We start from the raw sequence: 230686 nt of genomic DNA, 5'->3' as shown, positions 1-230686 counted from the left end.
GGAAGTACGTGTTCGCGTCGCAGACCTGGTTCAGGTCGTAGATGTCCTTGGCCGGCACCTCGCTGGCCACCGGGCCGGTCGACGAGGCGTCCGGCTCGTCCTCGGTGTCGGTGTCCGCCGGCCCGGGGGTGTACGGGTCGAAGGTCGGGAAGTCCGAGGGCAGGGTGTACGGGTAGTCGTTGAGGCTGTCCCGGGCCGAGTCGGCGACCCGGTGACCGATGTAGGCGATGCCGCCGACGCAGAGCACGACGACCGCGATGATCCCGGCGATGATCCCGCCCGCGATCGCGCCGCCCCGGCGCTGACTGGCCGGGGAAGCCGGGGGCGGCGGCCAGCCCGGCTGGGCATATCCGCCGGGCGGCGGGTAGGGACCGGCCGGGTAGGCACCGGGCGGCGGCGCGGGGTAGGCACCGGGTGGCGGCGCGGGGTAACCCGCGGCAGGCTGCCCCGAAAAGGGCGGCGGTGGCTGCGGAAAAGGCTGAGCAGAAGGCGGCGACTGCTGCGGAAAAGGCTGAGCAGAAGGCGGCGACTGCTGCGGAAAAGGCTGAGCAGAAGGCGGCGACTGCTGCGAAAGGGGCTGAGCCGCCAGGAACGAAGTGTCCTCCGGGACGTCCGGCCGGGCCCACGGATCCGACGGCGGCTGGCTGGCCGGCGAGATGATCGGCGCCGGCGCCGGCCAGGCACTCGGCGCGGCAGGCGTCTGATCCCCATCACCCGGAGGGCCCCACTCGGAGACCGGCGACACCGGCGGCTGATAGGCCGGTGGCGTCGGCGCACCCGGCGCGGGCCAGGGAGCGTGGGCAGCGGGGTCGGAGAGCGCAGAAGGGGAAGGCGGAGGAGCGGGCGGCGCCGTCGGATCCGGTGGCGGACCCGATGGTTGCGAGGTAGCTCCCGATTCATCCCCCGTGCCGGTCACTGGTGTTCCTCCCCCTGTCGGACGCCGGCCCAATGTATCGAGGTCGGTCACCTCAGCCGAGTCCGGGTGGCCCTCCGCCGGAGAGCCATCCGTGCCGGGTACCCGGCCGACTACCTGCGGTAACCGTGCTGACCGGCCGGCTGCCTGTCAGAGCCGGGCGACCGTGCGCTCCTCCAGGAACGCCAGGTCCGGCTCCCACCCCAGGCCGGGCGCCGACGGCACCGTGACGAAGCCGGACTCGCAGACCACCGGCGCGGTGGTGACGTCCCGGGCGTAGTACTTGTCCGAGCCGGAGACGTCGGCCGGCAGGACGAACCCGGGCAGCGAGCTGAGCGCCACGTTCGCCGCGCGGCCGACGCCGAACTCGTGCATGCCGCCGCACCACACCGGCACGCCCTCGTCCCGGGCCAGGTCGTGGGCGCGCACCGCGGGGGTGAGGCCGCCCATCCGGGACACCTTGATGTTGAGGATCCGGACGGCCTTCAACCGCAACGCGGTGATCAGGTCCTCCACCTCCTCGACCGACTCGTCCAGGCAGACCGGGGTCTCCACCATCTCCTGGAGCGCGGCGTGGGCGACGAAGGCCCGCGGCGCGAAGGGTTGCTCGATCATCAGCAGCCCCAGGGTGTCCAGCTCCCGGAAAACATCGGCGTCATCGAGCGCGTAAGCACCATTGGCATCGACATGCACCGAAATTTCGGGAAATGCGGATCGGACGGCCCGGACCGGCACCACGTCCCACCCCGGGGCGATCTTCAGCTTGATCCGCCGATACCCCTCAGAGACCCGCAACCGCGCCTGAGCGAGCAACTCGTCGACCGACGGCTCGATCCCCAGCGACACCCCGGCCTCGATCCGGGACCGGCTCCCACCCAGCGCCGCGGCCAGCGAGACCCCCTGGAGCTCCGACCACAACGCCCACGCCGCCATGTCGAACCCGGCCCGCGCGAAGTGGTTCCCCCGCACCTTCCCGAGCAGCGCCGCCAGCTCCGCCGGATGCTCCCAGGCCGCCCCGAGCACCAGCGGCGTCAGGTGATCCCGCGCCACCGCCCAGCAACTCTCCACCGTCTCCGCGGAGTAGAACGGCCCGCTCGGCGAGGCGATCTCCCCCCACCCGACCGCCCCCGACTCGTCGGTGAGCGCCACCAGGATGTGCTCCAGCTCCCGCTTGGCGTGCGAGCTGGTCTGGAACCGACGGACCAGCGGCAGGCGTACCCGCCGCAGGTCGACGTGCCGAATCCGGATCATGTCTCCCCCACGTAGAGGTTCAGTTCGGCGGCAAGCGCGTCACGCTCGCGCAGGCGCCTCCCGGCGCCTTTGGAACTGGCGATGGTCAGGGTCGCGAGCAGGTGCAGGACCAGCGCGATCGAGGTGGGCGAGTTGGCGTACGACGCGCTGCCGGTCCCCACCACGATCCGGGTCGTGGCGATCCCGGTCAGCGGGGCGTCCTCGGCGTCGGTGATCAGGACCAGGTCGCCCCCGTGGCGTACGTAAGCCGAGGCGACCTCGACCGTCTCCCGCCGATACCTCTCCAGCGAGACCGCGACCAGCAGGTCTCCCTGCCGGACGTCGCTGAGCACCTCGAGCGCGCGCAGCGCCGCGCCGTCGACCAGATGCACCGCGGAGAGCCCGGCGCTCAGGTCGGCGGCGAGCAGCGACGCGTAACTCAGCGACTTGCCGGACCCGATCAGGTACCGCCGCCGCGCCGAGACGATCAGTGCCGCGGCCCGCTCGATCGCGTCGTGGTCCGCGGCCCACGCCAGCACCTGATCGAACGCGGTCCGCTGCTGCTCCAGCACCCGCTGCTTGAGCACCTGCGCCGAGCGCCGCTGGACGTTGCGGTCGAAGCGGTCGGCGGGCGTTCCCCGGGAAGTCACGCCCCATCCTCGCCGATCGCGAACAGGTAGGCCGCCCGCCCCGGATCACCGCCCGGCCGCACCACGCCGACCAGCCGTCGCCCGTCCGCGAACTGGGCCAGCAACTCCTGCCGCAACCAGGCTCGGTCCGCCGGATCGGGCGCCGCCCGCCGGTCGTCGGCCGCGACCACGACCGAGGTCCGCCGCCCGCCTCCGGAGGGTCCGGAGCCGGGCCCGTCAGACCCGATTCGGGTACGGCCGGAAGCGCCGGGCAGCGGATCGGTATCGGTCAGGTGCGGAACGGCCCGGTCCAGGTCCCAGCTCACCAGGACCCGGTCGGTGCCCGCCTCGCCGTAGAAGTCCGGCAGGAGGCGGATCCCGGTCGCCCCGAGCACCGCGAAGTTGAAGTGGGCGTTGCGCAGCGCGTACGGATCGAAGGTCCACCGCATGGTCCGGGCGCCGGTCCGCCGGGCGGCGGCCGCCTGCGCGACCTTCAGCAGCCGGCCGACCCCGGCGCCCTGCGCGGCCGCCGCGACCACCGCGGCCTGCGAATAGTGGTAGTGCTCCCGGCCGGTGACCCCGGGGAAGCCATAGCAGAAGCCGACCAGGTCGCCGGCGCCGGTGAGCGCCCCGATGACCGTCCCGCCGTTCTCCCGGAGGGCGGCCAGCAGGCGCGGGTTGAGCCCCCACTCGGGGTCGGTGTACCCGAACACCTCGCGGTAGAGCGACCCGGCCGCCGTCCACTCGGCCATCCCGTCCAGCTCACGCACCACCACGTCCATCCGTGCCTCCCTGGCCGAAGCGCCGAAGCGCTCCGGCGAAAAGATAGCGAACGTATAAGTGTCATCCTGGCGGCATTGCAGCGCGTTGACAACGGTTGTGGCACAACTTAGCGTTCACATATGTCGTCTACCGCGGTCGCGGCACTGCATCGCTACACCCATGTCGAGTCGCCCACCGGTGACCCGCGCGCCCTGGCCGAGCTGGCCGAGCTGCTGGAGTCGGACGCCGCCGCGGCCGGTTTCGGCACCGCCCGCGAGACGCATCCCACCGGCGACCACCTGATCTGGACTCTGCCCGCCCGCGAGGTCGTGGGTGCCCCGATCCTCTTCCTCACCCACTACGACACGGTCTGGCCGGTGGGCACGCTGGCTTCGATGCCGTGGACGGTGGACGGCGACGCGATCCGGGGTCCGGGGGTCTACGACACCAAGGCCGGCATCGCGGCCCTGCTCGCCGCGGTCGCGGCGGTCGATGGGCCGCACCCGGAGATCCGGGTGGTCGTGGTCGCCGACGAGGAGATCGGGTCACCGACCGCGACCGGCCTGGTCGAGTCCGAGGCCCGCCGGGCGTCCGTGGTGCTCGGCCTGGAGCCGCCGCACCCGGGCGGCGACCTGAAGACCGGGCGGCGCGGCAGCACCCGGGGCCGGATCACGGTGACCGGGGTGGAGGCACACGCCGCGCTCGACCCGCTGGCCGGCGTGAACGCGATCGACGAGCTCGTCGATCAGCTGCTGCGGGTCCGCGAGATCGGCGCCGGGCGGCCGGTGCTGGTCAACACCGGCACGATCGCGGGCGGCGGCCGGACCAATGTGGTGGCCGGGCGGGCCCACGCCGACCTGGGGTTGCGGTTCGCCGACCCGGAGGACGAGCGGGTGGTCCTCGGCGACCTGGCGGCGCTCCGCCCGATCCGCCCCCGCGCCACCGTCGACCTGCGCCTGCTCTCCCACCGTCCTACCTGGCAGCCGTCCGCCGCCGGCGACGAGTTGCTGGCGCGGATCGCCGCGGTCGCGGCCGGCATCGGGCAGACCCTCGGGGGCGGCCCGGCCGACGGCGCGGCCGACACCAACACGACCGGAGCCCTCGGCCGCCCCACCGTGGACGGACTGGCGCCACCCGGCGGCGGCGCCCACGCCCGCACGGAGTGGGTGTCCCTCTCCGGCATCGCCGAGCGCGTCGCCCTGCTCACCGCCCTGCTGACCCGGCGAGGCCTGTCCGGTACGTGAGTTTTCCCGCGCGGTTTGGCCGCCGGCGGCCATGGGTAACCGGAGGGAGGCCGATGGACCTCCGGGGGTGAATCGATGCTGAACGATTACGAACGCCGTGCCCTGGCCGAGCTGGAACGCAACCTGAACGGCGACTCCGAGTTCGCGTCCCGGATGGCCGGCCTGGCCGGCGTGCCGCCGGCGCCCACGTTCCCGGCCGTACCGGTGCTGTGCGCGCTGCTGTTCATCCTCGTGCCGGTGGTCATGCTCCTGTTCGGCTGGCCGGGCGTGCTGATCGTCCTCGATCTTTTCGCCGCCGCGATCGCGGTCGTGCTGATCCGCCGCCAGGCCCGCTGACCTGGGCCGTCACCGTTCTCATCCCCGACGGGGGATGCCTGCCCAGCACCCACCGGCCACGGTGTCCAGCATGGATGACTGGACCTGGACGGACTGAGATGCGCGGCGAACCGATCTCGGCCGTCCTCGCCGACGTGGACGGCACCCTGGTGAACAAGAAGAAGGAACTGACCCCACGGACCATCGACGCGGTCCACCGGCTGCACGCGCACGGCGTGCTGTTCTGCCTGACCAGCGGCCGGCCGCCGCGCGGCATGCGGATGCTGGTCGAGCCACTGGGGATGGAGTTCCCGATGGCCGCCTTCAACGGCGGGGTGATCGTGCTGCCCGACATGACGGTGGCCGACCAGCGACCGGTGCCGGCCGACCTCTCGCTCCCCCTGATCGAGACCTGCCGGGCACACGACCTCTTCGTCTGGATCTACACGGCCACCGAGTGGTACGTGACCGACGCGAACGCGCCGCACGCCGAGCGGGAGACCCGTACCTGCCGGTTCCCGCCGACGGTGGTGGGCGACTACGACGAGTTCCGGGACCGGATCGTCAAGATCGTCGGGATCAGCGACGACCACGCGAAGGTCGCCGCGGCCGAGCGGGCGGTGCAGCGGGAATACGACACCCGGGTCTCCGCCTCCCGCTCCCAGCCGCACTACGTCGACGTGACCCACCCGTCGGCGAACAAGGGCGTGGTGGTCGAGCGGCTGTCGCACTACTTCGACGTGCCCACCGAACGGATCGCCACCATCGGCGACCAGGTCAACGACGTGCTGATGTTCCGGCGCGGCGGGCTCAGCGTGGCGATGGGCAACGGGCCCGAGGAGGTGCGGCGGCAGGCCACGTACGTCACCGGCACCAACGAGGAGGACGGCTTCGCCACCGCCGTCGAGCGCTACATCCTGCCGCGCGCCCTGCCGTGGCACTGAGTCAACTCGCGGTGATGGCCGTGGCGGAGATGATGCCCTCGCTGTCGGGGATGCCCTCGATCGTCACCTTCAGGCCGGTGGTCAGCTCGGCCACGGTGGCGGGCGTCGTCTTGCTCACGGCGGTGCTGTCGGACGTGCGTACCGTAATGGTCTCCCCCGCCTCGGTCTGCACGTAAAGAATGCTGCCGTCGACCTTGGTGACCGTCCCGGCGGTCCCACCACCCGGCCTGGCCTGACCCTGACCGATCGCGCCGCTGGGCATCCCGGCCCCGCCGGGGAAGGCGCCGCCACCGGACGGCGTGGCGGTCGTGGCGGACGAGGATGCGGACGAGCCCCAGTGCTTGTGGACCTGCACGCCACCGAGGAACCCGCCGACCAGCAGCACCAGCCCGGCCAGCACCAGCGTGGTCCGGTTCCACCAGCGCTTCGGCGCGGCGTGCGCGATGGCGCTGTTCAGGTCCTCGTGCTCGGCCTCGGTCGGGGTGCGGGGCAGGACATCCGTGTCGTCGTTCATCTGCATCCTCGCATTTGTTCTCACTCGTAACGCAACGCGTCGATCGGCCGGAGCCGGGCGGCCCGGGCCGCCGGCAGCCCGCCGAAGAAGAGTCCGATCAGCACCGAGACGCCGAGGGCGAGCGCCACCGAGCTGGGTACGATCACCGGCTGCACGCCGACGATCGAGAACCGGCTGCCGATCAGCGCGGCGGCCACGCCGAGACCGCCGCCGATCACGCTGAGCAGGGTCGCCTCGATCAGGAACTGGCTGAGCACCACCCGGCGGGGCGCGCCGAGCGCCTTGCGGATGCCGATCTCCCGGGTCCGCTCGGTGACCGTGACCAGCATGATGTTGGTGATCCCGATGCCGCCGACCAGCAGACTGATCGCGGCCACCGCGCCGAGCAGGGTGGTGAACGTGTCCGCGGTCTCGGTCTGCGTCTCCAGCAGCTGGGAGGCGTTCTGGATCCGGTACGCGGCCGTCCCGTCACCGGCGGCCGGCAGCTTCCGGTCCAGCACGGTGGCCACCTCGCTCTCCACCGTGTCGACCTGGTCGCTGTCCCGGGCCTCGACCAGGATCGAGCTGAGCGTGCCGTACCCGGCGAGCACCTGGCGGACCGCGGCGATCGGCGCGACCGCGGTGTCGTTGGCGTCGCTGAAGCCGCTGGAGCTCTTCTCGTCCAGCACCCCGACGACGGTGAACAGCGCCCCGCCCACGGTGACCTGCTTGCCGACCGGGTCGACGCCGGAGAACAGCTCCTCGGCGACGGTCTGCCCGATCACCACCACCCGGCGGGCCTGCGCCTGGTCGTCGGCGGTGAACAGCGCGCCGGTCCCGACCGGGAAGTTGGAGGCGCCGAACCAGGACGGCGTGGTGCCGACGAACGAGCCGACGTCGTGGTCGCTGCCCTCGTAGGTGATCGTGGCCGACGTGCTGACCACCGGCGACACGGATGCCACGTGCGGCGCGAGGACCGGATCGTCGAGCGCGTCGGCGACCTTCATGGTGAGGCCGCCGCCGCTGGTCCCCTGGCTGGTGCTCATCACAGTCAGCGTGTTGGTGCCGAGCGCGGAGATCCGGTCGGCGATCGCCCGGGCCGAGCCGTTGCCGACGGCGACCAGCAGGATCACGGCGGCGACGCCGATCAGGATGCCCAGCATGGTGAGCACCGAGCGGAGCTTGTTGGCGGACAGCCCGCGCAGGGCGAACCGCAGGATCTCGGCGGCGTTCATGTCGCCACCTCCGCTTCGCTCCGGCGTCGCCATGAACCGATGACTGAGCCGATTGATTCACTCGCGAGCTCGCTCATGCGGCGTGCCGCCCCGCGTGGTCCTGGCGCAGGTCCGCGGTGACCCGGCCGTCGAGCAGCCTGATCAGCCGGTCGGCGCGGGCGGCCACCTCGTCCTCGTGGGTGATCAGCACGATCGTGCGGCCGGCCGCGTTGAGGTCGTCGAACACCTGGAGCACCTCTTCGGTGGCGTGACTGTCCAGATTGCCGGTGGGTTCGTCGGCGAGCAGCAGGGCCGGCTCGGTGACCAGCGCCCGGGCCACCGCGACGCGCTGCTGCTGGCCTCCGGAGAGCTGGTTGGGCTCGTGGTCGGCCCGGTCGGCCAGGCCGACCACGTCGAGGGCGAACAGGGCGCGTCGCCGGCGCTCGGCGGCGCGCATCCCCGAATACGCCAGCGGCAGCTCGACGTTCGCCACCGCCGACGTCCGCGGGATCAGGTTGAACGCCTGGAACACGAATCCGATCAGCCGGTTCCGGACCAGGGCGAGCTGGCCGTCGGAGAGCCGGCTGACGTCCACCCCGTCGAGCAGGTACCGCCCGCTCGTCGGGACGTCCAGGCAGCCGAGGATGTTCATCAGGGTGGACTTGCCGGACCCGGACGAGCCCATGATCGCCACGTAGTCGCCGTGGGCGACCCGCATCGACACACCGTCGAGGGCGCGCACCGAGGTCTCCCCCTCGCCGTAGACCTTGGTGAGGTCTCGAACGTCCAGGACCGGCCGGGCCATGGCTCAGCGACCTCCGGGTGGGGCGCCGCCACCACCGGTGAACCCGCCACCACCGGTGCCGAAGCCACCGCGCGAGGTCGAGGTACCGCTGGTGGTGGTGCTGACCGGGATCACCACTTTCTCGCCGGCGGCCAGCCCGGAGGTGATCTGGTACGCGTCGTCGCCCTCCAGCCCCACCTGGACCTGCCGGACCTCCTGCTGGCCGGTGGCGCCGAGCACGGTGACGGTGGACCGCCGCCCGCTCTCCGTGACGGCCACCGAGTTGACCATCGTGGCGTTCTCCACGCTGCCGGTGACCACCGAGACGCTGACCGTCTGACCGGGCTTGGCCCCGTCCGGCGGGTCCGGCAGGCTGATCGTCACGCCGTAGGTGACCACGCTGTTGCTGGTGGTCGCGGTCGGGTCGACGGCCACCACCTTGCCGGTGGTCTCGGCGTTCTCCAGCGCGTTCCAGGTGATGGTGGCGGACTGGCCGGCCTTGAGCCCGGTGGCGTCGGCCTCGGAGAAGGCGGCGGTGATCTGCAGCTTGGTCAGGTCGGCGAGGTCGATGAAGCCGCCGGCCGACGTGCTCGCCGCCGACCCGCCGGTGCCGCCCGTTCCGGTGGACGACGAACCGGTCGACGCGGACGAGCCGCCGAGCGAGCCGTTGACCGCGGTGACGGTGCCGGCCATCGGTGCGGTCAGCTTGGTGCCGGCGACCGCGGCCTTGGCGTCGGCCACCGCCAGGGTCGCCGCGGTGACCTCGTTCTCCGCGGCGGTGGTGTCGGTGCCGGCGGCCTCGGCCCGGTCCAGGGCGTCGTTCGCGGCGTCCAGGTTGGCCCGGGCGAGCGCCAGCTCCCGGTCGGCGTCGGTGGGGTCGACCGCGGCCAGCTGCTGACCCTTGGTGACCTGGTCGCCGACCTTGACCTTGATGGTGGTGACCGTGCCGGCCGTGGTGAACGTGGCGGCGGCGGTCGAGGCGCTCTCCACCGTGCCGTCCGCGCTGACGGTCTTGGTGACCGTGCCCTGCGAGACGGTGACGGTGCGGATGTCCGTGGCTTTCGCCGAGTTGCCGGACGAGGTGCTGCGGATCAGGTTGACGCCCCAGATCGCGGCGCCGACGATCAGTAGGGCCAGCAGGGCGTTGATCGCCGTGCTGGGTCTGCGAAGGGCTTTCACGATGCCATCATGTCCGTACGGCCGGTTCGTGGTGGCGTGTTCGCCGGTATTCCCGATCACCAGGAACGCACGACCTGCTCGCCGGCGGTGAGCCCGGCGGTCACCTCGGTGTGCTGATCGCCGCGCAGGCCGACGGTCACCGTGCGCCGGGTGCTCACCGAGCCGGTACGCACCAGCACGGTGCCCGAGCCGCCGGAGATGTCGTGCACCGCCGTGGACGGGATGCGCAGCACGTCCCCGGTCTCGCCGACCCGGACCGTGACCTGTGCCGACTGCCCGACCAGCAGGTCGCTGGGTGGTGCGGTGAAGGAGAGCACCACGCCGTAACGGACCAGGGCGCCGTCCGAGGTGCCGACCGGGTCGACCTGCACCACGGTGGCCTTCAGGGGATCGTCGTGGTCGGCCAGGGTGACCGTGCCGGTCTGGCCCACCCTCAGCGAGCCGGCGTCCGCCTCCGGGAAGTCCGCCCGCACCTGCATCGTGTACGTGTCGGCCAGCGTCACGAAGGTCTTCCCGCTGCTCACCGTGTCGCCGACGCTGCCCGCGACGGCGACGACGGTCCCGGCGATCGGCGCCTTGATCACCGCGCCGCCGAGCGCCGCCCTGGCCTCGGCGACCGCCCGGGTGGCCCGGTTGACGGTCTGCTGCGCGGCGAGGATCGAGTCGTTGCCGGTGTCCGGGTAGCCCCGGGTCGGGCAGGCCGTCGCGGCCGCGGCACTGACCGCGGCCGACGGCTCGCCCACCGCGGTCAGGTGCCCGGTGTTCGTGGTCGCGCAGGCGGTCGCGGCCGCGGTGACCGAGGCGGCCGTCGCCTCCGCGTCGTCCAGCCGGTCCCGGGCGTCGCTCAGGATGGTCTCGGCGCTGGTCACGTCGTCCGCGGCGCCGGTGTCGTCGACGGTGGCCAGGGTCTGCCCGGCGGTGACCTTGGTACCGGGCCGCACGGTGATCGCCTCGACCGTGCCGGCGACCGCGAAGGAGAGCTCCCGGGTGGTGGCCGGCTCGACCGTGCCGGTGGTGGCCACGTCCAGGGTGACCTTGCCCTTGTCCACGGCGACCGCGACGACCTCGGCGGATCGCCGCGCGTCGTTCCGATCGTGCAGCACTGCGACCGTCACCGCGGCGCCGGCGCCCACCACGACGATCGCGGCGCCTATCCACCGAATGCGTCGTTTAGACCGGTTTTGCCCCGTCAGCTTGCTCATGATCCTAGATTGTGGCTGTTCACGTACCCGGACGGACCCGAATCCCAGGAGCACCCGTGCTGAAGACCACGCCCGCGCACCGAGCCGCCGTCGCCGTGACCGCCCTGGCAGCGGCCCTCGTCATCGGGGCGTGCACCAGCGAGGACAGGGGCGCCGGCACCACCCCGGCGGACACCGGCGCCTCCCCATCGGCCTGCGCGCCGCCGCCCGGTGGCGGGGCTCCGGTCCAGCCGGCCGGGACGGAGCCGAGCGGCGCCCCTTCCGGCGGGCCGGACGGGGACTGCGGCGCGACGCCGCCGGCCGGGGCCGGAGGCGGGGGCGAGCTCTACCCGGACGTCGACCCCAGCAACTTCACCCCGCACGGCACCAACCTGTGGGAACCGGCGCCGGACTCCCCCTCGGGCGCGTCGGGCGACGTGCTGCCCGCCGAGTGACAGGCGGCGCCCGCGGCCCGGCAGAGGGGTGCGGGCGCACTTTAGAGTCTTGGTCGTGAACAGTACTGACGACCCGGACTGGACGCAGCTGCGGCAGCAGTGGCAGGGCATGGTCGACTTGGGACGACGACACCCGGACACACCACTGGGGAGGGTCGCCGACCGGCTGGCCGCCGCGCCGCCGCCGGCCGAGTCGCCGAGCGGACCGGTCATCATCGACACCGACATCGGCGGCGACGCGGACGACGCCATCGCGCTCGCCGTGGCCGCGCTCCGGCTGCCCGACCTCGCGCTGGTGCTGACCGGCGACGAGTGCGACCGGCAGCGGGCCCGGTTCGCCACGCACTTCCTCGCCGAGCTGGGCCGGCCGGAGGTGCCGGTGGTCGCCGGCGCCGACCTCGGCAACGATCGATACCTGTGCGTGCGGGACCTGATCCCGCCGGAGACCCCCGCGCCCACCGGCGACGTCGTCGCCGCGGTCGAGGCGGTGTGCGCGGCCACCGACGGCCCGGTCCGCTGGGTCGGCATGGGTCCGATGAGCAACCTGGCGGCCGTGCTCGCCGCCCGCCCGCACCTGGCCGAGCGGCTCCTGGTCACCCAGATGGGCGGCGCCTTGCGGTACCGCGACCCGACCCGCGCGGAGCACAACGTCCGCCTGGACCCGGCCGCCGCCGTCGCCGTCGTCCGGACGCCCGGCCTGCCGCTGTGGCTGGTCACCTCGGACGTCACCTTCACCCCCGAGCTGGAGGTCACCGCGGCCGGCCCGCTCTACGCGGCGCTGACCGCCCCGGACGCCCCGGCGTGGGCGCGGACCCTGCGGGCACATCTGGACCGCTGGTTCACCGGGTTCCACCCCGGCACCATCCAGCACGACGCGCTGACCCTGAGCGCCGCCCTGCACCTGCCGTTCGTCGACTTCGACACCACCGCCGTGTCGTTCGACGACATCGGGCGGATGCGGGAGGACCCGGACGGGACGACGGTGCCGCTCTCCACCGGGGCACACTATCCGGCGTTCATGACCTGGCTGCACCGGCAGCTGCTGCCGTCCGCCCCGGTCCCGGCGGCATGAGTTCCCGGGAGATCGCCGAGATCGCGGAGGCGCACGGCATCACCGACCCGGGGCACCGTGCCGCGCTGGAGCAGGCCCACGCGACGTTCCAGCGCTTCCACGCGCCGTTCGTCGTGCACCACGCGGCCGCGATGCTCGACGACATCCGCGCCGACATCGCCGCGGATCCGCGGACCCGCGTGGTGTTCCTGGGCCGCGACGGTCACAGCCTCGCCGCCGCCATGCGCCAGCTCGATCCGGAGCTGATGGCCGCGCACGGGCGCGAGGTGGTGCTGTCCCGGGCGGTGGTCGACGCCGCCCTGCAGGACCGGGAGCGGTGGGGCGTCCGGTTCCCGGACGCCGCCGGCTTCCGGGACGCCAGCCGCAAGGTGGACCCGCAGACCGTCGACGGCGCCTATCGCCGGCTCACCGACTACCTGCGCGCGGCCGACATCCCGGTCGGCAGGCCGGACAGCCGGATCGTGCTGGTCGACACCAGCTTCAAGGGCACCGTGCAGGAGTTGCTCACCGCGGCCTATCCGCAGAGCGAGTTCACCGGGCGGTACCTGTTCTTCGGCGCCTCCCCCGACGACCGGAACCCCGGCACCAAGCACGGCTACGAGCTGGAGCTGGAACCGGTCGCGCCGTTCCACGGCAAGACGGTCCCCCGGCTGCCGGACGACCCGGCGCTCACCTTCGCCTGCGGCGACGCGCTCGCCACCATCGAGGAGACGCTGCACGGGCCGATGTCCAGCCCCCGCCAGGTGTCAGCGGCCGGCCCGGAGCAGACCCCGCTGCGCGAGGTCGCCAACCAGCTCGACGGGCTCAACCCGACCCTGGTCGCTCCGGCGTTCCAGGATCCCGCCGTGCGGCAGGCGGTCAAGGAGGCGGCCCTCGTCGCGGTCGCCGACGTCGCGACGGTCGCCGCCGACCAGCAAGAACAAGGACACGATTGGCGTACGCCCCTGCGCGAGGGCGCCGACGGTTTCCGCACCGAGGTCCGCGCGTGGGTCGCCAAGGATCCCGCCTGCGACCCGGAGCTGCGCACCCTGCTCGACGGCTTCGTCCGCCGCCGTGACCGCGGCGTGGTCAACGACCTCTCCACGGCGCTGGCCGGCAGCGGCCTTCAGGGGCCCGCCCAGGAGCGGGTCTGGGCCACCTTCGACCGGCTCACGCCACTGACCGCCGACGCCTCCGGCCCCTCGCTGGAGGCGAATCACCTACTGGAGACCGTCCGATCCCTGCCCCGGTACGAGCAGGCGACGCGCGCTGCGCTGGGTGATCGCGCCGACCAGGTGCTGGCCGATCCGGGCTGGCCGGATCTGGCGGGCGCGCTGGCCGCCGGGGAGCGGGCCGGGCTGGAGCCGCAGCGCACGCTGCAGGTGACGGCCGGACGGCGGGACGGGGGTGAGCCCGTCGCCGGCGATCTGCAGCATCGGGTCGAACGGTATGTCGGCGCGCACCAGCGGATGGGGGCGCGGGACTCCGGGCGTACCGAAAAGGTCGTGCCTCAGCAACCGGGTGAGCGGCGGGCCGCCGCGGTCCGCAAGGCGGCCGAACAGAGTCAGCAGCGGGCGGCCGGTCAGCACCGCGACCCGAAACCCCAGCAGCAGCCGCGCCCGGAGGGGCCGATCCTGAAGTAGCCGATCCGTCCAGAGGGGAACTCATGGGTGAATTCGTGATGCCGGACAACATCGGACCGCTCGCCGGAGCGGAAGTGGACGACTACGAGAACGCTGTCCACCTCTACCGAACACTGATCAGCCTGATCGACTGGCACATCGACCGGGCGACCGACCCCGCTCGTACGGCGGAGCTGAATGCGGCCGCGGACCGGTACGCCGAGGAGAAGCGCGAGCTCAGGATCACTGACCGTGAGGCGGTGGCGCGGGCACTCCGCGACCTTCCGGCACTGATCGACGAGTTCGAGATCGGCGTCACGGATTGAACACCGAGCCGGAGACGTACCTTCTCTCGCCGGAGGAATCTGCTCGCCGGTTCGCCGAGAAGATCGTCCCACGCGATCTGGCGGGGGGAATCCCGCAGGAACGGCCGGTGCTGGTGATTGCGGCCGGCCAGCCAGGCGCCGGGAAAAGCAACGCGGAGAACTGGGCCCGCGCCGCTCTCGGCCCGGGCACGGTAAAGATCGATGCTGACGACATGCGGGTCCACCATCCGGCGTATCCGCAGCTGGCTCGCGCGAACGACCGCACCGTGGCGATGCTGACCCACCGGGACGCGCAGCGGTGGACCGCCATGGCGAAGAAGTACTGCATCGCCAACCGCTACAACGTGGTGTTCAGCGCGACATTCGGCAATCCCGAATCGGCGCGGAGCACGATCGAGCAGTTCCGGGCCGCCGGTTACCGGGTGGAATTGGCGGTCGTCGCGGTGGACGACGCGACCAGCCGGATGGGTGTGCTGAGCCGATATCAGGACATGCGGGACGGGAAGACGCCCGGCCGGTACGTGCCGCCCGAGGTGCAGCAGGAGGCGTACACAGGTCTGTTGAGCACCATCGATCTGATCGACGGTGACCGGCTCGTCGATCAGGTGCACGTCTATCAGCGCGACGGAACCAAGCGGTACTCCAACGAACTGGGCGCCGACGGCGACTGGGTGCGGCCGCCGGACACCCGGCGGGTCATCGAGCAAATCCGTGCCCAGCCGTGGAGCGCCGAGCAGACCGCGGCCTTCGACGACACGGCCAAGTCCCTCGCCCGGCGTCTGCCGGCCGACCTGCGGCCCGACCTGCGCGCCGCGGTCGCCCGCCGGCCGGGCTCAGCCTTCCCCCGGTGATCCGGTGAGCGGCGCGCCGCCACCCTGCGCAAAGCGGTCGAGCAGCAGAGCCGGCAACGCGCCGACGGCCGCCGCCACAACCCGAGGCCGCACCAGCAGCAGCCGCGGCCGGAGGGCCCCACGGTCAAGTAGCCGGGAGTGGCGGAGGGCCATTTTCGGAGCTGGCGAATAGCGGCCGTGTCTGTCATTTGCCAGCGAGGCCTGTCCGTGTGCCACTGAACGACAGGCCTTCACCGACTCCTGGCCACCCCGCGCGATCTGGCCGCGACCCTAGTTCAACTGCAGCAGGTGCCAGTTGTGCAGGATCAGACGCGAGTTCCCGTTCTCGATCTCCCGCAGCGACTTGTTGACGTGAGCGTTGCTGCGCTCGCTGATCAGCGGATAGCCGGTGGAGTCGAAGCCGGTGACGATCACCGCATGGTCGATGTCGGGGCCGTGGTTGAAGGTCTGCATCAGGATGACGTCGCCGTAGTCGAGCAGCCGCGGATCGCTGACCTTCTGCGCCAGTCCGTATCGCGAGCGCAACGCGAAATGGTTCGCCAGCCGGGGCGCGAGCGTGAACGTGGCCGAGGCGTTGCGCTCGACGTAGCCGCCGATCAGAAGGCCCGCCCGGATCGGACTGCCCTCGTCGACGCGCCACCAGGCGCCGTCGTCGTTGACGGCGCTCTCGTACAAGGCGTCGATGAACCTCGACGGCTCGCCCATCTCCGGGTAGCCGGCGGTGAGCAGGGTCTGCGACACGAAGTGGGTGCAGTCGTCGCCCGCGGAGCCGTAGCGGTCCTCCCAGGTGAAGTCCAACGCGCCCGCCCACGCGATCGCGAAGTCCCGTGCGGTCTTGCGCTTGCCGTGGTAGTCCTTGACCCGGACCTGCGCCGACCAGGCCGAAGGGGTGCCGGTCCGGCGGATCAGCTGGGACGCCTCGGGGCTCCACGCGCCGGTCATCACGCCCTTGCCGGGCTGGATCGCGAACGAGTAGACGTGATCCGGGATCCCGGCCAGGTCATAGCTGGTGGCCTGCACGGGCAGCGGCAGGGTGGTCCAGCCCGACCCGGTGGTCAGGTCGCGGCTGCGGATCGCGTAGGCGTTCGCGCCCGGCGCGGCGTTCCAGGCGAGGTGGATCTGCCCGTTGTCGCTGACCGGAACCACGCGGAAGTCGTACAGGGAGTCACCGGCGAGAATGCCCGGCGTGAACTTCGTGTCGCTGACGGGCCAGGCGAGCTGGTCGGCGGCGCCACCGTTCTGCCGCTGCTGGATCAGGTATCCGGAGGCGCCGCTCGACGCGGTCCACGACAGGGTCGCCTCGTTGTCGCCGGCGATCGCGCTCACCGATCCGCCGGCCGCCGGTGCCGGGGCGGTGCTGGCCGCCGTGGTGATCACGGTGCTGACCGGCCACTGCACGGCCGTCCTGGCGCCGTACGCGCTGCCGATGCCCAGGCCGGCCAGCGCGTCGGCGAACGCGCCGGCGATCACCACCTCGCCGGTGCTGTTCGGGTGGGTGCCGTCCCACGTGTGGGCCTGCGGATTCCATCCCGCGTCGGTGCGCGCGACCCGTACGTAGGAGAAGTCAGGGTTGGAAGGAAGCGTGTCGATGAGTGCGTTGAGCTGGGCGGTATCGGTCACGTTCTGCTCGACTTTGCCGAGCAGATCCCATCGGCTCAGCGTGTGTCCGACCACGACTCGCAGGGAAGGCCGCAGCCCGTGGGCAGTGCGCAGCAGCGCCTGCAGGTTGCCGAAGGCGGTCGCCGGTGACTCGCCACCCCACGTCAGGTCGTTGATGCCCATCAGCAGCAGCATCACGTCCGGCTTGGCTGCCGACACCGCCGGGGCGATCTCGTCCTTCTCCAGTTGGAGCTGCTGACCCCATTTCGCATGATGATCACGATCAAAGTTCGGATTCGCGTACGCGGTGGAGTTCTGCGTGTTCGCGATGTTGTCGTACAGCCAGGTCCGCTCGCCGACGAAGTCGGTCGCACCGGGCGCGCTGGCCTGCAGGTGCTTCCACAGCTGATAGCGCCACGTGTAGTCACCCGACGAGCCCTGCGTGATCGAGTCGCCCACGATGAGGATGCGGGTCGCCTCGGCAGCCATCGCCGGCACACCACCCAGAGCTTGGCAGACGAAGGCCAGCAGGATGGCCGGGATCACCGCGCGCCGCAGGACACTCATGTTCGTAAATACTATGTCCGTCGCGCCATGTACCGCGTCCGTTCCTACTGTGCCATCCGGCCTGTGGCGAGCCGCCTCCCGATCACCGCCACCGCGACGTCGAGCCGCGTTCACGTGGGTTCAACCACCCGGTCGACGGACGCGGCGTCAGACGTCTACGTCACCGGCGCGAATCTCGCATATGGCTCATTTTCAGTACATCGAGATGTGTACGTGGTTGGTGTGCCAGCCGCTGGGGTCGTTCCCGCCCCACGGGTTGTTGTAGTCGTGCCAGCCACGTTCCGGCGTCCAGATCCGCCGGTACCAGATCACGTACATGATCCCCAACTTGTCGGCGTTGGCGACCGCCCAGGCGGCCATCGAGTCACCCTTGGCCTTCTGCTCGCCGTGCGCCTCCCCGCCGGAGGTCATCATCCAGTCGCAGGCTCTCCCCTTCGGGTGCTCGCCGTGGTCGCTGGGCCGCCAGCAGCCGGGTTTCCCGTACGCCGCGGCCTGCTTCACGATGTGGTCGGTGCGTGGCGTCAGGCAGCCCCGGCCGGTCGTCGGGTCCGGCTTGATCACGCAGCCCTCGTGCGGCCAGGAGCCGTCCGGGTTGCGGGGCGCCGGCTCCACCGACCCGGGGCCGGCGACCACCTTGGCGCAGTCCAGCTCGACACCGCCGTGCTCGCGCACCAGGTCGATCGCCAGGGCCGTCCAGTTCGCGTACGCCTGGGGCGTCCCGCTGCGCTGCACGGCCTGTGCCGCGTCGGTGAGTTCCATCCGCTCCCACCCGGGCACGTCCAGCAGACCGCCGTTGTCCGGTGGCGGCGGCCCGCCGTAGAAGGCGTTGGTCGCGTAGTCCACGTCGGTGAGCTGCTCGACGGTGCCCCAGCCCATGCTCGGGCGCTGCTGGAACAACCCGACCGAGTCCCGGTCCCCGTGGTTGATGTTGCGCAGGCTCGACTCCTGCATGGCGGTCGCGACGGCCACCGCCCAGCCACGCGGCGCAATACCCCGCTGCTTGCCGATCGCGATGATGCGCGCGGCGTTCCCGGTCTGCTCGTCGTCGAGGTGGGGCGTCTCGCCGGTGGCGGTCAGGCAGCTCGTCGCGTCGGAGGCGGCCGCCGGGGCCGGGTCGTCGCCCAGGCTGAGCGCCAGCATCAGGACCAGGACACCGGCCAGCGTGGCGGCGAGGAAGGTCTTCACGTGGCGACGCCGTGGGCTCGCAGGAACGTGACCGGATCGACGAACTTGCCGTCCACCTTGACCTCGAAGTGCAGGTGGGGGCCGGTCGAGTTGCCCGTCGAACCGGACTTGCCGAGCAGTGCACCGGCGGTGACCTGCTGGCCCGGGGCGACGGCGAAGCTCGACAGGTGTGCGTACCGGGTCACCACACCGTCGGCGTGCTTGACGGTCACCAGGTTGCCGTAACCGCCGAGGCCCAGGTAGCCGGGGCGATCACAGTAGTCGCTGGCGCACCGGGCGCCCTCGACCACGCCGGCGGCGGCCGCGACGACGTCGGTGCCGGTCGGCACGCTGATGTCGGTGCCGGTGTGCATCCGGCACTGGCCGCCGAGACACCGCATGCCGTAGGACGAGGACAGCTCGCCGTCGACCGGTTTCACCCAGGCGCCGGCGGCCGGGACGGTGGCGGCCGGCTCGGGTCCGGTGGCGCCGGTGGCGACCGAGGCACCACCGAGACCCACGATGAGCGCCAGACCGGCCACAAGGGCCACAACCCAGGGTGACACCTTGCTACTGTCCGCTGTCACTGCACGTCCGGGCCGGTGGGTCGGTTGCGCCGGTGGGGCACCCTATCCTCCTGAGTGGATCGCCAAAGGCGTACACATTGACACGCTAGACAATCAGATATGTACAGACAAGGATAGATCCATGTCCACACCCGACTACTGGCCTGCCACCAGTCGCCCCGGTTACGACGCCGAGGCGGTGACGGAATTCGCCCAGCGAGCCCCCCGTCCGGCCGGGGATGCGCCGGCGCCGGAGTCCGCCACCGCTCCGGCCCCGACTCCGGCCCCGACCCCGGCCACCGAGGTCAAGGTCGTCGCCACGGCGCCGGTCGTCGCGCCCGAGCCGGCGAGTGACACCCCCACCGTCCTGCCTCCGCCCCCGGCCGCGGTCGGTCTGCTCCCCCGCCAGATGGGCGTGGCGGAGCTGCCCGCGACGTGGGGCTGGCGGGGCAAGGTGCGCAAGCTCACCCGGGGCGCCGTCGCGCCTCAGGCGTCCGCCGCCGAGGTGCGCCATCGCCAGGCCACCGTGGCGGTCCGCCGGTCCTTCACCCGGCCGGTCACGGTCATGTTCGCCAACCCCAAGGGCGGCGCCGGCAAGACCCCCGCGACGCTGCTGGCCGGGGCCACCTTCGGCTCCATCCGCGGCGGCTACGTGGTCGCCTGGGACAACAACGAGACCCGCGGCACCCTCGGCGTCCGGGGCCTGATGCCGGACCAGGGCCTCACCGTGTGGGACCTGCTCGGGCACCTCGACCGGTTCGAACGGGTCGACGCCCGCGCCGGCGAGCTCGCCGCCTACCTGCGGGCCCAGGGCGAGGCGCGCTTCGACGTGCTCGCCTCCGACGAGTCGGCCGAGAACATGGCGCAGATCGGCGTGGGCGAGTTCGAGCGGCTGCGCGCCGTGCTCTCCCGCTTCTACAAGCTGCTGCTGATCGACACCGGCAACAACATCCGGGCCACCAACTGGCAGGCCGCGGCGGACGCCGCCGACCTGCTGGTGGTCTGCTCGTCCTATCGGCGGGACGTCGCGTTCTCCGCCGCCTGGATGCTCGACCACCTGGAGAGCACCGGCCGCGCGGACCTCGCCCGCCGGGCGGTGACCGTGCTGTCCGCCTCCGAGCCGCAGGTCCCGCCGAAAGCCCGCGCCGAGATCGTCGAGCACTTCACCGGCCGGACCCGGGCGGTCGTCGAGATCCCGTACGACCCGACCATCGCGTCCGGCGAGCGCATCGACTTCAGCACCGTCTCCAGGAGCACCCGCGACGCGTGGCTGTACGCCTGCGCCGCGATCGCGGACGGCCTGGCCGAAGTGAATCACACGAGGAGAACAGCTCCATGAGCGCATTGCACGCCCTGCACGACGCGGCACACTTCGTGGTGGCCGCCGAGCCGACCAACCCGTTCAACGGGGTCGTGCCCGACTTCACCGTCTTCGGCGCCGAGTTCAACACCGCGTGGAAGAAGATCCTCGGCGGCCTGTGGGCGCTGGCGTTCGCGGCCATCGCGGCCTACTGCGTCAGCGCGACCGTCAAGTTCGCCTCGGCGAAGAAGCAGGGCTACGAGCACGGCATCACCGAGAGCGCCCGGGACCTGAAGAACGCCGGGATCGCCGCCGGGGTCTGCGCCGGCCTGCCGATCATCTTCAGCGCCATCCTGTCGGTGATCGGCTAGGCCGGGTGCCGACCAAGATCTCTCTCGACACCCGGGAGGCGTCGGAGCCGCGGCGCGGCCGGCCCGGCTGGGTCGTGCCGGCGCTGCTGGCCGGAGTGCTGGTGCTGGGCATCGCCATCGGCGTCGTCGTCCCGGGCGGCACGCCGCGGTCACCGGACCCGGACGCCTCCGTCGCCGCGACCGCGGTGGGCGAGCCGATGGACCAGCCGGTGGACGGCGACCAGGACGAGGACGAGGGCGGCGAGGAGCAGCTGCCCACCGGCGCCGTGACCGCCGGAGCGGGCGGCACCCGGACCGGACCCGGCGGCATCCCGGCCGGCTTCGCGCAGACCCGTGACGGCGCCGTCGCGGCCGCGACGGTCTACCTGGAGGCGCTCAGCTCGACCGGCCTGTACCAGCCGGTCGTCGGCCAGGAGATCCTGACGGCGACCGGCGATCCGCGGTGGCTGACCGGGCAGTCCCGGCAGATCCAGGCGGCCATCGCCACCGAGGCGCGCGCCCTCGGTCTCACCGCCGCGGGCGAGCCGCCGGCCGGGCACGTCGTGCTCTCCACGATCCGTCCGACCTGGGGCGCCTACCGGGTCGCGGCGTACACGCCGCAGGCCGCCGAAATCGTCATCTGGCACTACCTCGAACGCGGTGTGGTGCCCCGCGACGGCGATCCGCCACCGGGCGCCTGGCGCACCTCGACCGTACGCATGACCTGGACCGGCGCCGACTGGAAACTCGCCGCGCTTCCGGCCCACCAGGACGGTCCGGTGCCGGCGGTCGCACCCCGCGCCGCCCCTCCGGTCTTCGAACGGGCGCGCCTGCTCGGCGCCGCGTGGTGGCTGTACGCGAACACCGAAGTCTGAATCACGAAACGGAGTCCTCGATTGAGCGAGCACAGCGACGGCGCACAGCCCGGACCCCGGCGCTGGTGGCCGATCGCGCTGGGTGCGGTGGTCGTCCTGCTGGTCGGCGTGGGCCTCGGCAACGCCATCCGCTCCGGTGACGACCCGGCGGCTCAGCCGACCGCTCCGCCGCCGGCGGCGCCCGGCTCGGCGGCACCGTCCACCACCGTGGAGCACTTCGCCGTGACCGCGGGCGAGGGCGGCTCCAGCCTGGCCGCCGACGGCAAGACGCAGATGGGCTACGAGCACACGTGTGCGGGCGCCGTCGCCGCGGCCACCAATTACATCTCCTCCGCGACCCGCCTGGAGTGGGTGAAGTCGTACGGCGACAAACTGCTGGACCAGATCTCCGATGCCGACTCCCAGCGCATCGAGTACTACCGCAAGGGCATGCGTACCGCCCTCGAGCTGAAACTGATCATGGAGTCGCATCCGGAGTGGGGCGGCTTCCGGCTGGTCTCCTGCGACTCGTACACCGCGACCGTCAACGTCTGGGAGTGCGAGGTCATGCGCGGCAACGGCCAGGCGCAAGGCTCGTGCGACACGAACGCGACCGTGGTGGCCTGGGTCAACGGCGACTGGAAGCTACGCCGTTACGAGTGGACGGACGAACCCCCGATTCCCGCGTCCCAGGACCTGGTCGGCGGTGACACGCCCCTGGACGCCGCCCAGCGCCGGCAGGCACTTCAGGCCGCCGGACCCGACTGGCAGGAGTATGCGAATGCGCCGCAATGACTTCCCCCGCCGGTGGGTCCTGGTGGTGATGGCCGCCCTGATCCTGCTGGCCGGCACCGCCGCCCCGGCGCTGGCCGCGGACCCGACGCCCGAGCAGAAGGCGCAAGCCGCACAGAAGGCCGCCACACAACTGTGCGAGGACGGCATCCTCGGCACCATCCTCATCACCGACAGCCTGCGGAAACAGTGCGCGGCGAAGGTCGCTTCCGTCATGGTCGACCACGGCCGGGAGATGACCACGAAACTGATCTGTACCACCGTCACCGGCTCGCTGGAGCCGCTGGAAACGCTGTGCGAGAGGCTCGGCGCGCCGCTCGTGGACAAGGCGATCGGCTTCTTCGAGGACGCGCTCAAGGCCATCGGCGCGGTCGTCGACCTGGTCAAGTTCGTCGCCGACCCGACCAGCGCCCTGGACAACTTCGTCAACACCCTCAAGGCCAGCGCGACCGACCTCGTCGAGAAGGTGCTGAAGGAGCTGAACCACGCCACCCAGTTCGACGCCGGCGCGGGCTGGTGGTTGCGCCACTACGCGGCCTCCTCGGCGCTCGGCCTGCTGGTCATGGCGGTCATGATGCTGATCACCTCGGTGCAGACGGCACGGAATCAGCTGTCCGGCGACGAGATGCACGACACGGTCTTCAAGCATCTGCCGACCGGCATCGTGCTGATGATCTTCGGGCCGGCGCTGGGCGCGGTCGCCAGCAAGTTCACCACGGCGCTGACCGATGGCATCGTCGGCTTCATCGCCCCCGACATGGCCGCCTTCCTGACCAAACTGGCCATCTTCGGCCAGCTCACCGTCGCCGTGCCGGGCGGCGTCATCATCGGCATCGTCATCTACCTGATGCTGTTCCTCGGCGCCCTGGCCCTGCTCACCGGACTGCTCCTGCAGAACCTCACGCTCTATTTCGCCGGGCTGGCGTGCGGCATCGCGTTCGGCATGTGGGTCAATCCGAAGTGGCGCAAGAAGGCCGCCAAGATCCCGTTCACCTGGCTGGGTGTGCTGCTCGCCAAGCCACTGCTGTTCCTGCTGCTGGGCGCGGCGTTCGGACTGGCCAACTTCGCCACCTCGACCACCGCGATCCTCGATCCCGGGCTGAAGAGCGTCACCACCGCGCTGATGGCGGCCCTCGCCCTGCTGGTCGCCGGGCTGGCGCCGTTCACCCTGCTCAAGTACGCCCCGGTGCTCCCCGACGGCTCCGACTCCACCGGGAGCACCGGCGGCGGCGTGGTCGGCGGCGCGATCACCGGCACCGCGTCCTCGGTCTCCCAGCAGATCGCCATGCGCCGCGCCACGTCGAACAGCGACGCGGCCAAGGGTCAGGAGGCCGCCGTCGGGGACGGCCCGTCGGCCGGCGACGGCAACAGCCCCACCAGCCCGGACCCCGCCAAGGCCGGCCGATCGTCGTCACCGGGCACCGGTGGCGCCGACCCGACGGCCGCGACCGGATCCACCACCGGCACCGGGTCCGGGACCGCGGGCGCGACCGGTTCGGGGACGGCCGGGACCGGCGCCACCACCGGCGCCGGGGCGGGCGCGGGGGCAGGCGCGGGCGCGGGCGGCGCCGGAGCGGCGGGCACGGCCGCCGGCGGCGCGGCCGCGGCGGGCGCCGGCGCGGCCACCGGCGGCATCGCGCTCGGGGTCATCGCCGCGGCCGAGATCGGCCGCGCGGCAGTGGAGAAGGCGAAATCGACGGCGGAGAACGCCGCACCGGACATTCCGGCCAAGGACGGGGACTGACGATGCCACGTACTGCCCTGCTCGGCGGTGAGTTGCGCGGCCGTGGCCTGCTGGGCGGCAAACGCACCCGCCTGGAGAACATCGGTCTGCTGATCGGGCTCTTCCTCGGCGCGCTGATGCTGCTCGGCGGCACCATCTCCGCCATACTCACCGGCTTCGCCATCTTCGGCTGCGCGGTCGTGCTGTTCTGGCGGTTCGGCCGGCGCAGCGTCGCCGCCCTGCTGGTGCGCGAACTGCGGTGGCTCAACCGGCGCCGCCGGCTGCTGTCCTGGTTCGCGCCGATCGGCGCCGAAGCCACGGTACGCACCACCCGGCGCAAGGGCGGCGAACGGCGCCGCCCGGTCCCGCCCCGCGCCGTCCCGGACGGCGTCGGGCAGGTCCGGGTGCTCACCTACGAGGCCGGCGCCGGCCCGCTCGCCGTCATCCACCACACCAACGCCAACACCCCCGACTACCTGTCCGCGGTGATGGAGGTCGACGGCCTCTCCGGCGGCCTGCGCGAGGAGTGGGAGTACGACCAGGCCGCCGCCCGCTTCGGCAAGCTCTGCGCCGCCCTGGCCAAGGACTCCAGCCTGGTCCGCGGGCTGCAACTGTTCAACCGGGTGGTCCCGCTCGACTCCGCCGAACACGAGCGCTGGATCGCCCGGAAGGTCCCGGCCGGCGTCCCGGAGGTCCTGAAGAGCTCCTACGCGCAGCTCATCCGGATGACCGCCTCGGTCAGCGAACAGCACCGCAACTTCATCGTGGTCCGGATCCCGCTGGGCAAACGCTTCTTCGCCACCAGCGCCATGTACGGCAAGGGCGACGACGCGTGGTGCCGCGTGGTCTACAACGAGATGGCCCGGGTCGCCGTCCTCGCCCGCAACGCCGGGCTGCGCAACCCGCGCGGGCTCGGCGAACGCCGCCTCGCCGCGCTGCTGCGCGCCGTGCAGGACCCCGACTTCCTCATCGACGACCACGGCGACGTCGACCTGGCGACCTGCTGGCAGGCGAGCCGGGCCACCCGGGACGCGGTGATCTACAACGACAAGTGGCACACCCGCGTGGCGCACATCCCCGCCGACGCGATCACCCCGGAGCCGGTGCACATGCGGTGGCTGGCGCCGCTGCTGACCGACGTGACGCCGGCCGTCATCCGTACCGTAACGGTGTTGATGGATTTCGTGCCGGTCCGGCGGGCCCGGCCGCAGGCGGTCTCCGACGTCGCGCAGGACCGCAGCTCGGCACGGACCGCCGCGGACGAGGGCCTGGTGTCCGACGGCTCCCGTGAGTTGCAGATGACCGCGTCCCAGCAGCGCCTGCACGACCTGCGGCCGGGCAGCGGGCACCACGGCGTCAACTACGCGCTGTTCGTGTCGGTCAGCGCGCCGGGCCGTGAGCTGCTGCGGGAGGCCTGCGAGCGGGTGGAGGAGAAGGCCAGCGAGTGCGGCATCGCCTACCTCGACTGGTACGACACGGAGCACGACACGGCGGCGGTCGCCACCTGGCCGCTGTGGCGTGGGATGGAGGTGGCCTGATGGCGTGGCCGTTCTCCGGCCGGCGCAAGCCGGCGCGGACCCCCAAGACCGGCTGGGTGCCCGGCCCCCTGACACCCCCGGCCGCCGGCGGCACCGACCGCCACGGAGCAAAGGTCACCGGCTCACCCCCGGCCGCCGAGGGCACCGGCCGCAGCGGCACGAAGCCGGCCGGCCCGCCGCCGGCCACAAAGGCCAAAAAGGCCAAGGAGGCCAAGGAGGCCAGGGCGCAGGCCGCCCCACGCCCGGCCGGCGCGGTGCGCCGCAACCGGTGGCTGGACGGGCAGGGCTTCTACGAGCCCCGGGTCCGTGGCATCAAGTCCACGACCCGGCAGGCCGAGGCGCTGAACATCGCCGTCGCCGCGCCGCCGACCTCGCCGCGCGGCCTGATCATCGGCCAGGACGCGGAGACCGGTCAGAGCGTCACCCACGACCCGTTCGAGGCCTACTTCGACGGCGTCATCACCAGCCCGAACGTCATCGTCATCGGCGACGTCGGCAAGGGCAAGGCGCTGGACGTCGGTACGCCGGTCGCGACGCCCGGCGGGTGGAGCACGATGGGCGAGCTGACGCCGGGAGATCACGTCTTCGACGAGCACGGACGCCCGACTCCGGTGATCGCGGTCTCCGCGGTGATGCACGACCGGCCCTGCTACGAGGTGGTGTTCTCCGACGGCTCATCGGTGATCGCCGACGCCGACCATCTGTGGGTGACCGAGACCCTCGCCGACCGGACCCGAGCCGCGAAAGAGCGGCACCGCCCACCGCAGCGGGTCCGGCGCGGCACCACCGAGCAGCCGGCTGCGGTGGCCGTGCTCGAAGCCCGGCCGGAGGGTCACCGGCGTGCGGGCGGCGCGGAGCGGCGGCCTGTGACGACGCGGCAGATCGCGGCGACGCTGCGGTCCGGCGGCCGGCTCAACCATGCCGTCGCCACGGCCGGGCCGTTACAGATGCCGGAGGGGAACCTGCCGGTGCCGCCGTACGTCCTCGGGGCGTCACTGGCCGGCGGACTGCGCGAGCTCGGGGTGTTCGGTGACAAGCACATCCCGGTCGCCTACCTGCGTGCCGGTCTGACGCAGCGCCGCGCGTTGCTGGCCGGGCTGCTCGACACCGACGGGACGATCAGCCCGGGCGGCCGGGCGCGGATCACGCTGACGCACCCGCGGCTCGCCCGGGACGTGTGGGAGCTGGCTCTGTCGCTCGGTTTCCCGGCGACGATGCGCGAGCGACGCGCCAAGCTTGCGGGGCGTGACCGTGGGGCGAAGTGGATGGTGACGTTCACCGCCGGAGCAGAAGTCCTCCGGCCTAACCACAAGAAGCACCACCTGCGAGCCCGGACCGGCTACCGCTACATCACCGAGGTACGTCCGGTGCCCAGCATCCCGGTCCGCTGCATCCAGGTCGCCGCTGAAAGCGGCATGTTCCTGGCCGGCCGGGAGCTGATCCCGACACACAACTCCTCGCTGCTCAAGACGTGGGCGGTGTTGCGGCAGCTGTTGCTCGGGCGGCGGGTCGTGGTCATCGACAAGAAGCTGGACGGCAAGACCAAGGAGGGTGAGTACGCCCCGACCGCCCGCCAGTTCGGGGTCGAGCCGATCAAGTTCACCCTGGACGGCACCGGCAGCCGGATCAACGTCCTGGATCCGGCGATCTCGGCGCGGGAGGCGGTCGGCGAGGCGTCGCCGGCCGGGCAGTCGATGCTGCTGCGCGCGGTGCTCGCCGAGGCGCTGGAGCGGCCGTTGACCCCGAAGGAGGGCAAGGCGCTGCGGGTGGCTCACCGGACCGCTCTGCGGCGGGCCGGGGAGCAGGGCCGGGCGGCGGTGATCGGGGACATCGTCGCCGCGCTGTTGCAGCCCGACGCCGACGCGGCGCGGGAGGCTCGGGTCGACGTGGCGCGGCTGCTGGAGTGGGGTTACGACGCCGCGTTCGAGCTGGAGCGGATGATCGAGGAGGACCTGGCCGGGCTGGTCGACGCGCCGACGAGCGCGAACGTCAACCTCGACGCCGGGCTGACCGTCTTCGACGTCTCCGCGCTGCCGGAGACCGGGCCGGCGCTGCCGATCGTGATGAGCATCATCAACACCTGGCTGATGAACGTGCTGGCCAACCAGGACGAGCCGGTGCAGACGATCTTCGTGGTGGAGGAGGGCTGGCACCTGATCGAGGGCAGCTTCGCCAAGGTCGCCCGGCGCAACTGGAAGCTCGCTCGTGGTCTCGGCTTGTGCAACGTGGTGGCGGTGCACCACATCTCCGACGTGCCGGCGGATTCGCCGGCGATCGCGATGGTCAAGGAGGCGGAGACGGTGTTCATCTACGGGCAGGCGAAGGAGGACGACGCCCGCGAGTGTGTGCGCCTGTTCAACCTGCCGTCGACGGCGATGGGCATCCTGCTGGAACTGCCGAAGGGCACGCCGCTGGTCAAGATCGGTTCCGCGGATCCGATCATCGTGTCGCATCTGCGCTCCGACCTGGAGGTGGAGTTGACCAACACGGATGCCGCGATGACCGGGACCGGGGTGATCGTCCGGGACGAGGAGGCGGACCTCAGCGGTGTGGAGGTCGGCGCGTGAGCGGCGGCCGGGCGCCGGGCGGCAGGTCGAACGACACGCTGCTGAACCTGGTGCTGATCCTGTTCGGCGCGCTGATCGCGGTCGCGGCGGTGTTCCACTTCGCGGTGCGGGGCGCTGCGGCGCTGACCGGTCACCACCCGGCGATCCGGTTCGCCGACTCGATCCGGGCGGTGCGGACGTCGCCGGTCGATCCGCTGGCCGGCTATCCGGAGGCGGTGCGGGGCGAGTTGCCGCCGGCGCCGCTGGTGTGGCTGCTCGTCCTGATCCTGGTCGGTGTGCCGGCCGGCCTGCTGCTCTGGTGGCAGCTGCGCCGGGCGGGCGGCCGGCAGCCGGACGGGCTGGCCACCCCGGCCCAGTTGCGCGCGACGCTGCTGAAGGGTGCCGCGATCCGCAAGGCGCGGCAGGTGCGGCCGTCGCTGGCCCAGGCGAAGAACCCCGATCCGGCGTCCTGGGCGATGTTCCTGGCGACGCATCCGGCCGGGCCGCTCTATGCCCAGCACGAGGATTCACTCCTGCTGATCGGCCCGCCCCGGATGGGCAAGACCCTGTGGTTCGCGGTCAGCGCGATCCTCGACGCGCCGGGGGCGGTGGTCGCCACCTCGACCAAGGCGGAGCTGGTCCGGCTGACCGCGGCGATGCGGGGCACCGAGGACCGGCCGGTGCACGTCTTCGATCCGGAGGACATCGCCGGCTGGCCGGAGCAGTTGCGCTGGTCGCCGGTGGCCGGCTGCGAGGATCCGGGGGTCGCGTCGGAGCGGTCGCGGGCGTTCGTCGCCGCGGTGCCGCTGGGCGAGACGAAGAACGGTGACTTCTTCACCCAGGGCGCCGACACGGTGCTGCGGTGCCTGCTGCACGCCGCCGCGCTCGGCGGCCGGACGATGCGGGACGTGGCGGCCTGGGCGGCCGACTTCGACAACGACGAGCCGCTGGACATCCTGCACGGCGACGACCGGGCCGCTCCCGGCTGGCACGGTGCGTTGCGCACCTTCGTGCGGGGCGCCCCGGAGACGGTGTCGAGCACCAAGATGACGCTGGGCCTGGTGCTCAAGCCGCTGGCGTCGCCCCGGGTGATGGCCGCGGTGACGCCGGGGCCGGACGAGGGTCTCGACGTCGAGCGGTTCCTGGCCGAGCGGGGCACGCTGTACCTGCTCAGTGAGGGTGACGACGGCTCGACGGCGCCGTTCGTCACCGCGCTCGCCGACCACATCGTCAAGGTCGCGAAGCGGATGTCGCAGCGCCGGCCGCAGGGCCGGCTCGACCCGCCGTTGCGCCTGGTCCTGGACGAGGCCGCGAACGTCGCGCCGCTGCCGAGCCTGGCCGGGCTGATGAGTGACTCGGGCGGCCGCGGCGTGACCGTGATGGTGCTGATCCAGTCGCCGGATCAGGGTCGTGACCGGTGGGGCGAGAAGGGCTACGGTGCGCTGTGGGCGGCGGCGACGGTCAAGCTGGTGCTCGGTGGCCTGGCCGACGCCAACGATCTGGAGCAGTTGTCGAAGCTGTGCGGCGAGCGGCGGGTACGCCGGACCTCGACCACGCACGCGGCCGACCAGCCGGGGTCGGTCACCGAGAGCGAGGAGCGGGAGCGGGTGCTGCCACCGGAGAAGATCCTCACCCTGCCGGTCGGTGAGGCGCTGCTGTTCTATCGCAACATGAGCCCGGCGCTGGTCCGGCTGCGGCCGTGGTGGCGGCGTAAGGATGCCGCCGCGATCCGCGCGGCGCAGCAGCCGGAGAGGACGGCCTGATGAGCGACATCGGCGGGATCGCCGAGGAGGTCGCCCTGCTGCGCCTGGACGTGGACGACCTGACCGCCGCGGTCGAGCAGTTGAGCGCCGCGCCCGGGAGCAGGCGCTGGTCGTGGCGCGACGCGGACGCGGAGACGGCGGCGCACCTGTGGGCGGAGCTGATCGACTGGGTCGACTGGCTGGTGCCGCGGTACGACCTGACCGGCACGGCGGCCACGATCCCGCCGTGCTGGTTCCGGCATCCGATCGCCGTGGAGGAGCTGACCGCCCTGATGGCGTCGTGGCATGCCGCGTATCGCGACGGTCCGGCGGAGCCGCGGGACGATCTGGTCGCCTGGCACGACCGGTGGCTGTGGCCGACGGTCGACCGGTTGCAGGCGCGGGCGGGCTGGCGTGGCTGCGTCGACAACCGGGTGCATCAGGACCGGCCGGCGCGCGCCTGGGCGCCCGATCCACAGGTGGCCGCGTTCGTCGCACAGGACGTGGACCGCCGTAAACTTGCTCACTCGGGGGATACCGAACCGAGGACTCCCCCACGATGATCCCCACCACCATCCGCGGGCTGGTGCAGACCCGCAGCCAGTTGACCGACATGCTGCGCGCCTTCCGGGTCCATGGACCCCGCGGCCTGTTCGCTTTCGGTCGTCACCACCGCGCCGAGGCGGTCATCCTGCCGTGGCCGCTGTTCGAGCGGCTGACCGACGCCGCGCAGGCCCTGGAGGACGCCGCCCACGTCGTCGAGCTGGACCGCCGGCGCCGCAATCCCCGCGGCACCGGGAAGGTCACCCTGGGGATGCTGGCCGAACTGCTCGGCGTGACCCCGCCGGCGCGAACCGTCGCGCCGCCGGCCAGGGGCCGGCAGATCACCGCCTGGCCGGCCGCGCTCGACGATCTCCTGCGGATCCGTGAGGAGCAGCCGCCCGCCGTCTGCGCGGTCATCGCCGAGGCTCTGGTGGCGATCGCCGCCGGCCGGCAGACCGGGGCCGCTCTGGTTTCGGCGCCCGGCCAGCCGGTGCTCGGCGACCACCGGCGGGTCGTCGTGCCGCTCGGTGCCGCCGGCGGCGCTGTCATCGTCGTCTTCAGTCCGGCCGGGGGCACCCTCGACCTGCTCGCGGTCCTCCCGGCGGGACCGTTGGTGAGCGCTCTGCAGGACCTGGAGAGCCTTTAGGAGTCGAGCAGCAACACGTACAGGTGGCGGGGGCCGTGCACCCCCTCCACCCGGTTCAGCTCGATGTCGCTGGTCGCCGACGGCCCGCTGATCCAGGTCAGCGGGCGTGCCGGGTCGAGGCGGGCGACGGCCTCCGGCACCGAGGCCACCACCTGGTCCGGCCGCAGCACGACGACGTGCACGTCCGGCAGCAGCGTGATGATCCGCCGCCCTTGGTCCGGCGACGCGTCCAGCACGATGGTCCCGGTCTCGGCGACGGCGACCGCCGCGCCGGTCAGGACCGCGTCGGCCGCGGCGATGCGGTCCGGCGTCAGACCGTCGTCGACCAGGACGCCCTCCGGGCGCCACGACAGGGGCAACCCTTCCGGTACGACCACGGTCCCGCCCACGATCTCCGCGACCACCGCCGCAACCTCGCCCACGGCGACCCGCCGCACCGATGCCTTGTAGTCCACGAGCCGGTCCACCAGCACGTCGAGATCGGCGGCCGGGAACGAGCGCCGGTACTCCCGCGGCACCGGTCCCGGGGCGGGCGCGTCCCGCAACGCCGCCCGGACCCGGCTCAGGATCAGATCTTTCGCGCTCATCGCGACGCCCACCAGTCCCGGAAGGTCTGCTCGGGTATCTCCGGGAGGTCCCGGGCCTCGTTCCAGCCGAGGGGAAGCCCAAGCCCCCGCCGCCCGGCGATCCGCGCGAGTTTCGCGGCGCGCTGCGCCCGGGCGTACAGCTTCGGCCGCTCCATCGTGTACGCCGCCGCCCGCATGGCCGCCCTCTCGCTGCGCGGATGCGGCGCCTGGTTACGCAGGTGCACCAGCATCGACGGGATGTCGATCTTCACCGGGCAGGCGTCGAAGCAGGCGCCGCAGAGCGAGGACGCGAACGGCAGCGAGGCGTTGTCCTCGACGCCGGTCAGCTGCGGCGACAGCACCGCGCCGATCGGTCCCGGATACACCGACCCGTACGCGTGCCCGCCGGTCCGCTCGTAGACCGGGCACACGTTGAGGCAGGCCGAGCACCGGATGCAGTGCAGCGCCGTCCGTCCCCGCGGATCGGCCAGGACCGCGCTGCGCCCGTTGTCGAGCAGCACCAGGTGGAAGTCCTGCGGCCCGTCGCCCGGCGTCACCCCGGTCCACATGGTCGTGTAGGGGTTCATCCGCTCCCCGGTCGACGCCCGCGGCAGCAGTTGCAGGAAGACCTCCAGGTCCTGCCAGGTGGGCACGACCTTCTCGATGCCCATCACGGTGATCAGGGTGTCCGGCAGGGTCAGGCACATCCGCCCGTTGCCCTCCGACTCGACCACGGCCAGGGTGCCGGTCTCGGCGACGCCGAAATTCGCCCCGCTGATCGCCACCTTCGTCGACAGGAACGTCTCGCGCAGGTATTTCCGGGCGGCCGCCGCGAGCACCGGCGGGTCGTCGGTCAGCGCCGGGTCCACCCCGGGCATCGCCTTGAGGAAGATCTCCCGGATCTCGGAGCGGTTCCGGTGGATGGCCGGCACCAGGATGTGGCTCGGCTTGTCCTGGCCGAGCTGCACGATCAGCTCGGCCAGATCGGTCTCCACCGGCTGGATCCCGGCCGCCTCCAGGGCCTCGTTGAGCGCGATCTCCTGGGTGGCCATCGACTTGACCTTGATGACCCGCTCGCTGCCGGTGGCCCGGACCAGCTCGGTGACGATCCGGTTCGCCTCGTTCGCGTCGGCCGCCCAGTGCACCACCCCGCCGCGCTCGACGACGCGCGCCTCCAGCTCCTCCAGCAGGTCCGGGAGTCGCGACAGCACGTCGGCCTTGATCGCCGAACCGGCCGAGCGCAGCTCCTGCCAGTCCGGCAGTTCCGCGATCACCCGGCCGGACTTGCCACGGATCGTGGTGGTCGCGTGCCGCAGGTTGTTCCGCAGCTGCTCGTCGGCCAGTGCCCTGTGCGCGGCGGCCGGGAACGGCTCGTCGCCGCGCAGGTGCCCGACGCCGCGCGGGGCGGTCGCCGGCATGCCCAGGAAAGTGCTCATGTCGAGGCCAGAATCTCGGCCAGGTGCACGGTTCTCACACCGGCGTCCCTTCGTGACAGGCCACCACCGAGGTGCATCAGGCAGGAGGCGTCCCCGGCCGTGCAGACCGATGCGCCGGTCGACACGATGGCGGTCATCTTGTCGGCGAGCATCGCCGCCGACGTCTCCGCGTTCTTGACCGAGAAGGTGCCACCGAAGCCGCAGCACTGCTCGGCGGCCGGCAGCTCGACCAGCTCCAGCCCGCGCACCCGGCGCAGCAGCCGCAGCGGTTTGTCGCCGACCCGGATCATCCGCAGGCTGTGGCAGGTCGGGTGGTAGGTCACCCGGTGCGGGTAGCGGGCGCCGACGTCCTCCACCTGGAGCACGTCGATCAGCAGCTCGGACAGCTCGTAGGTGCGCCTGCCGACGTCCTCGGCCCGCGCCGCCAGGCCGGCCTCCCCCGCGTCGGCGGCGACCATGGCGTGCTGATGTCGGATCGACCCGACACACGATCCGGACGGCGCGACGATCACGTCGAACGGGTCGAAGGTCGACACATACCGTTTCACCAGCGGCACCGCGTCCCTCTGAAAGCCCGTGTTGACGTGCATCTGCCCGCAGCAGGTCTGGTCGAAGGGGAAGACCACCTCGTGCCCGAGCCGCTCCAACAGCCGGACGGTGGCCTTGGCGGCCTCCGGGAAGAGCGTGTCGGCGAGGCAGGTCGCGAACAGCGCGATCCGCACGGTCACCTCCCCACTCGGGCGGCGGCGGCCCGCCACGGGGCGTCGTCGCCGCACGGCTCGTAACGCGTGATCTGTTGAGTCTGCCGCACCAGCGCGCGCATCGCATCGAGCCCGCCGGACACGACTCCGGCCGCGCGCGCCTGCACCAGCACATTACCGAGCGCGGTGGCCTCCACCGGCCCGGCGAGCACCGGGAGTCCGGTGGCGTCCGCGGTCAGCCGGCAGAGCAGCTCGTTGCGGGCGCCGCCGCCGACCAGGTGCAGGGCGCTCGGCGTGACGCCGGCCAGCTCCCCGGCCTGGCGCACCGCACGCCGGTGGGCGAGCGCCAGGCTGTCCAGGACGCAGCGGGTGATCGTGGCCGGGGAGACATCGGGCGGCATGCCGGCGGCCCGGCAGAGGCGCGAAGACATGTCGCCGGGCGGCAGGAAGACCGGATCGTCCAGGTCGACCACCCGCCGCAACGCGGGCTCCCGGGCTGCCGCGGCGAGCAGGTCCGAGATATCCGGCGAGCCCCACTCCCGCATGCACTCCTGGAGCGGCCACAGCCCCATCACGTTGCGCAGGTAGCGAACCGTCCCGTCGACCCCGCCCTCGTTGGTGAAGTTCGCCTCCCGCGACGCGTCGCTGAGCACCGGATGCGCCAGCTCCAGCCCGACGAGTGACCAGGTGCCGCTCGAGACGTACGCGAAATTGTTGTGGTCCGCGGGGACCGCGACCACGGCCGAAGCCGTGTCGTGCGAGCCCACCGCGACCACCGGCGTCCCGTGGAAATGTCCGATCAGGTCGCCGGGGCGACGGATCGCCGGGAACAGGTCCGCCCGCAACCCCAGGTCCTCGATCAAGGACCAGGACCAGTTTCCGGTACGCACATCGAGCAGTCCCGTGGTCGACGCGTTGGTGTACTCCGCTCCCGTCTCCCCGGTCAGCCAGTAGGCGAGCAGGTCCGGGATCATCAGCAGTTTCGCGGCGGCCCGGTACTGCGGGGTGCCGGCCGCGGCGAGCAGTTGGTAGACCGTGTTGAACGGCAGCCTCTGGAGCCCGGAGATCGGGTAGAGATCGCGCACCCGGCCGGCGATCCCGTCGGTGCGCGCGTCCCGGTAGTGCACCGGGTTGCCGAGCAGTGCCCCGGACGCGTCGATCAGGCCGTAGTCGACCGCCCAGGAGTCGATCCCGATGCTGTCCACCGGACCGGCCTTGCCCAGCCCGTCGAGCACACCCTTGTAGAGGCTGAGGATGTCCCAGTGCAGGGTGCCGCCGGCGTGCACCGGCTCGTTGGCGAACCGGTGCACGACGTCGAGCTCCAGCTTGCCGTCATGGAACGTGCCGGCCACGACGCGCCCGCTGGACGCGCCGAGGTCGACCGCGGCGAACCGGTGCGTCATCGCAGGAACGCCGCCGCGACGCCGGCGTCGACGGGGATGTGCAGGCCGGTGGTGTGCGACAGGTCGCCGGCGGTGAGCACGAAGACCGCGTTGGCCACGTGCTCCGGCAGCACCTCGCGTTTGAGCAGGGTGCGCTGGGCGTAGAACTCGCCCAGCCTCTCCTCCGGCACGCCGTAGACGGCGGCACGCTGGGCGCCCCAGCCGCCGGCGAAGATGCCCGAGCCGCGGACGACGCCGTCCGGGTTGATGCCGTTCACGCGTACGCCGAAAGCGCCGAGCTCGGCGGCCAGCAAGCGGACCTGGTGCGCCTGGTCGGCCTTGGCGGCGCCGTAGGCGACGTTGTCCGGGCCGGCGAACAGCGAGTTCTTGCTGGAGATGTAGACGATGTCGCCACCCATCCCCTGCGCGATCAGGATCCTGGCCGCCGCCTTGGCGACCAGGAACGAGCCCTTGGCCATCACGTCGTGCTGGAGGTCCCAGTCCTGCTCGGTGGTCTCCAGCAGCGGCTTGGAGATGGACAGCCCGGCGTTGTTGACGATCAGGTCGACGCCGCCGAAGGCGAGCACCGCCTCGTTCACAGCAGCCTCGACCGCCGCGGCGTCGGTGACGTCGGCGGTGACGGAGATGGCCGCGTCGGTGCCGCCGATCTCCCGGGCGACGGTCTCCGCGGTCGCCGCGTCCCGGTCGGCGACCACCACACACGCGCCTTCGGCGGCCAGCCGCAGGGCGATCGCCCGGCCGATGCCGGAGCCGCCGCCGGTGACGAAGGCGACCCGGGTGGACAGGGGTTTCGGCTTCGGCATCCGCTGGAGTTTGGCCTCCTCCAGGGACCAGTACTCGATCCGGAACTTCTCCGCCTCGTCGATCGGGGCGTAGCGGGAGATCGCCTCGGCGCCGCGCATCACGTTGATCGCGTTGACGTAGAACTCGCCGGCGACGCGGGCGGTCTGCTTGTTCGCGCCGAAGGAGAACATGCCGATGCCGGGGACCAGGACGATGGCCGGGTCGGCGCCGCGGATGGCCGGGCTGTCCGGGGTGGCGTGGCGGTCGTAGTAGGCGCGGTAGTCGGCGCGGTAGGCCTCGTGCAGCTCCTTGAGCCGCGTGGTCACCTCGTCCAGCGGGGCGTCCGGGGCGGTGTCCAGGACCAAGGGCTTGACCTTGGTGCGCAGGAAGTGGTCCGGGCAGCTGGTGCCCAGGGCGGCCAGCTCTTTCAGGCGTTCGCTGCCGACGAAGTCGAGGACTACGTCGTCGTCGGTGAAGTGGCCGACCTGCGGGCGGTCGGTGGAGGCCAGGCCGCGAATGATCGGGAACAGGTCGGCGGCTTTTGTTCGTCGCACCGTTTTGTCCAGATTTTTTATGATACGAGGTCCGAAGGGTGCTTCCTTGCCTTTGTCTGCGATGTAGCGGGCGGCGATGCCGATGATCTCCTGCGAGTTCGCCTCGCACTCGTCGCTGGTGGCGCCCCACGCGGTGATCCCATGTCCGCCCAGGATCACCCCGATCGCCTGCGGGTTCGCCCTCTGCACCGCGGCGATGTCCAGCCCGAGCTGGAAGCCGGGCCGCCGCCAGTCCACCCAGAGCACCCGGTCGCCGAAGATCTCCTCGGTCAGCGCGGGCCCGTCGGCGGCGGTGGCGATCGCGATGCCGGCGTCCGGGTGCAGGTGATCGACGTGCGGCACGTCGACCAGCCCGTGCATCGCGGTGTCGATGCTCGGCGCGGCGCCACCCCGGCCGTGCAGGCAGTAGTCGAACGCGGCGACCATCTCGTCCTCGCGCTCGACGCCCGGGTAGACGCCGGGCAGCGCGCGCAGCCGGTCCAGCCGCAGCACCGCGAGGCCGTTCTCGGTCAGCGTGCCGAGGTCGCCGCCGGACCCCTTCACCCAGAGCAGCTCGACCGGCTCGCCGGTGACCGGGTCGGTGCCGGCGCCCTTGGCGGAGGTGTTGCCACCGGCGTAGTTGGTGGTCCGCGGATCCGCACCGAGGCGATGCGATCGGGCGATGAGCGCGGCGACTGCGGGATTCGTCATGGCGGTCCCCATACGTCCTGGTGAAACGTTTCAGATTTACCGACAGGTTACGCACACCGGCAACCCCCGGTCAAGGCCGCCGGATACGCGGGATCCGTACATGATCGTCCGCGCTTTCCTGATTACCGCCCTGGTGGAGATATCCACGGCAGCGGATTTCCGACAGCCCTCCCCCGGGCCGCGTGTGGGACGTTCAGCGCCATGCATCGTCGTCGCTGGATCGCTGCCGTCGCCGGCGTGGCTCTCGTGGCCGCGCTTCCCGCGCCCGCCCGGGCCGCGGTCACCCCGATCGCGAAAATCAACTTCCAGCCGGCCGCGTCCGCGGTCCCGAGCGGGTACACCGCCGACACCGGCGCCGCCTACGACGGGACCAAGGGGTGGGTGCGGCAGGACAGCCTGAGCGGCACCCACGTGCCGCTCGACCTGACCCGCAACACCCGCGACCGGGCCCGCGCGAGCGTCGAGGCCCGGCTCAACACGATCATTCATCTTCAGTACGGCGACGTGAACGGCAGCAACGGCGTGGCCACCGCGGGCGCGTGGGAGTACGCCGTGCCCGCCGGGACCTACCAGGTGACCGTCTCCGCCGGTGACCAGCCGGCCTACGACAGCAACCACACCGTCCGGGTCGAGGGCGTCACCGCGATCAGCGCATTCGTCTCCACCGCCGCCGCCGAGTACCGCCAGGCCACGGTCACCGTCCCGGTCACCGACGGGCGGCTGACCGTCGACGCGGTGGGCGGCGTCAACACCAAGCTGAACTACGTCGAGATCAGCCGCAGCGACGCCGACCCGCCGTCCGGGCTGACCGCCACGCCCGGCGACAGCCAGGTCGCGCTCAGCTGGACCGGGAACGCGGCGAGCTACCAGGTCTACCGGGGCGGCACGCTGCTGGCGACCACGACCAAGGCGTCCTACCTCGACACCGCCGTGAGCAACGGGACGGCGTACGCGTACCGGGTCACCTCCGACGGCGGGTCCTCGGCCACGGTCAGCGCCACACCGGCCGCGTTCGCCCTGAAGGTCGACTTCTCGGACGCGGCGACCGCGCCGGCCACCGGGTACGTGCGGGACTCCGGCGGGGCGTACACGGCGTCCCGCGGATACGGCTGGGTCGACCTGGGCGAGGGCACCCCGGTCGACCTCACCGGCAACGGCCGCAACCGCAACCCGGCCGCCGGGCAGAGCGACCCACGGCTGGCCACCTTCATGCACGCCCAGCTCCCGGCCGGATCGGCCGGCGTGACCACCCCGGGCGCCTGGGAGGCGGCCGTGCCGACCGGCGTCTACACGGTGACCGTCGCGGTCGGTGACGCGGGCACCGCCGTCAACAGCGTGCACTGGGCGAACGTCGAGGACCAGAACGCGATCGCCGCCTTCGTACCGACCGCCTCGGTCAAGTTCGCCACCGCCACCCGGACCGTGCGGGTCACCGACGGCAAGCTGACCCTCAGCCCGGCCGGCGGCACCAACACCAAGTTCGACTACATCGACGTGCTCAGCGTCCCGGCGGCCGGCGCCACGCCCGCGGTGCGGACCAGCACCCCGGCCAACGGGGCGGCCGGCGTCTCGCTCACCACCAGCGTGGTCGAGGACCTGCTGCTGCCCAACGGTGGCGTCGCGGCCGCGTCGCTGACCAGCTCGTCGGTCACCCTGACCAGGCTCAGCGACGGCACGGCGGTGCCGGCCACCACGATCACCAGCGGCGGCGGGGACGTGATCAACCTGTCGCCGACCGGTCCGCTGGCCGCGAACACGGCGTACCGGTTCACCGTCACCAGCGCGGTGACCGACGTGACCGGCAAGGCGTTCGCGCCGTACTCGATCGTCTTCACCACCGGCGCCGGCGGCAACCCGGGCGGGCCGGTCGCGTTCGACAAGACCGTCGGCGTGGCCACCGGCGCGTCGTTCACCACGGTGGTCAAGGGCCCGGACGGACGGCTGTACGCGGGCACGCTGGACGGGAACATCCATCGCTTCCCGATCAACGCGGACGGCACGCTCGGCACGGCCACGGTCATCGGCACGGTCCGGGCCAACGCGTCGGCGCTCGGACTGCCCGGCGCGCCGGCCCGCACGATCATCGGGATGGCGTTCGACCCGGCGTCCACCGCGTCCGCGCCGATCCTCTGGATCACCGACAACTACGAGTACGTCGGACCCCTCAACGTGCCCGACTGGTCCGGCCGGGTCGGCAAGCTCACCGGCGCGGACCTGGGCACCTACACCTCCGTGGTGACCGGGCTGCCGCGCTCGGTGAAGGACCACGAGACCAACTCGCTGGCGTTCGGGCCGGACGGCGCGCTGTACCTGACCCAGGGCGCCAACAACGCCATGGGCGCGGCCGACTCGACCTGGGGCAACCGGCCGGAACGCCTGCTCAGCGCGGCGGTGCTGCGCCTCGACCCGGCCCGGCTGCCGGCGAGTCTGCCGCTGGACGTGAAGACCGAGGAGGGCGGGACCTACGACCCGTACGCCACCGGCGCGCCGCTGACCCTGTACGCCACCGGGGTACGCAACGCGTTCGACCTGGTCTGGCATCGCAACGGGCACCTGTACACGCCGACCAACGGTTCCGCCGCGGGCGGCAACACCCCGGCCACCCCGGCCACGCTGCCCGCCTCGTGCGCCCGGCGCGGCTACACCGGCCCGGCGGTCCCGGCGCTCACCAACGTGCCGACCGCCGAGACCGACTACGTCTTCGACGTGAAGCCGGGCCGCTACTACGGCCACCCCAACCCGGTCCGCTGCGAGTGGGTCCTGGCCGGCGGCAACCCGACCGGTGGCACCGACCCGTTCCAGATCCCCGCCTACCCGGTCGGCGTGGCCCCCGACCCGAACATGGACCTGGCCGGCACGTACGACGCCGGCCTGCACGCCTCGGCGGACGGCGCGATCGAATACCGAGGCGGGCTGCTCGACGGCAAGCTGCTGGTGGTCCGTTACTCGGACGGCCAGGACATCGAAACCTTCGACGTGGCCGCCTCCGGCGCCCTCACCAACCGGGTCACCGGCATCACCGGCCTGACCGGTTTCAGCCAGCCGCTCGACGTCACCGAAGACGTCGCCACCGGCAATCTTTACGTCACCGAACTCGGCGCGAACCGCATCACCCTCCTGAAACCCCGCCCGTGACCCTCTGCGAAGCCCGCCCCTCCCGGCGCTGCAACCCCGCCCGCGCCGCCCTCTCGCCAGTCCCACCCGCCCAGGGGCCTCCCCGAATCCCGGCTGGCTCCCACCGCCCCAACCAGCCACGGGATAGGGCCATCAGGCCCAGCCGGGGAACCCGGGCTGGCCCCCACCGCCCCAACCAGGCACGAGACAGGACCATAAACGCCAGCTCGATGATCCCGGCTGGCCCCCACCGCCCTAACCAGCCACGAGACAGGACCATGAACGCCAGCTCGATGATCCCGGCTGGCTCCCACCGCCCTAACCAGGCACGGGATAGGGCCATCAGGCCCAGCCGGGGAACCCGGGCTGGCCCCCACCGCCCCAACCAGGCACGAGACAGGACCATGAACGCCAGCTCGATGATCCCGGCTGGCTCCTACGGCCCTCACCGGGGACGGGATAGGGCCATCGGGACCAGCCGGGGAACCTGGGCTGGCTCCGGGCGCAAAGTCGGGGCGCGGGGTGGGCGGTTCGGGCGCAAGGTGGGCGGGTCGGGAACCGGTACCGCCCTCCGGGTGTCCGCCGGCGGCAACCTGGACGGCGTTGTCGAGGTAGCGGGCCGTCGGCGGTGACCAGCAACCCCGTGGGCGGCGGCTGGGTCGGGGAGAAGAGCGTTTCGTGGCTTGGCGCGCCGAGGTCGTGTCCGGCGGCGGACTGTGAGTGGTGGTCTCCTGGCCCGGCCGGCTGGGTCAGGGAGGCGAGACACGGACGCGATTGACAGCGATCTCCCTCAGGAGGAAACGCGCCCATGCGCCGATGTGGATCGCGGGCCAGCTCGGGGATAGGCGCAGTTCTTCGTGGTCGGAGAGCTCACGAGCCCGCTTGGCCAGCTGGGCGCTCTCCGATCAGGGATGCCGACGAGCCTGCGGCGCTCGGCGGGCGTGTCAGGCTGCACCGGCGAGGGATGGCGTCACGGCCGCACCGGCAAGGATGGCGTCAGGCCCCACCGGCGAGAAGCGACGTCAAGGCGACACCGGCGAGAAGCGGCGTCAAGGCGACACCGGAGAAGAGCGGCGGCAAGGCGACACCGGAGAAGAGCGGCGTCAAGGCGACACCGGAGAAGAGCGGCGGCAAGGCGACACCGGAGAAGAGCGGCGGCAAGGCGACGCCGGAGAAGAGTGGCGTCAAGGTGAGGGTGGTCGAAGGGCGTGGACGGCTGCTCAGGGCGTACCGGAAATGGGTTTGCGGACCGGAAGGGAAAAGGACCGCCCGGGCCGAAGCGGCCCGGGCGCCGGGGAAGGGTTTCAGATCAGCCAGCGGTTCTTCTGGATCAGCGGGAGGCGGGTCCACAGGCGGCCCAGCCCCCAGGTGTGCCCGGCGTAGGTCAGCGCCAGCACGACGCCGACCAGGGCGTAGATCACGTGGTAGTCGACGATCGGGTTGGTGGAGCCGCTGGCCACCGGCCACTCGGCGAGCCACATCAGAGCCATCATGACGGCGCCGGAGGCCGCGGCGATGCGCAGGCCGACGCCGAGGATCATGGCGAGGCCGATGCCGAGCAGGCCGATCATGAAGCCCCAGTCGGCGACCGTGGTGCCGGCGATGTCGTGGAAGAAACCCTGGAGCGGGCCGGCCTCGACGCCGGCCAGGAAGCCCTTGGTCGGTGAGCCGCCGTTGATCCAGGCCTTGGCGGACGGGGTGGCGTATCCGAAACCGAAGGTCTTGTCCAGGAACGCCCAGAGGAAGACGAACCCGGTGGCGACCCGCAGGACGGCGAGTGCCTTGGCAGCGGACTTGGTGAGCATCGAACCCGGGGCCTCGACCTGCTCGAGGCGGTGCGCCGCGATGGTGGTCATCGCTTCCTCCTCAGTCAATCTCTCTGCCTTCGACACTCCTCCGTCCGGCGGCGTCACGCCCGGGTCAGATCACCCGACTCGACGGGCCGAAGGTCCCGCGACTCGGCGGCGGGCCGCACGAAGAGCAGCACCAGCACCGCCGCGGCCGCGGCGGTCCCGGCCGCGACCAGCAGGGTCGCGTTGAGACCGTCGGCGAACGCGACCGGCTGGCCGTGTCCGTCGCTGATGTGGTCGGCGAAGATGGTGCCGAACACCGCGACGCCGAGCGCGAAGCCGAGCTGGCGGAACGTGTTCAGCGCCCCGCCGGCCATCCCGCTGCGCTCCCGCGGCACCGCGCCGAGGATGGCCGAGGAGAGCGACGGCAGCACGCAGCCGACCCCGACGCCGACCACGATCAGGCCGGGGATCAGCGCCGTGCCGGTGCTGTCCGCGTCGAGCCGGGCCTGGAGCAGGTCACCGGCCGCGATCAGCAGCAGGCCGAGCCCGACCGTCCAGCGCGGGGCGACCTTCTGCAGGAACCGCCCGGCCGCCGCGCCGATCACCAGCGAGGCGGCGGCCATCGGCAGCGCGCCCGTCAGGCCGGCGTCGACCGGTCCGTTGTGCAGCACCTGCTGGAGCCAGACGGTGCTGAACGGCAGGTAGCCGAACGCGGCGGCCTGGGTGAGGAACGCGGCCACGATCAGCGTGGCGAACGGCGCCCGCCGGAACAGCGAGAGGTCCAGCATCGGGTGGTCGGAGCGCAGTTCGGCGACGATGAACGCGACCAGGGCGACGGCGCCGGTGGCGAACGCGGTCAGCGCCACGCCGTCGGTCCAGCCGGCGTCGCCGGCGCGGATCAGGCCGTACGTGACGGCGCCCGCCGCCACCGTGAACGTGATCGTGCCGGGCAGGTCGAACCGGCCGCCCCAGGACGCCTTCGACTCGGTCACGCCGCGCACCGTGAACCAGACCGCGACCAGGCAGATCGGCAGGTTGACCAGGAACACCCAGCGCCAGCCGAGGTGCTCGGTGAGCAGCCCGCCGGCGAGCGGGCCGGCCGCGGCGGCGGCGCCGTTGACCGCGCCCCAGACGCCGAAGGCGACACCCCGGTCACGGCCCTGATAGGTGACGTTGAGCAGGGCCGCGGTGCAGGCGAACATCGCCGCGCCGCCGGCGCCCTGCAGGACGCGGGCGGCGATCAGCGCCTGTTCGTTCGGGGCGACCGCGCAGAGCAGGGAGGAGATCGCGAAGATGCCGATGCCGGCCAGATAGGTACGGCGGCGGCCGTACCGGTCGGCGAGCGAGCCGGCGCCGAGCAGCAGGGCGGCCAGCGCCAGGGCATAGCCGTCGAGCACCCACTGGAGGTCGGCGTACCCGGCCCCGAACTTGTCGGCGATCGACGGCAACGCGACGACGACGATGGTGACGTCCACCAGCAGCAGGAAGGTGCCGAGGCAGACGGCGAGCAGAGGTGACCATTTACGCATGCACAGCAGGATGCCGCGGGTTTCAAAGAACCAACGAACCAGATCGCCAAACTCTGCGGATCTCGACATCCGTTAGGTTGATGCGGTGGAAATCGACACGCTGGACCGGCAGGTGACGCACGCGCTGCGGATCAACGGCCGGGCCGGATACCGGGAGATCGGCGCGGTCCTCGGCGTCTCCGACCAGACCGTCGCCCGGCGGTACCGGCGGCTGCGCGAGGAGGCCGGCCTGCGCGTGGTCGGCCTGCCCAACCACATCGAGCTGGGCTACGAGTCGTGGGCGCTGCGGCTGCGCGCCGCCCCGGACGCGGCCATGCAGATCGCCGGCGCCCTGGCCCGCCGCCCGGACACCGCCTGGGTCAACATCACCTCCGGCGGCACCGAGATCGCGTGCAGCGTGCAGATCCCGGCCGCCGCCGACCGGGAGTCGCTGCTGCTCCAGAAACTGCCCCGCACCCCGCGCCTGGTCGCGGTCAGCGCGCACTGCGTGATCCACAACTACGTCGGCGGCGCGGTCGGCCCGGACCTGCGCGACGACGCGCTCACCGCCGAGCAGATCGCCGCGCTGACCCCGGCCGCCGGCGGCCGCCCCGCGGCCCGGCTCACCGACGCCGACGCGCCGCTGATCGACGCGCTCTCCTGGGACGGGCGGCTCAGCTTCACCGAGCTGGCCGGGCAGACCGGCTGGCCCGAGTCGACGGTACGCCGCCGGGTGCAGGAGCTGTTCGACTCGGGCTCGCTCTACACCGACGTGGAGATGGAGCCGGAGCTGTACGGTTTCCGCGCCGTGGTGATCCTCTGGCTGTCGGTCGCGCCGTCCCGGGTGGCCCAGGTGGGTGCCGCCCTGGGCGAACACGAGGAGATCGTCTTCGCGGCGGCCACCACCGGGCCGACGAACTTGCAGGCGACCGCCATCTGCGAGGACATGCCGTCGTTCTACCGCTATCTGACGGAGCGGATCGGTCCGCTGGAGGGCGTGGAGCGGATCGAATCGGCGCCGGTGCTCAAACACGTCAAGCAGCTCGGCGCCGTTCGCTAGCGTCGCCGGGACTGCGCGCTGCGGATCACCCCGCCCACACCGGCCAGGGCCAGGCCGGCGAGGAGCACGGCGGTCACCGTGGACGGCTCGATGGCGACCAGGCCGGTGACGGCCAGGCCGGCGAGCGCGCCGCCGACGAACAGCGAGCAGGTGAAGCTGGCGACGGCGACCGGGATCGCCTTGCGCGCGTTGCCGACCACCTGCTGGATCGAGGCCGGGACGGTCAGCGTGGCGCCGACCGTGGCCAGGGCCAGCGCGACGAGCACCTGATCTTCGCTCAGGTGCAGCACCGCGGCGCCGGCCAGGGTGAGGACCAGCCCCACGATCCGGCGCAGGTCCGCCGGCCGCCGCACGATCAGCTTGGCCAGGGCCAGCAGCGTCAGGACCGCGCCCAGCACGATCAGCAGCGCGGCGATCGGGTGCGGACCCTTCTGCGCGGCGCCGTTCGTGGTGACGAAGGTGGCCATGGTGACCATGCCGCAGGCCGCGCTGAACAGGACCTCCGGACCGGCCAGCTCCACACCCACCAGGCGGTAGGGGTGGACCGGGGACGGGCGGCCGGGGGCGATGCCCCGCTGGACGGCGGCGACCCCGGCCACCACGAGCAGCAACAGTCCGAAGACCACCAGCCCGCCGCGCCACCCGACGGTCGCGGCCAGGCCACGAGCGGCCAGACCGGCGGCGCCGGCTGACCCGAGCAGCCCGAACACCATGGCCGAGTTGGGGAACAGGATCTTCTGCTGGGGCACCCGCTGCACCGAGGCGACGAACGCCGCCGGCGGGAACCCGCCCAGCACCAGGCCCTCGGCGAACCGCAGGCCGAGCAGCACCGACACGTGCGGGGCCAGCGAGGTGACCAGGCTCAGCACGCCGCCCGCGGCGAGGCTGACGACCAGCACGCGGCGTGCGCCCAGCCGGCCCGCCAGCGAACCGAGCAGGATCATGCCGACCGCGTAGCCCGCGGCGAACAGCGGCAGCCCGAGCTTGACCGCGGAGCCGAAGCGCTCGGTCAGCTGCGGGACGAAGGCGAGGAAGCCGAAGAGCTGCCCGGTGGCCAGGGTGGCCGCCGCGGCGAGGAAGACGCAGAAGGCGGCGATCGGCGCGTCCGGGGCCGGGCCGGCCGGCGCGGCGACCGGACTGGTCTGCGACGCGGTCACAGCTTCACGTCTCCCATGCGTTCGGTGAGCACGCGCTTGTACTCGTCCAGGTCGGTCACCAGGTCCGGGAAGTGGCGCAGCAGGCGCTCGGTGGCGTACCGGCCGGGGCGCACCAGGTGCGGCGGGTCGAAGGAGAAGTCGACGACGGTGTTGCTCTGGAACGGGCCGGCCGCGTCGTCCCAGCCGATCGGGCCGCCGTCGATGACCAGGTCGGCGTGCTGGCCGAGGTCGTTGATCGCCTGCTCCCGGGTGACCTGGTGGCCGCCGGTGCCGGAGATGTTGGACGAGGTCAGCGCGATCGGGCCGAAGTCGCGGCCGATCGCCCACATCGGGCTGGTCCCGTGGCAGAAGAGGCCGACGGTGGGCGCGCCCACGGTCATCTCCGCCGGGAACTCACGGGAGGCCGCCGACGCGAAGAAGACCGTGGTGGTCATCCCCAGCAGCAGCTCGGCGATCAGCTCGTCGGGGAAGTCGGCCGGGATGTCGGCGTACGTCCGGGCGTCCTCCGGGTGCCCGATGCCCAGGGTGAGCGGGCCGAACTTGGTGCGCTGCTTCATCTCGAAGATGCGGTTGATGCCGATGCGGCTGGTCGCCGCGCAGAAGACGCCGTAGTTCGTCACGCTCGGGGCGACGATCACCCCGTCCTGCTTGAGCAGTTCCAGGGCGTAGGCGTGCGTCTCGTCGTTGTACGGCCGGATGTCGGGCATGATGATCTCCTCTTGAATATCAGCGAACAGCTGGTCAGGCGGCTTCGTGCGCCAGCTTGGCGATCCGGGTGACGCCCTCCACCAGGTCGTCGTCGCCCAGGGCGTAGGAGAGGCGGAAGTAACCGGGCGTCCCGAACGCCTCGCCCGGCACCAGGGCGACCTCGGCCTCGTCGAGGATCAGCGACGCCAGCTCCATCGAGCTGGCCGGGCGGCGGCCGCGCAGCTCCCGGCCGAGCAGCCCGGCGACGGACGGGTAGACGTAGAACGCGCCCTGCGGCTCCGGGCAGACGACGCCCGGGATCTCGTTGAGCATCCGGACCATGGTGCGGCGGCGCCGGTCGAAGGCCCGGCGCATCTCGGCGACCGCGGACAGGTCCCCGGTGACCGCGGCGAGGGCGGCGGCCTGGGCGACGTTGCTGACGTTCGAGGTGGCGTGCGACTGGAGGTTGAGGGCGCCCTTGATCAGGTCGTCGGGGCCGTACATCCAGCCGACCCGCCAGCCGGTCATCGCGAACGTCTTGGAGACGCCGCTGAGCACGATGGTGCGGTCGGCGAGCTCCGGCACCACCACCGGCAGGGAGTGGAACTCGGCGTCGCCGTACACCAGATGCTCGTAGATCTCGTCGGTGACGACCATCAGGTCGTTCTCCAGCGCCCAGCGGCCGATCTCGGCCAGCTGCTCGCGCGGGTAGACGGCGCCGGTCGGGTTGGACGGCGAGCAGATCAGCAGCACCTTGGTCCGCGGGGTCAGCGCGGCCGCCAGCTGGTCCACGCCGGCCAGGTAACCGGTGGACTCGTCGGTCAGGACCGGGACCGGCACGCCACCGGCCAGCTTGATCGCCTCGGGGTACGTGGTCCAGTACGGCGCGGGCACGAGCACCTCGTCGCCCGGGTCCAGCAGGGCCGCGAACGCCTGGTAGACGGCCTGCTTGCCGCCGTTGGTGACGACCACCTGCCCGGCCGGGCGGCCCACCTGGCGGGCGATGGCCTCGCGCAGCTCGGGCAGGCCGCCGGCCGGGGTGTACTTGTGGAAACGCGGGTCCCGGCAGGCCGCCACCGCGGCCTCCACGATGTAGTCCGGCGTGGGAAAGTCCGGCTCGCCGGCGCCGAATCCGATGACCGGCCGGCCCGCCGCTTTGAGCGCCTTCGCCTTGGCGTCGACGGCCAGCGTGGCCGACTCGGCGATGTTGGCGATCCGCGCGGAAACGCGACTCATGTTCGTTCCTTCCAGAAAGGCACGGGGACTGAAGGTCAGGAGGTCAGGCACGGGGGTTGAAGGGATCCTTGACGCCCTGTCCGGTGTCCACCCAGACGCTCTTCTCCTCGGTGTACTCGCGCAGCGCGTCCGGACCGTTCTCCCGGCCGATGCCGCTGTGCTTGTAGCCGCCGAAGGGGGTGGCGTACGAGGTCTTGCGGTAGTTGTTGATCCACACGGTGCCCGCCCGCAGCCGGCCGGCCATCCGGTGCGCCCGGCGGACGTCCCGCGTCCACACCCCGGCGGCCAGGCCGTACGCGCTGTCGTTGGCGATCCGGACGGCGTCGTCCTCGTCGGTGAACCGCAGCACCGCGGCGATCGGCCCGAAGACCTCCTCGCGGGCGATCCGCATCTCGTTCGTCACGCCGGCGACGATGGTGGGCTCGATGAACAGGCCGTTCGGCAGGCCCGGCACGGTGGCGTGCCCACCGCCGTGCACCAGCCGGGCGCCGTCCTCGCGGGCGACCGCCACGTAGTGCATGACCTTGTCGTACTGCGCGCGGCAGGCGACCGTGCCCATCTCGCTGCCCGGGTCGGCCGGATCGCCGACGACGATCCTCCGGGCCCGGGCGACGAGCAGGTCCAGGACCCGGTCGTGGATCTCGTCCTGGAGCAGCACCCGGGAGCCGGCCATGCAGGTCTGCCCGGTGGCGCCGAAGATCCCGGCGATCACCCCGTCGACCGCCTCCTCGGGGTCCGCGTCGGCGAAGACGATGTTCGGGCTCTTGCCGCCGAGCTCCAGCGACACCCGTTTGAGGGAGGCGCCCGCCCGCGCCGCGATCGCCTGACCCGCCGTCGTCGACCCGGTGAACGCGATCTTGTCGACGCCCGGGTGGTCGACCAGCGCCGACCCGGCCGCCGCCGAGCCGGTGACCACGTTCAGGACGCCGGGCGGCAGGCCCTGCTCGGCGGCGATCTCGGCGAGCCGCAGCGCCGACACCGGAGTGATCTCCGAGGGCTTGGCGACCACGGTGTTCCCGGCGGCCAGGGCCGGGCCGAGCTTCCAGACGAGCAGCATCAGCGGGGAGTTCCACGGCGTGATGGCGGCGACCACGCCGAGCGGCTCGCGCACCGTGTAGTTCAGCACGTCCGGCAGGTGCACCCGGTTCGTCTGCCCGGACGGCGCCTGGGCGAGGCCCGCGTAGTAGGTGAAGTGCTCCGGGAAGAGCTTGACCTGCCCGAGCATCTCGCGCATCAGCTTGCCGTTCTCGGCGACCTGGAGCGCGGCGAGCTCCTCGGCGTGCTCGGCGAGAGCCCGGCCGAACCGGATCAGGAAGTCGGCCCGGTCGGCGGCACGCCACCGCGGCCACGGCCCCTCCTCGAAGGCGCGCCGGGCGGCGGCGACGGCCCGGTCGACGTCGGCCGCGCCGGCCTCCGGGACCCGGGCCCAGACCTCGCCGGTCGCCGGGTTGACGACGTCCAGCAACGGCCCGGCCGTCCCGGGTTCCGTGCGGTTGTCGATGAACATGATTCGTCTTTCGTGTCGGGGTGCGGCCGCGGGACGGCGGCACGGGGGTGGCCGCCGCCCCACGACCACGGGAGGGTGGCTCAGAACGCCTCGGCGACGGCGAAGCTGTCCTCGAAGAAGCGGAACTTGACGATCTCGCCGACGTTCGCCTGCACGTACAGCGCGAAGTCCGAGGTGAAGGCCTTCCCGGTGCTGTTGACGCGCTGGGTGAAGCTGCCGGTGGCGCCCGCGTTGGTCGCGTCGCCGAAGACCGCGTCGACGGCGAACGCCTCGGTGGTCAGCTCGGCGCCGAGGGTCTTGAAGAACGCCTCGATCTCGGCGCGGGTGCGGCGCTCCCCGACCCAGGGCACGGTCGGCGCCCCGGCGACCCGGAAGTCCACGTCGTCGGCGAACAGGGCGAGCAGACCCGGCAGGTCACCGGCCCCGAAGGACTGGAAGAACCCGGCGACGAGGGCGGTGGCTGAGGGCTGGGTGGACATCGGTTCTCCCCACAGTGGTGATCGGTACATGGCTGCCTGACCCGGCGTCACGCCCGGTCAGGACATCAAGGAACAGCCGCGGGTCAGCCTTGGGTGAAGGTGCGGCGGTTGTCGGGGCGGGCGCCGGCTCGCGTCTTCGGGAGCGAGCCGGTGTACAGGGCCGGGAAGCGGTAGCGGCGGACGCCGTCCCGGCGCACCAGCTCGCACTCCTCCAGGTAGTGCGCGATCCAGCCGACCATCCGGGCGATCGCGAAGAGGTACTCGGCGCTGCCGCGCGGGGCGCCGAGCAGGAACGCCAGGGCGGCGAAGGCGAAGTCGATGTTCGGCTCCCCGCCGCGCGCGGCCCCCTCGGCCAGGTGGTCGCGGACGACCGCCATCCGGGGGTTGCCCACGCCGAGCTCGGCGAGCCGGCCCACCAGGTACGCCGCCCGCGGGTCGCCGGACGGATAGTGCTCGTGCGACTGCATGCCGGCGAGGTCCCCGGTGGCGGAACCCCCCGCGCGGCGGCGCAACGCGTCCTCCACCGCGAGCGAGGTGGTGCCCGGCCGGGTGCCCCGGGCCAGCGCCAGTCCCGCCTGCACCGCGCCGAACAGGTCGGCGCCGACCGACGCGGACATCCGCACGGTCATGGTCTGCGTGGTCAGCCCGTTGTCGGCCACCAGGATCATGGCCTCGGTGAGCAGCCGCTGCGCGGCCGGGCCCGGGGCCGGATCGCCGGTCAGGCCGGAGAGCACCCCGGCCACCAGCCCGCTCGTCGCCGGGCCGGGGTCCGGCCGCATGACGGCCGCGCTGTGCCGCAGCAGCCACCAGCCCGCCGCCACCACGTCCCCGGGCTCGTCCTGCCGGTGGGCGGCCAGCACCGGAAGCGCCATCCGCAGCCGGTCCAGCGGCAGCGCGTCCGCCGGGGCCGGCAGCAGGCGCAGACCGGCCAGGGCGTCCCGGTCCAGCTCCGCCGTGGCGTCGGCGCCGCGCGACGGCGTGCCGTGCCACAACCAGTCGGTGAATTCCTCGAATCGCAACATGCCGGCCAATGTGGACGCGCAGCGCCCCCGGTAATACAGGACGCCGTTCTGGATGAGACTGATCTGCGACTCCACCGGGGTGTCGGCGGGCCGGGAGCGCTTGCTCCGGCGGCCCTTCGAGGCCAGCGCCTCGATGTCCCGGCGCAGGTAGCGACGGTTGCTGCCGCGCGCTCCGGTGGTCTTGATCAAACCTCTGCTGACGTATGCGTAGAGCGTTTCCGGAACCACTCCGAGCCGCTCGACCGCCTCCGCGGAGGTGAGCCATTGCGCCGAATGTGAATTCCATTTCAGATCCGTGGACCCAGAATCGACCAAAATATTGATCGCAGAACTATTGAGCAGTTCGCTCACCGTGTTACATCCCCCGTGCCATGCTCTGCCGAGCAGATCCGGAAGGGAACATATCGGCGGCGGACTGCGGCTGTCAACATCAAGTGACATCTATTGCTCTCAGCGCTGCTGAGCTGGGAATACGCTTCTTTGCGGGATCAAATACATCCGTCCACTGTGACGTGCGACTCCTTTTCTGGCATTGCCTTACAGGTTCGAAACAAGGTTACGCATTAGTGCACCGCCAGGTTGATTTTGCAATCAATGTTGACAATGCCTTCGGCGGCTATGCAGTGTTACCCCGCCGCGCGCGACCACGGCACATGGAATCGACGGCGACGAGGCCCTCGATGCATTCCGCCCGAGACCCGGCCCGGTCGAGCGACATCACCTCTCGCGGGACGGGAAGAGCAACGGCCGGCGCGTCACATCTGACCGCATTCTTCGCACACCAGTTCCGTACGTCAGCCGAGAGAGGTCTGGAGATGAACACCGAGCCACGGGGGCCAGTGGCCTCCCCCAAGTCAGCGGTTCTGTTCGGCGCGGGCGCCGACATCGGAAGCAACCTGCTCAGCCTGAACGACCCGGCCCGGGACGGGTTCGCCATCACCGACGTGGTGACCCGGCACATCCCGTCCGACAAGGCCCTGGCGCCGCTCACCTCGATGCAGCAGCTCGCGAGCCGGATGCTGCTGGCCGACCCGGCCCTGCTCGACCAGCTGGGGATCGACGAGGAGACGCGGACGCTGACCGTCCGGGGGCGGCCCGTGCGGATCCACTTCCTCGACGTCCAGGACGACGCGATGCTGGAGATCGGCCACTTCGATCTCGCCATCGTCGCCACCCACCGTGACCACATCCGCTCGGCCGAGATGCTCCAGCGTTTCCGCAAGCTCGCCGGCGTCGTGATCGGGGTGGCCGAGAACGACTCGCTGCCCGCCTTCTACGTGCCGCTGGCCGGCGCCGACCTGGGCCTGCTCGGGGTGGACACCCCGGCCGGTCTCGGCACCGAGGGCCTGTTCTCGCTCGGCAGCTGCCAGTGCGTCGGGTGGGCCGCCCAGCTGCGCGGCGTGCTGGAGGCCGCCACCCTGGCCGGCGTGTCCGAGCTCGGGCTGGAGCGCGCCGAGCTCGACATCGTGCACCCCGACACCGCGTCGAGCAGCTTCGGCACGGCCGGGGTCGGCGCCCGCCGGGAGGACGCCCGGGACAACCTGCGTCCCGGTTTCTCCCAGGTACGCCGCTCGATGATGCGCCTGCCCGGCGTCTCCGTCCTCAACACGGTCTCGCTGCGGGTGCTCACCCAGCCGCCGGGCTACCAGGTGAGCCGCTTCTTCGTCCGGGCCGACCTGGACCTGGAGACGGTCCGCGCCGGATTCGCCCGGGCGCACGAGGTCCTGCCGAACGTCATCCGGACCACCGACATCCCGGTCGGCTCCCGCGCCTTCTCCGCCTCCGGCGTCGCGGCGACCGTGCTCACCGCCCCGTCGCACCTGCACGTCTCGCGGCTGTCGATCGGTGGCGCACGCTTCACCGAGATCGTCACGCAGGCGTACGTGCACAACACCGTCGGCTACTGCGCCAGCGTGCTGGAGGCCGGCCGCCGGCTCCTCGCCGACGACCTCGACGTGACCCTTCTGCCCTCCCTGGAGCTGACCGCATGACCGCCACCACCGTCGCCCTGAACGGGTCGGTTCCCGCCACGGTCGCCGCCGAGCCGGCGCAACCGCGCAGCCGCAGCATCATCAAGACCGACCTGCCGTTCGCCGCCACGGCGTTCCGGGGCACCCGCGACCGCAGCCAGCCCGGCCGGTTCCTGCTGGTCCAGGACGAGCTGACGTTCGACTCGGTGCGCATCATCCTGGACGACCCGCAGATCGCCGGCGTGGTGGTCGGCAGCCGGCACTTCGCCGACCACGCCCGCAAGATGCTCAGCGAGGGCGGCAAGGCGCTGGTCCACTGCGAGGACCTGGACCGGATCCGGGACGGCGGCCGCTACCAGGTCGACGGCGAGGGCCTGATCGACCTGGAGTCGCGGCCGGTGCCGGTCACCGCCATCTGCTCGTACCTGAACGACGCGAACGCCGAGCTCTACCGCGAGTGGAACGTGCACGACGTCGGCTACTTCCGGCTGAAGTTCTGCCTGTTCCAGATGCTGGCCGCGGACCCGTCCGCCTACCACGAGCCGGACCGGATCGAGGCGCACCTCACCGAGGTGATCGCCGACCTGCTCAGCGGCGGCTGGCGGTCGGTCCGGCTGGTGCTCTCCGACCCCACCTCGGCGGAGCTGCGCGAGGTCGGGATCGACGCGCCGATCGAGGCGAACCCGGAGATCGGGATGCGCGGGCCGCGCGCCCCGCAGCGCTGGTGGCCGGAGCTGCGCGCCATCCGGGCCGCACTGTCCCGCCACCCCGGCACGAAACTCCAGGTCAGCGTGCCGTTCGTGTCCAGCATCGAGGAGTTCCGCCGGGTCCGGGACATGTTCCGGGAGGCCGGCCTGGAGGAGGTCGAGCTCGGCCTCACCCTGGAGATCCCGGCCATGGTCTACGCCCTGCCGGACCTGGTCCGCCAGGTCCGCCCGGCGTTCGTCGCGGTCGGCACCTCGGACCTGTTCGCGCTGCTCAACGGCGTGGACCGGAGCAGCTCCGAGCTGACCATCGACCCGTTCAGCAGCGTCAACCTCGGGGTGGTCCGGGACATCTGCCGGATCACCGCGACGCACGGTGTGCACTTCTTCGTCTGCGGTGAGCTGCGCCGCGACACCCGTACCGTGCGGGAGCTGATCGACATCGGCTGCGGCGAGCTGATCGCCGCCGCGTCGGTCCTGGAGATCGCCCGGATGAGCCGGGCGGCGTCGCAGGGCCCGGCGACCGGCCCGGCCTGATCACCGCGGGTGCGGCGGCCGTCCCGACGGTCGCCGCACCCGGGTCGTCACCGCCAGAAGACCGCGACCGCCGCGTTGACCAGGGTCAGCGTGATGATCCCGATGAAGTGTCCCTTGTTGACCGCCTCCCGCTTGCGCGGGATGAACACCATGATGAAGATCATCACGGCGATCAGCAGCTTGACCCCGAGCTTGATCGGGTCCGGCTCGTGGTCCCCGCCGCCCCGCAGCGGCGCGGCCAGCCCGAGCCCGCTGACCAGCTGGATGATCGCGCCCCAGAGGATCGCCGGAGTGATCCGGTAGGTCCCGGACAGGAACTGCGCGATCGACCCGCCCAGCAGCAGAGCGAAGCCGACGAGGTGCACGAACAGCAGGATCAACCGGAGAGCTTCCACAGCGGCACAGCTTGCCAGCCGCACAACCCCTCGATCAAATCCAAACCCGCTTTCGGTACGCCGAGAGCATCCGTCCCGTGTCCACCCGCCCGCGAGACCGCTCCCGCCCCGGACCGCGACGCGCCCCCGCCCCCGGCTGGCGCTCAGGGCCCTATCCGGGCCCGGGAAAGGGCCGCACAGACCAGCCCAGCAACCCGAGCTGACACCCACGGCCCCATCCCGGCACACGAAAGGGCCGTACACACCAGCCCAGCAACCCCAGCTGGCACCCACGGCCCCATCCCGGCACACGAAAGGGCCGCACAGACCAGCCCAGCAACCCCAGCTGGCACCCACGGCCCCATCCCGGCACACGAAAGGGCCGCACAGACCAGCCCAGCAACCCCAGCTGGCGCTCACGGCCCTATCCGGGCCCGAGAAAGGGCCGTACACGCCAGCCCAGCAACCCCAACTGGCGCTCACGGCCCCATCCCGGCACAGGAATGGGCCGCACACGCCAGCCCAGCAACCCCAGCTGGCACCCACAGCCCCAACCCGGCACGCGAAAGCGCCAGCCCAGCAACCCCAGCTGGCACCCACGGCCCCAACCCGGCACAGGAATGGGCCGTACAGACCAGCCCAGAAAACCGGGCTGGCACCCACGGCCCTATCCGGAGCCCGGATAGGGCCGTGAGCGCCAGCCGGGGGGTGGGGTCAGCGGCGGGGCGCTCCGGTCGAGGCTCGAGCGACCAGCGCCGGCACGAATGTCGCCTGCTCGTGCACGTGATCCGGATTGGTGGCCTCGTCCAGCACCAGCCGGGCCGCCGTGCGCCCCAGCTCCTGCCGCGGCTGGCGGACCGAGGTCAGCGGCACCGCCGCGGCCGCCGCGAAGTCGATGTCGTCGAACCCGACGATGGCCAGGTCGTCCGGCACCCGCAGCCCGGCGGTCACCGCGTGCTGCAACAGGCCCAGCGCCAGCAGGTCGTTCGCACAGAAGGCCGCGGTCGGCCGGCGCCGGGACGGCAGCCCGGCCAGCCGCTCCCCCGCCGAGCGCCCCTCGCTCACCGTGAGCGCCTCGGTCGGCAGGTGGATCAGGTCGTCGGCCGGCTTGCCGAACTCCTCCCACACCTCGCGGGCGCCCTGATAGCGCTCGCGGACCTGCCCGATGCTCGACGGCCCGCCGATGAAGGCGACCCGCTCGTGCCCGCGGTCGATCAGGTGCTCGACGGCGATCCGCCCGCCCAGGATGTCGTCGACGGCGACCGAGCAGTGCTCACCGGCGCTGCTCAGCCGGTCGACCATCACGAACGGGACGCCGCGCCGGGCGATGTCCAGCAGGTGCGGCGCGTCCGGGTCGACCGGCGTGATCAGGATGCCCTGCACCCGCTGCTGCACCAGCCGGTCGAGGTGCTTGGACTCGCGCTCGGGTCGCCCGCCGCTGTTGCAGACGAACAGCGACAGGTCGGCGGCGTCGGCCGCGCTCTCGATGCCCTCGGCGACGTCCTGGAAGAACGGGTTGCCCCCGTCGAGCATCACGTAGGCCAGCGCGCGGCTGGTCCCGGCGCGCAGCTGGCGGGCCGACTCGTTGCGGATGAAGCCGAGCTCGGCCATCGCCCGCTCGACCCGCTCGCGGGTGGCGGTGCTGACCACGGCCGGCCGGTTCAACACGTTCGACACCGTGCCGAGGGAGACGCCCGCGGCCGCCGCGACGTCCTTGACCGACGGCGCGCGCCCGTTGCGCGGCTGCTGAGCCACCCCGTTGCTCCCTCGTTTGAACGATGGATTGAAACGCATTGTAGGGACAGCGCTCCGACCCCGTCGACGTCAGCATCGCACCTTGAATGAAACATTTCAACCAAGGCCTCAGGCCGCGGCGATGTGCGCCGCCACGATCCGCCAACCAGACCCCTTTTCGTACGCCCAGGTCCGCGTGTACCGCAGCCGCGCGCGGAACGGCGCCCCGCCGAACGTCCCCGCCACGTCACACACCACGAACGTCACCCCGGTGCCCGCCACCACCAGTGACTCCAGGCTCACCTCGGTCAGCGACTCGATCACCGAGCTGCCCGACCGGTAGGCGTCCAGGTCGTCGTCCTTGCGGTAGCGCCCGCCGTCCGGCCCGATCGCGATCAGCCGGTCGTCGAGCAGCCGGTCCAGCTCGGCCACGTCCCCGGTGCGCTGCGCGTCCTGCAGCCGCCGCTCCGCGGCCAGCAACTCCTCCTCGGTCATCCGCCCAGGATAGGAGCCGCACCCGTTGGGCGATCTCCCAGGAACGTCGGCTACCGTCCGTGCCCGTGACACGCTCCCGGATCGTCCCCGCCGCCCTGCTCCTCGCCTGCCTGACCGGCCTCGCCGGCTGCGACAGCGACGCGGACACGACGACCGGCGCCACCCCGGCCGCGTCCGGCGCCGCGGCATCCGCCGGGTCGTCCGCGCCGGCCGCCGGCGCCCCGGTCGGTGACAAGGAGCTGTGCACCACGCTGAACAAGGCGGCCAGCACCATGAAGGGCGGCATCTCGGACGCGCAGCAGGCGGACGGCAGCGTCGCCGCGAAGGACGCGAAGGAGGCGTTCGCCAAGTTCCACAAGGCGGTGGACGAGGCGCTCGGCGCCGCCGCGACCACCGAGGTGACCACCGCGGCGCGGGCGGTGGCCGACGAGATCGCCAAGGCGGCGCAGGCCGACGACCCGATCGGCGCCGCGGCCGACGCCGGATTCGCCGACCTCAGCGAGGACCTGACGACCGCCTGCCGGACAGCCGGCGTGACCATCAACTTCTAGGACGACCCGGGCGACCGGCGCGCGAACCAGGTGAGCGCCTGCCCGTGCGGGCGGGCCCAGGCCACCGGCTCGCCGTCCAGCGCCAGCACGTGGTGCAGGGTCTCGGCCGGCGGGTTCGGCAACGGGTCCGGGTAGGACAGGACGGTCGGGTTCTCCAGCGCGATCCAGTGGGCGGGCAGACCGCGTACCGAAGAAATGAATCTCTCTCGGCGGTCGGCCGGCACCTGGTAGAGGACCATGCTGTGGAAGATCACCAGGGTGGCGTCGCGGGGTGCTTGCGCCGCGAGCGCCGGCAGGTCGTCGACCAGGTCGCCGCGGACGAGCAGCGGCGGGTCGGCGGCCACGATCCGGGCGGCGGCGCGCAGCCGGGCGCGGCGCTCGGCCTGCTCCGGCCAGATCAGCGCGTCCAGCCAGGCCAGGTCGGCGGGGTCGGTGACGTCGAGCGGATGGCGGTCCAGCCCGGCCCGCCAGACGATCTCGGGGAGCCGGTCCGGCGGGGCGGTGCCGGTCAGCGCGCAGTCGAGCAGCGGCTCGCCCGCGCCGAGGACGTGCTCGCCGTACCGGTAGGCGTAGCGGTCCGGGTACAGGTTCAGGCCCGCGGACGGGCCGGCCTCCAGCAGCGCCAGGGGTTGCGGGAGCGCGGCGAGGATCGGGAGCAACAGCGCGCAGCGGGCGACCTCGTTGGTCTGCGTCGCCCGGGCGCGGATCTCCGGCTCGATGCGGGACCAGTTCGCCACGGTGAAGTCGCAGGCGGCGGCCGGGTCGGTGACCGGGCCACCGAGGAACTGGAGCACGGCGAAGAGCAGGTTCGGCTGGCGCTTCGCCGGTGGCAGCGTGTCCAGCAGGGCGAGGACCCGGCGGTCGCGCGAGACGGCGACGGCCAGGTCCTCGTACGCCGGGGACTCCCCGGCGGCCTCCCGGGCGGCGAACTCGGCGTAGATCACGGCGGTGGTCATCGTGTCAGTGGACCAGATTCGCACGTCCCGGACGCAGGTGGCGAGCGGTGGCGACGCGGCGCAGCGGGGCGAGCGCGCCGAGGATGGCCAGGGCCGCGAACGGGAGCAGGTTCAGGTTCACCGAGATCGCGACGATGCCCAGGCCGAACACCAGCGGCGTCCAGACCGGCAGCCGGCGGGCCGCGACCATCATCCCGAACAGCACCAGCACGCCGACCGGGAAGAGCATCGGGCCGGCCTTCTCCAGCAGGCCGGGCAGCGGCGCGGCCTCGCGGAACGCGTCCGAGAGGTCCCCGGCGATCACCCAGAGGAAGGCGGCCACGCCGGCCAGGCTCGCGCCGGTGGCGACCGTCGCGACCCGCCGCCGGTCGGCCGGGAAGGTGTTGCGCACGGCGACCGTGAGCACGCCGAACAGCACCATGCCGGCGAAGAACGCCAGGTGCCCGACGGTCCAGAGCGGGCCGTTGCCACGGTCGCCGTCCAGGCCGTCGAGGAAGCGCAGGATGCCGTAGGTGAGGAGCAGCGCCGGGGCGAGCAGGGCGGTCCGGCGGATGACGACCGAGTTCGATTCCATGGGGGGAACGCTATGGCGGTCGATGCCCCACGCAGGACCGGCGGATTCCCCGACGGCGCCCTGATTCCGGCCCTCGGGAAACCCTTAGGGAACACCCTTGGTTTTTCCTATCGAGCAGATAGGAATGCTATGCTCGCGGGCACCGGGGGCCGACGGCCGGGAGCAGCGGGGACGCCACGAGCGCCGCGACCGCTCCGGCCGCGGCCCGCCGGACCACGGGACCACTGAACGCCAGCGGAGGGCATCGCGTGACCACCCTGACCGAACAGGCCGCCGCCGAGCACTTCGCCGCCCGGGCGTTCACCCCCGGGGTGCCGGGCTTCGTCGGGGTGGCGGTCGACCTGCTGCTCGACCCGGCCTGCGCGCCGACCGGGCGACGACCGCTGCGGCACGGCTTCCTGGACACGCGTTCGCCCCGGGTCCTGGTGGTCAGCGGGCCCCCGTCGCCGGGCATCGAGACCGCGCTGCGCCGGATGACCGACGACCTGGCCGCCGCGAGCCGGGTGGTGGATCAGCACGGGCTCAGCGTGCTGCCGTTCGCCACCGACACGGTGCACCCGGAAGGGCCGCTGCACGCGTACGGGACGGCGACCGCCGGGATCCGGGTCGGGCTGGAGGCGGGCCTCGAGGGTGGCGGGCCGCTCGGGCTGCGCCGCCGCTGGGTCCTCGCGCACACCCTCGCTCCGGTGCTGGCCGCCGCGTTCGCCAACGCGCCGCTGCGGCACGGCCGCCCGACCGGCTGGCGCAGCGTCCGCCAGGCGCTGCGCCGCGACCTGCCGGTGCTGCCCGGGACCCCGGTGGTGCCGGGGCCGCGGATTCCGGATTCGCTCACGGTCCCGGCCGGGTCCCGGTTCACCGCCGATTTCCGTACGACCTGGGCCGCCACCGTCCTGGACGCCCCCACCGTCACCGGCCGCAGCCTGCGTGACCGCTTCCGATCGGGCACCCGCCTCACCGTCGCCGACCTGGACCGCCACCTCGCGAGCCTGCGCCCGCCGGTGGCCGCCCGCGGGCACCTGGAGATCGACGCGGTCGACCGGCAGTCCGGCAACGGCTGGCGCGTCCCGGCCGCGGTGATCACCGCCCTGCTCGACGACCCGCGCGCCGCCGAGGAGGCGTACGCGGCCACCGTGCACCTGGTCGACGAGCCGCGCCTGTGGGAGCGCGCCGCCCGGGACGCCCTCACCGACCCGGTCCTGGCCGACGCGGCCCGCGCCTGCTTCCTGGCCGCCTACGCCAGCTTCGCCCGGCACGGCGCCACCCGCGAACTGCGCGACGCGCTCGCCGACTACACCGACCGCTACGTCAACCGCGGCCGCTGCCCCGCCGACGACCTCCTGGACCGCGCCGCCGGCCTGGTCTGACGATCCGCCCGGTCCCGGCCGCCGCGGCGGGCCGGGTGGCCGCGGATGCAGCGGCTGTACGCCGACCGGGCGCTGCCGCACCGACCATGCCGGGGCCGACCCCGGCGCGGGCCGGCACCGGCGGTCACACCGCGTCGATGAAGTGCTCGCCGAGCAGGCCGCGCAGGCGGCTCAGGGCGCGGGCGTTGCGCATCTTCACCACCGACACGGAGACGCCGAGGATCGTCGCGACCGTCTCGACGCTGTGGTCCTCGGCGTGCCGCAGCACCAGGACGGCCCGGTCCTTGACCGGCAGCTGGGCCAGCGCGTCCACCAGGGCGAGGCGCAGCTCCGGGGCCCAGACCGCGCCGCTGTCCGGCCGGTCCGGCAGCTCGGCCAGCACCACCTCCGAGCCGCTGCGCCGCCGCTGCTGGTCGAAGACGAGGTTCATCAGCACCCGCCGGCTGTATCCCTCGAGGTTGGCGCTGGCGCGGATCCGGTCCCAGGAGGCGTACATCTTGGTGAAGGTCTGCTGGGTCAGGTCCTGGGCCAGGTGCCAGTCCCGGCACATCAGGTAGGCGCTGCGGCGCAACCTGGCGGCGGCGGACGCCACGAACGCGGTGAACTCGTCGTCCCGGGCGGCCTTGGCCCGGCGGCGGGACTCGCTCCAGCCGGCCAGGAGCCCGGTCACAGCGTCCCGCCGACCGGGGCGCCCGGCTCGCAGACCCGGCCGACGATCTGAGCGACCCCGGGCATCGCCGCGTACCGCTCGCGGAAGTCCGCGAACCGTGCGGGGTCCGTCAGCCGCAGCCGGAACGACGCGGGAATCGAGTCCCGGTCGACGGCCTGGACGAAGTCCGGACTGTCCGCGTAAAGCGCCTTGAACCGCTCGTAGGCCTGCTCCCGGGTCTCGTACTCCAGCGCGCTGATCCGCAGGTCCGCACCGAGCGCCGTGTGCAGCGCCGCCCGCTGCCCCTCGGTCGCCCGGTCGGTCAGGAAGATCGCCACGTCGGTGGCGTCCTCGGCCACCGGCTGCGCGGAGCAGGACGGCGCCGCCGCGGGCTGCCACATCGCCGCCGCGGCCGGCCCCGGCCCGGTCTGTGGCCCGGCCCCGCCGGACGGCAGGCTCAGGGCCGCCACCACGCCGAGCACCGCCACCACGCCGGCCGCCGATCCCCCGATCGCGGCCCACTGCCGCCGCCGGCGGCGCACCCGCCCGACCTCGGCGATGGCGGACTGCGCCATCTCCCCCGGGTCGAACCCCGGGCCGTCGCCGGCCGCCCGGTCGAAGTGTCTCCGCATGCTCGCGTCCACGTCGGTGCTCCTCGCTGTCCGTCTCAGGCTCTGCTGAAAAGGACTGCTTGAAGCCCCGATCAGGTCACATCGGGGAGGTTAGGTCGAGGAGAGCGCGGGCGCTACACCCAAGTCCCCCGCCTCGGCGGAGGGCTCCGTGCGGTTACGGAGGAAAGAAGGAAGCGCTCGCATGGCCTCGACCGTCACCCCGTCACACCGGCAGCAGCTCGGCGAACCGGCCCGGCGTGTACACCTCCGACCCCTCGGGGAGTTCCTCCGGCGCGTCCAGGCCGATGAACGTGACCGGCTCGTCCGGCACACCGCCGTCCCAGCTCGTCACCTCGGTCCGGTCGCGCCAGCGGTCGATCAGGTAGCCCATGGTCAGGTAGCGCCGCTCGATCAGCGCGCGCACCCGGTGGGACGTGCCGAACCGGTTCTCCTCCACCCGGTTGAACGCCGGCCAGCCGCGCAGGTACAGGTGCAGCCACACGGCCTGCCAGCCCCGCTCGCCCTTGGTGAAGACCATCGGCAGCGCGATCCGTCCGGTCCCGCGCAGGTGCGACTTGGCCCGCACGGTCCGGGCGTCGAACGGCATGCCGCGCTGCTCCGGCATCCGGGCCTGATACCCGAACATCGACTCGGCGACCTCGTCGAACGACTCCCCGGCGTAGATGTTGACCTGCGGGACCACGTACTTCCCGCGCAGCGTCAGCGGCACGTCGATGAACTCGGTCGCGCCGTTCTTCGCGTCGGTGAGGTCACCGGAGTGCACCACGCCGTCGTGCTTGTAGTTCGTCCAGGACACCTGGCCCAGGCTGCGGAATTCCTCGTCGAGCAGCAGGACCGACAGGTCGTAGTCGGTCCGCCGGGCGGTCTGCCGCCAGTACATGAAGAACCGCAGCAACTCCCCGTCGACCACACCCCGCGAGCCGCGTGGCAGCACCGCGAAGCCGCCCTCGGCCGCCTTGCCGGACAGCGGCAGGGCGACGTCGAGCACCGCCGGGTCGACCAGGATCGGCCGCTCCGGCAGCGAAAGCGACGGCAGCGAAAGCGACGGCGGCGAAAGCGACGGCAGCCGGGCGCCGATCGCCGCGTCCAGTCGCGACGACAGCTCGGCCACCAGCTCGGCCGGCAGCGGCGGCCGCCGGTCCGGACCGATCCAGGCGGTCCGCGAGCGGTTCGCGTACATCCGGGCCGACGCCGGCACGAGCCGGTTGCCGACGTGCTCGCGCAGCGAACAGAGCACCCGCCCGGACGCCGCGCCGAGCGCACCGGTGACCGCCTCGGTCACGGCGTCGCGCTCGGCCGCCGAAGCCAGCCGCAGCAACCGGTCCGCGGACCGCAGGAGCAGGCCCGGCGCGGCCGACAGCACGGTGGCGGCCCGGCCGACGTCGCCGGACCGGAACGCCGCCTCGGCGCGACCGGCCACGGTCGGCACCCGGCGCTCGCCGCGCGCGACCGTGAAGACCTCGCGGGCGTGCGGCCACTGGGTGTACTCGTGCGGGTGCAGGCGCTCGCCGAGCCGCTTCCACCGCTCCGCGTGGCGCGCGACGTCGCCGAGCTTGCCCGGGTTCGCCGCGACGACCTCGTGCAGCGCCGCCAGCAGGACCCGGCGCTCCCGGCGCGGGAAGGCGCGGAACCGGGTCGGCCGGGCGAGCGAGACGTCGCCGCCGGAGACCTGGCAGGCCAGGCGCAGCACGTCGGTCGTGGTGTCGACGGCCACCAGCGGGCGGCCGAGGACCAGCCGGATGCCGTTGAGCACGGCACGGTTCTCCCGGACCGGGATCTCCGCCGGCTGCGGGCCGTCCGCGCAGGTCAGGGCGAGCTCGCTGAGGATCGCGAGGTCCGCCTCGCCGAGCGGGGCCGGGCTGCCGGCCAGCGACAGGTAGAGCCGCTGCGCCTCCACCTCGGCGGTGTCGCCGAGGTGCAGCAGGGTGACCCGGTCGCCGGCCGCCGCGATCAGCTCGTCGTGGGCGGCCAGCAGGTCGGCGTAGGTGTGCTGGTAGGTGCCGTACCCCGGCAGGTCGAGCAGGTTCACCGTGCGGAGGTCCGGCAGCTCACCGCCGCCGCCGGCCGGCACGGCCGCGCGCAGCCGCTCGGTCCAGAACTCGACGGTGTCCGGGACGCCGTCCGGGAAGCGCAGGAAGTAGGCGTTGTGCCGGACGTGGTCGCCGACCAGCTCACGGACCGCGGACACCACGGTGGCGGCCAGGTCCATGGCCGGCTCCGGCGCGAGCCCGCCGACGTGCTCCAGCAAGGCCCGCGACGCGGCGAAACCGACGTCGAGCAGCGTGGCGTCCAGCTGCCGGGCCACCGCGGCACCGTCACCGGGGGCGCCCGTGCTCGCGGGCACGCGCAGCGTCTTCTGGATGATCAGCTTCTCGAGCACGGGCCCTCCCAACCACGAATGCGTGGGCCGCCGGGGACTCGAACCCCGAACCGTTCGATCCAAAGAGGAGAAGGAAGCGCCTCCATGACCGCGCGAGCGGGAAGCGGACGCACTATCCAGTCGAATGCTCTAACCCTTGAGCTAGCGACCCGCCGCTGATACTGGCACGCGCTCCGCCGCCGGACCATCGAGTTTCGACGGGGCCAGGCGGATCAGGGCCACGATCGCGGCCAGCAGCATCAGGCCCGCGCTGGTCCACGCGGCGGCGTGCAGGCCGGACGCGAAGGCCTCCCGGGCGGCGTGCAGCAGACCGGGCGACCCGGTGGCGACGGCGCCGCTGAGGGTCTCCCGCGCGACGGCCGGCACGGCCAGCCCGGCGGCGATGGAGAGAAGGCGGGTCTGACTCGCGCCGTGCGCGGCGATCTCCTTGATGCCCCAGATGACCGGCAGCACGGCGGCAGCATCAGCGTGGCGCCGGCGACGCCGAGCAGCGCCCGCGCTGTACTAATACGCGCAGCAGGCGTGCTGGCTGTGCTCGACGTACTCGGGGTCGTGCCACCAGAAGGCGGCGTTGGCCGGGTGGTCGTGGAAAGCGACTTCTTCCAGGGACGCGGGCTGCACCACCCCTCGGAACGGCGCCAGCAGGGCGTCGACCGTGTGCAGCACGCCGGAGGCCATCACCTGCCGGACGTTCGCGGCCTGATCGATGTCGGTCAGCGGGTCACCGCCCAGGATCACCAGGTCGGCGTAGCGCCCGGGCGCGATCCGGCCCAGCGGCTCGCCCAGGAAGTCGGCCGGGATCCGGGTGGCGGTGCTCAGCGCCTCCCACGGCGTCATCCCGTAGGCGACCATGGCGCGCAGGTTGAGGTGGGTGCTGACCGCGTTCGGCGAGATCGGCGAGTCGGTGCCGGTGATCACCCGGCCGCCGCCGCGCAGCACCCGGGCCACGTGCGCCACCTGCCGGGCCAGGTTCTGCCGGTTCACCGTCTGGTCGGTGGTCCGCGCGGTCTCCGCGATGCCGCGCAGCGTCGCGTATTCCCAGCTCGGATAGAGGGTACGCACCCGCACGTCGTCCACCAGCCCGGCGTCGTCGCCGAGCAGGGTGACCGCGCCGAACAGGGTCGGTGTCAGCGTGGCCCGGCTGCCGATGAAGATGTCCGCCACGTCCGAGTAGGCCGAGCCCAGCGGGGTGACCGTCCGCGAGTACCCGAACCGGCTGGTCGCGCCGACGTGCTCCTGCCCGTCACCACCGAACGCGAACGCCGGATAGTGGTAGTGCGAGGTAGCGTGCACGCCGTGCCGGTGCGCCCAGGCGATCACCTGCCGCTGCCGCTCCGGGGCGAGCCGCACGTAGGACTTCATCAGGTCGTAGTCGAGCGCGCCGGCCCGTTCCAGTTCCAGGGCGACCTGCGCCGCGTCGAAGGTGGGGCGCATGAAGTTGTAGAAGATCCGGGACCCGTCGACCGCCTCGCCGGTGGCGAAGTAGCGCGGCCCGATCCGCGCACCGGACTGGATCGACTCGCGCTCCTCGACCATCTGATAGGCGGGACTGCCCGGCGACCGCGTGGTGGTGATCCCGAGCGAGAGCCACAGCCGCCCCTGCCGCGCCCCGTAGGAATACCCCTGCATCTCCCGGTGGTGATGCATGTCGATCAGGCCGGGCGTGACCACCGCGTCGCGCGCGTCGACCAGCCGCCCGTCCCGGTCGTCGCGATGCGGCCCGACCTCGACGATCCGGTGCCCCTCGACGACCACGTCGACGTCCCGGCCGAGGGTCCGGCTGACGCCGTCCCAATACCGGCCCGCCCGGATCACGGTCCGCCCGCGAGGCGCGGTGTTCGCCCAGGTCAAATTCACCTTTACGGTACGCGGTGAGCCGCCGCCCGCCTCGACCAGCCGCAGCCGCCCACCGTTGAGGTAGAGCAGCCGCGTCGAGTCGCCGCTCCAGCTGGGCGCGTCGGTGACCTCGCGGGTGACCTGCCGGGGCTCCCCGGCGAACGTGCCGTCCGGGTGCACGTCGACGACCCAGAGCACGCTGGCCACCACGAAGGCGAGCCGCGTGCCGTCCGGGGACCAGACCGGGCCGTCGTCGCCACGGGTCTGCAGGGAGCGGTCCGGGAGGGGGTCGACGTACCGGCCGGCGCCGGTGGCCGTGTCGACCAGCAGGATCTTGCTGAGGCCCTCCCGGAAGCGGGCCGAGTAGGGCACGATCGCGGCCAGCGCGATGGTCCGGCCGTCGGCGGACCAGCTCGGGCGGCCCGGCTCGAAGGTCGCGGTGAACAGCTTGCGGACCGCGCCGGTGGCCACCTCCACCGTGTGGAGCGCGCCGGTCTGGTCCAGGAACGCCAGCCGGGAGCTGTCCGCGGACCAGCTGCCGGACACCGCCGCCGCGTTCGGCAGCGCGGTCAGCTGCCGGTCCGCGCCGGTCGCCAGGTCACGCAGCCAGATGTCGAGCTTGCCGGCCCGGTCGGTGGAATAGGACAGGTATTTGCCGTCCGGCGACCAGGCCGGGTCGGACTTCCACCAGGAGTCCCGGGTGAGCGGCCTCGGCGGCTGCCCGATCCGCATCGTCCAGATGTCGTTGAGCGCGCGGAACGCCACCGACCGGCCGTCCGGGGAGAGCACCGGGCTGCCGATGCCGAGCACCGGGCGCGGGTGGACCGACTCGAAGTCCCGGGACCGTTTGCGGTACTCCGGGGTGGTCAGCGGGACCGCCGCGGCGAAACCGATCTCCGACCGGGCCGGCGCGCCCAGCCGGCGGCGCCGGATCACGCCGTCGGCGGCGTACACGAAACTGCCGTCCGGACCGAAGCTGACCCGGAACGGAAAGACCTCCTCGCCGGTGATCTCGGGTTTGCCGTCCCGCCACAGCTCGCTGCGGCCGTCCAGGAGCACCTGGTAGACGATCCCGGAACCGTCCGGCGTCCACTCCGGTCCGTGGATCACCTGGCCGGCCGGAACGGTGACCCGGGTGGTGCGGGTGCCGGTCGCCACCTCGACCACGTCGATCCGGGTGTTGGCGACCACGAACGCGATCCGGGCGCCGTCCGGGGACCAGGCCGGTTCGTACTCCTCGGCGGTGGTGCCGCCGGGCACCGCGGTGATCGCGCCGGAGGCCAGGTCGAGCAGGTGGATGCCGTAGCTGCCGTCCCGGTCGCTGGAGAACGCGAGCCGGCGGCCGTCCGGGGCGAACCGCGGCTCGCGGTGGTCGAACGGGCCGGTGGTGAGCCGGCGCAGGCCCGACCCGTCCGGCCGGATCAGCCACAGGTCGAACGACCCGGCCCGGTACGACTGGACCACGAGGCTCGCCCCGTCCGGCGCCCAGTCCGGCTGGGCCACGTCGAAGAGGTCCCCGGTCAGCCGCCGGGCCGGACCGCCCGGGGCGGGCAGCACCCACAGCACCCCGGCCAGGTCCATCGCGATCCGCTTACCGTCCGGCGACTGGCGCACCGCCAGGCCGGTGCCCTGCCGCAGCCCGGTGCGCCGGGTCGCGGCGGAGGCGGCCCCGGCGACGGCCGGGCCCAGGACGGTGGCACCGGCGACCCCGGCGAGAAGCTCACGTCTGCTGACTGCACTCATCGGATTAATAGACACCTATTGATGGGTTCGAGCAAGGTCGATCACGCCGATAGGGTTACCGTATGCGCATTTCGATCTGGCCGGGTGCGGGTCAGCCGTGGTCCGACATCCTTCAGACCGCCCGTCACGCGGAAGAGACCGGCTGGGACGGCGTCTGGATCGCCGACCACTTCATGCCGAACGCCGGCACCGGCCGCGACCCCGACCACCCCACGCTGGAGGCCGGCTCGCTGGTCGCCGCCCTCGGCGCGGCCGTCCCGCGGGTGCGGATCGGCACCCTCGTCTACGGCAACACCTATCGGCACCCGGCCGTGGTGGCCAACATGGCGGCCACCGTCGACCACGTCACCGGCGGCCGGTTCACCCTCGGCGTCGGCGCCGGCTGGCAGGTCAACGAGCACGAGCAGTACGGCATCGAGCTGCCCCCGACCAAGCAGCTGCTGGACCGCTTCGTCGAGGCGCTCCAGGTGCTGCACGGGCTGCTGCGCCAGTCGCGGACCACCCTGGACGGTGAGTACTACCAGCTCACCGACGCGGTCTGCGAGCCGAAGCCGGTGCAGGACCCGCTGCCCATCATGATCGGCGCCAAGGGCGAGAAGCGGATGCTCGGCGTGGTCGCCGAGTACGCCGACATGTGGAACACCTGGGGCCTGCCCGACCTGTTCGCGCACAAGTCCGCCGTCCTCGACCGGTTCTGCGCCGAGCGCGGCCGGGACCCGAAGTCGATCGAGCGCACCGCCCAGGCGCTCACCGTGGTCAACGGCCCGCTGCCGGAGCACGTGGCGATGCCGGCCATCGGCGGCAGCCCGGCGAAACTGGCCGACGCCATCGCCGAGTACCGCGCGGCCGGCCTGGACGAGCTGATCGTCCCGGACGCCTTCCTCGGCTCCGGCGCCGAGAAGCTCAAGGCGATGGACACCGTCCTCGGACTGCTCAACGGGTAGCCGCCGGGCGATTCCCGGTTGCTAAACGGGTAGTCGCCGGGCGACTCCTCACGTCGCCGAGCCGTGCGCCGACATGCAAGGGCGACCCGCGCGGTGCGGGCTCGGCGACGTGAAAGGCCCGCTCTGATGGACCTGCCTGAGATCGGCTCCCCGATTTTCCTCGCCCTCGCGGACGGTGTGAACATCCGTTCCCGCCTCGAATCGGTGGACGACGGCACGTTCAGTGTGGCCGCTCCGCTGGAGACCAGCGGGCCGGACGGCTTCCTGCCCGGCTACGAGTTCGAGGTGTTCTGGGTGCCGCCGCGTACCCGGATCAAGATGCCGGTGCTGCTCAAGGGCGTCAGTGACTCGTCGCCGTTCCGGTGGACGCTGTTCCCGACCGCGGAGCCGGAGATCAGCAACCGCCGGGAGTTCGCCCGCGGCGGCGCCGGCGCCCCGATCCGCCTGTTCGGCGAGTGGGGTCCCAGCTGGCTCCAGGGCCAGATGCTTGACATCAGCGAGGGTGGCCTGCGGTTCTGGGTCAACGACGCCACGATGCTCAAGGAGGGCGACTACATGCGCGCCCTGGTCTGGCTGGGCAACGGCGAGGCCGAGATCAAGGGCAAGGTGTACGCGGTCCGCCCGGCCGGCGACGAGCCCGGCTACCACGTGGTGCTGATCTTCAAGACGATCGACCCGCTCGCCCAGATGATCCGGCAGTACGTGATCGCCTGGGAGATCGGCGAGCGCCGCAAGGCCCGCCAGCAGGCCTGAGGCCCGCCGGCGGGTCACAGCGAGTGGACCACGCCACTTCGTATCGCGGCGAGTTTGTCCGGGTTGGCGGTGTTGAGGATCGCCGCCACCCGGCCGTCGTCGTCCAGGTCGAGCGTGATCGTGGCGATCACCCGGCCGGCCCCGGAGAACACCACGCCGGCGCCGCCGTTCAGCTCGACCAGCGCGGCCGACATCTGGTCCGGCCGCACGCCCTCGTAGGGCCGGCTGCCCACCCCGGCCAGCCAGGTCGCGACGCGTTCGGCACCGTGCACCGGGCGCATCGCCTGGCGTACCTTGCCGCCGCCGTCGGTCCACAGCGTGACGTCCGGCGCGAGCAACTCCATCAGCGTGTTGATGTCGCCGCCGGTGGCGGCCGCGAAGAAGCGCTCGGTCACCGCGCGCTGCCGGTCGCGGTCCGCCGGGAACCGGGGACGCCGCGCACGGACGTGCTCGCGCGCCCGGTGCGCCGTCTGCCGCACGCTCTCCGGGGTGCGCTCCACCGCCTCGGCGATCTCGTCGTAGCTGAACGCGAACGCCTCGCGCAGCACGAAGACGGCCCGCTCCAGGGGTGTCAGGTTCTCCAGGACCAGCAACAGCGCGGGCGCCACGTCCGGCACCTCGCCGCTGGTCAGGATCGGCTCCGGCAGCCACGGCCCGAGGTACGTCTCGCGGCGGGCACTGGCCGCCCGCAGCCGGTCCAGCGCCGTGTTCGACACGATCCGGACCAGGTACGCCTTCGGGTCGGCGACCTTCGACCGGTCGGCCGCCGACCACTTGAGCCAGGAGTCCTGCACCGCGTCCTCGGCGTCCGCGGCGCTGCCGAGGATCCGGTAGGCGATGGAGAAGAGCAGGTTCCGATACTGATCGAAGACGGTCACCGACGCCACACCATCACCGAGCCGGGGTGCTTCAGGGCGCGCCGGAAGGTCGGCCACGGGGACGAGGTCACGGTCTCCTTGTACCAGACCGCCACCCGGCCGGTCAGGCACCACCGGGCCGGGGCGTCGTCGGCGTGGGTGAACTGCACGACCGCGTCGCGGCGGCCCAGGCTGACCGGGGCGTGGTAATAGCCGAACCGGAACGGCCGGACCGGCTTGCCGTCCAGCTCGCGGACGATCTGCGCGGCGGTGTGCGCGGCGGTCGGCATCCCGCCCTGGCAGGTCCCGTGCATGACGCCGTAGCGCTGGGTGATCCGGGCGGCGTCACCGATCGCCCAGATCTCCGGGTGCGAGACCGAGCGCAGCGCGTCGTCGGTGACGATCCGGCCGTGCTCGTCGACGGTCAGCCCGGCCGCCGCGGGCAGGGGTGCGACCCGCACGCCGCTGGTCCACAGGATCGCGTCGGCCGGTGCGGTCGTGCCGTCGGCCAGGTCGACGCCGTCCGGGCGTACCTTAATGATCTCGCCGGTCCGCACCTGGACGCCCAGCCGGACCAGCGCGGCCCTGAGGTGTGCACGGGCCCGGGGCCCGAGGTTGCCGCCGGGCTCGGCCCGGCCGAGCAGCGTGACCGTGATGCGCGGGTGGCTCTCGGCGATCTCCGCGGCCGCCTCCAGGCCGGTCAGGCCGCTGCCGCAGACCACCACGCGGCCTTCGCTCAGCTCGTCGAGGCGGCGCGCGAACAGGTCCGCTTCCGTCGCGGAGTCCAAGGTGTACGCGTGGTCCGCCGCCCCGGGCACCGCCGAGGTGTCGGCCGCGCCGCCGAGCGCGTAGACCAGCGTGTCGTACCCGATCTCCCGCTCGTCGTCGATCCGGACCGTCCGCGCGACGGTGTCGATCCCGGTCACCCAGCCGACCTCCAGGCGCGCGTTCGAGCCCGCCAGCAGGGCCGGGATGTGCAGGTCCGCGAGGTCCTGGCCGGTGGCGGTCTGGTGCAGCCGGAGCCGCTCGGTGAAGCGCTCGGCCGGGTTGACGACGGTGATCGTCACGTCGTCGCGGCGGCGGGTGCGGCCGGCCAGGCTGACCGCCGTGAGCATGCCGGTGTATCCGGCGCCGATGACCACGATCCTCTTCGACATCGTCCTGCCCCTGTCTCTCGGTGTTTGCCACGAGACGGGGCAGGACGAGCCGGGCGTGAGGTGCCGTGACTCAGGTCACAGGCTCACTTGACCATGGAGCCGGTGTACGTGCCGTTCTCCGGGGCGACGGCGATGCAGGTGATGCTGCGGTCCGCGCTCCAGGAGGTGCGGGACGGGAAGATGTAGTAGAACTCCGCGTCCTTGAACTTGCCGATCGCGTAGGCGTCGATCTTGTCGTTGCAGCGGTTCTCGGCCTCGGTCTCGACCTTCTTGTCGCCGGGGTAGGCGCCGGCCGCCATCGTGGTGACGCTGTAGACCTCGCCCTGGTGCGGCACCGAGCAGGCGACCACCGGCATGTCGTAGACGGTTTCGTCGTCGGAGATGGTGGCGATGCAGTCGCCGGGGCGCAGCTTGTCGGTCCGGACGTCGGCCGGCTCGGTGGTGGTGGGCTTCGCCGTGGCGGTAGGCCGGTCTAAACCGGTCGGGCCGGCGTCCACGGGGGGATTGTCGTCGTTGAGGACACCGACCGCGATCAGCACGGCGAACAGCACGATCCAGCCGGCGGCGACGGAGAGCCCGGCGACGGCCAGGCCCTTGCCCTTCTCGCCGGTCTGCTTGATCTGCGACAGGGCGATGAAGCCGCAGACGACGGCGACTATCAGCAGGGCCGGGATGACGCCGAGGATGCCGCAGATCAGCGAGGCGACAGCGGCCTTGTTGGTCTTGGTGGGCTGCCCGTACATCGGGAAGCCCGGCGGCGGGAAACCGGCCGGCGGGAAGCCGGGCGGCGGGAAGCCGGGCGGCGGATAACCGCCGGCCGGTGGGTAAGGCTGGCCGGGGTAGGGCTGGCCTGGGAACGGCTGGCCGGGGTAGGCCTGGCCCGGGGGCGGCTGCCCGGAGTAGGCAGCCGGCGGGTACGCGCCGTAGGGCTGTGGGGGCACCGGCGGGGCCGCGTCGTAGCTGGGCTGCGGTGCCGCCGCCGGGTAGCCGGGCTGCGGCGGAGCGCTGTAAAACGGGTCGCCGGCGGGCGCCGGGAAGGCCAGCGGGTCGGCGGGCGGGGGCACGGGAGCCGGACCGGACACCGGGTGCGGCTGCCCGGGGAATTGCTCGTTCACGCGCGCACGCTAACCCAGAAAACGATCTTTACCGAGGGCAAGCCGGTTCCGATTGGGTATCACCGTGGCGGGACCCCTCCGCTCAGGGGTGGACCATGGACCCTTCCCACTCCCCGGTCGGCGGCACGGCGATGCAGACCACCCGGCGGTCGAAGTCCCACGACGCCCGGGTCGGATAGACGTAGAGCACCCGGGCGTTCGCGAACTTCCCGACCGCGTACCTCTTCAGGTCCTTGCCGCAGCGGTCGCCGGCGGTCTCGTCGGCCTCGGTGTCGCCCGGGTAGGCGCCCGCCGGGAACGTCCAGATGTCGTAGACCTCGCCGCCGTGCGACTGCGAGCACAGCTCCACGGTGAACGACTCGGCGCTGCCGTCCGGGTCGACGTAGCTGAGGCAGTCGCCCAGCTGGAGGTCCTCGACGTCACGACGACCGGGACCGGAGGTGCTGCCGGTCCGGACCGGCGCGGTGGCCGTCGCGGCGGGCGGGCGGCCGGCCGCCGGCGGCTCGTCGCCGTCGTCGTCGTCGTCGACGAGGATGGCGGTGACGCCGATCAGGAGATAGAGCGAGGCGACGCTCAACGCTCCGATGGCCAGGCCCCGGCCGCGCTCGCCGCGCTTCGCGATCTGCGACAGGGCGACGAAGCCGAGGATGACACCGAGCGGGAGGGCGCCGATGGCCGCGAAGAAGAGCGCGGCGATGGCGGCGTTGTTGATCTCGCGCTTGGGGGCGGGACCGTACATCGGGTATGCCGGGTGGATCGGCGGCGGATATCCGGTGGGCGGATAGGGCTGGCCCGGATAGGGCTGATGCCCCGGGTAGGTGGCGGGCGGATAGGCACCATAGGGCGACGGGTAGGCCGGACCTCCCGGCGGCGGGTAGGCCGGGCCGCCGGGAGCCGGGTAGGCCGGACCACCCGGCGGCGGATAGGCCGGGCCGCCGGGAGCCGGGTAGGCCGCCGGCGGCGGGGCGCTGTACATCGGGGGCGGAGCCTGCGGGTCGTGCGGCGGCGGCGCGGGCGCCGGGCCGGGCACCTGGTGCGGCGGCCCGGGGAAGTCCTGGTTCACGCCGGGACGCTAACCCACCGATCGATCATCGCGCACACCCATATCGGCGACCGCCGCACGGGCGGTCACCGAGCGGTAGGCGTACCAGATCAGGGCGACGGCGCCGGCGCTGAAGACCGTGTTGCCGATCAGGTCGACGGCGACCGCGGCGGCACCGACCGGAGACTGGGCGAACGAGTGCCAGGCGTAGGTGAGCAGCGCGCCGGCCCCGATCGCCAGCCGGTGCAGGTCGGACCAGCCCTGTTTCGCCGACCAGCGGGCCAGCAGGGTGAGGTAGACGACGATGTCCACCGCCCAGAGCGCCACGCCCGCCCCGACCGGCAGGTTCACCAGGTCCAGGGTCGGTCCCTGGAAGAAGGCGCCGGCGACCAGGGTGGCGATCAGCACGACCCGGGCGCTCGGCGCGACGCCGGGGCGGGGCCGGAAGGTGATCCGCAGCAGCAACCCGGCCGCGACGAGCAGGGCGATGATGATCCCGGTGGCGGTGAACTGGCCGGCCGTCGCGGTGTACGGCCACTCCGACATGGTGATCGCCGTGCTGATCGCGGCGCCGAGCAGGAACAGCGCCCCGGTCACGATCAGTCCGGTACGCCCCAGCCACGGCGTGGTCCGCCGCTCGCCGGCGATCACCTCCATCATCATGATCGACGCGCTGATGCTCCAGAACACGTGGATGCCGAGCACGTAAATGGTCCACGGGACGGCAATCCCGAGCGCCGGGATGAACCCGTCCACCAGCAGGTGCTCGTCGGCGTAGTTCGGGTTGAACAGCGACTGGGTGGTCAGCCCCTCCTCCACCACGGCGAAGGCCAGCGCCAGGATGACCATGTTCGGCCAGCCCAGCCCGCGGCGGCGGACGACCTCCCGGATCAGCAGCGCCCCGCCGCCGTAGAGCGGCGCCAGCGCGAACACCGCCGGCAGCAGGATGATCGGCAGGTTGCCCAGCAGGAACTCCCCGACCAGCGGCGCCAGGAAGACCAATCCGACGGACAGCCGGACGCCGGGAGTGATGCGCTTTCTCATGCCTCGACTACACCGCTCCCGGCACCCATCGACCCCGGTCGAACATCACGGATCGCCGATGACAAATGTCAGGCGAGCCGGGCCTCCAGGCGGGCCCGGCAGTGCGGCCACTCCGAGGCGATGATCGAGTACATCGCGGAGTCGCGCAGCCGGCCCTCCTCCCCCGGCGCCCAGGACTTCGACCAGCACCGCAGGACGCCCTCGAAGCTCGCACCGATCCGCTCGATGGCGGCTCGCGAGCGGGCGTTGCGGGCATCCGTCTTGAGGTCCACCCGGATCGCGTTCCACCGCTCGAAGGCGTGCCGCAGCAGCAGGAACTTCGCCTCGGTGTTGATCCCGCTCCGCTGCGCCGACGCGCCCAGCCAGGTGAAGCCGATCTCGACCGCGCACAGCTCGTCCCGGTCCGGCCAGGGGCGGGGATCCCACAGGCCGGTCACCCCCACGGCCCGGCCCGTCTTCTTGCCGACCTGAGCGTACGGCTTCAGCACGCCCGCCTCGGCCCGCGCCAGCTGGGCGTCCAGGTATTCGTCCAGCTCCGCCGCGGTCGGCACCCAGGTGTACCGGTACGACGAACGGTCCTCCTCGGCGGCGACCGCCAGGTCGGCGGCGTGCCGCCGGTCCAGCGGCTCCAGCCGGACCAGGCGGCCGTCCAGCACCGGGGCGTCGAGGTTGGTGAGCAGCACGGCAGGGCTCCTTCTCGCGGCTTGCCCGGCACACGACGCGCCGGACCCGGTCATCACCCGGGGCACCCCACCCACGGTGGAGGGTTGCCGGCCAGCGAGCCGGGGCTTCGCGCTGGCGCTCATGACCTGGCCGCCACCCTAACAGCCGCGCTCTCCACAGGGGACGCGCGATGCGGTGCCCACGCGGCGGACCGGCGATGCGGGGACCGTGCTCGTCGCGTACCGAAAATGTCAGTGACCGCGATGACGGGCCCGCGATCGCGCGCGGCGGACCTCTCGCCGATGCTCCTCGCGGGCCTCCCGGCGCTCCCGGCCCTGCCGTGCCGACTCCTGTTTGTGCTGCTCCATGGCCTTCTTGACGGCTTCCTGGGCGGCCGTGCTGGGCCGGGCCTCGGCTGCCGCGCGGGCCGCGGCCCGGGCCAGCCGCTTCGGGTTGCCCGGCGTGGACTTTCCCGGCCCGGCGGTGGCCGCGGGGCTGCGCTGCGCGCGGGCGAGCAGCTCACCGCCGTGCCGGAGCAGGAACTGGTAGAGCTCGGCGTCGGTCGGCTCGGCGCCGAACACGTGCCGGACCGCCCGGACCCGGTCGCCGTCCGGGATCTCCAGCACCGCGACCCAGAACGGGCCCTCGAAAAACAGCGTCGTCGTCGCCATCGTGTCTCCTGTGCGCAGGCAGCAAGTGTCCTGCGCCGGACAACCGATCAGGTCGCTGATCGGCCGGAGACGGGCCGTCCACGAGGGACGACGCCCCGACTACCAACGGGGCGGTGTTTTCGCGCCCCGCCAGGATAACGGGTCAGGCACTGAAGGACTCCTGGCCGACCACGCGGAGCAGGTCGAGGTGGTCGGCGGTGGGGCTGCCGGGCGGGGCGGTCAGCAGGATCAGGCGCTGGTCCTCGGTCGGGGTCAGCAGCGTCTCGAAGTCGAGCTCCAGGAGCCCGACCGTCGGATGCTGGACGCGGAGCCGGCTGGTGCGACGGACCGCGACCTCGTGCCGGTCCCAGATCTCGGTGAACTCCGGGCTGCTCTCCCGCAGGCGCTGGACCAGCGCGGCGGCGATCGGGTCGTTGCCCCGGCGGGCGACGGCGGCGCGCAGGTCGGCGACGTGCAGACGACCGGCGTAGTCGTGGTCCTCCGGCGGGACCGCGGCGCGCATCCGGCCGTCGTTGAACCAGCGCCACACCAGGTTGTGGTCCTGCTCGTGGTCGTGCGGGCCGGTCGGGCAGATGCCGCCGAACAGGGTCTCGGCCAGCGCGTTCTGGGCGAGCAGGTCGCCGAGGTCGCTGACGATCTGGGCCGGGACCCGGGTCAGCTGGTCGAGCAGGATCCGCAGCCCGGGGCGCACGTGGGTGCCGGCGAGCCGGCCGGCCGGCGGCCGATGCCCGGCCAGCAGGTAGAGATGGTCGCGCTCGTCCTCGGACAGGCGCAGGGCGTGTGCCAGGGCGCGCAGCATCTGGGTGGACGGCTGCGGGCTGCGCGCCTGCTCAAGCCGCATCAGGTAGTCGGCGGACATGCCGGTCAGCAGGGCGAGCTCCTCGCGGCGCAGCCCCGGGGTGCGCCGGCGCGGGCCGGCCGGCAGGCCGACGTCGGCCGGGCGGAGGCGTTCCCGGCAGCGGCGGAGGAAGTCGGCGAGTTCGCGGCGGTCCATGGCACCCATCCTGGCCCGGCCGCCGGGCGGTAGCCAAGGATCCCGGATCCTAGCCAGAACGCTCCGCTGCACAGCGGCCGCCGGGCGTAGCACCCTGGCCGCAGGCAATCGTCCAGGAGGGTGGGCAACGATGAAGGCGATCGTTTTCGAGAGCTTCGGTGGACCCGAGGTGCTGCGGCTGACCGAGACCGCGGTGCCGGAGCCCGGTCCCGGGCAGGTGCGGATCCGGGTCCGCGCGTCCGGGCTGAACCAGCTCGACTTCAAGATCCGCTCGGGGGTGATGCAGGCGGTGTTCCCGACCACGTTCCCGGCCGTCCCGGGCGTGGAGGTGGCCGGCGTGGTCGACGCGGTCGGCCCGGACGTCACCGGGACGGCCGTCGGCGACGAGGTGATCGCGCTGACCGACACCGGCGGCTACGCCGAGTTCGCCCTGGCCACCGCGGTCGCGCCCAAGCCGGCCGGGCTGACCTGGGAGGAGGCGGCGGCGCTGCCGGTGGCCGGCGAGACGGCGCTGCGGGTGCTGGACCTGCTCGGCGTCAAGGAGGGCGAGACGCTGCTGGTGCACGGGGCCGCGGGCGCGGTGGGCACGGTCGCCGTGCAACTCGCGGTGGCGGCCGGGGCCACGGTGATCGGGACCGCTTCGCCGGAGAATCACGATTACCTGCGGTCGCTGGGCGTGACCCCCCTTTCGTACGCCGAGAGCCTCGTCCCCGCGGTGCGCGCGACAGCGCCGCACGGCGTGGACGCGGTGTTCGACGCCGCGGGGCAGGGCGCGCTGCCGGCGTCGATCGAGCTGCGCGGCGGTACCACCGACCGCATCGTCACGATCGCCGACCCGGCCGCCCGGGATCTGGGGGTGACCTTCTCGGGCGGCTCCGCGGACACCGCCGGGGCACTCGCCGAGATCGCCCGGCTGGCCGGCGCGGGCGCGCTGCGGCTCACGGTGGCGGAGACGTTCCCGCTGGCCGAGGCGGGCCGGGCGCAGGAACGCAGCGCGACCGGCCACACCCGCGGCAAGCTCGTCCTGGTCCTGTGATCATGGGTTGATGGATGCCGACGCGTTCGAGGCCGGGCAGCGGGCCCGCGAGTACTTCCACGGGCTCACCGTGCTGCCCGGCGCGTGGACGGTGCTGCGACTGGACGGGCGGGGGTTCTCCCGGTTCACCGAGCGGCACTTCGGCAAACCGTTCGACGAGCGGTTCGCCGATCACATGGTGTCGACGGCGGAGACGCTGCTGGGCGAGCTGGGCGGGCGGTATGCGTACACCGAGAGCGACGAGGTCTCGGTGCTGTTCGATCCCGGCTTCGAGCTGTTCGGGCGCGGTGTGGAGAAACTCGTCTCGGTGTCGGCCGGGCTGGCCAGTGCCACGTTCAGCCTGGCCGCCGGCGAGGCGGCGCACTTCGACTCGCGGGTGTGGCTCGGGACCGGGGTGGGTGACGTGGTCGACTACTTCTCCTGGCGGCAGGCGGACGCGGCGCGGTGCGCGCTGAACGGGTGGTGCTACTGGACGCTGCGGCAGGCCGGGAAGTCGCGGCGGGAGGCGACCCGGGAGCTGGACGGGACGACCACGGCGGACAAGAACGAGCTGCTCTACCGGCACGGGATCAACTTCACCGAGTTGCCGGCCTGGCAGCGGCGCGGCGTCGGCTTGTGGTGGGAGACCGCACCGCACACCGGGCACGATCCGATCCGGGACGTCGCGGTGACCACCGAGCGCCGGCGGATCCGGGTGGAGCGGGAGCTGCCGATGAAGGACGCCTATCGGGCGCTCATCGAGAGGATCGCCACGACGCGGTGAGCTCGATCCGCTGCTGCCAGCGGTGGACGTTCGGGGACTCGGGGCCGCTCGCCCGGGCCAGGGCGAGCATCGAGTGGCACTTGGCCAGCATGGCGGCGTGCCGGGCGGCCCAGGCGGGGCGCCGGCCGTAACCGGCGAACAGGGCGTCCAGCTCGCCGGCGGCGTCCGGGTGATGCATCCGGACGATCCATTCGCACCATGCCAGATCCTCGATCGGGTCGCCGTCGTGCGCCCACTCCCAGTCGAGGACCGCGGTGGTGGCGAAGGTGACCGGGTCGAACAGCATGTTGTTCGGCCCGTAGTCGCCGTGCACGCCGCCGGCCACGGCCCGGATGTGCGCCAGGGTCCGCCCGCACGAGGAGAGCACCGCGGCGGCGTGCCCGGCGTCGATCAGGTCCTGGCCGTGGGCGCCCGGGACCAGACGGGTCCACAGCTCGCCGGGCGGCGCGGCGACCAGGGCCGGCACCGGCACGCCGGCGGCGGCCATCCGGGCCAGTGCGCGACTCTCCGTGGCGCGGCGGAGGTCGGCGTCCGGACCCTGGAAGCGCTTGATGACCACGTCGCCGTCGCTGCGCGTGTCATTGGTGTACCCATGCTTCATGAGCTGCGGTTTCAACTTTCTGGTTGACAACGCGTACGGGTCGGTCTAGCTTATGTTTCAACCGATTAGTTGAAATGAGGAGCGCGATGCCGGCGGATGAGTTGTCCCGGGTCTTCGCCGCCCTGGCCGACCCGACGCGCCGCGACATGGTGGCCCGGCTGTCCGGTGGCGACGCGACGGTCAACCAGCTCGCCGAGCCGTATTCCATGTCGCTCCAGGCGGTCTACAAGCATCTCAAGGTGCTGGAGGAGGCCGGCCTGGTCACCCGCCCGCCGGGCCCGCAGCCCCGGTCGGTGCGGCTGGAGCGGGACGTCTTCGACGGGATCGGTGGCTGGATCGAGCAGTACCGGCGCCGGGCCGAGGCCCGCTACCAGCGCCTGGACGCGGTGTTGAAATCCATGAACGATCAGGAGGGATGAGCACGATGACCGAGGCACAGATCGAAGCCGACAAGGACCTGCCGATCATCCGGATCACCCGCGACTTCGCGGCGACCCCGGAGCAGTTGCTCCGCGCGCACACCGATCCCGAGCTGTTCGCCCAGTGGTGCGGCCCGGACTCGACCACCACCCGGATCGAGCGCTGGGATGCCCGCTCCGGCGGCGAGTGGCGTTACAAGGCGGTCCGCGGCGACGACGAGTTCGGCTTCCGCGGCTGCTTCCACCAGGTCGGCCCGGACCGGATCGTCCAGACCTTCACCTTCGAGGGCGCGCCGGACGGCGTCGCCCTGGAGACGCTGACCTTCGAGGACCTGGGCGACGGCCGGACCCGCCTGCACGCGCAGTCGCTCGTGGACAGCTTCGAGGGCCGTGACGCGTGGCTCAAGAGCGGCATGGAGACCGGCGTCAACGAGGGCTACGCCAAGCTCGACGGCCTGCTCGCCAAAGGCGCGCTCTGACCACCGAGGAGGACCCGTGGGCACCGTGATCCTGCACAGCGTGATGTCGGTGGACGGCTTCATCGCCGACGACAAGGACGGCGTCGGCCCCCTGCACGACTGGTACTTCAGCGGGGACACGCCGATCCTCGACGAGGCGAGCCGCTTCCGGGTCTCCGCCGCCTCGGCGGCCTACGTCCGCCCGATGTGGGCGTCGATCGGCACGATCGTCATCGGGCGGCACCTCTTCGACCTGACGAATGGCTGGGAGGGGAAGCCGCCCGCCGGCGATCACGTGGTCGTGGTGTCCCACCGGCCCAAGCCCGAGGGCTGGCATCCCGAGGCGTCGTATCACTTCGCCGGCGACGTGGCGACGGCCATCGCCAAGGCCCGGGAGCTGGCCGGCGAGCGGACGGTGGCGGTGAACGCGGGCGACGTCGGCGGCCAGGCACTCGCGGCAGGACTCGTCGACGAGGTGGCGATCGACGTGGTGCCGGTGGTGTTCGGGTCGGGCAAACGCTTCTTCGGCGCCGTCGACAGCCAGCACCTCCTGGACGATCCGCACGTGGTGATCCAGGGCGACCGGGTGCTGCACCTGGCTTACCGGGTACGCCGCTGACCCTGCTCCGGGCTGGTCCTGATGGCCCTGTTCCCGCGCCCGATAGGGCCGTCAGCTCCAGCCAACGCCGCCCGGCTGGAGCTGACGGCCCTATCCCCGGGCTCGATAGGGCGTTCAGCTCCAGCCAACGCCGCCCGGCTGGAGCTGACGGCCCTGCCCCCGGGCTCGATAGGGCGTTCAGCTCCAGCCAACGCCGCCCGGCTGGACCTGACGGCCCTGCCCCCGGGCTCGATAGGGCGTTCAGCTCCAGCCGGCTCTGGCCGGCTGCCTGTGGATCGGCTGTCCACAGGGCTGAGCGGTGCGGGGTGGAACCTCGCGATCCTGGCGGGATGTCTCCTGTCGCTCGCATTCCCGCAGCCCTGACCACGGCACCGTTCCGGGGGTCGTCCGCCGTGACAAGCGGCCTGCTCAGCCCGAAGATGCTGCGTGGTCACGCCTGGCAGCGTCTCCTCCCGGATGTCTACGCCCACCGGGATCTGCCCGTCGATCATCAGGTGTGGTGCTCGGCGGTGAGCCTGATCCTTCCCCGCCACGCGGCGATCGGTGGTCCCAGCGCCGCCCATCTGTGGGGCGCCGGCCTGGTGCGTTCCGAGCCACCGGTGTCGGTGGTGACGTCGCGGGACAAGTGGATGCACAAGCATCCCCGGCTCCGGATCCACCACACCACACTGGCACCGGGCGACCTCACCGAACTCGGTGGAATCGCGGTGACGACACCGGAACGGACCGCGTTCGACCTGGGCCGCCGGCTTTCGCGGACCGACGGGGTGGTGCTGATCGATGCGATGATCCACGCGGGCCGGCTCGACGCGAACGCGGTCATCGACCTGGCCCGGCAGCGAGCATGGTGGCCGCGGATCGGACACCTGCGGAACGTGATGAGCCTGACGGACGGGCGAGCCGAGTCGCCGATGGAGACACGTCTGCGGCTGTTGCTGCACGACGGCGGTGTGCCACGACCCGAACCCCAATTCGAGGTACGGGACGATCGCGGACTGTTGGTCGCCCGGGTCGATCTCGGCTGGCCGGCGGCCCGCCTCGCCGTCGAGTACGAAGGGGACCATCACCGGGATCAGAGCCAGTTCCGCCGGGACATCACGCGGACGCACAACCTGCAACGCCACGGGTGGACGGTGATGCGCTTCGGTGCGGACGACGTCCTCCGTTGCCCGCACGACACCGTTCTGGCCGTCGCCACCGAGCTGGCCAGACGTCGCTGAAAGTCCGGGCTGGCTCTCACGGCCCTATCCCACGCCCGGATAGGGCCACCAGCTCCAGCCCGCTCTGCCCAGCTGGCCCTCACGGCCCTATCCCGCGCACGGATTGGGCCACCAAGGCCAGCCCGCTCTGCCCGGCTGGCCCTCACGGCCCTAACCCACGTACGGATAGGGCCACCAAGGCCAGCCCGCTCTACCCGGCTGGCTCCCACGGCCCTAACCCACGCACGGATAGGGCCACCACGGCCAGCCCGCACTGCCCGGCTGGCCCTCACGGCCCTAACCCACGCACGGGTAGGGCCACCAAGGCCAGCCCGCTCTACCCGGCTGGCCCTCACGGCCCTACCCCACGACCGGGTAGGGCCACCAGGGCCAGCCCGCACTGCCCGGCTGGTCGTCACGGCCCTAACCCACGCACGGATAGGGCCACCAGGGCCAGCCCGCTCTGCCCGGCTGGTCGTCACGGCCCTATCCCACGTACGGATAGGGCCGCCAGGGCCGGCTTGGCGGGACTGGTGCTCTGGGCGTACGGGAAGAGGTGGTGACGACGAGCGGCGCGGACCGTGAGAAATAAGGCCACAGGGGTCAGGTGGGTGGGAACAGGGAGTCGAAGACGGCGGCGCGGTCGAAGGACATGGCGTGGGCGCGGGCCCGGGCCTCCATGGCGCGTTTCTCGTCGTCGGGCATGTCCAGGATCACCCGGTCGATGGCGTCGGCCAGGGCGTTGATGTCGCCGGCCTCGACGATGACGGCGGTGTCACCGACCGCTTCGCCGGTGCCGCCGGTCCGGGTGGTGATGATCGGGCCGCCGCCGGCCAGCATCTTCTCGGCCAGGGCGATGCCGAAGGTCTCGACGAAGTCCGGTTCCGGCTTGGTGGGCAGGGCGTAGGCGGCGCAGCCCGCCATCAGCAGCGGCTTCTCGTCGTCGTCCACGTCGGAGAGGAAGATGATCCGGTCATCCTCCTTGGCCATCGCGCGGACGTGCTCCAGCGCCGGCCCGGTGCCCGCGATCACCAGCGGGACCTCGTCCCGGCACCGCATCTGCCCGTACGCGATGACCAGGTCGTAGATGCCCTTGGCCCGCGCCACCCGGGACAGGAAGAGCAGGTACTTCCCGCGCTTGAGGCCACGCCTGGCCAGCGCCTCCTCGATCTTCTCGTCGTCCAGGCCGAGGAACGCGGACGAGTCGATCGGCGGGTAGCTGACCGTCACCCGCTCGCGGCACTGCTGGGCGAACGTGGTGCCGCAGTGCGCGTCCACCTCCTCGGCCGAGGCGATGATCTCGTCCTTGGTGTACTCCGAGACCGCGGTCACCTCGTCGCTGGCCAGGAACGTGGTGAGCAGCACCGTCGCGGCGCCGAAGCGGCCCTCGCGCAGGCAGGAGCGGATCACGTTGGTGACGTCCGAGCCGACCGCCTTGGCGATGGTGTGCACCTGCGGGTCGAAGCCGGCGGCGCGAGCCGCGGTGACCGCGTCGTTGACCACCTGGGTGTGCGGGACCAGGTACATCGACAGGCACACCGTCGGCACGCCGTCGCTGAGCAGCTCGACGAGACGGCCGGTGAGCCCGGCCAGATGGCGGCCGTCCGGCACCCGGTAGTCGCCGACCGCCTCGGGGCGTTCGACGGTGATGCCCTCGCTGTAAGGCAGCAGCCGGTCGAGTGGCTTGAGCGGCAGGCCGGCCGCCTGCAACGTGGGGATCGGCCAGGTGAGCAGGCGGACGTCGTCGAAACCCCGGGTCAGGGCCACTTCGGCGAGGTTGCGCGCTTCACCCGAGTGTCCGCAGATAACCGGGTCGGCACGGACCGCGATCACGAGTCTCCGAGTAGGACGGCTCATGGTCATTCCTTTTCAGGGGTGAAAGGAGTGGGACGGCGGGCGGGTCCCGTGTCCCCAGGTCGAGGGTTCGGAGCCGAGCCGCAGATGCAGCCGGCCCCCGCGATGCACGTCGGCCGCGGAGAGGTGCGCCGCGTGCAGCGGTTTGCCGTTGAGGGTGGCGGATTGGACGTACTGGACGGGCGGGTCGGCGTCGATGCCGTCCACGCCGATCGGCGAGTCGCGATGCCCGCTCGTCTCGATGACGAACTCCTCGTCGCCGACCCGCAGCGCGGACCGGGCGAACGCGGGCGTGTTCACCAGGAACAGGCTCTGCCCGGCGACCGGGAACAGGCCCAGCGACGCCCAGACGTACCAGGCGCTCAGGCCGCCCGAGTCGTCATTGCCCGGCAGGCCACCCGGGCCGGTGCCGAACTGCCAGGTCAGCGCGGAGTGCACGACCTCGGCGGTGCGATCGGGCCGGCCGGCGTAGTGGTACGCCCAGGGCGCCTCCATGTCCGGCTCGTTGTTCAGCCCCTCGAACCGGTTGAGGGCGTACCCGAGGGCCATCTCGGCCGGCAGCGGGCTGGTCCCGGGCTGCTTGACCGGCTCGGCGCCGTAGCCGAAGAACCGGTCGAGCTTGTCGATGAAGCCCCGGTCGCCGCCGGCCAGCTCGATCCGTGCGGCCATGTCGTGCAGCAGCCGGAACGAGTAGTTCCACTTACCGCCCTCGTAGAACTCCGAGTCGCGCAGCAGGCCGTTGACCGGGTCGAACGCGTTCACCCACTGGTGGCCGCGGCGTTCCAGGTCGTCGGCGAGGCGGCTGTCGTTCAGCGCGCGGGCCAGTTTGGCGGTGCAGTGGTGGGCGTACGCCAGATCGAGCGTGTGGGTGATCGGGTGCACGACGCCGTGCTCGAAGAAGTCCTCGCCGTACATCCGGCGCAGGTCGTCGACCATGTGCACGAGCGCCCAGCCCCAGTCGACGCCGCCCCGGCCGAGGGCGTGCGCGTCGGCGATCGCGGTGTGCGCCAGCGCGGACGCCTGCCGGAAGAACCGGTCGGCGCCGCGGGCCATCCGGTAGCCGATCGGGAAGTTGCCCTCCTCCTCGCAGACCCGGATCAGCGATTCGAGCAGGTCCATGGCCCGGTCCGGGGCGATCGCCTGGAGCAGCGGGATCTGCGTCTTGTAGATGTCCCACATGGTGCAGATGTCGAAGGCGTACGGGCCGGAGTTGGGCCAGAACGGGCTCTCGTCGTCGGCGAAGCACGGCTTGATCAGCGAGTGGTACAGCGCGGTCGCCATCACCGTGCGCCGGGCCGGGGTGCCGCCGTCGATCTGCACCCGGTCGAGGTGGTCCCGCCAGCGGTGCCGGGTCCGCGCGCGGACCTGCTCGAAGGCCGGCACCACCGCGCCGCACTCCCGGCGCAGGTTCTCCCGGGCCTGCTCGCAGCCGCGCAGCGAGAAACCCATCCGGACCTCGATGGTCTGCCCGGCGCGGGCCGAGCCCATGAACAGCATGCCGAACGGACGCAGCGTGGTGTTCCGGATGCTGTCGAAGTCGAGGCGGGTGCCGCCCGGGATGAGGCGCCGGTCGTACCAGAGCATCTGCCGCCAGCCGGGAGTGTCCGCCTCCAGGTAGACGGAGAGCGGCACGCCCTCCATCACCACCGTCCCCTGGGCGCAGCCGTGGCCCATGCTCTCCACCTGGGCGCGCAGCGGCACCGTGCGGCCCAGGTCGATCGCCAGGCCGCCGCAGGACAGGTCGAGGACGACCCGGGCGCTGTGGTGGTCCGGGAAGGTGTACCGGTGCACGGCCACCTTCTCCCCCACGGTGATCTCGCAGCGCACCCCGGTGTCCAGGTTGGCGGCGTAGTAGCCGGGCTCGGCGCGCTCGTCGTGCAGCGCCCAGCTCTGCCCGAGATCGTCCAGCGGCTGGACCATCGGGGTGACCCGCACGTAGTTGTAGTACTTGCGGATCGCGCCGGTGCCGGACTGCTGGAAATGGGTGAAGCCGGAGGCCTGGGTACGCGTGAACATCTCCTCGGGCACGCCCTCGGTGTTCTTCGCGTACCGGCCGTAACCGGTCGGGTAGGCGCCCGAATAGGCGCAGGCCGACACCATGCCCAGGGGCGAGGTGGCGCCCGGGTGGGTGTTGCCCACCTGCGGCTTGGGCCACCACCAAGTGGCGGCCAGACCGAGTGCGCGAGGCAGGTCGGTCGCCGCGGTGCCGATGAAGGGATCAACGTTGTCCAGGATGGCGGGACTCTAACCGGCCGGAGGCCCCCCTGTGGTTTCAATCAGGTGAACTGCGCCAGAGAGGTGACACAAACCCCGTTGATCAACATCTCCTGGAACTCTTCCGGGGGACGCGGCGGGCTGAAGAAATAGCCCTGTACGGCGGGGCAGCCGGCGGCTTGCAGAGCGGTCCAGTCGGCGGGCTCCTCGACCCCCTCGGCGATCGTCGACATGCCCAGCGACTGGGCCAGCCAGAGCACCGCCGAGATGATCGACGCCTTGCGCTGGTCCTCGGCGAGACCGGCGACGAACGAGCGGTCCAGCTTCACGATGTCGGCCGGGACCGACTTGAGCCAGGTGAGCGAGCTGTAGCCGGTGCCGAAGTCGTCCAGCGCGATGCGTACGCCGAGCCGCTTGAGGGTCGCCAGCCGCTCGGAGACATCGACGGTCGAGGCCAGCAGCGCGGTCTCGGTGATCTCCAGGACCAGCCGGGACGGGTCCAGCGCCGGGTACTGGCCGAGCAGGTCGGCCAGCGCCGGCACGAAGTCCGGCTCGGCGAGCTGGCGCGGGCTGACGTTGACCGACACGTAGCCCAGGTGGCCGGACCAGTAGATCAGGTGCTCGATCGCGGAGCGCAGCACGTGCTGGCCGAGCGGCACGATCATGCCGGTCTCCTCGGCCGCGCCGATGAAGTGGTACGGGCTGAGGATCCGCCCGTCCGGCGTCCGCATCCGGACCAGCGCCTCGGCCCCGATGATCTGCCCGGTGACGGTCGAGACCACCGGCTGGAACCAGAGCGGCAGCGTCCACGGCAGGTGCCCGGCCAGCGCCTGCCGGAGCCGGGCCTCGGCGGCCAGCCGCTCGTGCACCGACACCCGCATGTCCTCGGCGAACACCTCCAGCCGGTTGCCGCCGGCCCGCTTGGCCGCGTACATCGCGGTGTCCGCGGCCAGCACCACGTCGTCGGCGTGCTCGGCGCCGTGCTCGGCGGCGACCCCGATGCTGACCGAGACCGGCAGCTGGTTGCCGAGCACCTCGAGCGGCTCGCTCATCGAGGCGAGGATCTCCTGACCCAGCCGCAGCCCGCCGGCGGCCTCGCCGGCCACCGCGGCGACGAACTCGTCGCCGCCGAGCCGGGCCAGCAGCGCGCCGGGCGGCACCACCGACGAGAGCCGGGCCGCCAGGGCGCGCAGCACGTCGTCGCCGGCGGCGTGGCCGGAGCCGTCGTTCACCGACTTGAACCGGTCCACGTCCAGGTAGATCACGCTGACCGGGGCCTTGCCGGCCAGCAGCTCGGCCAGGTCGTGCTCGAACGCCTTGCGGGACAGCAGCCCGGTCAGCGAGTCGTGCCGGACCTGGCGGCGCAGCTCGGCCTCGTGGTTGCGGGACTTGGTGATGTCCATGCAGTGCGCGAAGACGAACCGCAGGCGGCCCTTCTTGTCGTACAGCGGGGTGCTGTGGACCTGCACCCAGATCAGCTGACCGTCATCGGTGCGCCGGTACTGCCGGACCATGGTGAGCGGGTCCGGGGAGGCGACCGCCTGGTCGAACGCCTTGGTGTCCTCACCGATCGGGATCAGCGGCAGATCGCGTACGGTGAATCCGGCCGGAAGGTCGTCGGGCAGCCGCAACCACTCGCGGTACGCGGCGTTGCTGCGCAGCAGCAGCCCGTCCGGGGCGAACATGGCCATCGGCACCGGCGTCTCGTCGAAGGCGACGCTGAGCTGGGCCTGGCTCTCCTCCAGGTTGTCCTGGGCACGGCGCTCCTCGGCCTCGGTCAGTCCCCACTGCACCACCTGGAAACCGGCCGCGAGCAGCACCGCGAAGCCGTGCAGCGCGGCCCAGACCAGCGGGTGCGCCTTGGCCGAGGAGTGGTCGTAGGTGTGCCCGCCGATCAGCACCCCGAACACGCCGTGGTGCAGGGTGGTGGCGACCAGGAACGCGCCGAACGGCGCCCAGTCCCGGTACAGGGCGAGCGCGGCGACCGCGACGAAGAACGCGAAGTGCGCCTCGGTCAGACCGTTGCTGAGCGAGACGAAACCGGCGCAGGCGACGGTGAAGCCGAGCGCGACGCAGACCGAGCGCAGCCGGCGGTTCGGCAGCAGGGTGGCGGCCACCACGCAGGGCAGCACCAGCAGGTCGGTCCAGAGCAGGGTCACGGCGTCGCCGGGGCCGAGCGCCCCGAACACGGTCACCACGACCACCACCACGGCGAGGATCACGGTCAGCAGGCGATGCCGTGCCGTCCAGTCCTCGTCCCGCAGCTTGCCGCCGGTCGGCAGCCACCTCAGCCAGGTACCCACGACCGCTTGATCGGCCTGTACCCGGAATTATCCAGCCGGGGACGGTAGCTACTCAGGAGCGCAGCACGGCCGCGAGCCCGGTCACGAACCGGTCGACGTCCTCGGTCGTGCTGCCCAGTCCGAAGCTGGCCCGGAGCAGGCCGGCGCCGGCCACCCCACACGTGTCCGATTTATCAGCATTTGTCAGGCGGCGCACCAGTGGATGCGCACAGAACTGACCGGCCCGCACCCCGATACCGTGCTCCCGCCCCAGCCGGTGCGCCACCTGCGCCGGATCGTGCCCGGGCAGCGCGAGCGAGACGATCCCGACCCGAGGATGCTCCGGCCCGAAAACGCTCACCTCCCGCGCTCCGCCGATCGACCGCAGCCCGTCCCGCAGCCGCTCCAGCAACTCCTGCTCATGCCGGTGCAGCGCGTCCCGGTCCGCCACCAGCAGGGCGCCGCAGACCGCGGCGAGCGCCACCGCGCCGAGCAGGTTCGGGGTGCCGCCCTCGTGCCGGGCCGGACCGTCGGCCCAGGTCAGCTCGCCGGGCAGGGAGCCGACCGTGGCGCTGGCGCCGCCGCCGCGCAGGTACGGGTCGGCCGCGTCCAGCCAGTCCGAGCGGCCGGCCAGGACGCCGGAGCCGAACGGGGCGTACAGCTTGTGGCCGGAGAACGCCAGGTAGTCGGCGCCGAGCTCGTCGAGGTCGACCGGGGCGTGCGGGGCGAGCTGGGCGGCGTCGACGATCACCCGGGCGCCGTAGGTGTGCGCGACGTCGGCGAGCTCCCGGACCGGCCAGATCTCGCCGGTCACGTTGCTGGCGCCGGTGATGGCGAGCACCGCCGGCGTCCGCAGGTCCCGCAGAACGGACTTCAGCGCATTTATCGCGAAATATGGTGAACTCGGGGTGGGAATCCGCAGCGGGTTCGGCCACGGCAGCAGGTTCGCGTGGTGCTCCCCGTCGAACAGGATCGTGGTCGTTCCCGCCGGCAACGCCCGGGCCAGCAGGTTGAGCGCATCCGTGGTGTTCCGCGTGAAGATCACCTGGTCGCCGGGGCGGGCGCCGACGAACTCGGCCACCACGTCCCGGGCCACCTCATAGGCCACGGTCGAGGTCTGCGAGCGCACCCCGGTCCCGCGGTGCACGCTGCCGTACCGCGGCAGCAGCTCGGCCACCGCGTCCGCCGCGGCCGAGACGCACGGCGCGGACGCGGCGTAGTCGAGGTGCGCGAAGCGCACGGTCTCGCCGCTGGGAAGCTCGGTCTTCAGGTCGTCGCCGACGATGTCGAGAGCCGACATGGCATGCCTCCGGAGAGGTCAGGGACCCCACCGGGCCCGCGCTTGCCGTCGTCGGTCGACGCCGGCCCGGTCCTCACCCGGGGCACCCCATCGCGAACGCAAGGGTTGCCGGTCAGCGAGCCGGGGCTTGTCGCTGACACTCATGACCTGCCGACGAAGTTAGCAGATCTCACAGACCCGTGCCATATCCCAGTCAGCCAGTAGAGATTAGGGTCGGAGGATGACCAGTTTCGAACAGCAGTGGGCACGGTGGCACGACGAGCACGAGCAGCGGCGGGCCGCGCCGCACGGGTTCCTGGCGATCACCGGGCTCCACTGGCTGACCGAGACGCCGCAGCGGTTCCCCGGCGTGCCGGGCGAGTGGCACGCCGAGCCGGACGCGATCGTGGCCGCCCTGGAGTCCGGCGAGCGGCGCTTCCCAGCCGGTCAGGACACCACACTGGAGCACGGTGACCTGGCGATCGAGGTCGCCTGGCGCGGCGGCCACGGCGTGCTGCGCCCCCGCGACCCCGCCCACGAGACCCGGGTCCGATACCTCGGCACTCCCGCATACACCCCCGACGAGAAATGGGCGGTGCCCGGCCGGTTCGTCCCGTTCGACGAGCCGAAGCCGGTGACCGTCGGCTCGGTCGTCGAGGGACTGGAGCACGTCTACGAGTCCCCGGGCCGGATCGAGTTCACCATCGGCGGCCAGGACCTCTCGCTGACCGCCTTCAACGGCGGCACGCCGGGCGCGCTGTTCGTGCTGTTCACCGACGGCACCTCGGGGATCACCACCTACCCGGCCAACCGCAGCCTCAGCGTCGCCGCGCCCGGCCCGGACGGATCGGTGATCGTCGACTTCAACCGTGCCACCAACCTGCCGTGCGCGTACACCGAGTTCGCCACCTGCCCGCTGCCCCCGGCCGAGAACCGGCTGCCCGTCTCCGTCGAAGCGGGCGAGCAACTACCCCGGTGAGCCGCTAGGTTCGGCAGATGGAGGAACTGCTCGCGCCACTGGAAGCGCTGATCGGCATCCATTCCACCGCCGACCGGCCCGGTGAGCTGCACCGGGCCCTCGGCCTGGTGCTCGACCTGCTCGGCCCCGGGTTCGAGATCCGCCGCTTCGAGTCCGGCGGCAAGCCGAGCGCCCTGGTCACCCACCCGGACCGGCCCGGCCGCCCGCGGGTCATCCTCAACGCCCACCTCGACGTCGTCCCCGGCACTCCCGATCAGTTCCGGGCGCATCGGGACGGCGACCGCCTCTACGGCCGGGGCGCCCACGACATGAAGGCGGCCGCCCTGGTCCTGGCCACCGTCTTTCGCGAGCTGGCCGGCCGGCTGCCCTACCCGATCGCGTTGCAGCTGGTCACCGACGAGGAGATGGGCGGTTTCGACGGCACCGGCCACCAGCTGGAGGCGGGCGTCCGCGGCGACTTCGTGATCATCGGCGAGCAGAGCGGGCTGCGCGTGGTCACCGAGTCCAAGGGCCTGGTCCGCGCTCGCCTGATCGCTCCCGGTCAGGCCGCGCACGCCGCCTATCCGTGGCTCGGCTCCAACGCCCTGCTCACGCTGATGTCCGCCATCGAGAAGCTGCTCGGCCGCTATCCGCTGCCCACCGCGGAAGCCTGGGCCACAACGGTCAACGTGGCCCGCATCGAAACCACCAACGAGGCCGTCAACCAGGTGCCCGCCGACGCCACCGCCTGGCTCGACATCCGCTGCCCGCCGGAGGACACGGACTTCGCCGCCCGCTCACCCGCTCAGATCGAGGCGCACCTGCGCCAGGTCACCGGCTCGACGGTGGAAGTGCTGGTGGAGGCGGTCGGCACACCGCACCGGGCGGACCCGGACAGCGCCGGGGTGCGCGCCCTGCGGGAGGCGATCCAGACCGTCGGCCACCCCGGATCGCTGCTGCGCAAACACGGCGCCGCCGACAGCCGCTTCTATTTCCCGCTCGGCATCGACGCGGTCATTTTCGGTCCCACCGGCGACGGCCAGCACGGCCCGTCGGAATACCTGGAGATCAGCTCCCTGCGCCCCTACCACGACGCCCTGAGCGCATTCCTGCAATCAACTTCCCTTTTCGATACGCCCGGCGCCCCCTCCCCAACCGCACCACGCCCGCCCCGTCCGTAACCGCGAGGCGGTCCCCGGCCCGGACCGCCCGGCGACCGCCGGGCGTGCCCGGTGGCCGAGGTCCCGGGTCGTCAGGCAGCGGCGGGGAGGGCGAGCAGGTGCTCGATGCGGCCGGTGACGGCCCGCAGGTAGGGTCCGCGATCCGCGTCCACCAGGGCGTTCCACGAGCAGGGCCCGTGCCGATGCAGCACCTCGGCATACCGAGCCGCCGGATCGACCCGCAGACCGGACGGCCCCACCGTCTGATCGGCATAGGTCAGCGCGTCCGCCAGCACCGTCCGCTCGTCGGGGTACGCCGCGAGCAGCTCACTGAGCCCCCGCGCCGCGGCCACGAACCGGGCCCCGGAGTGATAGGCCACCAGCCCCGCGACCCGCACCGGCCACCCGTGGCGGGTCAGATGGTCCGCCCCGTCCAGCGGGTGGAACCCGGTCACCACCGTCGGCTCGGCGTACCCGATGTCGTGCAGCCACGCGGCCGCGGTGAGCAGGTCGCCGTCGACCCCCAGCGGCCCGGCCAGCTCGGCCGCCCGCGCGGCGACACCCCGGGTGTGCAGCCACCGATTCCCCATGTCCCCGATCAGCGACGCGGCCACCTGCCGCGCCGCGACGGTCAGCGGACCCGCCGGGAGGGCAACCGACGAGGCGCGCTCGTGCGGGCCGCGGACCAGGCTGATGACCGTCATGGCCGGATCGTAGGCACCGGATGGTTAACAACAGCCGAACTCGGCATGAGCACCCCCTGAATCCGCGATCTGGCACCCCGCGGGTTCCCGTATCCGGATACCGGCCCGTTCGTACCGCTCGATATCAGCCGAACGGATCTTGGCCGTCGGCCATAGAGCTGGTTGGATCTTCAGGTTTCCGCTGTAACCGACGTTAGGTCTCCCATGAGCGATGCGCCCAAACCCGGGCGTCACCGGATGAGTTCCCCCTGGTTGAAGCGGCACCGCAAGCGCCTGATCGGCGGCGCGGTCGTCTTGCTCTCGCTCACCCCGCTGGTGTTCATGAACACCGCGGGCGCGGCGACGGCGCTGCCGCCACAGCCGGGCAACTTCACCGGGTACGGCTTCGACGCCTGCACCGCCCCGTCCAGCGAGACCATGGACGTCTGGCTGAGGACGTCGCCGTACCGGGCCGCCGGCATCTACATCGGCGGGGTCAGCCGCGGCTGCGCCCAGCCGAACCTGACCGCCGACTGGGTCCGTGAGCAGGTCAACCGCGGCTGGCGGCTGTTCCCGCTCTACGTGGGGCCGCAGGCCAGCTGCACCAAGGCCACCAAGAAGAACCTGATCGACAACAGCGCCGCGGCGTCGCAGGGCACCGCCGCCGCGACCGACGCGGTCAACCAGGCGCGGGCGCTCGGGCTCTCCCAGCAGAGCGTGCTGATCTACGACATGGAGGCGTACGACAGCACCGACGCCACCTGCAAGGCCGGCGTGCTGGCGTTCATGGGCGCGTGGAGCGCCCGGCTGCACGACCTCGGCTACTTCTCCGGGTACTACAGCAGCGCCGGATCCGGCATCGCCGACCAGGTCGCGGTCTACAACAAGCCCGGATACGTACGGCCGGACTACGTCGACTTCGCCCGCTGGGACACGAAGGCCACGACCAGCGACGCGGTGATCCCGTCCGGGTACTGGTCGCCGAACCGGCGGATGAAGCAGTTCGTCGGCGGTCACGTCGAGACGTTCGGCGGCGTGTCGATCAACATCGACAGCGACTACCTGGACTTCCGCCTCCTGCCCGGGGCGACGCGCTCGGACTGGACCCGCAACGGCTGGTCCGACGTGGTGGCGCTGACCAAGAGCACCGGCAACCTGTTCGCCTACCCGGGCAACGGCAGCTACGTCACGGACAGCCAGCGGATGTCCATCGCCGGCAGCAAGGGCGGCATGGACCAGCTGGTCCGGATGGACCTGAACCGCGACGGCATCCCCGACCTGATCACCCGGCACAGGAAGACCGGCGCGGTCTACCTGTACCCCGGCCTCAGCAACGGGAAGCTCGGCACCCGCAAGCAGCTCTACAAGGACCAGCGCAAACTCCGCGAGTTCACCGCGATCGGCGACTTCAACCGGGACGGTTACCAGGACCTGCTCGCGCAGCAGATCAGCAACGGCGACCTCTACCTGTACCCGGGCGTGAAGGGCGCCAAGTTCGGCACCCGCAAGATCGTCGCCTACGGCAACTGGAGCGACCGCACCGAGTTCACCGGCGCCGGTGACTTCAACCGGGACGGTTACCAGGACCTGGTGGTCAAGGAGATCAAGACCGGCGCCCTGTACCTGTACCGCGGCAAGTCCGGCGGCTTCCAGGCCCGGGTGAAGATCGGTTCGGCGTCCGGCCTGCGCGACGTGCTCGGCGCCGGCGACTTCGACCGGGACGGCTACACCGACCTGATCGCCGTCCAGGCCAGCACCGGTCACCTGTTCCTGGCCCGCGGCAACGGCAAGACCCTGTCCGCCTGGGTCCGGATCAGCACCGGCTACAAGGGCCGTTCGCCGCTCCTCTGACGACCGCTGCGACGGCGCCGGGTCTCCCCGGCGCCGTCACAAACGCTTTACGGTACGCCCTCAGCCGTCCCGCCCGGCGCGGCGGCGGGCGAGGTGCGCCATGATGTCGGCATTCACCTCGACGCGCTCCGGCAACGCCCGCAGGATCCGCTCGAACGCCTGCTCCCGGACCTCGGCCGGCAGCTCGAGATAGGCCGAGATCGTGGCGAGATGCCCGACGTAATCGGACGCGCTCATCACGAACCGCCGCTCGATCCGATGCTGCTGAACGTCGGTGAACCAGGCGGACTCCAGCAGCTCCGTCCCCGGCCACTGCATCGCGTTCTCCGGCGGCGTACCGTCCGGCGACGGCACGTCGTCCCGGTCCAGGAACGGCGCCCGGGCCGTGGCGACGGCCCGCTCCACCTCCGGATCCGTCAGCAGGAACGGCCCGCCGAACGAGGCGAACACCCCACCCGGCTCCAGCAGCCCCGCCACCCGCTCCCAGCGCCCCTCCGGCACCGTCCAGTGCAGCGCGGCCGCCGCGTACACCAGGTCATAGCGCTCCCCCGCCGGCAGCTCCTCGAACGCCGCCCGCACCGTCCTGACGTCCACATGCTTCCGCAACTCGGCCAGCATCGCCGCATCCGGTTCGGTGGCGGTCACCGCCACCCCCCGCTCCGCGAAGAGTCGCGTCGCCTTCCCCGTCCCGGCCCCGATCTCCAGCCCCCGCCGCAGCGGCCGCCCCGCATACCCGGCCACCAGGTCGAACAGCTCCCCGGGATACCCCGGCCGAAACCGCTCGTAAGCCGCCGCCACCGCCCCGAAACTCAACGCCCGCTCCGTCACGCCGCGCATCCTGACACGCCCCACCCCACACCGCCCGCCATTTCCCTTCCGCGTCAGCACGGTGGCCGTCATCGGGATCACCCGAGGAAATCTGTGCGGACGCGTTCGCGCCTCACCCGTTTCTCCCACTGGCAGCCGGCCGGCGCCGCATCACCGCACCAGCGCCCCGCACGCTGTCGGACCAGTAATTACGATCCGACTGCGGACGCTCGCATTCATCGAGTGACGCACGGGCGAGGGGCATCGGCGGCTCGGTGGGTGGCCTGCCTTGAGCCGGGATTCAGCCCGGATGCGGCGTCGCGGTCCGGGGTGGCCGCGGCCTGGCGTGGCTCGGCGGGGCTGTGGGCTGGGCGTACAAAATGGGTTTTGTCATGGGGAATGGGTCCAGTAAAGCGCGAGATAGACGCCGTATGTCGTGGATATCGCGGTCAGGAACAGCAGGGCGGCGATCACCGTGCGGCGGTGGGCGGCCCCGAGGGCGGTGGCGATCGGGAGCAGTAACGGGAAAGCGGGCATCAGGAGGCGGCCTTTGGCGTGGTAATAGCCGTCGCCGAAAACGACCATGGCGATGATGACCAGGGCGTAGACGGCCAGGGGCCAGGCCTGGCGGTTCGCGGAGAGGGCGAAGAAGAGGGCGATGGCGGCCAGCAGGACCAGGGTGCACATGACGTAGGCCAGCTGGGACGGTTTCGCGAGCAGGTCGCGGGCCATGGACAGGGTGTAGGAACCGTTGTCGTAGCTCATTTTCCACGCGTCTTTCTGGACGTGGAAATAGCCGTCGGCGCGGCCCAGGCGATGTCCTACCCAGATGATGTATCCGGCGAAGCCGAGCGGGGCCATCAATCCGGCCGCCCAGGGGCGCCAGCGGTCGTGGCGGCGGAGGATCGCGGCCAGGGCGGCTATCCCGACGGCGGCGGCCAGGGCGGCGCCGGTCGGGCGGGTGAGGCCGGCGAGGGCGCAGAGCAGGCCGGCGGTGAGCCAGTGGCGGCGGAGCACGGCGAACAGTGACCAGGCGGCGAGCGCGGTGAACAGCGTCTCGGTGTAGCCCATCGACTCGACGAGGCCGTGCGGGAGGACGGCCCAGAGAGCGGCGAGCAGCACGCCGGCGCGACGGCTGCGCAGGTGCGTGCCGATCGCGAACAGGCCCCAGGCCGCGGCGAGGCCGGCCAGCCAGGCGACCGCGATCCCGGCCAGGTGCGCGTCGCCCGGCAGGATCCGGTCGGCGAGCGCGATCAGGCCCGGGTAGAGCGGGAAGAACGCCAGGTTCGTGGTGGCGAGCGAACCGTCCGGGTTGAGCGGGATGGCCGTGTCGTAGCCGCGGGTGGCGATGCCGACGTACCAGTTGGCGTCGTAGCGACCGAGAAGGAACCCCATCCCGCGATGCTTCGCGGCGGCGAAATACCAGAGCGTGAGCAGCCCGGCGGCCCGCAGCAGGGCGTATCCGGCCAGGGCCGGCCAGGCCGCACGGAGACCGACCCGGCGGCGCGGCGCCGGATAGCTGACCGATGCTGACGGTACGTCCTCGGCCGCGGCCCGGGGTGCGGGAATCCACGTCAGGTCGGCGGTGACCGGCCGTTCCCTGAGTCTCACTACTGACAAGCCGCACTCCCGCCCTCGACCGAGGCTGGCGAGACTACCCACTGCGGGTGGCAAAGAAAGTGCTGGTCAGAGGGTTTTCACAGGATCCTGGACGGCCGGTGGAGCCGGGTGCGGCCGATCGGGTCAGGCCGGTCGGTCCGGGAGTGTGAAGATCACCCGGGTTCCGCCACCCTCGTTGTCGTCCACCCGGATCGTGCCACCGTGCCGGTCGACGATCCGCAGGCAGCTGGACAGGCCGATGCCGTGACCGGAAACCTTCGGGCCGTCCAGCCGGGTGAACATGTCGAAGACCCGGTTGCGCTGCTCCGGCGGGATGCCCAGCCCGTTGTCGGCGATGGTGACACCCCAGCAATCACCGTCACGCTCCGCGGTCACCTCGACCCGGGGTGACCGGTCCGGGTGCCGGTATTTGATCGCGTTGGCGATCAGGTTCTGGAGCAGTTGGCGGGCCAGCACCGGATCGCAGGAGACGGAGGGCAGCCGGCCCGGCGCGGTCACCTCGGCGTCCGCCGCCCGGATCTCGGCGCCCAGGTCGTCGACTACGCTGCCGAAGACCTCGCCGAGGTCCGCGGTCACGCACCGCACCGGCGCGCTGCCGGCCCGGGCGTAGCCGAGCAGCGAGCTGATCAGGTCGCGCATCCGGGTGACCGCCCGGGAGGCGGCGTCGACCCAGGCCCGGGGCTGCCCCTCGACCACGTCCTCCAGCAGTTCCAGGTAGCCGCCGACGGCGCCGAGCGGGGCGACCAGGTCGTGGCTGACCGCGCCGGCGAAGTTGGTCAGGTCGGTGTTCGACCGGCGCAGCTCCTCGTTGGCGGCGGCCAGCTCGGACCGGGCCTGCTCGATCACCCGCTGCTGGGCGCGGTCGGTGGTGACGTCGTTCATCGCGACGACCGCGCCGATCGGGGTGCCGTCCGGCGCGATCAGGGCGCGGCCGTTGACGCTGACGTGCAGCGGCTCGGCGTCCCGCCGCCTGATGATCATCTCGGCGTGGCTGACCGTGCCCTCGTGCAGCGCCCGGAGCAGCGGGATCCGGTCGGCGGGCAGCGGGGTGACGCCGTCGGTGTCGAACAGCGCGTAGCGGTCGGAGAAGTCGTGCGGGTCGACCGCCGGGTCGGCGTCCAGGCCGTGCCAGTCCCGGGCGGCCCGGTTGAACAGGGTGAGCCGGCCGGCCTGGTCGCAGGCGACGACGGCAACGTCGATCGTGTCCAGCAGGGTGTCGGTCCAGCGCTGCCGGGCCTCGGTGATCGCGGCCAGCTCCCCGTTGAGGCGGGCCTGTCGGCGGCGCTCGAACAGCGCCACGATCACCTGGGCCAGGTCCTTGAGCCGGGCGACCTGCTCCTCGGTCAGCGTCGCCGGCCGGTCGTGGAAGACACAGAGCGAGCCGAGCGCGTAGCCGTCCGGGGTGACCAGCGGGGCCGAGGCGTAGAACCGGACGTTGGCGTAGATCCCGGTCACCCACGGGTTGAGCCGGTAGGTGGGGTCGAGGCTGGCGTCCGGGAGGTAGGTGAACTCGCCGGTCTCGAACCGGATCGCACACATCGAGTCGGAGCGGGCCGAGTCACCGCCCTCGAAGCCGACCGTGGTGAGCTGGCACTGCCGGTTCTCGTCGATCAGGTTGAGGGTGGCGGTCGGCACGCCGGCCACCGTCGCGGCGACCCGGACCACCGCCTCCAACTCGTCCCCGGCCGGGGAGTCGAGCAGGCGGTACTCGTGCAGCGCGGCCAGCCGCCGCTGCTCCCGCGTGTCCAGACCCGTGACGAGACCCACCTCTCTCCTATCGGCGGTCCGCGGCCGCTCCTGAACGGGCCGCCAGCGCGTCCGCCAGGAGGTCGTCGATCAGGTCGCGCATCTCGGCCACCCGGGCCGAGCCGGCGGCGGCTACGTCGTAGCCGTCGAGCGCCAGCAGCTCCAGGAAACCGCCGACCGCGGCGAGCGGGGCGATCAGGTCATGGCCGACCGCGGCGGCGAAGTTGGTGAGGTCCGCGTTGGAACGTTCCAGCTCGGCGTTGGCCGCGGCGAGCCGCTCCCGGGCCTGCTCGACCAGGCGGCGCCGGGTGCGGTCGGCGGTGATGTCGGACTGGGCCAGTACCGCGCCGACGATCCGGCCGTCGGCGTCGCGCAGCGGGCTGGCGTTGACCCGGACGTGCACCGGTTCGCCGGCCGGGCGGCGGATCATGATCTCCCGGCCGGTGACCACGGCGCCGGTGCGCAGCGCCACCCACAACGGGAGTTCGTCGTCCGGGATCGGGGTGCTGCCGTCCGGTTCGTACAGGCCGAGCTGCTCGGCGATGTCGGACCGCAGCGGATCACCGCTGCGGCCGTGCCACTCCCGGGCCGTCCGGTTCCAGAGCGTCACCTGGTAGTTCTCGTCGCAGGCGATCACCGCCACGTCGACGGTGTCCAGCAGGGTGTCGGTCCACTGCTGCTTGGCCTGCGCGGCGGCGGCCAGCTCGGCGGTGAGCCGGGCCTGCCGGCGCCGTTCGAAGAATGCCACGACGATGCCGGCCAGGTCGCCGAGCTGCGCCTGCTGGGTGGCGGTGAGCTCACGCGGCACGGTGTCCGACACGCACAGCGTGCCCAGCGCGTGCCCCTCCGGGGAGATCAGCGGCGCCGCGGCGTAGAACCGGATCTCGCCGAGCCGCCCGGTGACCCAGGGATTGTCCCGGTACCGGGCGTCGAGCCGGGCGTCCGGGACGTGGGTGACAGCGCCGGACTGGAAGCTGACCGCGCACATCGAGTCGTCCCGGTCGCAGTCGGTGGGCCTCTGGTTGAGCGCCGTCAGCTGGTACTGGCGGCGTTCGTCGATCAGGTTCAGGCTGGCCGACCGCACACCGGCGATCTCCGCGGCGATCCGGAGCACCGCCTGGAGTTCCGCGTCCGGCGGGGTGTCCCGCAGGCGGTACTCGTGCAGCGCCGCAAGCCGCTCCTGTTCCACCCCTTACTGTTCGTCCGTTCCGCCCGGTTACTGAGGGCGTTAAGGTCGGTCGATGGACTTCAAGAAACCGTTCGTCCTTCCGGTCGAAGCCCGCACACCCGAACGCCACGATTTCCTCGATCTCTACCTGCCCGGCGAGATCGCCGGCCCGCGTCCGGCGATCCTCTTCGTGCCGGGCGGGCCGCTGCCCGCCCAGGTGCGGCCCGAGCAGCGCAACTGGCCGATGTTCCAGGCCTACGGTTCGCTCGCGGCAGGCCGCGGGGCGGTGGGCGCGGTGGTCGACCACCGCATGGACAGCCCTGACATGTACGCGGTGGGCGCCGCTCAGGTGGAGGCCGCGCTGGAGAGCCTGCGCTCCGACGACCGGGTGGACGAGAGCCGGCTGGCGCTGTGGTTCTTCTCCGGCGGGAGCCTGCTCGCGGCGGACTGGCTGCGGGAGCCGCCGTCCTGGCTGCGGGCGCTGGCGTTCAGCTATCCGCTGCTGGCGCCGTTCCCGGGATGGCCGGTGGAGCCGCGGTTCGATCCGATCGGAGCGGTGGCGCAGGCCGGGGAGCTGCCGATCGTGCTGACCCGGGTGGGTCAGGAGGACGCCGGGATCGCGGGGACGGTGGAGGCGTTCGTCGAGGCCGCGGGGAAGGCGAACCTGGAGATCGTCGACGTGCCCGGTGGGCATCACTCGTTCGACGTGGTGGATGACACGGAGGAGTCGCGGGCGGCGATCAACCGGGCGGTGGATCTGGTCTTCGCCAGGTTGGTGTGATCGGTGGCTGCCGCCCGGGGTTGTTCCGGGCGGCAGCCTTCCGCTCAGTCTTCGGTCAGGCCGCGTCTTCCGATCAGTCTTTAGTCAGGCCGCGTCTTCCGATCAGTCTTCGGTCAGGCCCGCGTCTTCCGCGCCGTAGTCGCCGCCGGCTTCCTCGTCGGTGAAGTCGCTGTCGTGGAGGTCGGTTACTTCGGCTTCGCCCTGTTCAGCGTCGTTGATGTCGGCGGCACCGTGGTCCGCGTCCCCTCCATCGATGGTCCATCCGCCGGCGTCCCATCCGTCGGCGTCCCATCCGCCGGTGTCCCCTTGGCGGGTACCGGCTTGGCCGGTGCTGCTCTGGTGGGTGCTGCCCTGGCCTGTCCCGCTGTGCCGGGCGCGCGTCGTGTCGGCTTGGTTCTTGTCGCACTTCTTGCCGGCCTGACGTCCCGCACCGGTTTCATCGGCCATGTCGTGCCGGTGATCCGTGCCGGACCGGTCGCTCATATCCGACGTGTCGTCCGTGCCAGGCCGGCTGCTCGTGCCGTGCCGGCCGTTCGTACCGGAGCGGCGGCCGAACACGTCGTCGAAGCCGGGCAGGTCGTCGAAACCCTGGTCCCAGTCGTCGCCGCTCCAGTCGTCGCCGCTCCAGTCGTCCCCGTCGTCGAACGGGAACGAATCCTGGTTGATCCGCGACAGCAGGTGGTCGCGGCGGTGCCAGCGGGCGTAGTCGTCCGAGCGCGGCAGGGCGATCGGCATGCCCGCGTGGGTGAGCAGGTAGATCTGCGAATCCAGGTCACCACGGTCGGTGTCGAAGCAGAGCTTCGAGTTGTCCAGCCAGCCGTTGGTGAGGGTGACGTCGGTGATCCCGCCGTGGAACATGTCGCAGTTCCGGTCGGCGGAGACCGGGGCGTCCAGGTCGCGAACCCAGACCGGACGCTGCCGGGTGGGGCGGTCGACGGTGGCGGGGTGCTTGACCCGGGTGGGTTGGCGGACGGGCCGGGCCTGGTTCGCCGGGCGGTCCACCGGGTCCGGGCGGTCGACGGCGGCCGGGGGCTGCTGGGCCGGAGGGTTGTGGGCGACGATCGGTTCGGCGATGGTGGGCGGCTGCCCGGCGTTCGGCTGGGTGGCGGGCGGCCCCGGCTGATCCGCGGATCCGGGCTGACCTGCCGCAGCGGGTTGGCCGGCGGCGCCGGGTTGGCCGGCGGCAGCGGGTTGCCCGGGCTGAGCGGCTTGGCCGGCTTGACCTTGCTGACCGGGCTGACCTGCCTGGCCTGGCTGGACTGGCCCCGGAACCGTAACGCCAGTGCCAGTGCCAGTGCCGATTGCCGCCGTGCCGCCTCCTGCCGGATTAGCCGCATTTTTCGGCGTATCGGCGGATGATCCGCCGAGCCCCGGACCGCCGACGACCGGACCGACCGGCAGGGCCACGTTCGGGTTGTCGACCACGGCACCGCCGACACCGAGGCCCTTGCGGTTAGCGCCGGGAGTGGCCACCACGGTTCCGCCCGGCCCCAGGGCGCGGTTCTGATTCCCGGTCGTGGACGGGGCGCCGGCGTCCGCCGTACCGATGCCGACGGACCCGGAGCCGGGATCGGCCTGGTCGTTCCCGCTCCCGCTCGCCGTGTCCTGATCCTGCTCGGTGCCGTCCGGCGCCTGGGCGCCGCCGGGCTCGGCCAGGTCGGGCTGCAAGGGTTCCCAGCTCGCGCCGGGCGGCGCCAGCTCACCCGCGAACGGCTTCTCGTCATCGCCGGTGCACCCACCGACGGTCAACAACAATGCCGCACCCAGCGCGGCGCCGATCCGGCGCGAGTACAGGTCGGTGCTCTGCATGCGTGGTCCACTCCCCCTCCGTGGACGCCATGATCAGCATCCGGGCGGGTTCACTATCCACCGTCCAGCCCCGACAGTGCCGGAGTTGGATCTTCGACACACCCGCCCGTGCAGTCCTTCCCACCCACCGAGTGACCAGCCGAAATGCCAAGCATCCCGACTCGTTTACCGGCCGTCAGCCATCACCGGCGCGTGCCGCCGACGACGACCCCGGCGCCCGAGCTCCGGCGTCCCACGGCAAGCAGCGGTCAGCGGTGCCAGCGCAGCGGGCCGGGGTGGATGGTCCACCAGGCCTTGCGCCACCAGGAGCGCCGCTCGCGCAGGGCGGCCGCGTAAGCCAGGGACTGCGCCCCGGCCCGATCCGCCTGACCGGAGTCCGCGGCCCCGGGCGCGAACCCGACCGTGTTCAGCGCGCTCACCAATTCGTCCAGCGGCGGCAGCGGCTCCCCGGCAGCGTCCTTCTCCAGAACGGCAACCGGACTCGCGGACGGCGACGCCGCGGCCGGCGCCGGGGCTGCTCGCCGCAGCAGGCCACCACGGCGCGGCGCGGGCGGCTCCGCCGCGTACGCGGCCATCTCGGTCGCCGACAGGTGATCCGGCACCGGCTGCCCGGCCAGCCGCAACGCGTCGGTGAACTCCAGCCATGCCCCGGTGATCCGCTCGTCCGGACTGCCGTCGTAAAGCCGCCGGCGACGCTGCGCCCGCCGCAACTGCACGACCACGACAGCCCCGAGCCCCAGCACCACCAGCAGCGCTCCGGACGACCCCCCGGCCACCACGCCGGCCGACACACCGTCGTCCACAGTGACCGGTGCGGCCGCCGCCGACACCGACGCCGCCGCGGACGTCGACGGGGTGTTCGTCTCCGGCGGCGTCGTCGGTGGCGTGGACGGTTTCGGGGTGAAGTCCTGCTCGACCGGGGTCGGATCGTCGCTGGTCGGCATCGGGTCGAACGGCACCCAGCCCAGCCCGTCGAAGAGCACCTCCGGCCAGGCGACCGCGTCCCCGCCGGTGACCTGCCCACCACCAGCCGGCGCCTGGAACCCGACGACGACCCGGCTGGGCAGCCCGGTCAGCCGGGCGAGCAGCGCGAACGACGCGGCGAACTGCTCCGACGTGCCCTCCTGGCCGCCCTGGCCGCGCGGGCCGAACAGGAAGTACTGCAAGTTCAGGTAGGCGTGCCCGCTCGGCGCGTCCGGGGTCTCCCGGTAGTGCTCGGCGAGGAACTGCTCGATCGCCACGGCTCGGTCGTAGGAGCCGCCGTTGCCGTCGGCGAGGTGCTCGGCGAGCCGCTCGATGGACTCCGGCACGCCCTTGCCCAGCGCGAGGTAGCGGACCACCGCGTCGCCGGTCGGTGACTGGGCGGTGGGCAGCATGTTCAGGTCGGGCGACTGCACCCGCGAGGTGACCGTGTAGGTCAGGCCGTCGCTCAGTCCCTCCGGCCGGATCAGCGTCCCGGTCGCGGGGTCGAAGGCGACCCGCGCCCCGGACACCTCGGCCGGTGTGGCCACGGCGGGCAGCAGACGCCCGGTCAGCCCGGAGATGGTGAGCTTCTGGCGTACGTCAGAAGTCTCCGCACCGGGCAGCGAATCCTGCGCCGGGAGCACCCGCCCGGCGTTGCGGTAGACGCCGCCGACCTTCCACGTCACGCCGTCGTAGTCGGAGAGCACCGCGAGCCGCACCTTGACGGTCGCCTGCTTGCCGGCCGGCGCGGTCTCCGGCTGGTACGCGAACAGCTGCTGTTTCGGCGCCAGCATCCACCCGGAGATCCGGTTCAGCGGGCTCTCGTCGAGGCTGTCCACCTGCGGCGGCTCGACGTACTGACGGGGGTCGACCGGGTCGGCGCCGACCTGCCCGCTGATCCACGGGCCGACGACCGCCGCCAGCGCGAGCACCGCGACCAGCCCGCCCGCCGCACCCGCCAGCGATCGCGCCCGGATTTTTCCGGACATCTCCGGGCGGTCGGGCTGCCTCGCCGAAACCGCGAGCGCCACGACCACCAGCGCCGCGAACCCGAGGGTCGGCCCCACCGCCGCCCCCGCGTTCGGCCCCACCACGTAGAGCGCGCCGCCGTAGAGCAGCACCGGCGTCAACGATCCCAGCAGCACCCGCCGCGCCCGCACCCCGACCTCGACCGCCGCCAGCCCGGCCAGCCAGGTCGCCACCACTGGAACCACCACGGTGTCCGGGGTGGACTCCACCGGGATCATCGCGGTGAGCAGGCGCGGGATCCCGTTGACCAGCGCCTCCCGGACCATCCCCGGGAACGGCGTGGTCAGCCCGGCGTGCCCGGCCGCGATCTTCAGCGCCACCGCCGTGTACCCGGCGAGCAGCACCGCGGAGACCGGCGCCGCGCTCCACGAGGGCAGCCGCCTGGTCGCCAGCCCGGCCCCGATCGAGCCGAGGGCGGCGCCCGCGACGAGCCGGAACAGCAAGTCGTCGGCGTAGATCCGGCCCAGCACGACCCCGGACAGCGCCAGCATGCCGATCAGCGCGACCGGGACGACGGCCGCGCGGAGAAGCTTCACCATCCGCGTACCCCGTCCCAGGCGGCGGCGAACTCGGACCCGTCCGCGGCCTCGATCACGATCATCCGGTCGCCGGCCACCGGCGCGGCGTCCCGGTCGCCGAACAGTCCGGCGAGCACCACCGGGTACGTCCCGCGCAGCGAGCTGACCGTGCCGAGGTCCGCCCGCCCACCGGGCCCGGTGAGGAAGACCAGGGTGTCGCCGAGCCGCTGCGCCCGCAGCCGCCGCAACGTCGCGTCCAGGTCACCGGGTTGCAGCGTCACCTCGGTGAGCACGTCCAGGTACGGCCCGGTCGCGATCGACGTGACCAGGTGCAACCCGACCGGCAGGTCCTCGCGCACCGCCGCCGCCACGATCGACGCGGCCGCCTCGCACGCCGACTCGAACGCCTCCGGATCCGGATAGGCGGCGTGCCGGTCGTCGAGCAGCACCACGATCGTCGGCTCCGAGGTGTCCAGCTGCTCCCGGACCATCAGCTCGCCCACCTTGGCCGAGCTGCGCCAGTGCACCCGCCGCAGCTCGTCGCCGACCACGTACTCGCGCAACGCGTCGAAGGTGATCGTGCCGTGCGGCACCTTGTCGATCCGGCCGTCCAGGCTGCGCGCCATCCCGGCCGGGGTGGCCCGCAGCAGGTGAATCCGCGGGTGCACCCAGACCTGTGCCACCTCGCCGTACGTCCGGGCCAGCGTGACCAGGCCGAGCGGGTCGCCCCGGGTGACCCGCAGCGGGCCGATCGGGACGATGCCGCGGCGGTTGGTCGGCACCGGGTACTCCACGGTGGTGTCCTTGCCGGGCCGCAGCCGCAGCAGCGGGACCGGAACGCTCGCGCCGCCGCACCGGTCGGTGGCGATCATGCTGGCCGCGCGCAGCCTGCTGGTGTTGCTGACGGTGAGCCGCATCTGGGCCGGCTCGCCGCGGGCCACCCGGTCCGGCTCGGCGATCCGCTGCACGCCCAGCCGTGGCCGCCAGAACGCGAAGACGAGCGCGCACCCGGCCGCGACCACGGCGGCCGCGCCGAGCAGGGCCAGATCCGGGTAGCCGTACGCGAAGCCGGCGGCGAGCAGCGCGACCGCGGCGACCAGCAGGCCGATCCCGCGAGCGGTCACGTGCCGGCCGGCAGCGGAACCGGCACCGCGTTGATGGCGTCGGCGAGCACCTCGGCGGCGGTGACGCCGCGCAGCTGGGCGTCCGGCGAGAGCAGCACGCGGTGCGCGAAGACCGGATCGACCAGGGCTTTCAGGTCCTCGGGCAGGACGTAGCCGCGGCCGTTGATCAGCGCGTAGGCGCACGCGGCACGGGTCAGCGCGATCACGCCACGGGGGCTGACACCGACGCGGACCTGGGGGTGGTTGCGGGTCGCGGCGGCGAGGCGCACGGCGTACGCATAGAGCGGGTCCGCGACATGCACCTGCAAGGCCATCTTGACCATCTCGCCGATGGTGGTGGTGTCGGTGACCGGGTCGAGCGAGTCGGGCGACCGGTTGGCCGCGCCGCGCAGGACCTCGATCTCCACCTGCTCGTCGGGGTAACCGACCGACAGCTTGACCAGGAAGCGGTCCAGCTGCGCCTCGGGCAGGCGGTACGTGCCGTCCATCTCGACCGGGTTCTGCGTGGCGACCACCAGGAACGGCTGCGGCACCGGGTGCGGCGTGCCGTCGACTGTGACCCGGCGCTCCTCCATCACCTCGAGCAGCGCCGACTGCGTTTTCGGCGACGCCCGGTTGATCTCGTCGGCGATGACGATGTTGGCGAACACCGGGCCCGGGTGGAACTCGAACGCCCGGCTGCCCTGGTTGAAGATGGTGACGCCGGAGACGTCCGAGGGCAGCAGGTCCGGGGTGAACTGGATGCGCCGCCACTGCCCGCGGATCGACGCCGCCAGCGCCCGCGCCAGCGTGGTCTTGCCGACCCCGGGAACGTCCTCCAGCAGCACGTGCCCCTGGGCGAACAGCGCGGTCAGGGCCAGCCGGACGACCTCCGGCTTGCCCAGCACGACCGCGCCGATCCGGTCGGCGAGCTGGCCGGCGACCTGGGCGAAGCCGGAGACGTACGACGGTGGCAGCGGCTCGGGTGTCACGGGATCCTCATCAGCAGTTCGGCAGGTATTTCAGGTTGACGTCGTTGTGCCCGCCGTCGATATTCAACCAGGCCAGCGGGATGTAGTTCTTTCCCTCGTAGTCAACCTTGATCCAGGTGGTGCTGCGCTTGCCATTGTTGTAGACGTACGCATACACCTCCTCACCGTTGGCCTTGCAATACGCGTCCAGGTGCCGCCCGTTCGGCACCCAGCCGGCCTGCTGACTGTCGACCTGGCGAGTGACCTTGAAGATCTCGTTGCCGTTGCGGCCGTCGACGTCGGCGTTGCAGTACGTCTTCTGGTCGCCGCTTTCCCCGTTGATGCACGTCGCCGTGCCGCCGAGCAGGGCGGTGGTCTTGCTGGTGCTCTTGGTGACCGACCCGGCCGCGTTCTTCGCCGTCACCTGGAACGTGTAACCGGTCCCGGCCATCAGCTCGCTGACCTCGAGCGACTTGCAGTCACCGGACGAGGAGCCGGCCGACGTCGACACAGTGCACTTGGCCTCGGACGCGCCGCCAGCATCCACACTCAGCGACAGCGACGCCGTGTTGAACGTCGTGTCCACCTTGGTGATCGTCAACGTCGGCGGAGCCAGCGTCCGCGCCGTCGCCATCGCGGGGTCGCTCTCCCCACCCTCGTTGACCGCCACCACCTGGACCGTCACGTTCTCACCGTCGCCGAAACCGGTGATCGTCGCCTTCGTCGCCCCGGTCACGTCAGTCGACTTGTCCCCGGCCTTCACCACGTACTTCGTGATCGCCCGGCCGTTCTCGGCCGGCGCCGACCAGGTCACCTCGATCGCCCCGGCCTTGTCGCCGACCGTGGCGGCGTCGACGTTCTCCGGCGTGCCCGGCTTGGTGAACGGCACGATGCTGTTGCTGACCGCCGACGCCTTCGACCCGGCACCGCGCTCGTTGACGGCGACCACGGTGAACGCGTACTGCTTCCCGTACTCCAACTGGCCCGCCGGGATCGTCAGCGAAGCGTCCTTGGCGTCGCCGATCGGCGACGAGCCGCCCTCGGCGACCGCGGTCACCGTGTACCGCTCGATCGCCAGGCCCTGCCCGTTCGCCGCCGGCCAGGTCACCGACACCGAGCCGTCCGCCTTCGCCTCGGCGACCGGCGTGCCCGGCGGATCCGGCACCTCCGCGGTCGGCTTCACCGGGTTGCTGGTCCGGTCCGGACCGTCGCCCTTCTTATTCACCGCGTGCACCTGGAACTGGTACGTCTCGCCGTTGGTCAGCCCGGTCACCACCAGCGACCGCTGGTCCGCACCGACCTGGAACGTCTTGTTGTCGCCCACCACCACGTACTTCGTGATCGGGGCGCCGTTGTCGGCGGCCGCCTGCCAGGTCACCCGGGCCTCGGCGTTGCCGGCCGCGGCCTTCACGTTGCGCGGCGGGCCGGGCTTGCTGATCAGCGGCTTGTTCGGCTTCTTCTTCTGTTTCGGCGGGGTGGCCGGCGGCGTCTTCACCGGCGGCGGGTCACCGCCGAGCACGTCGTCGGCGTACTTGTCGACCGGCCGGACACCGTGCTGGTTGTCCACCACCTGCGCGATCGGGGAGCCGGGCGCGTTGATGAACAGGTAGTTCTCCCGGACCTCGAGCTCCAGCGAGCCGCCCGGGTTGTCGAAGGTGATCGGCTTCTGCTCCTGGCCGGCCTGGTCGAAGACGTGCACGGTGCCGCCGTCCGCGTCGGCGACGTAGTAGAAGCCCTCCCAGGAGACCGCCGGCTGCAACTCGGACGCGGTCTGACCGGGCGGAACGGTGAATTTCACCTTCAACCCGCCGGCCGGGTCGACGCCGAGCACCTGGCGCGAGTCCGGCACGGTGACCGCGACGGTGGTGCCGTCGGTGTGCTCCGGCAGCGTGCCCGGCCCGGTCAGCGGCAGCGCGGTGCGCGAGGTGGGCGCGCCACTCACCCGGACCAGCTCGTTCGTCGTGCGGTCGAGGACCGCGACGCCGTCGTCCAGAGTGGTCAGCTGGAAGTCGTGGCTGGCGCCGCCGACCGACTCGGTGCGCACCCGCTGCGGCTCGCCGGTGGCGCTGCCACCCTGGCCACCGGTGCCCTCGGACGGTTTCGGCGCCGGGGAGATCGCGGTCACGGTGCCCTCGCTGGGCGCCACGATCCAGAGCCGGCCCTTGCCGTCGAAGGCGCCGCCGGTGATGCCCGGCGGGAAGCTGATCGGCTGCCCGATCGCCTGGAGGCTGGCCGGGTCGACCTGCTGCACCTTGCCCTGCACCGAGTCGACGACGAACGCCGAGTCGTCGTGCAGCGCGACACTCACGCCGACGCCGGGGGCGGTCTGCTGGTTCCAGAACGCCTGGAGGTCGGTGAGGTCCATCGACGCGACCGCGCCGGTGTTGACGTCGCGCAGGATGACGAACCGGTCGCTCTGGCTGACCTCGAGGGTGTGCCCGCGCGCCTGGCCGACGTCGACCCGGGTGTCGATTTTCGCCGTCACGCCGTTGACCCGGGACATCTCGCCCTTGGTCCGGCTCCACACCCAGGAGGCCGCATCGAAGCTGGCCACCGCCTCGTCAGCGGCGCCGAGACCGAGCACCGTCAAGCCGAGACCGGCGGTCAGCGCCAGCACGGTACCGATCGTGACGAGATAACCACGACTGGGTAACCGGCGCTTGCGAGGCTCGATCGGCGCGGCGTCTGCGCTGCTCACTGAGGTTGTCCCCCCGTTCGGCGAAGCTTCGGCGTCAAGGACGCAGGCCATCATAGGGGGATTGCGGCAGGCGTCGATACCCACCGTTCCCGCCTGTGGACAACCAGCTAGATCACTTTTTCCCGCGATCGGTGCAGACCTGCGCCGAAGTGGCGAACCGGTTGGTCGCATAAACGGCCACCACGGCGAAGCAGTAGTCCAGCGTGGGACTGAGCCCCTCGATCCGCCGCGACGTCTGCCCGGGACCGACCGTGCTGACCGGTTTCAACTGCTCACCCGGGTGCGCCATGGTCACCATGAAGCTCGCCGTCGCGTTGGCCGGGTCCTGCCAGGACACATCGATCTTGGTGCCCAGATCGGCCAGCTTCAGCCCGCTCGGCGGGTCACCGGCCAGCGTCGGCGCACCGCCGCCGGTGTCGCCTTCCTCACCCTTATGAGACCGCTCGGCCAGCGTGAACACCATGGCCGCGACCGCGACGACCGCCGCGAGAGTCGCGGCGATCACCGCGAAGAGAGCCATCCCCCGCTTCCGGTTCCCCGCCGGTCGCTCATCCTTTTCGTACGCCCCCAGCTCCGTCGCCGGGGCCGTGGCGGGGCCGTGCTGCCAGACGCCGCCCTCGGTCTGCTGGTAGACGCCTTGCTGGACGCTCTGCTGCTGATAGACGCCGGCCGGGCCGGCCTGCTGGTAGCCGCCCTGCCGGGGGTGGGCGACCTGCTGACCGGCGGCTTGGTGATGCTGCTGGTAGACGCCGGGGTGCGTGGGCTGGTACGGGGTCGGTGTGCCGGTGACCTGCTGCGGGATGGCGCCGGCTCCGGTGGCAGGGCGGTGAGGGTCGCCGCTTTGATAGACGCCGGGCACGCCGCTGGTCGGACGCTGGGGGCTGCCGCCCGGGTAGACGCCAGGCATGCCGCTGGTCGGACGCTGCGGGTCGCCGCCCGGGTAGACACCGGGCACCCCGCTGGTCGGACGCTGGACATCACCGCCCGAGTAGACACCGGGCACCCCGCTGGTCGGACGCTGGACATCACCGCCCGGGTAGACGTTTGGTGTCTCGGGGGTGGGGCGTTGCAGGTCGCCGCTCTGGTGGGCGCCGGCTCCGCCGATCGGAGGTTGCGGGGCGTTGCCCTGGTAGACACCCGGCTGGGAGTCGCGCTGCTGTCCATCGAGATGCGGCCGTACGTCGCCAGTTCGGTACACGGCCGATGGGGCGGTGGGAGGCTTCGCCGTCGGGCCGTCGGTGTTGGCGGCCTCGATGACGGGCTGTTTTGCCGTCGGGGTGTCGATGGTCGGATGGGTGTGCCTGATCTGCGGCTCGCCGCTCCATGGGCCTTGCGGGGCCGGCACTCCGGGCTGCGGCTCAGGAGAGGTGGGCGCCACCGGCTGCGGTTCGGAGGCGGCTGGTGCCACTGGCTGCGGGTCACGGGCGGTCGGCGCCGCCGCCTGCGGGTCACGGGTAGCCGGCGCCACCGCCTGCGGGTCACGGGCAGTCGGCGCCAGCGCCTGCGAGTCACGGGCAGTCGGCGCCACGGGCTGCGGGTCACGGGTAGCCTGCGGCTCGCCGCTCCACGGGCCCGGCCCGGCCGGCGCCCCGGGCTGCGGGTCAGCGGCGGTCGGCGCCACCCGCTGCTGATCGCGCGCAGCCGGCGCCACTGGCTGCGGATCGGGAACAGCCGACGCCACCGGCTGCGGCTGGGCAGCGGCCGGCGCTGCGGAGTGCACGGTCGGAGTCGACGCTTCGGGCTGTACCGGTGCCGGGGGCTGAGGGTGGACGCTGCCGGACTGGCTCGACCAGCCGTTGAAGTCGGGCCAGGCGGTGAGGTTCTCCGCGGGCGGGTTCGCCGGCTCCGTGGGCTCCGTCACTCGATCGGGGACGCTCGGCGTTTCCGGAGGAGGGGCAGGAACCTGCCGACTCGGGGCCGACACGCCCGGGGTGACCGATTCTGGTCTCGCGGCGGGAGGGTGCTCCGGGCGTACCGAAAGAAGGCTCTGACCAGAAACCGAATCGCCATCGGTGATCGAATCCGGTCGGTCCTGCTCCTGGTTCCCCAGCGGCATGATCACCGGATCGGGGCGGGGGACGACGACGGAATCGTTGGAACCGCGGTGGTAGAGCGCGGGCGCCTCGTTCTCCGAACCGCCGACCGTTCCGAAGACACCCGGCTTGAACTGCTGGAACGGCGACTCCTCCGGCTCTTTGCCAGTCGTCGGCGCCGGGCCCCACGGCGAATCCGGATTGATCGGAACGGTCTGCGCCCGCCCCGGCTCGTCCGGCTCACTCGACTTGGCAGAATCGGGCTGAACAGGCGGTTTGACCGGAATGGCCGGCGGAGCGGGCAGCACAGACTCCGCCTGCCCGGTCGGCTGCGGCCGCCCCGATTCCGGCTCCCGTTGGGCGGGGATCGGCTGCTGCGTCCGCGTCGCCGTCGGCTGGGGCTGCTCGGTGGCCTGCGGCTGACCAGACTTCTGAAGCCACGGCGGCAGTTCCGCCGGAGCCGGCAGGACCGTGGGCGAGTCCCCGCGAGCGGTTTGCGGCTGGTTCTGGGCAGGCGCGCGCTGGTCCTCGCGAGCGGCTTGATCCTGGGCAGGCGCGTGCTGGCCGCCGGGAGCGATCTGCGGCCGGTGCTGGGCGGGCGCGTGCTGGTCCCCGCGAGCGGCTTGGTCCTGGGCAGGCGCGTGCTGGTCGCCGGGAGCGGTTTGCGGTTGGTTCTGGACCGGCGCGTGCTGCTGGACCGGAATCGGCGCCGCGACGTGCTCTGCAACGGCCGGCTGCTGCGTCGTCGGCGCGGGCGGATGAGCCATCGCAGGAGGCAGTCCGGTCGCGGGCGGGATCGTGGTGGCGGCCGACTGTGGTGAAGGCCACGGGTTGCCATGGTCGGCGGGGGCCGGCCAGGTGACCGTCGGCTGCGCATCCGGCGGCGTCACCAGCGGCTGCTGCGGAGTGTCGGCCGGGGCCGGCTGAATGGTCAAACCACTCTGCGGCATCTGGTGGGCCGGCTCGACCCGAAACGGCGTGGTCGGATCCTGTCCGAGATAGGCCTGTGCACGCGTCACCGCCCAATGCCCAGCCCCGAGCATCATCGGCCCGTGATCGGCAACCCGCCGGAACGCCTCCCGAGCCTCGTCCCGCTCCCCCAACTCCTCCGCGATCACCCCGAGGTCATAGGAGATCTGAAGCATCAGCGGGTCATCGTCCCCCAGGCTGAACCGCCCCGCCGAGTAAGCCGTCTCCAGCACCCTGCGAGCCGCCGCCGCATCCCCCCGCTGGTGGTGCACCGCGGCCAGCTCCCGCTGCGTCGCCAGCACGTCAGGATCATCCTGACTGAGCGTCGCCTGACCGATTTCAATAGCACGTTCCAGCAGCTCGGCCGCCCCCGCGAGATCACCAGAGGCGAGCAGCGAGTGCGCCCTTTCCAGGGCCGGAGTCAACGGGGAGGGGTGGGACACTCCGCCATGCTGCCCGCAACTCCCCCGAGAAACCAGGCCAGATCCCTGTCCGTCCCTATATGCGCCGCAATGTCCTCTCACCCACCCCCTCCCGCAGCCCCTCCCGGCGACCGTGTACTGTTCTCACCTGTCAGGCCGACGAGGCAGCCAAGACCCAGGTGGAACCGGGGTCGGGGATGCCGCTAGGCTTAGACAGGCAAGTCCGGGTGGCGGAATGGCAGACGCGCTAGCTTGAGGTGCTAGTGCCCGCAAGGGCATGGGGGTTCAAGTCCCCCTCCGGACACGTTAACCCCCAAGAGGGCATCGCACGGTTCTAAGTGCGGCCTGACCGGGGGTTTTTGCTTTTCCGGCGCCGCCCCGGAATCCGGCTCTTCAGCGTGCGGGCCTTCGTCCGACCGCGGCGCCGGCCCATCGCCGGCATCGGCAGTGCGAGCTGTGCGTGGCTCGCCTCGATCGCCGGGCTACCGACATCGGGAATGGCTGCCTCGATCGTCAGCTTGTCGGCCGCGCAGACGACGACAAGGTCCCGGACCCGCAGGTATGACGCCATCTCCTCGGCGTTGCTGGCAGCCGCGAGGTCGGGATAGGTCGCCGCCAGTTCCCGGGCCAGGTGCGCCTGCGACCGGTACACCCACCGCGGCCCCGCCTCGCCGGAGGGAAGGGCGCTGGTGTGCCCGTGCCGGCATCGGTAGCCCGGCTGCCGGTTCACCCAATGGCCTTCCAGCCGGCGCCCGCACACCGCGCAGACCAGTAGACCGGTGAACGCGTACCGCCGCTGCTGGCCATCCCCCGGCACGCTCAGCGCGGTGACCCGCTGGATGGCCAGGAACTCATCGTCGCTGATCAGCGGCGGATGGGTTCGTTCGTCCGACACCACCCAGTCCGAGCGCTGGTTCCACACCCGGACCGGGCCGAGGCTGGAACGTTTGTCGCCCGGCACCGCCTCCCGGTGATCGGTGAACTGCCGATTCCACACCTGCCGGCCGGTGTACCGCGGATTCGCCAGAATCGCCGCCACCGTCCGCAACGTCCACACCGAATCAACCCGATGCCGATTCCGCGCCCGGTCATACGCTCCCGGCGACGCGACACCGCGATCGTTGAGGGTGCGGGCGATCGCCGCAGCGCTCATCCCCTCGCGACGCCTGGCGAAGATCCACCGCACATGCGGGGCGGTCACGGGATCGACGTCGAGCCGATGCGCACGCCGGCCCCACTGGGCGTGGACCGTGTTCGGATGCGGACCCGCGTCAACCAGGCGGTAACCGTACGGCGGCCGGCCACCCTGATTACGGCCCTGCTCCCGCACCTGCACCGCCATTGCGGCGCTCGTCCGGAAACGATTACGCAGCACCTCCCGCTCCGACTGATGCCCCAACATCAACAACAACGCCTGATGATCAGCCCGCGCCAGATCCACCCGGCCACGGGTCTTGGGCAGCCACACCTGCACCCCGAATGATTCCAGCAAGGCGATCACCACAGGCGCCTCGGCACCGGCGAACGCCCGCTCGAACTCCCCCACCACCACCGCATCAAATCCACGATCCGGCTGCCCGGCCGCACCCAGCAGCGCCGCCGCCTGCGGACGCCGCACCCACGGCAGACTCCGCGACGCCCCGGCATCGAAGAACTCCATCACGATCCGGCCGCGGCCGGCGAGCACGCGCCCGGCCGCCTCCAACTGCCACGCCCGCGACGACACCGCATCCTGATACTCCGCCGTCGAGATCCGCCCATAGAAAGCGAACCGCAAGCCATCCGCCCCGGATCCCGGCGAACCCGAACGCCCACGCCGCCGCGGTACAGCCGGCGCACGCCCCAGCCAGGCATCGAAGGAACCATCGGCCGAAGAGCGAGAAGACGAGGACGGCATATCGATCACCGCGATCCAGAAGGAAACCCTGCCCCAGCGATACCACCCAACAAAGCAACGACACCACACCCGAAGGGCGACCATCACCCCCACCACGCTCACCGCAGCCCGAACACCACCCCACCGGACGACAGCAGCCCAGACCTCGGCGACGAGCCGCCAACCGAGCTCCAGCCAGCCACGCCTTCTTTGCGGCATGAGAGTAAGTGCTCGGCAGGCAACCGAATACAACGCTTCAGGCGAATCGCAACGGCAGCAATCTCGGTCGCTAAGTCGGCTAGCTAACGTATAGGGTGATCGAATGAGACCTCCATTCGCGACCGGCGACCAGCTAGAGCTCGGCAACTTACGGGAGTACTGGAAAGTGCTGGCTACAGAGTTGAGCGAGCTCGATGAACTTCCCGCTCTGGATAGAAACCGCTTGCTATCTGCGCGAGCGTTCGACGAGTCTCAGGTGAGCGGGCCTCGCACTTATATGGAAGTGGACAGGTATCTCAGCGTGGCTCGTGACAACCACGAAGCGTTGCTCGCATTACTGTCACATCGCGGCGCATCGCTCTGGGCTCCTTGGAGTTTGCTTCGTCCCATCTTCGAGACCTCGTTCCTGGCCGCATGGATTCTCGACCCTGAGGATGGTCGGGAGCGTCGCGCTCGTGGCCTTCGGTGCGAGGTGGTCGACTACTATCAGCAGCGTCGTCATCGTTCGGAGTTTAAAGCCTTTCCCGAGATGTCGAAACTGATCGCAGAGCGGGAAGTGGCGGATGAGCAGTCATCGCTCCACCTCTATCGGTCAGAGGCGGCTCAGCTTGGTCTAAGATTTGAGCAGGTACACCAGTCCATTAACGTGATCGATGAGTTGCCGAAGTTGAGCTTCGTGCGCGGGTCACGTGAGTTCACCCCTTTTCTGAAGGCAACATGGCGTTTACTTTCTGGGTATGAACATGGTCTCGGTTGGGCACTCCTGAAGGGCAGTCAGCGACGTGCCGGCGCCAAAATTCCGGGCGGCATGAACGTCGAGCTCGTGATCGACGACAGCGAGTTCGTTAACGCGGCCAAATCGACGTACTTCCTCTTCTTGTCCGCCTGCCGGATTCTCAAGCGTCGGCATCTGGAGCCGAGCCAGGGCTGACACCGTGGAGGTCGCGCCGATCGAGGCCCGGCCGATCCGGGCGATCTTACATGTGGACTGAGTGGGTACCACGCCTTCTCGGTGCCAGTTGAGTGCACCCTCGTTAGCCAACGCGAGTAGTGAAACCTCCGTATCCGGCGCAGACGCGGGGTGATCCATCTAAGCTGGCAAGGTGCTCTCGGCCACTGAGGTACTAGCGCAGAATAGCGACGCAATTGCACGGCTTAGCGCCGCCAGTGGGCTAATCGGAGTTACTATTTCTCTTTTTGCTGTCGGGTTCGCCGTGCGCTCTTTTAAGATTGCGGGCGATAGGATAAGCCAAGAGCGCATGCGAGTTTTCCAACTTGAAGTGCTACGCCAGTTAGTTGTTGAACTGGATGAGAGTGATCTCGTTGCGGAAGTATTCTCAAATCCGCGAGAACTGGCCCGTTTCAGAATGCGGCTGGACCTGCTCAAGAAGAATCTCCCCAACTGGGAAACGGTGATCACGCTAAAAGATCAGCGTGAGGTCATGGACTTTCTGGGCTTGGGTGATAGGCATGACGAGTGGTTGGAACTCCGGCTGCAGAAACGACAAGCAGAGGCGGAACGAACAAGCCTTCGATTCTGGGAGTTCTTTAAACAATCGATTACGGTTGAAACGCTAGCTTCTCGGATCGGCGAGATTGAGATGGCGGGAAAGAGGGAGCTGAACAGCAGACTAGTTGATGACGTCCACCGTGCCATCCGAGAACAGGTAATGGCTGGCAACGAGCCTCGGCTGTGCTGGCGCTGTAAAGCGTGGTACCGGATCTGATCGGATCGGATATCGAGAATCGGCAGCATCCGGAACGGGCGACTCCAATTTGACTCGTGCTACCCGCGCTCATCCCTCATGCGACGTTTTGATAACTGAGTGCGATGGTGTAAACGCGGACCCACTGCAGAGCCGACAATATCGCGTCCTCTCATCGGCAAATCAGTGTGTTAGCCGAAGGTGTAAAGGGCAATCTTTATGCGGCTACGGCGCCTGGCGTGGGCGGGTGCCCGTTGTCGGGTTGAGTTTTGGAAGGCAGCCCCTCACGCCCGGGCAGCTGCACGGTCGTCGAGGGAGGCGTCTTATGCGCCGCCAGTACCTTCGTGTGGGCGGCGCATATCGCGGTTGCCGCGATGGCGGTTGTCTCGAGTGGTTTGCTGGTGAGGTGGCATGGGTGGCCGGAAGCCGGGAGCGGCGTTGATCCATGGCACGGGTGAGGTGTCCCCCTCCCAGCCGCTGATCTGGCTGGGGTCGACGACGGAACCCTTGTATCCGATGTCGTGGAGGATGAGAAGGTTGAGGTAGCGGCGCAGGAGTAGCCAGGTCTCTTCGACGAGACCTTCGTGGCGGTAGAGCCGACCGGGTAGCTGAGGATGGACCAGTTCGTTACGGACGCGGGTGACCGCTGTCGGTCCGTCGATGTTTTTGGTGTACGCGAATTCTGCGAGTCGCGGCAGGACGGCGGGGTCGACCGCTGTCGGGATGTGAGCTTCTTGCAGCAGGTATCGGAGCCGGTCTTCGGCGCGCCTGGTCTTGTACTGAGACTCCGTCCAGCGCCGCTCGCGGACCAGGCGGGTCCAGCCGAGGTTCTCCAGTGCGGGGGCTGCGGCGAGGATGCGTTGTTCGACGAAGCCGTTCTCCATCGCGGTGACCGCCAATTGCATCTGCAGACGAGTTGTGCCGGGTCGTCGTGGGTCGGCAAGAGCGGGAAGCGCCCGCCCGACCAGGTCGGTCAAGTCTTGCGGCCGGCCACGGTAAAGCCATCCCGGTGATACTCGCCGGGCGGGGTCACAGATGGGGGATATCCAGTCCTCCCAGACGGCATTCTGTTCGGCATCGAATCCGGTAGGCAGGACCGGCGCGACCCAGAATCCGAAAGCGAATGAGAAGACGACACGGAGCTGGTCCAGCAGATCCTGGGCTTGCTTAGGGGTGAAGGCGCCGTGGTTGGCTCGGCGGATGTCCATCGTGTGGGTGACCAGGTATGACCTGTTCGACTTCACGTGCTTGGTGGCCTCGCTGTGGTCCGGCCGGGAATCGAGAGTCATTGCCCACCCGGCGGCCTCGCAGCGCCAGCGTCCCGCCCAGCTGGTCGTACGGCTCTCGGTCTTCTCGGTAAGTACGTTCGGTCCCACGATTTCGGGCAGGTTCATCCACGAGACCAGAACTCGGCGAAGCGGTGTGTCAGACCCGGCAACCGAAGCTCCGTTGATCCAGCCCTCTGTCGCCGAGTCGCGGTATGCGGCAATCGAGATCACCTGGCCGCTGCGTTGAACGGTCAGATCGATGGGACCAGGCTCGTAGTAGCCATCGTCCTCGTCCGCATCAGGATCGATAGACCACCTCACGCTCGGGTCTGGGTTGCAGCGCATCTCGACGCGACCACGTCGCACACCGCGGTCACCGGCTCCAACCTCGCCCTCGTAGAGCAGCACAGGCTCGTTAACCCCGCCGTACGGGCGAAGCGGCTGCATCGGTGCCTCAAAGGAGCGGCGCGGCGGGGCGTCCATAGAAACCCTTCCTTCGGATCGGAACGGCCGCCTAAAGGGCAGCCGAAAAGCTTAAACGCACCAAGGAACCCGAGGCAAGGAAGGAAGCTCTACTCCAGAACGCTGGAGGGTCCACAACCTGCCCCGATCAGTCTCGCTTGCCGAGTCGGCCCGGGCTACCGCCGGACATGAGGAACGTTCGGTCGCTGCTGGGTGGCGGTGGGCCGCCAGAATGAGGTTTCATAAGAGCGGGAGTGAATCATGTCGGCGGTGGAAGTGATCACGACAGCGCTAGCTGCTGGCGCAAGTGCCGGCATGTCAGATACGGTTTCGGCAGCCGTGAAAGACGCTTACATGGGGCTGAAGGATCTGCTTAAGCGCCGCCTCGGCGGTGGTGCGGTGGTTCAGGCTCTGGAGACTGATCAGGCTGACTCCGGCGTGTGGCTGACCCGGATGGGAAATCTCCTGGCTGAGGCCGGTGTCGACCGCGATGAGCATGTCATCGAGGCCGCCTAGCGCCTGTTGGCACTGGTCAATTCGACCAGGTCGTCCGCCGACACGTACCAAGTGGACGTGCAGCGGGCGAGAGGAGTGCAGGTCGGCAATCACAATACCCAGCACAACACCTACTGACAGCCCGTTCTCCGCCAGCGCCACCTCACACCACCACGATTAGTGCCGATCGGACACGAGTGTGATCGCTGGCGACCACAGACGCACTGCAGCTTCACCGGCGCGCCATGACTGCGGTGAGGCTGCCACCGAGCTGGCCAGTACCGGAAGAGCCGTTAGCTACCGATCAGGATGATCCGCGGCCTGGTCGGCTGCGCGCATCGTGACGCGGCCGTAGAGACAAGGGCGATCGATCGACTATGTTGAGTTAGGCGATGGACGGTGCACTGGAAACGCCGGGCAGCGGAGCGACCTGGCTCAATGCCGAGGGCGCACAGGGCCTGCAGGTTGGTTCCTACAACGTGCAGCTCAACCAGTTTGGTCACATACCGCCCGTCGTTCGTTCCTCATACCTAGAACAGGTACGACGAATCGCGCCCGCGGCGCTGATCGGCCGCGATGCCGAACTGGCCGAGTTGGCCGCGTTCTGCTCAGACGATGCGGAGCATGCGTACGGGTGGTGGCGTGCGCCTGCGTGGGCGGGAAAGTCGGCCCTGCTGTCGTGGTTCGTTCTGCACCCGCCGCCCGGCATCAAGGTTGTGTCCTTCTTCATCACCGCGCGACACCACCGGCAGAACGACCGAAAGGCGTTCATTGACAACGTCTTGGAGCAGCTTGCCGAACTGCTCGAGTATCGAGGCCTCCCGCCTGGTCTTACCGACTCGACCCATGAGGCGCACCTGATCGGGATGCTGTCTGCGGCTGCGGCAGCGTGCCAGCAGTCCGGTGAACAGCTCGTTCTGGTCGTGGACGGGCTCGACGAGGACTGCGGCGTGACCGTGATGCCCGATTCCTACAGCATCGCTGCGATCCTCCCCTGCCAGTCACCAGCCCAGTTAAAGATCGTGGTGTCGAGTCGGCCCGATCCGCCTCTCCCGCCAGACGTCCCTGGCAATCATCCGTTACGTGGCGGCTGCCGGGTATGGGATCTCCAGCAGTCGGCGCACGCTGATGTCGTCCGCGCTGATGCCGAACGAGACCTGAAGAGGATGGTCAGCACCGGCGGTGTAGCGCGCGACATCCTCGGCTTCGTGACAGCCGCCGGCAGCGGCCTATCCATACGTGACCTGACCGAGTTGATGAACGAGGACGAATGGCTCGTCACGGATCATCTGTCCAGCGTCACCGGCCGGACTTTCAGACGCGTCGACACCACCTACGTACTCGCTCATGAGCAAATGCAGCCAACCGCGACGAGGCTGCTCGGGACTCGTCTGCACGACTATCAACGACGCCTGCACGAATGGGCCGAGCATTACCGCCAACTGAACTGGCCGCCCGCAACACCGGACTACCTGCTGCGCGGCTATTTCCGCACAACGCATGGCGACCTCGAGCGCATGGTGCGATACGCAACCGACGCCGACCGTCACGACCGGATGCTCGACCACACCGGCGGGGACGCCGACGCGCTCGAAGAAACCCTTCAGGCACAGGCGGCGCTGCTCGCCGTGGACGAGGCAAACCTGCCGGCAATGTGTCGGCTTGCCCTGCACCGAGCGGATCTCGAGGATCGCAACGCGAAGCTGCCGCTGAGCCTGCCTAAGCTCTGGGCCGCAGTAGGTAACCTCGACCGGGCCGAGGCACTGATCCGGTCGATCCCCGAGGACGGTAACCGCCGCGCAGTAGCGCTGGTTCTGCTGGCACCCGAGGTGGCCGCGGCTGGTCACCATGTGCGGGCAGAGCGGCTCGTTGCCAGGATCCCGCCGCGCTTGTTCGTAGCCGCCGACGAACCTGGCAAGGTCATCTGTGCGGTAGTGCGCAAGATCGCTGAAGCCGGCGACTACGACCGGGCGATCAACCTGGCGCGGACGCCGGAGCAACTCTTCTGGCGAGCCCGGGCCCTTGGCGAGGTCGCCATCGCGGCCGCGATCCGCGGCGAGAGCCATGCCGAGGCGTTGGCCGAGCAAATTCCCTTGCCTTATTGGCGGGCTCAGGCGTTCGCTGTGCTGGCCAAGACAACTGCGCAGGCTTGCAACGAGGGCCTGGCCGATCGGCTGGCGAGGCGGGCGGAGACCGAGGCCGACAACCTACCGGAACGCAAGGATCGTCCCTTAACTCTCACGTTTCTCGCGCAAGAGGCAGAAGAATCAGGGGACGGCGAGCGGGCCAAACGGCTCGCCATGCGAGCCGCCGAAGAAGCATCGGCGTTGGAAGACCGGCTCGACCGCATCGACACGTTGACGAGGATTGTCCCACGGCTTGCCGAGATCCTCGACGGAAGTCGTCTGATGAGGCTCGCACTGCTCGCGGAGAGGACTCTGAATGCGGCATGGCGCGACAACCAGATCACACTCGAACAACAGATCAGACTGGTAGGAGCCATCGCTGGCGCCTGGTACACGGTCGGCGACAACGAACGCGCAATCGCGGTCACGGATGCAGTCGATGACCCGTCGAATCGCGACACCGCCCTTCTCAATCTGGTCGGCGTTGCTGCAGCTGCCGGTGATCTCGAACATGCCGAGGCCTTGCTGGCATCCTTCTCCGACTCATCGGGCAGAGACTCGGCCCTCGGCAGAATCGTCGGACCCCTCACCGGACCGAACGCTGAAGAGCGCATCGCCGACATTGTGAATGCAATCCAGGATCGCGAAAGGCACACCTCCGCACTGACCGACTGGGGATACCGCCTGGCCAAGCAGGGCAACCTGCGAGCCGCGACCGAACTCGCGGAACGCGCCGAAGCAGCCGCTCGATCCACCGGTGACCCCGAAAGACGAGCCGCGTTGCTGGTCCCGCTGATGTCCATCCTTATCGAGGCCAACGACAGCGAGCGTGCTCAGGCCGTAGCTATCCGAGCCCTGGCTGCTTATCGGGCTATCCCCGAGCGGTGGCGGTCAGACTCGAAAGTGGCCGCATTCGTCCGAGCGTCCGCACGCGCCGGCGCCCACCACACGGCTGCCACGGCTGCGCGACTGATCAAAGAACCGAACCACCGTGCAGAGGCGCAGATCGACCTCGCCCTCTCGATAGCCCAAGAAGGCGAACGCGACGCGGCGGTCGAACTCCTCGCTGCGGCGGAGGAGGCCGCCACGTCGATCCCCGGTGAATACCGCCGCCTCGAAACGCTGCGAAAAGCCGTCAGCACTTGCTGGATGATCGGAGAGGAAGAACTCGCCGAGACTCTGACAGCCCGCACGTTCGATCACAACGGCCCTAACAAGCCGACAGAACCTACCAAACCACCAGATTTTTCGACGCTGCGTGGGATCGATGAAGAGCCTTCGTCGCTCGTCGTAAAGGAGCGGGACCAAGCCTTGACGCAGGCAGTAGCTCAGTTGGCGGCCGACGAGCAATTTACCCGCGCCGAGACGCTCACCAGCCTGATCGTCGGTCAACTAGCGCAATCACAGGCGCGAACCAAATTGGTGCTGGCGCTAACGAAAGCCGGCCACTACAAACGCGCCGAAGCGCTGGCCCGGTCCAACGAACAATCTCATCTTCGAGACTCGTGCCTCCGCGAGCTCACCAACACCCTCTCTGATCTAGGCGCTTTCGAGCAAGCCGAGAAGGTCGCCCGCTCCATCGAAGACGGTTTCCACCAAGTCAAAGCACTAGTCGCTCTAGCCCGCACTGTTGAGCCAGCGCAGGCCCGCTCTCTCCTGGCGATCCCTCTTCAGCACGGAAGACTGCCGGACATTATGGACCTGGTAACGGCGGCCTGCCCGGAGACCATCAATATCATCGCCGACCATCTGCTCTCCGAGGACCGTGAGTAACCAGGGAGAGCGCTTCGAGCCGCACTCTGGGTTACTCCAGCAAGGCACGGGTAACGGTGTTGGTCATCTGGGCGCCGTTTACAACAACATCGTGCCGTCAATCGGCCCGGGCCTCGTGCACACTGATCCTGCTCCAAGGAGCGAGTCCATGTCAGTGCTATCGCATCCGGTTGACCGCGTTGGCGAGGGACGCGGCGACATCTGGTCGCGAGAAGTCCCAAATCATCAACAAGCCCTGAGGCGTGGTCAGCGTGAGGCGGCCGTACAGCATGATCGGTAGCTGACGGTTGTCTTTGAACCGCCGGTCGGGGCCGCCGGACTTGTTGGTGTACTGCCAAGTTGTGCCGACGCATTGCGCATCGGACGGTGGTGCCTGTGTCTCGACGAATCTTTGCTGCTCCATCCGCGCGTTGATCGCTGCATAGGGCAGATCGGCGTACTGGCTGCCGTGCCGCACGATCACGCGATCCGGGAGGAAGTAGAGGGACCGTTCTTTGCCGTGCACACTCGGGACGGCGATGTTGGTGACAAGGACTGGAGGCCCGGCCAAGTCCAAGGAACCCAGGGATCGCCGTACGAGCGTCCCTGCGCCGGCGTTGACCTTGCGTTGATAGGCGGTGTGGAGCGCGCCCTCGGCCTCGGCTTGCCACACGCGTTCGACGCCGCTGACGAAACCACTGCTACCTGCGAAGTGGTCGTACTTGGCCGCAGGGGCATCCTCGACCTGGTAGAAGACGACGACCGACTTCCGTGCGATGTCCCGCTGTCGGAGCCACCACACGACCGGCACCGCAGGCATGAACAGCACCAGGCTGTACGGAGCGGCGAGGAGCGCCAGAATCAGCAGCGCAGCTGCTACCCACGGCCAAATGTGACGTCGCGAGGCTGCCGTCTGAATCTGCGCGATCAGGTCGGACGGATGCGCTGCAACGAGCTGTTGCACCGGAGTGCCCACGATCTCCTGCATGACAACGCCACTGTCAGGGGCGGCCGGCGGCATCGTAGGACGCGATCCCCCAGAACTCGGGCTGGGCGACCCGCCTCCGAAGTAGGTAGTACCGGCGCCTGCGACGCGAATGTAGTTTCCTCGCGGTCCGGTGCCGACCCGAAATCCCGGCACTCCGGCTGAAATACCGACGCCGGAGGGTGACAGGTTGAACCGGAAAGGGCCCGCTTTCAAACTGGTTCGCAGGTAGAACCCCATGCTGCCCTCACCTCGTCGCTGATTGTGCAGCCACCTTAGGGTCGGAAGCGCTGGAACAGCGATCCGTCGATCGGCTACTGCGTCGACCACATCAGGCCACAAGGCACCCATTCGAACCGGGCGGTCGATCAGCTCTATCTAGAGTAGAGCGCTGCTCGTCGACGACGACACGACGGCCATAGAGAGGCGGCCGGCACACCGTTCCCAACTTTGGTAGGCAACTTGCTGTGAGCAAGACGCACGCGCCGCCGATCGACAGCATCGGCCTACCCTGTCGCCAGCCACAACCGGGCAACCGTCCTGTTGGACAGACGACCAGCGATACGGCATGGACTTCAGCGATCCATGAGCCACACAAAGACGCCGTCCGAGTGAAGTCACTCGGACGGCTTTCCCGAATCCTTACTGCAGTGGAATAATTGTAGATAGGATCGGCATGGCATTGGCTTGTGTCGATCTCCGGACACAAACGTTTTCCCCACGGTGTGCGCCAAGATCAATTGTGGCGCGCACCGTTTTCGTTTTTGGCTCGTAGACAAATTTGAGGTTGAGCTGCTGGTAGACCTCGGCCTTGTCCTCCGGGCAGGCGACGCGTAGCACCGCCGCGATGTCGCCCAGCGAAGCGACGATCCGGTGAATCTCCTCCCTCGTCATGGGAGGCTGACTGCCCGGCGCCCCGGTGACCTGCTCTTGGAGCCGGGACCGCCTGCGTATCCGCGATCCAGCCGGTGACTACCACCGGGTCCGCTCCTGCGTCGAGCGCAGCTCGATACTGCTTCAGTTTGCTGTCGCACGACGCAATGGCCCGGCGGGTCTCATCTTTAACCAAAGTGGCCGTATCGACCGGCTGGGCTTTCGCCATCGCTGTCACGGTGTGATCGAGGTTAGTAGGCGAGAACGCCGACGCGAGCCACAGGACGATCGGATTGACGAGGACATCCTCACGCAGGTAGACGTTGCTCGGATGCTCGACCCGGTTCGCCGCTGCATACTCCCTCGTGTAGCGGGATCGGTAGTACGGCGCTCCGTTGCTGTGCTGACCCTGCATACGGCGTTCGCAAACCGCGCAGTAGACGCTGCCCCGGAATACGTACGGATGGCGGGTGCGATGCTGACGGTGTGGTGTTCCCTGGCGCGCCCTCCGGCCCCGCGCCTCCTGCGCCTGGTCAACGATGTCTTGTTTGATCAAGGGCTCGTGACTGGGCTCCTTCGAAGTGATCCACCTGTCGGCCGGGTTCCAGCGCATCACCGCCGCATGGCCAAGGGCCACGTCGTTGACGTCGAGCAGCACTTCATCGGTACGCTGCCTGTTCCACACCTGATAGCCGGTGTGTAGCGGGGATGGGCTTGACCCGGAGGATCACCCCACCCGGTCCGACGCGCGCGCCCCGACAGAGTGACAGCTGGTCACCTGCCATTCGTCCCGCGCCGTCATCCGGCCCGTGTACGGGCTCTTTACGGAGTAGCCGATCATTGCAGTCTGCTCGTCTCCAGGGGCGTGGCAGGACGACGCGAGCCCGGCCGCCAGCCAGATGAGGTGGTTTGCTCGCGTCCGGCAAGGTGTCGGTAAGCGATCGAACGGGGTGTCTGAAGTTGATGGCCAGAAGGGACTCCGGTGGCGCGTCCGTCCCCCGAGTCGAGCCGATCGGTGCCGGCGACCCAGAGCGCGTGGGTGCCTACCGCATCATCGGCCGTCTCGGGGCCGGCGGCATGGGTACCGTCTTTCTTGCCGAGAGCGGTCAGGGCCGGCTGGTGGCGGTGAAGGTGGTGCGCCCCGCGCTGGCGTCCGACGAGGTGTTCCGCCGCCGATTCCGCACCGAGGTGCAACGGGCGCGGCAGGTGCCGCCGTTCTGCACCGCGGAGGTGCTCGACGCGGACCCGGACCACGAGCCGCCGTACCTGGTAATCGAGTATGTGGACGGGCCGAGTCTGGCCGACGTGGTTCGCCGCCACGGGCCTTTGACCTCGGCGAACCTGCACGGGGTCGCGATCGGCGTGGCCACCGCGCTGACCGCGATCCATGCCGCCGGAGTGATCCACCGGGACCTGAAGCCGGCCAATGTACTGTTGCCACCCGGCACGCCGAAGGTCATCGACTTCGGCATCGCTCGGGCGATGCAGGCCTCGACCCGGCACACGCTGGCCGATCAGATGGTCGGCACGGTGGCGTACATGGCGCCGGAACGGTTCGAGAACGCGCCCGGCGAGTCGCTGACGGCGGCCGCGGACATCTTCGCGTGGGGTGCGGTGGTGGCGTACGCCGGCACCGGACGCAGCCCGTTCGACGGGGGGACGCCACTGGCGACGGCGACCCGCATCATGACCGCGCCGCCCGATCTGACCGGCCTGGACCGGCCACTGCGCGAGCTGGTGGAGGCAGCGCTGCAGAAGCGGGCGGCCGACCGTCCGGACGCCCGGCAACTGCTGGACCTGCTGTTGAGCACCGCCACGGTCGCCGAGTCCGCCATGGTGGCACAGCCGGCCCTGCGCGACGCGGCCCAGGAAGTGCAGACCACCTGCACCGACGTGCTGCGTCCGGTGACCGGCCCCCGGCCGGTTGCCGATCCCGGTCCCGCGCCGGCGTCCCCCCGGCACCGGCGCAAGCTGCTCGCTGCCCTGCTGGCCGCCGTGGTCGGCATGGCGGCGCTCGGGCTCACGTTGCGCGCGCGCCTGGACGACCGGACCACGACTTCCCCGGGCGCGACCACCTCAGCGCTGCCGCAGCGGCCATCCGGCCCGAGCAGCGCCGCACCCGGCGGATCGGCATCGGCGCCGGCCAGCACGCGGCCGTTCCGGTTCGCGCCGGACGCCGACGTGGCGGATCCGCTGACCCGGCCGGACGTGATCCGCGTGCGCAGCGTCGGCGGCAGCTCGTGCCGATATGCCGATGCGCTGGTGGTCACCGTGGACCGAACGGGCACCTTCGAATGCGACTGGACGAAGCAAACCTTCGCCGGCGCACACCGGATCTCGGTGGAGGTGGTCCTGCGCACGGCGGGAAGCTGCGCCGCGGTGCACTTCCTCAACACCGAGGACAGCGCCTACGGGGTGAACGTGTGCGCTCACGGATACGTGTTCTCCTGGTACGAGGGCGAGAGCGTCGAAGAGCTGGGCATCTACCTGATGCCCGAGCGCACCCGGTTGGGCGAGCCACACCGCCTGGGCATCGAGGTCCAGCGGGACACGGCGACTCTCTTCCAGGACGGTCACGAGTTCGCGGTCGTCGACTTGTCGAAGGGCGTACCCCCGGGCGGCGGGGACGTGGTGATCGGTGCTTTCGGCGACCCGGCCGGCGGCGAGGCGCCCTATCAGGTCGCCCTGCGAAACTTGGAGATCATCGGGTGACGATTAGCCTGGTGACGTGCTGCGGCTGTTCCACGTCGGCAACGACGGCCCGTTCACTTCTCTGAGCCCGCGCCCCTCGCCCGCCGGCACGCCCTACGAGGGGCGGGAATGGGTTTGGGCGGTCGACGAGATGCGCCTGCCGAACTATCTGCTACCTCGGCAGTGCCCCGGGTGTGCTGGGCGGCTGCCGGATCGCGGCACGAGTCGCTGCGCTCCGGCCGCTCGGGTCATCGCCGTCGAGCATCGGGTGGGTGCCGCACCTTCTGCATGCCGGGCTCGACGTGCATCGTCTCGATCCGGCCGGATGCACGTTGCTCGACATCGACCGGCGGCCGCGCGCGCTGAGCATCGCGAGCGTCCTGCTGGCCGGCCTGGCCGCGGCGATCGCCGGAACCACCGACACTTATACAACCGCATGACTGAAAATTGCGTGAATCGGACAACCTCTTCACGTCGACTTGATGACCGTGACCCTGCTGACCGGGTGATCGTTCAGGTCCGACATCGAGGTGCCCTGGGCGCCCCAGCTGCCGTCCTTGAACGCGGCCTTCCGGGCCTTGAGGAGCTTGGCATAGGTCACCTTGGAGATCCGGTCGACACGCAGCACCCACGCCTGGTGGTTACCGCCCTTCCTGTCGCCCAGATAGATCGTGTACGGGTCCGGCACTCCGCCCGTGAACTTGATGTTCCCGTCTAGGTAGCAGATCCCGGCCACGCAGACCGACACCGCCAGCACGGTGTCGGACGAAGTGGCGGCCAGATCCGCGGCGGAGACGGTGAAACGCGCGTCGAACGGCCAGGACACCTTGCTGCGGTCGGCCGGCGAGACGATGCGCGTCGTAACGGCCGCCGATGTCGGCGCCGTGGTGGCAGCCGCAGTCGATGGCGGTGCGCTGGTACCGGCAGTCGTGGATTCGGGTGATGAGGCCCTCCCCGCCGGCCCGGACCCGGACCGCTGAATCTTAGAGTCGGCCGTCCCTCCTAGTGCGGTGCCGTTGCTTGCGCCGGACTGACCACCCGGCCGGACGAGCACGACGCCCACCACGGCGAGGACGATCATGACGACGACACCGAGGCCGCCCAGCACCCACGGCGTACGCAAGCGCCGGCCGGGTGCCGTCCACCCGGTCGACACGGGCGCCGGCTGGGGCGCCACGACCGGCGACAGCGGCACCGGCGACGGCCACGCCGGGAACAACGGCGCCGAGGCAGGAGCCGACGAGACGGACACCGGCGGCGTAGGCCCCGGCATCGGGGGCTCCTCGGCCGGGACGGGCGAATCCGCCGCAGGCACGGTCACCGGTCGCGTCTGCGGAAACGGCGGCGGCGCCGACACGGGAGTCGACCACGGGGGTGCCGGTGGCGCGGAAGCCGCTTGGAAGTCGCCGGCGACGTAGGCGCGCGCCTGTTCGACCACCGGGTGGTCCGCGCCGAGTACGCCCGGCCCGAACTGCGCCACCCGACCGTAGTTCCTGTGCGCCTCGTGCCGGTTACCGAGTTCGTCGGCCACTCCCGCCAGGTCGTACGCGATCGTCACCATTACCGGATCTGCCTCGCCGGCCCGCTGGCCCGCTCCGTAGGCGTCCTGGAGCAACCGGTGCGCCGCCGCGGGATCGCCGGCCTGCTGGCGCAGGCCGGCCAATTGCCGCATGGTGGTCAGCAGTTCCCGGTCCCCCTCGGCGAGATCGGCCCGCCCGAGTGCGACCGCCCGCTCGAGCACGTCACGCGCCCCCTCGGGATTCCCGCCCTCGGCGAGGGCCTGGGCTTGCTGACGGGCTTGCGAGTACGGAAACGGCTGCGGCACCCCGCCATGCTGCACAAAGATCGTTACGGGCGCCAGTCGGCCCGCGACACTGGCAGAGACCTGTAATCAAGTAGTCGCTGTTCCGCAGTCATGACCCGAAGCGCTCACGCTATGTGACCATCTACGGCTCGATGGGTTCACTTCGATGGCGTCGATTCGCAGCTGAAGTGATCTGGCGATGAGGGCTGCTGCTCGATGTCTGGGGCTCGCTTGGGGCCTGAAAGGGCTTAAGGGCGGCATCGACGCTTTGGAACGCAGCGCTGCGCCGTGACGTTTTCGGGTGGTTCGTCATCGTTCGGTGTTGTGATGTAGAGGCCGCAACGGGCATGGCCACTCCCATCTTGGGTGGCCTTCGCGTGGAAGGCCGGGATCGGCCAGTAGCATGATCGTGGGCGCAGGGTGTGCCGTAGGGGCGGCCGCAGGTTCCGAGTTCGACCTTGCGCAGCTCGAAGTGCTGCTGGAACTCCTGCCACTCCTCCTCGGTGGGCTCGCGGTATTCCGCGGCGGGGCGGACTGAGCGGCGAGTCATCAGCGATGCCACCCAGTTGCTGGCCTTTGACGAGGTTGGAGGCGATCGCGACGCTGTTCTTCTCCTCGCGTTCGGTGAGGACCTGGAACAGCAGTTCGGCGCCGTGTTTGTCCAGCTCCATGTAGCCCAGAGCGGACGACCGCACGCTGATCGGCGTGCACTGCTTCGGTGACATCGCCGCCGAGGTCGTCGGCCTCGGTCACGTCGTACTCCGGCTCGGCGGCGAGGTCGAGCTGTTCCTGACACTGGCGCTGAACACCCCTACCTACAACTACGCCTACCACGATGCGACGGGCGACGGTCTGATGCGGCTGACCACGCTGCTGGGCATGGCGGACACGGGACCGGCTTCGGGCGAGCAGAAGTGAGTGGACCGGCCGGCGCCGAGCAGGCGCCATGGTCAACAGTCGCGGCCTGGGTGAGACGATCCGCGGCATCAACGGTTCGCTGGAGTGCACCGGCGGCAAGCCGCCCCGGGCGTACCACCGGTTCACCGTGTCCTGGGCGTGAGCCCGGGGACGAACCTCTTCTGTTGAGCGACGAGCCGGGCGCCTCAGCGACTGCCGGAGTTCGGGTGGAACGTGACCGGGAGCTCCTGGAGGCCGCGCAGCACGCTGGGGCGCCACCGGAGTTCGTCCGGCGTGGCCGCCCCGGTCAGCCCGGAGAGCCGCCGGAGCACCGCGCCGACGCCCTCGACAGCCTCGACCCTGGCCAGCGCCGCGCCGAGACAGAAGTGCGGGCCGTGCCCGAACGCCAAGTGCGGGTTGTCCGCGCGGTCGAAGCGGACCTCGTCGGGATGCTCGAAGCGCTGCGGGTCGCGGTTGGCGGCGCCGGTCGACAGGATGACGATGTGATCGGCCGGGATGGTGGTACCGGCGATTTCCACGTCGGTGGTGGTGTACCGCGCTACGCCGGTCATGACGGGCCCGTCGTAGCGGAGGAACTCCTCGACCGCGGACGGCAGCAGCCCCGGATCGGCGCGCAGCGCCTCCAGTTGATCCGGCCGTTGCAGCAGCAGCCACAGGCCCGTGCCGATTAGGTTGACCGTGGTCTCGTGGCCGGCGACGAGCAGCAGCAGGCCCATCGAGATGAGCTCCTCATCGGTGAGCCGCTGCTCCTCCCCGGCCACCACCAGATCGCTGAGCAGGTCGTCGGCGCGGTTCGCCCGCTTGCTCGCCACCAGATCGGCGAAGTAATCGCGCAGGTGGCCGCGGGCGGCGGCGGTGAGCGCCACACCGGCCGCGTCCACCTGGGGACGCAGCAGGTCCGAGCTCTGCTTGGTGAAGAAGGCGCGGTCGGCGAAGGGCACGCCGAGCAGCTCACAGATGACCGCCACGGGCAGCGGGAAGGCGAACTCCGCGACCAGGTCGGCACGGCCGCGCGGGGCGATCGCGTCGAGCAGTGCCTCAGCGAGTTGGCGCACCCGCGGCCGCAACGCTTCGACCCGCCGGGCGGTGAAGGCACGCGACACCAGGCGGCGCAGTCTGGTGTGGTCCGGCGCGTCGGTGGTCAGCATGGACGGCATCGCATTGCCGGCGGCCAGCCGCACCGTGCGGCCCGTCTGCCCGGTAAGCCGGCGAGGGTCACTGGACAGTCGCGGGTCGCCGGCCGCCGCCAGCACGTCGCGGTAGCGCGTGACCATCCAGGCGTCGCTGCCGTCGCGCAACCGGATCCGCTGGACCGGACCTTCGGTCCGTAGCCGATCCAACCAGGGGTACGGGTCGGGGCGTTGCTCCAGGTCGGCGGGAACCGGATGTACGGGCGGTAGGGCTCGGTTGTCCATCGGGACTCCTTGCACACGTCGCGGACCGGGCAATCTCTGTAACGAGCGTTCCAGACAGATCGACGCCCGTCCACGTCGTTGCGAATGGTGACAACCGCGCCCGCGGCCTATGGTTTTTCCATGCAGGACGCGGTGACCGGAGAGCGGGCGACACCGTCACGCGAGGCGATCCTGGCCGCCGCGACCGGGCTGATGTCCCGGTACGGCTATGCCGCCACCTCGATCTCCCGCATCTCGACTGCCTGCGGCCTGCCGGCCAGTTCGATCTACTGGCACTTCGGCAGCAAGGAGGGTGTCTATCTCGCTGTGCTGCGGCGAGCCCGGCTCGCCCTGATGGCCGGCCTCCCACCCGCCACCGTCGCCGGCCCGGACGAGCCGCGGCGGCTCACCCGGTTCTTGGACGCGGTGGACGCGGTGTTCCTGCGGCATCCGCACGACCTTCGTCTGCTGGTCGGCATCAGCATGCTGGAGGAGAGCGCCGGCGTCGCGGCGCGAGCCGAACTCGCGCAGTACCGCATGACGCTGCGCCGGTGGCTGGCGGACTCACTCGGAGCCGTCTTCGCCGTCTCCGGGACCTCACCGATGGCCGAGGACCTCGCCCGGTTCCTCCTCGGCATGGTCGGCGGCGCATCGATCGCCCGCTGGTCGCAGGACCCGGATGCGTCGCTGCCCACCGCCGACCTCCACGTCGCGCTCACCGCGCTGGCCCGCCACCACCGCGCCGCACGTTAGGTCGCGCTCCGGCTGGGGCAACATCAGCTCCCTATCCCGCCCCTGGTGACGACTCACGCCAGCCGAACGGCTCACGCAACCCCAGACCACGCCGCACCGGTTAAAACTCGAGTCAGGTGCAGCAGTCCGGCCGCGTCCGGGGTTCCGCCAGCGCGGCTCAGACTCGCCGCCGAGGACGCCTACCCGTTCCAGGTGGCGTTGCTCAACTTGAAGGCCACCGAAGAGGCCGAGAAAGGCCGTGCTCACCCTCGACCGGCCGGTGACCGGCATCGCCCCGGTCACGCTGCTGGCACCGGGCGACACGTCCCTGCCGCAGGCCGGTGGTCTGACGGCCTTCACCGGGTGGGGTTCCGTCGAATCGCAGCGGGACGGGGACCCTTCGAGCTGTCCTATACGGACCGGATGAAGCGGGCCGACGTCCCGCTGGTGACCGACAAGGCCTGCGGGTCGGCGTATCGGCGGCACCCGGATCAGACCGCGCCGGACCAGAATATGACCTTCCATCCGGCGCCCACACAGACTTCAGACCACCAGCCCGGTCAGCTGGTACCGATGTACCCGGCCGTCCTGCGGCATCGCGAGGGCGGTGATCTGCTGCACTCCGCCGGGGTCTACGCCGCTCCGGTTCGGCTATCTCGTGTCTGGACGCATGCCGCTGTGTATCAGCAGACCGTAGTGCCCCGGAACAGCTGGACGACTCCCGTGATGTTGTCCGGGCCGTGTCCGCGGCTGATGGCCCGCTGGTAGGTGTCGGCGGCGGTACGGGTCAGGGGAACGGTGGCGCGACGGGCAGCGGCGTCTCCGACGGCATAGTGCAGGTCCTTGGCTACCAGCTCGATGGGGAACGCCGCGGGGAAGGTACGGCCGAGCATGGCGGTGGCGGCGGTGGCCGCGGCCGGGCTTGCCACTGGGGTGGCAGCGAGTACTTCGATGGCTCGGGTCACTTCCAGGTCGGTGTCGTGAACCGCGCCGATCAGCTCGGCGACGGTGGCGATCTGGACGGCGAACAAGGAGTTGACGAGTAACTTCATGCGTGAGCCGGTCCCGGCCGGTCCCATGTGGTGCACGGCACCGCCGAGGTGCCGCAGTACGGGCTCGACCCGGTGCGCGACTTCCGGCTGTCCGCCGATGAGGAAGATCAGGGTGCCGGCATCGGCTTGGTGACGTGACCCCAGCACCGGGGCGTCGAGGAAGTCGATCCCGTGCTGGCTGCATCGGCTGGCGAGTTCGGCCGCGAAGGCCGGGCTCACGGTGGAACAGTCGACTGCGGTTGCGCCTGGCGCCATCGCTGCCAGCGCGCCAGTGTCCGGGTCCAGCCAGACGGTGCGGCCGGCGTCGTCGTCGCGCAGCATGCTGATTACCAGGTCACGTTGCCGCACGGCTGCTGCTGGCGTTGACGCCACGGTGGCGCCCGCGTCGGCCAGGGGTCGAGTCGCCTCGGCGGTGCGGTTCCACACGGTGATGTCGTGTTCGCCCGTGGCGAGCAGTCGGCGGGCCATCCGCGCGCCCATCGCGCCGAGTCCGAGGACAGCGATCTTCATGGTGCTCCTTCGTCGAGTCATGCGGTGCTGGCGCGCAGCGATCATCAAGAACCCATGGCAGCCAACGCTGCGGTGAAGGCACGCGGGTCCCGGTTCCAGAGTTCGCCCATGTGCGCTGAGGTCGGGTCCGGGTAGATGTCTTCTTTGCCGGCGACGATGCCGTCGAGGATCGCGTCGGCGACGGCCCGCGGTGAGGCTTTCGGTACGTCCACGCCGGCCAGCATGTCGGTGTCGATACCGCCGGGGTAGACGCCGTGCACGGTGATCCCGGCGCGGGTCAGTTCCGTTCGCAGGGCGACGGTGAGCGAGTGCGCTGCGGCCTTCGACGCCGAGTAACCCGCCATCGCGGGTACCGGCGCGTACGCCAGCAGGGTCAGCACGTTGACCAGCGTGCCCTTGTTATGCCCGAGCACCGGGGTGAAGGCCCGGATCATGTCGTAGAGGCCGGTGAAGTTGACGGCGAACTCCCGCGCCAGCCCGTCGGGATCGGCGTCCAGGGCCGGGGCGAACGCCGCCGTTCCGGCGTTGTTGATCAGTAAGTCGGTGTCGGTGGCGATGGCGGCGAGATGCGCGATGGTGTCCTGGTCGGTGAGGTCGAGGGTGACAGGCGTGATCCGCTCGTCGTTTCGGACACCGTGCGGGTCACGGGCGGCGGCGTAGACGCGTACGGCGCCTCGTTCCAGCAGTGCGTCGACCAGGGCGGCGCCCAGACCGCGGCTGGCTCCGGTGACGGTGGCGGTGCTTCCGGTGATCTCCATGTCGGCAACTCTGCCGCTCATCGGTGACATTCTGAATGCCTCAGCCACTCAGCTGTTTGTCCCTCAGTCTCATCACACTCGATGGCTTGCCGTTCGCGGCCCTAAGCTGTGCGGGTGGATGTCCTTGGTGACGTACTGGCATCGGCGCGGGTCGACGCGAGCCTCATGGCGGTGTTCGACGCCCGCGGTCCCTGGGCCATCGAGCTGCCGGCCCGCCAGGGTGCCGCGTTCCACGCCGTGGTCGCCGGGACCTGCTGGTTCACCACCGGCGACGCGCCGGCACACCAGCTGGGCCCGGGTGACCTCGTGCTGCTGCCCGCCGGGGCGCGCCACCAGCTGTCCAGCGACCCGGGCCTGCCGACGCGCCGTTTCGACGAAGGCCTCAAGCGCAGCCTCATCCGGCCCGACGGCGAGCTCGTGCTCGACGGGCCGGGCGCACGGACCCGGATCCTGTGCGCGGGCTACCAGTACGCGACTGACGTCACCCATCCCGTACTGGGATTGTTGCCGCCGGTGCTGCACGTGGCCGCGGCCCACCCGGACAGCGGACCCTGGTTGCGGTCGATTCTGGACCTGCTGGCTCACGAGACCCGCAGTCGCGCCGCCACCGGCTCAGGCACCGCCGCGCTACGCCTGCTCGACCTGCTGCTGATCCACGTCGTCCGGGCGTGGCTCGACACCGAAGACGTCGCCATGGACGCGTCGTGGCTGAAGGGCCTGCGCGACCCACTCATCGCGCAGGTCTTGGGCGTGTTGCACGAGCGTCCCGGTGACGACTGGACCTTGGACACCCTCGCCGCGACGGTGAACGTCTCCCGCGCCACGCTCTCCCGGCGGTTCACCCACCACGTCGGTGAACCTCCACTGACGTATCTCACCCGATGGCGCCTCGACGTGGCCGCCCACAAGCTTCGCGACACCACGCTGCCGATCGCCGCCATCGCCCACGACGTCGGATACACCTCCGAATTCGCCTTCAACCGCGCCTTCGCCCGCACTCACGGCCAGCCGCCCGGCCGCTACCGCCGGCACGCCGCCACAAACAGGCAAGCGGAGAGTGTCCGCGGTTCCACCCCGGTGGCGTAGTCGCTGGTGACGAACGCTCATCGGATGATCCCGCCGCGGTCATCGACGTACGTCGAGGGTAGCGGCAGCGTCCGGGCGTGGCCGGCGTTCACACGCCGCAGATCGATGGTCGCAATCTGGGCGAGCTGGGCCCGCAGCGTGTCGCAGGCATACGTACGGTGACGGGCGCCGGAGCCAGGGCACACCCTGCCTGCGGCAGATCCGTGCATCGTCGACCCATCGCGGCTTGCATGAGCTGGTAAGCCCACCCCGGCCCGGCTCGAACGGGCTGCCTGCCTCTCCTGCGTTACCGCGGCCGGCCTCCCGGGGTGAGGAGGAGCGGCTAGGGCGGGGCCTCGACCATCATGGAACAGTCGAGCAATCACGGAAAGCCGTTTAGGCGCGCCGTGACGTTCCGGCGTGGACGGCGCACACCGCTTGAGCCGGCCTTTCAGGCGAGGCCGTCGAGCGCGTCCAGGATGTCCGCGGGCTCGGCCCTGGTGGTGTAGTCGCTGGCGACGAAGGACCATCGGATGATGCCGTCGCGGTCGATGACGTACGTGGCGGGCAGCGGCAGCGTCCGGGCGTGGCCGGCGTTCACGCGCTGCAGGTCGATGCCGAAACCTTCGTAGACGGCGGCCAGCTCGTCGGGCAGGTCGAAGGCCAGCCCGTACTGCTTCGCCGTGTCGGAGCCGATGTCGCTGAGCACTTCAAAGGCAAGCTCGTGTTTCTCGGCGAGCGAGAGCGACTCGTCGGGCACCTGCGGCGAGACAGCGACCAGACGCGCCCCGCGCGCGGTGATCTCGTCATGGCTCTGCTGGAGCGAGCGCAACGCGATGTTGCAGTACGGACACCATGAGCCCCGGTAGAAGGTGAGCACCACCGGGCCATCGACCAGCAGGGTGTCCAACGAGACGATCCGTCCGTCCGCCGACGGGAGGCTGAACCCGGGCGCCAGCTCACCCGCAGCCAACGCACGTTCGGCTTGGCCGGAGTCGGCAAGGTCCTTGGTGGCACGGTTCATGACCTCGCGGATGTCCGCGGGGATGTGCTCCTGTCGGCTGTCGTAGAAGGCGCGCAGTTCGGCATTGAGGCTCATGGAGCTCCTCCGAGAGAAGAAGTTGGACCGGTCGTTTCAAGATAGCCGTACAGGCATGTCATGGCCAGACACTCGCGGGAGTATCTTGGAACTTCCGTTACAAGATGACGAGGTGAGCCATGCCGGACATCAAGCACTTCGATCCGGATGCCACCCTGGACACGGTCGTGCGGCTCTTCTGGAAGCAGGGCGTCGCGTCGACCGGAATCCAGGACATCGTCAACGCGACCGGCCTCAACCGCTCCAGCCTGTATGCCACCTTCGGCGGCAAGCAGCAGCTCTACATGGCCGCTCTCGAACGGTACGTCAGCGACCGGTCACATCCGGTGCTCGGCCGCCTGGCGCAGGACGGGCGGGGATTGCCGGCTGTCGTCGACTTCTTCGCCAACCTCATCGACATGCGCTGCTCGGGTGAGTTCGCCCAGTGGGGCTGCATGATCTCCAACGCCCACGCGGGCACCGAGAACGGGGATGCCGACGTCCGGGCGGTGCTCGATCGACAGCATCGGCGCCTGCACGACGCGCTGCGCGCGGCGCTGACGACAGCCCAGAGCCAGGGCCAGCTCGCCGAGAACGCGGACCCTGAGACCGGGGCCCAGGTTCTGGCGCTGCTGGCCCACGGAGTGAACCTGCGTTCGCGGGCCGGAGCAGACGCCGCAGAGCTACGCCGGACTGTCGCCGCGGCCATCGAAGCGGTCACGGGGCAGGCCCGACGATCGGCCTGACCTTCCCGCGGAACACCGATGGGGGCGCCCCGGCAATGCCGGGACACCCCCATCGGGAGCGGGAACGTCAGCTTGCTCTTCGTATTCGAACAGCGCCGATACCCATACTGCGGCGGGCCACCCTGCTGCCGAAGGGTGGATGGTCGTACAGGTCGAGGACCCACCGCCTCTTGGCGGTGAAGTCGGGTCGTCGCGTCAAAAGCCTGCTCTGGCGAGGAACAAGACTCAGGCAGCGTCCCGGTGGAGGCGACGCTCGTGGACCTCCCAGTCCATGACATACCGGCGGATCGCCCGGGCCGCGCTCTCTTGCGGGTCGAATGTCACCACGACGTGGCGGCCCGGATCGCCGTGCGGGGCGTCCCGGACGGTCAGGATCGTGCCGCTCACCTCGATCGCACCCAAGGTGCCGAGCGCGACGGCGGCCCTGACGCGCTCACCGGCGGCCAGCGCCGCCGGCTCGTCGATCCAGCAGCGCAGGCCGCCTTCGCTGATGTCCAGGAGTGCGCCCTCGATCCCCCGGCCGTCCACCGTCAGCTGGACGGCAGCGCCACCGCCGCCGCGGACGAACTCGCGACGGTTGCTGTGGTGTGCAGCCCCGGCCGGGGTGAGGGTCCACCGGAACGGAGCCTCGTCGCCGACCGCCACCAGGCGGGCGGGGACCACGACCCGAGTACCCGGCGGCGCCCAGAACACGTCGAACTGCTGTCCGGGGGCTATGACGCAGGGGCCGGCAGTCTCGAGCGGCGCGGCGACCGTGAAATGGTTCACGTCGATCGACTCGAGGCGGGACCGGAAGTTCATCCCTTCGCCCAGGACGAGAAACATCGGCGTACCGACGGCGGGCAGCCCGACGGTGGCGGTGGCCGCAGCAAGCATGATGAAGACACCTCGCGAATAGGGTGGGAATCGGCTCGACCGCATCGTTCGGCAGGCAGCGCCCGGAGGTGAGGGTTTCGGTTGCGGTCAGGGAGTGGTTTGCCGCTCCGTCGGCGATCGGGCTACACGGTTGCCCGGGGCGGTCGAGGAACGAAAACAGGGAATCGGGTCGGCGGGGCCGTAACCCGCCAGCTTCCGGTGCCCGCGACCGCGGAACACTAACACCTGCCCGGTTGAGTGCGGCCGTTATCGCTGAAAGGGAGGTCCGCCGCAGCCGCTTTCGTACGCTGCGGCGGAAAGGATGGTTTGTCGTGCGGCGTACTGGGCTTTCGTTGAAGCAATCGACTCTGACCTGGGGCACAGCGGCGGTCCTGGCGGTGCTGGCGGCGTTGCTCGGCTATACCGCCCTGGCGACCGACCGGGCGATGTCCACGGAGCGTGCCGCCTACGAGCGGCAAACCCGGTACAAGCAGCTCGCCCTGGACCTCGGCGCCGCCTCCGACCTGCTGACCAATGAAGCCCGCATGTACGCGGTCACCGGCGAGAAACAGCACTTGGACACGTACTGGAACGAGATCAACCAGACCAAGACGCGGGACCGGGTCATCGCTGAGCTGAAGTCGCTCGGCATGCCGGCAGCCCTCTTCGACTTGCTCGCCACCGCGAAACAGAACTCTGACGCCCTGGTCAACACCGAGACGCGGGCGATGCGGCTGGTCCTGGAAGCGCAGGGCGTCGCCCCGGCCGCCATGCCCGCCCCGGTCGCCGCCTTCCATTTGAAAGCGTCCGACGCGGCACTGTCCGCACCGGCCAAGATGGCCCTCGCCGCGCGGATCATGTCCGACAACCAGTACGCCCACGACAAAGCCCTGATCACCACCCCGGTCGGCGACTTTCAGAGACAACTGCAGGCGAACGCGCAGCGTCAGGTCAGCGTGGCAGCCGCCGAGACGCACCGCCTCGTAACCATCCTCCTCGTGCTGATCGTGATCATGGTGTGCGGGATCATCGCCGTGCTGGGCCTCATCCATCGACTGATCGGCAGCACCATCGTGCGTTACGCCACCGCGCTGCGCGCCCGAGACCCGAAGAACCTCGACTTCACCCTCGCCGCGGGGGGCACCAATGAGCTGCGGGAACTGACCGACGGCTTCAACGCGCTGTTCGAGCAGATCCGCAGTCTGGTGCTGGCCGTCCGCGCCAGTGCCGACGAGTTGCGTGAAGCGGCGCAGCGCCTCACCGGGACCAGCGGTGACCTGCTCACCTCGAGCAGCACGGCAACCGATCGCACCGGCAACGTCTCCGCCGTTGCCGACGAAGTGTCACTCAACGTGGCGACCGTCTCGGCCGGCGTCGAGCAGATGACTGCGTCGATCAATGAGATCTCGCAGAACGCGGCCCAGGCCGCCGAGGTGGCGTCCTCCGCCGTGAACGTGGCCGAATCCACCCGGCGAACAGTCCACCGGCTCGGCGAGAGCTCCGCCGAGATCAGCGGTGTGGTCACGCTGATCAACGGGATCGCAGAGCAGACCAACCTGCTGGCCCTCAACGCCACCATCGAGGCAGCCCGCGCCGGCGAGGCCGGAAAAGGCTTCGCCGTCGTGGCCAGCGAGGTGAAAGACCTCGCCCAGGAGACCGCGCGCGCCACCGGCGACATCACCAGCCGGATGGACACCATCCAAGCCGACACCGCCGCCGTCGTCGCGGCGATCAGCGATATCAGCTCGATCATCGAACGGATCAGCGACTCGCAGACCACGATCGCCTCCGCGGTGGAGGAGCAGACCGCCACCACCGCGGAGATCAGCCGCAGCCTCGCCGAGGCGGCCGGCGGCTCCCAACTGATCGCCGGCAATACCGCCGACCTGCGAGCCGCAACCGAACAGACCCAGTCCGCCGCCGGCGTCACCCAGCACGCCTGCGACGACCTGGCCGTTCTCGCTGACAAGCTCCACGGTCTGGTCAGCGGCTACGAGGCGAGGGTGTCAACCAACGGCTGATCGAGGTCGCCGCCGCGGGCCAGCCCTGGCTGGAGTCATCCGCCGGTGACCGTGATCGTGGCCTTTGCCTGCGGGTGCTGAGTGCTGGCACAGACGTAGCGGCCCGGCCGATCGATGGCGAGAATCTGGGCTTCGCCCTTGTCCAGCCGCGCGTTGTCCCGGTTCCCGCCCGGATCGGGGGTGCACATGACCGTCTGCGCCGTTCCCGACTCGTTCACCACGGTGAAATTCTGGGTGGCTGCCACGGAGATCTTCGCCGGCCGAAACGACGATCGGCCGGTGATGGTCAGCGTGGCCTTGGGCGTACCGCACCCGCTCTCACCCGACACGCGCACGCGCAGATCCGCACGATGAGCCGCGTCCGCGCTCTGCACTGTGAAGGTCCCTGACCTGCTGAACTGGATGACCTGGCGCTCCTTCAGGTCGATCACGCTTGTGACGATCCGGGCGTCGGGCGTCGTGACCAAGGTATGCACTACACCGGACTTGTTCGTGACAGCGAGGAAGCCGCCGCGCCGGACAGTCACCTCGCGCGGGCTGAACGCGAAGGTGTCCTTGTTGCCGGAGTGTTCCTCGTCGATCGAGACCTTGGTCGCCTTCGTGCACTCCGGGTCGGTGTCACCGCGGTTCGCGGACGGCTCGCGCCGCGCGCCTGGTGATCCCGTTGCCGCCGTGACCCCCGACGGCTCAGCGCCAGGCGTCGTCGGTGCGCAGGCGGCCAAGGTCACCGCCGCCACCAGCGCCACCAGCGCCCGATGGGCCACCCCTCGACGGGCCGACAAGACGCTTCGATGCACGAACTCTCCCCTCCAAGCCGCCCACCGGCACAAAGCCCGCGGCAAGCAACGGCGCGAACTGCGCCGTCACGGACTAGCTACGGCCACCGCTGGCGCCGAGTTCACCGCACCGGAAGAGGATGAGCGAACACATGGTCATTTATGCACGTCACAGCCCGATCACGATTGAATCGACGCCAGTGACTGCGAAGTAACTCTATGGAGAAGATCCGCTGGATGCGCCCGCCACCCTTTGCGGGCGCCGACCCCGCGGAGGACCCACCCGTGAGACACCGCTTCACCCGGAGCCGGCGGCTGCTCGCCGCCGTCTCCGCAGTCGGTATCGCCGTTCTCGGCGCACCCACGCCGGCCCGAGCCGAACCGGCCGCTCCCGCGCCTGTCACCGAACCCGGCGACGGCCCCAAGACCGACGCCACCGGGCTCGGCGCGCACGACAGCGATCTGCTGAACCAGGCCGTGGCCAGCGGCAAGCCCAAGGTCACCGTCATCATCGCGACCGATGCCGGGCAGGCCGACGACGTGGCCGGACAGGTCGAGCAGCTCGGCGGAACCGTCGCCCGCCGCTTCGACAAGGTCGGATACGTCCTCGCACAGGTGCCGACCGGCAAGGTCGTCAAGACGGCGAAGCTGCCCGGTGTGGCCGCCATCGACCTCGACGAGACGATCAAGCTGCCCGACCCGGCCGCCGATCGCACCACGCGGGCCGCCGCCGCGCAGGCCGCCACCCTGCCCGGCCCCGGCGCGAGCACCCCGGCCGCCAACCCGTACATGCCGACCGCTGACATCGGCTCGGTGGAGTTCAAGCGCAAGCACCCCACCTGGGACGGCCGCGGCGTCACGATCGGCATCATGGACTCCGGAGTGGATCTGGAGAACCCGGCGCTGAAGACGACGTCGACCGGCGAACGCAAGATCGTCGACTGGGTCACCGCGACCGACCCGCTGCTGGAGAACGACCAGACCTGGCGGCCCATGCTCAGCGCACCGCCGAGCACCTACAAGCTCCCCGCCGGCACCTACCTGTTCAACACCTTCTCCGAAGCGATCACCAAGGGCAGCGACCCGGCGGGTGACGTCAACCGCGACGGTGACACCACCGACGTCTTCGGCATCCTCTACGACCCGGCCAGCCACGACATCCGGGTCGACACCAACCAGAACCTCGACTTCACCGACGACGCCGTGATGCGGCCGTACAAGGAGAAGTTCGACGTCGGCCACTTCGGCGTCGACAACCCGGCCACCCCGATCGCCGAGCGCATCCCGTTCGTCGTGGAATTCCGTGAGGACGTCGACCTGAGCCCGGCCGGTCTGGACCGGGTGGCCGACTTCGTCAACATCGGCATCCCGGAGAGCACCCACGGCACCCACGTGGCCGGCATCACCGCCGCCAACGACATGCTCGGCAACCCCAACTTCGACGGCCAGGCACCCGGCGCCAAGATCGTCTCCGCCCGTGCCTGCTCGTGGGGCGGTGGCTGCACCGCGGCCGCGCTGACCACCGGCATGGTCGACCTGGTCGTCAACCGCGGCGTCGACGTGGTCAACATGTCGATCGGCGGGCTGCCCGCGCTCAACGACGGCAACAACGCCCGCGCGGAACTCTACGACCGTCTGATCAACGACTACGGCGTGCAGATGTTCATCTCGGCCGGCAACTCCGGGCCGGGCGTGAACACCATCGGTGACCCGTCGGTCGCCGGCGACGTGGTCAGCGTGGCGGCCAGCGTCAGCAAGCAGACCTGGCTGGCGAACTACGGCTCCGTAGTGCGCAAGGACATGGCTCTGTTCCCGTTCTCGTCGCGCGGCCCGCGCGAGGACGGCGGGTTCAAACCCAACATCGCTGCTCCGGGCTCGGCCATCTCCACGGTCAACACCTGGATCAAGGAGCCGGACCTTGCCGAGGCGGGCTACACCCTGCCGATCGGGCTGGCCATGTTCAACGGCACCTCGATGGCCTCGCCCCAGGCCACCGGCGGCGCGGCCCTGCTGCTGTCGGCCGGTTTCGCCACTGACCGCGGGATCACCCCGGCGCAACTGCGCCGCGCGCTCTACACCTCCGCCGACCCGATCAAGAACGTCCCGGTCGTCGGCCAGGGCAACGGGCTGATGGACGTCAACGGCGCCTGGGCGCTGCTGTCGAAGAAGGTGGAGACCCGCCGTTACACCTCATCCGCCCCGGTCTGCTCGCCGTTCTCCGACGCGCTGGCCACCCCCGGACGCGGCACCGGCATCTACAACCGCTGTGCGGTCGGTGCCGGCGGTCAGGCTGCCGGCACCCGCCGGGTCTACAACGTCCAGATCACCCGTACGTCGGGGCCGGACCGTGCCATCAAGCACAAGCTGACCTGGGTGGGTGACAAGGCGTTCCGTTCGGCGAGCAGCGTTTCGCTGCCGTTGAACAAGGCCGTCACCATCCCGGTCACCGTGACCGCCCGGGACGGCCTCAACAGTGCGAGCCTGCGCGTCGACGACCCGGCGACCAGCACGGTCGACTTCGAGGTCATGAACGCGGTCGTCGCCCCCACGGCGGCGCGCCAGCCGTCGTACGCGGTCGACGTCGAAGGCACCGTCGAGCGCAACTCCACCACGTCGTACTTCGTCACCGTGCCGGACGGGGCGGCGGCGCTGCAGGTGAACCTGTCGGGCATCGCGACCGGATCGCAGACCCGCTGGATCGCGATCAACCCGTGGGGTGTCCCGGTCGACCCGACGTCCACGCCGAACTGCTACACCAACTACTCCGACCCGTCGGACAGTTCGCCGTGCAAGCCGTCCGAACGCTCGTACGCCAACCCGATCCCGGGTGTGTGGGAGCTCGAGGTCGAGTCCCGGCGTACCTCACCGGTGCTGAACAACCCGTTCCGGCTGACCGCACGGGTGCAGGGCGTCACCGTCGAGCCGGAGACCGTGCAGCTGCCGTCGATCACGGCGGGCCAGGCGGCGCCGGTGAGCTGGACCGTTACGAACCGGTTCGGGCCGGTCACGGTCGTTCCGCAGGGCGGCCCGCTGGGCAGTTCGGCCAGCTCCCGGCCGACCATCGCCAACGGAGCGTCACAGCAGTACCAGGTGGCGGTTCCCGCGGGTGCCGACCGGCTTGACGTATCCATCGGCAACGCGAGCGACCCGGGTGCGGACCTCGACCTCAAGGTCCTGCTCAACGGCGCCGTCGTCGCCTCCCAAGCGGACGGTGACTCCGAGGAGGCCGTGTCGATCGCCAAGCCGGCGGCCGGCACGTACACGGTCGTGGTCGACGGCTATGCCGTGCCCAGCGGCAGCACGGCCTACGACTACCTCGACGTCTACTACAGCGGATCTCTCGGCTCGCTCACCGTGCCGGCGAACCCGGTGACACTGGGCGCCGGCCAGTCCGCCACGGTGACCGGATCGATCACCGCCACCGCCGCACCGCAGAACGGCCGCAAGCTGTTCGGCCGGATGACCGTGGTCACCGACCAGGGCGCCATCATCGGACACGGCTCCGTCGAGATCGGCGCCGTCAGCTAGTTTCCCTCCCCTACGGACGGGCCCGCGGCATGCCGCGGGCCCGTCCCGCTATCCGCGGATACACCGGAACCGTTGATCGAAACGGCAGCGGACACCGCTGCGCTCAGACAGTCACCGGTTCCAGCTGATCGCTGACATCACCGTACGCATTCCGTACCCAATCCTTGCCTGCGGTCTTCAGGTGCAGGTCGCGCAGCAGCGCCCGTCGCCGTCGGGGATCGACCGGCCGGACGTGCTCGGCGACGCGCCGCAGCGGCGTCGCGTCGTCGAGGTCCGTGAGGCTCGGGCAGACACCCAGCTGCCGGGCCCGGCGCAGGCCGGCCTGTGCGGTCAGCACCGTGAGCGGCTCGGTCCCGAGCTCCCGCCGCAGGTAGTCCCGATCGATCTCGTCGGCCACCTTGTTGCCGACGAAAACCAGCAGGTCGGCAACTCCGGCCGCGGCCGCCAGCTCCCGGTAGCGGCGGGCCACCGTGACCGACTCCGGCGTCGGCTCGACGACCACCACGATGGCGTCGAACTGCGCGTGCAGGGAGTTGGCGAACGCATCGGTGCCGGCCACCATGTCGCAGACCACCCAGTCGCCATCGAGGGTCCGCAGGTGCGACAGCAGGTTCTCCAGGATCGCCAGGTGCCCGTGGTAGCAGCCGGCACCGATCTCCTCGGGCTCGTACGTGCCGACGTGCATCACGTGGGTGCGCTCGTCCAGAGCGACGGCGTGCGCGGCCAGCACCGGGTCGCCGGGGTCCAGGGTGACCGGCCGGGATCCGGGGCCCGGCGGCGTGGTCGCCACGAACCGCTGCACCCCGCCGATGAGCGTGTTGTCGCCGATCAGATGGCTCCGCAGGGCGGTGACGTTGTCCGGATGCGACAGGGCGCCGCGGCTGTGCGCGGTGACGCCGAGCAGGGGTGCGAGGTGCACGTTCACGTCGGCGTCGACCGCTAGGACGCGATGGCCGGCGGCCCGCAGGTGAGCCACGAACAGCGTGGCAACGGTGCTCTTCCCACTGCCACCCTTGCCAGTGAAAGCGATTTTCATTATCAATAAGCTAGTGAACGCGCGGAACCGCCGCAAGCGAAACGCCGGTTGTCACCTCTCGAAAGCCACTCACGAACTCTCCAGAAATCAGGTGTAACGCTCGGGGCACGACGCGGGACTACAAGACATCGACCAAGGAGGAGCGATGCCCGAGACCCGCTACGACGACCTGCGCGCCCTGTTCATCAACTGCACCCTGAAACGGTCTCCGGAGCTGACCCACACCGGCGGGCTGATCGACCTCTCCCGAACGATCATGGAGAAGAACGGCGTGCAGGTCGAGGTGATACGGGCCATCGACCACGACATCGCCACCGGCGTCTGGCCGGACATGACCGAGCACGGCTGGACCTCCGACGCCTGGCCGGCGCTGTACCACGACCACGTCCTGCCGGCCGACATCCTGGTCGTCGCCGGTCCCATCTGGCTCGGCGACAACTCGTCGATCACCAAGAAGGTCATCGAGCGGCTGTACGCCTGCTCGCACCTGCTCAACGACGCCGGCCAGTACGCCTACTACGGCCGGGTCGGCGGCTGCCTGATCACCGGCAACGAGGACGGCGTCAAACACTGCGCCCAGAACGTCCTCTACAGCCTGCAGCACCTGGGCTACACGATTCCACCGCAGGCCGACGCCGGCTGGATCGGCGAGGCCGGGCCCGGCCCGTCCTACCTCGACCCGGGCTCGGGCGGCCCGCTGAACGACTTCACCAACCGCAACACCACCTTCATGACCTGGAACCTGCTGCACGTGGCCCGGATGCTCAAGGACGCCGGCGGCATCCCGGCCCACGGCAACCAGCGCAGCGAGTGGGACGCCGGCTGCCGCTTCGACTTCCCCAACCCCGAATACCGCTGAAACGAGACCGTCATGCCCATGCTCACCACACCCGCTGACGTCATCACCGAGTTCGCCGCCGCCCTGCACGATGGGCGCATCGACGACGCCGTCGCCCTGTACGAGCCGGACGCCGCGTTCATCGCCCAGCCCGGCGCCGCACCGGTGTACGGCCTCGAGCAGATCCGGGCGGCGCTCGCCGGGTTCGCCGCCCTGCGCCCCACCTTGACCCCGGACATCCGCAAGGTCGTCGAAGCCGGCGGAGTGGCCACCGTGCTCAACGCCTGGACCCTCGAGGGCACCGGACCCGACGGCTCGCCGCTGCATCTGCGTGGCACCAGCGCCGATGTCATGCGGCGCCGGGCGGACGGCACCTGGGGCCTGCTCATCGACGACCCCTGGGGCGCTTGACCGGAGGTCACCGTAGAGTGCAGTCGTGGTCGAACTGCCCGGTGATCCGGTCGTCGTGGCGCGGCTGCGCGCCCGGGACGAGACCATGTTCGCCGCCCTGATCGACGCCTGGTCGCCGGGCATGCTGCGCGCGGCCCGTGCGTTCGTGGCCGACGACCACACCGCCCACGACGTGGTGCAGGAAGCCTGGCTGGGCGTGCTGCGCGGCATCGACCGGTTCGAGGCGCGCTCGTCCCTGCGCACCTGGGTCTACCGGATCCTGGTGAACAAGGCCAAGACCCGGGGCGTACGGGACGCGCGCCTGGTACCGACCGGCGACGACCGCGACCCCACCGTCGACCCCGCCCGGTTCCGCGGGTCCGACGACCCGTACCCGGGACATTGGCGCAGCTCGCCACCCGCCTGGCCGTCCCCGGAAGAGGGCGCCGTCGCCGCCGAGACCCGCCGGGAGCTGGCGGCGGCGCTGGCCGGCCTGCCCGCTCGCCAGCGGGTGGTGGTCACCCTGCGCGACGTAACCGGGCACAGTAGCGACGAGGTCTGCGACCTGCTGTCGATCAGCGCGGCCAACCAGCGGGTACTGCTGCACCGCGGGCGGGCCGCGCTGCGGGCCGCCCTGGAACGGCGCTGGGCCGAGGAGGCGATGTCGTGAACTGCGACGAGTTCGTGGAGCTGGTCACCGCCTATCTCGACGGTGCCCTCGAACCGGCCGACGACCGGCGGTTCGTCGAGCACCTCGCCGAGTGCGACGGCTGCGACCGCTACCTGGAACAGATCCGCACCACCGTCGCCGCCCTGGGCCACCTGCCCGAGCAGAGCCTGCCGGCGGACACTCGCGACCGGCTGCTGGCAGCCTTCCGGGACTGGCCGGCCGGCTGAGCCCGGCCCGGCGGGCGCCGTCAGATCGAGGCGGCTACAGCCGATCGCAGGGCATGGAGCTGTCGCTCAGCTCATGCCCGCCAATCGGCGCGGAACGGGATGCCGAGCCGGGGCATCGGAACAGCATCGCCGCTGGGGCTCACGAACGACTTGTAGCACAGCGACTCCGGTGACGGGATCTCGAAGACGTCGCGCAGCGCGGCCACCGACATGTCCGCGACCCGGCGATACTCCGCCGAGCGGGCCGGCCACGCCAACGTCAGACCATGGTTGCGGCTGGGATCCCGAGCCGGCGGTGGCCAGCCGATCCGTTCCAGCGCCGCCGACTCCTCCTGCGTCAGGTTCGCGCGATCCCACTGATCCCACCCGCTCGCCACCTCGGCGAGGATCTTGTCGTGGTCCAGGAAGAACTGCACGAAGCAGGCCGTCCGCACCTGGTCACCGACCATGAGCATGGCGCCGTCGGGCAGCGACGCGACGCTGACGGCCAACCCGTCCCGGAACGTCTGCCAGTCGAGACCGGTCATTGCCACGGGCCCCGCATCAGCTCTTCGGGCGTCAACTGCAGGGCGATCCCGTCGTGCTTCGTGATCAGGCCGAACCAGGTCGCGGGCCGTTCCCACCACAGTTGCGGCTTCTCGCCCGGCATCGGCCGGGTCGGCCGCCCGAACGCTCCGGTGAGCGCGGCCGACGCGTCGGCGAAGACGTCCTGCTTGAACGTCTCGGCCTCGGGCCCGCCGCCCTCGACGCTCTCGCTGATGCTCATCAGGATCGACGTGACGCGGGCTTCGGCATCGGTACGGAAGGAGGCGCTCCTCGGGCCCAGCCCCTGTCCGGTGTCCAGGAACGCGCCCATGTCCGGCCACTCCGGGTCGAAGAAGGTCACCGTCCAGCCGAGGGCCGCCGCCGCCTCCGGCACGGGAGCGGACTGAAGCCACGGTTCGGCCGACAGCAGGGTCCGCGCCTCCCGCACCACGGCCTCCTCGTCGAGGGCTCGCCACTGCGTCACTACCAGCCTCCATCGCTCGTGCTCGGAACCACCCTAACGGCCGGTTTGCCCGGCTCAGGGCGCGTCGATGTTGCGGGGATCGAAGATGTTGCGCGGGTCGACCCCGTCGAAGGTGAACCGGTACACCTGGGCGTCCGGCACCACGCCGTTCACCGCGTGCCCCTGACTCACCAGGTAGTACTCGACCTTGATCTGGCCCGACCGGATCTGCTCGGCGGTCTGCGGGTGGGCGCGCAGGAACTCCTGGAACTTCGGGTCGAGCTGCATGACCCGTTCCAGGTACGGCCCGCTGCCCTGTTGCAGGTGTTCGCGCCCTCCGGTGCCGGCGCCGCCACCCTTGGCCTCGACGACAACCAGGGTGGGATCGCCGTGCTGATTGCGGCCCAGGCCCCAGATGTCGAGCTCGCCGGATCTCGGCTTGTCGAGGACCCCGCCGGTCAGGTCCCTTTCGGAGATGCCGAACTCCCGCATGGCGAACTCGCGTCCTGCGATCATGCCGACGCGGTTGGAGGCCATCCCACGGTCGTAGTGCGCCGTCGACCACGCCTTGGCGGACTGCTCCAGGGGCCCGAGGTGCGGGCGCAGTTCGGGATGCTCGGCGGCGATGCTCCGCAGCCGGTCCAGGGTGGCGTCCAGGTTGTTCGAGGTGAGGTCTCCTTCGGTGATGGGCGCCAAGCGCTCCGCCGGTAGCGTGGAACGCGGCCCGATCACGTCGAGCACCGAGTTGACGTCCTGTATCCGGGTCGCCCGTTCGGCGGCCGCGGTGCCCAGGTCGGCGGCGTGCCCCTCATAGGCCGTGGTCTCGTCGCCGATCTGCTTGGCATGGCCGGCATCGTGCTGGAAGTCCGCCAGCTGCTGTTTGCTGTTGACGACGTCCCAGCCTTCCGGCTTGCGGAACGGATCGTTGGCGGCGAACCCGGTCCGCCCGTCCGGACCGTGCGTCTGCAGCTGTCCGTTCTCGCCGCGGAAGGTGTTCACCGGATCGCCCTCGACGTGCAGGCGGATCTTCTGGAGGGTCTGCTGGTGGGCCTCCATCTGCAGAACCTTGCCCTCCAGCAGGTTCGGCGGCCGCACCTCGATGCCGAGGCGTTTCGCCAAGTCCTCAGGGATGGCGCGCAGATCCTCCTCGGTGAACGTCCGGGGTTCCGGCGCCGCCGGAAGGTCGCCCTTGAGCAGGCCGCTGAGCCGGCCTGCGGCGGCGTCGTTGAACTGGTGCGCGGCCGGGTTGTCGAGCAGATCGGTGACGGCCTCCCGGCCCGCGACAGCGCGTGGGCCGTCACCGCGCAGCCCGAGGTGGTCGACCAGTTCGCCGAGCCGGTCACCGGCGCCGGGCTCACCGGCCACCGACCGCTCGTGCCAGTCGAGCAGCTCGGCGATCCGGCCGTGGTCGTCCGGGCTCAGCTCCCGCGCGCCGGTGTCTTTGAGGTTCAGCATGTTCTTCTTCGGGATCGGCTCGCCGGCCGCGCGCAGCCGCTCGGTCTGCAGGATCTCGGCCACCTCGTGGCTGGTCACCGTGGAGACGTGCTCGGGCCGGGTGCCGGAGTTGGCCCGCACCTGCCAGACGTCACCGCCTCGGGGCTGCTTGGACGTGCCGACATGCTTGCGGTCCATCGACTCGGCGCCGAAGTCGACCTTGACGTCGCGGCCCTCCCCGGCGCGCAGCACGTCGGGCCCGCCGCCCTCCGGCCGGCGGAACTCGACGCCCTTGAAGACCCGGTCGAGCACCTCGGGCACGGATTCCCGCATCTCCCGGCCGACCGTCACGGTGTCCGCCGGCCGGCCGAAGCCGTGATACTCGCCGCCGATCACGTGCTCGGAGTGGATCAGCTCCGGCTCCGGAACGCTACGCCGCAGGTCCGGGAGCGCGTCGCGCAGTTTGTCGAGGTGCAGCAGGCGATCGGTCAGGCTCGGCGGGCGCGAGGTGCTCAGTTCGCCGAGACGGGCGGCGATGTCGTCGGGCGAGGACGGGCGCCGGATCTCCTGCCCGTCCCGGAAGGCGGGGTCGGTGAAGTTCTCCTCCACCAGTTGCTTGAACCGCTGCCCGGTCGCGTCGAGCTGCTCGGCCGGCCGGTCCAGGATCCGCTGCACCTGCTCCGGCGTCAGCCGCGGCGAGCCGCCCTCCCCCGGCCCGAACCGGCGTGCCAGCGCCCGCTCCGTCGCCACCTGCTCACCGGGCCGGGTCTCCGCCCAGCGACGGAGGCGCTCCGAGTAGTCCCGCCAGCGCCGCTGCTCCCCCTCCGGCGACCGGCGCCGCGGTCCGTCCTGGTTCTCCGTGCGATCCGGCGGCCGCTCACCGCGCTCGTGCGTCCGGCCGTCGGACGGCTCCCGGCCCGGACCGTTGTCACGCGCGGGCCGATCCGAGCCGCCACCGCGCGAGTCGCTGCCGGCACTGTCACCGCGGGCTTCGCCCGACGGGCCCTCCGGAGGGCGGTTGGCCGGCAGGTCGGTCCGTCCGGGTTCGCCGCCACGAGAAAATCCCATGTCCGGTACGCCAGAGCGCGCGGGCTCCCGGCCCGAAAACCCGCTTTCCGGTACGCCAGAGCGCGCGGGCTCCCGGCCCGAAAACCCGCTTTCCGGTACGCCGGACCGCGCCCCGACCGGTTCGGCTGCAGCCGGGTGGCCGGGAGCGGATTGCCCGGTCTGTTCCAGGATCCGCGGGCCGCCGGCCTCGCCGTGCTGTCCGTGCGTCGAGAAGCCCGTCTCGGCCGGCGCCCCCGCCGTGACCAGGCTTTCGGCGCGCGCCCCGGTCGTCACCGGCGGCTCCCGGCCGGCGGCGGGTGTGCTCTCCCGGGCCGGGTCACCCGCGCCGCCCGGCTCGGCGGTCCGCTCCGGGCTGCCGGTCGGGCCGCGCTCGGTGCCGTTGCGGGTCGGCTCGGCCGCCTGGTGCTGGTCGCCGCGTTCCGATCCGCTCGCCGCCTCCTGCGCGGACGACGCTCGCTCGGGCGCCCCACTCGTCTGCCCGGAATCGGCCCGCGCCGGCTCGCCCGCGCCGGACCGCTGCTCGCCCCCGGTCGACTCGGTCCGCTGATCCGCTCGGCTCGGCTCGGACCGCTGCTCCGATTGGTGGGGCTCCGATCGCTGCTCGGCTCGGGTCGGCTCGGACCGCTGATCCGCCCCGCCGGACTCGGACCGCTGCTCGGTTCCGCCCGGCTCGGACCGCTGCTCGGTTCCGCCCGGCTCAGACCGCTGCTCGGTTCCGCCCGGCTCAGACCGCTGTTCCGTCCCGCCGGCCTCAGCTCGCTGCTCGACTCGGGCCGGCTCGGACCGCTGTTCCGCCCCGCCGGCCTCGGACCGCTGGTCGGCGGCGGCCGGCTCGGACTGCCGGCCCGGCTCGGCGGCCGCGCGCTGCTCCGTGCCGCCACGGGCCTGCTGGTCCGCCGCAGGACGCTCGGAACCGACGGTCTCCGGCGACCCTTCGACACCCGTACGCTGATCAGAAGCGGACCGTGACCCGGTCTCTCCCGCAGCCCGAGGCGCCACCTCGGGCGCGCCGAGCTTGCCCGGCTCGCCCAGCGCGTTCTTCTCGCCGAGCCCGAGCCGCACGTCCGCCCGCGCGTTCCGCATCCCCTCGCGCATCCCCTTGGCGCCGAGCACACCACCGAACAGCCCGGCGGTGGCGACCCCGTCGAGCGGGTCGAAGTTGTTGCGGTCCACGTAGAGACCATGGTCCTGGGCCCACTGGGTCAGGTTCATCGCGTCGAACAGGTCGTTGCGGTACAGCCGCAGGTAGTTGTCGCCGAGCTGGCCCAGCGCCATCGCGGCGCCCTCGGTGAGCGGGTTGTGCCCGCCGATCGACAGCGGACCCCCGATGAACCCGACGACGAACGAGTCGACCACCTCACCGGCGAACTCGATCGGATCGAAATGCGACATCGGGTCGTGGCCCTCAGCGGCCTGGATCCCCATGATGCCGAGCTTGGTGCCGACGGTGAACTTGACGAACTGCAGGCCCCGCTTCAGCCCGGCCTTCATGATCGCCTTCACGGCGCCCTTGAAGCCCTGCCCGATCAGCTTCTCGACCAGCTCCTTGAGCGCCGTCTTGATCGCCTGGCGGCAGGTCGCGATCGCGATGCCCTCGCCGATGGCCGACAACCCGAACGACTCGATGATCGTCATGATCACCTCGATGGTCGCCATCGCCAGCATGATCAGGTTGACGACGTCCATCATCTTCGCGGCTTCGACACTCAGCGCCGCGCCCTGCACCATCTGCTGCATCTGCGCGTACGACTCCGCGTCCGCGTTCAGCTGCTCCAGATATTTTTGCAGCGTCTCCTGGGTCTTCTGCGCCCCGCCGTCACCCCGCCAGGTGTCGAACATCTCGCTCAGCAGGATCCGGACCTGCTCGGCGTGGTCCCGATGCACGTCGGCGGCCTGCCCGTAGGCGTCCGCCAGGTCGTACAGCTCCAGCTCGCGACCCTCGGGGATGTCGACGAGCATCTCCAGGACCGGCCCGACGATCGGCACCCACTGCTCGCACTCGCGGAAGAACTCCAGGAACTCGTCGAGAACGGTGTCGAACCAGGAGCCGAATCCGTTGCTGCCGGCCATCAGATCCGGATGTCCACCGGCGTCACACGGCGCCCGCGATGTCGGTCGCGCCGGCCTGGTCGCTGACGTCGTACTGGGTCATCGCCTGCACCACGTTGCCGCCCAGCTTGTCGAGCATGTCGCCGGCCGTGTCGAGGCGGTCCTGCAAGGCCTGCGCGAGCGTGCCGGCCTCCCCCATCGGCTTGTGGTACTGCTGCTCGAACGCCTTGCCGGCCTCGTCGCCGCCCCACGGCCGTTTCTGATCCAAGGCCTGGATGTCGGCAAGCACCCGCTGCGCCTTCTCTTTGAAGTCCTGCGCCTCGGCCTGCAGCTTGGTGCCCACCTGGGCGGCGGCCGCCGGGCCCTGCGGCAAGCTCAGGTACTCACTCATCGACGTGCCCCCTCCCCGTCACCGAACTCTCATCCTCCCCACACGACAGACCGAGCCATCCATGACAGATGTCATGAGGTCTCGCCGCGAAGCACGTCGATCAGCGAGGGCCGCCAGTAACCCACCTCGCGGTCGTAGGTGCCGACCACCAGCTCCTGGCCCGCGATCAGGCGCACCAGCTGGGCGCCGTGCGGCAGCGGCAGGTCGGTCACCGGCCGCTCGGCAGGCCCTGTGGACTCCTCGTGCCAGCGCACCAGATAGCCGTCGCCGGCGATGCCCGGCTCGGCCGGCCGCACCGGGCCGCTCACTCGGTCACCGCCGACGGTCAGCAAGCGCTCCGCCACATCCGACCCGATCACCACCTGCACCCGCCGCATCTGAGCCCCCACCACCGCCGGCGAAGCCGCGCCGGGCAACGAGGCGAGCTCCGGAGAAGCGATCTGTGCAGAGGCGGCCGCCGGTGGCGGCGCCGCGGACGGCCGGCGCGGCTGTGGGCCTGCCGTGTGGCGCAGCACCATCTCCTGCGCCCAGCGCACCAGGTCCGGCACCTGCGCACCGGTGAACACCGCCGCCATCGCCGACCCCGGGTTCACCGCGAGCCGGTACCGCGCCTCCGGCCATGCCCGGGCCAGCACCACGAACGGCACCCGGACCACGGGCGGCACCGCTTCCGGTCCCGGCCAGGCATCCCGCAACCGCCGCGGCGAGGTGAACACCGGAATCGTCGCATCCCCACCCGACCGCTGCACCAGCCACGGAAACCCGGGCCGCTCGAGATCCCGCGGCACGGCCGGCCCGGTCACCGGGAGCAGCACGTCCGACACGACCAGCAGATCGAGATAGACCTCGGCATCGCCGGCCTGCTGAGCGGCGCGCATCGCCCGCTCGCGCTCGTCGGCCGGCTCGAACGCCGGGTCCGGGACCACCTCGTCGGCCAGTTCCCGCACCTGTGCGGGCCCGAGATAAGCCCCGATCGGGGTGTGCGGGCTGACCGCCAGCCCCCAGCTCTCCTCCGGCCACACCCCGGCCAGCTCCGCGAACGTGACCCGCCGCCACCCGCCGGTGACGTACTCCGTCGCCTCGCGCAGCGCCTCCACCGACGTGTACACCAGCACATAAGTCACACCGTCGCGCTCCCGGGTGAGCAGCCGCTGCCCGCCCTCCCCGGCATCCGGGAAGCCCGGCAGATACAGGTCACAGGCCAGCAGCACGTCGGCGAAGGCGTCGGCGTCGTCCTGCGCCCACGCCCGTGCCATGCGGCGCTCCGCGTCGTTCGCCGCCGTCCACCCTGTCGAGCTCACGCCGACAAACTAACTCAGCAGCGCATCAATCGAGACACGACGATTGCCCAGGTCGGGCTGCCCGGCCGTACGCAGCCTGGCCGGCAGGGCCGCCCCGGCCAGTTCGACGTGCACCGGGCGGACCAGGCCGTCGGCGACCAGGTCCTCGGTCACCTCCAGCAGCAGCGCGGCCGGGCGGCGCAGCGCGGCCCGGAACCCGTCCCAGTCGTCGGCGCAGCGCTGCAGCAGCCGCGCGCAGATCTGTTCCGGCCCGAGCCGCTCGTCGTCGCGCGGATCGTCGTCGTCGAGGAACCACACGCTGCCGAGGTCCGGACCGGCGACGCGCACCGCCAGCAGGCCGCCCTGGACGAACCCGACCGGCAGGAACTCGGGCGTGAACCGGTCGGCAAGCCACTGCGGGGCGTAGCCCAGATCCTGGCACGGGTCGTCGCGGCCGAGGCCGAACATCGGCTGATCGGCGACCAGCCCCACGCCGGCGAGCACGCCCGGTTCAGCCGGTCCGGCGCCGTTGCCGTCGAGCAGGAAACGGCGGAACGCGACCGGCAGGGCGTACCCCAAAAGGGTCTCGACCTCGGCCAACAGCGGCGCAGGAACCGGATCCCCGTCCATCCATCGCACCGGGAGCGAACCTGTCGGCAGGCCGCGGCCCGAACGGCTCGGCGGCAGCGTGCGGGTGCCGCCACCGTGCCGGAAGGCGGCGTGCAGCTCGATCGGCACCAGCGCGATCCGCCGGACCGCGCTGTCACCGGCAACCGGCAGCCGTGCCCAGCACCAGCCGGGTGGCGTCGGCGTCGCGCCCGGCAGCGTGGCCTCCGGTGCCGGCCACAGCGGGTCAACGCCGCGCATCACCCGGTTGGCCGCCAGCACGTCGAAGACCCGCTGCTCGCCGGCGGTCAGCTCGGCGATCGGCGGTGGCAGCTCGACCAGCGTCCGGGCATAGAGCACCCAGTCGGGGAAGCCGTGCGGGCCGATCAGGACACCCTGCCGGTACCGCACGCGCAGGCCGGCCGGTCCGGGATGCAGCACGCTCATCGCGTGGTGCGCCCCGGGCATCATTCGAGGGCCCGTTTCAGGTCGCCGTCGTGATGACGCAACAGCGTGCGTACGTCGAACGGCCGCTCTGTGCCGGGCGGAAGGATGTCGTCGACCTTGGGCAGTTTCGCGTCCACGATCTCGGCGGTCTTCTCGACGGCCTTCTCCACCGCGGCCCGCGTCGTCGCCATGATCGTGGCAGCCAGCGCCCCCGCGTTCGGCTGGCGGTAGATCCGCGGATCGATCCGCAGGTCGATCAGCTGCCCGCGCGGGCCGACCACCACCGTGATCAGGCCGTCCGGGGAGGTAGCGGTACCGGTCACGGCCAGCACCTCACGCTGGGTCTGCGCCGCGTCGCCGACTGTCTGCTTCAGCTCACGGATGACACTCAGCAGCGCGGACGGATCCATCCTGCTCATCCGGCCGGTCCCTTCCCCTTGCACCTGCCCCACAGCGGCGTCAACCGAGCGTAACCGATCGACGCCGGGCCTATATGGAGCGTCGGACAGCTGACGATTATCGAGCGAAGGGTCGCCGACATAGAGCCTCCAACGTCACCCGGCACGCCGGCCGGGAAATAGCGGCCAGGATCAATCAGGTGACCTCCTTGGGGTGCGAGGCCCGTGGATGGCGTTCATGCTCCCGGCAATCCCTCGTGATCAGCCCGGTTGGGCCGCACTGGCGGGGGTGGTATCGAAGTGCGTCGGTGGCGCGGTGGTCGCGTGGGTGAGAATGCCGGCGGCGGCAACCGCTGAGGCGGCGCCGATGGCGAGCAGGACAACCCGGTAGCTGCCGGAGGCGGTGAGGAGTCCGGCGGCGGCCAGGGGTGCGCCGGCTTTGGCGAGGGTGACGAGTGCGGCGAGGGTGCCGGCGATGCTGGCGTAGGCGGTGGTGCCGTAGCGGTCGGCGAGCAGGTGCGGGGTGGCGAGGCTGGCGATGCCGAAGCCGAGCCCGAAGGCGGTCACTCCGAGGACCGCCCCGTACCGGGTTGCGGCGATGGCGGGCAGGCTGAACGCGGCGGCGGCTTGCAGCGCGAACACCGCGGCGACGATCCGGTGCAGGCGTAGCCGGCGGCCGGTGGCGGTGAGCAGCAGCCGGCCGGTGACGGACAGGACGCCGAGCAGCCCGGCGATGGTGGCGGCGAAGGTGGCCGGGTGCCCACGGCTGGTCAGGAAGCCGACCAGGTGCACGGTCATGGTGCTCATCGCGGCGGCGTGGGCGACGAATGCGGCGGCCAGCCACCAGAACCGGCTGTCGCCGCGCGCGGCTCGGAGCAGAATGCGGCGTTGCGCCGGGTCGGCTCGGTGCGTTGCGCGAGTGACGTGCGGTGGGCGTCGCACCACCAGCGCGTGCGCGGGGACGGCGGTGGCCGCGTACCCGGCCGCGAGGATGAGCAGGGTGGTGCGCCAGCCGTGGCGGTCGTCGAGCCAGCCGGTCAGCGGCATGAAGATGGTGCTGGCGAAGCCGGCGACGACGATCATGCCGAGGATCGCCCGGGGGCGGCGGGCGGTGTCGAACCAGGAGACGAGCACGGCGGTGGCCGGTTCGTAGAGGGCCATCGCCATCGCGACGCCGAGCCCGGCGAAGATCGGGTACAGCTGCCAGACCGCTTGGACCCGGGACCAGGCGACCAGCGTGCCGGCGCCCAGGATGCTGCCGGCGGTCATCAGGGCGCGGCCGCCGTGCCGGTCGAGCCAGCGCCCGACCGGCATCGCCATACCCGCCTGGACGAGGATCGCCGTGGTGAGCGCCCCGGTCACCGCGGCCGGGCCGGTGTGCAGGTCGGCGGCGATCGGGTGCAGCAGGACCGCGAACGCGTAGTAGAGGCTGCCGTACCCGATGGTCTGGGTCATGGCGAAGGTGGCGACGAGCCACCAGCCGCTGAACACCCGCCGGCCGCCATCGGCGGCCGGCGGGTCGGTGGTGTCCACTGTTGTTTCAGCAGCAGGGGCCGGCTTGTCCGTCGGCGGGCCGGTCGCCGAGGGCGATCAACTGCACGGGCGCGGCCGGGGCGGATCCGCAGCAGCCGCCTTCTGCGGCGATGATGTCGTCACCTTCGACCGGGTTGCTGTTGCAGACGCCGGTCTCGGGCAGGTCGAGTTGCACGTCGCGAGCCGCGTCCCAGTCGCCGGCGAGGGCGGCGGCCACGGAGCGGGCCTGTTCGTATCCGGTGGCGAGCAGGAACGTCGGCGCCCGTCCGTAGGACTTGACGCCGATGGCGTAGTAGCCCGGCTCGGGGTGGGTGAGTTCGTCGACGCCGTGCGGCGGGACGGTGCCGCAGGAGTGTTCGTTCGGGTCGATCAGCGGGGCGAGCGCGCGGGTCGAGCCGAGGATCGGGTCGAGGTCCAGGCGTAGTTCGCCGGTGATCGTGTGGTCCGGGCGGAACCCGGTGGCCGACACGATGCGGTCCACGGTGATCGACCGGTCGCCGTCGGCGAGCGTGACGGTGTTCGCGTCGGTGGTGAGCCGGTCGATGGAGAAGCCGGTGAGCAGGGTGATGGTGCCGTTGTCGACGTGTTCGCGCAGGCGGGAGCCGAGGGCGCCGCGGGCGGGCAGGGCGTCGGCGGCCGCACCGCCGTAGGTGCGGGCCGGGCTGGTGGGCCGGATCGCCCAGCTGACCGTGGTGCCGGGGTGCTGGCCGGCGAGTTCGGCGAGGGCCAGCAGGGTGGTGGCGGCGGAGTGGCCGGCGCCGACGACCAGGGTGTGCTTGCCGGCGAATCGTTCCCGGTCGCGGCCGAGCACGTCCGGCAGCGCGGACTCGATGAAGCCGGCGGCAGCGGTTTCGCCGTGGGCGGGGATGCCGGAGGCGCCGAGCACGTTCGGGGTGCCCCAGGTGCCGGAGGCGTCGATGACGGCCTGGGCCAGGATGTCGTCGCCGTCGGTGAGGCGGATCAGGTAGGGAGTGTTGTCCCGGCCGAGGCTGCGGACCCGGTCGAGGCCGAGACGGGTGACCGCGGCGACCCGTGCCCGGTAGCGGACGTGCGGCTTGAGCTCGGGCAGGTCGGCGAGGGGTTGCAGGTAGTCGGCGGCGAGCTGGGCGCCGGTGGGCAGGATGTCGTCGTCGGGGCGCACCCAGCCGGCGTGCTCGAGCAGCCGGGCGGCGGCCGGGTCGATGGTGAACCGCCACGGCGAGAACAGCCGCACGTGTCCCCAGGCCCGGACGGCGGTGGCCGGGTGGTCGCCGGATTCCAGGACGAGGAACGGCAGGCCGCGCTCGGCGAGGTGGGCCGCGGCGGCGAGACCGACGGGGCCGGCGCCGATGACGACGACGGGAAGGTCGCTGGTCACAGTGGAACTCCTTGTAGGACAGCGGTGGGAAAGGTCAGAGGTGCGGGCTGCGGCGTTCGATGAAGACGACGTCGCGCCACCGGTTGCCGTGGGCGGCGTGCCGGCCGATGCGTTCCCGGACGCCGACGACGCGGAACCCGCACGTTGCGTGCAGGGCGAGGCTGGCGGTGTTCTCGGGGAACACCCCGGATTGGATCGTCCAGATCCCGGCTGCCTCGGTCGAGGCGATCACCTGGTGGAGCAGAGCTCGGCCGACACCACGGCCTCGCGCCGCCGGGTCGACGTAGACGGAGTGTTCGACGACGCCGGCGTAGACGGCTCGGGCGGAGACCGGTGCGACCGCGACCCAGCCGAGCACCGTGTCCGTGTCGTCCACGGCGACGAACCGATGATCGGGCAGCTTCGCCGCCGTGAAGGTCTCCCACGTGGGCGCGGCCGGTTCGAAGCTGGCATGGCCGGTGTCGATGCCGGCCTGGAAGATCGCCAGGACGGCCTGGGCGTCACCGGCGCGCATCGGCCGGACGGTCATGAGCAACCTCCGGTCGGCTGCGGTGCGGGTCTGCCCATCACGACGTCGGCGGCGGACGGGAAACAGGCGATGCAGCGGGTGTTGATCCGGTAGTGGCGGGCGTTGCCGACCGGTTCCACCAGCACGAACCGCACCTCGGTCAGGATCTTGAGGTGCTGGGAGACGGTCGACTGGGCCAGGCCCACGGCCGCGACGATCTCGCCGACCGGCATCGGGCGGGCCTGGCGAGCCAGGTACTCCACGATCTGGACCCGCGACGGGTCGGCCAGGGCGCGGAACCAGGAGGCGTACTCCTCGGCGATCTGCCGGTCGAGCAGTTCGGTCATGCGCCACCACACCCATCATCGTTCATCGCCGATCAACGATGAAAGCTTAGCGGGTGTCATGACGGCGAGCCATGCGGTCGTCACGACCGGGCGGGTCAGGGCGGTCGTCGTGGCTTGAACGCGGTCGCCGGCATCGGTGAGCCGGCGGGCGTTCACGGGAAACCCGCGCGAGCGAACCGGCGAGGGCACTCATCCGCAGCAGCCCTGGCCGGAAGCGACCGCGTCCTGCTTGGCCGCCGCCCCGCAGCAGGAACCCTCCTGCCGCGCCTCGGCGGCGGTGCCGCAACACGGGGACCCGGCCTCGGCGGCCGCCTCGGGCAGCGCGAGGCCCGGCTGGGGCGGGTTGCCGCAACAACCGCCGGGAGCCGGGGTCGTGGCGGTGGTCGTGTGCTCGCTCATCGGCATACTCCATCCAGTTTTGACATCCGTCGAATTCGACGTTGTTCGAAACGAAGAGTTGCACGCGGTTTCGATAGATGTCAACCTAGACGCATGTCAAAATCAGGCGAGGCGCTCAGGCTCACCGACGTCACCACGGACACGCCGTGCTGCCCGCCGCTGGCGACCAGCCGGATCCCCGCGCCGACCGCGGCCGCGCTGGCGCCGGCGTTCAAGGCGCTCGGCGACCCGATCCGGCTGCAACTGATGTCGATGATCGCGTCCGCGCCCGGCGGCGAGGCCTGCGTGTGTGACCTGACGCCCGCCTTCGAGGTGTCCGGCCCGACCATCTCCCACCACCTCAAAACCCTGCGCGAGGCGGGCCTGGTCGACGCCGAACGCCGGGGCTCCTGGGTGTACTACCGGGCGCGACCCGGCCTCATGCGGCAGCTGGCCACGCTGCTCACCACCGACGCCGACTGACGCGGCCCGCTCCCCGCTCGCCGCCATCCTGTGGCGTGACCGGATCGTCATCGACCTGATTCACCGAACCGGAGCCTTCCCCACCCATGCACCAGATCACCCTGTGGCGGCGGCTGCTCGCCGAGTTCCTCGGCACCGCGCTGCTGGTCACCGCCGTCGTCGGCTCCGGCATCATGGCCTCGAGGCTGTCGCCGGACAACGCCGGGCTGCAACTGCTGGAGAACTCGGTCGCGACCGCGTTCGCCCTCGGCGCGCTGATCCTCACCTTCGGCCCGATCTCCGGCGCCCACTTCAACCCGGTCGTCTCCGCCGCCGACTGGTTCCTCGGCCGCCGCACCGCCGCCGGCCTGACGATCAAAGACCTTTTCGGGTACGCCATAGCGCAAACCCTGGGAGCCATCGCCGGGTCGATCCTGGCGAACCTGATGTTCGACCTCGCCCCCGTCACGATGTCGACGAAGGACCGCGCCGCCGGCAACCTGTGGCTCGGCGAAATCGTCGCCACCGCCGGCCTGCTCCTGCTGATCTTCGCGCTCGGCCGCTCCGGCAGAGCCGCCGTCGCACCGGCCGCGGTCGGCGCCTACATCGGTGCCGCGTACTGGTTCACCAGCAGCACCAGCTTCGCCAACCCGGCCGTCACCGTCGGCCGCGCCTTCACCGACACCTTCGCCGGCATCGCTCCCAGCTCGGTTCCCGGCTTCGTCATCGCCCAGATTGCCGGCCTGATCATCGGCATCATCCTGCTGCTCGCCCTCTACCCCGCGGTCGGGCAAACCGCGGACGACATCGTGGTCGAACACTCCGCCTGACCGGCACGAACCCATCACCCCTCAAGGAAGACCACGCTCATGAACGACACCAAGCCCACCGTCCTGTTCGTCTGCGTCCACAACGCCGGCCGCTCCCAGATGGCCGCCGGCTGGCTGCGCCACCTCGCCGGCGACGCCGTCGAGGTCCGCTCCGCCGGCTCCGCCCCCGCCGAGACGATCAACCCGGCGGCGGCCGAGGCGATGAAAGAGGTCGGCATCGACATCACCGACCAGACCCCGACCCGACTCACCTGGGACGCCGCCCAGGAATCCGACGTCATCATCACCATGGGCTGCGGCGACGCCTGCCCCGTCTTCCCCGGCAAGCGCTACGAGGACTGGAAACTCGAAGACCCGGCCGGCAAGGGCGTCGACGCCGTCCGCCCGATCCGCGACGAGATCAAGACCCGCATCGAGGCCCTGCTCACCGACCTACTTCCGGCTAGCTGACTCGGCGCGAATTCTTCGCGCCGCAGCCCCACGACTGCCGCACCGTCGCCCAGTCAGCCGGCGTGTCGTTCGGCGCCGGTGATCTCAGCAGCTGGTGCAGCGTTTCCCAAGCGGGCATCGAGACATCATCTCCCTTCCGTGCCGAACTGGTCAGACCATGCCCGCACTGTCCGACGCGATCCGCTCAACTGGACGCCGGGATGGCCGATGAGCGTCTGCGGCGGCTGCCTACCCGGGGGTCGGGAGCGGAGACGGTATACGTGCGGCGCTGGTGGCGCGATCCGGTCGTTGTCTGTCTGAGCCTGTGGGGCCTGGCGACGACGTGCTGGTTCCTGCTGGGCGGCGCCGGCGACCGTACGCAAGTGCTCGTCACCTGGTTGTCGCTGCCACCGCTCGACCTCGCGATCGTCCTGCTGTCGCGCCGCGTGGCGCGAGGCACGGACGGCGCCCCCCGCCGCTTCTGGCGGGCGATGGCCGTCGGCGGCGGCATCTGGGCGGCGGGCGACCTCAGCCAGGCCCTCATCAGCCTGGTCGGCGGCCCGGCGCGAACCTTGGGCGCCGCGCCCACCCAGGCCGGAGCCGCACTCGTGGGCGCGCTGCTCATCGTGGTGGTGACCCTGACCTATCCGATCGGAACCAGGTCGAGGGCCGTCCGGCTGCGCTTCTACCTGGACGCGGCGACCGTGCTGAGCGCCGCTACCGTGCTGTTCTCCGCCCTGCTGATCGGGTCAGGCATCGCCACCGCCGATTTCTCCGCGTTCGCCACCGCCATGTCCGGCTTCATCGTGCTCATGGTGGGCGTCTTCGTCACCCTGCGGCTGGGCCTGTCGGGCAGCAGCCCGGTCCAGGGCGCGGCCGCAGCCGCCATCATCGCCGGCGCGGCGATCCAAGGCGCCGCCAACATGATCATCCCGTTCGGCGTCCAGGGAACGATGCTGACCGTGCAGGGTCTCACGCTGGTGCTGCCGTGCGTTCTCGCGGCGCTGGCGGCGCGACTCCAGGAGCGCAGGCAGGCGCGCGGGCCACGCCCGGCGGCGCCGTCGCGCTCGCGACGCCGGTTCAGCATTCTTCCGTACGCCGCGACCGCCCTCGTCTTCGCTGTGCTGGTCGTCTCGCTGCTGAGCGGGACCAGCCCGCAGGCATGGGGCGCGGTGGCCGGCCTGCTCGTGAACTTCGCGCTGGTCGTGGTGCGGCAAACACTCGCGCTCGGCGAGAACGCCCGGTTGCTGGACCGCCTCGACGACACCGTCGAGCAGCTCGGGCAGCAGCACAACCGGCTCGAGGCGCTGCTGCGGCACTCCTCGGACATCACCTCGATCTGCGACGCCGACGGCAGGATCACCTATGTGACACCCGTGGTCGCCCGGGTTCTGGGCTACCCGCCCGAGGACCTCCTGGGAATCCGGCTCATCACCCTCATCCACGACGATGACCAGGTGCAGGTCAGCAGCCGCAAGGACACCCTGTTCGGCGCGCCCGGCGCGCAGATCAGCTACCGGGCCCGGTTCCGGCACGCCGACGGCTCGTACCGGTGGATCGAGGTCGTAGCCGTCAACCAGTTCCATGAGAACGGCATCCGGGGCGTGGTCAGCAACGCGCGCGACATCACCGAGGAACAGGCGGCCCACGAGCAGCTGCGGCACCAGGCCACCCACGACGCGCTCACCGGGCTCCCCAATCGGCGGCTGCTCGCCGAGCGGATGCGTGAGCTGCGCCCCTCCGAGGCCGCCGTGCTGCTCGTCGACCTGGACGGGTTCAAGCCCATCAACGACACGTACGGCCATGCGGCCGGCGACGCCGTGCTGCGGCACGTGGCGGACGCGCTCCGCCGCTGCGCCGGACCCGACGCCCTGCCCGCCCGCCTCGGCGGCGACGAGTTCGCGGTCCTGCTCCCCGGCGCCGGCCTCGAGGCGGCCGAGCGGGCCGCGGGCCGGCTGCAGGACCTGCTCGCGCAGCCCGCGCAGGTGGACGGCCGGGCGATCCACGCCCGGGCGAGCATCGGGTGCGCCGCCGGCCCGACCGCCGACCCGGAGGCGCTGCTGCATCTCGCCGACGCCCGGATGTACGAGCGCAAGCGCCTCACCCGGATCTCCTGACCCCACCCGCCGTGGCGAAACGGCAAAGACGCGGTGCTCTTCATGTGAAACCGAACGGGAACTAAAGCTAATACCGACGCGCACCCGGCCGACGTACGCGGCTGTGTCTGATCCGCGGGTAGTACGCAGGGATTCCGGCTTCACCCTGATCGAGGTCTTGGTCTCGCTGGGGGTGATCAGCACGCTTGCCGCAGCTCTGTCGCCGTTTCTGGTGCGTTCGATGGCGGTGGTCAAGGAGCAGCGTGAGCGCGAGGTCGCTGTGCAGCTCGCTGATGACGCCCTGGAACGGGTGGCGGCGCTGACCGGTGCCGCCGCACTCGACGGCCGTGGATACGCCGCCGTCAAAGCGCAGTGGGACGCGGCGACCTCGTCCGGCAGCCCGGCCTCGTACGCCGCAGCGGTCGGGCCCTACCTGCAGACGATGAGCCTCGGCAATCCGCAGCACGTGAGCGACTCCACCAAGACGCCCTGGCTGGCCTGGGACCCGGACCTGCCGGTCTCGTCGACCGCCGGGGCATCGGCGGGGCTGCCCACCGCCGCGATCAACGCTCCGATGAACGGCCTCAGCTTCCAGGAGAACTACTACCTGGGCATGTGCCGTCAGCAATTCGGCACCGGGGGCACCTGCGACAACCCCGACACGCCCGACCCGGACACCACCCGCGCCGACGTGCCCATGCTGCGCGCGGTCATCGCGGTGACCTGGACGAACCACTCGTGCCCCGGCGGCACCTGCACCTACGTCACGTCCGGACTGGTCAGCGCGGTCCAGGACCCGACCTACAACCTGAACCGGCCGGCGCCGACGGCGAACAACCCAGGCCCGCAGACCAGTTACGCCAAGCTGGCGATCACCGGGCTGCAGCTCAGCGCGACCGGCGGTCAGCTGCCGCTGGCCTGGTCGTTCACCGGCCTGCCACCCGGCCTGACCGGCTCCGCCACCGGCCTGGTCACCGGCACACCCACCGACCCGGGAGCCAGCAAGACGTACCCGGTGACCGCCACCGTGACCGACCAGCTGGGCCGCACCAGCAGCGTGACGTTCTCCTGGACGATCGTGCCGGCACCGGTGGTGACCAACCCGGGCAACCAGTCGACGCAGACGGGCACCGCGACGTCATTGACCATGGCGGTCAGCGGCGGGGCGAACCCGATCACCTGGTCGGCCACCGGCCTGCCGGCCGGGCTCAGCATCAATACCAGCACCGGGGTCATCTCGGGCACGCCGACGTCGACCAGCCGCCTCGACGCCGCGGTGACGGTGACGGCGACCGACACCGTGGGCCGGTCGGCTTCGGCGAGCTTCACGTGGAGCGTGACCACGCTGGCGCTGGGGCCGATGGCGACGCGCACGGACAGCGTCCGTGACTCCGTCAACTTCACCGCGCCGCGGCCGACGGGCGGAACCGGCCCGTACACGTACCGGATGGTCAACTACCCCGGCGACTCCTCCGGCGAGATCTCGATCAACCCGTCCACCGGCGTGATCTCCGGCAAGGTGTGGTACTCCAACCGCTTCTTCACCACCGTCTACGTCAAGGACGCCACCGGCGCCGAGGTGTCCACCACCTTCCTGTGGAACGTGCTGCCGAGCCAGCCCAACGACCTGTCCATCACCGTCCCGGACCCCAGTGACCCCGATCAGACGAGCAAGGTGGGGCAACCTCTGGAGCTCGATGCGTACGCGCCGAACGGCAGCAACAGCGGCTACGACTGGGTCACGTACACCACCGGGCTGCCGCCGGGGCTCTCGATCGCCTCGAAGAACTACTTCTACGGTGCGATCACCGGCACGCCGACCACTCCGGGCGTCTACCGCGTGACCCTGGTCTGCCAGGACTCGAACTACAAGAGGGCGGTCGTGATGTTCGACTGGACGGTGACGCCATGATCCGCCGCCTGCGCTCCGGCCGGGTGCGGGAGGACAGCGGCACCTCGCTGATCGAGGTGACGGTCGCCCTGGGTGTGATGACCGTGGTCATGGCGATCCTCACCGGCGGGGTGATCCAGTTCTACCGCTCGGCGAACGTGGCGGAGGAGACCGGGATCACCCAGACGCAGGTACGGCTGGCGTTCCAGACGCTCGACCGGGAGGTCCGCTACGCGAACGGGATCAGCGCGCCCACCACGTCCGCGGTCAACGGCGCCTGGTACGTGGAGTTCTCCGGCGTCGACCCGGCCGGAGCCACGGTCTGCCGGCAGCTCCGTCTGGACGCCGGCGGGGTGCTGCAGGAGCTGACCTGGACGCCGGGCTCGCCGCCGGTCGCCGGGACCCGGGGCAGGACTCTCGCCTCCGGCCTGGTGGCGCCCGGCGGCAGCGTGCCCCCGCCGTTCGACCGGCAGGCGGCCGGCTCGACACCGTACGCGTCGGCGTCCGCCACGCCCGCGGGCGCCGCCTTCTCGCCCGACTTCCAGCGCCTGCGGGTGCGGCTGACCACCCGGGCCGGGTCGACCACCTCGGTCGCGGACGTGACCTTCACGGCCCTCAACACCTCACGTGACACCACCGACCCCTCCATCTGTCTCGAAGGACGACCGTCATGATCCAGCTCCGGGGTGACGACCGCGGGTCGATGCCGCTGGCCATGCTGCTCAGCATCGTCGGTGTCACGCTCAGCACGCTGGTCGGATCGGTGGCGGTCAGCCAGATCACCGAAGCCCGCACCAGCTCGGATCGGGTTCAGGCGCTGATCGCCGCCCAGGCCGGCGTCAACGTGGCGACGGCCCAGTTCCGCGCGGCCACCGACAGCACGGGCACCGGCGATCCGGCCCGGCTGCCCGACGGACCGCTGGCCGGCAACGTCGCGCCCAACGGCGGCGCGCGCTACCAGGTGACGATCACCTACCGCGACCTGGACGGCAACCCGCTCGCCGTGCCGCTGAACGCCCAGCCCGCGACGGCAGTGGTCGTCTCCACCGGCATCCGGGCCGCCACCGGGCCCTTCCACCAGGGCACCGCCGGAGCCCGGACGCTGCAAGCCACGTACGTTTTCCGGCTCTCCAACCAGAACATTCCGGGCGGCCAGATCCACGTGCGCGGCTCCGTCGCCGATCTGTGCCTGGACGCGGGCTCCGCGCAGCCGGCGGCGGGCACCCCGGTCCAGATGCAGAGCTGCCTGGGCGTCCCGGCCCCGCAGATCTGGGCGTACAACAGCGACCTGACGATCTCGCTCGTCTCCTCCCGCACCGGCGCCAACCCGCTGGGCATGTGTCTGGACGCAGGATCGCCGCACGCCGCCGGTGCGCAGGTGAAGGTGCAGAAGTGCGTGGCCACCAGCCCGCCGCCACCCCAGCAGCAGTGGAGCACGAACGACTCGGCCAACATCATGGGCACCAGCAACGGATCGACGCTGGACAATTACTGCTTCAATGTGCAAAGTCCAAATTTCGCCGGCAGTTTCGTCGTGCTGTCCACCACCAAGTGCAACGGCAACTACGACAACGTACAAACATTCCAGCCCGATGCCGCCGTCGGTGCCGGTGCCGCCGGGCCGACCACCCGGCAGCTGGTCAACTACCAGCAGTTCGGGCGTTGCCTGGACGTGACGAATCAGAATGTGGCCTCGACGTTTCTGATCGCGTGGCCGTGCAAACAGGCGCCGAACCCCGCGAACATCAGCTGGAACCAGAAGTGGACCCTGCCGGCCGCCCTCAACGGCGCGCACACCGCCACCGGCCGCATCTACACCACCCTCAGCGGCATCGACTACTGCCTGCGCAGCCCGGGCGTCACCAGCGGCGCATATCCCACCGTGACAACGTGCACGAGCACGTCGTACACCGCCGATCAGACCTGGACCGTCTATGGCAACACCGGCAGCTACACGGCGAGCTATCAGATCGTCGACAACACCGGCCTGTGCCTGGCCCCGGCAGACCCCGCGGCCTATCCGGCCGAGGTGTTGCCGTACATCGGGCCACCAGTGAGCCGCATAGTCCTTCGCGCCTGCGACGGCTCCGCCTGGCAGAAGTGGAACGCCCCACCGGACGTATCCGAGCCCTCACCACTCAAACAGATCACCGAGCGGTAGCCAGCACCGTGGAGAGGCTCGATCAGGTGCTTGCGGACCGGGTCATCATTGCCGACTGTGCCGGTGCAGCACGTGCTCTACGGCATCACGGCCGGCCCCGGCCGGTTCTTCTGCCGTGGCGCCGGCGTACTGCTGCGCCGCGCCGATCCGGACCATCCGGTGCCAGCGCAACCGCCCACCGACCAGGGCCATCATCGTCGATTGGACGACCACCAGATACATCAGCTGGCGGTAGACGATCTGCTGCAACGGCAGCGTCCACAGCGGCCCGTACCGTTCGCCGTCCATCCGCAACGCGAGCGCGGCAGTAGCCACCTGCGCCGCGGTGAACCCCGCCCACACCGCGGCCACCTTGACCGGGGACAGGAAGAGCAGCCCGTAGACCCCGTACACGTCGATCATCGGGGCGGTGAGCGGCAGCACCACCTGGAAGAGCAGCAGGTATCCGATGCCGCGGCGGCCGAGGCGACCGGCCGGGCCGCCCTGGAACACCGTGTCGCGGTGCTTCCACATCGCCTGCATGGTCCCGTAGCACCAGCGGTAGCGCTGCCGCCACAGCTGCCGGACGGTGGCCGGCGCCTCGGTCCAGGCGATCGCGGCCGGCTCGTAGACGACGTGCCAGCCGGCCCGCAGGATCGCCATGGTGAAGTCGGTGTCCTCGGCCAGCGTCTGCGCCGAGACGCCGCCCGCGTCCTGGATCGCCGCGCGGCGGAACGCGCCGATCGCGCCGGGCACGGTCGGCATGCATCGGGCGATCTCGAACATCCGGCGGTCCAGGTTGAACCCGATCACGTACTCCAGATGCTGCCAGCGGCCGAGCAGCCCGGTCCGGTTGGCGACCTTCGTGTTGCCGGACACCGCGCCGATCTCCGGGTCGGTCAGTGGCTGGACGAGCCGTCCGAGCGCGTCCGGCGCGAACACCGTGTCCCCGTCGACCAGGACCAGGATGTGCCCGCTGGCGTACCGGATACCGGTGTTGAGGGCGGCCGGCTTGCCGGCGTTGGGCTGCCGGATCACCGTGACCCGCGGCAGGCCGAGCCGCTCGACGATGCCGGCGGTGTCGTCGCTGGATCCGTCGTCGACGACGATCACTTCGATGTCCGGGTAGTCGTTGCCGATCAGCGACCGTACGGTCGCCTCGATGTTGGCCGCCTCGTTGTAGGCCGGCACGACCACACTGACCAGCCCCAAGTAGGCCGGCGGCCGTTCGTGCCGGGCGCGGGCGCGGCGCCGGTGCACCCGGGCGGTGACCAGCTGGATCAGCAGCCGCAGCAGGCCGATCACGGCGGCCACGGTCATCAGTACGGTCAGCGCCCGGGCCAGCCAGGCGGCGGTGTCCTGGGCGATTCGGAGCATGAGCCCGCGCCGGCGCTGGGCCGGGTCGGCGGCCGCCGGCCGGGGCAGCCGCAGCGCCTCGGAGACGGTGACGAACCGGTACCCCTTCGCCTGCAGCTCGGGGATCGCCTGCTCCAGCGCGGCGATCGTCTGCGTCCGATCCCCGCCGCTGTCGTGCAGCATCACGATGCCGGGTTTGATCGCGCCGGCGATGGCCGGCACACCCGGGCGCCGCCAGTCCTCGGTGTCGTGGTCCGCGAGAACCTGCAGATAGCCGGGCGCGCTGCGGCGCCAGGCGTCGTACTCTGCGGCGGACTGCGCCTGCGGGGTCGCCGAGTAGGGCAGCCGCAGCAGCGTCGCCTGCGGGCCGCCCGCCGCGGCCAGCGCGTTCGCAGTGAGCGTGATCTCCGCTTCGAGCTGCCAGGCCGGCACGGTTCCGGCGGCGACGTGCGTGAAGGTGTGCAGTCCCACCTCGTGGCCGCCGTCGAGGACCTGCCGGGTGATCTCCGGATAGCGGTTGATCTGCGCGCCCACCTGGAAGAACGTCGCGTGCACCCGGTAGCGGGCGAGAACCGCGAGAATGCCCGGCGTCCAGGCCGGGTCCGGGCCGTCGTCGAAGGTGAGAGCGATGGTCTTGGCGGGCAGGGCCCTGCTGGTCACGGTGCCGTCCGGCTCCAGGCGCTGCACGGCGGCGCCCTCGGTCGCGGCGGCCGGGCCGCTCACGCCCTCGACCGGGACATGCGTGCCCTCGGCACCGGCGCCGGTCACGTAGCCGTCGAGGCACAGCCCGGCGAAGAGCACGAGCATGGCCAGGAGCAGGAGCGCCCAGTGCGCGCGTGGTTCGCGGCGCAGAGCTCGTTTTCCCATGGTCACTTGTTCCTGGTGGGATGGCTGCTGGGCTTGCGCCCACGGTTGGCCGGCCGGCCGGCTGTGGGGCCGGCCGTGGTCGGGCTCGGCGTGGCCGCCGCGCCGGTGGTCGCCGGCGGCGAGGTGACCGTCCCGGCCGAGCCTGGCGGCGTCTGTTTGCGGGTGCCGGTGACCGGCACCGGGGACGGCGACGGGGACGGGGACGGCTGGGTCTTGACCCGGGTGGCAGCCGGGGTCGGCCAACCCGGCACCGCCGACGGTCCGGCACCGGTGAGCCCGGCCAGCAGCGTGGCCACGGCGAGCATCAGGACCAGGCCACCGGCGGCCGCGGCAGCCATCACGAGCCGGCGACGCCGGCCGCTGCGATCGACGAAGACCGGATCAGTGATCAACTATTTCTTCCCGTGGTGGCTGGGGGTGGGCAGACTGCTCGGCTTGCCCTGCGGTTTGCGGCTGTGTCCCGATTTGCCCGGCGCGCTCGTCGCGGCCGTCGCGGGCGTCACCGTGGCGCCCAGGGCGGCGCAGTAGGCGGGGATCCCCGCTTCGGACCCGGCCGCCTCGACCAGTTCCCGGCGCCAGGGCGCGTTGCTGGCCCGCGGCGCGGCCGCCCAGGCCCGGCACCATCCGACGGGAACCACCGCGGTGGCCGAGGTCACCGGCACCGGTGACGGCACGCCGCCGGTCCGGGAGGGCAGGCTTGACGGTACGGGTGCCGGCGCATCCGGGCTCGTCTGCGGCGCCGGCACTCCCAGCCGGGAGAACAGCTGATGGGCGCGCTCCTGAGCGCCGTCAGGCAGCACACCGCTCCGCGCCGCCGCCGCGGTCCCGCCTGCGGTGACCAGGGCCAACCCGGCCGCGATGGTCACGACCAGCGTCCTCGTGGGACGTGACGTCCGGACACGGTGTCCCTCCCCCGGCGCCTCGGCACCTTCGTATGCGGCGGTGAAAGCCGCCATCGCGGCCTGCCGGCCGGCCAGTTCTCCCGGGGTGGCGGGAGCCTTGGCGGCGGCCAGCAGGCCGGCCAGGCCCTGGTGGTCAGGGCCTGGCGGCTCACCGGCGGCCCACCGCTCGGTCTGGTCGAGGCCGATCGGGTGGGTTCGCCTGATGCGCATGGCACGACGGAGAGCGCTGATCGGTCGCATCCCGTTACACCTCCTCGGCCACGCTGGCGGCCGTCTTGTCGTTGCGGGCTGTGACCTCGGGGTGGGCGGCGAGGCGGCGCAGGCCCCGCATGGTGGCGACGCGGACCGCGCCGGTGCGTTTGCCGAGCACCTTGGCGGTGGTCGCGACGTCGAGACCGGCGACGACGCGCAGCATGACGGACTCGGCCTGATCCTTCGGGAGAGTCGCGATCAGCGACACCGCCCAGCCGGTGCTCAAGGCCTCCTCGGTCTGCGCGGCGGCATCCGGTGCGAACAGGTCCTCATCGACCACCTCGACCGGATCCTCACGGCGGCGCCCGGTCCGGCGCAGGTGGTCGATGCCACGGTGCCGGGCGATCCGGAACAGCCAGCCGCGGAAGTCGCCGATGCCGCCGCGGAACCTCCGCAGATCCCGCGCCACCTGTAGCCACGTCTCGGAGGCGACATCCTCGGCGGGCTCACCGACCACCACGTGCAGATATCGCAGAACCGCAGGTTGCAGGGCACACCAGAGGAGGGCGAACGCGGTCTCGTCGCCCTCGCGGGCGGCGGTCAGCGCGTTGCCGAGATCGTCGTCTGCTAACAAGGTTTCGGCTCCCCCGATCGACAGGGCTGCACACGGTACACGGGCCGCCGACGCGGCTGCGACCAGGGCGAACCTCGTTCTCACCAGGACCGCCGGCGCTCGGTACTTCGCTTTCTGGTCGCGTCCGGCCCAGCCCGCCGCCCTCTCCGCGAAGCCAGGTGGCGTCAGGCGATGAAGCGCCGCCGGCGGCGCAGCACCAGGACGGTGCCGCCGCCCGCCAGGGCCAGGCCCAGCGCGGCCACACCCGCGACGTTCAGGCCGGTGACCGGCAGGCTTTCGTCGGCGCCCTGCCCGGAGCCCGCGCCACTCCCGGTGCCGCTGGAGCCCTCGGATCCGCCGCTGCCCTCGGAGCCACCGCTGCCCGTGCCGGCGCTGGACGACGTGGACTCGGTCGGCGAGGTGGTGGTCGGCTTGGTGGTGGGCTTGGTGGTCGTGGTTCCGGTGGCCGCACAGGTGTGGGTCAGCACGAATTTGTCGGCTTTGCCAGTGATGGTGGCGTTGGCGTCGATCAGGGTCCAGCCGGCGTCGGTGATGGCGTACGCCTTGCTGTGCCCCACCGTGACGATGTCGTCACCGTCCGCCGCTCCGGCCTCGATCACCACAGTGGAGTCGCTCTTGCCGTCACCGTTCGTGTCGAACATGGCGCGGATGGACGTGAAGCTGCCCGTCGAGCCCGCGTTGCCGGGCAGGTTGAAGACCCAGACATCCTTGCCGGGGTACGGGCCGCCGCCGAGCTGCGCACCGCACTCGTGCTCGTAGTCCGCGGCGGTGGCCGGCACGTTGCCGCCGTTGATGGGAATGGTGGTCCCGGTGGCGTTCGCCGCCGCGGTCATGACGAACGACGTGGCGACACCCGCTGCCGCGGCGGCCGTGATGCGCAGGACAGGGAGGGTTCGCATGGTTGGTGCTCCTCAGATGACATCGAGATGACGTCACATGGTCCACAGAGCCCGTCCCGCCGAGCGATCGGCCGAAAAGATCGACAAAATTGGCCGCTTCCCGCCCCGTCAGGTGTAACGCGAAACGGCTCGCCGACGCCCACCGGCCGGCGAGACGCGGGCCGATGAGGACGGTAGCTCTGGGCGGGACGGCACCAACACCCCGGGTGCTCACGCCTGGCCGGATCGCGGTCATCGGTGACGGGCGGCCAGCCAGGCCGGCACGAGGCTCGCCGTCAGCGCCGCGACCAGGCAGGCGGCAAGGACGGTGGTGAGGCCTGCGGCGGGCAGGATCAGCTCGACCGGTGCGCCGACCGCCTGGGACACGCCCGCGCGGACGCCGGCGAGGGCGGCGAGAGCGACGGCCAGGCCGAGAGCGGCACCGATGCCGACCACCATCGTTGTTTCGGCGGCGACGGTGCGCAGCACCTGGCCCACGGTCGCGCCGGACAGGCGTAGGACGGTGAAGTCCCGAGCCCGCCCCGTCGTCGCCATGACCAGGGTGTTGACGATGGCGATGGTGGTGTATCCGGCGCACAGGACGATGAGGAGGGTCGTGAACACGCCGGTCAGGGCGTCCTCGCGGGCGGCGCGGGCCGATCGGTGGTCGCGGGCGGGCACGGCGGTGGCGCCCAGTCCGGCGACCTTGGCGCGGAGGGTGGCGAGGGACGCGCCGTCGACGTAGGCGGCGGGGGTGAGCGCGGAGGGGTCGTGGGCTCGTACCGTCGTCCGGGGCAGCAACAGGCCCTGCGCGGCGGGCCAGCGCACGGCGGCGACGATCCGCATGGGCACGGTGCGCCCGTCGGCGAAGGTGACCGGGATGGTGTCGCCGACGGTGAACGGGGCCGGGACGTCGCCGGAGAGGACCAGCGTGCCGGGTGCGCCGAAGTCGCGCAGCGCGCCGGAGCGCACCTCCGCCGGCGGGACGGCGGTGGCCAGGGCGGCCGGGTCGACTCCTGTGCCGGGATAGGTGGTGCCGGCGGTGTACAGGTCGGTCGGGGTCAGGGCGACGAACGTCCCGGCGGGCAGGACGCGCAGCACGGCATCGGACAGGCCGGGCGTACCGGCGGGCTGGACGACGGTTTCCGCTCGGATCACCCCCGCACCGAGATCATGGGCCGACATCGTCGCCACCTGCCCGAGGACCAGCGTGGCGAGCCCCACCGTGACGAACACCGGGGCGGCGGTGGCGGCGGTGCGGCGGACCGCCGCGATGCTGCCCTCACGAACCAGCGTGACGGTCGCGGCGGCGAGCCGGCCCAGCGGCCAGGTGACGACCCGGACCACCCCGGGGACGAAGGCGGGAGCGAGCAGGGTCAGCCCGGTGATCAATGCCATCGCGGCGAGCATCGACAGCGTGATCAGGTTCTCCGCCTGGGCGGACGGTGTGCAGACCGCGATGGCGGCACCGGTCGCGGTGCTCAGCGCGCCGCAGATCCACCGGGCCCGGGACATCGGCCGCTCATCCACTTCGGCCTCGCGCAATGCTTCGATCGGCGCTGCTCGGCCGGCCCGCCGCGCGGTCGACCCGGCGCCGAGCACCGCCACCACCAGGCCGGCGAAGTAGGCCAGCGCCGGCGGGCCGGCCAGGATCCGGGTGGTGAACCCGGGCGGCTCGAAGCCGCCGTCGACGAGGACGGCGCCGAGCGCTGGTGCGGCCATGACGCCGAGCAGCGCGCCGAACCCCGCGGCCACCATGCCGACGCCGATCGCCTCGCCGTACAGGATCCGGCGGATCTGCCGGGGCGTGGCGCCGATGGCCCGCAGGAGGCCGAACTCGCGGCGTCGCTGGTTGGCCGCGAGCGCGAAGGTGGAGGCCACGACGAACACCGAGACGAAGCCACCGAAGGTGACCAGGCTGGTCAGCAACTGGGCACCGATCGACCGGGTCCGCGTGTCGCCCGCCTCCTCCAGCGCGGTGGCGCGGTCGTCGCCGGTGATCACCTGAGCGGGGCCGGCGGCGGCCCGGATCGCGGCCAGATCCACGCCGGGTGCGGTCCGCACCCCGAGCAGGCGTACGGCTCCGGCCAGTCGCTCGGCCGCCGCGTCGCTGACGTAGAGGCCGGGACCGTCGACGGTGCCGGTCACGGTGCAGGTCGCCGGCCCGGCCGCGGTCAGCACCGTCACCACGGAGCCCGGTGCCAGGCCGAGCGAGCGGCCGAGCACCACGTCGCCGTCACGGGTGGGTGCCGTTCCGGCCCGCAGCGGGTACGGCGCGAGCCCCGCCGTCGACCAGGAGTGTCCCTGCGGGTCGTCCGGGTCGGGGCGGCCCACCGGCCTGCCGTCGCGCACGAGCTGGGCGTAGAACGAGCGGGCGGGCACCACGCCGGTGACACCGGATACGCCGCCGAGGCGGGCGGTCAGTGCCCGCACCACCTCCGGTGACCAGGGCGTTCCGGTGTTCTGCACGTACACGGCGGTGCCGGCGTACCGATCGGGGATCCGGGGTGCGGCGGACAGGTAGACCAGCAGGGTGCTGGAGATCAAAGCTACGCCGAGGGTCAGTGCGGCGAAGGTGCCGAGAAGGCTGACCCACCGGTGGCGGAGGGTGGCGAGCGCGAGCATGTCAGGCCTCCAGGCTCGCCATGCGCGCGGCGATGGACGCCGGGCCGAGCGCCGCGGTCACGTCGACGACCCGGCCGTCGGCGAGGAACACCACCCGGTCGGAGTACGCCGCGGCCACCGGGTCGTGACTCACCATGATCACGGTCTGACCGTGCGTGTCGACGATGTCGCGGAGTAGCCGCAGGACCTCACGCGAGCTGACGGTGTCCAGCGCGCCGGTGGGCTCGTCGGCGAAGAGGACCGCGGGGCGGGTGGCCAGGGCCCGGGCGATGGCGACGCGCTGCTGCTGCCCGCCGGAGAGCTGGGCCGGCCGGTGGGTGGCCCGGTCGGCGAGCCCGACCTGCTCCAGCGTGCGGCGGATCAGGGCCGGGTCCGGCCGGCGCCCGGCCAGCCGCAGGGGCAGCCCCACGTTCTGCTCGGCGGTGAGCGCGGTGATCAGGTTGAACGACTGGAAGACGAAGCCGATTCGCGTACGGCGCAGGATCGTCCGGGCGCGCTCGGTGAGCGGACCCAGGTCGGTGTCGTCCACCACGACCGTTCCGCCGGTGGGTCGCTCCAGTCCGGCCGCGCAGTGCAGCAGCGTGGACTTCCCCGAGCCGGACGGACCCATCACGGTGGTGAAGGTGCCCACCGGGAACCCGAGGGTCACCCCGTCCAACGCGGTGACCGCGCGGTCGCCGGTCCCGTATGTCTTTCGTACCGACCGAAGCTGGACGGCCTCGGTCGCTTGTCGCGCGGTGATCGTCATGGGCGCCAGCCTTCCGCCGGGGCCGGTCGGAAGCATTGGCGTCAGCTGGAGCTTCACGGGTATACCCAGCACTACCGACAGCGCCGTACGCGGCCTGTACCGTCGGCCCGTGATCGTCCGGACCGCCTGGCAAGCCGTCATGCAGAACCCGGTCCGCTTCCTGGCGTCGTCGTGGCCGTGGCGGTCCCTGGCCTATCTGGTCTCCGGGGTGCTGGTCGGCGCCGCGACCGTCGCGTCGCTGGCAGTTCTGCTGATCGGTGGCACGCTGCTGGCCGTGGCGCTGGTCGGGCTGGTGCTGCTGTTCGCGGCCGCGCTCTCCGGCCCGGTGGTCGCCCGGTTCGAGCGGATGCGCCTGCGGCTGGTCGACCACGACCCCGCGCCCGACCCGCACCGCGCTCCGCTCGAGCCCGGTTGGCGAGGCTGGCTCGCCGTCCGGCTCCGCGAGCAGCAGACCTGGCGCGAGCTCGGCTACGTCGTCGTGTCGGCGCTCGCCCTGTGGTGGATCGACTTCGCGATCCTGGCGCTGTCGCTGAGCCTGCCGGTGGTGTCCGCCGGCGAGATCGTCGTCGATCCGCAGGTGCCCTGGTTCGGGCGAATCTTCCTGGCGGTGGTGACGCCCGTACTCGTTCTCGTCGCCGCCTATCCGGTCACCGTCTGGGCCGGAGCCCGCGCCGCGCTGGCCCGCACCATCCTGGCCCCGCGCGACGCGGAGATCGGCGCCCGTCTCACCGAGGTGGCCAGGTCCCGAGCCCGGCTCGTCGACGCCTTCGAGGTGGAACGCCGGCGCATCGAGCGGGACCTGCACGACGGCGCCCAGCAGCGGCTGGTCGGCCTCACCCTGGCACTCGGCCTCGCCCGGCTCGACCTGCCGGACGGCTCGCCCGCCGCCGGCAGCATCGACGACGCCCACGAGCAGGCCACGCTCGCCCTGGCCGAGCTGCGGGAACTGATCCGCGGCGTCCATCCCCAGGTGCTCACCGACCGTGGCCTCATCGCGGCCGCCGCCGATCTCGCAAGCCGCTCACCGGTTCCCGTCGACATCGACATCACGCTGCCCGGCCGGCTACCCACCGCGGTCGAGACGACCGCCTACTTCGTCATCGCCGAGACGCTCGCCAACGTCGCCAAGCACAGCCGGGCCGGCCGGGCAGCGGTCCGCGGCCGTCTCCTGGACCGCCGGCTGATCGTCGAGATCCGCGACGACGGAGTGGGCGGCGCCGACTCGGCGGCCGGCACCGGACTCAGCGGCCTTCTCGATCGGGCCGCGGCCGCGGACGGCACGCTCGCCGTGTCCAGCCCGGCGGGCGGACCGACCATCATCACCCTGGAGCTCCCATGCCGGTCCGAGTAGATCGTCCCCTTCGCGTCGTGGTGGCCGAAGACGCCGTGTTGCTGCGCGCCGGGCTGGTCGGGCTGCTCGAACGGTTCGGGCACACCGTCGTCGCCGCGGTCGGCGACGCCACCGCGCTGGCGGCCGCCGTGGCCACCCACGAGCCGGACATCGTGGTCGCCGATGTGCGCATGCCGCCGGGGTTCACCGACGAGGGTCTGCGGGCCGTCGTGGCGCTCCGGGCGAGCCGGCCGTCGCTCGCGGTGCTGGTGCTCAGCCAGTACGTCGAACAGACATACGCCACCGAACTCCTCGACTCCCAGCGCGGCGCCGGGGTGGGGTACCTCCTCAAGGACCGGGTCGGCCAGGTGACCCAATTCATCGACGCGGTCAACCAGGTTGCCGCCGGCGGCACCGTCGTCGACCCCGAAGTGGTCCTCCAGCTGCTCAGCCGCCGGCGGGACCCGCTCCGGCGGCTGACCGCCCGGGAACGGGAGGTTCTCGCCCTGGCAGCCGAGGGCCGTTCCAACACGGCCATCGCCCGCACTCTCGTGGTCAGTGAGGCCGCGATCGCCAAGCACATCGGCAGCATCCTGGCCAAGCTCGACCTGCCGCCCGCCGACGACGATCACCGCCGGGTGCTCGCCGTCCTGGCCTATCTGCGTGGCTGAGAAGCCTCCCGGTAGCGGCTCGTCGCCGGCCATGGCGGCGCTGACCCGACGAGGTTCGGGGCCGACCCCCGTACGGCCCCGAACCCGCTCCCCCCGATCAGGTCCAGGCCCGCACGCCCTGGGCGTGCGCGAGCAGCCACGCCTGATCGACGTACTGGGCGTGGTCCCAGCGGAAGAAGTACTTGTCGTAGACGGCGACCGACGGGATGCCGCGGGCGTGGTAGTTGTTCGTGCCGTACGGCTCCACGAAGTAGTACGAGCCGTACCCGTCCTGGGCGAGGAAGGACGAGAAGGAGAGGTCCAGGTTCGCGCTCTTGACGCAGCTGATGTCGTTGCGAACCTTGATGCCCTCCCAGGACCGGAAGAACCACAGGTACGCGCCGGCGCCCACGATGGGCCGCTTCAAGCCCTCCGGATCGACCATGTAGACGGTGTCGTTGTTCGGCCCTTTGATGCGCTCACCGGGCGTACTCGTGTAGCCGCCGTCCGGGCAGGCCGCCTGCGCGGCGCCGGCCGTCGACGCGATCACGCCGACGCTGGACAGGACGGTCATGGCCAGCGCGAGGGCCAGCTTCGATCGGATGCTTCGCAGTGCCATTGCGGTTGCTCCTCCCCGTGTGTCCGGATCGCCGGCCGCGGCGGGCCGGCGACTCTTCGGATGCACTCATGGTGCGGCGTGGGGGCGTACCGAAACAGGCTGCCGACCGGCAGCTCACCGGCAGCTGTCGACGTGGTGGGGATCGACCGCCCGCATGGCGGCGTACAGTTGCCTGGCGGCACGCTCGTGCCGGGCGGCCACCGCCGGGTCGTCGGCCGCGAGTGCCGCAGCCAGTCCGGCATGCGCGACCGCCTCCTCGTACCGGGCATCGACACGCTGGGCAAGGTCCAGCGCCTGCCGGTGCAGGTCGGCGGCCGCCCGCGCGTCGCCGGCACGCAGCCGGGTGCCGCCGAGACGGTTGAGGGCGAAGCAGCGTCCCTGAGGACTGCCGGCCCTTTCGGTACGCTCCACCGCCGACTCGTGCAGTCGCAGCGCCTGCGCCAGGTCACCGGCGTGCAGACAGATGATGCCGAGCTCGGCCAGCGCCTCGGCCGCCCCGGTCTCGTTCCCGGCCGTCTCGTAGTAGAGCAGCGCTCGCCGCAGCAGCGGCGGCGCGACCACGCGGTGCCCGAGCCGCGCGTGCGCCCGGCCCATCTCGAACAGGATGAACGCCCACCGGTAGCCCTCGCCGCCGAGGTCGGCCCGGTAGCGCGCCGCCTGCCGCAGGTACCGCAGCGCGCTCCGGTACCGGCCCAGCGTGGTGTGGCACTCGCCGAGCATCCGCAGGGCGTTCGCCCGGTTGACCGCGAGGCGGCGCCGCATGCCGTCGTCCTCCGCCGGGCGTTCGGGCCGTTCCAGGACCCAGTGGCCGTGCGCGATCACCTCGTCGAACCGGCCACCCTGCATGTCCACCGTCATCAGGTTGACCCGCGTCAACAGCTCCGCCGTCTCGGCGCCGGCCGCACGCCACCAGCGCAGCGCCTGCCCGAGGTGGTGCCGGCTCCGGGCCATCTGGCCGCTTCGGGCGTGGGCTCCGGCCAGGTAGTTGTGCGCCATCGCGGTCAGGTCGGGGTCGTCCAGGCGCTGGGCGGCGGCCAGCGCCGCCTGCTGCACGGTGATCAGGATGTCGGCGTTGCCGCGGCGCCAGTGGAAGCCCCAGACCGCACGGGCCAGCAGGCACACCAGCCGATCCATGCCGAGACGCTCGGCGAGGCCGATGGCGGCGAGCACGTTGCGCCACTCGGTCTCCTCCCACCGGATCCGCTCCGCCTCGGAGCCGAAGACCCGGCGATGCGGTGACGGCGGACCCCAGTCCGGCGTGTGCAACCCGTCGATGAGCGTGCCGTCCGGCAGGTCGGTGACCATCGAGTGCAGGTAGTACTCCAGCAGCCGCCGCGCCGCGGCCCGGCGGACCGGTTCGTCGTCCACCTCGGCGGCCAGCCGGGCGGCGTAGTCGCGGACCAGGTCGTGCAGGCGGTACCGCCGATCGCCGCGTTCGTGCAGCAGGTGGGCGTCGAGCAGTTCGTCGACGGCGGGACGGACGGCGGCCGGTGTGGTGCCGATCAGCGCGGCCGCCGCGTACTCGTCGAAGTCCTCCCCGCTGGGCAGCCCCAGCCGCCGCAGCAGGTCAGCGGCCGCCGGGCCGAGCTGCCGGTAGGACAGGGTCAGCGCCGCCGACACGGTCAGGCCCTCGGCCGCCAGCTGGACCACCGGCGGCTGGGCGTTGCGCAACCGGTCGGCCAGGTCGGCCATCGTCCACGCGGGCCGGTGGCGCAGCCGGGCCGCGGTCAGCCGCAGGGCGAGCGGCAGGTTTCCGCACAGCCCGGCGACCTCGCGGGCGTAGCGGTGCTGGCCCTCGAGGCGCTGCGCACCGACGACGCCGGCGAGCAGCGACACGGCCGCGCCCTCGTCGAGCGGGTCGAGGGTGACGTGCTCGTCGGCGTCCAGCCCCATCAGGCGGCGCCGGCTGGTCACCAGCACGAGCGCTGAGGAGAGGCCGGGCAGCAGGGGCCGCACCTGTTCACTGCCCGCGGCGTTGTCGAGCACCACGACGACCCGGGTGGTGGCCAGCTCGGTGCGCCATCGGGCGACCCGGGCGTCCAGGGAGTCGGGCAGCTCGTGGGCGGGCACGCCGAGCTGGCCGAGCAGCAGGCCGAGCGCCACCAGCGGCTCGACCGGCGCCTGCGTGCTGTGCCCGTGCAGGTCCACGAACAGCTGGGCCCGCGGGTAGTCCTCGGCGACCTGGTGCGCCACTTCCAGAACCAGAGCGGTCTTGCCGACCCCGGCCATGCCGTCGACGGCGACGACCAGCGGACGGTCGCTGCGGCCTCGCCGGACAGCCGTCAGCAGCCGGGCCACCTCACCGGAACGCCCGCGGAAGTGGGTGGCCGGCCGGGGCAGGCAGTGCACCGCCGTGCGCTCCGCGGACGGGAAGCCGGTCTGCAGAAAGCTGTCGCGCTGGGCGCCCTCCAGGCCGAAGGCGTCCGCGAGCAGCCGCGCCGAGGCGGGGCGTGGCATCCGCACCCGGCCGGCCTCCAGCTCGCGGATCGTGCGCACGCTGATCCCGGCCCGGGCCGCCAGCTCCTCCTGGGTCAGCCCCAGCCGGCGCCGGTGATCCACCACGAGCCGCCCGAACATGGGCCCCCTCAAGCCGTCCGGCTACCGACGACCAGTCTGGCAACCATCGACAAATGTGGCTATCCGGTCTTGTCCCCGTGCACGAGGGTGAGACCGGGCGGTGGCAGCAACCTCAGCTGAGCGGGATTGCGGCCGGCCGTCACCGCTGCGTCACATTCAGCAGCGGCGACGCGTTCTGCACCGCCGGCGGGGCGTTCCATTTCTGCTGGTCGGATCCGTCGCACAGCATGGTGCGGAGGACGCTTGCGTTCGCCGGTGCGCCCGCGTCCGCGAGGACGTCCTGTCCTACAGCGGTGAGGCACAGGGCGTGGTCGTCCCGGATCTGATAGCTGGTCGCGGGTTGGCCGGTGTTCCGGGTGATCGTCCACCGGTATCCGGCCGTTGCCGCGGAGCAGGCCTTGGCCTGCACCTTCTGCCCGGCGGTTCCGGCGCTCCACAGGCAGTACTTGCCGTCGGGATTGATCGAGCTTCCGTCGTTGTCGGTCACGGTGAACAGGACGTCTGTCACGCCGGCGGCCCCGTTGGCGAGCACTGCCGCTTGACCGCCGGTAGCGTCCACGGGCACCCACTGCTGGCTCCAGTCAGCGCTCGTCAGGCTCGGGCTCTGGCCGCACGGATAGGTGATCAGCCGGGCGTCGGCGACCCGCTTGCCGGCGACGTCCATGCACCGGCTGAACTCGGCGTGATCCACCCATTGGTTCCGGTCCGCCAGCACGGCCGCGCCGGCGCCGGCGGAGCCCCGCGAGACGAAGGTGGACGCGGTGCCGCAGTCGGCGTCGAGGTTGACGGGGACGCCCGCCGCGGAACCCGCTGCGCGCCAGCAGAGAGTCCGGTTCGAGGAGGTCCACGTGCCGCCACCGGATGGCCCGGGGCCCGAAGAGATCCATTGCTGACCGGCGGGGACGGTGGTGGTGTCGCACGAGGCGAGGGTCAGGGAGGCGCCGCTCGTCGGTGGGGCGGTCACGCACAGGCCGTCGGGAGGATTCGACGACACCAGCCTGATCTGCAGGCTGGGGTCGTAGGCGAACAGCTGGCTCTTGGGCCTCGTGCTGGCGGCGCAGTTGCGCAGCGAGAGTTGCTGGCCCGCGCTGGGCGAGTCTCCCGCGTCCAGGCAGAGGTTGGTCGTGGCGAGCCGGATGGTGTCGCCGGCCAGGTTCCGGTCACCGGACAGCAAGGGATACGTGGCCGTCAGCGTTACGCTCGCCTTGCCCGCAAGGTCGAACCCGGTCGACGTCAATCGCACGTAGGCGGCCTGGTCGACGGGACCCTGGCCGGCCTGACACGGGGGCAGCGGGCTGCCGCCGTCCTGCGGGTCCGTCGTGTAGTAGTCGAAGCTGACCGCATAGGTGGCCTGGACGGTGGGCGAGCCATCAGTCACCGTGACGCAGGGCAACTTGGTGCGATCGCCCTGCGGGTTGCCGGCTGCCGTGGCGAGGGCCGCCTGCGGCACGGCACCCGACGTGGACGCTTGGATCGTGGCCACGGCGACTTCCAGACCCGCACGCGCGGATTGCAGTCCGTTGACCCGGCGCTGGTCGAATCGCGTGGTACTGATCTGCGCGACCACCAGGGTGCTCAGGATCGCGCTGAGGCTCGTCGCCACCACGGTGACCAGGAGGGCTATGGGCAGCGAGCCGCGGTCGTCGGCCGAGGGCCGCGGACGTGGTGGAACGCTCACGGCGTGTTCCTTCCTAGCGAGCAGGCAACCGGGTCGTGCCAGCGGACGGCGCTGTTGGCCGCGACGATGGTGGTCTGGGTGTCTCGTCGGGTCGAGCCCTTCGCCCCGCCGGCCGTCGCGGTGAGCCGGATGCGCAGTTGCAGCGGCGTGGCGCTCGGCAGGTTCGTCAGCGAAGGTGTCGAGAAGTCGGGAAAGTGGAGGGTCTGCGGGGCCGCCGCCGCGCCGGTATCGGTGTCCGGCGTGCCGGGTGCCGAAAGCCCTGACGCGAGAACCCGCCAGGCGGTTGCCGACACTGCCGCTGCCGTGGTCGCCGACGCGGGCCACTGGCGTGCTTTCAGCATTCCGCCGGAGAGACGTAGTTGGTGGCAGATCCGCTGACCGTTCGCGTCCTGGGTGACGTACTCGACGGAGGGATCACCGCCGGCTCCGGCGCCCGGCTCACTGATGTCGTAGGCGACACCGATCTCCGGCTGGAGGCCGGAATACGCCAGGCTCGCCTGCGACTGGGCCTCGTCCATCCGGTCGGTGGCGTCGGTCATCCGGTACAGCTGCGCGATGCCGCCGGTCACGATGGACCCGATGATCGCCATGAGCACCATGGCGACCACGAGGTCGATCATCGTGACGCCGGCGTCGCCACGCGGCAGGGCGCGGCGTGCCCAGACCGGGACCCGGGTCTTCATCAACTCACCTGCCAGGTGAAGGACGTCGTCTTCCGGTTGCCGGCGTAGTCGGTCACGGTGACGTACACGGTCGACGTTCCGACGGTCGTCGGCTTCCCGGTGATCACACCGGTGTTCGCATCGATCGAGAGACCGGCCGGCAGTCCGGAGACAGACCACGTGAACGGCCCGACGCCACCCGTCTGGGTCGGTTGCAGCGACGGAATCGCCTTACCCTTCGAGCTGGACTGGGCGCCCGGCGACGTGAGGGTCAGGGGTGCGTAGATCGTCCACTTGAAGGGCACCTTTTTCACGGTGCCGCCGGCGTCGGTGAGCAGGATCTGGATGTCCCAGGTGCCGGCCGTGGTCGGCGTGCCGCTCACGAGTCCGGTCGCCGAGTTGATGGAGAGTCCCGGCGGCAGGTTGACGGCGCTCCAGGTGTACAGCGAGGGGTTGGCCACGATCAGCTGTGTGGTGGTGGGGTCGTACAGCTGCTGGGCCTTGTCGATGGACCAGTCGAAGGTCACCGAGGCGCTCTCGCCACGACTGTCCGTGACCGTCACCACGACGTGTGAGGTACCCAGCGCCAGGGGCGTCCCGCTGATCACACCGGTGCTGGAGCCGATCGACATGCCGGCGCGCAGGCTGGTGGCCGTCCAGGTGTAGGGGCCGACGCCATCGGTGGCGACCATCTGGAGCGGCACCGCGGCAGTGTCGATGTAGGTGTCCTGCTTCGGAGGAACCGCCAGTTGTGGCGCCGAGTAGATCGTCCACACGAAGGACACCTTGACGGACTGCTTACGGGCGTCGGTCACGGTGACGGTCACGGTCGAGGCTCCGAGAGTGTCCGGCGTACCCGTGATCGCCCCCGTGGTGCTGTCGATCGACAGGCCGCGCGGCAGGCCGTTGGCGGACCACGTGTACGGCGTGGTGCCACCGGCGGCGGACGGCGACAGCGTGACACTGCGACCCTGCGTGGTGCCCTGGTCCGCGATCTTGGCGAGCGTGAGCTTGGTGACGACGGTCCACACGAACGTGTCCTTGGCGGTCCTGCCGCGGGCGTCGGTCACGGTCACGGTCACCGTCGATTTGCCGGCGCTCGTGGGCGTTCCGGTGATGGAGGTCGTGGCCGGGTCGAACGTCAGGCCGGTCGGGAGCCCGGTCACCGACCAGGTGTACGGCTGGGTGCCGCCGGTGGCCGACAGCGGCAGCGGCGCGATCGCCGATCCGAGCGTGGTGACCTGGTCGGCCACGGCGGTCACGGCGACTGCGCCGGAGCTGAACACCGGGTCGCCCGACCCACCGGCACCGAAGAGCGTGGAGGTGGCGAAGGAGCAGGCGCCGTTGGCGCAGGCGTGCGACGGCCAGGCCACCCCGACGACCGCGCGAACCATGGCGATCGGCTGGGTGTCATCGGCAGTGCAGGCTCCCCCGCCCGTCTGCTCCCAACATTTACCGAGGTAGAGATAGCGCTGGTAAGTCAGCCCGTTCACCGTGACGTTCGACGAGCTCGGCGGCACCGGGAAGGAGGTGGTGGCCGCGGACGGCGCGGTGGTGACGAACGTCGGCGCCGCGGCGGCATCCCATCGCTCGATGCCGGCCAGCAACGGTGCCGCCTTGGCCACCGGCGCCGGGCATGCCGCAGCGCACGGCGCGCGCTCGGACAACAAGGCCGCCACCTGCGGCGCCCGGAGCGCGTCCATGGCATCCGCGGCGAGTCGCATGCTGGCCTGTTGCTGACCCTGCAGGTGAGAGGTCGACATGGCTTGCACGAAGAAGGCGCCCAACCCCATGAGAACGATGCACATCACCGCGGCGGACACCACCATTTCGAGCATGGTGAACCCACCGTCGCCCGCACCGCGCGCCGCGGCGCGCTTCGGCACCTGGTAGCCCCCGAACACGGTTTCCAACTCTCATCGCTCCATGACCGCTCCACCCCCCACGAGATGGACACGCCCATATCGGCACGACGCCGCCTGTCTTGAGGGCGACTGCCCCCGACGCCTCAGGAACGGACGGGTGACGCCGAAAGAAAGGCTCACGGTGCACAGCGCACCCCCGATCAGGAAGCGGTGAGCAAATGGCGGCACGCGGAAAGGCTGCGGACTCGACGCCGGAGCTCGCCGCCGAGCTGGACGTGCTCGAGGATCGGATCGGGTGGGACCTGACCGAGTCGCTCGCCCGCCTGGACCGGCTGATCGAGACGCTGCGGCCGCTCGGCGACAGTGACGTGTTCTGGCGGGCGACGCTGCTGCGGGCGGAGGCCGTCGAGCGTCAGGGCGACGTCGCGACCGCGGCCGGGCTCATCGGCGAGGTGCACCGGTGGGCGGCCGAACACGGCTCGCAGCGGCTGATCTCCCGCACGCACCGGTTGCTGGCCCGGATCGCCACCAACAGCGGTGACCTGGGCGGCGGCCTGGAACACATGCTTCAGTGTGTGACGGCGCTGGGGGACGACACACCGCCGGCGGAACGGATCCTGGCACTGATCAAACTGGCCGACGCGTTCGCGGCGACCGGGTCGATGGCGGCGGCGCGGGAACGGTTCGAGCAGGCCTTCGCGGCCGCCGCGGAGATCGGCCACCTGGAACGTCAGATGACCGCCCTGAACAACTACGCCTACAGCGAGTACGAGGCCGGCGAGCCGCGGCGCTCCTGGGCGGTCCTGCAGCGGCTCCGGGCACTCGCTGAGGCGCACGGCCGGCCGCTGGACGCCGCCGAGCTGGACACGGTGGCCCGGGTCGCGCTGGAGCTGGGGCACGTCGAGGAGGCCGAGCGAGCCGCCCTCGCCGCGCTCGAGCAGTATCCGCAGGCCCCGGTCGAAGCCGACGCGCAGGCCGCGTACCTGCTGACGTTCGGCATGGCCCGGCACCGGCGGGGTGACCTGGAGGGCGCCCAGACAGCGCTCGGCGGCAGCGCGGAGCTGTGCGAACGTCACGGGCTCGGCCGTCTGGCCGCCGGGGTGATGACCGAGCAGGCCGCCGTCCTCGCCTCCGCCGGCCGATTCGAGGACGCCTACCACAGGTTGTGCGAGGCCAACGCGGCCGAACGGCGCCAGCGCGATGCCGACCGGGAGAAGCAGGCCCGTAACCTGCAGGCGGCGTACGAGGTCGCCGACGCGCGCCAGCAGGCCGAGTCGTTCCGCGACCAGGCCCGCCGCGATCCGCTGACCGGGCTGCGCAACCGCCGGTTCGTCGACGAGCACCTGCCCGCGCTGCTCGCCCGCGGCGCCGCCGGCGGGGCCCCGGTGATCGCCGCCCTGCTCGATCTCGACCACTTCAAGCGGATCAACGACACGCTCTCCCACCAGGCCGGCGACGCCGTTCTGGTGGCGTTCGCCGGCCTGGTGGCGCAGGTCGACGTGGGCGCCGACGGCTTCGCGGCCCGGTTGGGTGGCGAGGAGTTCCTGCTGGTGATGACCGGCGCCGCGGCACCGGAATCGATCATGAAGGTGGCGGATCTCCGGCAGGCGGTGCTGGCCCACCGGTGGGCGCCGATCACCGGCGAGCTGCCCGTGACGGTCAGCATCGGCATCACCGCCGCCATGCCCGGCGCCACTTCCATCGCGGACCTGCTCGGTCGCGCCGACGAGGCCCTGTACGCCGCCAAGCGGGCCGGACGCAACCGTGTCCACCTCGACGAGCTGGCCGACGTGGCGGACCGCCGGCAACGGAGGTGATGCTCCGAGCCCAGCCGGCCGCGACGAACTCGGCGCTGTCCCGGGTCAGCGCAACGGCAGACTCTCCACCGTGAAGTCCGGGCTGGTTTGTGGTTCGCCGTACAGGTAGGTGTCCATCTGGGAGTTGGTCACGAGTAGTCGGTTCCCGCTCAGTGCGACGCCGGTGGTGGTGTCGGCTCCGGGGTAGGTACGGGTGGCGACGAGCGCCGCTCGGGTGGCGTCACCGGACAGCCGTACGACGTCGATCTCGTTGTTCACGGCACGAGCGAGGTAAAGGGTGTTCCCCCGCAGCGCTATCCCGTCGGCGCTCGGCAGAGCCGGGGCGGCGATCTTGCGGACCGTGCCGCTGACGAGGTCGAGCCGGTAGAGGGCACCGCTGTAGTAGTAGCCGATGATCAGCGATCGGCCGTCGGGTGTGACGGTGATGCCGTTGCCGTTGGACTGGCCGGCGACGTAGTCGGGCAGCCGGTGAGCCACCCGGAGGGTCCGATGAGCACCGGTGGCGGGTGCGTTCACCTCGGCAGCCGGAATGCGGTAGACGACCGCCCTGAACGAGTCGGTGATGTAAACGTCTCCACCGGGAGTGACGGCCGCGTCGTTGACCAGGGTTTGCTCGCCGGTATCCGGGACGGCGTACGAGGAGACGAGCCGACCATCCTTGGTGTAGACGAAGAAGCGTCCCGTGAAGGCGCCGGCGACCAGCAGACGACTACCGGTGGCCTTGATGCCCGCGGCCTGGGTCCGGTCGTTCCGACCACCGGGAAGAAACGGCTCGAGCGTGCTCGACCCGAGGTGACCGCGGTAAACGGTGCCGTCGGCGATGCTGGTGGTGTAGACGTACTGCTGGTCTGTCGTGACGCTCTCCGGGAAGGCGTGATCGCCGTCGACGTCGATCGTGACGTGCGACGGCGCGGCCGAGGCAGCCGGCGCGAAGGCAGCCGGCGCGAGGGTGAGTGTCGCGGTGAGCGTGGTCGAGGCAAGAGTGCGGATGAACATCGTCGTGACTCCCTTCAGCTGATGGCGGCGGCGATGGCTTCGGCTGGGCGTACGGTCGGGCGCCCGATCAGCCGTGACAAGTCCCCCGAGTCGGTGAAGAGCTCGCCACGGCTCATGGCCAGGTCGGCATCGGCGAGGATGTGGGCCAGCTCGGCGGGCAGGCCGGCGTCGACCAGCGCCTGGGTGAAGTCGCTTGCCGACAGGTCGGCGTGCGTGATCTGTTCGCCGGTGACCGCCGAGATCGTCGCGGCCAGTTCGCCCAGGGTGAACGCTTCGTCGCCGCCCAGCTCGTACACCTGTCCGGCATGACCTTCGCCGGTCAGTACAACAGCGGCCGCGTCGGCGTAGTCGGCGCGGGTCGCGGCGCTGATCCGGCCCGATCCGGTCGCGCCGGCCATGATCCCGCCGAGCGACACCTGCGGGAGCTGGTCGATGTAGTTCTCCAGATACCAGCCGTTACGCAGCATCACGCTGGGCACACCCCGATGCCGCAGATCCTGCTCGGTGGCGTGGTGAGCGACGCCCAAGATCGAGGTAGCGGTGTCCGCGTGCAGCATGCTCGTGTATGCGATCAGCGACGCGCCCGCCGCCATCGCGGCGTCCATGGCGCGGCGATGGTTGGCGACCCGCCGGCCGACGTCGGTGGTCGAAATCAACAAGAGCTTTCCCGCACCTTCGAAAGCCTCGGACAGGCTTGCCGCGTCGGCGAAGTCCGCCCGGCGAACGTCGATCCCGCGGTCGGCCAAGTCCTTGATCCGGGCGACGTCGCGGCTGGTCGCAACGATGCCGGAAGCCGGCACCCCACGGGCCAGCAGCGCTTCGACGACGTGGCGGCCCAGGCGGGAGGAAGCCGCGGTTACAACGATGGACATGAGTGGTTTCCCTCTTCTTCTCCGCAGGCTTTCCGCGGCGCAGACCCAGGTTTACCTGGTAGCTCTCCTTTGGTAAGTACGTACCTTGGGGTAAGGTGGCCACCGCGACGAAAGGTTCGAGGTGAGAGCCCATGACATCTACCGACAACGTGATCGAGCCCACCTCGGCATGGGATCCGTACTCCCGGGGCTGCCCCTCACGCGACGTGCTCGACCAGATCGGCAGCAAATGGGCGGTGCTCGTGATCGGCGAGCTCGGCCGGCGCGGGCCTTGCCGGTTCACCGAGCTACGGCAAGCGGTTGGCGGGGTGAGCGAGAAGATGCTTACCCAGACCCTGCGCACGCTCGAACGCGACGGGCTGGTCCTGCGAACGGTCTATCCCGAGGCGCCGATCCGGGTGGAATACGAGCTGACCGCGCTGGGTCAGACCTTGCGTGGCCCGCTCCGAGCACTCACCGAGTGGTCAGTGGAAAACAGCGCGGCGGTCCTCGCCGCTCGCGAGAAATACCGGGCGAAGACGGGCTAGGTTCTGCCGGCGATGCTTCGTCAGCCTTTCCGATGTGCACAGAGCCGACCGGCGATTGTCACCGCGGATCACGGCTGACCCACGACCTGCAGCAGTCGAGTCACCGCGTCGGTGAGCGGAATGACCTCTTGTTCGATGCGGCGAAACGGGGTCGGACCCGCCGTGGCAATGGTGTTGTAAGCGATCGTCTCGCCCTCGCTCAGGTGCGGCAGAAGCTCCCGTGAAGGCTTGAGGGGATGGCCGGCCTTGTCATGGCTGACACCATGCACGGCGTACCGATGCAGGTCGGTCGCCTCCATGAGAATGGACGCGACCTGTTTGCCGTCCGCGGCGAGCGCGGCGCGGAAACGGTCCAGGATCGCGTACCCGTCCGCATCGATGTCACCCCAGTACACGACGTGCTCCGCGGACCGGATCCACGGCACGTTCGCCAGCAGGGCGGCCGCGGCCTTCCCGCCTCCCTCGACCACGATCGTCTCGCCGACCGGCGGGAACCACAGGCGGGAGTCGCGGTTCTCCACGACGAGGACGACCCGGGGCCGATAGGCGATGTCGTGTACGTCCCCGGTGGTCCAGGCGTCGTGCCTGCGGCGCCCCGACGCGACGTGGCCCGGGTCGACATAGGTCAGGTGGATGACGGTCAAGCGAGGTCGTACTTCGTCGCGGACATCGCGCCCGGTGACGTCGCGCAGCAGCGAACCGTGGGTGTCGAGCCACTTGGTGTGCATCCCGGGCACCGGAAGCTGCCGCAGCGTCCAGTCGCCGGCGTCAGGGTGCTCACCCAGCCAGGTCACCGCGTTGATCAGCACCTGCACGTCGCCGGCGGAGAGCTTGGCGATGGTCTTCAGCGTGGCCGGGGTGACGACCGCGCCGGCTGACCGCAGGACCGACGCCTGCGTACGGACGCGGCCGACGTCCACGCCCGGCGGTTCAGCACCGCAGAGCGCGACGGCGCCGTCCAGGCCGGCGCGAAGCTCGACCGGGAACTCGCCGGCGACTCCTCGGATGGTCAGCGGCTTGCGGACGACCTCCACGCCGTCGGGTAGCCGGCTGGAGAGGTCGCGCCACTGCATGTGCCAGCCGTGCCAGGCGGCGTACCCGAGCCTTTCGACGTCCTTGCCGTTTTCCACCCCGGGGCGCAGCCGCACGCGGAAAGCGAACTCCGCGCACAGGGCTTCCGCCCACTTCTTTTCAAGACTGCGGCGGAGGGCCGCGACGGCGTCCGGTGGCGTGACGAGCGGGCTCATGCGTCGGGAACACCCACCAGCGGTTTGGCCCAGGACCGGCCGTGAGCGTTCTTGAGAATCAGGTACTCCGCGTCCACGTGCGGTTCGATCGCGCTGTGCTTGTCGTTCGGAGCGCCGATGATCAGCTGGAAACCCAATCCGCGCCACGCGCCGATCGCACGGCCGGTGAAGTGTGCGTCCGCCTTGATCAGCGCCTCGTCGAGAAAGACCGGGGCGTAGCGCGGACGGGCGGCGCCCGCGTCGCCCAATTGGTACCGCAGCGCGGCGCCGACGATGAACGCGACCAGTTCCTGCGACTCGCCGCCGGACTTCTCACCGATGTGGTCGTAAACGGCGACGTGCCGACCGTCGAGATCGATTTTCTCCGCGCTGATCCGGACGTGGTTGCGCACGTCGACGAGGTCGGCGAAATCGGGTGCGGTGCGGCGAATGCGGTCGATCACCTTGGCCATCCGGTGATAGGCGCGTTCCCGCTCGTCGTCGGTTGCCGCCTGATCGATCAGGGCGCGTACGTCGCGCAACTCCTTGCGGAATCGAGCCCGCGCCGTCGAATGGCTCTCCTGCGGGTCGATGCGCAGCCGGTGGTTGTCGTCGGCGAAGGGCAGTTCGGCGAGGATGCGGTTGACCGGGTCGATGCGGTCGCGGATCTCCCGGACCGCCGCGGCGAGTTCGCTGTCCAGGCCGGTCAGGTCGTTGCCGGACAGGTTGAGCAGGCTGTCGCGCCATTCGGTCTCCACCTCGTGCAGGCCGCTGGCCTCCAGGTCGGTGAGCAGGCGGTCGAAGTCGCGGTAGGAGGCGTCCGGGTCGGCGCCGAGGTTCGGATTCGGCCAGCGTTCGAGGAACGTGGTGAAGGTGTCGAGCAGCGCCTTTCTCGACCGTTCGATCGTCTCCGTCGCGATCTGCCGGTCGACGCGCAGCCGCTCGGTGGCGCGTTTCACCCCCGCGTCGAATTGCGCGAGCAGTTCCGTCGGGGTGCTGCTGTCGGCCTCGCTGTCGAAAAGCGTTTCCAGGTACTCCCGATGTTCCTGGCTGAGCTCGATGCCCGAGGCGGCGGCCACGTCGAGTGCCAGTTGAGCCTTGTCCACCTGATCGACGGTCGACGCCCACGACTCGCTGACCGCCTTGACGATTTCCTTTTGCCGGCCGACCCGCTCGGTCAGATCCCTGACCTGCTGTTTGAGCGTTTCCCATTGGCTCTGCAGGTGGTCGATCTCCGGATTGCCGGCGCGGATCTCCTCGATGACGCCGCTCCACCGCTGGTGTTCCGCGCGAACCGCCTCGACATCCACCTGATCCCAGGACAGTTCAATCAGATTTTGGTACGCGGTACGCCGCGCCTCCACCGAGTTGAGGTTCTCCTCCTCCCGCGAAGCCACGGCGACCGCGTCCTCGAGGCGCGTACGCGTGCTCTCGATCCGTTCTTCGAGCTCGGCGAGCATCCTGCCGTTCGTGAAACCGAGCACGTTGGCCCTGCCGTGACCGCCGTGCGCGCCCCGCCCGCCTTCCGACGTCTGACCGGTGATCGTGAGCGCCTTGGCGTACTGCGGCAGCAGCCGCGGCGTGTCGACACAGACGTAGGCGAACCGGCGGGCGAGCTCGGCCTTGAGCCAGGCGGTGAACGGCGACGGCCGGTAGTCGAGTCTGCCGGGCAGCGTGTTGCCGTCGAGTCCGACGTCGTCGCGCTGCCCGGTCCGCACGCCCTCGAACTGGATGCGCCGCGCGGTCGGCACCGCGTTGATCGCCTCACGGAACGCGTTCAGCCGGCCGATGTCGATCAGCATCCGGGTGGCGAACCCGCCGAGCGCCAGGTTGAACGCCTCGCGCCACGGCTCGAACTCGGTGCGTACCTCGATCAGCTCGCCGACGAACGGCAGGTCCTCGGGCCTGAGCCCGGCGGCCTCGGCCAGCGCGGCGCGCGCCTTGTGCAGCTCGGTGGGGATGTTGCCCCGGCGGGCCTTGACCGCGTCGCGCTCGGCGCGCAGATCCTTCAGCTCCTGCTCGGCCGCCTTCTTCTCCGAGACCGCGTCCGCGTACGCGTTCTGAGCAGTCCTGCGGGCGTCCGCGTCGGCCAGCGAGCGGTGCGCCGTCTCGACCAGTCCGGCGAAGTCCTCGCCGGTCGCAACCGTGGCGCCGATCGTGGTCAGCGCCCGGTCCAGTCGCTCGCGAGCGCGTTCGACGTCGGCCAGCCGCTGCTCCACGACGCGGATCTCGCGCTGCGCGGTCTCCATGCGGTCGCCACCGGAGGCGCGAATGGTGTCGGCGACCCCGTCGCGCTGCGTCTCGGCGGCGGCGACCAGGGTGTTCGTCTCGGCCAGTTCGTCCTTGGCGCGGCGGTGCCGCTGGTCCAGGTCCGCCTCCGCCGAGCGCAACAGGTCGAGCCGGCGCTGATGACGCCACAACGCGGCGGGCGACACCGGATCGGTGAAGGCTCCGATCTCGTCGATCGAGCACAACCGGTCGATCGCCTCGTCGATGGTGCGCCGGTGTTCCCGGATCGGGATCAGCGCCTTCACCTGCTGACGGGCGGTGATCATCCGGGTCCGGGTGCCGGAGAGCTCGTCGAACTGCTGCACCACGGCGTCCGCGGTGGCCAGCGTGGACGGCTCCTCCAGGACCATGGTCTTGTACAGCGCGTCGACCGTGGTGATCTGCTGGCCGGCCTGGATGCGCCCGAGCAGCGCGACCGCTTTGTTCCCGTCGCCCGCCGCGCCGATGCCGAGCGTGGCGTGCAGGCGCGCGGTGAACTCCCGGTCGGTCTCGCTCCACGTCAAGCCGGTCGCCACCACGTCGGCACGGGCGAACTTCTTGGTCACCGGGCCCTCCAGCGCCCGCAGCTGATACGCGTGGTCGCAGGTGGCGCGCACCGCAACGACGTCGTCCAGGACGCGGGCGGACGACGGGACGTACCAGGCGCGCAGCGCGGTGAACTCGGCGCCGGTGTGGTCGACCCAGGTCATCGCGATGGCCGACCAGGTGTCCCGGCCGTCGCCACGCAACACGCGCAGCTTGGTCTCGCCGTCGGTGCGCGACTCGTCGAGCTTGCCCCGGGCGTACGAAAGGATGTTGCGTTGGTCCTTGCCCCGGGGACGGCCGACCACGCCGCCGTTGGACGCACCGTTGAACGGTGTGGTGTGCGGCATGAGCAGCGCGATGTAGGAGTCCATCAGCGTCGACTTGCCCGATCCGGAACCGCCGCTGAGCAGGGTCGCGCCGGGCGCGAGCCGCAGGTGGTGATACCCGTCGTAGCCACCCCAGTTGACCAGTTGCAGGTCCCGTGCCACCCACTGCTGGCCCCGCGATGCTGCCGGGACCAGCCCGAACAGCGTGTCGATCATGCTCACGCCGTAGCCTCGTTCTGTTCGCGCAACCACTCGTTCAGCTCGGAGAGCTTCTCCCTGCTCAGCACGACCTCCACCATCGGGGTGATCCGGTACCGGCCCGCGGACTCCTCCGTGAGCAGGCCCTCGGTGACCAGCCGCTGCACCGCGTTGCGCACCTCCAGCTGGCGCCGGGCCAGGTTGTGGTCCTCCGGGTCGAAGTAGGTCAGCACGGTCTGCTCCAGCTCTTCGATGTCGACCCGCGCGGACGTCTCGCCGGTGCCGCGTTCGCGCTGGTAGACGGTCCGCAGGTGGACCAGGACCAGGGTCTCGGCCCGGTTGTAGGGGTCGTCCTTGAGCAGGATCGGCACGTCCAGCTCCACCGAGCGGACCTGCTGTTTGTACGCGACGCCGCGATCGTGGTCGACCACGAGGCGCACGAACAGGTCGTGCATCCGCGACTCGATGATCTGCTGGTTCTCCAGCAGGGTGCGCCACTGCGCCGGGTTCTTCTCGGCGAGCAGGAACTTGCGCCGCAACAACTGGACCAGCACCCGGCGTACGTCCGCGTCGAGCGTCCCCGCGTCACCGGCGAACAGCTCGGCGGGATCCTCCTCCATCGAGACCGGGTCGATGAACCCGGCCGCCTCGCTCGCCGACCAGTCGTCGGTGTCGACCGGCTCAGTCATCGCCACCGCTCCCCTCCGTGTCCCCCGGATTGACCACCACACCACTGAGCGCGAACCGTCGCCGGGTCCGATCCGGCCGCACCGTCTCGACCACCGCGACCTCGGCCGTCTCGGCCATCCCGGCGTCATGGGCGATCTCCAGCAGCCCGAGCAGGTCGACCGGCCGCTGGATCTCCTCGCCCGCCGCCCGGAACGCGGCCAGCACATCGACGCTCGTCGCCCCGCTCGCGAACGTCTCCAGGTGCGTGCGCAGCTCGGCGTACCGGGCACCGCCCCAGGCCCGGGTGTCCGCGGCCGGCAGGTCCTCGGTCTCGTCCCAGTCCCGCAACGGCGCGGGCGGCTGCGGCGGGCGCGGGTCACTCATCCGCTGACGCAGGTGTCCGACGTCGGCGACCGGCAGGCGGCGCAGCGGCTCGACGGCCTCGCCGCGGCGCGAGCCGGGGACCCACTTGTGCAGGCCCGTCATCACGTCTCGCAGCAGTTCGTCCACCTGGCGGTCCCGCATCGGATCGTGGTTGCGGACCTGGGTGGTGATGACGTGCGAGGCCTGCCGCTGGGCGGCCAGCACCTCCTTGACCCCCTGTTCGATCCGCCGGGAGATCTCGGTGAGCTCGCGGCGCTGCTGCTCCGGCAGCAGCTCGGTGAACCGGTGGCGCAACACGGTACGCAATTGGCCCCACAGGACATCGATCTGCGCCGGGTCGCCGATCAGGCGCAGCGCGCCCGCGAACGCGCGGCCCTCCGAGGTCGCGTCCAGGATCCGCTGGCCGCGGGCCAGGTACTCGCGCAGCACCTCGCCGGTGGGCCGGACGTCGTGCCGCAACTCCGCGACCACGTCACGCTGGATGGCTTTGATCGACTCGGCGACGCGGGCGAAGTCCGCGGGCAGCTCCCGGGCCAGGTGCAGCACGTTCTCGGCCGCCTCGAGCAGCTGCTCGTCGTCGGCGGTCTCGACGGCGCCGCCCTTTTCGAGGCGGGTCAGCTCCTTCTGCCGCTGCTGGATCTCCTCGTGCAGGCGCACCATCCGGGACATCAGGTCCGGGTCGGCGTCCTGGGCGAGTCGCTCGATCGCCTCCAGCAGCGTCCGGACCCGCGACTCCGACACCCGGGTCCGCGCGCCGCCGACGCGTCCGGCGACTTCGAGGGCGCCGACACCGTACGCCGAGAGCCGATACACCTCGACGTCGTCGTCGGACACCTGCCGGACCAGCCATCCGGCCTGCACCCACTGCCGGCAGAGGTCACGCGCGGTGCCCGCGGGCAGCGGCTGGTTGTCCTCGTCGCCGTAACCCGCGGCCCGCAACTGGTCGAGCGCGTCGTTGATCTCCGCGTGCGCGTCCGCCACCGCCACGGTCGGCCGCTCCGCGGTGAAGACCATCGCCAGCACCGTCACCACGAAGGGCGCGTGCGTCTGGTGCAGCAAGGCGAGCATCGGATTCTGAAACGCTCGAAGCGCTCCCTGGTAAGCGCCTTCAACACCTCGTGTAGCCATCAGCGAACAGCCTACGGGGCGGGTACGACGCAGCCCGTCTTCGCCGTTGTCCCAGTGTCCCGTGCCGCCGGCAGACGAAGATCAACTTTCGGTAGCGGTGTGGACACCGTTGGTACTGTTCCCCGCGGGAGGGCGGCCATTGCGGAGATTCAGGATCCATTCGGGTACGACCCGGACGGCTCTGTGGCGTGCCCTGGTGGTGCTGGAGCTGGCGCTGCTGATCGTGCTCGGCACGTCGGCGTGGGTCTTCCAGGGCACCCGCGCCACCGCCGAGCGGGTCGGCAGCCACTCGGTGCCGTCGATCCAGCACGTCCTGGCCGCGCACGCCGCGCTGGTGGAGGCCGACCAGGCCGCCGTCGCCAGTTTCCGCAGCGGGGCGGTGGGCCTGACCGGCCCCGGTGAGCGATATCAGAACCAGATCGCCCTCGCCGGCCAGAGCCTCACCCAGCTGGCCGTGGACAGCATCGCGGGCGCCGGGGTCGGCCAGAGCATCCAGCTGGTGCAGGGCCAGCTGGCGGCGTACTCGGGGCTGATCGAGCAGGCCGACGCGCACTTCCGCAAGGATCCCGCGTCGGTCCTGGCCACCGCCGATCTGTGGTACGCCTCGCGCCTGCTGCACATGCCCGACGGCATCCTGGACCAGCTCGACGACCTGCTGGCCGTCGAGCAGCGGGCCCTCGACGATCAGCTCACGGCCGGCCGGATGGCGCCGGGCTGGATGGCCGTCTGGATCGTGCCGGCGGCCGTGCTGCTCGGGTTGCTGGTGGCCACGCAGGTGTTCCTGAGCCGGCGCTTCCGCCGCACCTTCAATCCGCCGTTGATCGCCGCAACCCTCGCCGTGCTGGCCCTGGCCGCCGGGATGTCGTCCGATGTCGCCGCCCGCCGCGAGCTGACCGCGACGCGGCAGGCGGGCGCCACGCTGGTGGGGGTGTGGCAGGCGCGCATCGACGCCGCCGACCAGCGTGGGCAGACGATGCTCGGCGAGGCGGTGGCGCAGGCGTGCCCCGGTGCTTGCGATGACCTGGCCATTGCGAAAGCCGCCGGCGAGTCACCGGCGGAGGAGACGCTGACCGCCCGCATCAAGGACGTGGACGGGCATGCCGCGGCGGCCGCCGCGACGACCGGCCGGCTGGTGTTGCTCCTGCTGGCGGCACTGATCGCGATGGCGCTGGTGCCGCTCGGCCTCTATCCCCGCATCGACGAGTATCGGTAGGAGCGGCGATGCGCATCGTACGGGTCGTGGCACTGGCAGCCGTCGTCGTCCTGCTCACCGCGACCGCGGCATGCACCGGCGGCGACCGGGCGGCGGTGACCGTGCTCGCGTCGTGGACCGGCGGCGAGGCGGCGGCGTTCCGGCAGGTGCTGGACCGGTTCACCGACAAGACCGGCATCAAGGTGGATCTCCAGGGCACCCGCGCGCTCAACCAGGTGCTGACCGCCGAGGTGCAGAAAGGCACCCCGCCGGACATCGCGGTGCTGCCCAGCCTGGGCGATCTCGCCGGCTACGTGCGCCGTTCCGCGGTGCGCCCGTTGACCGGCGTGATCGACGCCGGCACCGAGCAGTCGCACAGCGCACAGTGGCTACGCCTGGAGCAGCTGGACAACGCACGCTACTCGGTGGCGGTCAAGACCTCCCTCAAGAGCTTGATTTGGTACGACCCGAGCCGGGTCCCCGACCTGTCGGGTGACAAGCCGCCGACGTGGGACGGGCTCGTGAAGATCAGCGAACGCCTCAGCACGGGCGGCGCCGCGGCCTGGTGCATGGGCATGGGGTCCACTCCGGTCTCCGGCTGGCCCGGCACCGACTGGATCGAGGACTTCGTGCTGCACCAGGCCGGCCCGGGGGCGTACCAGCGCTGGGCCGCCGGAAAGCTGGCCTGGACCGCCCCGGAGATCAAGCAGGCGTGGCAGGCCTGGGGCCGGATCGCGCTGCGGCCCGGTTTCGTCCGTGGCGGCGCGTCCGGCCTGCTGTTCACCGACTTCGGCGACGCGGGCCGGGCGATGTCCGCCGACCCGCCCGGATGTTTCCTGCACCACCAGGCGTCGTTCGTGGCCGGCGACGCCGCCGGCCTGGACTTCATGCCGTTCCCGTCCGCCCGGGCTCGGGCGTGGGAGGTGTCCGCCGACCTCGCCGCCCTGTTCACCGACAAGCCGGAGGCGCGCGAGCTGATGCGTTTCCTGGCCACCGACGAGGCGCAGAGCATCTGGCCGGCGGCGAGCCACGGCTCGGTGTTCTCCGCGAACCGGGGCGTCGACCCGGCCATCTACGACGACCCGGTGACCCGCCGCATCGCCGAGACGCTGACGGGGGACGCGACGCTGTGCTTCGACGCCTCCGACCTCATGCCCAGCGCGATGACCAACGCCTTCTACCGCGCCGTCCTGGAGTTCCTCCAGTCCCCCGACGACCTCGACCGCATCCTGACCCAACTCGACCGGTCCCGCACCACCATCCCCGCCACCGACTGGCTGACCGTCCCGTGCGGCACCTGAACCACCGCCCAGGATCTGGTCCGGCGGTGGGACTGGCCCACCGAGCAGCCTCTGCCCGGAGGATCGCCACCTGCGTGCCGGTTGGGTCCGCACCCTGCCCGTGTGGGGGCACGGGTCTTAGTGCGGTGCCGCTGCCAGCGAGTTCGTAGCCGAGGCTGACGCACCTCGCGGACGATCACCGCACCCACACCAGCTTGATCAGGCTCGAGGAGCGCCAGCGATAGCTCTCAGTGCCAACCTTCGACCACCGCTGCAGCTCTGGCAATGGCGGAGCCAAGCGGTTCAGCTGGTCCAGGCGACTCGTTGTAGACGTTGAGCTGAAACATGTTGTCGGCAGTCGGATAGAACACCAATCCGTACCGCACCGATTCGACTCGGTCGCGAGAATGGATCAAATGCAGGGTCCCGTGACTGACCCATGGCCGCAACTGGCGTAGTACCGGGTTCGCACAGATCGCGGCAGCCTCTGCACGAAGATGGTTCTCGCCGTGCTCCGTCAGAAGGTGCCACAACGCGTCATTAGCGGTCTCGGAATCGGTGACGCGGAGATAGCCGTGACGCAGGCAGAGCTCGCCGACCGAAACACCCTTCCGGATGTCGATCATGGCGCTCAACAACTCGGCTACGATGCGCGTTCTGCCCTCTGCGACGATTTCGTCGCGCACCCAGATCGCTAGTTCATAGCCAGTATCGCATCCGGACCGAACAGAGACGTGTCCATCGACTGTCGGCAAAAGAGCGTCGACGGAACCGAATCGATCCTTGCCGCTGCACAGGCCGTCCAGCGGAGCATCGGACAGCGCAGCGTCCTTTATCAGTTCTTCAACCAGCGTCACCGATGCACCACCCTTCAGTCAGTCCCCATCAGGAGCTGGCGAGATTACACCTTTACCCTAAAGGCTCGCATGACACCTGCAACCGCCGCCGTTCACGCTATCCACCGAAGGGATTCGCCACAACAACCCGACCTCCACCCCAATACCAATTACCACTCATACGCCCACTGGTCCTGTCCATCTGCGAGCCCCGCGCATAGCTCACCTCAAATGCTTCCTGAGCAGAATGGGCCGGTTGAGCACGTAGGTGTAGGGGTTGGTGTCGCCGGAGGCGAGGCCGAGCGGGTCGTGGCTGAGGAATCGGCCGCTGCCAGGGGCGTAGAAGCGGGAGCGGTAGTTGTAGAGGCCGTTGCCTTCGTCCTCGCGGCCGGTGAAGCGGATGGTGTTGCCGCTGTCATTTCCGCTGACGGTGGTGGTGCCGAACGGGTCGTAGCTGTATTCGGCGTTGACCGCGGTGGTGTCGGCCAGCCCGATCGTGGAGCCGAGGTTGTCGGTCAGCAGCGATTGGGTTCCGGCCGACGTGACGCGGGCGAAGATCTCGTCGATGCCACCGGGCACCATGTTGGCCGTGGCGGCGCCGCCGACCCGCGCGACCGCCGAAAGGGTCGGCAGCCACTCGATGCCGTCGAGCCAGCATGTCCTGGCCGCATACCGCCCACCCGGTCGGGTCTTCAGCCCGCCGGGACCTCCGCCAGCTTTCCGTCCCGGACCTCCAGCAGCAGGAAGACCGGATTCTCCCGGGTGCCGTCGGGGTTGAACTTGACCGTCCCGGACAGCAGCGGCAAGTCCGGTGTGGCGGCGATGGCGGCACGCACGGCGGCGTGGTCGACCGAACCGGCCCGCTTGATCGCATCGACGGCCACCGTGACCGCGTCGTAGGCCTCCGGTCCGCCGGCGCCGGGCTGCCGCCCGGTGACCTTCGCGAATCGCTGCGACCACCCGGCCAGCGACGGCATGAGCGCCGGCACCATCAACGCCGTCCCGTACACGTTCTTGGTCTGCGCGGCGGTCAGACCCGTGAGCAGCGGCCCGTCCGTCGCGCCGTCACCGACGAAGATCCGGCCGTCGAACCCGGCGGTCCGCAGATCCTTGATGAGCTGGTTGGCCTCTCCGTAATAGCCGGTGAAGTACACCGTGTCGACTTTCTCGCCGACGATCTGCTTGGCCAGCCGGGCGTACGACGGCGCACCCTGACTGAGTTCGTGGGTGGCGACCGTCTCGATGCCCGTACCGGGCTTGGCGGCCGCCTCGGTGGTCGTCCGGCCGAGGGTGACCGGGAAACTGGTGCCGTCGTTGACGATGATCAGCCGCTTGCTGCCCATCCGGCGCATGGCGGCGACCGCGAAGGCGCCTTCGGCGGTGACCGTGCCACTGATCAGGAAGATGCTGTCGTACTTCGGCACCAGCAGATCGGTGGAGGTGGCCAGGGCGATCACCATCGGCACACCCGCGTCCCGGAAGACCTTCAGGGTGGGCACGGTGGCGCTGCTGCAATAGCCGCCGACCGAGACCGTGATGTCCTGCGCCACCAGATCGTTGGCCTTCACCACGGCGGTGCCCGGGTCGCAGGCGTCGTCCAGGACCAGCAACTCCACCTTGCGGCCGAGCACTCCCCCGGCCGCGTTGACCTCGTCGACCGCCATCTGAGCCGCATCCCGCATCTCCCGGCCCGACTGCGCGTTGGTGCCGGACAGCGGCACCAGGGCGCCCAGCCGGATGGCGGCCGGCGCTTCGGCGGTGGAGGTGGCCGCGTCGCCGCCGCCACAACCCCCGAGCGCGGTCGCCCCGGCCAGCACCAAGACAGTGAGCAAAGTGCCGAACCGTGGGCTGATGCCCATGACAGTGCCTCCCCGCAGAACCTTGTCGCCGCCTTCTCTGATCGGCGTCCGAGTGGTGTGTGCTGAGCACTTGGTTCAGGTTCCGCAACGGCCGGCCGATGGTGTAGCGGCCAGGTCTCACCGGTTACGGTCCGAAGGGAGACATCGTGAAACGGTGGCGGATGCCCTACGGACTCGGGGGACGCCGGTCGGCCGTGCGCGACGGCTCCCGGGCACGGCGGCGAGGCCGGCTGAACACCACGGCCGCGCTGGCGAGCGTGCTGCTGGCACTCGGCGCGTACACCATCATCGGAACGGCGCTTACCGCCCAGGCGGTGCACGACCACAGCCGGGCCCTCCGCGTCGACGCGGACTTCAGCGAGGCCCGCGGGGCGATCACGCTCGAAGAGGTCAATCTGCGTCATTACCAGGTGGAGCCGTCCTCGGCAGTGCTCAGCCGCTTCCTCCAGGCCGCCGACTCGGTGGACGGGGCGCTGCGCCTCGCGATCCAGCACGGGCTGCCCGACGCCGACCGCGAGGCGGCCCGGTTGCTGGACCGGCAACGGGAATACCGGACGAACGCCGAGCAGCTCATCGCACTGGTGGCGGACCGCGATCCGGACAGCCTCAGCCTGGACAGTCTCAGCGTCACGCCGTCCTACTACACCCTGCAGCAGGATGTGGACGCCGTCAGCCGGGCGTACCACGCCAGCGCACAACGGCAGGCCGACGAGATGCAACGCGCCGAGGTGCGCATGCTGATCGGCACGTCGGTCGGCTTCGGGGTGGGGCTCACGCTGGTCGGTGTGATCTGGCGGCTGGTGCTGAGCTATCAGCGCCGTCTGGTCCAGGACGCCGACGCCAGCGAGCACCGGTCCCTGCACGATCCGCTGACCGGGCTACCGAACCGGCGGATGTTCCACGAGCGCCTGACCGACGCGGTACGGGTACCGGCCGACCGGCGAGATGACCAGGTGGCCGTCATGATCATCGACTTGGACGGCTTCAAGGCCGTCAACGACACGCTCGGTCACCAAGCCGGCGATCAACTCCTGCAGGAGGCCGGACACCGGCTGCGGGCCGGCATTCGCGACGGCGACCTGGCCGCCCGGCTGGGCGGTGACGAGTTCGCGGTGCTCCTGCCGGGCGTCACCGACCTGGCGACCGCCGTCGAGGTCGCCGAGCGGCTCTCCGACAAGATCCGGCACGACTTCCTGCTCGACGTCGGCGCGGCCTCGGTCAGTGCCAGCATCGGTCTTGCCGTCGGCACGACCGGCGTCGCCGACGACGAGGAGCTTCTGCGCCAGGCCGACGCCGCGATGTACCGGGCGAAGGCAGCCGGTGGGGGCGTCGCGGTCTACGACCAGCTCCTGGACGCCGTGCCGCCCGAGGACATGAGCCTGTTCGGGGACCTTCGCGCGCTGCTGGACACCGGCGACCCGGACGGCCAGCTGGTGCTGTACTTCCAGCCGCAGATCCGGATCGCCGACGGATCGGTGGCCGGCGTCGAAGCGCTGGTGCGCTGGCGCCATCCGAGCCGGGGACTGCTGCTGCCCGCGGCGTTCCTCGACATGGCCGTTTCCCGTGGTCTCGAGATCTCGCTGACCTACCACCTGCTGAAGGTCGCGGTGGCGCAGGCAGACCGGTGGGCGGCCGCCGGCACCCCGCTGGCGGTGTCGGTCAACATCTCGCCGCGGTGCCTGCTGCACGACGATTTTCTGCCCCGGATCCGCGACGCGGTCACCGACGTCCACCTGCCCCACGGCATCCTGCAACTGGAGCTGACCGAGAGCAGCGTGATGCTCGACCCGGAACGTGCCCGGACCGTCCTGCGCGAGGTCCGTGAGGAGGGCATCCTGATCTCGGTCGACGACTTCGGGACCGGCTTCAGCTCGCTGTCCCAGCTCCGCCGGCTCCCGGCGGACGAACTCAAGATCGACCGGTCGTTCGTGCAGGGCCTCGCCCGGGACGCCGACGGCGTGGTGCTGGTCCGCAGCGCCATCGACCTGGGCCACAACCTGGGCCTGTCGGTTGTCGCCGAGGGCGTCGAGGACCTCGAGGCGCTGGCCGTGCTCCGCGAGATGGGCTGCGACCTCGCCCAGGGCTTCGCGCTGAGCCGGCCGGTGCCGGCCGACGAGGTGCCGGCCGCGTGCGCCCGGGCGAGCGAGGCAGCGGGCCGGCAACGAGTGCCGCAACCCCACGGCGGGTGATCCCGCGGCGGCTGCACCGCCGGCTACCTGGCCGGTGTCGGCGTCCTCGGCATGGCCCTCGGATTCCTGCTGCGCACCATCGCCGAGCCGCCCCGACTCCATCGGGCCCTACCTGCCGTCCCGCGCCGGGCAGGCGTTCATGAGTATCGCCGGCGACCCCGGCCTGCTCTCACCGGCAGCCGGAGCGGCCGTCTTCACCGGCTGGTCGGTGGCGCTGCTCGCGGTGGCCGGCACCGGCCTGCGCCGCCGCGACGCCGGATGAGCCGCCTCACCGGGTGGCCGCCGGCCGCCGCGGCGAGCGTGTGTCAGGACGCCGGCTGGGGCACGTCCGCCGCCCCGGCCAGGCGCATCGCCGCGTCCTGCAGCTCCGCGTTCGGCACCGGCCGCGACCAGGTGTAACCCTGGCCGCGATGGCAGCCGAGCAGGCGCAGTGCGGTGGCCTGCTCGGGGCTCTCGACGCCTTCGGCGACGGTACGCATCCCGATCGCCTCGGCCAGCTTGATGACCACCTCGCTCAGCGCCGTGCCGGCCCCGGGCCCGCTGATCGGATCGACGAAGCTCTTGTCGATCTTCAGGATGGAGGCCGGGAGTTTCTGGACGTAGCTCAGCGAGCTGTACCCGGTGCCGAAGTCGTCGAGCGCCAGCTGCACGCCGCAGGCCCGCACCGCGTGCAGGGTCTCCATGGCCGCCTCCGGCGCACTGATCAGCGCCGTCTCGGTGATCTCCAGGATCAGCCGCTCCGGCGGCAGCCCGCTCTCGGCCAGCGCCGACTGGAGATCGGCGAGGAAGCGCGGATGGGTCAGCTGCCGGGCCGACACGTTGACGCTGACCGTGGCGTCCGCCATGGCCGGCGCCCGGTCCGGCCAGGCGGCGGCGTCCCGGCACGCCTGGTGCAGTACCCAGCGTCCGAGATCGATGATCAGACCGCTGTCCTCGGCCATCGGGATGAACCGGTCCGGCGCCTGCATGCCGTGTCCCGGCCGGTGCCACCGGACCAGCGCCTCGGCGCTCACCGGCCGCCCGGTGTCCAGTCCGATGATCGGCTGATAGTGCAGGGTCAGCTGTTCCTCGGTGATCGCCCGGGCCAGGGCGATCTCGTCGTCCATGCGCTGTTCAGCGCTGCCGGCCATCGCCTCGTCGAAAACCACGATCTGGTCCTTGCCCCGGCTCTTGGCCTGGCGCAGCGCGGCGTCGGCGTCGCGCAGCACGGCAGCCGGGAAGTGCTCGGGATCGTCGCCGGTGACGGCCCGGATCCCGACGCTGGCGCGCAGCACCAGCTCGTGCCCGCCGATGGTCAGGGGCTCGCGCAGGTCGTGCAGCAACCGCTCGGCCAGCTCTGTCGCGCCCGGCGTGGTGGCGACGACCACGAACTCGTCGGCGCTCAGGCGGGCCACCAGGTCCTCGGCCCCCACCGCGGCCCGCAGCCGGTTGCCGGCCAGGCGCAGGACCTGGTCACCGATGGCGTACCCCAGAGCGTCATTGACCAGCCGGAACCGGTCGAGATTGATCAGCAGCAGGGTGGCGCTCTGCTGGCGAGTACGCCGGATGTGCTCCAGCAGCAACCGCCGGTTCGCCAGGTCGGTGACCGGGTCGTGGGTCGCCTGCCAGGCCAGCGCCTCGCTGGTTCGTTGCCGCTCGACCACCCGGCCCAGCGCGAGACCGACCTGTTCGAGGGCCTGGACCAGGTCGTGGTCCGGCGCGGGACAGTCGGTCGGCAGGTAGAAGCCGAGCATCCCGGTGACCTCGCCACCGGCGAGGACCGGCACCGCCACCGCGGAACCGATCCCGCACTCGCACACGGCCGGGCCCATCGGCCCGAGGCCGGCCGGGTCGGAGACGACCCGTGCGACGGCGTCCAACGAGAGCTGCTGCGGCGTCGGCGCGCTTCCCTGCTCGGCGAGCCGGCGCAAGGCGCATCCGGACGCCGGCGAGGCGTGGTGGTGCTCCTCGACGTGCCAGGCGACCGGTCCGCCACTGGCGGTCCACGCCTGGCCGGCCCGCCAGCCCAGCCGGGTGCAGACCTGGCGCACCACCTCGGCGGCCGCTTCGACGAAGGAGTTGGCGCAGTTCGCGGTGAGCGCGGCGTGCCTGATCAACGCGGCTGCCTGTTCGGCGCGCCGCTTCACCGTGACGTCCCGCGTGATGGCGGTGAACCGGGCGTGCCCGTCGTGCTGCCACGTCGACAGCGACAGCTCGGTCAGCAGTTCCCGGCCGTCGGCGTGCCGGGCCGGCACCTCGACGGTGCGGCCGAGGAGCGAGCCGCTCCCGGCCAGCAGGTCGCGCAGGTGCGCGGCGAAGTTCTCCCGCAGCCGGAGCGGGACGAGCTCGTCCAGCGGCTTGCCCAGCCGGTCGGCGGCCGGGTGACCGAAGACCCGCTCGGCGCCGGTGTTCCAGGCGACGACGATGCCGGCGTCGTCGACCGTGACGATGCCGTCGCCCGCGGTGCGCGTCTCGAACAGGCGCTGCTGCGCGGCCCGCTCCTCGGTGAGCGACTCGATGGTGCTCAGCAGCTGCCACGAGGGACCGGTGCCCGGCCGGACGAGATAGCTGGAGACCAGCGCCACCAGCAGAGTGCCGTCGCGGTGCCGGTACTGCTTCTCCCGGACCACCGAGCGGCGGGCGCCGGAGATCAGGTCGCCCATCATCGCCACGTCGGAGTCGTGCTCGCCGGCCAGCGTGACCTCGCTGAAGTGCCGGCCGAGCAGCTCGTCCACCCGGTAGCCGAGCAAGTCAGCGAAAGCGCGGTTGACCTCGACGTAGAGGCCGCTGTCGTCGACCACCGTCATGCCGGTGGAGGCGTGGTCGAAGGCGGCACGCAACCGCGCGTCCGCCTCCACCTGGACGCCGCGCGGAAGCTGCACCCGAGAACCCTTTTCGATCACCAATGACTCCCCGTACGGCCAGAGCGCCGGACGCGCTGACCTAGTTGATCGACAGCCACCGTGCCGATCTGAGCCTTGCGCCGCACGGCTCATCGTGTGCCCTGGTCATCGGGGCGTTCAGTGATCATGGGGAAACGAGCGATGCGTACCGACGCGCCGCACGCCGGAGTTCCCGGGCCGGGCGTGCCAAGCACGCCCGGCCGCGAGAGATTCGCCGTGGCTCCGGCGAAGGCCGCTCTAGCGTTGCAGGGTGAGCACGCCCGGCCGGTACGGCAGCAGCCCGTAGTCGCCGCCCGAGCTCGGCGAGCGGCCCTGATAGAGCAGCTGCAGGTGACACGGGTCGACCGTCATGGTCTGGTCGGCGGTCACCCGGACCAGCTCGCCGTGGCTGATGTCGTTGGTCCAGGTCGCCCCGCTGTTGGCCTTGCCCGCGAACGGGTTGCTCTCCGTGGCGGCTTGCGGGGTCCACGAGCCGCTCAGGCTGGTGGCGGTGAACGACCGGAAGTAGCGTCCGTTCGACCCGATCGCCTCGACGATCATCAGGTACTGGTTCTGGCCCTGCACCTTGTAGACCTGCGGCGCCTCGAACAGGTTGTTCGTGGTGTCGCTCATGATCGTCGTGTAGGACGAACCGAAGTTGCCGGGGAAGTTCCCGATCGGCATGCTCGCCCGGTAGATCTTGCCGTTGTCCCCGGCGAAGAACAGGTACATGTTCGTGCCGTCACCGATGATCGTCTGGTCGATCGGCCCGGTGCCCGACCCGGAGATGCTGCCGGTGAACAGCGGCTTCGCGGCCGACCAGCCGTTGGCGTTGGTCGGGTCACTCGAGGTGCGGTACGAGAACGCGGAACCACCCCACTGGTAGGTGAGCACCCAGATCTTCTTCGGCGCGAAGTAGAACAGCGTCGGCGCGACGGCCCCGGAGCTCATCGCGTTCTGGCCGGCCGAGGCCATGTCCGAGAAGTTGGTGAACGGGCTGAAGTTCATCGAGCCCCAGCTCGACCCGGTGTCGTGCGTGGTGGCGTACACCAGGTGCTTGCCGTTGTACGGCACGACCGTGAAGTCCTTCAACGACGCCCAGCCGGATTTCGGCGTCGCCAGCGCGCCGGTCGACGTCCAGCGGTACTTCGACGGCAGCGCGCACGAACTCGGCGCCGAAGCCGGCACCGTGGTCGGCGCGGCCGTTGCCGACGTGGTGCTGCCACCGGCGACACACGAGGTGATCGTCGGCCGAGCGGTGCTGTTGCCGTTGTTCATAGTGGTGAAGCCGAAGCTGTTGCCGTTGCCGTTGGGCTTCACGGTCATGATCTGGCCGCTCCCGCCGCCGTAGGTCGCGGTGCCGTTCCAGACGGTGGAGACCTTCTGCGGCGCGGTGATCGTGACCACGACGGTCCAGGTGCTCGCCCCGCTCACGGTGATGGTGGAGTTGTACCGGTCGCCCCAGACCTCGCCGGCCGTCAGCTTCGCGGTACATCCGGCGCCGGCGCTGGGTGCAGCCGTGCCCGGTGGCGTGGTCGTCGCGGACGTTGCCGGCTTGGTCCCGCCGGCGTTCAGTGCGTTCAGCACGGAGGTGTACGCGGCCTTCTTGGTGCCGGAGTTGTCGAACAGCAGCGGGTTCTCGCCGGTACGCCACGAGTCGCTGTCCCGGATGCCCCAGACCGTGATGCCGGTGCACCGCGACACCGCCAGGCAGGCCTTGGTCACGCTCGCGTAGATGTTCGCCTGGTTGCCGCCCTGCGCCACGTCCAGCTCGGTGATCTGCACGTCCACGCCCAGGTCGGCGAAACGTTGGAGGTTGGCCTGGTAGTCGGCCGGCACCGTGGTGCCCAGGTGGGACTGGAAGCCGACGCAGTCGATCGGCACACCGCGGGCCTTGAAGTCCTTGACCATGGTGTAGACCCCGGTCGACTTCGCGTTGACGCCGTCGGTGTTGTAGTCGTTGTAACAGAGCTTGGCAGCGGGGTCCGCCGCCCGGGCCGCCTTGAACGCGGCCTCGATCCAGTCGTTGCCGGTGCGCTGCAGGTTGGAGTCGCGGCGCCCACCGCTGCCACCGTCGGCGAACGCCTCGTTGACCACGTCCCAGGCGTAGATCTTGCCCTTGTAGTGGGTGGCGACCTGGGTGACGTGGTTGATCGCCGCGGTGCGCAGCGCACTGCCGGACAACGACTGCGCCCACGTCGGCTGCTGGGAGTGCCAGAGCAGGGCGTGACCGCGTACTTTGGCTCCCTGAGCGCGGCCCTGGTTGAGGATCTTGTCGCCGTTGGTGTAATTGAACGAGCCCTGGGACGGTTCGGTGGCGTCCCACTTCATCTCGTTCTCGGGCGTCACCGCGTTGAACTCGGTCTTCAGGATCGTGGTGTACGCCGAGTCACCGAGCTTGGAGACCGGGATCGCCGTGCCGAAGTAGCGACCGGTCTGGTTCGCCGAGGCACTCAGCGTGGTCGCCGCATCCGCGGTCTGGGTGTAGACAACGCCCAGGCCGGCAGCAACCAGTCCGGCGATGCCGGCCACGATCATCGCCGTCCGCCGGCGAGCGGGGTAGCGGTGTGCGGGCGCACGTTCCGACGCTGTCATACCTTGCCTTTCGACGATAGCCGTCCGCGCCAGCAATGCCGAAAATTCGGTCCTGGTCACGAAAGACTGTTGGAGTGATGAAGCGTCATGGGAGCCCTCCCACGACGCCTTTGGCAGGATGCCAGCGCAATCCGCGGATATCAACCTGGGCAGACGGTTTTCCCGACAAAACACGAAGCGTGAACCGCCGCATTACCATCGGTCGACAATTTTTTAACAGGAAATAAGGTTTTCTGTACGAAGCAACGACGAAACAGCAGCTCAGAGCACATGAGACCAGAGTGAAAAACGGGTCCGGGCCGACCGGAATCGGCCTTTTCCATGATGCTCATCCGGGACGTCGGCGCGATTCTGAACCGCACATCAAGGCGACCCGTAATCAGACGGTACGGAGAGCGAAAAATAAACCTTCCGGAGCCATCGTCAAGGGCTTATGGGATCGGACGATCGGGGCGCCGCGAGGAGGGCTCTCGTCGCGAGTCGAAGGTCGGGCATGGGAACGGCTCCAGCTGTCGTCGTGGTCCACCGCGAGGGTGCTCACCAGACATAGGCCGCCGCGCCACGACCCGGATAACAAAAACTCGACGACCACGGCCGGAAATCCGGCGGCCGGTTCAGTCCGCCCAGGGATCCCGGATCCGCACGGAGCTGTGCGTACGGAAGGTCGCGGTGTTGACGTTGTAGCGCAGCAGGAGGTGCCCGTCGGCCCAGGTCAGGAACTGGTTGTCATAGTTGTGCGCCTCCAGCATCACCGTGCCGGCCGCCGATCCCGGGCGCGGGCAGAACGTGGCGTCCTGCCGGAAGAGGTCCGTGTCTTCCAGCCGGTGGGTGTAGGTGTGCAGGTTCCAGTGACGCAGGTAGCGGCCGTCCATCGTGCGGAAGGAGTAGCAGTTGTCATCGGCCAGGCCGGCGACCGCGACGAACGTGGCGCGCCGCCGGACCTCGGCACCGCTGCCGGCGCCCACGGCGGCCAGCGTCACCTCATCAGCGGCGCCGAACCCAGCGCCCGGCCCGGCGGTGAGGAAGCCGCCGATCTCCGACTCCAGCGACAGCCGCCGCCCCGGGGTGAGGACAGCCGCCGGACCGGCCGACGTGCGTGCCGGCGACGCCGACGTGGCCGACGGTCGTCCCGCCGGCGCCGAACCGGCAGCCTTCGACGAGATCGCCGGCGGTGCGGGCGCGGTTGCCGGCCGCGGTGGCGTGCCGCTCTGGTGAAGGACGACAGGAACGGCGACCGCCGCGACAGCGGTGACAGTGACCGCGGCGATCACCGGATGCCCACCGAACACCTTGGCGAGAACCAGCTTTCCACCCCACGAGGCCGCGGGAGCCGCGACGGGGTTGACCGCTCCAGCCGTCGTGGCCGCCAGGACCTTCGCGAGTCCGGACGGAACCACGAGCAGGGCGGAACCGGCGAGCAGGCGCTCGGCCGGTATCCGGCCCTGGCCGGTACCGCTGCATGCCGGGCAGCCTCTGATGTGCCGGGCGAAGCGTTTACGCCAGACGGAGGCTGGTTTGCCGTCCCACTTCGTGGCCGCCTCGACCAGACCGGGGCACCTCGGCTGCGCGGCGAAAGCCGCGATCAGGGTGCGGGTCACCTCCAGTTGTTCACGCATGCGCTGGATGCGCACGGTGACGTGGGCGACACTGATGCCGACGGCCTGAGCGATCTCGGCCCGTTCCATCCGCCCGGCTGTTTCCTGCCACCACAGCGACAGCAGCAGTCGATCATCGGGATCCAGCCACGCCGCGGCCTCCGCGACCTCCCGGCGTTGCCCGGACACGTCGATGCGCAGGAGCGACGCGTCCTCGACGGCGGGTTCCCGATCCGGCACCTCGAGTGCCTCGTCGAGCACGACGGTCCGTTCGGAACGTGCCCGGCGCCACTGCCGATGCTCCACCACACGGCGTACGGCGATGGACGTCAGCCAGGCACGGAAACTCGCCGGGGCCCGGAGTGCCGGCAGATCACGGACCGCCCGCAACATGGTCTCCTGCACCACGTCGTCCACATCCGCGTGGCCGCTCAACGCTCGCCCGACGATCGTGTAGACCAGCGGCAGATGCGTAGCCACCAGTTCGTCCAGTGCCTGGCGATCACCGCCCTGCGCCGCTGTGACCAGAGCGACAGCGCTGCGGGCGGCATCGCTTACCTTCGTCGCCTCCATCGCTGAGCCACCTCGGGGTCGCGTTCGGTGCGCAGCAGGTCGCTCAGGTGCCACGACCACACCGTGCCGGGCGGCAAGATTATCCGCCCGGCGGCAGGTAGTCATGGGAAGACCGTGCCCTGCCGGCATTGTCACCATGCCGGCGGGGCCCGCTCGATCAACTCGCGGAGCAGGTGGCGCTTGCTCCGCCGCCGGTTCCCGTGCCCTGGAATCCGAAGCTGGCGGTCTGGCCGGGACCCAGTTGCCCGTTGTACGACTGGTTCGCCATCGTGACCGTCCCCGTCGTGCCGGTGTTGACGGCGTTCCAGACCGAGGTGACGGTGGCTCCGCCGGGCAGGGCGAGGGTGACCCGCCAGCCGTTGAGCGCGGCGCTTCCCGCGGTGACGACGACGCCGGCGACGAATCCCCCGTTCCACTGGTTCTGCACCGTATAGGCCGCTGTGCAGCCGGGATTGCCGGACGGCGAGGGGGACGGCGTGACCGGCGGTGTACTCGGTGGCGTCCCGTCGCCGAGCGTCAGGTTCTTCTGCTGAACCTGCCACTGGCTGTGGCACAGGCCGCAGTCGGAGCCGACGAAGGTGGCGCCCGCGCCGAGGTCACCCTTCAACCGCCACTTGAGGTACAACACCGCGACGCGGCCGAACTCGCCGCCGTTGGTCTGGTCGTACGTCCCGCCGTGCCCGACGTTCAGGTTGCCCATGAAGGCGGGCAGCGCGGACGGCAGTTTGCCCCAGTCGTCCATGGCGTTCGGGTAGGCGATGTCGCTGGGCCCGCCGATGAAGTAGGCGATCGGCTTGGTCAGCCGCTTGAGCTGATAGTCGTCGCCGTCGTTCAGCAACCCGCTGCTGAAGATCAGCGTTGTGGTGATCCGCGAGTCGTTGGAGACGGCGTACGCCTCCAGGCCCCCGCACGACCAGCCACCGACTGCGATCTTGCTGGTGTCCAGCCGGCCGTAGTACTTGCCGCCCGACCGGGCATTCTCGGCGACGGCCCAGTCGATGGACTGGGTGAGCATGGAGGACGTGGTGGATCCCGAGCCGTTCGGCGCTCCGCTGGCGATGACCAGGAAGCCGTACGAGGAGATCTCGCGCAGGAAGTTGATCTGCGCCGTACCGTTGGCGGCGCAGCCTCCGTTGCCCCATACGAAGATCGGCAGGCGCTCGGACGGCAGGGTCGACGGCCGGTAGATGGTGTGATTGACCAGGCTCGACGAGGTCTCGTAGTCGGCGGGGTACGGTCCGGAACCGCCGGCCGCCGCATCGGCCGGTGACGCGGCGACGGTGAGCACCGCAGCGGCCGAGACGACGACGGCTGCCCATCCCGTACCGAACTTCGTCCTAGTTCTCATGTGATCCTTCCGCTCGAACGGGTCAGGTCAGGGGGACCACGCCGGCCTGTATCGGACCGTTCTCGGCGTAATACGGGCCGGTGATGATGAAGAGGAGGCCGTCGAGCGGGATGGTCTGCCGGCTGTAGCCGCCGGGAACCGCCGAGGACACCCGAGTCCATTTGCCGGGATCACCCAGGTGACGATTGACGAAAAGGTCCTGGTCGCTGTTCGCCGTCACCACGATCGTCCCGTGCGGACCGCCGGAGTCCGACCACGACACGGTCGGCGCGGCCGACGGGACGTAGCCGTCCTGGTCGTGCAGCACGATGCTCGGGGCCGGTCCGAACGACTCCGGATCCCTCGCCAGCTTGTAGTGGACGGCGTAGAAGTTGTCGCCGGAGTTGCCACCGGCCTCGTGGGTCAGGATCCACAGGCGCTCGTGTATCCGCGCGACGGTGGTCATGCCGGGACGCTGGTCGTAATCGGTGCCGACGGCGTCATCGACGACCGGTCCCCAGGTACGCAGATTCCGGCTGCTCTGGTGTGCGAGTTTCTGCCCGTACCGGGGGTCTCGCTGATCGGAGTAGTAACAGATGAGCCGATCGGAGTGCAGCAGCAGGAACGGCTCCCAGACCGGCGTGTTGCCGTTCTCCGGAATCGGCGCGCCGCCCTCCGCCACCGTGCTCAGGAAGGTCCATGTGACGCCGCGGTCGCGGCTCGCGTACAGCTGGATCTTCGTGCTGGTGAAGTTCCCGAGCGCATTGCCGACGCACAACAGCGTGCCCTTGGGGAAGCCCGCGAAGGCGCGCGGCAGTTCGTAAAGGAACGGTTGCAGCCACACGCCCGGCGCGTCGCCGGTGCTCGGCACATTGCTCAGCCGATACCAGGTGTGGCCGTCGTCCTCGCTGCGGTGGATGGCGAACCCCGGCGCCCCGAACTGCTGGAACGTCGCCAGCCAGGACCGGGAGTTCCCGAGCCGCACCGCTCGGGCGTACGCCGCTCCGGATCCCGGATCGGCGACCACCACCGGCCCGAACGGCTTCACACCATGCGGCTTTCCCGGACCGGCCGGCGTCGCGAGCGCCGGATCCGCCGCGCCCAGAGTCAGCCCGGCCAGCGCGACGGCCCCGGTGCGCAGAAACGTCCGGCGCGACCGGGGAGCGGCATCGCCGAACGCGCTCTCCCGCGGCTCATGAGGATCGTGCACGCTTTGCCTCCCGGTGGACATGAGGGCCCGAAGAGCGATGGAGTGGCGACCGGTGAGCACCCCGCCGCCCGGTTCCGACGACCGGCAGGGATCCATATGTGTCAATCATGTTGCACGCGGGACACGATACTGTCAATCGATGGCCCTGTGCGGCACGGCGGTGCGGCGACATGCCGGTCGGAGTGGATACTCGTGGTCGGCGTCGCGGCGGTCACGCGCCGCCGGTCACCTCTCACTCGACGCCGGAGCAGCCACGTGGTCAGCCCGTACGACATCGAGGAAATCTTTCCCGACGACCCGGCGAGCGTGCGCCTGCCGCGCCAGCAGGCCGGCAGTACCGCGCAGAATCTGGCCGTGACGCTCGTCGCCGACTACACCCTGCGCACCCGGGCCTGGCTGCCGTCGGCGTCCATCGTCGCCCTGCTGGAGGAAGCGGGGATCGGAAGCGGCGCTGCCCGTACCGCCATCAGCCGGCTGTCGCGAAGCCGGATCCTGGAGAGCACCCGGCACGGCCGCCACAGCTCCTACCGCCTCACGACGGCCGCCGCCGCCGATCTGAGCGCGGGCGGCGCCTGGATCGCCCGATTCGCCACCCGGGTGGAGCCGTGGGACGGCTACTGGACCCTGGTCTCCTTCTCGTTCCCCCAGGATGAGCGCGGCCGGCGACGAGCTCTGCGCGGGGAACTGAGATGGCTGGGGTTCGCGCCCCTGTACGACGCGCTCTGGGTTTCTCCCGACGCACCGAACCCGGTCGTCAAGCAACGACTGACGACCACCATCGGCACCATGACCATGTTCCGGGCGCGCCAGGTGGACCTCGCTCCCCCGGCCGGCCGCAACCCGATCGACGCCTGGGACGTCGCGGCGATCGCCAACCGCTACGACACCTTCATCCGTCATTGGGAGCCGATGCTGCCCCGCATCCGCGCCGGACAGGTCTCCGGCGCCGCCGCCGTGCACGCCCGTACCGAGATCATGGACGCCTATCGGCAGTTCCCCGTCGTCGATCCGGAGCTGCCGATCGAGCTGCTGCCCGCCACCTGGCCGCGAGCGCAGGCCCGGGACGTGTTCGCCACCGTCTACGACGGGCTCGCCGCACCCGCCGAGGACCACGTGCGCACCCTGGTGAGCCGGTTCGGCGACGCGCCTTGCCACGAGATCCGAGCACACAGCACGGCGGAGATGGCCGATGCGGGCAATGCCTCATGAGGCGGCCTCGTTGAGGACTCCCGCCACCGCCGGCGTCGTCGTCGAGGACGGCACGACGATCGCCTACCACTGCTGGGAAGCGGACGAGGGGGTCACCGCCGACCCGATTCCGGTTGTCCTGCAGCACGGTTTCACCGCCGACACCATGGCCGACTGGCTGGTCCCCGGAACCGTGGCCGGTCTCACCGCCGCGGGGCGCCGGGTGGTGGGCGTCGACGCCCGCGGCCACGGCCGGTCCGCGAAGTCGCCGGACGCCGGACGTTATGGCGAGCGGCGGATGGCGAACGATCTCCTCGCGGTCATCGCCCTGCTCGGCCTGCCCGCCGTGGATCTCGTCGGCTACTCGATGGGCGCCGTGGTGGCGTTGCTCGCCGCCTCGCAGACCACCGTTCGCCGGCTCGTCGTCGGAGGCGTGGGGGCCGGAATCGTCGAGGTCGGCGGCGTGGACACGCGCGCGCTGCCGAGTGACCTGCTGGCCCGGGCGCTCCTGGCCGAGGACCCGGAGGACCTGCCGCCCGGGATCGCGGGCCTGCGGGCGCATGCCGAGATGCTGGGAGCCGACCTGCCGTCGCTGGCTGCGCAGGCCCGCGCCGTCCACCGCACCGGCATCGACCTCGCCGCCATCACCGCCGAGACCCTCGTCATCGCCGGCGACGCCGACCCGCTCGCCGAGCGGCCGCACGTTCTCGCCGAGGCCATCGCCGGCGCCTCGCTGCGCCTGATCGCCGGCGGTCACGAGGTCATCGGAACCAGTCCGGAATTCCGGTCCGCCGTCATCGCATTCCTCGGCCACTGAACGGTTATGAGCTCCGGGCCTCGACGTTCAATGTGACCGAGCCCTCGGTCGTCCGCGTCTCAGGCGGGTTCGAGGTGCGTGCCGGCCGCCGGCGCCGGGACGGATTTCGAGGCCTTGGCCATGATCATGCCGAGGGCCAAGCCGGCGTAGAGCAGGAAGACGTAGGCGTCGAAGTCGGTGGTGTCACCGACGGTCCAGATCTGGCCGCCGGTCATGCCGGGCAACCTGATCCCGTCGAGGCCGCCGCCGTTGAGCGCGGCGAACAGCCACAGCGGCGCCGACGCGAGGGGCGGATCGTCGCCGTTGGACAGCAGGACCGGAAGGGTGATCGCGACGTCGGTGAGGGTCAGCGCGCCGACCGCGCCGGTCCACCAGGCCGGCGTGCGCCGGCCGGTCGCGGCCAGCCGGTCGACGGCGTAGAGCAGTGCGGCGAGGCCACCGAAGAACACCGCGTACGCGGGCCAGTGCAGGGTGTACTTCTCGGACATCCCGGCCGGCAGCAGGTAGGCCAGGCTCGCGAACACGAAGCCGGGAACCGTGATCGCGAGCACCAGCGCGGCGGTTCCGGCGCCCTCGGCCGTCCACCACCGGCCGGACCGGGCGAGCAGGACCGCCGCGGCGGCCGTGGCCAGCGCCGCCGTCCACTGCCGCGGCTGCTCGCCGAACGGCATCGCGGCCAGCAGCGGATCCAGGACGGTCAGCGCGGCCGCCAGGCAGACGGCGAACACGACGACCGCGGCCACCGGCGCCAGCACGCACAGCCGTACGGCACGCCACAGTGCTGCCGCTCGCACCGCGACGGCGACCGGTTCCCGCACGGGCCGGGCGACCGCGAGGCTCGCCGCGTACCGCAGCATCGCCGCACCGCGGTGTTCGGCGGCCAGAACGTGCAGCTCGGCGAGCCACTCCTGGTGCACCTCGCCGCGCAGCCGGGCCGGCCAGCGGCGCGCGGCCAGCCGCAGCAGGGCCTCGGCGATCCGCCGGCTCACCACGCCAGGCTCCGCGTCGCGAGGCCCACGACCCCGGGGACGGCGGTCTGTGCCCGCAGCCGGGCAAGCGCCGACCGGGCCTGGCTGACGCCGTCGGGCGTCAGCCGATAGAACCGGCGGGCCGGCCGTCCGAGGGTGGCCGGGTCGATGTCCTCCCACCGCGTGGTCAGCCAGCCCGCGTCCTGCAACCGGTGCAGAATCGGGTAAAGGCTGCCGCTGGCCAGGCCGGTCGCCCTCATCAGGTCCAGCCCGTACCGGTCGGTCTCCGGCTCGGTGAGCAGCACGGCCAGCAGCCGGGCAGTCGCTACAGTGATCCGCATCGGGGCACTATATCTGAACTCTACATAGGGCCGGAGTCAGGCCACCGCCGCTGTCCGGCGAGCGACGGGCTCCGCGGCCGGCTTGCCGAAGTGATAGCCCTGCGCCAGCCGGTAACCCAGGCGGTGCAGTTCCGCGGCCTGTTCGGCGGTCTCGACGCCTTCGGCCACGGCGCTGAGCCCCAGGCCGTCGCTGACCCGGATGAGCGCCTCGGCGATCACCGCGTGCCGGCCCGCCATGGTCACGTTGTCGACGAACGATTTGTCGACCTTGAGGACGTCCACCGGGACGGTCTGCAGCAGGCCGAGCGACGAGTGCCCGGTGCCGAAGTCGTCCAGGGCGATCCCGACGCCCAGCGCGTGCAGGTCCTCGATGGCGCGGACCGCGACGCCGCCGCTGAACACGGCGGTCTCGGTGACCTCGACGATCAGGCACCCGGCGGGCACACCCGTTTCGGCCAGCACGGCGGCGACCATCGCGGCGAGCCCGGGCTCGGCGAGTTGCCGGGCGGAGACGTTCACGCTGATGCGTTCCGGGGCCGTGTCCGGCTGCTCGGCGTGCCACCGGGCGAAGTCGGAACACGCGGTCCGCATGATCCATTCGCCGAGCTCGACGATCAGGCCGTTCTCCTCGGTGACCGGGATGAACTCGGCGGGACTGACGAAGCCGCGTTGCGGGTGCTGCCAGCGGACCAGCGCCTCCACGTAGCGCAGGTCACCGGAGGGCAGCGACACGATGGGCTGGTAGACCAGGCGGAACTGACCGGTGTCCAGCGCGGCGCGCAGCTCGGCGCCGAGGCGGGCCTTCTCGTCGGCGTGCTCATCGAGTCCGGCCGTGTATCGCCGCCACCGGGAGCCGCTCGACTTCGCCGCGTACATCGCGACGTCGGCCCGGCGCAGCACCTCCATCGCGTCCCCGGCGTCGGCGCCGTCGGCGACGCCGACGCTCGCGTCCACCAGCAACTTCTGGCCGGCCACCTCGAACGGCTCGCGCAGCGCGGCGGAGATCCGGGCGGCGTCGGCGTCGGCCTCCGCGGCCGTCGCGTCGGCGAGCAGGACGGCGAACTCGTCGCCGCCCATCCGCGCCACCAGGTCGACGTCGCCCAGCCCGTCACGCAGGCGATCGGCGACGGCAGCCAGAAGCGCGTCACCGACCCCGTGCCCGAGCCGGTCGTTGATCTCCTTGAAGCGGTTGAGGTCCAGCAGGCACACCTGCGGGGAGCCGGTCGCCAGGGCCTCGCCCAGGCGGCGGCCGAATCGGCGGCGGTTGGCCAGCCCGGTGAGGTCGTCGCGCATGGCCAGCCGCTCGAGCTGCGCCGACTGGGTCTGGATCTGCCGGACGAAGCCAGCCGTGCGGGCGGTCACGAGCAGAAGGAGCAGGACGGCGCCGACCCCGATGGCCGCCCACTTGATCTCGTCGTGGCGCAGGCCCTGGATCATCAGCACGGCGGGCACGAGCAGGGCGCAACCGACCAGCAGCGCCGACCGGCCCCACCCGAGCCGGACGGTGGTGCCCGGGTGCGCCGAGGTGCCGGCATCGCCCATGGAGGGGTGCAGCGCGGCGCCGGCCCAGCAGACGTAGCTGCCCAGGAACGCGGCGGTGATGGTCGAGGCCGGATGACCGCTCAACGACGGCGCGAGACTCCAGGCGAGGTCGCCGGCGAAGTTCAGCGCCGAACCGGCGGCGAGCAGAACCACGCTGGTGGTGCGGGCTCCGGTGCGGGTGAGCAGCCGGGTCGCCACCGCGCACATGATCACGTCACAGCCGGGGTAGACGACGGTGAGGATCCGCTCGGACAGCGGCGTGCCGTGTCCGCCCAGCGCCGGGTCGATCAGGAACACCCAGTAGACCAGTGCGACACCGGTGGCCATCACCGCGGCGTCGATCATGCCGCGCACGTCCCGCCGGGCCGGTATGCCGGCGGCGAGGAGCAGACCGGACCAGAGCAAGGGGTACGCGACGAGGTAGAGCGCGTCGTTCCAGTACGGGTACCGGTGCTCGCCGAGCAGCAGGCCACCCACCTCGAAGGCCACGTCACCGGCCACGAACGTGATGACGCCGGCGGCGAACACGTACCAGGCGTACGGCCGGGCCGGCCGGTACCGGCGCACCGCGGCGAGGATGGCCACGAAGGCGGCCAGGCCGATCACGTTGTACAGCACGGGCGCGACCACGCCCTCGGCCGGAAGCAGCGGGTAGCCGAGGCAGATCAGCGTCCCCGCCGTCATCCACGCCCAGGTCAGGCGGGTCCGGCGGTCGGTGACCGTCCGCATGTCAGGCAGCGGCCAGGACATCGTCGCTCACCACCCGGTCACGGCCGGCGTCCTTGGCCCGGTACAGCGCCTGGTCGGCGCGGCCGAGCAGGTCGTCGCCGCTCTCCACGCCGTCCCAGGTCGCCACGCCGGCCGAGAAGGTGCAGCCCATCGGCGTGAGCGGGCGCAGCCGGTCGAGCAGGTCGAGGGCCTCGGCCGCGGTGGTGCCGGGCAGCAGCGCCACGAATTCCTCGCCGCCGTATCGGGCCAGCACGTCCGCCGGGCGCAGGTTCGCCGCCCAGGCCGCCGTCGCCTCGACGAGCAGCCGGTCGCCCGTCTGGTGGCCGTGGGTGTCGTTGAAGACCTTGAAGTGGTCGAGGTCGAGCACGGCCAGGGTGAGCGGGGCGCGGTGGCGGGCGGCGTGCTGCAGCGCCGAGGGCAGCGCGGCGTTCCAGGCGCGGCGGTTGGGCAGGTTGGTGAGCGGGTCCAGCTGGGCCGCCTCGCGCAGCAGATCGGCGTGTTCCGCCAGCGTGGCGGCCTGCGCCTGGACCTGCCGGACGAGCATCGTCATCCGGGCGATGACCAGCAGGAACATGACCACCGAACCGGCCACGATCGCGTACGCGTCGAGAACCCGCCCGCCACCGCTGTACGCCTGCCAGGCCAGCACCGCCGGCGCGATCAGCGTGGCCGCGGTGAGCAGCATCAGGCGATGCAGGGTCATCGGCCGGACCTGCTGCGGACCGGCCGCCCGGCCGATCGCCACCATGCCCGGGTGCAAGGCGCCGGCGCCGAAGGCGATGTAGCCGGTCAGGTACGTGCAGTCGATCAGCCGGCCGCCGAGCGTGCCCGGGTCGTAGGAGGTCTGGCTGGCGAACGCCCAGAAGTAGTCGCCGATGAGGAAGACCACCATGTTCGTCGCGACCAGGAAGAACGCGACGTTGCGAGTCCCGTCGGCGGTCAGCAGCCAGGCGACCATGGCGACCAGCAGCAGATCGAGAGCCGGGTACGAGATCGCCATCAGCTGGCCGATCAGTCCGAGCGACGCCTCCTCGGCCACCGGCTTCATCAAGAACACCCAGCTCAGCAACGCGAACGCACTCGTGATGATCAACGAGTCGACGAGCGTCGACCAGTCCCGCCCGGCGCCTCGCCGGCGCAGCAGGACCAGCAGCCCCGCCACCTGGAGCCCGTAGCCGAGCAGGTACGGGACGTCGTACGGGTGGAAGACCTGGTCACCGTCCGGGGCGAAGAAGTAGATGATGTCGCCCACGACGTTGGCCAGCTGCCCCGCCATGAGCAGCCACCAGGCGGCCGCTCCCTCGGGACGGTTGCGCCGGATGCCGACCACGATGGCCACGGCGCCGGCCACCGCCACGCCGTCCCACCCCAGCACCCCGTACACGTTGTCCGGCAGCCGCAGGTACAGCGCGACGAAGAGCATGCCGCCGATCAGGAAACCCACCCACGCGGGAAGACGCTTCAGCATCTGTGCCGCTTCCTCCCCGTACTTATGTCTGACGCTTACCCGTGTCAGTCGGCGCGGCGGCGGCAGACCTGAGCCAATCGGTACGCGAGGGCAGGCGCTCGTTGTCAGCCCGGCTGATTGATCCGCCGGATTGCTTGGCCCGGCGGCTCGAGCGCCGATATTGCTGCTGATCCGCCGCGCATGTGTCGCGGCGGACATCATCCAGGGAGTTACGCGTGTCGAGTCGCCAGTTCGTCACCTTCGAGGTCGCCGACCAGTTCTTCGGCGTGGACGTGGACGCTGTGCAGGAGGTCCTGTCGTACAGCGAGTACACGCCGGTGCCGATGGCGCCGACCGCGGTCGGCGGCCTGTTCAACCTGCGCGGGCAGGTGATCGCGGCGGTGGACCTGCGTGTGCAGTTCGGGTTGCCCCGCCGGGACATGTCCGGCCTCGTGATGAACGTGATCGTGCGGTATGCCGGTGAGCCGGTGAGCCTGCTGGTGGACCGCATCGGCCAGGTCGCCTACCTGGACGCGAAGATGTTCGAGGAGCCGCCGGCGACCCTGACCGGCCCGTCACGCGCGCTGGTCACCGGCGCGTACAAGACCGAGGGCAGGCTGCTGCTGGTGCTCGACGTCGCCGAGTGCGTCAACACCACCCGCGTCCCGGCGTAACGAAATCCAGACGGTCCGCGACCGCCTCACGGTCGGCTTCCGGCGCGGACCGTTCCTTTTCGGTACGACTTGGAGTCCCGTGCCGGTCCGCCCGCGAGGCTGCGGCCCACCCCGGACCGCAGCGCGTGTCGTGCGGGTCCGCTCGGCGCACCGAACGCCTCAGGGGACCGGCACCACCTGCGACAAGCCTCATGGGCTAAGGCCTGTTTCATAACCCGACCGGGGCTGCGGCGTGGCCAGGAGCGCGCCTGGCAGCGTCCGCGATTTGCCCGCATACAACACCGGTATGCGGGCAAATCGCGGCCGTTGCCAGCCACACTCCTGACCTCGCCTCGCACTCGGCCGGGTTATGAAACAGGCCTTAATTCCGTTGCTCGCGAGCGGCCCCCGGGAAAGGCTGCCCGCGTGGAGGATCGCGATCGGCTTGTTCGCGTGGTGGCGACGGAGACGGGCGCGGCCCCGGATGCGGTGGAGATGCTGACCCATCGGCACGGGCGCCTGGTCTGCCGAGCCACCCTGCCGTCGGGTGCCGAGGTGGTGGTCAAGGTCACGACATCGGCAGGTCAGTTCGCCGCGGAAGTCGCCGCGGTGGCGGTGCTCAAGGCGGCCGGGCTGCCGGTGAGCCGGGTCCGAGCTGTCCGCGACGGGCCGCCCAGCGTCATCGTTCTCGACTGGACGCCCGGCCGAGCGATCGGTGCGGACGACAACGTGCCGTTGAGACACGAGGTCCTCGAGATCCTCGGCAAGGTTCACCGGTTGCCGGCCGCGCCGCCGTACGGCGGCGTCAACCCGGACCTGGTGACGTGGATCGACGGCTGGTGCCACCACGCTCTGCACTGGTGGGCGCGGCGCGGCGAGATCGACCCGACCGGCGTCGGCGTGGCTCGGCGCTGGTATCGCCGCGTCCGGCCGCTCATCGCGGGCCGGGCCGGCTCAATGATCATGATGGATGCCCCGCCGGATCACTTCATCGTGGGTCCCGGCGATCGAGTACGGCTCATCGACGTCGCGGAACTGCAACCCGGCGACCCCGTCATGGATCTCGCGGTCCTCAGCCTGCACGCCCCCGGCATCCTCGCCGGGCTGCTCGACCGATACGACCAGGCCGAGCTGGACGACCGGCACCTGTCTGAACTGTTGCCGTTCTACGTGTTCCTGCGGGCCGTCGCGGCAGCCCAGTGGAGTGCCCACGTCCTCGATCCGGCCGGCTGCGCGACGTGGTTGTCGCGAGCCGCGACCGAACTGCGGCGAGCCCCACGAGAACCGTGAGGCCACCGCACACCGCGTGAAGCGGGACGACCCCGGTCGGAGCGGACCCTCAGGACGGTCTGGTCGCCTTGCCGTCGAGCCACAGCACGTCGGTGGCGTCGCGGTGCGCGCCGGTCGTGCCGACGTGCTTGGCGCTGATCCGCGGGCCCTTCTTGATCACGTGGACCAGTGCCATGGCGTGCCCCCGGCCGATGCCGTACTCGTCGTTGAGCCAGGCGATGATCACGCCGGCCTTGACGTCCGCGGCGTCGTAGCCGCGCTGTTTGGCCTCCTCGACCAGGGTGCGCGGGGTCTTGCCGGTCTTCTCCTCGACGGCGTCGAGGTATGCCTGGAAGGACATGGCGTGTGCTCTCCATCGGGTAGCGCAACTCGGTGACAGCGACCAGCATCCGCGAATGCCCGATTTCGATCAAGCACGGCCGGGGGAACGATCATTGAGCCACAGTCAACGATCCGCTGAGGTCGGGCATCTCGATGTGGACTGTTCGGTCGATGACACTCAACCCTGCGTGGAGATGCAGAACGGGTGACCTGCCGGGTCGAGCAGGACTCTCCGCTGCTCGGGGTGTGGCTGAACCGACGGCTCCACGGCGCCCAGGGCCAGCATCCGGGCCTGGGCGGCCTCCAGGTCGTCGACACCCAGTTCGAGGTGGGCCTGTTTGCCCTGTGACGGGTCCGGCCAGGTCGGACGCCGATAGTCGGCCACCCGGATGAAGCCCAGCCCGGGTGCACCCTCGCGGCCGAGCAGGACGAAGCCATCGCTGGAATAGATCACTGGCAGGCCCAGCGCGTCGCCGTAGAAGCGGGCCAGCTCGGCCGGGTCCGGGCAGTCGAAGTCGATGGACAGGAGCCGGATCGCGGGCCCAGATGTGGTCTCGGTGCTCATGGGCACGACGCTAGGACGGGACCAGGACAGTTCCGGTCCTGATCATCGGGGAGACTTCGGGATGTGATCAGCGCCTCCGCCCGCCTGCTGCAACTGGTGTCGTTGCTGTCCACGCGATCGACGTGGACCAGCCGCGAGCTGGCCGAGCGGATGGCGATCACCGGCCGCACGGTCCGGCGCGACATCGCCCGGACGGCCCCGACGCCACCATCGTCGAGATCGGCGGCAACGACGCCGACAGGCTGGCCACCTACCTCCTCGGCCTGGGGACGACGCTCCGGGTCCTGTCACCGGACCGCGTGAGGGAGGCGCTTCTGCGCCGTACCCGAGACCTGTTCGAGCAGAATGAAGGAGGTCAGCCCCGGTAAGGCGCGCCTTGTCCGTCAGCGTGCCGCGTCGCTCACCTCGGCGCGACGGCGGATGCGGCCCCGGGCGGCGAGGCGGTCGAGGCGCCGCTGTTCCCGGTCGGCCCACCGGGCGACCCGTCCGGGATCGAGCCGCCCGCCGTGACCGGCGTGCAGCGACACCGGCGAGAGGGCGAGCATCGCGCGCAGACTGGCGAGGTTGGCGAGCCGGTCGTCGTGGAACGGCGGGTTGGCCGGGCGCCCGGTGATCGAGCCCAGGAACGAGGTGGCGATCAGGTCACCGGCCACCAGGTCGCCGTCGTCGGTCAGCACCGACACCGACCCCGCGGTGTGCCCGGGGGTCGGCACGATCCGGGCGGCGACGCCGAGGTCGTCGAGCCGCTGCGGGCCGTCCAGCACCAGGTCCGGTTCGACCGGCTGGGTGGTGTGGTGCAGGGCGGGCAGCCGGCTCAGCAGCGCACCGAACGGGCCGGTCGGCAGGTAGGGCTCGCGGACCCGGCCGGCTCGGTACGGTTGCAGGTCGGCGCGGTGTGCGGCGATCGGCGCGCCGGTGAGCTGCCTTATCTGTGCCGCGGCGCCGAAGTGGTCGATGTGCGCGTGGGTGAGCACGATCAGCGCCAGATCGGCCGGGTCGATGCCGTGGCCGGCGATGCCGTCGAGGATCCGGCGGCCGCTGCCGGGGATCCCGGCGTCGACCAGGATCGGCCGGCGGCCGACCAGCAGGTAGGCGTTGATGGAGTGGCGCCCCGCGACCGGAATGGCACGGACGCTGACCCGGCCGGGACCCGCCGTCATCGCGTCACCCCGGCGACCGCCGCGGACGCGCTTCGTGGCCGGCCCCAGGGGCACGGCACCGCGCTGGTGATCGTGGTGGGCATGGCAAACTCCTTTGTCATTTGACTGATCGGTCAACTAGGCGGGCAGCGAAGAGCGGGCGCGGACCGAGCGATGCTCAGCGCGGCGCCCGCAGCAGCAGCCGGATGTCGGCCTTGGCCAGCAGCACGAGGCCCGGGTCGTCCTGCGCCTTGGCGAGCATCGTCAAGCCCTGCGTCAGAGCCAGGATCCGGGTCGCGGCAGCGCGGGGATCGGTGTCGGCCGGCACGTCACCGCGCCCCCGCGCCTCGCTCACGGCCGCAGCGAAATAACCCATCCAGCCGGACAGCACCCGGCCGGCCCGGACCCGCCCCTCCTCGCCGTGACCGGCCACCTCGGAGGCCAGGCCACCGAGCGGACAGCCCGGCGTGGCGCCGAACCGCTCGCGCATCGCCGAGAGCATCCGGGCGAAACTGTCGACGAACCGGTCGATGCGCTCCAGCGGTGGAACGTCGGCAGCGAAGGCCTCCTCGAGCACCGCGTGCATCATGTCCCAGTTGTGCTCCAGGACCGCCCCGCCCAGCGCCTCCTTGGAGGGGAAGAAGTGGTAGAGGCTGCCCTTGTGCACCCCGGCCGCCTTGCAGACGTCCTCGGTGCTCACCTCGGCGAGGGAAGCGCCATGGACGAGATCCCGCGCCACCGCGACGATGCGCTCCCGGGTGTCCCGCGCCATCTCGCACTCCCCACTTCTTGACTGTTCGGTCAAATCTAAGAGTCGATTGACCGAACGGTCAAGTCAGGTGTCAGACGCGCTGCCAGAGAGCGGGCACGTTCGGCGGCTCCCAGCCCGCCATCGAGGTGTGGCCCTGCAGGCAGCGGTAGGTGACGCCACCGTAGGTGACCTGCGCGCCGGCCGGGTACGCCGTGTTCGGCGCCCAGGTGCCACCCGGCGCCGGCGGCCGGCTCGTCGGCGGCGTGCCCGGGCCGGCCGGCACGTCGAGGACGAAGTCGAACGACGCCTCCCGGCCGCCGGACCCGGACCGCACGTTCATCAGCAGGCGCGCGTCGTAGAGCGAGTCCGTGCTGTTGCGTGGCTCCCCCGGGAAGTACAGCTGGGTGGTGAGAACGGGACGGTTCGGCGCCTGCGCCTTGACGTGGATGTGCCGGGTACGCCCGGGATACAGCCCCGGCACGACGGTGGTCAGCGTGAAGGCCCCGCCCGCGCCGGTGTACTGGTGGCCGCGCAGCTTGTAGCCGCTCATGTCGTACGCGCCGCTGTTGTCGGCCTGCCAGAAGTCCAGCAGCACGCCGGTCAGCGGCTGGCAGCCGGTGCCGAAGACGTACCCGCTGACGGTGAGGCGGGTGCCCGGCATGCCCGGGTCCAGCAGCGACGTCCGCTGCGGCGAGGAGGGCTTGAAGTACGGCCCCTCGATCTGCGGCGGCGTGTCGTCGTCGCCGTCGTCGCACAGCGGCGTCGGCTCGAGCGAGGCCGCCTGGGCCCGCGCGACGGCGCCCAGCAGCAACGGCACCGGTACCGCTATCGCCGCGGCCTTGAGCAGGCTCTTCCGGGTGACCCCGCCGTTCGGCTCGTCTGCCATCTCGGCTCTCCTTTCTCCGCGCCCAGGGGCGCTCACGGACAGCCCCGACACTATGAATTCCATAGATGGGAAGCGATGGACTAACCGCCGGGATCGTGGTGAATTCCACGGCGGCTGTCGCGGAAACCGCCCGGGGTGACACCCACCTCGCGGCGGAAGTAGCGGCAGAAGTACGCCGCGTCGGCGAAGCCGATCCGCCGCGCGACCTGGGCGACCGAGAGTTCCGTCGCGGCCAGCAGTCGCTTGGCCTCCAGCACGCGCCGGTGCCGGATGACCTGACCGGGCGACCACCCGAGCGCCCGCCGGACCGCCTCGTTCAGGGTGCTCGCGGAGACACCGAGCCGGGCGGCGTAGGCGGCCACCGCCCACTCGCCGAACGCCTCGTCGGCGACCAACTCCTGGAACCGGAGCACCACGGCGCCCACCGGATCGGATCCGGCGGCCGGCCGCTCGCGCTGCAGCCGTCCGATCTCGACGACGAGCACGTGCAGGTAGGCCTGGAGAACGGTCGTGAACCCGGGATCGCGGCGCCGGTACTCGCTCTCCATGCTCGCGACGAGCGCCCGGATCCGCCCGGCGCCGGTGGCGTCGAGCCGACGCGGACGCCGCCGGGCCAGTGAGTGCAGCGCGGCGCGGTCGCCGGGGTACGCCAGCAGGAAGTCGTCGGTGAACAGGATGACGTGACCCTGCACCGGGGCCAGCTGGCGCCAGCGGTGGACCTGCCCGGGAGCGATCAGGCAGAGCTGCGGCGGGCGCAGCGGGCGCTCGTCGAGGTCGACGACGTGACTGCCGCGCCCGCCGGTGACGAGGTCGATCTCGTAAAAGGTGTGACGGTGGGCGAACTCGGCGCGGGCGAGCGCGCCGATCCGGTCGAACGTCCCCATCGCGAACGGGAAGCTGTCCGGCCGGGGAACCTCCAGGTCATGACGGGGCAGATCCACGCCGCGCTCCTCACGAATCCGAACCAGGCCCTTGACGCATCGACATTCGACTATGAATGTTAATAGGAAAGTTTCCTAATAGGAGGTTCTGATGCGAAGACGGACCCGGCCAACGACAGCTGCCGCGGCGGCACTGGCGCTCCTCGCGGCGATCGTCGCCGCGCCGAGCCCCGCCGTCGCCGCGAGCGGCCTCACCGCGAGCTTCTCGTCCGCCGACAACGGCTCCTGGTACCAGGACAAATACATCATCAGCAACCCGACGACGAGCGCGATCACCGGCTGGACGATCGACTTCGACCTGCCCGCGGGCGTCAGCATGTCCAACAGCTACAACGGCACGGTGACGCGGAACGGCAGCCACGTCACCGTGGTCAACGCCCATTACAACGGCACCGTCGCCGCGGGCGCCACGACCGAGCCGTACAGCTTCTGGTTCATCGCCACCGGCTCGTCCGCCCCGCCGCTGAACTGCCGGATCAACGGCAACAAGTGTGACGGCAGCGCGGACCGGGCGCCGGGCACGCCGACCGGCCTGGCGGTCACCGGCAGGACGACCAAGACGGCCTCGCTCACGTGGACCGCGGCCACCGCCACCGACTTCCCCGTCGCGGGCTACGACGTCCTGCGCGGCGGCACCGTCGTCGCCGGTGTCACGGGCACCACCGCCACCGTCGGCGGCCTGACCCCGAACACCGCGTACACCTTCGCCGTCCGGGCCAGGGACACCCGCGGCAACCTGTCCGCGGTCAGCGCCCCGGTCTCGGTCACCACGCTCAACCCGGCCGACGACACGACACCACCGCCCGCGCCGGGCAGCCCGCGCGCCACCGGCAAGACGGCCACCAGCGCCACGCTGGCCTGGACCGCGGTGACCGACCCGAGCGGCATCGCCGGCTACGACATCTACCGCGGCGACCAGCTCGCCACCACCACGACCGGCACCACGGCCACCGTGGACGGGCTCACTCCCCTGACGACGTACACGTTCACGGTGCGGGCCCGGGACACCTACGACAACGCCTCCGCCGCGAGCACCGCGGTCACCGTCACGACCGACGACGTGGTGGGCGCCGGCAAGTACGCCAAGGTCGGCTACTTCGTCCAGTGGGGGATCTACGGACGGCAGTATTTCGTCAAGAACCTGGACACCTCGGGCTCCGCGGCGAAGCTCACCCACCTCAACTACGCGTTCGCCAACCTCGACCCGACGAACCTGACCTGCCTGCAAGGTGTCACCAAGGGCACCACACAGAACCCGCAGGACCCCGACCAGGGCACCGGGGCCGGCGACGCGGACGCCGACTACGGCCGGCCGTTCAGCGCCGCGCAGTCCGTCGACGGGGTCGCCGACACCGGCTGGGAGAACCTGCGCGGCAACTTCAACCAGCTCAGGAAGCTCAAGGCCAAGTACCCGAATCTGAAGGTGCTCATCTCGATCGGCGGCTGGACGTACTCGAAATTCTTCTCCGACGCGGCGGCGACACCGGCGTCCCGGGCGAAGCTGGTCAGCTCCTGCCTGGACATGTACCTCAAGGGAAACCTGCCGGTGAGCGGCACCGCCGGCGGCCCGGGCACCGCGGCCGGCATCTTCGACGGCATCGACCTCGACTGGGAGTGGCCGGGCGCCGAGGGGCACGCCGGCAACCACTGGGGCGCCCAGGACAAGGCGAACAACCTCGCCCTGTTCGCCGAGTTCCGCAAGCAGATGGACGAGCTGACCAGGACCACCGGCAAGCGTTACCTGCTCACGGCGTTCACCCCCGCGGACCCGGCCAAGATCGCGGCGGGCTGGGACGTCAGCAAGAGCGACGGTACGCCCAGCGTGTTCGACTACATGGACTTCGCGAACGTGCAGGGCTACGACTTCCACGGCGCCGGCAGCGACAACTCGTGGGAGCCGAACCGCACGGGCCACCAGGGCAACCTGTACACCGACACCCAGGACCCGTACGCCTTCCACTTCAGCGGCGAGAACGCGATCAAGACGTACACCGATGCCGGCGTCAACCCCCGGCAGCTCACCCTCGGCTTCGCCTTCTACGGCCGCGGCTGGCAGGGTGTCGCCGCCGGCGCTTCCGGAACAGGCGAGTGGGAGAGCGCGAGCGGCGCGGCGCCCGGGCAGTTCGCTGAGGAGGCCGGCACCCGCGGCTACGCCAACCTGCTGGCCATGGTTCCCGGCTGCACGGTGCGCCACGACACCCAGTCGGTGGCGACGTACTGCTTCACCGGCAACGGCGGGCAGTGGTGGACCTTCGACGACACCTGGTCGATCGGGCAGAAGACCACCTGGGCCCGGGGGCAGAACCTGCTCGGCGGCATGATCTGGGAGATGTCCGGTGACACCGCGTCGGGCACGCTCATCACCTCGCTCGACACCGGACTCCCGTCGGTCCGCTGAGCACCGTCCTGTCCGCCGGGCGGACGGCGGTGGCGGCGGTCAGTGCGCCGCGGCCACCGCCAGTTCGTCGGCGATGCGCTCGCAGACCGGGACGATCGCGGCGAACTCGCTGCGGATGGCCGCCATGGTGGCCGGGCTCTTGGGCAGGCGACCGGCCCGGGCGTCGGCCTCCACCTCGGCGAACATGTCGGCCAGGTGGCCGGCGCCGATGTTGGAGGCGGAGCCGGTAAGCGCGTGCGCCTGGCTCCGGACACCGGGGACGTCGCCGGCGGTGATCAGCGCGGCGAGCCGGTCGATGCCGGCCGGGGTGCCACTGGTGAACGAGCGCAGCAGCCGGGCGAGCAGGGTCCGTTCCGGCCCGCTGGGCTCGCCGTCGCTGATGTCGGCCAGCCGGCCGCGGACCTGCGCGTCCCGGTCGATGCCGAGCGGCGTCGCGGTCCCGGCGTCACCGGTGTCACCGTCGTCGCCGGGCAGGTCGTGGCCGAGCTCCAGCAGCGGGGTCAGCGCGCTGGTCAGCTCGGGCAGCCGGACCGGCTTGGGCAGGTAGTCGTTCATGCCGGCGGCGCGGCACGCGGTCCGGTCCTCGGCGAGCACGCTGG

General features: G+C 71.1%; 195 protein-coding genes, 2 tRNA genes, 6 pseudogenes and 2 riboswitches (2 of these 205 only partly in view). Of the genes and pseudogenes, 80 read left to right on the top strand and 123 right to left on the bottom strand.

The genetic code is table 11. From position 1 onward, the window contains the following. The 4 genes from Aiant_RS34005 to Aiant_RS33990 form a co-directional block, all read right to left on the bottom strand. Positions 1-247, bottom strand: the 5' end (the start) of a protein-coding gene (locus Aiant_RS34005) for a hypothetical protein (protein WP_189333037.1). It extends 440 nt beyond the left edge of the window; 247 of the gene's 687 nt are visible here — the first part of the coding sequence; its start codon is at positions 245-247; its stop codon lies beyond the left edge, outside the window. An 816-nt stretch (positions 248-1063) separates the two neighbouring features. After that, positions 1064-2164 carry an o-succinylbenzoate synthase gene (gene menC / locus Aiant_RS34000; protein WP_189333036.1) on the bottom strand — a complete coding sequence of 367 codons (1101 nt, stop codon included), beginning with the start codon at positions 2162-2164 and terminating at the stop codon, positions 1064-1066. Beyond that, complete coding sequence (locus tag Aiant_RS33995; RefSeq protein ID WP_189333035.1) at positions 2161-2793, bottom strand: MurR/RpiR family transcriptional regulator; 633 nt, start codon at positions 2791-2793, stop codon at positions 2161-2163. Before Aiant_RS33995 ends, menC begins: the two co-directional genes overlap by 4 nt. Continuing rightward, positions 2790-3554, bottom strand: a complete 765-nt coding sequence (locus Aiant_RS33990; RefSeq protein ID WP_189333034.1) for a GNAT family N-acetyltransferase — start codon at positions 3552-3554, stop codon at positions 2790-2792. Before Aiant_RS33990 ends, Aiant_RS33995 begins: the two co-directional genes overlap by 4 nt. A gap of 120 nt (positions 3555-3674) precedes the next feature. On the opposite strand from Aiant_RS33990, the gene Aiant_RS33985 reads away from it, so the two are divergent. The 3 genes from Aiant_RS33985 (at position 3675) to Aiant_RS33975 (ending at position 6037) form a co-directional block, all read left to right on the top strand. Then, a complete protein-coding gene (locus Aiant_RS33985) occupies positions 3675-4778 on the top strand; it encodes a M20/M25/M40 family metallo-hydrolase (RefSeq protein ID WP_189333033.1) in 1104 nt (367 codons plus the stop codon). A 75-nt stretch (positions 4779-4853) separates the two neighbouring features. Next, positions 4854-5114, top strand: coding sequence for a DUF3040 domain-containing protein (locus Aiant_RS33980; RefSeq protein ID WP_189333032.1), 261 nt, complete (start codon positions 4854-4856; stop codon positions 5112-5114). A 98-nt stretch (positions 5115-5212) separates the two neighbouring features. After that, entirely contained in the window at positions 5213-6037 is an 825-nt protein-coding gene (locus tag Aiant_RS33975; protein ID WP_189333031.1) for a Cof-type HAD-IIB family hydrolase, read from the top strand. Between the two features lies 1 nt (position 6038). On the opposite strand, the gene Aiant_RS33970 is transcribed toward Aiant_RS33975, so the two are convergent. The 5 genes from Aiant_RS33970 to Aiant_RS33950 form a co-directional block, all read right to left on the bottom strand. Continuing rightward, on the bottom strand, positions 6039-6551 hold the full coding sequence (locus tag Aiant_RS33970; RefSeq protein ID WP_189333030.1) for a DUF5666 domain-containing protein: 513 nt from the start codon (positions 6549-6551) through the stop codon (positions 6039-6041). A gap of 20 nt (positions 6552-6571) precedes the next feature. After that, positions 6572-7765 (bottom strand): ABC transporter permease, encoded by a 1194-nt coding sequence (locus Aiant_RS33965; protein ID WP_189333029.1) that lies wholly within the window; start codon positions 7763-7765, stop codon positions 6572-6574. A gap of 73 nt (positions 7766-7838) precedes the next feature. Next, on the bottom strand, positions 7839-8549 hold the full coding sequence (locus Aiant_RS33960; protein ID WP_189333028.1) for an ABC transporter ATP-binding protein: 711 nt from the start codon (positions 8547-8549) through the stop codon (positions 7839-7841). Between the two features lie 3 nt (positions 8550-8552). Further along, the gene (locus Aiant_RS33955) at positions 8553-9707 is read right to left on the bottom strand and encodes an efflux RND transporter periplasmic adaptor subunit (protein WP_189333027.1); all 1155 of its coding nucleotides are present in this window, start codon (positions 9705-9707) and stop codon (positions 8553-8555) included. A gap of 56 nt (positions 9708-9763) precedes the next feature. After that, positions 9764-10909: an efflux RND transporter periplasmic adaptor subunit gene (locus Aiant_RS33950; RefSeq protein WP_189333026.1), complete on the bottom strand. Its 1146-nt coding sequence runs from the start codon at positions 10907-10909 to the stop codon at positions 9764-9766. A 56-nt stretch (positions 10910-10965) separates the two neighbouring features. On the opposite strand from Aiant_RS33950, the gene Aiant_RS33945 reads away from it, so the two are divergent. The 5 genes from Aiant_RS33945 to Aiant_RS33925 all read left to right on the top strand — a co-directional run bounded on the left by Aiant_RS33945 (position 10966) and on the right by Aiant_RS33925 (position 15193). Beyond that, positions 10966-11343 carry a hypothetical protein gene (locus Aiant_RS33945; protein ID WP_189333025.1) on the top strand — a complete coding sequence of 126 codons (378 nt, stop codon included), beginning with the start codon at positions 10966-10968 and terminating at the stop codon, positions 11341-11343. Between the two features lie 55 nt (positions 11344-11398). Continuing rightward, positions 11399-12415 carry a nucleoside hydrolase gene (locus Aiant_RS33940; protein ID WP_212846593.1) on the top strand — a complete coding sequence of 339 codons (1017 nt, stop codon included), beginning with the start codon at positions 11399-11401 and terminating at the stop codon, positions 12413-12415. After that, the gene (locus tag Aiant_RS33935; protein WP_189333024.1) at positions 12412-14037 is read left to right on the top strand and encodes an ABC transporter permease; all 1626 of its coding nucleotides are present in this window, start codon (positions 12412-12414) and stop codon (positions 14035-14037) included. Before Aiant_RS33940 ends, Aiant_RS33935 begins: the two co-directional genes overlap by 4 nt. Positions 14038-14060: 23 nt before the next feature. Next, positions 14061-14342 carry a hypothetical protein gene (locus tag Aiant_RS33930; protein WP_189333023.1) on the top strand — a complete coding sequence of 94 codons (282 nt, stop codon included), beginning with the start codon at positions 14061-14063 and terminating at the stop codon, positions 14340-14342. A 107-nt stretch (positions 14343-14449) separates the two neighbouring features. Then, the gene (locus Aiant_RS33925; protein ID WP_189333022.1) at positions 14450-15193 is read left to right on the top strand and encodes a zeta toxin family protein; all 744 of its coding nucleotides are present in this window, start codon (positions 14450-14452) and stop codon (positions 15191-15193) included. Positions 15194-15463: 270 nt separating this feature from the next. Here the strand turns inward: Aiant_RS33925 and Aiant_RS33920 are convergent, their stop codons facing one another. The 3 genes from Aiant_RS33920 to Aiant_RS33910 form a co-directional block, all read right to left on the bottom strand. After that, the gene (locus tag Aiant_RS33920) at positions 15464-17359 is read right to left on the bottom strand and encodes a GDSL-type esterase/lipase family protein (protein ID WP_189333021.1); all 1896 of its coding nucleotides are present in this window, start codon (positions 17357-17359) and stop codon (positions 15464-15466) included. 192 nt (positions 17360-17551) lie between these two features. Further along, positions 17552-18499, bottom strand: coding sequence for a VldE C-terminal domain-containing protein (locus Aiant_RS33915; RefSeq protein ID WP_483396400.1), 948 nt, complete (start codon positions 18497-18499; stop codon positions 17552-17554). A 41-nt stretch (positions 18500-18540) separates the two neighbouring features. Beyond that, complete coding sequence (locus Aiant_RS33910; protein WP_189333019.1) at positions 18541-19089, bottom strand: M23 family metallopeptidase; 549 nt, start codon at positions 19087-19089, stop codon at positions 18541-18543. Between the two features lie 142 nt (positions 19090-19231). Here Aiant_RS33910 and Aiant_RS33905 point away from each other — a divergent pair, with 142 nt between their 5' ends. Genes Aiant_RS33905 through Aiant_RS33860 form a run of 10 tightly spaced genes read left to right on the top strand, consistent with a single transcriptional unit; the run spans position 19232 to position 31123 of the window. After that, positions 19232-20428 carry a MinD/ParA family ATP-binding protein gene (locus Aiant_RS33905; RefSeq protein WP_189333018.1) on the top strand — a complete coding sequence of 399 codons (1197 nt, stop codon included), beginning with the start codon at positions 19232-19234 and terminating at the stop codon, positions 20426-20428. Then, the gene (locus Aiant_RS33900; RefSeq protein WP_189333017.1) at positions 20425-20760 is read left to right on the top strand and encodes a hypothetical protein; all 336 of its coding nucleotides are present in this window, start codon (positions 20425-20427) and stop codon (positions 20758-20760) included. The genes Aiant_RS33905 and Aiant_RS33900 overlap by 4 nt, the downstream gene beginning before the upstream one ends. Before the next feature lie 5 nt (positions 20761-20765). After that, a complete protein-coding gene (locus Aiant_RS33895; RefSeq protein WP_189333016.1) occupies positions 20766-21614 on the top strand; it encodes a DUF8175 domain-containg protein in 849 nt (282 codons plus the stop codon). Between the two features lie 21 nt (positions 21615-21635). Continuing rightward, entirely contained in the window at positions 21636-22388 is a 753-nt protein-coding gene (locus Aiant_RS33890) for a DUF8175 domain-containg protein (protein ID WP_189333015.1), read from the top strand. Then, a complete protein-coding gene (locus Aiant_RS33885; RefSeq protein ID WP_189333014.1) occupies positions 22375-24129 on the top strand; it encodes a hypothetical protein in 1755 nt (584 codons plus the stop codon). The genes Aiant_RS33890 and Aiant_RS33885 overlap by 14 nt, the downstream gene beginning before the upstream one ends. Before the next feature lie 2 nt (positions 24130-24131). Next, positions 24132-25646: an SCO6880 family protein gene (locus Aiant_RS33880; protein WP_189333013.1), complete on the top strand. Its 1515-nt coding sequence runs from the start codon at positions 24132-24134 to the stop codon at positions 25644-25646. Next, positions 25646-28213, top strand: a complete 2568-nt coding sequence (locus tag Aiant_RS33875; RefSeq protein WP_189333012.1) for an LAGLIDADG family homing endonuclease — start codon at positions 25646-25648, stop codon at positions 28211-28213. The genes Aiant_RS33880 and Aiant_RS33875 overlap by 1 nt, the downstream gene beginning before the upstream one ends. Further along, positions 28210-29955 carry a type IV secretory system conjugative DNA transfer family protein gene (locus Aiant_RS33870; protein WP_189333011.1) on the top strand — a complete coding sequence of 582 codons (1746 nt, stop codon included), beginning with the start codon at positions 28210-28212 and terminating at the stop codon, positions 29953-29955. The genes Aiant_RS33875 and Aiant_RS33870 overlap by 4 nt, the downstream gene beginning before the upstream one ends. Next, on the top strand, positions 29955-30497 hold the full coding sequence (locus Aiant_RS33865; RefSeq protein WP_189333010.1) for a hypothetical protein: 543 nt from the start codon (positions 29955-29957) through the stop codon (positions 30495-30497). The genes Aiant_RS33870 and Aiant_RS33865 overlap by 1 nt, the downstream gene beginning before the upstream one ends. Next, positions 30494-31123, top strand: coding sequence for a hypothetical protein (locus Aiant_RS33860; protein ID WP_189333009.1), 630 nt, complete (start codon positions 30494-30496; stop codon positions 31121-31123). The genes Aiant_RS33865 and Aiant_RS33860 overlap by 4 nt, the downstream gene beginning before the upstream one ends. On the opposite strand, the gene Aiant_RS33855 is transcribed toward Aiant_RS33860, so the two are convergent. From Aiant_RS33855 to Aiant_RS33835, 5 genes are read right to left on the bottom strand one after another with little or no spacing between them, the layout of a single operon-like run. Further along, a complete protein-coding gene (locus tag Aiant_RS33855) occupies positions 31120-31710 on the bottom strand; it encodes a LutC/YkgG family protein (RefSeq protein WP_189333008.1) in 591 nt (196 codons plus the stop codon). The two genes, Aiant_RS33860 and Aiant_RS33855, sit on opposite strands and share 4 nt — an antisense overlap. After that, the gene (locus tag Aiant_RS33850; RefSeq protein ID WP_189333007.1) at positions 31707-33125 is read right to left on the bottom strand and encodes a LutB/LldF family L-lactate oxidation iron-sulfur protein; all 1419 of its coding nucleotides are present in this window, start codon (positions 33123-33125) and stop codon (positions 31707-31709) included. Before Aiant_RS33850 ends, Aiant_RS33855 begins: the two co-directional genes overlap by 4 nt. Then, complete coding sequence (locus Aiant_RS33845) at positions 33122-33847, bottom strand: (Fe-S)-binding protein (protein ID WP_189333006.1); 726 nt, start codon at positions 33845-33847, stop codon at positions 33122-33124. Before Aiant_RS33845 ends, Aiant_RS33850 begins: the two co-directional genes overlap by 4 nt. A gap of 2 nt (positions 33848-33849) precedes the next feature. Continuing rightward, positions 33850-35229, bottom strand: coding sequence for a rhamnulokinase (locus Aiant_RS33840; protein ID WP_189333005.1), 1380 nt, complete (start codon positions 35227-35229; stop codon positions 33850-33852). Continuing rightward, positions 35226-37256, bottom strand: coding sequence for a bifunctional aldolase/short-chain dehydrogenase (locus Aiant_RS33835; RefSeq protein ID WP_189333004.1), 2031 nt, complete (start codon positions 37254-37256; stop codon positions 35226-35228). Before Aiant_RS33835 ends, Aiant_RS33840 begins: the two co-directional genes overlap by 4 nt. A 201-nt stretch (positions 37257-37457) precedes the next feature. Here Aiant_RS33835 and Aiant_RS33830 point away from each other — a divergent pair, with 201 nt between their 5' ends. After that, the gene (locus Aiant_RS33830; protein WP_189333003.1) at positions 37458-40391 is read left to right on the top strand and encodes an Ig-like domain-containing domain; all 2934 of its coding nucleotides are present in this window, start codon (positions 37458-37460) and stop codon (positions 40389-40391) included. A 975-nt stretch (positions 40392-41366) separates the two neighbouring features. On the opposite strand, the gene Aiant_RS33825 is transcribed toward Aiant_RS33830, so the two are convergent. From Aiant_RS33825 to Aiant_RS33815, 3 genes are all read right to left on the bottom strand, one after another. Further along, positions 41367-41558 carry a hypothetical protein gene (locus tag Aiant_RS33825; RefSeq protein WP_189333002.1) on the bottom strand — a complete coding sequence of 64 codons (192 nt, stop codon included), beginning with the start codon at positions 41556-41558 and terminating at the stop codon, positions 41367-41369. Between the two features lie 116 nt (positions 41559-41674). After that, entirely contained in the window at positions 41675-42226 is a 552-nt protein-coding gene (locus tag Aiant_RS33820) for a DoxX family membrane protein (RefSeq protein ID WP_189333001.1), read from the bottom strand. 53 nt (positions 42227-42279) lie between these two features. Continuing rightward, positions 42280-43692 (bottom strand): MFS transporter, encoded by a 1413-nt coding sequence (locus Aiant_RS33815; protein ID WP_189333000.1) that lies wholly within the window; start codon positions 43690-43692, stop codon positions 42280-42282. Between the two features lie 85 nt (positions 43693-43777). Here Aiant_RS33815 and Aiant_RS33810 point away from each other — a divergent pair, with 85 nt between their 5' ends. After that, a complete protein-coding gene (locus Aiant_RS33810; protein WP_189332999.1) occupies positions 43778-44731 on the top strand; it encodes an Lrp/AsnC family transcriptional regulator in 954 nt (317 codons plus the stop codon). Here the strand turns inward: Aiant_RS33810 and Aiant_RS33805 are convergent. The 6 genes from Aiant_RS33805 to Aiant_RS33780 form a co-directional block, all read right to left on the bottom strand. Further along, on the bottom strand, positions 44728-45888 hold the full coding sequence (locus Aiant_RS33805) for an MFS transporter (RefSeq protein WP_189332998.1): 1161 nt from the start codon (positions 45886-45888) through the stop codon (positions 44728-44730). The two genes, Aiant_RS33810 and Aiant_RS33805, sit on opposite strands and share 4 nt — an antisense overlap. Then, positions 45885-46595: an L-threonylcarbamoyladenylate synthase gene (locus Aiant_RS33800; protein WP_189332997.1), complete on the bottom strand. Its 711-nt coding sequence runs from the start codon at positions 46593-46595 to the stop codon at positions 45885-45887. Before Aiant_RS33800 ends, Aiant_RS33805 begins: the two co-directional genes overlap by 4 nt. 34 nt (positions 46596-46629) lie before the next feature. After that, positions 46630-47811: a pyridoxal phosphate-dependent aminotransferase gene (locus tag Aiant_RS33795; protein WP_189332996.1), complete on the bottom strand. Its 1182-nt coding sequence runs from the start codon at positions 47809-47811 to the stop codon at positions 46630-46632. A gap of 43 nt (positions 47812-47854) precedes the next feature. Then, complete coding sequence (locus Aiant_RS33790; protein WP_189332995.1) at positions 47855-49318, bottom strand: aldehyde dehydrogenase; 1464 nt, start codon at positions 49316-49318, stop codon at positions 47855-47857. Between the two features lie 80 nt (positions 49319-49398). Next, positions 49399-49797: a nuclear transport factor 2 family protein gene (locus Aiant_RS33785; protein ID WP_189332994.1), complete on the bottom strand. Its 399-nt coding sequence runs from the start codon at positions 49795-49797 to the stop codon at positions 49399-49401. A gap of 83 nt (positions 49798-49880) precedes the next feature. After that, on the bottom strand, positions 49881-51260 hold the full coding sequence (locus tag Aiant_RS33780) for a citrate/2-methylcitrate synthase (RefSeq protein WP_229830622.1): 1380 nt from the start codon (positions 51258-51260) through the stop codon (positions 49881-49883). 374 nt (positions 51261-51634) lie between these two features. Between Aiant_RS33780 and Aiant_RS33775 the strand changes: the two genes are divergently transcribed. After that, the gene (locus Aiant_RS33775; protein WP_189332993.1) at positions 51635-52810 is read left to right on the top strand and encodes a hypothetical protein; all 1176 of its coding nucleotides are present in this window, start codon (positions 51635-51637) and stop codon (positions 52808-52810) included. Further along, a complete protein-coding gene (locus tag Aiant_RS33770) occupies positions 52807-54030 on the top strand; it encodes a putative PEP-binding protein (RefSeq protein WP_189332992.1) in 1224 nt (407 codons plus the stop codon). Before Aiant_RS33775 ends, Aiant_RS33770 begins: the two co-directional genes overlap by 4 nt. 47 nt (positions 54031-54077) lie before the next feature. Here Aiant_RS33770 and Aiant_RS33765 read toward each other — a convergent pair whose 3' ends face one another. The 3 genes from Aiant_RS33765 to Aiant_RS33755 form a co-directional block, all read right to left on the bottom strand. After that, a complete protein-coding gene (locus Aiant_RS33765) occupies positions 54078-54425 on the bottom strand; it encodes a hypothetical protein (protein ID WP_189332991.1) in 348 nt (115 codons plus the stop codon). 693 nt (positions 54426-55118) lie between these two features. Beyond that, positions 55119-56159: a LacI family DNA-binding transcriptional regulator gene (locus Aiant_RS33760; RefSeq protein ID WP_189332990.1), complete on the bottom strand. Its 1041-nt coding sequence runs from the start codon at positions 56157-56159 to the stop codon at positions 55119-55121. A gap of 108 nt (positions 56160-56267) precedes the next feature. Continuing rightward, positions 56268-56633: a nuclear transport factor 2 family protein gene (locus Aiant_RS33755; protein ID WP_189332989.1), complete on the bottom strand. Its 366-nt coding sequence runs from the start codon at positions 56631-56633 to the stop codon at positions 56268-56270. A 65-nt stretch (positions 56634-56698) separates the two neighbouring features. Here Aiant_RS33755 and Aiant_RS33750 point away from each other — a divergent pair, with 65 nt between their 5' ends. Then, the gene (locus Aiant_RS33750; RefSeq protein ID WP_189332988.1) at positions 56699-57184 is read left to right on the top strand and encodes a hypothetical protein; all 486 of its coding nucleotides are present in this window, start codon (positions 56699-56701) and stop codon (positions 57182-57184) included. Here Aiant_RS33750 and Aiant_RS33745 read toward each other — a convergent pair. Both Aiant_RS33745 and Aiant_RS33740 read right to left on the bottom strand, forming a co-directional pair. Then, positions 57181-58140 (bottom strand): DUF2332 domain-containing protein, encoded by a 960-nt coding sequence (locus Aiant_RS33745; protein WP_189332987.1) that lies wholly within the window; start codon positions 58138-58140, stop codon positions 57181-57183. The genes Aiant_RS33750 and Aiant_RS33745 overlap by 4 nt on opposite strands. 4 nt (positions 58141-58144) lie before the next feature. Then, positions 58145-58714, bottom strand: a complete 570-nt coding sequence (locus tag Aiant_RS33740) for a hypothetical protein (protein ID WP_212846591.1) — start codon at positions 58712-58714, stop codon at positions 58145-58147. 248 nt (positions 58715-58962) lie between these two features. On the opposite strand from Aiant_RS33740, the gene Aiant_RS33735 reads away from it, so the two are divergent. Beyond that, positions 58963-60078 carry a glutamate-cysteine ligase family protein gene (locus Aiant_RS33735; RefSeq protein ID WP_229830620.1) on the top strand — a complete coding sequence of 372 codons (1116 nt, stop codon included), beginning with the start codon at positions 58963-58965 and terminating at the stop codon, positions 60076-60078. Between the two features lie 124 nt (positions 60079-60202). Here the strand turns inward: Aiant_RS33735 and Aiant_RS33730 are convergent, their stop codons facing one another. From Aiant_RS33730 to Aiant_RS33705, 6 genes are all read right to left on the bottom strand, one after another. Further along, positions 60203-60748 (bottom strand): SigE family RNA polymerase sigma factor, encoded by a 546-nt coding sequence (locus Aiant_RS33730; RefSeq protein ID WP_189332986.1) that lies wholly within the window; start codon positions 60746-60748, stop codon positions 60203-60205. Then, on the bottom strand, positions 60745-61371 hold the full coding sequence (locus Aiant_RS33725; protein WP_189332985.1) for a permease-like cell division protein FtsX: 627 nt from the start codon (positions 61369-61371) through the stop codon (positions 60745-60747). Before Aiant_RS33725 ends, Aiant_RS33730 begins: the two co-directional genes overlap by 4 nt. A gap of 190 nt (positions 61372-61561) precedes the next feature. Further along, positions 61562-63739 carry a TerD family protein gene (locus tag Aiant_RS33720; protein WP_189332984.1) on the bottom strand — a complete coding sequence of 726 codons (2178 nt, stop codon included), beginning with the start codon at positions 63737-63739 and terminating at the stop codon, positions 61562-61564. A gap of 23 nt (positions 63740-63762) precedes the next feature. Next, positions 63763-63890, bottom strand: a tRNA-OTHER gene (locus Aiant_RS33715). Beyond that, positions 63881-64192, bottom strand: coding sequence for a hypothetical protein (locus Aiant_RS33710; RefSeq protein ID WP_189332983.1), 312 nt, complete (start codon positions 64190-64192; stop codon positions 63881-63883). The genes Aiant_RS33715 and Aiant_RS33710 overlap by 10 nt, the downstream gene beginning before the upstream one ends. A gap of 51 nt (positions 64193-64243) precedes the next feature. Beyond that, positions 64244-67318 (bottom strand): amidohydrolase family protein, encoded by a 3075-nt coding sequence (locus tag Aiant_RS33705; RefSeq protein WP_189332982.1) that lies wholly within the window; start codon positions 67316-67318, stop codon positions 64244-64246. A gap of 62 nt (positions 67319-67380) precedes the next feature. Here Aiant_RS33705 and Aiant_RS33700 point away from each other — a divergent pair, with 62 nt between their 5' ends. Together Aiant_RS33700 and Aiant_RS33695 are read left to right on the top strand one after the other, a co-directional pair. After that, positions 67381-68262, top strand: coding sequence for an LLM class flavin-dependent oxidoreductase (locus Aiant_RS33700; protein ID WP_189332981.1), 882 nt, complete (start codon positions 67381-67383; stop codon positions 68260-68262). 126 nt (positions 68263-68388) lie between these two features. Continuing rightward, entirely contained in the window at positions 68389-69015 is a 627-nt protein-coding gene (locus Aiant_RS33695; RefSeq protein WP_189332980.1) for a PilZ domain-containing protein, read from the top strand. A 14-nt stretch (positions 69016-69029) separates the two neighbouring features. Here Aiant_RS33695 and sigJ read toward each other — a convergent pair whose 3' ends face one another. The 8 genes from sigJ to Aiant_RS33655 all read right to left on the bottom strand — a co-directional run bounded on the left by sigJ (position 69030) and on the right by Aiant_RS33655 (position 76558). Beyond that, positions 69030-69893: an RNA polymerase sigma factor SigJ gene (gene sigJ / locus Aiant_RS33690; protein ID WP_229830617.1), complete on the bottom strand. Its 864-nt coding sequence runs from the start codon at positions 69891-69893 to the stop codon at positions 69030-69032. Next, on the bottom strand, positions 69890-71029 hold the full coding sequence (locus tag Aiant_RS33685) for an NAD(P)/FAD-dependent oxidoreductase (RefSeq protein ID WP_189332978.1): 1140 nt from the start codon (positions 71027-71029) through the stop codon (positions 69890-69892). The genes sigJ and Aiant_RS33685 overlap by 4 nt, the downstream gene beginning before the upstream one ends. A gap of 83 nt (positions 71030-71112) precedes the next feature. Then, positions 71113-72144, bottom strand: coding sequence for a DUF4190 domain-containing protein (locus Aiant_RS33680; protein WP_189332977.1), 1032 nt, complete (start codon positions 72142-72144; stop codon positions 71113-71115). 82 nt (positions 72145-72226) lie between these two features. After that, positions 72227-73207 carry a DUF4190 domain-containing protein gene (locus Aiant_RS33675; protein WP_189332976.1) on the bottom strand — a complete coding sequence of 327 codons (981 nt, stop codon included), beginning with the start codon at positions 73205-73207 and terminating at the stop codon, positions 72227-72229. Between the two features lie 9 nt (positions 73208-73216). Continuing rightward, on the bottom strand, positions 73217-74230 hold the full coding sequence (locus tag Aiant_RS33670; RefSeq protein WP_189332975.1) for a hypothetical protein: 1014 nt from the start codon (positions 74228-74230) through the stop codon (positions 73217-73219). A 68-nt stretch (positions 74231-74298) separates the two neighbouring features. Further along, positions 74299-74913 (bottom strand): GNAT family N-acetyltransferase, encoded by a 615-nt coding sequence (locus Aiant_RS33665; protein ID WP_212846590.1) that lies wholly within the window; start codon positions 74911-74913, stop codon positions 74299-74301. Between the two features lie 12 nt (positions 74914-74925). After that, a riboswitch (SAM riboswitch) is annotated at positions 74926-75040 on the bottom strand. Positions 75041-75144: 104 nt separating this feature from the next. Further along, a complete protein-coding gene (locus Aiant_RS33660; protein ID WP_189332974.1) occupies positions 75145-75564 on the bottom strand; it encodes a YjdF family protein in 420 nt (139 codons plus the stop codon). A 142-nt stretch (positions 75565-75706) separates the two neighbouring features. Further along, complete coding sequence (locus Aiant_RS33655; protein WP_212846589.1) at positions 75707-76558, bottom strand: helix-turn-helix transcriptional regulator; 852 nt, start codon at positions 76556-76558, stop codon at positions 75707-75709. A gap of 130 nt (positions 76559-76688) precedes the next feature. On the opposite strand from Aiant_RS33655, the gene Aiant_RS33650 reads away from it, so the two are divergent. Beyond that, on the top strand, positions 76689-77594 hold the full coding sequence (locus Aiant_RS33650; RefSeq protein WP_189332972.1) for an NADP-dependent oxidoreductase: 906 nt from the start codon (positions 76689-76691) through the stop codon (positions 77592-77594). Positions 77595-77604: 10 nt separating this feature from the next. Then, positions 77605-78357 carry a tRNA(His) guanylyltransferase Thg1 family protein gene (locus tag Aiant_RS33645; RefSeq protein ID WP_189332971.1) on the top strand — a complete coding sequence of 251 codons (753 nt, stop codon included), beginning with the start codon at positions 77605-77607 and terminating at the stop codon, positions 78355-78357. Here the strand turns inward: Aiant_RS33645 and Aiant_RS33640 are convergent. Continuing rightward, on the bottom strand, positions 78329-78958 hold the full coding sequence (locus Aiant_RS33640; protein WP_189332970.1) for a phosphotransferase: 630 nt from the start codon (positions 78956-78958) through the stop codon (positions 78329-78331). The genes Aiant_RS33645 and Aiant_RS33640 overlap by 29 nt on opposite strands. 86 nt (positions 78959-79044) lie before the next feature. Between Aiant_RS33640 and Aiant_RS33635 the strand changes: the two genes are divergently transcribed. From Aiant_RS33635 to Aiant_RS33620, 4 genes are all read left to right on the top strand, one after another. Beyond that, positions 79045-79377 (top strand): ArsR/SmtB family transcription factor, encoded by a 333-nt coding sequence (locus Aiant_RS33635; RefSeq protein WP_189332969.1) that lies wholly within the window; start codon positions 79045-79047, stop codon positions 79375-79377. A 5-nt stretch (positions 79378-79382) separates the two neighbouring features. Continuing rightward, the gene (locus tag Aiant_RS33630) at positions 79383-79856 is read left to right on the top strand and encodes an SRPBCC family protein (protein WP_212846588.1); all 474 of its coding nucleotides are present in this window, start codon (positions 79383-79385) and stop codon (positions 79854-79856) included. 16 nt (positions 79857-79872) lie between these two features. After that, positions 79873-80454: a dihydrofolate reductase family protein gene (locus tag Aiant_RS33625; RefSeq protein ID WP_189332967.1), complete on the top strand. Its 582-nt coding sequence runs from the start codon at positions 79873-79875 to the stop codon at positions 80452-80454. Positions 80455-80783: 329 nt separating this feature from the next. Continuing rightward, on the top strand, positions 80784-81674 hold the full coding sequence (locus Aiant_RS33620; RefSeq protein ID WP_189332966.1) for a DUF559 domain-containing protein: 891 nt from the start codon (positions 80784-80786) through the stop codon (positions 81672-81674). 582 nt (positions 81675-82256) lie between these two features. Here the strand turns inward: Aiant_RS33620 and Aiant_RS33615 are convergent. From Aiant_RS33615 to Aiant_RS33600, 4 genes are all read right to left on the bottom strand, one after another. Further along, a complete protein-coding gene (locus tag Aiant_RS33615) occupies positions 82257-83510 on the bottom strand; it encodes a glycosyltransferase (protein ID WP_189332965.1) in 1254 nt (417 codons plus the stop codon). 12 nt (positions 83511-83522) lie between these two features. Further along, positions 83523-85679, bottom strand: coding sequence for a GH92 family glycosyl hydrolase (locus tag Aiant_RS33610; RefSeq protein ID WP_229830659.1), 2157 nt, complete (start codon positions 85677-85679; stop codon positions 83523-83525). 104 nt (positions 85680-85783) lie between these two features. Further along, complete coding sequence (locus Aiant_RS33605; protein ID WP_189332964.1) at positions 85784-88024, bottom strand: putative bifunctional diguanylate cyclase/phosphodiesterase; 2241 nt, start codon at positions 88022-88024, stop codon at positions 85784-85786. A 52-nt stretch (positions 88025-88076) separates the two neighbouring features. Beyond that, positions 88077-89303, bottom strand: a complete 1227-nt coding sequence (locus Aiant_RS33600; RefSeq protein ID WP_189332963.1) for an aminotransferase class V-fold PLP-dependent enzyme — start codon at positions 89301-89303, stop codon at positions 88077-88079. Positions 89304-89336: 33 nt separating this feature from the next. After that, positions 89337-89451: riboswitch (SAM riboswitch) on the bottom strand. A 72-nt stretch (positions 89452-89523) separates the two neighbouring features. Here Aiant_RS33600 and Aiant_RS33595 point away from each other — a divergent pair. Together Aiant_RS33595 and Aiant_RS33590 are read left to right on the top strand one after the other, a co-directional pair. Further along, the gene (locus tag Aiant_RS33595) at positions 89524-90261 is read left to right on the top strand and encodes a DUF1684 domain-containing protein (RefSeq protein WP_189332962.1); all 738 of its coding nucleotides are present in this window, start codon (positions 89524-89526) and stop codon (positions 90259-90261) included. Between the two features lie 17 nt (positions 90262-90278). Continuing rightward, on the top strand, positions 90279-91421 hold the full coding sequence (locus Aiant_RS33590) for a M20 family metallopeptidase (protein WP_189332961.1): 1143 nt from the start codon (positions 90279-90281) through the stop codon (positions 91419-91421). Between the two features lie 71 nt (positions 91422-91492). On the opposite strand, the gene Aiant_RS33585 is transcribed toward Aiant_RS33590, so the two are convergent. Next, positions 91493-92104, bottom strand: coding sequence for an HD domain-containing protein (locus Aiant_RS33585; protein WP_189332960.1), 612 nt, complete (start codon positions 92102-92104; stop codon positions 91493-91495). A gap of 237 nt (positions 92105-92341) precedes the next feature. Between Aiant_RS33585 and Aiant_RS33580 the strand changes: the two genes are divergently transcribed. Next, on the top strand, positions 92342-93934 hold the full coding sequence (locus Aiant_RS33580) for a glycoside hydrolase domain-containing protein (protein ID WP_229830611.1): 1593 nt from the start codon (positions 92342-92344) through the stop codon (positions 93932-93934). A 60-nt stretch (positions 93935-93994) separates the two neighbouring features. Here the strand turns inward: Aiant_RS33580 and Aiant_RS33575 are convergent, their stop codons facing one another. From Aiant_RS33575 to Aiant_RS33560, 4 genes are all read right to left on the bottom strand, one after another. Continuing rightward, entirely contained in the window at positions 93995-94771 is a 777-nt protein-coding gene (locus tag Aiant_RS33575) for a class I SAM-dependent methyltransferase (RefSeq protein WP_189332958.1), read from the bottom strand. A 360-nt stretch (positions 94772-95131) separates the two neighbouring features. After that, the gene (locus tag Aiant_RS33570; RefSeq protein ID WP_189332957.1) at positions 95132-96361 is read right to left on the bottom strand and encodes a glycosyltransferase family 39 protein; all 1230 of its coding nucleotides are present in this window, start codon (positions 96359-96361) and stop codon (positions 95132-95134) included. A gap of 123 nt (positions 96362-96484) precedes the next feature. Next, on the bottom strand, positions 96485-98128 hold the full coding sequence (locus tag Aiant_RS33565) for a sensor histidine kinase (protein WP_229830609.1): 1644 nt from the start codon (positions 98126-98128) through the stop codon (positions 96485-96487). 7 nt (positions 98129-98135) lie between these two features. Further along, positions 98136-99296: a GAF domain-containing protein gene (locus Aiant_RS33560; protein WP_189332956.1), complete on the bottom strand. Its 1161-nt coding sequence runs from the start codon at positions 99294-99296 to the stop codon at positions 98136-98138. 52 nt (positions 99297-99348) lie between these two features. Between Aiant_RS33560 and Aiant_RS33555 the strand changes: the two genes are divergently transcribed. Next, positions 99349-100056 (top strand): alpha/beta hydrolase, encoded by a 708-nt coding sequence (locus Aiant_RS33555; RefSeq protein ID WP_189332955.1) that lies wholly within the window; start codon positions 99349-99351, stop codon positions 100054-100056. A gap of 102 nt (positions 100057-100158) precedes the next feature. Here Aiant_RS33555 and Aiant_RS33550 read toward each other — a convergent pair whose 3' ends face one another. The 6 genes from Aiant_RS33550 to Aiant_RS33525 all read right to left on the bottom strand — a co-directional run bounded on the left by Aiant_RS33550 (position 100159) and on the right by Aiant_RS33525 (position 112574). Then, positions 100159-101529, bottom strand: a complete 1371-nt coding sequence (locus tag Aiant_RS33550; RefSeq protein WP_189332954.1) for a hypothetical protein — start codon at positions 101527-101529, stop codon at positions 100159-100161. Positions 101530-102113: 584 nt separating this feature from the next. Continuing rightward, positions 102114-104396 carry a transglutaminase TgpA family protein gene (locus Aiant_RS33545; RefSeq protein ID WP_189332953.1) on the bottom strand — a complete coding sequence of 761 codons (2283 nt, stop codon included), beginning with the start codon at positions 104394-104396 and terminating at the stop codon, positions 102114-102116. Continuing rightward, positions 104390-105499 (bottom strand): DUF58 domain-containing protein, encoded by a 1110-nt coding sequence (locus Aiant_RS33540; protein WP_189332952.1) that lies wholly within the window; start codon positions 105497-105499, stop codon positions 104390-104392. The genes Aiant_RS33545 and Aiant_RS33540 overlap by 7 nt, the downstream gene beginning before the upstream one ends. Further along, on the bottom strand, positions 105496-106470 hold the full coding sequence (locus Aiant_RS33535; protein ID WP_189332951.1) for an AAA family ATPase: 975 nt from the start codon (positions 106468-106470) through the stop codon (positions 105496-105498). The genes Aiant_RS33540 and Aiant_RS33535 overlap by 4 nt, the downstream gene beginning before the upstream one ends. Before the next feature lie 10 nt (positions 106471-106480). Then, positions 106481-109198, bottom strand: coding sequence for a fibronectin type III domain-containing protein (locus tag Aiant_RS33530; RefSeq protein ID WP_189332950.1), 2718 nt, complete (start codon positions 109196-109198; stop codon positions 106481-106483). A gap of 61 nt (positions 109199-109259) precedes the next feature. Further along, complete coding sequence (locus Aiant_RS33525; RefSeq protein ID WP_189332949.1) at positions 109260-112574, bottom strand: tetratricopeptide repeat protein; 3315 nt, start codon at positions 112572-112574, stop codon at positions 109260-109262. A gap of 218 nt (positions 112575-112792) precedes the next feature. Between Aiant_RS33525 and Aiant_RS33520 the strand changes: the two genes are divergently transcribed. Beyond that, positions 112793-112875 (top strand) — tRNA-Leu (locus tag Aiant_RS33520). Between the two features lie 30 nt (positions 112876-112905). Here Aiant_RS33520 and Aiant_RS33515 read toward each other — a convergent pair. Beyond that, on the bottom strand, positions 112906-114570 hold the full coding sequence (locus Aiant_RS33515) for a recombinase family protein (protein WP_189332948.1): 1665 nt from the start codon (positions 114568-114570) through the stop codon (positions 112906-112908). 199 nt (positions 114571-114769) lie between these two features. Between Aiant_RS33515 and Aiant_RS33510 the strand changes: the two genes are divergently transcribed. Both Aiant_RS33510 and Aiant_RS33505 read left to right on the top strand, forming a co-directional pair. Beyond that, complete coding sequence (locus tag Aiant_RS33510; protein WP_189332947.1) at positions 114770-115597, top strand: hypothetical protein; 828 nt, start codon at positions 114770-114772, stop codon at positions 115595-115597. A gap of 172 nt (positions 115598-115769) precedes the next feature. Continuing rightward, the gene (locus Aiant_RS33505; protein ID WP_189332946.1) at positions 115770-116393 is read left to right on the top strand and encodes a hypothetical protein; all 624 of its coding nucleotides are present in this window, start codon (positions 115770-115772) and stop codon (positions 116391-116393) included. A gap of 302 nt (positions 116394-116695) precedes the next feature. On the opposite strand, the gene Aiant_RS33500 is transcribed toward Aiant_RS33505, so the two are convergent. Beyond that, complete coding sequence (locus Aiant_RS33500) at positions 116696-118123, bottom strand: YopA family protein (RefSeq protein WP_189332945.1); 1428 nt, start codon at positions 118121-118123, stop codon at positions 116696-116698. Between the two features lie 240 nt (positions 118124-118363). Here Aiant_RS33500 and Aiant_RS33495 point away from each other — a divergent pair, with 240 nt between their 5' ends. Next, entirely contained in the window at positions 118364-118618 is a 255-nt protein-coding gene (locus Aiant_RS33495) for a hypothetical protein (RefSeq protein WP_189332944.1), read from the top strand. Between the two features lie 371 nt (positions 118619-118989). After that, positions 118990-122496, top strand: coding sequence for a P-loop domain-containing protein (locus tag Aiant_RS33490; protein ID WP_189332943.1), 3507 nt, complete (start codon positions 118990-118992; stop codon positions 122494-122496). A gap of 157 nt (positions 122497-122653) precedes the next feature. Here Aiant_RS33490 and Aiant_RS33485 read toward each other — a convergent pair whose 3' ends face one another. From Aiant_RS33485 to Aiant_RS33480, 3 genes and pseudogenes are all read right to left on the bottom strand, one after another. Further along, positions 122654-123463: a hypothetical protein gene (locus Aiant_RS33485; RefSeq protein ID WP_229830603.1), complete on the bottom strand. Its 810-nt coding sequence runs from the start codon at positions 123461-123463 to the stop codon at positions 122654-122656. Between the two features lie 159 nt (positions 123464-123622). After that, positions 123623-123700 (bottom strand): annotated as a pseudogene (locus Aiant_RS47125) (hypothetical protein); the annotation flags it as partial. Between the two features lie 496 nt (positions 123701-124196). Then, on the bottom strand, positions 124197-125018 hold the full coding sequence (locus tag Aiant_RS33480; protein WP_189332941.1) for a recombinase zinc ribbon domain-containing protein: 822 nt from the start codon (positions 125016-125018) through the stop codon (positions 124197-124199). 350 nt (positions 125019-125368) lie between these two features. Here Aiant_RS33480 and Aiant_RS33475 point away from each other — a divergent pair, with 350 nt between their 5' ends. The 6 genes and pseudogenes from Aiant_RS33475 (at position 125369) to Aiant_RS47105 (ending at position 128915) form a co-directional block, all read left to right on the top strand. Further along, positions 125369-127045, top strand: coding sequence for a serine/threonine-protein kinase (locus tag Aiant_RS33475; protein ID WP_306415834.1), 1677 nt, complete (start codon positions 125369-125371; stop codon positions 127043-127045). Positions 127046-127061: 16 nt separating this feature from the next. Then, positions 127062-127160, top strand: a pseudogene (locus Aiant_RS47120) (hypothetical protein); the annotation flags it as partial. Between the two features lie 136 nt (positions 127161-127296). Then, complete coding sequence (locus Aiant_RS33470; protein WP_189332939.1) at positions 127297-127464, top strand: hypothetical protein; 168 nt, start codon at positions 127297-127299, stop codon at positions 127462-127464. Positions 127465-127782: 318 nt separating this feature from the next. Beyond that, positions 127783-128004: a hypothetical protein gene (locus tag Aiant_RS47115; RefSeq protein WP_368857287.1), complete on the top strand. Its 222-nt coding sequence runs from the start codon at positions 127783-127785 to the stop codon at positions 128002-128004. 99 nt (positions 128005-128103) lie between these two features. Further along, positions 128104-128442, top strand: a complete 339-nt coding sequence (locus Aiant_RS47110; protein WP_368857286.1) for a hypothetical protein — start codon at positions 128104-128106, stop codon at positions 128440-128442. Further along, positions 128421-128915 carry a hypothetical protein gene (locus Aiant_RS47105; protein WP_368857285.1) on the top strand — a complete coding sequence of 165 codons (495 nt, stop codon included), beginning with the start codon at positions 128421-128423 and terminating at the stop codon, positions 128913-128915. Before Aiant_RS47110 ends, Aiant_RS47105 begins: the two co-directional genes overlap by 22 nt. Positions 128916-129412: 497 nt before the next feature. Here the strand turns inward: Aiant_RS47105 and Aiant_RS47100 are convergent. Then, positions 129413-129508, bottom strand: a pseudogene (locus Aiant_RS47100) (ATP-binding protein); the annotation flags it as partial. Positions 129509-129533: 25 nt separating this feature from the next. Between Aiant_RS47100 and Aiant_RS33455 the strand changes: the two are divergent. Then, complete coding sequence (locus Aiant_RS33455; RefSeq protein WP_189332937.1) at positions 129534-129746, top strand: hypothetical protein; 213 nt, start codon at positions 129534-129536, stop codon at positions 129744-129746. A 185-nt stretch (positions 129747-129931) separates the two neighbouring features. On the opposite strand, the gene Aiant_RS33450 is transcribed toward Aiant_RS33455, so the two are convergent. Next, positions 129932-131161 (bottom strand): cytochrome P450 family protein, encoded by a 1230-nt coding sequence (locus Aiant_RS33450; protein WP_189332936.1) that lies wholly within the window; start codon positions 131159-131161, stop codon positions 129932-129934. 120 nt (positions 131162-131281) lie between these two features. Here Aiant_RS33450 and Aiant_RS33445 point away from each other — a divergent pair, with 120 nt between their 5' ends. After that, the gene (locus Aiant_RS33445; protein WP_189332935.1) at positions 131282-131893 is read left to right on the top strand and encodes a TetR/AcrR family transcriptional regulator; all 612 of its coding nucleotides are present in this window, start codon (positions 131282-131284) and stop codon (positions 131891-131893) included. Between the two features lie 680 nt (positions 131894-132573). Here Aiant_RS33445 and Aiant_RS33440 read toward each other — a convergent pair. Continuing rightward, positions 132574-133434 (bottom strand): annotated as a pseudogene (locus tag Aiant_RS33440) (NAD(P)-dependent oxidoreductase); the annotation flags it as partial. Between the two features lie 44 nt (positions 133435-133478). Then, a complete protein-coding gene (locus Aiant_RS33435) occupies positions 133479-134213 on the bottom strand; it encodes an SDR family NAD(P)-dependent oxidoreductase (protein ID WP_229830601.1) in 735 nt (244 codons plus the stop codon). Between the two features lie 93 nt (positions 134214-134306). On the opposite strand from Aiant_RS33435, the gene Aiant_RS33430 reads away from it, so the two are divergent. Further along, on the top strand, positions 134307-135278 hold the full coding sequence (locus tag Aiant_RS33430) for an AraC family transcriptional regulator (protein WP_229830598.1): 972 nt from the start codon (positions 134307-134309) through the stop codon (positions 135276-135278). 430 nt (positions 135279-135708) lie between these two features. On the opposite strand, the gene Aiant_RS33425 is transcribed toward Aiant_RS33430, so the two are convergent. Further along, positions 135709-136356, bottom strand: a complete 648-nt coding sequence (locus Aiant_RS33425) for a peroxiredoxin-like family protein (protein ID WP_189332932.1) — start codon at positions 136354-136356, stop codon at positions 135709-135711. Positions 136357-136475: 119 nt separating this feature from the next. On the opposite strand from Aiant_RS33425, the gene Aiant_RS33420 reads away from it, so the two are divergent. Beyond that, a complete protein-coding gene (locus tag Aiant_RS33420) occupies positions 136476-137081 on the top strand; it encodes a TetR/AcrR family transcriptional regulator (protein ID WP_189332931.1) in 606 nt (201 codons plus the stop codon). A 225-nt stretch (positions 137082-137306) separates the two neighbouring features. On the opposite strand, the gene Aiant_RS33415 is transcribed toward Aiant_RS33420, so the two are convergent. Then, a complete protein-coding gene (locus Aiant_RS33415; protein ID WP_189332930.1) occupies positions 137307-137957 on the bottom strand; it encodes a PilZ domain-containing protein in 651 nt (216 codons plus the stop codon). Between the two features lie 233 nt (positions 137958-138190). Here Aiant_RS33415 and Aiant_RS33410 point away from each other — a divergent pair, with 233 nt between their 5' ends. Continuing rightward, entirely contained in the window at positions 138191-139957 is a 1767-nt protein-coding gene (locus tag Aiant_RS33410; protein ID WP_229830596.1) for a methyl-accepting chemotaxis protein, read from the top strand. A gap of 35 nt (positions 139958-139992) precedes the next feature. On the opposite strand, the gene Aiant_RS33405 is transcribed toward Aiant_RS33410, so the two are convergent. Beyond that, the gene (locus Aiant_RS33405; RefSeq protein WP_189332929.1) at positions 139993-140754 is read right to left on the bottom strand and encodes a cupredoxin domain-containing protein; all 762 of its coding nucleotides are present in this window, start codon (positions 140752-140754) and stop codon (positions 139993-139995) included. A 216-nt stretch (positions 140755-140970) separates the two neighbouring features. On the opposite strand from Aiant_RS33405, the gene Aiant_RS33400 reads away from it, so the two are divergent. After that, entirely contained in the window at positions 140971-144261 is a 3291-nt protein-coding gene (locus Aiant_RS33400) for a S8 family serine peptidase (protein ID WP_189333138.1), read from the top strand. A gap of 103 nt (positions 144262-144364) precedes the next feature. Here the strand turns inward: Aiant_RS33400 and Aiant_RS33395 are convergent, their stop codons facing one another. Next, a complete protein-coding gene (locus tag Aiant_RS33395) occupies positions 144365-145297 on the bottom strand; it encodes an ATP-binding protein (RefSeq protein WP_189332928.1) in 933 nt (310 codons plus the stop codon). 145 nt (positions 145298-145442) lie between these two features. On the opposite strand from Aiant_RS33395, the gene Aiant_RS33390 reads away from it, so the two are divergent. Genes Aiant_RS33390 through Aiant_RS33375 form a run of 4 tightly spaced genes read left to right on the top strand, consistent with a single transcriptional unit; the run spans position 145443 to position 147422 of the window. Beyond that, entirely contained in the window at positions 145443-146156 is a 714-nt protein-coding gene (locus Aiant_RS33390; protein ID WP_189332927.1) for a flavodoxin family protein, read from the top strand. Between the two features lie 12 nt (positions 146157-146168). Then, a complete protein-coding gene (locus Aiant_RS33385; RefSeq protein WP_189332926.1) occupies positions 146169-146546 on the top strand; it encodes a YybH family protein in 378 nt (125 codons plus the stop codon). Positions 146547-146571: 25 nt separating this feature from the next. After that, on the top strand, positions 146572-147195 hold the full coding sequence (locus tag Aiant_RS33380) for an RNA polymerase sigma factor (protein WP_229830594.1): 624 nt from the start codon (positions 146572-146574) through the stop codon (positions 147193-147195). Next, entirely contained in the window at positions 147192-147422 is a 231-nt protein-coding gene (locus tag Aiant_RS33375) for an anti-sigma factor family protein (RefSeq protein WP_189332925.1), read from the top strand. The genes Aiant_RS33380 and Aiant_RS33375 overlap by 4 nt, the downstream gene beginning before the upstream one ends. A 71-nt stretch (positions 147423-147493) precedes the next feature. Here Aiant_RS33375 and Aiant_RS33370 read toward each other — a convergent pair whose 3' ends face one another. From Aiant_RS33370 to Aiant_RS33315, 12 genes are all read right to left on the bottom strand, one after another. Next, positions 147494-147949, bottom strand: a complete 456-nt coding sequence (locus tag Aiant_RS33370) for a TY-Chap domain-containing protein (protein ID WP_189333136.1) — start codon at positions 147947-147949, stop codon at positions 147494-147496. After that, positions 147946-148431, bottom strand: coding sequence for a DUF6301 family protein (locus Aiant_RS33365; RefSeq protein WP_189332924.1), 486 nt, complete (start codon positions 148429-148431; stop codon positions 147946-147948). The genes Aiant_RS33370 and Aiant_RS33365 overlap by 4 nt, the downstream gene beginning before the upstream one ends. Positions 148432-148485: 54 nt before the next feature. Beyond that, positions 148486-152982 carry a WXG100-like domain-containing protein gene (locus Aiant_RS33360; protein ID WP_189332923.1) on the bottom strand — a complete coding sequence of 1499 codons (4497 nt, stop codon included), beginning with the start codon at positions 152980-152982 and terminating at the stop codon, positions 148486-148488. 22 nt (positions 152983-153004) lie between these two features. Continuing rightward, the gene (locus Aiant_RS33355) at positions 153005-153352 is read right to left on the bottom strand and encodes a hypothetical protein (protein WP_189332922.1); all 348 of its coding nucleotides are present in this window, start codon (positions 153350-153352) and stop codon (positions 153005-153007) included. A gap of 71 nt (positions 153353-153423) precedes the next feature. Next, positions 153424-154653 (bottom strand): SseB family protein, encoded by a 1230-nt coding sequence (locus tag Aiant_RS33350; protein WP_229830593.1) that lies wholly within the window; start codon positions 154651-154653, stop codon positions 153424-153426. A gap of 9 nt (positions 154654-154662) precedes the next feature. Further along, positions 154663-155685 carry an SMI1/KNR4 family protein gene (locus Aiant_RS33345; protein WP_229830591.1) on the bottom strand — a complete coding sequence of 341 codons (1023 nt, stop codon included), beginning with the start codon at positions 155683-155685 and terminating at the stop codon, positions 154663-154665. 20 nt (positions 155686-155705) lie between these two features. Beyond that, entirely contained in the window at positions 155706-156104 is a 399-nt protein-coding gene (locus tag Aiant_RS33340; protein WP_189332920.1) for a YbaB/EbfC family nucleoid-associated protein, read from the bottom strand. A gap of 240 nt (positions 156105-156344) precedes the next feature. Continuing rightward, positions 156345-157616, bottom strand: a complete 1272-nt coding sequence (locus tag Aiant_RS33335) for an MFS transporter (RefSeq protein ID WP_229830589.1) — start codon at positions 157614-157616, stop codon at positions 156345-156347. Positions 157617-157623: 7 nt separating this feature from the next. Then, complete coding sequence (locus Aiant_RS33330; RefSeq protein WP_189332919.1) at positions 157624-158973, bottom strand: NAD(P)-binding domain-containing protein; 1350 nt, start codon at positions 158971-158973, stop codon at positions 157624-157626. Positions 158974-159007: 34 nt separating this feature from the next. Continuing rightward, positions 159008-159502, bottom strand: coding sequence for a GNAT family N-acetyltransferase (locus Aiant_RS33325; RefSeq protein WP_229830587.1), 495 nt, complete (start codon positions 159500-159502; stop codon positions 159008-159010). Further along, the gene (locus Aiant_RS33320; RefSeq protein WP_189332918.1) at positions 159499-159828 is read right to left on the bottom strand and encodes an ArsR/SmtB family transcription factor; all 330 of its coding nucleotides are present in this window, start codon (positions 159826-159828) and stop codon (positions 159499-159501) included. Before Aiant_RS33320 ends, Aiant_RS33325 begins: the two co-directional genes overlap by 4 nt. A gap of 189 nt (positions 159829-160017) precedes the next feature. Continuing rightward, the gene (locus Aiant_RS33315; RefSeq protein ID WP_189332917.1) at positions 160018-160227 is read right to left on the bottom strand and encodes a hypothetical protein; all 210 of its coding nucleotides are present in this window, start codon (positions 160225-160227) and stop codon (positions 160018-160020) included. 93 nt (positions 160228-160320) lie between these two features. On the opposite strand from Aiant_RS33315, the gene Aiant_RS33310 reads away from it, so the two are divergent. The 8 genes and pseudogenes from Aiant_RS33310 to Aiant_RS33285 all read left to right on the top strand — a co-directional run bounded on the left by Aiant_RS33310 (position 160321) and on the right by Aiant_RS33285 (position 168075). Then, positions 160321-160689 (top strand): ArsR/SmtB family transcription factor, encoded by a 369-nt coding sequence (locus Aiant_RS33310; protein WP_189332916.1) that lies wholly within the window; start codon positions 160321-160323, stop codon positions 160687-160689. Between the two features lie 86 nt (positions 160690-160775). Further along, positions 160776-161498 (top strand): aquaporin, encoded by a 723-nt coding sequence (locus tag Aiant_RS46070; RefSeq protein WP_229830584.1) that lies wholly within the window; start codon positions 160776-160778, stop codon positions 161496-161498. A 39-nt stretch (positions 161499-161537) separates the two neighbouring features. Next, positions 161538-161948, top strand: coding sequence for an arsenate reductase ArsC (locus Aiant_RS46065; protein WP_229830583.1), 411 nt, complete (start codon positions 161538-161540; stop codon positions 161946-161948). A 200-nt stretch (positions 161949-162148) separates the two neighbouring features. Continuing rightward, entirely contained in the window at positions 162149-164044 is a 1896-nt protein-coding gene (locus Aiant_RS33300; protein WP_189332915.1) for a sensor domain-containing diguanylate cyclase, read from the top strand. A 103-nt stretch (positions 164045-164147) separates the two neighbouring features. Then, positions 164148-164213 (top strand): annotated as a pseudogene (locus Aiant_RS47095) (type II secretion system protein); the annotation flags it as partial. Positions 164214-164264: 51 nt separating this feature from the next. Continuing rightward, positions 164265-165935, top strand: a complete 1671-nt coding sequence (locus tag Aiant_RS33295; protein WP_229830581.1) for an Ig domain-containing protein — start codon at positions 164265-164267, stop codon at positions 165933-165935. Then, positions 165932-166588 carry a PilW family protein gene (locus tag Aiant_RS33290; protein ID WP_189332913.1) on the top strand — a complete coding sequence of 219 codons (657 nt, stop codon included), beginning with the start codon at positions 165932-165934 and terminating at the stop codon, positions 166586-166588. The genes Aiant_RS33295 and Aiant_RS33290 overlap by 4 nt, the downstream gene beginning before the upstream one ends. After that, the gene (locus Aiant_RS33285; protein ID WP_189332912.1) at positions 166585-168075 is read left to right on the top strand and encodes an RICIN domain-containing protein; all 1491 of its coding nucleotides are present in this window, start codon (positions 166585-166587) and stop codon (positions 168073-168075) included. The genes Aiant_RS33290 and Aiant_RS33285 overlap by 4 nt, the downstream gene beginning before the upstream one ends. Positions 168076-168120: 45 nt before the next feature. On the opposite strand, the gene Aiant_RS33280 is transcribed toward Aiant_RS33285, so the two are convergent. From Aiant_RS33280 to Aiant_RS33250, 7 genes are all read right to left on the bottom strand, one after another. Continuing rightward, on the bottom strand, positions 168121-170277 hold the full coding sequence (locus Aiant_RS33280; protein WP_189332911.1) for a bifunctional polysaccharide deacetylase/glycosyltransferase family 2 protein: 2157 nt from the start codon (positions 170275-170277) through the stop codon (positions 168121-168123). Between the two features lie 2 nt (positions 170278-170279). Further along, on the bottom strand, positions 170280-170669 hold the full coding sequence (locus tag Aiant_RS33275) for a hypothetical protein (RefSeq protein ID WP_189332910.1): 390 nt from the start codon (positions 170667-170669) through the stop codon (positions 170280-170282). Continuing rightward, positions 170670-171389, bottom strand: coding sequence for a hypothetical protein (locus Aiant_RS33270; RefSeq protein WP_189332909.1), 720 nt, complete (start codon positions 171387-171389; stop codon positions 170670-170672). Between the two features lie 34 nt (positions 171390-171423). Then, on the bottom strand, positions 171424-172005 hold the full coding sequence (locus Aiant_RS33265) for an RNA polymerase sigma factor (protein ID WP_189332908.1): 582 nt from the start codon (positions 172003-172005) through the stop codon (positions 171424-171426). A gap of 164 nt (positions 172006-172169) precedes the next feature. Then, positions 172170-172904 (bottom strand): LPXTG cell wall anchor domain-containing protein, encoded by a 735-nt coding sequence (locus tag Aiant_RS33260; protein WP_189332907.1) that lies wholly within the window; start codon positions 172902-172904, stop codon positions 172170-172172. A 231-nt stretch (positions 172905-173135) separates the two neighbouring features. Continuing rightward, on the bottom strand, positions 173136-175508 hold the full coding sequence (locus tag Aiant_RS33255) for an ABC transporter permease (protein WP_189332906.1): 2373 nt from the start codon (positions 175506-175508) through the stop codon (positions 173136-173138). Position 175509: 1 nt separating this feature from the next. Continuing rightward, positions 175510-176256 (bottom strand): ABC transporter ATP-binding protein, encoded by a 747-nt coding sequence (locus tag Aiant_RS33250; RefSeq protein ID WP_189332905.1) that lies wholly within the window; start codon positions 176254-176256, stop codon positions 175510-175512. Between the two features lie 139 nt (positions 176257-176395). On the opposite strand from Aiant_RS33250, the gene Aiant_RS33245 reads away from it, so the two are divergent. Both Aiant_RS33245 and Aiant_RS33240 read left to right on the top strand, forming a co-directional pair. Further along, on the top strand, positions 176396-177607 hold the full coding sequence (locus tag Aiant_RS33245) for a sensor histidine kinase (protein WP_425322727.1): 1212 nt from the start codon (positions 176396-176398) through the stop codon (positions 177605-177607). Beyond that, the gene (locus Aiant_RS33240) at positions 177592-178257 is read left to right on the top strand and encodes a response regulator (RefSeq protein WP_189332903.1); all 666 of its coding nucleotides are present in this window, start codon (positions 177592-177594) and stop codon (positions 178255-178257) included. Before Aiant_RS33245 ends, Aiant_RS33240 begins: the two co-directional genes overlap by 16 nt. Before the next feature lie 97 nt (positions 178258-178354). Here Aiant_RS33240 and Aiant_RS33235 read toward each other — a convergent pair whose 3' ends face one another. From Aiant_RS33235 to Aiant_RS33215, 5 genes are all read right to left on the bottom strand, one after another. Further along, the gene (locus tag Aiant_RS33235) at positions 178355-178855 is read right to left on the bottom strand and encodes a hypothetical protein (protein WP_189332902.1); all 501 of its coding nucleotides are present in this window, start codon (positions 178853-178855) and stop codon (positions 178355-178357) included. A 114-nt stretch (positions 178856-178969) separates the two neighbouring features. Further along, positions 178970-181432 carry an ATP-binding protein gene (locus tag Aiant_RS33230; RefSeq protein ID WP_189332901.1) on the bottom strand — a complete coding sequence of 821 codons (2463 nt, stop codon included), beginning with the start codon at positions 181430-181432 and terminating at the stop codon, positions 178970-178972. A 139-nt stretch (positions 181433-181571) separates the two neighbouring features. Further along, entirely contained in the window at positions 181572-183035 is a 1464-nt protein-coding gene (locus tag Aiant_RS33225) for a ricin-type beta-trefoil lectin domain protein (protein ID WP_189332900.1), read from the bottom strand. A gap of 71 nt (positions 183036-183106) precedes the next feature. After that, positions 183107-183730 (bottom strand): PulJ/GspJ family protein, encoded by a 624-nt coding sequence (locus Aiant_RS33220; protein WP_189332899.1) that lies wholly within the window; start codon positions 183728-183730, stop codon positions 183107-183109. Positions 183731-183792: 62 nt separating this feature from the next. Next, entirely contained in the window at positions 183793-185676 is a 1884-nt protein-coding gene (locus Aiant_RS33215; protein WP_229830655.1) for a putative Ig domain-containing protein, read from the bottom strand. Positions 185677-185855: 179 nt separating this feature from the next. Here Aiant_RS33215 and Aiant_RS33210 point away from each other — a divergent pair, with 179 nt between their 5' ends. Further along, positions 185856-187454 (top strand): GGDEF domain-containing protein, encoded by a 1599-nt coding sequence (locus Aiant_RS33210; protein ID WP_189332897.1) that lies wholly within the window; start codon positions 185856-185858, stop codon positions 187452-187454. Positions 187455-187499: 45 nt separating this feature from the next. Here the strand turns inward: Aiant_RS33210 and Aiant_RS33205 are convergent, their stop codons facing one another. Continuing rightward, positions 187500-188450, bottom strand: coding sequence for an SMP-30/gluconolactonase/LRE family protein (locus Aiant_RS33205; RefSeq protein WP_189332896.1), 951 nt, complete (start codon positions 188448-188450; stop codon positions 187500-187502). A gap of 14 nt (positions 188451-188464) precedes the next feature. Further along, positions 188465-189322, bottom strand: coding sequence for an NmrA family NAD(P)-binding protein (locus Aiant_RS33200; RefSeq protein ID WP_189332895.1), 858 nt, complete (start codon positions 189320-189322; stop codon positions 188465-188467). A 131-nt stretch (positions 189323-189453) separates the two neighbouring features. Here Aiant_RS33200 and Aiant_RS33195 point away from each other — a divergent pair, with 131 nt between their 5' ends. Next, positions 189454-189849, top strand: coding sequence for a winged helix-turn-helix transcriptional regulator (locus Aiant_RS33195; RefSeq protein ID WP_189332894.1), 396 nt, complete (start codon positions 189454-189456; stop codon positions 189847-189849). A gap of 68 nt (positions 189850-189917) precedes the next feature. Here Aiant_RS33195 and Aiant_RS33190 read toward each other — a convergent pair whose 3' ends face one another. Genes Aiant_RS33190 through Aiant_RS33175 form a run of 4 tightly spaced genes read right to left on the bottom strand, consistent with a single transcriptional unit; the run spans position 189918 to position 196534 of the window. Further along, positions 189918-191096 (bottom strand): Wadjet anti-phage system protein JetD domain-containing protein, encoded by a 1179-nt coding sequence (locus tag Aiant_RS33190; protein WP_189332893.1) that lies wholly within the window; start codon positions 191094-191096, stop codon positions 189918-189920. Then, positions 191093-194431 (bottom strand): ATP-binding protein, encoded by a 3339-nt coding sequence (locus Aiant_RS33185; RefSeq protein WP_229830653.1) that lies wholly within the window; start codon positions 194429-194431, stop codon positions 191093-191095. The genes Aiant_RS33190 and Aiant_RS33185 overlap by 4 nt, the downstream gene beginning before the upstream one ends. Before the next feature lie 2 nt (positions 194432-194433). Further along, positions 194434-195102, bottom strand: a complete 669-nt coding sequence (locus tag Aiant_RS33180; RefSeq protein WP_189332891.1) for a DUF4194 domain-containing protein — start codon at positions 195100-195102, stop codon at positions 194434-194436. After that, positions 195095-196534 carry a DUF3375 domain-containing protein gene (locus tag Aiant_RS33175; protein WP_229830578.1) on the bottom strand — a complete coding sequence of 480 codons (1440 nt, stop codon included), beginning with the start codon at positions 196532-196534 and terminating at the stop codon, positions 195095-195097. Before Aiant_RS33175 ends, Aiant_RS33180 begins: the two co-directional genes overlap by 8 nt. A gap of 256 nt (positions 196535-196790) precedes the next feature. Between Aiant_RS33175 and Aiant_RS33170 the strand changes: the two genes are divergently transcribed. Both Aiant_RS33170 and Aiant_RS33165 read left to right on the top strand, forming a co-directional pair. Then, positions 196791-197807, top strand: a complete 1017-nt coding sequence (locus Aiant_RS33170) for a hypothetical protein (RefSeq protein ID WP_189332889.1) — start codon at positions 196791-196793, stop codon at positions 197805-197807. A gap of 8 nt (positions 197808-197815) precedes the next feature. Continuing rightward, complete coding sequence (locus Aiant_RS33165; protein ID WP_189332888.1) at positions 197816-199087, top strand: ABC transporter substrate-binding protein; 1272 nt, start codon at positions 197816-197818, stop codon at positions 199085-199087. 227 nt (positions 199088-199314) lie between these two features. On the opposite strand, the gene Aiant_RS33160 is transcribed toward Aiant_RS33165, so the two are convergent. The 3 genes from Aiant_RS33160 to Aiant_RS33150 form a co-directional block, all read right to left on the bottom strand. Next, positions 199315-199923 carry a hypothetical protein gene (locus Aiant_RS33160; protein ID WP_189332887.1) on the bottom strand — a complete coding sequence of 203 codons (609 nt, stop codon included), beginning with the start codon at positions 199921-199923 and terminating at the stop codon, positions 199315-199317. A 201-nt stretch (positions 199924-200124) separates the two neighbouring features. After that, entirely contained in the window at positions 200125-200484 is a 360-nt protein-coding gene (locus Aiant_RS33155) for an RHS repeat-associated core domain-containing protein (RefSeq protein ID WP_212846584.1), read from the bottom strand. Between the two features lie 110 nt (positions 200485-200594). After that, positions 200595-201734 carry a branched-chain amino acid ABC transporter substrate-binding protein gene (locus Aiant_RS33150; protein ID WP_189332885.1) on the bottom strand — a complete coding sequence of 380 codons (1140 nt, stop codon included), beginning with the start codon at positions 201732-201734 and terminating at the stop codon, positions 200595-200597. A 173-nt stretch (positions 201735-201907) separates the two neighbouring features. On the opposite strand from Aiant_RS33150, the gene Aiant_RS33145 reads away from it, so the two are divergent. Then, positions 201908-203950: a putative bifunctional diguanylate cyclase/phosphodiesterase gene (locus Aiant_RS33145; protein WP_189332884.1), complete on the top strand. Its 2043-nt coding sequence runs from the start codon at positions 201908-201910 to the stop codon at positions 203948-203950. Between the two features lie 139 nt (positions 203951-204089). Beyond that, positions 204090-204212 carry a hypothetical protein gene (locus tag Aiant_RS46680; RefSeq protein ID WP_268248800.1) on the top strand — a complete coding sequence of 41 codons (123 nt, stop codon included), beginning with the start codon at positions 204090-204092 and terminating at the stop codon, positions 204210-204212. A 43-nt stretch (positions 204213-204255) separates the two neighbouring features. On the opposite strand, the gene Aiant_RS33140 is transcribed toward Aiant_RS46680, so the two are convergent. The 5 genes from Aiant_RS33140 to Aiant_RS33120 all read right to left on the bottom strand — a co-directional run bounded on the left by Aiant_RS33140 (position 204256) and on the right by Aiant_RS33120 (position 214111). After that, positions 204256-206811 (bottom strand): sensor domain-containing protein, encoded by a 2556-nt coding sequence (locus Aiant_RS33140; RefSeq protein WP_189332883.1) that lies wholly within the window; start codon positions 206809-206811, stop codon positions 204256-204258. Between the two features lie 258 nt (positions 206812-207069). Then, the gene (locus Aiant_RS33135) at positions 207070-209406 is read right to left on the bottom strand and encodes a non-reducing end alpha-L-arabinofuranosidase family hydrolase (RefSeq protein ID WP_229830575.1); all 2337 of its coding nucleotides are present in this window, start codon (positions 209404-209406) and stop codon (positions 207070-207072) included. A 614-nt stretch (positions 209407-210020) separates the two neighbouring features. Next, the gene (locus Aiant_RS33130; RefSeq protein WP_189332882.1) at positions 210021-211574 is read right to left on the bottom strand and encodes a sigma-70 family RNA polymerase sigma factor; all 1554 of its coding nucleotides are present in this window, start codon (positions 211572-211574) and stop codon (positions 210021-210023) included. A gap of 157 nt (positions 211575-211731) precedes the next feature. After that, positions 211732-212922, bottom strand: a complete 1191-nt coding sequence (locus tag Aiant_RS33125; protein ID WP_189332881.1) for a cellulose binding domain-containing protein — start codon at positions 212920-212922, stop codon at positions 211732-211734. A gap of 22 nt (positions 212923-212944) precedes the next feature. Next, positions 212945-214111, bottom strand: a complete 1167-nt coding sequence (locus Aiant_RS33120) for a sialidase family protein (RefSeq protein ID WP_229830573.1) — start codon at positions 214109-214111, stop codon at positions 212945-212947. Between the two features lie 255 nt (positions 214112-214366). Here Aiant_RS33120 and Aiant_RS33115 point away from each other — a divergent pair, with 255 nt between their 5' ends. Further along, entirely contained in the window at positions 214367-215320 is a 954-nt protein-coding gene (locus Aiant_RS33115; RefSeq protein WP_189332880.1) for a PaaX family transcriptional regulator, read from the top strand. Between the two features lie 10 nt (positions 215321-215330). Beyond that, positions 215331-216116 (top strand): alpha/beta fold hydrolase, encoded by a 786-nt coding sequence (locus Aiant_RS33110; RefSeq protein WP_189332879.1) that lies wholly within the window; start codon positions 215331-215333, stop codon positions 216114-216116. Between the two features lie 59 nt (positions 216117-216175). On the opposite strand, the gene Aiant_RS33105 is transcribed toward Aiant_RS33110, so the two are convergent. From Aiant_RS33105 to Aiant_RS33090, 4 genes are read right to left on the bottom strand one after another with little or no spacing between them, the layout of a single operon-like run. Further along, positions 216176-217105, bottom strand: a complete 930-nt coding sequence (locus tag Aiant_RS33105) for a hypothetical protein (RefSeq protein WP_189332878.1) — start codon at positions 217103-217105, stop codon at positions 216176-216178. Next, on the bottom strand, positions 217102-217425 hold the full coding sequence (locus tag Aiant_RS33100; protein ID WP_189332877.1) for a PadR family transcriptional regulator: 324 nt from the start codon (positions 217423-217425) through the stop codon (positions 217102-217104). The genes Aiant_RS33105 and Aiant_RS33100 overlap by 4 nt, the downstream gene beginning before the upstream one ends. Before the next feature lie 36 nt (positions 217426-217461). Further along, on the bottom strand, positions 217462-219717 hold the full coding sequence (locus Aiant_RS33095; protein ID WP_189332876.1) for a putative bifunctional diguanylate cyclase/phosphodiesterase: 2256 nt from the start codon (positions 219715-219717) through the stop codon (positions 217462-217464). Further along, complete coding sequence (locus Aiant_RS33090; RefSeq protein ID WP_189332875.1) at positions 219698-221164, bottom strand: GGDEF domain-containing protein; 1467 nt, start codon at positions 221162-221164, stop codon at positions 219698-219700. Before Aiant_RS33090 ends, Aiant_RS33095 begins: the two co-directional genes overlap by 20 nt. 215 nt (positions 221165-221379) lie before the next feature. On the opposite strand from Aiant_RS33090, the gene Aiant_RS33085 reads away from it, so the two are divergent. Both Aiant_RS33085 and Aiant_RS33080 read left to right on the top strand, forming a co-directional pair. Beyond that, positions 221380-221817 carry a chemotaxis protein CheW gene (locus Aiant_RS33085; protein ID WP_189332874.1) on the top strand — a complete coding sequence of 146 codons (438 nt, stop codon included), beginning with the start codon at positions 221380-221382 and terminating at the stop codon, positions 221815-221817. Between the two features lie 435 nt (positions 221818-222252). Next, complete coding sequence (locus Aiant_RS33080) at positions 222253-223086, top strand: phosphotransferase family protein (RefSeq protein WP_189332873.1); 834 nt, start codon at positions 222253-222255, stop codon at positions 223084-223086. Between the two features lie 49 nt (positions 223087-223135). On the opposite strand, the gene Aiant_RS33075 is transcribed toward Aiant_RS33080, so the two are convergent. Both Aiant_RS33075 and Aiant_RS33070 read right to left on the bottom strand, forming a co-directional pair. Continuing rightward, complete coding sequence (locus tag Aiant_RS33075; protein WP_189332872.1) at positions 223136-223426, bottom strand: DUF4287 domain-containing protein; 291 nt, start codon at positions 223424-223426, stop codon at positions 223136-223138. 159 nt (positions 223427-223585) lie between these two features. Further along, positions 223586-223972, bottom strand: a complete 387-nt coding sequence (locus Aiant_RS33070) for a VOC family protein (RefSeq protein WP_189332871.1) — start codon at positions 223970-223972, stop codon at positions 223586-223588. 63 nt (positions 223973-224035) lie between these two features. Here Aiant_RS33070 and Aiant_RS46920 point away from each other — a divergent pair. After that, positions 224036-224110 (top strand): annotated as a pseudogene (locus tag Aiant_RS46920) (hypothetical protein); the annotation flags it as partial. Beyond that, on the top strand, positions 224095-224340 hold the full coding sequence (locus Aiant_RS33065; protein WP_342358066.1) for a WCX domain-containing protein: 246 nt from the start codon (positions 224095-224097) through the stop codon (positions 224338-224340). The pseudogene Aiant_RS46920 and the gene Aiant_RS33065, both read left to right, overlap by 16 nt. Positions 224341-224355: 15 nt before the next feature. Here Aiant_RS33065 and Aiant_RS33060 read toward each other — a convergent pair whose 3' ends face one another. The 4 genes from Aiant_RS33060 to Aiant_RS33045 form a co-directional block, all read right to left on the bottom strand. After that, on the bottom strand, positions 224356-225132 hold the full coding sequence (locus Aiant_RS33060; RefSeq protein ID WP_189332869.1) for an MBL fold metallo-hydrolase: 777 nt from the start codon (positions 225130-225132) through the stop codon (positions 224356-224358). 157 nt (positions 225133-225289) lie between these two features. After that, entirely contained in the window at positions 225290-225883 is a 594-nt protein-coding gene (locus Aiant_RS33055) for a TetR/AcrR family transcriptional regulator (RefSeq protein WP_189332868.1), read from the bottom strand. Between the two features lie 70 nt (positions 225884-225953). Further along, positions 225954-226748: a carbohydrate-binding protein gene (locus Aiant_RS33050; protein WP_189332867.1), complete on the bottom strand. Its 795-nt coding sequence runs from the start codon at positions 226746-226748 to the stop codon at positions 225954-225956. Between the two features lie 80 nt (positions 226749-226828). Beyond that, the gene (locus tag Aiant_RS33045) at positions 226829-227689 is read right to left on the bottom strand and encodes a helix-turn-helix transcriptional regulator (RefSeq protein WP_212846581.1); all 861 of its coding nucleotides are present in this window, start codon (positions 227687-227689) and stop codon (positions 226829-226831) included. Positions 227690-227780: 91 nt separating this feature from the next. Between Aiant_RS33045 and Aiant_RS33040 the strand changes: the two genes are divergently transcribed. Further along, complete coding sequence (locus Aiant_RS33040; RefSeq protein WP_189332866.1) at positions 227781-230087, top strand: glycosyl hydrolase family 18 protein; 2307 nt, start codon at positions 227781-227783, stop codon at positions 230085-230087. A 39-nt stretch (positions 230088-230126) separates the two neighbouring features. Here the strand turns inward: Aiant_RS33040 and Aiant_RS33035 are convergent, their stop codons facing one another. Then, on the bottom strand, positions 230127-230686 hold the 3' portion of the coding sequence (locus Aiant_RS33035) for a response regulator (RefSeq protein ID WP_189332865.1). Its footprint extends 1126 nt past the window's final position; the window shows 560 of its 1686 coding nt (coding positions 1127-1686); its start codon lies beyond the right edge, outside the window; its stop codon occupies positions 230127-230129.

Source organism: Actinoplanes ianthinogenes, assembly GCF_018324205.1.
GTDB lineage: Bacteria > Actinomycetota > Actinomycetes > Mycobacteriales > Micromonosporaceae > Actinoplanes > Actinoplanes ianthinogenes.
This window is presented reverse-complemented; position numbering and strand designations above follow the sequence as displayed.

What these genes read in the sequence shown, in the direction of transcription:
- menC (WP_189333036.1), bottom strand. Translation starts at nt 2,164, where the DNA reads ATGATCCGGATTCGGCACGTCGACCTGCGGCGGGTACGCCTGCCGCTG.
- Aiant_RS33990 (WP_189333034.1), bottom strand. Translation starts at nt 3,554, where the DNA reads ATGGACGTGGTGGTGCGTGAGCTGGACGGGATGGCCGAGTGGACGGCG.
- Aiant_RS33985 (WP_189333033.1), top strand. Translation starts at nt 3,675, where the DNA reads ATGTCGTCTACCGCGGTCGCGGCACTGCATCGCTACACCCATGTCGAG.
- Aiant_RS33980 (WP_189333032.1), top strand. Translation starts at nt 4,854, where the DNA reads ATGCTGAACGATTACGAACGCCGTGCCCTGGCCGAGCTGGAACGCAAC.
- Aiant_RS33975 (WP_189333031.1), top strand. Translation starts at nt 5,213, where the DNA reads ATGCGCGGCGAACCGATCTCGGCCGTCCTCGCCGACGTGGACGGCACC.
- Aiant_RS33970 (WP_189333030.1), bottom strand. Translation starts at nt 6,551, where the DNA reads ATGAACGACGACACGGATGTCCTGCCCCGCACCCCGACCGAGGCCGAG.
- Aiant_RS33965 (WP_189333029.1), bottom strand. Translation starts at nt 7,765, where the DNA reads ATGAACGCCGCCGAGATCCTGCGGTTCGCCCTGCGCGGGCTGTCCGCC.
- Aiant_RS33960 (WP_189333028.1), bottom strand. Translation starts at nt 8,549, where the DNA reads ATGGCCCGGCCGGTCCTGGACGTTCGAGACCTCACCAAGGTCTACGGC.
- Aiant_RS33950 (WP_189333026.1), bottom strand. Translation starts at nt 10,909, where the DNA reads ATGAGCAAGCTGACGGGGCAAAACCGGTCTAAACGACGCATTCGGTGG.
- Aiant_RS33935 (WP_189333024.1), top strand. Translation starts at nt 12,412, where the DNA reads ATGAGTTCCCGGGAGATCGCCGAGATCGCGGAGGCGCACGGCATCACC.
- Aiant_RS33930 (WP_189333023.1), top strand. Translation starts at nt 14,061, where the DNA reads ATGGGTGAATTCGTGATGCCGGACAACATCGGACCGCTCGCCGGAGCG.
- Aiant_RS33920 (WP_189333021.1), bottom strand. Translation starts at nt 17,359, where the DNA reads ATGAGTGTCCTGCGGCGCGCGGTGATCCCGGCCATCCTGCTGGCCTTC.
- Aiant_RS33915 (WP_483396400.1), bottom strand. Translation starts at nt 18,499, where the DNA reads ATGCTGGCGCTCAGCCTGGGCGACGACCCGGCCCCGGCGGCCGCCTCC.
- Aiant_RS33905 (WP_189333018.1), top strand. Translation starts at nt 19,232, where the DNA reads ATGTCCACACCCGACTACTGGCCTGCCACCAGTCGCCCCGGTTACGAC.
- Aiant_RS33900 (WP_189333017.1), top strand. Translation starts at nt 20,425, where the DNA reads ATGAGCGCATTGCACGCCCTGCACGACGCGGCACACTTCGTGGTGGCC.
- Aiant_RS33885 (WP_189333014.1), top strand. Translation starts at nt 22,375, where the DNA reads ATGCGCCGCAATGACTTCCCCCGCCGGTGGGTCCTGGTGGTGATGGCC.
- Aiant_RS33880 (WP_189333013.1), top strand. Translation starts at nt 24,132, where the DNA reads ATGCCACGTACTGCCCTGCTCGGCGGTGAGTTGCGCGGCCGTGGCCTG.
- Aiant_RS33875 (WP_189333012.1), top strand. Translation starts at nt 25,646, where the DNA reads ATGGCGTGGCCGTTCTCCGGCCGGCGCAAGCCGGCGCGGACCCCCAAG.
- Aiant_RS33865 (WP_189333010.1), top strand. Translation starts at nt 29,955, where the DNA reads ATGAGCGACATCGGCGGGATCGCCGAGGAGGTCGCCCTGCTGCGCCTG.
- Aiant_RS33860 (WP_189333009.1), top strand. Translation starts at nt 30,494, where the DNA reads ATGATCCCCACCACCATCCGCGGGCTGGTGCAGACCCGCAGCCAGTTG.
- Aiant_RS33855 (WP_189333008.1), bottom strand. Translation starts at nt 31,710, where the DNA reads ATGAGCGCGAAAGATCTGATCCTGAGCCGGGTCCGGGCGGCGTTGCGG.
- Aiant_RS33850 (WP_189333007.1), bottom strand. Translation starts at nt 33,125, where the DNA reads ATGAGCACTTTCCTGGGCATGCCGGCGACCGCCCCGCGCGGCGTCGGG.
- Aiant_RS33840 (WP_189333005.1), bottom strand. Translation starts at nt 35,229, where the DNA reads ATGACGCACCGGTTCGCCGCGGTCGACCTCGGCGCGTCCAGCGGGCGC.
- Aiant_RS33835 (WP_189333004.1), bottom strand. Translation starts at nt 37,256, where the DNA reads ATGACGAATCCCGCAGTCGCCGCGCTCATCGCCCGATCGCATCGCCTC.
- Aiant_RS33830 (WP_189333003.1), top strand. Translation starts at nt 37,458, where the DNA reads ATGCATCGTCGTCGCTGGATCGCTGCCGTCGCCGGCGTGGCTCTCGTG.
- Aiant_RS33820 (WP_189333001.1), bottom strand. Translation starts at nt 42,226, where the DNA reads ATGACCACCATCGCGGCGCACCGCCTCGAGCAGGTCGAGGCCCCGGGT.
- Aiant_RS33815 (WP_189333000.1), bottom strand. Translation starts at nt 43,692, where the DNA reads ATGCGTAAATGGTCACCTCTGCTCGCCGTCTGCCTCGGCACCTTCCTG.
- Aiant_RS33800 (WP_189332997.1), bottom strand. Translation starts at nt 46,595, where the DNA reads ATGCCCGACATCCGGCCGTACAACGACGAGACGCACGCCTACGCCCTG.
- Aiant_RS33795 (WP_189332996.1), bottom strand. Translation starts at nt 47,811, where the DNA reads ATGAGTCGCGTTTCCGCGCGGATCGCCAACATCGCCGAGTCGGCCACG.
- Aiant_RS33790 (WP_189332995.1), bottom strand. Translation starts at nt 49,318, where the DNA reads ATGTTCATCGACAACCGCACGGAACCCGGGACGGCCGGGCCGTTGCTG.
- Aiant_RS33785 (WP_189332994.1), bottom strand. Translation starts at nt 49,797, where the DNA reads ATGTCCACCCAGCCCTCAGCCACCGCCCTCGTCGCCGGGTTCTTCCAG.
- Aiant_RS33780 (WP_229830622.1), bottom strand. Translation starts at nt 51,260, where the DNA reads ATGTCACTTGATGTTGACAGCCGCAGTCCGCCGCCGATATGTTCCCTT.
- Aiant_RS33775 (WP_189332993.1), top strand. Translation starts at nt 51,635, where the DNA reads ATGAACACCGAGCCACGGGGGCCAGTGGCCTCCCCCAAGTCAGCGGTT.
- Aiant_RS33770 (WP_189332992.1), top strand. Translation starts at nt 52,807, where the DNA reads ATGACCGCCACCACCGTCGCCCTGAACGGGTCGGTTCCCGCCACGGTC.
- Aiant_RS33755 (WP_189332989.1), bottom strand. Translation starts at nt 56,633, where the DNA reads ATGACCGAGGAGGAGTTGCTGGCCGCGGAGCGGCGGCTGCAGGACGCG.
- Aiant_RS33745 (WP_189332987.1), bottom strand. Translation starts at nt 58,140, where the DNA reads ATGACCACCGCCGTGATCTACGCCGAGTTCGCCGCCCGGGAGGCCGCC.
- Aiant_RS33740 (WP_212846591.1), bottom strand. Translation starts at nt 58,714, where the DNA reads ATGGAATCGAACTCGGTCGTCATCCGCCGGACCGCCCTGCTCGCCCCG.
- Aiant_RS33705 (WP_189332982.1), bottom strand. Translation starts at nt 67,318, where the DNA reads ATGAGTGCAGTCAGCAGACGTGAGCTTCTCGCCGGGGTCGCCGGTGCC.
- Aiant_RS33700 (WP_189332981.1), top strand. Translation starts at nt 67,381, where the DNA reads ATGCGCATTTCGATCTGGCCGGGTGCGGGTCAGCCGTGGTCCGACATC.
- Aiant_RS33695 (WP_189332980.1), top strand. Translation starts at nt 68,389, where the DNA reads ATGGACCTGCCTGAGATCGGCTCCCCGATTTTCCTCGCCCTCGCGGAC.
- Aiant_RS33685 (WP_189332978.1), bottom strand. Translation starts at nt 71,029, where the DNA reads ATGTCGAAGAGGATCGTGGTCATCGGCGCCGGATACACCGGCATGCTC.
- Aiant_RS33670 (WP_189332975.1), bottom strand. Translation starts at nt 74,230, where the DNA reads ATGAGAAAGCGCATCACTCCCGGCGTCCGGCTGTCCGTCGGATTGGTC.
- Aiant_RS33660 (WP_189332974.1), bottom strand. Translation starts at nt 75,564, where the DNA reads ATGGCGACGACGACGCTGTTTTTCGAGGGCCCGTTCTGGGTCGCGGTG.
- Aiant_RS33655 (WP_212846589.1), bottom strand. Translation starts at nt 76,558, where the DNA reads ATGGACCGCCGCGAACTCGCCGACTTCCTCCGCCGCTGCCGGGAACGC.
- Aiant_RS33650 (WP_189332972.1), top strand. Translation starts at nt 76,689, where the DNA reads ATGAAGGCGATCGTTTTCGAGAGCTTCGGTGGACCCGAGGTGCTGCGG.
- Aiant_RS33645 (WP_189332971.1), top strand. Translation starts at nt 77,605, where the DNA reads ATGGATGCCGACGCGTTCGAGGCCGGGCAGCGGGCCCGCGAGTACTTC.
- Aiant_RS33640 (WP_189332970.1), bottom strand. Translation starts at nt 78,958, where the DNA reads ATGAAGCATGGGTACACCAATGACACGCGCAGCGACGGCGACGTGGTC.
- Aiant_RS33635 (WP_189332969.1), top strand. Translation starts at nt 79,045, where the DNA reads ATGCCGGCGGATGAGTTGTCCCGGGTCTTCGCCGCCCTGGCCGACCCG.
- Aiant_RS33630 (WP_212846588.1), top strand. Translation starts at nt 79,383, where the DNA reads ATGACCGAGGCACAGATCGAAGCCGACAAGGACCTGCCGATCATCCGG.
- Aiant_RS33620 (WP_189332966.1), top strand. Translation starts at nt 80,784, where the DNA reads ATGTCTCCTGTCGCTCGCATTCCCGCAGCCCTGACCACGGCACCGTTC.
- Aiant_RS33615 (WP_189332965.1), bottom strand. Translation starts at nt 83,510, where the DNA reads ATGAGCCGTCCTACTCGGAGACTCGTGATCGCGGTCCGTGCCGACCCG.
- Aiant_RS33600 (WP_189332963.1), bottom strand. Translation starts at nt 89,303, where the DNA reads ATGTCGGCTCTCGACATCGTCGGCGACGACCTGAAGACCGAGCTTCCC.
- Aiant_RS33595 (WP_189332962.1), top strand. Translation starts at nt 89,524, where the DNA reads ATGACCAGTTTCGAACAGCAGTGGGCACGGTGGCACGACGAGCACGAG.
- Aiant_RS33590 (WP_189332961.1), top strand. Translation starts at nt 90,279, where the DNA reads ATGGAGGAACTGCTCGCGCCACTGGAAGCGCTGATCGGCATCCATTCC.
- Aiant_RS33585 (WP_189332960.1), bottom strand. Translation starts at nt 92,104, where the DNA reads ATGACGGTCATCAGCCTGGTCCGCGGCCCGCACGAGCGCGCCTCGTCG.
- Aiant_RS33580 (WP_229830611.1), top strand. Translation starts at nt 92,342, where the DNA reads ATGAGTTCCCCCTGGTTGAAGCGGCACCGCAAGCGCCTGATCGGCGGC.
- Aiant_RS33575 (WP_189332958.1), bottom strand. Translation starts at nt 94,771, where the DNA reads ATGCGCGGCGTGACGGAGCGGGCGTTGAGTTTCGGGGCGGTGGCGGCG.
- Aiant_RS33555 (WP_189332955.1), top strand. Translation starts at nt 99,349, where the DNA reads ATGGACTTCAAGAAACCGTTCGTCCTTCCGGTCGAAGCCCGCACACCC.
- Aiant_RS33545 (WP_189332953.1), bottom strand. Translation starts at nt 104,396, where the DNA reads ATGGTGAAGCTTCTCCGCGCGGCCGTCGTCCCGGTCGCGCTGATCGGC.
- Aiant_RS33530 (WP_189332950.1), bottom strand. Translation starts at nt 109,198, where the DNA reads ATGGCCTGCGTCCTTGACGCCGAAGCTTCGCCGAACGGGGGGACAACC.
- Aiant_RS33510 (WP_189332947.1), top strand. Translation starts at nt 114,770, where the DNA reads ATGAGACCTCCATTCGCGACCGGCGACCAGCTAGAGCTCGGCAACTTA.
- Aiant_RS33500 (WP_189332945.1), bottom strand. Translation starts at nt 118,123, where the DNA reads ATGGACGCCCCGCCGCGCCGCTCCTTTGAGGCACCGATGCAGCCGCTT.
- Aiant_RS33495 (WP_189332944.1), top strand. Translation starts at nt 118,364, where the DNA reads ATGTCGGCGGTGGAAGTGATCACGACAGCGCTAGCTGCTGGCGCAAGT.
- Aiant_RS33490 (WP_189332943.1), top strand. Translation starts at nt 118,990, where the DNA reads ATGGACGGTGCACTGGAAACGCCGGGCAGCGGAGCGACCTGGCTCAAT.
- Aiant_RS33485 (WP_229830603.1), bottom strand. Translation starts at nt 123,463, where the DNA reads ATGCAGGAGATCGTGGGCACTCCGGTGCAACAGCTCGTTGCAGCGCAT.
- Aiant_RS47110 (WP_368857286.1), top strand. Translation starts at nt 128,104, where the DNA reads ATGACGACGACACCGAGGCCGCCCAGCACCCACGGCGTACGCAAGCGC.
- Aiant_RS33450 (WP_189332936.1), bottom strand. Translation starts at nt 131,161, where the DNA reads ATGGACAACCGAGCCCTACCGCCCGTACATCCGGTTCCCGCCGACCTG.
- Aiant_RS33445 (WP_189332935.1), top strand. Translation starts at nt 131,282, where the DNA reads ATGCAGGACGCGGTGACCGGAGAGCGGGCGACACCGTCACGCGAGGCG.
- Aiant_RS33435 (WP_229830601.1), bottom strand. Translation starts at nt 134,213, where the DNA reads ATGAGCGGCAGAGTTGCCGACATGGAGATCACCGGAAGCACCGCCACC.
- Aiant_RS33425 (WP_189332932.1), bottom strand. Translation starts at nt 136,356, where the DNA reads ATGAGCCTCAATGCCGAACTGCGCGCCTTCTACGACAGCCGACAGGAG.
- Aiant_RS33420 (WP_189332931.1), top strand. Translation starts at nt 136,476, where the DNA reads ATGCCGGACATCAAGCACTTCGATCCGGATGCCACCCTGGACACGGTC.
- Aiant_RS33415 (WP_189332930.1), bottom strand. Translation starts at nt 137,957, where the DNA reads ATGCTTGCTGCGGCCACCGCCACCGTCGGGCTGCCCGCCGTCGGTACG.
- Aiant_RS33400 (WP_189333138.1), top strand. Translation starts at nt 140,971, where the DNA reads ATGCGCCCGCCACCCTTTGCGGGCGCCGACCCCGCGGAGGACCCACCC.
- Aiant_RS33395 (WP_189332928.1), bottom strand. Translation starts at nt 145,297, where the DNA reads ATGAAAATCGCTTTCACTGGCAAGGGTGGCAGTGGGAAGAGCACCGTT.
- Aiant_RS33390 (WP_189332927.1), top strand. Translation starts at nt 145,443, where the DNA reads ATGCCCGAGACCCGCTACGACGACCTGCGCGCCCTGTTCATCAACTGC.
- Aiant_RS33385 (WP_189332926.1), top strand. Translation starts at nt 146,169, where the DNA reads ATGCCCATGCTCACCACACCCGCTGACGTCATCACCGAGTTCGCCGCC.
- Aiant_RS33370 (WP_189333136.1), bottom strand. Translation starts at nt 147,949, where the DNA reads ATGACCGGTCTCGACTGGCAGACGTTCCGGGACGGGTTGGCCGTCAGC.
- Aiant_RS33360 (WP_189332923.1), bottom strand. Translation starts at nt 152,982, where the DNA reads ATGGCCGGCAGCAACGGATTCGGCTCCTGGTTCGACACCGTTCTCGAC.
- Aiant_RS33355 (WP_189332922.1), bottom strand. Translation starts at nt 153,352, where the DNA reads ATGAGTGAGTACCTGAGCTTGCCGCAGGGCCCGGCGGCCGCCGCCCAG.
- Aiant_RS33345 (WP_229830591.1), bottom strand. Translation starts at nt 155,685, where the DNA reads ATGAGCGTGCTGCATCCCGGACCGGCCGGCCTGCGCGTGCGGTACCGG.
- Aiant_RS33340 (WP_189332920.1), bottom strand. Translation starts at nt 156,104, where the DNA reads ATGAGCAGGATGGATCCGTCCGCGCTGCTGAGTGTCATCCGTGAGCTG.
- Aiant_RS33325 (WP_229830587.1), bottom strand. Translation starts at nt 159,502, where the DNA reads ATGACCGTCCGGCCGATGCGCGCCGGTGACGCCCAGGCCGTCCTGGCG.
- Aiant_RS33320 (WP_189332918.1), bottom strand. Translation starts at nt 159,828, where the DNA reads ATGACCGAACTGCTCGACCGGCAGATCGCCGAGGAGTACGCCTCCTGG.
- Aiant_RS33315 (WP_189332917.1), bottom strand. Translation starts at nt 160,227, where the DNA reads ATGAGCGAGCACACGACCACCGCCACGACCCCGGCTCCCGGCGGTTGT.
- Aiant_RS33310 (WP_189332916.1), top strand. Translation starts at nt 160,321, where the DNA reads ATGTCAAAATCAGGCGAGGCGCTCAGGCTCACCGACGTCACCACGGAC.
- Aiant_RS46070 (WP_229830584.1), top strand. Translation starts at nt 160,776, where the DNA reads ATGCACCAGATCACCCTGTGGCGGCGGCTGCTCGCCGAGTTCCTCGGC.
- Aiant_RS46065 (WP_229830583.1), top strand. Translation starts at nt 161,538, where the DNA reads ATGAACGACACCAAGCCCACCGTCCTGTTCGTCTGCGTCCACAACGCC.
- Aiant_RS33300 (WP_189332915.1), top strand. Translation starts at nt 162,149, where the DNA reads ATGGCCGATGAGCGTCTGCGGCGGCTGCCTACCCGGGGGTCGGGAGCG.
- Aiant_RS33295 (WP_229830581.1), top strand. Translation starts at nt 164,265, where the DNA reads ATGGCGGTGGTCAAGGAGCAGCGTGAGCGCGAGGTCGCTGTGCAGCTC.
- Aiant_RS33290 (WP_189332913.1), top strand. Translation starts at nt 165,932, where the DNA reads ATGATCCGCCGCCTGCGCTCCGGCCGGGTGCGGGAGGACAGCGGCACC.
- Aiant_RS33285 (WP_189332912.1), top strand. Translation starts at nt 166,585, where the DNA reads ATGATCCAGCTCCGGGGTGACGACCGCGGGTCGATGCCGCTGGCCATG.
- Aiant_RS33280 (WP_189332911.1), bottom strand. Translation starts at nt 170,277, where the DNA reads ATGGGAAAACGAGCTCTGCGCCGCGAACCACGCGCGCACTGGGCGCTC.
- Aiant_RS33270 (WP_189332909.1), bottom strand. Translation starts at nt 171,389, where the DNA reads ATGCGCATCAGGCGAACCCACCCGATCGGCCTCGACCAGACCGAGCGG.
- Aiant_RS33260 (WP_189332907.1), bottom strand. Translation starts at nt 172,904, where the DNA reads ATGCGAACCCTCCCTGTCCTGCGCATCACGGCCGCCGCGGCAGCGGGT.
- Aiant_RS33255 (WP_189332906.1), bottom strand. Translation starts at nt 175,508, where the DNA reads ATGCTCGCGCTCGCCACCCTCCGCCACCGGTGGGTCAGCCTTCTCGGC.
- Aiant_RS33250 (WP_189332905.1), bottom strand. Translation starts at nt 176,256, where the DNA reads ATGACGATCACCGCGCGACAAGCGACCGAGGCCGTCCAGCTTCGGTCG.
- Aiant_RS33245 (WP_425322727.1), top strand. Translation starts at nt 176,396, where the DNA reads ATGCAGAACCCGGTCCGCTTCCTGGCGTCGTCGTGGCCGTGGCGGTCC.
- Aiant_RS33240 (WP_189332903.1), top strand. Translation starts at nt 177,592, where the DNA reads ATGCCGGTCCGAGTAGATCGTCCCCTTCGCGTCGTGGTGGCCGAAGAC.
- Aiant_RS33235 (WP_189332902.1), bottom strand. Translation starts at nt 178,855, where the DNA reads ATGGCACTGCGAAGCATCCGATCGAAGCTGGCCCTCGCGCTGGCCATG.
- Aiant_RS33230 (WP_189332901.1), bottom strand. Translation starts at nt 181,432, where the DNA reads ATGTTCGGGCGGCTCGTGGTGGATCACCGGCGCCGGCTGGGGCTGACC.
- Aiant_RS33220 (WP_189332899.1), bottom strand. Translation starts at nt 183,730, where the DNA reads ATGATCGACCTCGTGGTCGCCATGGTGCTCATGGCGATCATCGGGTCC.
- Aiant_RS33210 (WP_189332897.1), top strand. Translation starts at nt 185,856, where the DNA reads ATGGCGGCACGCGGAAAGGCTGCGGACTCGACGCCGGAGCTCGCCGCC.
- Aiant_RS33205 (WP_189332896.1), bottom strand. Translation starts at nt 188,450, where the DNA reads ATGTTCATCCGCACTCTTGCCTCGACCACGCTCACCGCGACACTCACC.
- Aiant_RS33200 (WP_189332895.1), bottom strand. Translation starts at nt 189,322, where the DNA reads ATGTCCATCGTTGTAACCGCGGCTTCCTCCCGCCTGGGCCGCCACGTC.
- Aiant_RS33195 (WP_189332894.1), top strand. Translation starts at nt 189,454, where the DNA reads ATGACATCTACCGACAACGTGATCGAGCCCACCTCGGCATGGGATCCG.
- Aiant_RS33190 (WP_189332893.1), bottom strand. Translation starts at nt 191,096, where the DNA reads ATGAGCCCGCTCGTCACGCCACCGGACGCCGTCGCGGCCCTCCGCCGC.
- Aiant_RS33185 (WP_229830653.1), bottom strand. Translation starts at nt 194,431, where the DNA reads ATGATCGACACGCTGTTCGGGCTGGTCCCGGCAGCATCGCGGGGCCAG.
- Aiant_RS33180 (WP_189332891.1), bottom strand. Translation starts at nt 195,102, where the DNA reads ATGACTGAGCCGGTCGACACCGACGACTGGTCGGCGAGCGAGGCGGCC.
- Aiant_RS33175 (WP_229830578.1), bottom strand. Translation starts at nt 196,534, where the DNA reads ATGCTCGCCTTGCTGCACCAGACGCACGCGCCCTTCGTGGTGACGGTG.
- Aiant_RS33165 (WP_189332888.1), top strand. Translation starts at nt 197,816, where the DNA reads ATGCGCATCGTACGGGTCGTGGCACTGGCAGCCGTCGTCGTCCTGCTC.
- Aiant_RS33155 (WP_212846584.1), bottom strand. Translation starts at nt 200,484, where the DNA reads ATGGTGCCCGGTGGCATCGACGAGATCTTCGCCCGCGTCACGTCGGCC.
- Aiant_RS46680 (WP_268248800.1), top strand. Translation starts at nt 204,090, where the DNA reads ATGAGTATCGCCGGCGACCCCGGCCTGCTCTCACCGGCAGCCGGAGCG.
- Aiant_RS33135 (WP_229830575.1), bottom strand. Translation starts at nt 209,406, where the DNA reads ATGACAGCGTCGGAACGTGCGCCCGCACACCGCTACCCCGCTCGCCGG.
- Aiant_RS33130 (WP_189332882.1), bottom strand. Translation starts at nt 211,574, where the DNA reads ATGGAGGCGACGAAGGTAAGCGATGCCGCCCGCAGCGCTGTCGCTCTG.
- Aiant_RS33125 (WP_189332881.1), bottom strand. Translation starts at nt 212,922, where the DNA reads ATGAGAACTAGGACGAAGTTCGGTACGGGATGGGCAGCCGTCGTCGTC.
- Aiant_RS33100 (WP_189332877.1), bottom strand. Translation starts at nt 217,425, where the DNA reads ATGCGGATCACTGTAGCGACTGCCCGGCTGCTGGCCGTGCTGCTCACC.
- Aiant_RS33095 (WP_189332876.1), bottom strand. Translation starts at nt 219,717, where the DNA reads ATGTCCTGGCCGCTGCCTGACATGCGGACGGTCACCGACCGCCGGACC.
- Aiant_RS33090 (WP_189332875.1), bottom strand. Translation starts at nt 221,164, where the DNA reads ATGCTGAAGCGTCTTCCCGCGTGGGTGGGTTTCCTGATCGGCGGCATG.
- Aiant_RS33075 (WP_189332872.1), bottom strand. Translation starts at nt 223,426, where the DNA reads ATGTCCTTCCAGGCATACCTCGACGCCGTCGAGGAGAAGACCGGCAAG.
- Aiant_RS33070 (WP_189332871.1), bottom strand. Translation starts at nt 223,972, where the DNA reads ATGAGCACCGAGACCACATCTGGGCCCGCGATCCGGCTCCTGTCCATC.
- Aiant_RS33060 (WP_189332869.1), bottom strand. Translation starts at nt 225,132, where the DNA reads ATGACGGCGGGTCCCGGCCGGGTCAGCGTCCGTGCCATTCCGGTCGCG.
- Aiant_RS33055 (WP_189332868.1), bottom strand. Translation starts at nt 225,883, where the DNA reads ATGGCGCGGGACACCCGGGAGCGCATCGTCGCGGTGGCGCGGGATCTC.
- Aiant_RS33050 (WP_189332867.1), bottom strand. Translation starts at nt 226,748, where the DNA reads ATGGCAGACGAGCCGAACGGCGGGGTCACCCGGAAGAGCCTGCTCAAG.
- Aiant_RS33040 (WP_189332866.1), top strand. Translation starts at nt 227,781, where the DNA reads ATGCGAAGACGGACCCGGCCAACGACAGCTGCCGCGGCGGCACTGGCG.